This is a genomic window from Bradyrhizobium sp. 63_E2_N1_3, assembly GCF_052076005.1.
Lineage (GTDB): Bacteria > Pseudomonadota > Alphaproteobacteria > Rhizobiales > Xanthobacteraceae > Bradyrhizobium > Bradyrhizobium barranii.
Genome location: NZ_CP197235.1, coordinates 2,388,095 through 2,618,780, shown reverse-complemented (window position 1 = coordinate 2,618,780; position 230,686 = coordinate 2,388,095). Strand labels below are relative to the sequence as shown.

Below are 230,686 nucleotides of genomic sequence, written 5' to 3'. Positions count from 1 at the left end.
GATCGGTACGAAAACTTGAAGAACACGGGCCAGACTGTGATCATCGATGGCCTCTGCGCCTCGGCCTGTACGATCGTCCTAGCTAAGATCCCTTCGGAAAGAATCTGCGTAACTGAAAGGGCAAATCTTGCCTTCCACGCAGCCTGGGACCTGGGGGCTGGCGGACGCCAAATTACAAATCCAGAAGCCACACGAATAATGTATTCAATGTACCCGGCTCCGGTTCGGAATTGGATCGCAACGCGTGGTGGTTTGTCTCGTCACACAATCTTCCTGCGCGGCGCGAGGCTTAAGGCGATATTTCCTCCTTGCTATCTAGACGCTGCGGTTTTCCTGCGCTCGTAGTTGATCAGATGCTGGTCTAACCCAGCCGTTCCGCGCGAGGCGTTAACATATTGGCGACGAACCACTGTGCACCCTGAATGGGTATTGTGCCGCCGGCAGCGAACTTCATTCGATCATGCAATGAGGAGGACAAGGATTCAGGCGAGGGTCTGCGGGGCAGAGACTTCCTCAATTCGAGCGACCTCGTAACTTCCCAACGTCGGCATATTGCTGCGCGAACCGCCGGGCCTCCTCTGCGCATGGCTTAGGCTCAGGTACGTTTTTGCCTGGGTCGTCGTGAGAGTTGTCCGTAAATCTCACGGTATAAGGTGGTAATGGTTCAAGCCTATCCGGCCCACTGCGGATTCAACTAGGCCCTTGAGGTCAAAAACCGCCCAGTAGCCCTGAAAGGCGTGAATGAAACGCCAGCGATGAGTCCGTCGACCAGGCTACCGCAAACGCCCACACGAGCACTCCGAGCAAGTACGATACTCTGATCGCAGCGCCCGCTCGATCGATCCCGTTCAGACCGTCGTGGTGCACCCCTGCGACGAGACCTCCCTGCGCTGCGGCGTCCTCGACAGCGCCAGCGCGGGCATCATCCGACCGATCCTGGTGGGTCCGGAGGGAAAGATCAGAGACACGGCCGACACTCACGGGCTCGACATCGCGAGAATCGAAATCGTCGATGCGCCGCACAGCGAGGCGGCCGCCGCTAAGGCCGTCGAACTGATCCACGCTGCCCACGGCGAGATGCTGATGAAAGGCAGTCTGCACACCGACGAGCTGATGTGTAGCATCACGGCCAAGGCCGGCGGTCTACGCATGGACCGGGCCACAACCAGACATCGGCATCTGATCGATCACCTCGTTAGCGCGCAGTAGGAATGGTCCGAGCGAGTCGTTGAAAACGTAAAGCGCGTCCTGCGCGACCACTGAGCGACACCACGTCTCGCGGCGGCGGTGAGGCCCCCGCTCGGCCCGCGCGTGCGGCAACTCCTACCAACCACTCAACGGAAATCTACTGGTTCGCCCGTTCGGCGTCGGCGGTAGCCATGTATTTCGATTGGAAATGCGCAACCCGCTCGCGCCACATTCCGACGAACGCCCCCGATGTCAGCTTATCCACCGATTTCCACTCGGCTTTGACGGCCGGAAGGGTATTCCGCCAGATCGCGCGTTTGCACCATTTTTCGCGTTTCTCCCTCCCTTCGCTGGTGGCACACATGGATTTCCAAGCGATGCGATCGGGTTGGCTGATGTGCTCGGCGGCGCCTTCCCAGCCTTGTTGATGGATCAAGTAAAGATCACTCAAGGTCGGCTTCTTCTGCGTCACCCACTCGAACAGAATGCCTTCGGTAATGACCTTGTAAGCTGCCGCAATGGCATTGTCGCGGGGATCAAGAATCTGCCCGGAGCCGAATTTGTTGAACTCGTACTTGCTCAGTTGAAACAGGCCGATATACGACCCCGTGCGCTGCTTGGGGTCGAAACCGGACTCGATCTTGGCAACCGCTTTCATGAAATGGAAGTCCAGACCGAAAGCGTCGGAAGCGCGCTTGATCTCCTCGACCGGCGTTCCGACCGGGATGTCCTTGAGTGACTTTAAGACGATCTCCGCCGGTTTCTCGGCAGGAGGCAGTTCGGACCAGACGTAATAGATGAGATAGCGAAAATCCTGCGTCACCGGCGCCGAGTTGGAGGCATTGCGCGTTGTCGGCCCCGGTTGGGCGACATCATGGTGGCCCAAGTCCACCGATTCCTGCACGGGCGGTAAATCGGCCGACAGCATCTGCGACGGATCGGGCAACGCAGCCACGACGATCGATTCCGGCTTATCCGAAGCCGCCGTCGTGTCGGTGGCCGTCCCCGCCGCGGGTTCGGCGGCCGTCGCCACTTCGGCGCCAGCCACAGCAGCGTTCGCGACAACGGTGTTAGCGACAACGGCGTTGTCCATTGCGATTGCCTGCGGTTCATCCGCGAGCCTGGCGTTGGCGGCGAGCGATGCTGCGCGATCCTCGATTGGCACTGCGCCGATGTTCTCGGTGCCGGCCGAACCGAAGCCAGCCAGCCAGCCAACGATCCCCCCCGCGAGAACGACCGTTCCGCAAAACGTCGGCACCACTGCCGTAAATCGCCGCGGGTTCATCATCCCGTCGCTTCCAAAGGCCCCACCCGAGCAATGCTGCACAGCCAAGCACGCGACGGGTGAATTTTCGGGTCGAGACATGGCCGCGCAATGGCGCAAACCGCGGTTCATCATCTTTTCCACGAAGTGTTGCCCGCATGCAACGCGCCGGCGGCAAGCAATTGTTCTGCGACGTAAGCGTGTTGGGAAGTTTCGGACCCATGCGACGCATGCGGCTAGTTCGCGGCGAGCCGGTCATGGTGAATGTCGGACCAACAGGTGCGCTTGAGTGGCCGTAGTCGGGGATGCCGTCCCTTCGAGCGGTCTGTCGTTGACGATTTATGGGATCATCTGAGCGAACCGAACCCATTGCCCAAGATCAAAGCGTCCGTCGCAACGGCCCTCACACCGTACATTGATCGGCCCGGCGATCAGCGCGACGGCTATTGCCGATTGTCTTCTTCCGGCAGATTGGCCCCGTCATTGGAATTGGTCCAATTTTCGACCCACTGCGACCAGATTTGAAGACGAGGCTATGGTCGGTAACGCCACGCTTCTTGCGTTGGACCTCGCATGCAACTTCACTGCATGAGGCACTGAATGAGGAGGCAGACTCCAATAATAGCTTTCGCCGCTTTCATGCTCTCTACAGGGATCGCACACGCTCAGTTTCCGTTTTGGCCGCAGGACAGGTTCTGGCCAGGCCACTACGCTCCGTTCAAACACAAGCACTATCACCGGCAGACAAACTCTGGATCTGCGAAGAACGCTCGGCCTGAGGCCCCTCCGAAGGGCCCGCTCCAGATCATCATCTCGATCGCTGACCAACGGGTCTCGCTTTTTGACAACGGGGCATTGATCGCACGCTCGATGGTGTCCACGGGAACTCAGGGGCATCCTACACCCCTGGGCGTATTCAGCGTGATCAGCAAACAACGATGGCACCGCTCAAATATTTATAGCTCTGCCCCCATGCCCTACATGCAGCGCATCACCTGGTCAGGGATTGCGTTGCATGCCGGTGTCGTGCCTGGGCATCCGGCGTCACACGGCTGCATCCGTTTGAAAAATGACTTTGCCATTCGACTCTGGCATCTCACGAAGCGCGGCACGCGCGTGATCATTGCGCACCACGATGTCCAGCCGGTCGAGATAACCAGTCCGCACCTCTTTAAGCCGAAAGCAGTGTCCGGTTCGCCGGAATTTCAGGCTGCCACAGTCGTGGGTAAGAGCGTTAGCACAGCCGCGGCAACGCATGGATCACCGGTGTCCAAGACCGAGACTCCAGAAGCCACTAGTCACGTGAATCTAAAGTTCGCCACATAAAGTCCGCTGAGCTTTATAGCAGAAGCGTTTGACGGAAGCCAAAATCTGGTCTGCGGACTTGGTCCATTTGAATGGCTTCGGTTTTCTGTTGTGCAGGTCGATGAAGGTACGGATGTCGGCCTCGAGCTGCCTGACGGAGGTGTGAACACCTCGCTGGATCTGTTTTCTGGTGAGTTCAGCGAACCAGCGCTCGACCTGATTGATCCATGACGCGGAAGTCGGCGTGAAGTGGACATGATAGTGCGGCCGACGGGCGAGCCACGCTTTGATCTTAGGTGTTTTGTGGGTGGCGTAGTTGTCCATGACGAGATGGACATCGAGGCCTTCAGGAACTTGAGCATCGATCCCTTTTAAAAACTTCAAGAACTCGACTGCCCGGTGCCGCTTATAGCATTTGCCGATGACGAACCCCGAGGCGACATCGAGCGCGGCAAACAGCGAGGTCGTACCATGCCGCACATAACTGTGCGTGCGCCGTTCCGGTACGCCCGGCATCATCGGCAGGACCGGCTGCTCGCGATCCAGGGCCTGGATCTGGCTTTTCTCATCGATACTGAGGACAAGGGCTCGGTTCGGTGGGGACAGGTAAAGGCCGACGATATCGCGGACCTTGTCGACGAACAGCGGGTCGCTCGACAGCTTGAATGTCTGGCTGCGGTGCGGCTGCAGGCCGAACGCCATCCACATTCGGCGGATCGTGGTGTGGGAAAAGCCAGTTTCCTCAGCCATTGAGCGGATCGACCAGTGCGTCGCGTCGGGTGGCGTTGTACGCAATGTCCGCTCAATTACCTCAGCAACCTGATCGTCGTTGATGGTTCGAGGGCGGCCAGGGCGGGCCTCGTCAAGCAGGCCATCACAGCGATCCTTCAAAAATCGGCGACGCCACTTGCCAACGGTGTGTTCGTGGAGGCCGAGTTCGGCAGCCACGGACTTGCTTGGCAAGCCATCCGCACACCGCAGGATCGCGCGGCAGCGCTCAGATAGCGATCGGGCAACGCGATGACGACGAACTTGCCTCTCCAAGTACGCCCGCTCCTGCGGACTAAGCACCAACGGCGCGATCGGCCGGCCTCGTTCACCTGCATTCGCCACGAGCTCTCTCCTCTGTAGAGATTCGAGCTATCAACTAATGTGGCGAACTTGCGTTCCAGATGACTAGTCTCCAGGTTCCAAACTCGGCTGCCGCTGAAGGCACACCCAGAAAGATGGCCCCGATCTCCGTCTTCGTGAGTCGTAAGTTGAGCAAGCTCTTCGTGCGTCAGGGCTTCTCGCCGTTGTTTGATGTTGCGGTCAAGATCGAAAATCCGGAGGAGCCCCTTGGAACGCACGTGTTTACTGCAATGGAATTCCAGAGCGAGGGAGCGGCTATTCGCTGGACCGTCGTGTCGATTCCGGACGAATTTCCTCGCATCGAGGATGCCACAAAAGAACGCGAAGCGCCCGTGAAGCAAACCGCCCTATCGGTACCGTCTCCCGATAAAGCCAACGCTGTCCTCAACCGCATCGAAATACCGCGGGATACCGTTGAGAGGATCTCTAAACTTCTGACGCCGGCCTCTTCATTGATTATTTCCGACGACGGATTTAGCCACGAGACGGGAAAAGACACGGATTTCATCGTTGTAACGCATTGATGCGGCGGCGCAACCCACCGACATACGATGCCGCTGCGCAACCCGCTGGAATTGTTCGACCGCAAATCTGGTGCAAGATTCTTGACCTCCGCTGTCATTCGGCCTGCAATATTTAGGCTCTGACGCAATTTTGGTGCAGCTCCGATTATTCTGCACCGATTAGCCTGGCCTGAAGGAGATCGATTTTCCCGCGACCGTACATCTGCCTTCTCACGAGCTTGAGGCGGGTGATCTGACCTTCAGTCTGTCCGTTGGACCAGGGCGAAGTGATTGCCGCCCGAACCGCCGCTTCATCCTTCGTGACGCCGCTGGCGAAGGAAGTCACGAGACTGGCGCGGGCGCGGTCGATCCACGGCGTGAGCCCTGCTTCGGCTCTGCGTCGGATCATCAAGTGGAATTCGGCGATGATCTCGCGAGCCTCGACCAAGGATGGTACGCCAGCTTCGATTGCCGCGACCGTGACGGTCTCTGCTTTCGTGAGCAGATCTCCGCCGATTGTCATGAGGCGCGCGATCGTTCTGGCCGATGGAATCCGCTGAAGGTTTCGTGCGTCGGGCTTTTCAGCCCTTCGTCTGCGGGTCGCCCACTCGCTGATGACGCGGAGCGAGCCTCTGAAGCCACGCGCCGTTAAACGACGCCAAAGTTCAGCCCCGTTTCGGCAGCCGGACGCCCACTGATCGTCGAGCCACGGCAAGTGTAAGTCCAACGAACTTTGCCGGGTCCGGAAGACATCGTGTCGTTCGCCGCGAATCGCCTGCCGTACCAGCTGCCTGCTGTGACCAGTCTGACGCACGATCTGCTTGATGGGTATGCCATTCTTCGACAGAGCCAGGATAGCCGCATTGGTCTCCTCGCGGCGCAGATAACCCTCATACTGGATCCGCTCTGCGGCTGTTAGCAGCTTGGGATCAATCGTGGTCGCGCCGATCACTGTGCGTATCTGGCGCATCGATTTGCGAACGGCATCGAGGAAGGCCCGACTGGCGTTCTCCATCAGATGCCAACGATCTGCAACCTGTACCGCATGCGGTAAGGCTCTTACTGTCGCTTCGCCATATCCCCCACCACGGTCACGGGCAACGATCGCGATCGTGGGATGAGCAGCGAGCCAGGCTTGGGCAGTTGCGGGCTCCCGATCCGGGAGCAGGGTGACTACTCGGCGCCGCTCCAGGTTGCAGATGATGCTGGCGTATCTGTGGTTGCGCCGCCAGGCCCAATCATCAATGCCGATGACCCTGAGCGGATCAGCTGGCGGACGGCTACGGCGTCGGACCACGCGAAGGAACGTATCCTTGCTCACCGGCAGCATTAGCCGTTTTGCGAAGCCTGCTGCCGGTCGACCGCCAAGTGCCAGACCGAGGTGATGGACGATAGAGTCCAGCCTTGCCGTGCGTCGCGCCGACGGTGCCAGCACCCCTTCGGCGAAGCGCTCGGTGAAGATTTGGCGCCCGCATAGGACGGCGCCGCAACGGAAGCGACGAGCAATCACCAGAAGCTGTACGATCCGCCCCGAAAGGGGAAGATCAGTCACACGACGCCGGTATCGGCTATGGACGCGTCGGGAAACCGTTCCGCAAGATGGGCACAGACCAATGCTTCCCGACGCCCGGACCGCAATAACAGCCTTATCACCTTCGTAGTACGCACTCTCTACAACAAATCCACTCGGCACCAGACTGGAGCGCTGGAGTGCCTGCTGCATGGCGCTGATTCTCCCCCAAATCAAAGCGCCAGACATCCCTCGAACTGCATCAAAAGTGAGTCAGAGCCATATTTACAGGCCGATTGACAACCATTGCCCGCGCCGCACGTCGCCCCCTTCGTCGCGACGGCATTGGCGCAAGTCGAGGGAGCGCTATCGATCGGCGAAGCCCGCCTGATGGTGGGGCATCGCGATCCGCATGATGGCGTGCGCGCCGAAGTCCCGCGCGGGCTACCACTTCACTGCCGCCATCGGCTTCGATCCTTGCTTGAGGACTACGCGCCGACGATCCCGACCGGGCCAACGATCAACACACACTCGCCGGGAGAAGCTGGGCCGCGGTCTCGAACACTTCCGCAAGGAAGGCGCGAGGTTGATCCCGCCACCGACCGCGACGATCCTTACGAGGACGAAGTCTACCGGCTGTGGGCGATCAAGCAGCAGAGCAAGTGTCCGAGAGGCCCGCGTCATTTTCGTCTGCGCCGTATCCGTTTGCTGCTGAGCCGTTTGGCGTTTGCCGCCACCTTTCTTCGATACTGCTCAACAATCTTGTTTCCAGATGCGCCAGCCATCAGGCTTGTACCGGCCTTCGCCGCCGCCAAGACCTTTTCACTCACCATGCGCTGGGCTTCTCGTTGAGCCGCTTTGCCGCCGCGCATCAGCTTCGCGATCCGAAGTCCGATCACGCGATTGCTTTCTAGCCCTAGCATCATCCAGTTCCACATGGTGCGATATTCCCAGTCGTTCGAACGGCGTACCATCAGGGATGCCATCAACGGCCACGGTGTGCGCGATGTTCAATCAAACCTGCGTGGCTGGTCAACGGGCGCAATCTGCTCGCTCATTCCCTCCTGAGCCCGCCTCGGCAACACACGTCACCAACGGACTAGCAAGAGTTCCTTCACCTTCACTCACGGATACATCCGAATGGGCGATAGCCGAAGATCACTTGATGCTGAAGAGTGAGACCGCTGCTGCTGGGGGCCAAACGGGGATGTCCGATGGGTGCGGCAGGCTCGCGCTTTGCGCACATGAAGAGAAGTCTCCGCGTTCGGGCGGTCGTTGTCGGCGTTCTGGAGGAGTTGCCGTTTATCTGCCCGGTGGCGGTCGCGATCGGCTCGCTGATCATGATCGGCATCACGCTCTATATGGATTGGTCCCAGTGAGCGGGAAGTGACGAGCGATCTTACCATGGCGGCTTCTGCAACTGACCGATCTCGAATTGCGTCGGTATTCAAATGCAGGTCAGCATTGGTGGCTTGAGCCTCAGTCCGGAAGCTGGGGATATGTCCCCTTGGGTTCTACCAGAACGAGCGAGTAGCTCATTCGAGAGACGACCAGAACACTCACGCCACCACCGCGCCCCTCAAGGAGGCCCCTCGACACAAGGCAGCTCAAACTCTTCAAGTAGCAGACGATCAGAGCCAGACTGTGCCACGGGCGGAGCGGCCATCCCGCTTTCGCTTTTGTGACGCTTTAGCCACGCTTACCGGTGAGGACCTGATCTTGAAACGTAGGAGAGTACGTCATGCCGCCGACCGATCAGTCGCGAAATCATGTTGGCGAACTGAACGAGAGAAAGAATTGCGAGAAATTCCAAAATCATTTCGAAAAGCCTCCGGGTTCGAAAATTCGCTGTTGTAAAACACGCCCCAGCCCGGAGACCGCAAATCTAGAACTGTTTGTTGCGGCGTAAACGCAAAATGGAACAGTTCAACGAAGAACAATAAATCAGTTGCCTTTCGGCAACAGCATGAGGAGATTGCAGCGTTCTCGAAAACACGCTTTCATTGCCGCGACGTGCTCGGCTTCACTGCGCGACGATTGCCGCCGCTCCCGCCGCAGGTATCGCAAGTAAGCCACGCGGCTCTGATCTAGCGGGAAGCCGTCACCTTGCCGCCTTGCCGATGTAGGCCCGGCTGCAATCGAGGTGCAGCGTCATTGGCCCGACGCGCTGACGGTCGTAGCCCTTTGGCGATGAGGGCAATCAACGGTGACGGTCTCGGACATCAGCCATTCCTGTTGCGCCGCGCCGCTTTTGAAGGATCGTCGATCTTAGCGTCGCCCTCATTGTGCCGTCTATCGCTTGAGGAAATGACGGCGTCTCAAGACCAGAATTGGTCCTCCCGCTGCTCATCGCCTTGATACTCGCGGAAGTCGGTCGCCTTTCCGTTCTTCATCTGCCAGACGTGGATCTCCGGAAACGACGCGGACAGCCCGTTTCGTTCTGCGTTCACGGTAACCAAGGCGACAACGAGATCGTCTTCAGCCAGCACATTGTGCACATCCATGCTGAACGCGCCTCCCGAAAGCTCCATCGTGCGTTGAAAGAAGCCTCCGACCTGATCGTGACCGGTATAGTCGCCTGATAGGGGACTATGACCGGGAACGTGCCATGTGATGCCGGCGTCGAAAACCGCGAAAACCGAGGGGATGCTTCCTATCGCAAAGTCTTCGTAGGCCTTGCGGATAATCACCGAATTCAAATCGCCCATTGTTGTCTCCCCTAAAAGGGTTAGCACTCCTACGGGACTAATCGTAGTCACGGTGAAGTACAAAGCCCGAATATAGCAACCAATCGGTCGCCTCGAAATGTCTCCTCTTGGGCCCAGCGTCATTTTCATACGGAGCGAAAGTTCGTCGCTGTCAGGCCAAGGCGGACGTTCGCCTTCGCCTGCAACTGCAACAACGGTTTTTCTCGCAGCAAATATCCAGACCTCCCGGCGTCGCGCGGTCCCCGCGTTTTCTACACGCCTCACAGGACCCGGACGACCTCGCGCAACTCCGTTCAATCCGAACGTGGCAGGCGCAAAGAGCGGCGACGGCGGAGCGGCGATGAGGCACACGATGGGCTGTAAGCTTGGCGCGCGCGCCGAGATCTTCGCAAGGCGCTCGGGCGCGGCCTCGATCACTTCCGCAGCGAAGGCGCGAAGCTGATCCCGCCGCCGACAGAGCGGGACGCCTACGAGGCCGAAGCCTATCGGCTGTGGGCGATCAAGCAGCAGGGCAAGTGACCGCGACCTAGTGCAACGATATGTCCGGTGTTGGATGGCGATCTCAACTGATCGACGCAACACTTTATCTTAGAGGAAAAGATGGAGTGTTGGATGGAACGGAGATTTCATAGAGGTTTCACTGCGGCAGAAAAGACGGAGTTATGGGACCGGTGGAAGCGCGGGGAGTCACTGAAGGCGATCGGGCGAGCTTTTGGTAAGCAGTCATCGTCGATCTATTTTCTAGTTGCTCCGCATGGAGGGTTTCGTCCTGCGGAGCGGCGTCGCTCCAGGCTGGCATTGACGCTTGCGGAACGCGAGGTGATTTCCAGAGGCGTTACGGCACATCAATCGGCCCGGTCGATCGCCAAATTACTTGGCCGCTCCCCATCGACGGTGAGCCGGGAAATGAGCCGCAATGGCGGCTATGACCGCTACCGGGCGACACTTGCGGACGAGAATGCCTGGGCACGATCCCGTCGTCCAAAATGTTGTAAGCTGGCGACCAATCCGCGGCTTCGGCAGGCAGCGGCAAGGAAGCTCAGATTAGATTGGTCACCCGAGCAGATAGCCGGTTGGCTGAAGAGAACGTATCCTGAAGACGAGTGTAATCAGGTGTCACACGAGACCATCTACCGCAGCCTGTTTGTCCAAGCGCGTGGCGTGCTCAAGAAAGAGCTGCTTAGTCATCTTCGATCGAGGCGTTCGATGCGCCGCTCTAGGCCGGTTGATCCGAATGGCGATAGACGGGGACACATGAAGGATGCCGTCTCAATCCGTCAGCGACCGGCTGCGGTTGAAGATAGGGCTGTGCCTGGCCATTGGGAGGGCGATCTGTTGTCCGGGCCGAACAACACCTACATCGCGACCTTGGTCGAGCGTCAAACGCGTTACGTGATGTTGGCCAGGGTGGCAGGCAAGGACACCCGGACTGTAGTCAACGCGCTCATCAAGCAGGCGAAGAAGCTACCTAAAGAGCTGTATAAGTCCCTGACCTGGGACCGGGGCAAGGAACTGACGGATCATCGGCGCTTTACGATGGCGACCAACATCGATGTCTATTTTTGCGACCCGCAAAGCCCGTGGCAGCGCGGGTCGAACGAGAATACCAATGGCCTGCTCAGACAGTACTTTCCAAAGGGCACCGACTTGTCGGTGCATTCGCAAGCCCATCTGAACAAAGTGGCTCGTCAGCTAAACGAACGACCACGTGAGACCTTGCAATTTGAAACGCCAGCAGAGAGATTTAATGCCTGTGTTGCGTCGACCGGTTGAGCCGGCCGATGGAAACCGGAAGTAGTCAGCGCAGGGTCAAAACGACGCGAATGACCCCAAGCGGACTTCTGTTGATTTAGATCAACATGAGCGGCGCGAGACTTCGTTTTCTTGCGTCCTTGTAGTAGCAGCCCTCTCCAGATCCCTGTAGATCAGCATCAAGGACAACCTCGATGAGATGTAGATTGATCAGTCTGACGTTTGCTGTCTCTTTAATTCCAATCGTTGCGAATGCGCAGGTAACCATTGATATGGGCAAGATCATATGTAGCCAATATCTTGCTATGCCGCAGTCACAGTCAGATAAGTTTTCTGCCTGGATGAGCGGTTGGTTCAGTTATCAGAACAACAGGACCTTTGTGGACCTTGCTTTGCATCAACAAAATATCGCCAACGTAAAGGCATGGTGCCAATACCATCCGGCGGAAAGCGTTATGTATGGTTTGCAACAATCGGTAGGCAAAAATTGACGGCTCGGGACTTTGGAGGATCGCTATGAAATGCAGGGCTCTTGTCGTTTCTGTGATTTTGATAGGCGCGGCATCAGCGCCAGCCGCGGCTCAGATCAAGCTGGACATGAACAAGATCACTTGCGGAAATTGGCTAGGATACGGTTCAGCAGACCGAGATTTCGTAAGGTATTTCATGAGCGGCTACTATAACGCGGCTGCAAATAATAATGTTTTGGACTACGACCGCCTGCAAAAGAATTCCGAAAAAGTTGTCGCCTATTGCAAAAAGCACAAATCCGAAACGCTGCCAACCGCCATTCAAAAAAGCGCCAGCTAGGTTGTGGGCCCCGACGGCGGCGTCGCGGCCGGAGTCTTGGCCGGCCACATTGCCACTCCTCGACCGAGAGTTGAACGGGCCACTGGAACTGCGCAACCGCCTCATTGTTGCGCGCATAACCGCGCGTGCTTCAATACGTCTCCTTTTGTTGGCCCCTTTCGGACTCGACAGATTTGGCTGATAATGTCCGCTCACGCGGCTGAAGCGGGCATTAAACATTCGCAGTTTGCGGCCTGCTTATGGCCAATCGGCGCACACGGAATTTGTGTACCAATTCGCATAAATAAAGCCGGGATTGCGCGATTGCAAACACGCTTGCGCGGGGCCGTCGCGCGGTCCCCGCAGGAACTCGCGCCCTCCACAGGACCCTGACGACCGATTGGTCATGGCCCCGGTCCTCTTTGACTGAGCGGGCCCGGAACAGACTTGCTCGAAGAGTGTTGGTCCTGCATCACCGCCCGGTCATAGGCTCTTATCGGTGATGTGAACGCCGGTTGCGCTTCCCGCCTTCCTCTTGAAGAAAGGAGCGCGCCATGAAACGGCGTCGTTTCAAGCAACAAGTGCCGCTGCAAGATCGTCTTGCGTCATTCGCCAAGACGGCGCGCGAAGTTGCGGCGCTTCTTCCCCCCGGGGCAGAAAAAGACAAACTGCTCCGCAAGGCGTCCGGGGCCGATACGGCGGACTGGCTGAACGAAAGCTTAGGGTCAACCGCCCAGCGGCCGCCCAAAGCAACTCCATGAGGGATTATCAAGCGGCTCTTGAAAAGCTTCGGAAGGATGCTGCTGAGGCCGCGCTAATCCGCGATCTTGCCACTGTCCCGACCAAGCGGGAAATGTTCGATATGTTGGCCCTGCATCTGACCAGCCTTGCCGATCATGTTGAGCTTGCGATGATCGAAGCTTCCAAGACGGCGAAGCGGGCGTAACGCCCTCAGTGCCCACGGGCAGCGGCTCGCACCGGCAGCGCCACCGCGTCACCATCGCCAGCCGCCGCGCAACGCAAGCGCAGTTCTGTTCTTGGGACAAAAGCGCAAAATCTGCAACTTGATCGAAGCCGCGCGCTCGACCGCGCCAGCATCACGGCGCGGACAGGCGACCGACAGCGGACGGCAACCAACGGAGCATGGATGATGATGGATAAAATCCAACGCGCCATTTTAGAAAATCAAGTCATCCTTGCCGAAGCCCTGTGGATGCTCCTGCATTCGCAAGGTATCAGTTCGGACGCAACGCTTCAGAACGTCTCCGCCCGCATCAAGGCTACCCGGAAGCTGCTCGAAGAACACAGCGAGGAGAACCCTTAGCGCGGCGTCGCCTCATCACCCGTCGAGCGCGGCAGCACGTCACCGCAACGGCGACAGGCGGCCTACGGCACCGCCAAGGCCCGGCAGAAGGCCGTACAGCGCGCCGCCAGCGCCGGGCCATAGGGCGGACACCGGGAGGGGCAACAGCGCACAGACCCTCCGTTGATCTAGGTCAACGTCAGCGATCCTTTAGCGCTCATGCCATGTTCAGCCGCACCTGAGGCGGCTCCCGTCACCTTTCAGTGACGCAAGCGCGAAGAGGGAGGTCCAACATGCATCCGGAGAAGCGTCTTTCGATCAAGTCAGCGACTGTTGCCGGGATTGCTGCTAGCGCCCTGTTGGGGCTTGCAGGTGTCACGCTCAATCCAGCGCCAGCCCAGGCGGTCGTGTACTGCCAGTACGTTGAATATCCAGTGGGTTGCGTTGCCCGGGCAGGCGTCGTGCTGAGGCCTCGTCCGGTGGCGCGCGCTGCGGTCCGTCATAACGCCGGTGGCAATGCAAATGGCGGCGTCAATCGCGTTGGGGCGGGGCGGTAAAGACTTGTTTCGCGGTCACGAGCGAGAAAGAAGCCGTCACCGCTTCGTCCCGGTGGCGGCTTTTTTATCGCCCCCGGCGCGGGCGCAGGCGACCGATACCGGGGGCGGCATCACGGCATGAAACACACTTGGTACGTCACTTTTGAAGTGCCGCCGGATGGCACGCTGTTAAGACGGCGACATCCGCGCTTAACCAAGACGTTTGAAACCGAAGCAGAAGCGAAGGATTTTGCGCGAACCAAATTCAACGAGGGATTGGTCGTCACCGCGGGGACCATGATCCCCCACCTGCCGAGAACGTCAATCCCGTCGCCGGAAATTCCAGCGTGGCTTGAAGCTGACGAAGTAAATGAGAGCAGCGGGCCGACCAAAAAGTAATCTTTGACGACGTTGGCACGCTGCCGGGTGCAACTGCGCCTATTTGATCTAGATCAAGCGCCGGCTCTCGACCTCAGGTGCCATGCTCTGGGGCAACAGCAACCGGGAGCCTGACGATGAGTGAACGTTCGGAGCCGAAACAGGTCTGTCGTCGCAACGCACTCACTTTCCTTGGATACGCGGCCGTGTTTGGGCTTATGGCCTCGCCCGCAATTTTGGCGGTGTCAGAGGCGGAAGCTCAGACCACCACGGCGCCCGCCACGCCCACGACGCCGCCCGCAGACGCGCCGATGTCTGGGACAGAGCGCCGTCAGGAGCGGCGAAGCGGGCGAACAGAAAGGCGCCAGGAACGCCGGACCGGACGCACAGAACGGCGTCAAGACCGGCGCACAGGACGCGACGAGCGACGGGACGCGCGCGACGGCACCCCGACCACTACAACCACCACCGAGCAGAAAAAGTAGTCCGTTCATTCGGGCCAACCACGGCAACCGGGCCGCAGCGCAGGCCCGGGAAGGCCGTACAGCGCGCGCGGATCGCAGGGCCACCGCATGGGGCGCGCCGCGATCCTCAGGCCGTTCGAGCGGCTTAAGCTTCCCGAACTCCAACTCGCGCCCAACGGCAGGATGTGAAACTAGGGCCTGATAGGGCCCGGCAGGTTCGGGCGGGCCTTTCGTTAGTGCGACTAAAACCGAAATATACCTTTAGTTTCAGGTACTTTCACCGCTTTTAACCGGCCGAAAACAGCGCTTGCGGAAAGGACCACACGGTTTTGCCGTACGCACGGCCCGCCATTTCGCCGCAGTTTTTCCAGCCCTGTCGACGGAGCCGGAAACTTACAGACGAGACGAACCTGACAGCGCCGCTCATCCGGCACGAAGTTCTGGGCTCACGGAGAGCAATCCGCCCTGCCCTTAACCTCTCGCGCCCGACGCTGTCGCGTCCACCGCAAGCCCGGCTCGCGACACATGACACGTGACGACACAAGATCGCCCCTCTTGGTGAGCCGGGATGGGCGACACATACGCCATTTCCGAATTTCGGTAAAGTGGAATATTCTTGCAAGCGCGGCTTGACACCGGCGCAGCTCGGAATGACCCGGTGTTTTGCCCGACGGCCGGGCCCGGCGGCGCGCTCGCGAATCCGGCGGCGCGCTTACGAATATCGTCCCGAACGCAACACGCTTCGGAACCTAGGTTGACGTCGCGCCGTTGTTGAGCACAGTCTGCGACAATTCGAGCATGCCTCGGACATAAAGGCGCGGCAATCTCAGGGCTTGTCGATCGCCCCGCCACTGCTTCCCCGGAGTTCCCATGCATTCTGCCGACCGGCCGGCAACGCGCCTCGCGACGCGGCTCGCCTTTCTCGTCGCGGGCTTCGGCATCGCGTGCTGGGCGCCGCTGGTGCCGTTCGCAAAGACGCGGCTCGGCGTCGATGACGGCGTTCTTGGATTGCTCCTGCTCAGCCTCGGCATCGGCTCGGTCGTCGCGATGCTTCTGACCGGAGTCATGAGCGCGCGCTACGGCAGCAAGCCGATCATCATTGCGGGCGGGCTCGGTCTGGCGCTGGTGCTGCCCCTGCTGGCGATCGCGAGCTCGCCGGCAACGCTGGCGCTGGCCCTGTTCGCCTTCGGCGCCGCGCTCGGCTCCATCGACGTCGCCATGAACATCCACGCGGTCGAGGTGGAGCGCGACGCGGGCCGCCCGCTGATGTCCGGCTTCCACGCGCTGTTCAGCATCGGCGGCTTCGCGGGATCAGCCTTGATGACTGCGCTGCTTTCGCTGCAACTCGGCGCGCTCGCCTGCACGCTGATCTGCTCCGTGCTGATGCTGGTCGCGATGCTGGCGGCCTGGCCGCGCCTGCTTCGTTCGGTGCAGGTGCTGGACGGACCGCTCTTCGTGCTGCCGCATGGCTCCGTGCTCCTGCTAGCGCTGCTCGGCGCCATCACTTTCCTCGTCGAGGGCGCGATGCTCGATTGGGGGGCGCTGCTCGTCATCGGCGCGGGCCTCGTCTCGGAGACGCAAGGCGGGATCGGCTACATCGTGTTCTCGATCGCGATGACCGCGGGGCGGCTCGGCGGCGACGCTGTCGTTGCACGCATCGGGGATCGCACGACATTGTTCTGGGGCAGCATCATTGCAATCGCGGGCTTCGTAGTCCTACTCATGGCGCCCGTAGCGGCGGTCGCCATCGGCGGCTTCCTGCTGATCGGCCTCGGTGCATCGAATCTCGTGCCGGTGCTGTTCCGCCGGGCGGCGCGGCAAACGGTGATGCCGACGGGGCTCGCCGTCGCCGCAATCACGACAGCCGGCTATGCCGGCATCCTGATCGGCCCCGCCGGCGTCGGCTTCGTCGCACGCCTTGGCGGATTGCCGACTGCATTCTGGCTTCTGGCCGCGCTGATGGGTCTCGTCACGCTGTCGGCCCGCATCGTCACGGCGGAGGGCCGGCAGACGTCGCGCGTGGAGGCCTGAGCGGCCTCACAAATTGCTCAGCCCGATCGACTTGATCACGGGCGCCAGGCTTGCCGTCGTCGCATCGACAATACGCTGGAATTTGTCCGGGCTCGAATCGCCGTCCGGCTCCATGCCCTGCGCGCGGTAGCTTGCCTGAAGCGCCGGATCGGCCATGGCGAGACGTGTCGCTTGCGCGATCTTGTCGATGACCGCATCGTCCGTGTCCTTGGGCGCGAACAGGCCGAACCATCCCCCGTAGCGGATGTCGGGCATGCCGGATTCAACGGCGGTCGGAATCTCCGGCGCCCCGCTCAGCCGCGTTTCGGTGGTGACCGCCAGCAGCCTCACTTTCCCGGTTTGAGCCAGTTGCTGCAATTGAACGGACATGACGGCAATGATCAGCGAGATCTGACCGCTGACGAGGTCGTTGGTTGCCTGCGAGATGCCCCGATACGGAACGTGGACGATATCCAGCCCGCCGGCCTGCTGCTTGAAGGATTCGCCAACCAGATGATTGCCGGTGCCGATGCCGGGTGTCCCGTAGGACAGCTTTCCCGGATTGGCCTTCGCGTAGGCGATCAGCTCACGCAGATCCGTGGCAGGCACCGACGGATGGACCGCGAAAACCAGTGCACTGCTGATCAAGCGATAGATGGCGCGAAAATCGTCGACGGAATAGCCGGGATTTTTCGAGGTCAGGGGAATGATGACCTGGGTGCTACCATTGCCGAGCAGCAGCGAATAGCCGTCGGGCTCCTCGCGCGCGACCGTCGCAGCCCCGATCGCGCCGCCCGCACCGCCGATATACTCCACGAAGGTCGGCCCAAGCAGCGACGACATCTTGTCCACCCAGGGACGCCCGATCTGGTCCCCCGCTCCGCCGGCTCCGTACGGAAGCACCAGGCGAATGGGACGAGACGGATAATCAGCGGCTTGTCCGCTGCGCGGGATCGCCGCCAGCGCCGCTGCGCCCGATAGCGCATGGACGAATCGTCGCCGCGAGAAGGAAGCCATGTTCGAATTCCGGAAGTCGATGTCGAGGCGGGACCGGCTCCCGAACCATCCAGTCTCAGCAATCTGCTACCGCCGTCAATGCGCCATCCGGGTGAGGGCACCGGTGTCATCGCCCTGTCATGTCACCATAACCCTTTACTTCTTAAGGGTTATTTCGGCGGACCGACCGATCGAAGCCATGCGCGCAGGGCTACCAGCTCTGCCCACTGCTTTCGGCCAGTTTACTGTACGCCTCGTTCTGATAGACCAAAAAGTAATACATTTTGACTCCCGTTGCGGGGGCAATGGCGCGTGCCAGATCGTACCGAAGACTCGGCCATTTCCTTTGGGCCATTTCGACTATTTCCGAAGTCGCGGCTCTTGGAGAAGGAGGGCTCGCCGCTTCACGTCGGCGGCCGCGCGCTCGATATTCTGATCTTCCTCGCCGAGCGCCCCGGCGAAGTCATCGACAAGAGAGAGCTGGTCAAGCGCATCTGGGCCGACGTCAATGTCGACGAGGGCAGCCTGCGCTTCCACGTCGCGGCACTGCGCAAGGCGCTGGGCGATACCGGCAAGTCGGCCCGTTATGTCGTCAATGTGCCCGGCCGCGGCTACTGCTTTGTCGCCTCGCTCGCTCACGCGGCCCCGCCGGCCGCTCAGCCCGCCGTGAACATCGCACCTCCCCGTTCCCTTCCCTCGCCGCTCTCGAAAATGGTCGGACGGGAGGAGATCGTCGAGAAGATATCGAACGGGCTTTCGCTGCATCGCTTCATGACGGTGGTCGGCCCCGGCGGCATCGGCAAGACCGCCGTCGCCGTCACCGTCGGGCATCGCAGATCGGCGGATTTCGGCGGGCGCGTATTCTTCGTCGACTTCGGTCCGCTGAGGGACGCCAGCCATATCGCGACCACCATCGCCTCCGCACTGGGACTGACCATCAGCGCGGAGGATCCGACGCCGGCCCTGCTGACATTTCTGAAGACCGGCCCAGCCTTGCTGATCTTCGACAGCTGCGAGCATGTGCTGGATGCGTTGGCGCCGCTCGTCGAGCGCATCGTTCGCGACACACCGCAGCTTCGCGTTCTCGCAACCAGCCGCGAGTCGTTCCGGAGCGACGGCGAACGGATTTTCCGCCTGTTCCCGCTGGATTGCCCGCCGGAGCGCGAGGACCTGGGTGTCGCCGAGGTCCTCGCTTACCCCGCGGCCCAGCTCTTCGTCGAGCGCATTGCGCAGAGCTCGGGTCCGTTCCAGCTCAGTGCGGAAGAAGCGCCGCTCGTCGCGAGCATTTGCCGGCGCCTCGACGGCATTGCGCTCGCGATCGAGCTCGCGGCCGGCCGTGTCAATGCGTACGGTATTGCCGGCACGGCGTCGCTGCTCGACAGCCGCTTCTCGTTGCAGTGGCGGGGTCGGCGCACCGCCGTACCACGACATCAGACGCTCGCCGCGGCGCTCGACTGGAGCTACGATCTGCTACCTCCCGCCGAGAGTGCCACGCTGCGACGCCTGTCGGTCTTTGCCGGGCCCTTCGCGCCGGAGGCGGCTGCCGCGGTAGCCGCCGGCGACGGCCTCGGCGCGTCCGAAACGCTGGAGGCGATCGACAGCCTCGTCACCAAATCGCTGATCTCGCCATCCGGCTCGCGAACGTTGCGCTATCGCCTGCTCGACACCACACGCACCTATGCGCATGGAAAGCTGAACGAGCTCGGCGAGACCGGTCAGTTCGCGCGCCGTCATGCAGAGCATTTTCGCGACTTCTTCGAGCGCGCGGAGGCCGATACATCGACGCCGCTGCCGGAATGGCTGAGCATCTATGGCGCGGAGCTAGACAATGTGCGCGCCGCATTGAACTGGGCCTTCGGGCCCGACGGTGACGCCGCACTCGGGATCGCGCTGACGGCGGCTGCCGTCACGCTGTGGGTCCGCCTGTCCCTGTTCGCCGAATGCCGCGAGCGCGCCAAGACGGCGCTCACCGCGCTCGGCGACAGCGGCGGCGACGATCGCATTCGCATGCAACTCCTGTCGGCGCTCGGCTGGTCGCTGATGTATGGCGAGGGCCGCGCCCGCGAGGCGCGTCCGATCCTCGAGACGACCCTGGAGCTGGCTGACAGGCTCGACGACAAGGACTTCCGGCTGCGCGCGCTCTGGGGCTTGTGCATCGACCAGTTCAACAACGGACAGTTCGGCAAGGCCCGTGCGCTCGCCGACCGGTTTGCGAATGCAGCGGCGAACTCGCCGGACAGGACCGATCTCATGCTGGGCGACCGGCTGATGGCGGTGGCGCTGCATTATCTCGGCGATCAGAACGACGCACGGCTGCGCATCGACCGCGTGAACGCGTCGCTGCATGTGCTGGCGGAGAAGCCGAAGATCTTCCCGCTCGACCTCAGGATATCGACGCAATATTTCCGGGCCCGCATCCTGTGGCTTCAGGGCCTCGCCGATCAGGCTCAGGCGCTCGCCACCCGAAACATCGAGGAAGGTCGTGCCAACGGCCACGCGCTGACTTTCTGTAGCGTGCTGGGGCAAGCCGCCTGCCCGATCGCCTTCTGGTCCGGCGATTTCGAGGCCGCGGAGCGCCACGGCAGCGAGCTGCTCGAACACACCGAGCGCCACGCCATCCGGCTGTGGGGCCTGTGGGCACGGGCCTTCAACGCGGCGGTCATCGTAAGGCGTGGCGACGTCGCAACCGGCCTGCCGCTGCTGCGCGAAGAGCTCAATCGCGCCGGCGATGCGCGTTTCCTGCCGCGCTTTCTTCCGCTGCTCGGCGAACTCGCCGCGTGCTCCGGCGAGGCCCACCAGGTCGACCGTGGCCTCGACGTGATCGAGGACGTCCTGACCCGCTGCAACGACCGGCAGGAGCTGTGGTATCTGCCGGAACTGATCCGCATCAAGGGCGAATTGTTGCTCAACAGCCCGCGGCATGCGGGGGGCGCCGAGGCGCGCTTTCGCGAGGCCATGGACATTGCCAACCAGCAGGGCGCGCGATTCTGGGAGCTGCGCGGGGCGATCAGCCTCGCGCGGTTCATGATCGGAGCCGGCCAGAATGCAGAAGCCCTGGTAATTCTCGAACGTGCATGCGGGCCGTTCAGCGAGGGCGCCGGCATCGCCGATATCCGCAGCGCGCGCGATTTGATCGCGCAACTCCGGACTTGACGAGGCCGGCCGAAGGCCTTCGGCCTTCGTACCACACCGCTCGCTCATCCTGCCCGCGGAATGAATCCGGGCACGCCGGTCTCGACCACTGTGTTGAAGCGGACATTCGTCGTGATGTGGTCCCGCATCTCCCGCATGGCGTCTTCAGGCAGCGTCGAAATATCGAAGTTTTCCTCGATCCGCCGAGGATTGGTTGAGGTCGTCAGGAAAGCCGTGCCGCGCTGGACGGCCCAGGCCAGGGCGACTTGAGCCGACGTCTTGTGCAGGCGTTCCGCGATGGCGGTGATCACGGGGTCAGCGAGGAGGTTCGGCTTCATGGCGTGTCCCAGCGCGGCAAACGCCTGCAGCACAATTCCATGCTCCCGACAGAAGTCGAGCAGGTCCCATTCGGGCAGGTACGGATGCGATTCGACCTGCACCATGGCAGGCCTGATCCGCGCGACCTCGACGATCTCGCGCAGCTTCGCCAAGGTGATGTCCGACAGCCCGATCGACTTGCAGTGCCCCTCGTCGACGAGGCGCTCTAGCGCCCCCCATGTCTCCGCCAACGTCACGCCTGAATCATAGATCACATGGCCACTCGCGTCCCTCGGGTCCTGCTCGTCACCGGGTTGAAAGGCGAAGGGGGTATGGATGATGTAGCAATCGATCTCGTCGAGTTGCAGCCGTCTGCGACTGGCGTCGAAGGCAGGCCTGACCCGCTCCGGCCGATGATTGGTGTTCCATAGCTTCGTCGTAACGAACAGGTCCTGGCGCCGAAGCGTGCCCGCCTTGAACGCATCCTGCATCGCCTCGCCGACGGCCGCTTCGTTGCGATAGCGCTCGGCACAATCGAGATGTCGAAATCCGGCCTCCAATGCAGCCCTGGTGGCCTGCCGGGTCACGTGCGGATCGGGAATGAGCGTGCCAAATCCGACTGCGGGAATCGTCACGGCCTCATGCGTGGGAATTCTCGTGTAACGAAGTGAATCGGAGGTCGTCATGGTGATACTCCTTGTTGACTGCTGGCCGCGCGATGCGGACCAAGCGATCGAGGTTGCGGACACTTTTTCACGACTCTCCGGCGTTAGCCGACGGGACGCGGCCTACGAAGAAAGAACACCAGCGGGATCACGACGAGCATGGCGAACATCAGGATCTCGAACTGATCGATGACCGCGACCGTGGCCGCCTGGCGCGTGACCATGCCGTTGAGGGCGGCAAGGCCTGGCTTCCCGATCGGGCCCGTGACATTCGCCGCGACACGATAAGGCGTGAGATGCTTGGCGAGCGCGATATGCACGGCCTGAGTGTTGGCATAGAAGAACAGCTGGACCACCGCGATGCCGATGGTGCTGCCGTAAAGGCGCGACAGGTTGATCAGCGCACTGCCTTCAGGGCGAAGCTTCGGATCGAGCGTTCCGAACGCGGCCCTCACCAGCGCCGGCAACAACATGCCGAGACCTGCGCCCTGGAGGAAACCTGCTTCGACGACCGGCCGCCAATCCATCGCCGGCGAATAGCCGAGCATCAGCCAGTTGGCATAGACCACCAGCGCCATTCCACCCATGAGGAACGGCCGGTAGTCGACCTGTCCCGGAACCAGGCTCGTCAGCACGAGCGCTCCCACCAGCGCCACGCCGCGTGGCATACTCATGTAGCCGGTGGTATCGACAGGGTAGTTGAGCAACTCCTCCAGCATCGGGGACGTCAATGCCAATGTCGGCAGCAGGACGAAGCCGAGCGCAAAGGAGATCACCGTCGAGAGGACGAGATTGCGATCCCTGAACAGCGCCGTGCGGAGAAAATGTTCCTTCTTCGTCAGAACGTGCACGATGAAGAGATAGAATCCCAGGACCGAGGCGATCGCTTCAACCCAGATCTCCGTCGAGGCGAACCATTCGAGGCGCTCGCCGCGATCCAGCAGCATCTGCAGCCCGATCATGCCGGCGGAGAAGGTCGTCAGGCCGAAGACGTCGAAGGGCTGGCTCCGCTCTGCCCGCTTCGCGCCCAGCAACAGCGCCATCGTCAAGGCGATGAAGGCCGTCATGGGCAGGCTGACATAGAAGATCGACGGCCAGCCGTAATATTCGCTGAGCCAGCCACCAAGAGCGGGGCCGGTGCTGATGCCGAGCAGCGAGCAGACCGTCAATGCCAGGCCCATGCGCGCTTGTCGCGCCGCCGGCGTCGCCTCTAGCAGAATCGCCAATGAGAGCGGCGCAAGTGGTCCGCTGGCCGCGCCCTGAAGAATCCGCGCCAGCACGAACTGGATCGACGTCGTCGCCAGCGTGTCGAGGACAAGACCAAGCGTGAAGACGGCAAGGGCTGCTTGATAGACCGCCTTGCGGCCATAGCGTCCCGCGAGCCATTGGGTGATCGACATGGTCACGGCGCTTGCAGCGATATACGAGGAGAACACCCAGCCGACCTCGTCATTGGCCATCGAGAGCGTGGCCTGGATGTGCGGCAGCGCGGCGTTCGGGATCGAAATGTTGACGGCCTGCATGTAGGTCGCCATCAGGGCGGCCGCCGAGATTGCATGATGACCGCCGGTCGCGGTCGATGGGAGGGTCGTACTCATTTGACCTCCGTCGCAAGCGCAGGCTGGAGCAGATGCAGCCAGTTGCGACGATGGCCGGTGTCGACCCGCGCCGTCACGCTGATGCCGGAGAACAGCGGCCGGGTCGGATCGGAATCGTCGAGCTCGAGGCGCACCGGCAGCCGCTGCACGACCTTGACCCAATTCCCGGTCGCATTCTCCGGCGGCAGGATCGAGAAGTCCGACCCGGTGCCGGGACTCATGCTGACGATATGCGCCTTGAATTTTCCATCCGGATAGGCGTCGACGTCGATCCTCGCCTCCTGGCCCGGCCGCATGTGGGTCAGGCCCGTCTCACGAAAATTCGCCTCGATCCAGACGTCCCGGCTCGACATCAGTGAGAACGTGGGCGCGCCCGCGTTGACGAAACCGCCGATCTGCAGATCGTCGACCTTGGTCACGATACCGTCGTCGGGCGCCTTCACCGTGGCGTAGGAGAGGTCGAGCCGCGCGCGATCGAGCTGCGCCCTGGCCGCGCGGACCGTCGGGTGGCGGTCGACATCGATGTCGGGGTCACCGTTGAGCGCGACGACCGTATTGGCGATCTGCTGTTCGATCGATGCCACCCGATGGCGCGCGACCTTGAGATCGGTCTCGGCCCGCTCGTAGACCGCGCGCGGCGTGAAGTCGGAGGCGACCAGCATCCTCTTGCGGTCGAACTCGCGCTCGTCGAAAGAGGCCGAGTCCTTCGCCGATTGCAGCTCCGCCTGCTGTTGGCGGTAGGTCGCCTTGAGGGAGTCGATCTGGAGCCGCGCGCTGCCGAGCCGGGCTTCGGCTTGATCGACGGCGATCTGGTAGGGCTCCGGGTCAATTCGAAACAGCACCTGGCCCTGCCGGACGCGCTCGTTGTCGCGCACGGCGATCTCGACCGCCTGGCCGGACACCCGCGCGTTGATGGTGACTTTCGCGGCGCGCACGAACGCATCGTCGGTCGAGACAAATTGTTCCTGCGCCAGATACATGAAGGCGCCGAACACGGCAGCCGCGGCGGGCACCACGAGCATCAGGGGCCGGCGCAGCCGCCTGGCAAGATCCGCTCCGAACCACAGCGCGGCGGCCTCGCTCCCGCGGAAGCTGCGATCGCCCAGCCAGCCGGCGATTGGCGCAAAGTTCAAACCCATCGTCCTCGTCCCTATCTCATTTACTAACGTTCGTTACAAATATTGTACCCCGATGCAGCGATCAAGCCGCGCGGCCATTGATTTTTATAACGATCCATACAAATATACGTGTGGAACATGGCAACCAGGTTCGAACGACATGGCACGGAAAAAGAGCGAGACGGGCCCGGCGCGCCGGGGACGGCCACCCGCCTACGACACTGAGACGGCCCTCAAGCGGGCGACAGAAACGTTCTGGAGGACGGGCTATTCCGGCACGTCCCTGGACAAGGTCGCGGCCGCGACCGGCATGAGCCCACCGAGCCTCTACGCGGTGTTCGGCAACAAGCACGCGCTCTATCTCGAGGCGTTGGCGCGCTATTGGGAGATCAGCCTCGCCGCAACGCGCGAGGCTCTCGCAGGGGACCATCCCTTGGACGAAGCGCTGATGCTGGCCTATGACGCGGCGCTGTCGATCTACTTTTCCGGCAAGGGATCAGCGCGTGGCTGCTTCGTGGTCGGTACCGCGGTGACCGAAGTCGCCGAGGATGCGGCGATCCGGAGCAGCGTTGCGACGGGACTACGCGCGATCGATGCCGATTTCGAGGCCCGCTTCCGCCTGGCGCAGGACAAGGGCGAGCTGGATCGCGAGGCCGATCCGGCTGCACTCGCGATCCTTGCCGCCGCCACGATGCAGACGATCGCCATCCGCGCCCGCGCCGGCGCACGCCGCGCCGATCTGAGGGAGGTCGCCCGCAAGGCGGTGACAGTGATCTGCCGACGCCGGTCGGAGGCGCATTGAGCCCCGAGGAATTCTCGTGATCGTACGATGAGGGGAGTTCGCACATTTGCACTCCTCGTCAAAGGCCCTCGGCGCCCTTACGCGACAATCCGCTTAGCCTCCCACGGCGGCCGCGCGCCTTGGCAGCTTCCAGTCGGGCCGGATGAAGTGGCAGGTGTAGCCATCGGGATAGCGCTCGAGATAATCCTGATGCTCGGGCTCGGCTTCCCAGAACTCCGCTGCGGGCGCGACCTCGGTCACCACTTTGCCGGGCCAGAGGCCTGACGCCTCGACATCGGCGATGGTGTCTTCGGCGACTCTCTTCTGCTCGTCACTCGTATAGAGGATTGCCGAGCGGTAGCTCGTGCCCAGATCATTGCCCTGGCGGTTGAGCGTGGTGGGATCGTGGATCTGGAAGAAAAACTCCAGCATGGTCCGGAAGCTCGTCTTCGCGGGATTGAAGATGATCTCGATCCCCTCGGCGTGGCCCTCGTGATTGCGATAGGTGGCGTTCTTCACATGCCCGCCAGTGTAACCGACACGGGTGGAGATCACCCCCGGTTGCCTGCGGATCAGATCCTGCATGCCCCAGAAGCAGCCTCCGGCCAAAACTGCACGCTCTGTCGTCATCTGATGCTCCATTGGTTTCGTCGAGATAGTCAGCGCTTGTCCGCTGCCGGATGCAAGCGCGGGTCATCATGGTCATCGTGATATTCGAGGCCCAGCGGCCCGATGGCGGAGACCTGTGTGACGTATTCGCCGGACTTCGCCCAGTGAAAATGCCAGGTCTCGCCGGGCAGCACGATGACGCTGCCCGGCGGATAGGCTTTCACCTGGTCGCCATCAAAACGCTCGCCGAGGCCGATGTAGAACACACCCGACATGACCGTGTAGATGCGATCTTCCGGATGCTTGTGCGGCATCAGCTTCGTGCCCCCGGGCACCTTCACCCGGACCACGTAAGGTCCGGGTTCATTGGGATGGCCGACCATCACCGCCAGCCGCGCGCCCGGCGGGAACGCAGGGAACGGTTGCCAAGCGATGTCCTCGGGCAAAATCGCCCGGAACCTGTCTTCATCCGGCTGATGCTGGCGAGGCAGATCTTGACGAGGCGGATCTTGGCGAGAGAGATCTTGGCGAGGCATGGCACCGCTCCCTGTGTTGGATCAGGTCAATTTGGCGTCGAGCGTGATCGCGGCGTTGAGCACCTTCGACACCGGACAGTTCTTCTCGGCCTCGCCGGCGATCTTGGCGAAACCTGCGTCGTCAAGGTTCGGCACCTTGGCGCGAAGCGTCAGTGCCGACTTGCTGATCTTGAAGCCTTTGCCTTCCGGCTCGAGCGTGATGGCGGCTTCCGTCGACAGCTCGTCCGGCGTGAAGCCGGCGAGCTGAAGGCCGAAGGCCAGTGCCATGGTAAAGCAACCGGCATGGGCCGCGGCGATCAACTCCTCGGGATTGGTGCCCTTCTCGTTCTCGAAGCGGGTCTTGAACGAATAGGGTGTCCCGGCGAGCACGCCGGATTCGCTCGACAGATGGCCGGTGCCGTCGCGACCGGTGCCCTTCCAGACTGCTGTTGCCTTGCGGATCATCTCAATTCTCCTTGTTGGTTTTTAAGTTGGTCTTTGGCACCGGCGCTCGGTAGCGGAGGAAAGCGACATTGGCACGACCGCCTGTCACTCCTCCAACCGGCCGAACGCCACAGCGGTTCCGTTAGCCGCTGATTTGACCCACATGGAAGCCCAGCCGGTTCTCGACGTCGCCGGCGCGGTGGAAGCCGCGCGCCATCAGCGCCTTCATGCGGGTCTGGCTGGCAGGACGGCCGAGCGCGGCCAGGAACGCGTCCCACTCCGGCTTGATCTCGTCATCCGGCGGCAGGCTCGCAACATCGACGAGACGCTTGGTCTCGGCGATAGCCTCCTTGTCGAACGACGCAATGCGCATGGCGAGCGCCTCGACGAAGCCGTCGAGCTCCGCATCCGGCAGCGAACGGTTCACGTAGCCGTAACGCTCGGCGAGATCGCCGTGGATGTCATCGGCACCGAGCAACACTTCGAGCGCGCGGCCTCGGCCCATCAGCCGCGGCAACCGGGCCATCGGTCCGCCGCCGGGCACGAGTCCCGCGCCGACCTCCCATTGCGACAGGATCGCCTTCTCGCGGCTGGCAAAGCGCATGTCGCTCGCCAGCGCGAGCTCGCTGCCGACCCCGGTCGCACGGCCCCGGATCGAGGCAATGGAGACGACCGGCGCGCGGCTGAGGCGCACCAGCATGTCGGGCAGCGCCTGCAGGCCGGTCGGCCCGGGTGGAACGCGAAGCGAGTCCTCAAGCGGCGCCAGGAAGTCGTAATGCGTGATGAAGAAGCCTTCGACGGCGCTGTCGAATACGACCACCTTCACGTCCGGATCGGTCTCAATCGCGGTGATGATGTCGTTGAGCAGCGGAAGGTGCTTTGGACCGAAGATGTTCACCGGCGGCATGTCGAAGGTGACACGCCAGTATGTCGGCAGGCGGCGCTCCAGGCGAATGTCCTCGGTGGTGAAGATCTGTACGGGGCGGTTCATTGTTGGCACTCCTGACATGTATGTTCGAAAATGGAACGCACGGCAGCGCGCGTCCCCTGCTCGGTTCAGATCGACTGGCGCAGCGGGCGGAACGCGGTGCGCATTTCCACAGAGAACAGCGCGGGCTGCTCCCAGGCCGCGAAGTGGCCGCCCTTGTCGAGGCGGTTGTAGTGCATCAGCTTCGGATAGGCCTTCTCGGCCCAGCTGCGCGGCGCGGCATAGATCTCGTCAGGGAACACGCTGACGGCGACCGGGATATTGATGTGCTTGGGCGCGAAGAACACCAGCTTGTTCTCCCAGTAGAGCCGCGCCGACGACACCGCGGTGTTGGTGAGCCAGTAGAGCGTGATGTTGTCGATCACGTCGTCCCGCGACAGGCCTTCGGTCTTGCCGTCGAACACCCGCGCGATCATCGCAGCACTGCGTGCGTCGTGATCGAGCATCCAGGATGCAAGACCGGCCGGCGAGTCGACGAGGCCATAGAGCGTCTGCGGCCGGTTCGACATCTCGAAGGCGTAGCCGAGGCCGTGCTTGTAGAAATCGTCGAGCTGGTCGTAGGCAATGCGCTCGTCGGCCGAGAGGTTTGACGGCCGCGTCCCGCCGGGCTGAAGCGCCTTGGCGATGTCGTCGGGAACGGTGGCGGGCATGTTGGTGTGAATGCCGAGCAGCTCCGGCGGTGCGATCACCGCCATCTGCTCCGTGACGGCATTGCCCCAATCGCCGCCCTGCGCCACGTAGCGGTTGTAGCCGAGGCGCTTCATCAGCACGATCCAGGCGCGCGCGATGCGCTGGGGATCCCAGCCGAGCTCCGTCGGCTTGCCGGAGAAGCCGTGGCCGGGAAGCGAGGGGATCACCAGGTCGAATGCATCCGCAGCCTTCGCGCCATGCGCGGTGGGATCGGTGAGCGGGCCGACAATCTTCATCTGTTCGATGATCGAGCCCGGCCACCCATGCGTGACGACCATCGGCAGCGCGTTCTCGTGGCGGGAGCGGATGTGAATGAAGTGGATGTCGACGCCGTCGATCTCGGTGACGAATTGCGGCAAGGCGTTCAGCCGCGCCTCCATCTTGCGCCAGTCGTATTCGTTCTGCCAGTACCGCACGAGCTGCTGAAGCGTCGTGAGCTGCACGCCCTGCGATTCGTCGGCGACGATCTCGCGATCCGGCCAGCGTGTCGCTGTGAGGCGGCGGCGGAGGTCAAGCAGATCTTCCTCGGGTACGCTGACGCGGAACGGCCGGATGGCGCCGCTTGGAGCGGCCTTTGCCGGACGCAGCGGCAGCAGGCTCGCCACGCTGGCGGCAACCGCGGTCATTGCGGCCTGGCTCAGCAATTGACGGCGGTCGGGATTGAGTATGTCGGCTCGTGCTTGCGTTGTCATGTCGGATCTCCCTGGCTTTGGTCGGTGACGCCAACCGAATTCGAAATCGACGCGTCGGTTCGTCGTGAGGAGAGATTGGCGCAGGTCCTGGCAATTAGCTCGTTATCGGTTGTTAGGCCGCGTTAGCCGTTGCGAGTCCGGGGGATGCAGGAAAGCGAGCGACGATGACGATACGCGCGATGCAGAAGCAACTCGGCGCGCGACGAGTTCAATCGGCGCGCGCCCTGTCTGTGAATTCAGGCGATGTGTTCATTACAACTCAGGAGGGCAGCGGTTGACCGGCCTGCTCGCGGACGATGTAGTCGGCGTACCAATCCGCCCAGTTCTCGTCGTGTCCGCCGATGCGCTTCTCGTGCTCACCATGCGCGACAGCGGCACGTCGCAGGGTTGCGGCCAGATCGGCCGTTGAGGCAAACGTCGTGCCGTCACCAGCGATGCGTCCAGGCAGTCGCGTCGTGACCTCCTGGAACAGCCAGCCATTACCGTCGGGATCGCTGAACGAGGCAAACGAGCTGTAGCTGCCGCGCTTCGGGTCAGCACCGCTGACCCGGACGCTGCCGAACAGATACGGCTCGTCCGGACCGGCGTGAACGTCGCCCGCACCATGGAATGGTGCGCTCACCGCGATGCCACGGTCGAGCAGATCCTGTCGCGCCGCCGCCAGATCGGAGACGATCAGGTACAGCCCGCGCGCCGAACCGGGCGCTGCCGGTGTGACGTTCTTGCCGAAGATCACCGAACAGGCCGAACCCGGCGGCGTGAACTGGATCACGCGCCATTCGTCACCTGAGGCAAAATCGGCGTCCAATCGCCAGCCGAGGCGCGTGTAGAACGCCTTGGCGCGGTCGACATCCGACACGGGGATGACGACGATCTCGAGCTTCAGATCAACGCCACGCGATGTCGAAGACGTGTTCGGAGACCTCGCCGCGGCGTCGCGGTCGATTTCGGTGCCGGCCATGTCGAACTCCCTGAGTTGAAATTGAAGCGAGCTTCAAGCGGCAGTGGGCATCACGATCGTCACGCGTGTGCCGCCCTGGTTCGCCTCGCCCTGCAACCGCGCGTCGATACTGCGTGCGAGCCCTTCAAGGATGCGGCTGCCGGTGCCCTGAAGCGGACCGGTCGCGCCGATGCCGTTGTCAGCCACCGTGCAGAGCCAGGCGCCGTCGCGGTTGGCCATTTCGATCCGGATCAGCGCATCGTTCCTGTTCGGGAAGGCATGTTTGGCGGCATTCGTGACCAGCTCCGTCAGCATCAACGCCAGCCGATGACACTGCGATGCCGGCAGCGCCCCGCTCTCGATCGCTGCCTCGCAGCGGATGCCGGCCGGTTCCAGCACTGCCTCGGAGAGCGCCTCGCACAGGTTTTCGAAGAAGGCCTCGACGGAGACGGCGGTCAGACTGTCGCTGTCGGACAAAAGCTGATAGAGCCTGCCGAACGCGACGATGCGCTGCTCGAACCGGTCCACCGCGCCCGACATATCCCTGGTACCCGGCCGCGAGAAGTCGCGGCGGACTGACGCACCCAGCAGCGTCAGCGTGTTCTTCATCCGATGGTGGGATTCCCGCAGCACCAGTTCCCAGTCACGCGACTGATCATCAAGGCTGGCAATGTGCTGAGAACGAACGAAATGGTCGCTCGTCTCCAAGCCGATAGCGGACATGATAGCCTCCCCGTTGGATCTAGGACCTAATTCGAAGCGTATACTGGATGCACCGCGCGCGTTTTGCTCGTTAGACGTTGCAAGATTTTGTTATGATCGGCGGCACAAGTTGGCGGCCAGACCGTCCTCTCGACGGTCAAGCACGCTGACGGGTCGTCCCGATCGCTTCCCAAGCCGCTCGCGTTTAAGCGAAATTTGTCACGCATCATCCCGGTGCGGCCGAATGACTTGCCGCGCGATTTCGCCACTTTCGACCAGTTTACTCATAACCTCGTTCTGCTAGATCAGGATGCGGACAACAGCCCCTTCACTGGATTCATTGGCGCGTGGTGGACACTAACGACCAGGATGCGGCGATTTCCTTCGGGCCATTCCGGCTGTACGCAAGGTCGCGCCTGCTCGAGAAGGACGGCGCTCCGCTTCACCTCGGCGGCCGCGCACTCGACATCCTCATTTTTCTCGTCGAGCGCGCCGGCGAGGTCATCGACAAGCGTGAGTTGATCAAGCGCGTCTGGGCCGACGTGACGGTCGATGAAGGCAGCCTGCGCTTCCACATCACGACGCTACGCAAGGCCTTGGGGGATGCCGGTGAAGGCTCCCGCTATGTCGTCAATGTGCCCGGCCGTGGCTATTGCTTCGCGGGCCCGCTGGTCCGGTCCGAATCGCCGGAGACGCGGACAAGCCCGGCCGTCCCGTCGCCTCACATACTCCCGCCGCCGCTTGCCAGGATGATCGGACGAGACGACGCGGTCGAGCGGATTTCCACCGAGCTTGCGCAGCATCGCTTCGTGACAATTGTCGGCCCCGGCGGGATTGGCAAGACTTCCGTCGCGCTCGCCGTCGCGCATCGCGAACTCCAGGCCTTCGACGGTCAGGTCAACTTCGTTGATTTCGGCGCGCTGACGGATGCCAGGCTCGTTCCAAGCACCATCGCCGCCACGCTCGGCCTGACCGTCAATTCCGAGGACCCGATGCCGGGCCTGCTGACGGTGCTGCGCAACCGTCGGATGCTGCTGATCTTCGACAGCTGTGAGCACATCATCGACGAGCTCGCGCCCTTGGCCGAGCACATCGTCCAGGAGGCGCCCGAGCTGCACATTCTCGCCACCAGCCGCGAATCCTTTCGCACCGAAGGCGAACGCGTCCACCGGTTGTTTCCGCTGGACTGCCCGCCCCAGCGCGACGGGCTCGGCATCGCCGAGATCCTTGCCTATCCCGCAAGCCAGCTCTTCGTGGAACGCATTGCCGAGAGCCTGGGCGAATTCGAACTGAGCGAGGAGGATGCACCGCTTGTCGCCGAGATCTGCCGGCGACTGGACGGCATCGCGCTCGCGATCGAGCTCGCCGCCGGACGCGTGAACGCCTATGGCATTGCCGGAACCGCCTCGCTGCTCGACAGCCGCTTCGCGCTGCTGTGGCGGGGACGCCGTACCGCGATCCCGCGGCACCAGACCCTGAGCGCGGCGCTCGCCTGGAGCTATGATCTGTTGCCGGCGGCCGAAAGCGCGACGCTGCGCGGTTTGTCGGTGTTCGTCGGGCCATTCACGATGGAGGCCGCGCTCGCCGTTGCGTCCAGCCAGGGCATCAGCGAGCCCGAGGCGGTCGAGGCGATCTCGAACCTGCTCTCCAAATCGCTGATCGCAACCTCACCTGCGGAGCGGCGGCTGCGCTATCGTCTGCTCGACACCACCCGCGCCTTCGCCGGCGCGAAGCTCGTCGAGAACGGCGAAGCGCCCCGTGTCGCGCGCGCTCACGCCGAATATTTCCGCGACTTCCTGCGCGACATCGCGCTCAAATCCACGGGCATGCAGACCGCGGGCGGCTTCCTTCCCTATGCCGACCATTTGCCCAATGTCAGGGCCGCGCTGGCCTGGAGCTTTTCGGATAACGCCGACCGGACGATCGGCGTGGATCTGGCGGCTTCGGCGGCCCAGTTTTTCCTCGAACTGACATTGCTGACGGAGTGCTATCGCTGGACGAAGCAGGCGCTTGTCTCTCTCGATACGAATTCGATCGACCGCCGCCAGGAGATGACGTTGCAGGCCGCGCTCGGCGTCTCCGTGATGTTCACGCAGGGCAATACCGAAGCGGTCCGGTCGGCGTTCACACGAAGTCTTCAGCTTGCGCGGGATCTCGAGGATCTGCACTGGCAGCTCTGGCTGCTGCGCGGATTGCACATCTACCTGACCAGGGTCGGGGATTTTCACGGCGCGCTCGGCACCGGCGAGCAGGGCGAGAGCGTTGCGCGCAAGCTGAATGATCCGGCCGCCGCGCTGAACGTGGAATGGATGCTGGGCGTCGCGCACCATCTGATCGGCAATCAGGACAAGGCCGTGCAGTTCTGCGAGAGCGCGATGGTGCACAATCCCGGCTCGCAGCGGCTGAACATCGGGCACCTCGGTTATGACGACCGCATCGTCGCGCTGGTCGCGCTGGCGCGCGGGCTCTGGCTCACCGGCCGGCCCGATCGCGCGATCGAGGCGGCGAGATACACCGTTCGCGAGGCGGAACTGCTCGAACAACCCCTCACCCTCGGCATCTCCCTGATCTGGACGATCTACGTGTTCCTCTGGGTCGGCGACTGGGCCAATGCCGAAATCCTGATCGAGCGGCTGATCGACCATTCGGCGCGGCACTTCCTTGGTCCCTATCACGCCGTCGGCATCGGCCAGAAGGGCGAGCTCATGCTTCGCCGCGGCGACATCGCCGGCGGGATCGAGCATCTTCGCCGCAGCCAGGCCACGCTGTACGCGACGCGGCACCGGATCATGACGACGGTGTTTGCGACGGCGCTGGCGGAGGGCCTCGTCGCGGAGAACCAGCCGGACGAGGCCTTGCGCACGATCAATGAGGCCATTGCGCAGATTCCAGATCATGGCGAATCCTTCGACATGCCGGAGATGCTCCGGGTCAAGGGCGACATCCTCGTCCGGTCGGGAAACACCGCCGAGGCCGAGAGTTGCCTCCGGAAATCGCTCGATCTGTCGCGCCGGCAGTGCGCGCTCGGCTGGGAGCTGCGGGGGGCGATCAGCCTCGGCCGGGTCTGGCGCCAGGCCGGACAGGCGGGCGAAGCACGCGCTCTGCTCGCCCCGCTCGTCGCGCGATACCAGGAAGGCCTCCAGACCCGCGATCTCGTGGCCGCCAGGGAGCTCCTGAGCGCGCTGAATTGACAGTATCTTCAACAGGATACCGTCCAAGCACCTGCTCGCAAGTCCTAACAACTTCTAACACGCCAAGCCGCATCCGCCCCGCCATGGTGGTGGCACTTCACGGTGGATATGGCGGGATATGGCGCTTCTTGACGATGTAATTGATGCCAGCGGCGGTATGGCCCGCTGGAATAGCTTGACCCGATTCACGCTCCACCTTTCCGTCGGCGGCTCGTTGTTCTCCAGCGCCGGACATGCCAGCGAATTCAAGGACGTGACGGCGGAGGGCTCGACCCGCGCCCAGTCGGTCCGCTTCACCGGCATCACCGGGGGTGAACACTCCGGCTGCTTTCAGCCCGACGCAATCACGATCGAGAGCCTCGAGGGTGAGGTCCTGCGCACGTGGGATAACCCGAGCCCTGCATTTCCCGAGACCGGCTCTCCTGGGCTCGCGGACGAACTGCACCTCGTCTTCTTCTGCGGCGTAGCGATCTGGAATTATCTGACCAACCCATTTCTGCTCGCCCATCCCGACGTCGTCACGGAGGAGCTTCCGCCGTGGCGCGAAAACGCTGACACGTGGCGGCGGCTGCGCGCGCAGTTCCCGCCGAACCTGATCACGCTTGCGCCCGAGCAGATCTTCTACTTCGACGAGAACGCCCTGCAACGGCGGACGGATCACGATCTGTTCGGAAACAAGGTCGCACATTATTCCTGGGCCCATGACAGCTTCGGCGGCATCGTCGTGCCGACATTGCGGCGTGTGCAGACGCTGCGGCCTGATGGAAGCGTGATCGCCAGGCCCGTGCTGATGGACGTCGAGATCTTCGACGCCGTGTTCGAATAGCGGTGGCGACGCGCGAGAGCGGGAACCGTTCACTGCTCTCAACGCCTAACAATACATAACGAGCTAACACGCGGCCTTGGGTGCAACATTGGGCTCACGAGCAACGAACAAGTGTTGTGCTCGAACGAGACCGAGGCCGGCGCACCTCCACCACGAGGGAATGCGTCATTGCAGCGAACGCACTCAAGGAGATCGTCATGAAGATTCTTATGGTTATCACCTCCCACGACCAGCTCGGCAACACCGGACGCAAGACCGGGTTCTGGCTCGAGGAGCTCGCCGCCCCCTACTACGTTTTCAAGGATTCCGGCGCGGAGATCACGCTGGCTTCGCCCAAGGGCGGTCGGCCGCCACTCGATCCCAAGAGCAACGAGCCCGAGTTCCGCACTGACCTGACGCTGCGCTTCGAGGCGGACGCTGCCGCTGAAGCCCAGCTCGACAAGACGGTGCGCCTCGACAGCGTCAAGCAGGAAGACTTCGACACGCTGTTCTATCCCGGCGGTCACGGCCCGATGTGGGACCTCGCCGAAGACAAGGACTCGGTCAAGCTGATCGAATCCTTCCTCGCCGCCGGCAAGACCATCGCGGTGGTGTGTCACTCGACCGGTGCGCTGCGCCACGTCAAGACCCCCGATGGCAAGCCTTTGGTCGAGGGCAAGGAAGTGACCGGCTTCACCAACGGCGAGGAAGATGACGTGGGCCTGACCAATGTCGTGCCGTTCCTCGTGGAGGACGAGATGTTGAAGCTCGGCGCGGTCTTCTCGAAAACGGCGAACTGGGGCGTACACGTCGTCAGCGCGGGCCAGCTCATCACGGGACAGAATCCGCACTCCTCCGGCCCGGCCGCGCAGACGCTGCTCGCCGCCCTGGCCAAGAAGGCGAAGTCGGCCGCGTAAGTCAGGCTCGCATCGGAGCGGTGCTCATCAATGAGCACCGCCCCGGCACTGACCGGACACATCGAGGACGATGACGAAAGCTTTACGCCGGAGCTTACGAATGTGATCCGGCGATCGGAAGCTGCTGCGCACAACAGCGATCAAGGTGGGAGCGTGCCGCTCAATCCCGTCAGAGCGGTTGCCGGCGCATGACGCGCCGGCACGTCTCGACGTGACACGCCCACATCGGAGCGATGACATGAATATTCCAGCCACCCTCGCCCTCGCAGCCGCCCTCGCCTGCACCACCGTGCAGGCCTCGGCACAGGATCTGCGGTCGAGCCGACGCTCGATCAGCTATCACACGATCGATATCGGGGGTCTCAATATCTTCTACCGCGAGGCCGGGTCCGCCGACGCGCCGACCGTGCTGCTGCTCCATGGTTTCCCATCCTCGTCGCGGATGTGGGAGCCTCTGCTGCCGCTGCTCGCCGACAAATATCACCTGATCGCGCCTGATTATCCCGGCTTCGGCAACAGCAGCGCGCCGCCACCGTCCGACTTCACCTACACTTTTGACAACATCGCCGGCGTGATGGGCGAGCTGACGAACAAGCTCGGCCTGACCAACTACGTGCTGTTCATGCAGGACTATGGCGGTCCGGTCGGCTTCCGCATGGCGCTGGCGCATCCCGAGCGCGTTCGCGCCATCATGATCCAGAATGCCGTTTCGCATGAACAAGGACTGAGCCCGCTCTGGGAAGCGCGTCGCAAATACTGGGCTGATCCGGCGCATGAGCTCGAGGCGCTCAAGGCCAACTTCACATCCTTGGCCGCGACGCGCCAGCGGCACCTCGGCTCCAGCCCGCACCCCGAGCGCTACGACCCCGATAGCTGGACCGACGAATACGCGTTCCTGACGCGTCCCGGCGCGGCCGAGATCCAGACTACGCTGTTCCTGGATTACCGGACCAACGTCGCCTCCTATCCGAAATGGCAGGCGTGGCTGCGCAAGACGCGGCCGCCGACGCTGGTGGTCTGGGGCAAATACGATCCCTCCTTCACCGTCGCCGGCGCGTCGGCCTATCGCGACGATGTGCCGGATGCGGCGGTCCACATTCTCGAAGCCGGCCATTTCGCGCTCGACGAGGCGACCGACGAGATCGCCACGCTGATCCGCGACTTCCTTGCGCGTCTGGACGGGCACAAGGGCTGACGGCGACTTGCACAATGCACCGACCACAGGAGGCACACATGCCCGACAACATCAACCACGAACGACGTCGTTTCGTCGGCAGGGCTGCGATGGCGCTCGCCGCGACCCAGCTTGCGCTGAGCACGACGGCTACGGCGAAGCCGGCGAAGTCCGCCACCATCGTCAAGCCCGGCGCCAACACCGCGTTCGCGTCCCTGAAACAGATCGACGCCGGCCTCCTCAATGTCGGCTATGCCGAGGCGGGTCTCGCGGATGGCCCGCCCGTGATCCTGCTGCATGGCTGGCCCTATGACATCTACGCCTTCGTCGATGTCGCACCGCTGCTCGCCGCGGCCGGCCGCCGCGTGATCGTGCCTTACCTGCGCGGCTACGGCAGCACGCGTTTCCTCTCCGACTCGACGATGCGGAACGGGCAGCCGGCGGCGATCGCGGCCGACATCGTCGCCCTGATGGACGCGCTCGGAATCGACAAGGCGACGATTGCCGGCTTCGACTGGGGTGCGCGCACCGCCAACATCATCGCTGCGCTCTGGCCAGAGCGGGTCAAGGCGATGGTCTCGGTGAGCGGCTACCTGATCGGGAGCCAGCAGGCCGGCAAGATGCCGCTGCCGCCGAAGGCCGAGCTGCAATGGTGGTACCAGTTCTATTTCGCGACCGAGCGCGGCCGCGAGGGCTACGACAAGTACCGCCACGACTTCTCGAAGCTGATCTGGCAGCTCGCTTCGCCCCAATGGCATTTCGACGATTCCACTTTCGACCGTAGCGCGAAGGCGTTCGACAATCCGGACCATGTGGCGATCGTAATCCACAATTATCGCTGGCGACTGGGCCTCGCCGAAGGCGAAGCGAAATACGCCGACGACGAGGCGAAATTGGCGCAGGCGCCCGTGATCGCAGTGCCTACGATCACCTTGGAGGGTGACGCCAACGGCGCGCCGCATCCGGAGCCGTCCGCATACGCGAAGAAATTCTCCGGGCGCTATTCGCACCGGACCATCAAGGGCGGTATCGGCCATAATCTGCCGCAAGAAGCGCCGAAGGCCTTTGCCGACGCGGTGCTGGACGTCATGGCCGAAGCCTAGGCGCCGGACCTGCCAACGGCACTTAACAACGCTTAACGGGCGATCGTCTGCGCACGGAGGTATCTCTATTGGGGCGACACCACCGATGCGAGAGGAAACGGCCGGATGATTCCGCTGCTGGCGAATGCGATCGAGGCCCATGGCGGGCTCGATCGATGGAATGCCCACGAGCGACTCACCGCCACGATCGTGACGGGCGGCGACCTCTGGATATTGAAGGGCGTCGATCAGGACCAGGCGCCGCGCACGATGCGGATCGAGCTGCGTCGTGAGCGGGCTTCCATGGAGCCGTTCGGCAAGCCCGGCCAGCGCACCGACTTCAGCCCGGAGCGGATCGCCATCGTGGCTGCGGACGGCCGCATCGTCGCGGAGCGCAACAATCCGCGCGCCGCCTTCGCGCGGCACGATATGCGCACGCATTGGGATCCGCTGCATCGCGCCTATTTCAACGGCTATGCGCTCTGGACTTACATGACTGCGCCGTTCCTGCTGGCGGCGGACGGGTTCGAGGTCCGGGAGATCGCGCCGTGGCGCGAGGGCGCGGAGGTCTGGCGCGGATTGCGGGCGACCTTCCCGGCCGTGATCGCAAGCCACAGCGCCGAGCAGGATTTCTATTTTGGCCCCGACATGCTCATCCGCCGGCATGATTACCGGGTCGAGATCGCCGGCAATTTTCCGGCAGCTCAGTACGTGTCCGATCCCGTCACCGTCGACGGATTCAAGCTCCCGACCCGCCGGCGCATCTATCTGCGCGGCGACGATCTGATGCCGCTGCGTGATGAGCTGATGGTGTCGATCGATCTCGCGAATTTCCGGTTCGACTGAGCCTTGTCAGGCAGATGCCTCGTCCAGCACGAGCCGCGCTGCCTTCAAATCCGCCGTCTCGAATCCTTCCGAGAACCGCGCATAGGTCGCGGCGAGATCGTCGAGCGGATTCTTGACGCCCTGCCGAAGCCGAAGCGCCGCAAGCGACATCTCCGTCCGCAATCGCCAGGACAGCGCGCCCTGCTGCTCCGCCAGCGCGAGCGATGCGGCGAAGCCCGCTTCGGCGGCACCGAGATCACCGGTCCGCGCCTCGAGGTCGCCGCGCCGGCGCAGGAGCTCGGGCATGTCAAAACCTCCGCCGCCCTGCTCGACGCGAGCGATCGTCTCCTGCAGGACCTGCAGCCCTTCCGTCAACCGTCCCAGCGCCGCCAGTCCTTGCGACAGATCCGCGGCGAACGCGGATGCGTAGAGCTCGTAGCGATCCGCATGCAGGCGCAGCAGCGCGCTCCGCAGCAGATCGACACCGCCGGCCAGCTCGCCGCGGGCGATCATGGTCTGCGCGCGAAAGCCGGTCGCGACGGCTTCGTACGGCGCGAGCCCGTGCAAATTCGCATGGGTCGCGAGGCGTCCCGTCATCGTCTCGACGGCGGCCCAGTCACCGACCCAGCCGAACACCGAGGATGACCAGCACAGCGCGATGCAATGCATCAGCACATCGCGCGGCGCGGCGGCGCCGACGAGCGGGCGGACGCAATCGAGTGCGCGGTCGGGAAAGCCGCGCAGCCACAGCACCCGCGCGAGCGGAATCTGCGGCGTGCGCGAATAGGCGAAATGCCCGGGCTCCGTCCCGCGCAGCGCGGCGTCGTCGCGCACGCCTTCGTCGAGATGGGCCTGCGCCTCGGCCTGGTCGCCGGCGAGATGATACGACACGCCGAGAAGCGCCTTGCTGCCTGCGATCCCCGCGGTATCGCCGATCTGGCGGGCGATGCGCTCGGCCTGGAGTGCGGTCGGCACGAGGTGCCTGTAGTCGCCCGTGCGGCGATAGAACATGTTCAGCCGCGACAGCAGCCTGAACGCATTGGCGTGATCGTCGAGCGCTTCCGCGATCTCCAGCCCGCGCACGAGTGCGGCCTCGGCCTGCTCGCTGTTGCGCTCCGTGAACATGAAGGCGTGGCCAAGCGTCGACTGCAGCTCGAGCTCCCATTTGCCGCCCTGGTTGGCATCGTCGAGCATCGCGAGCGCGCCGCCCGACCAGATGCGCGCCTCGTTCAGCAGGTTGAGCTCGACGAACAGCCTTGCGGCGCTGCCGGCGAGCGGCACGCGCAAGGCGGCACCGTCGTGGTTGGCAAAACTCCATTCCAACGCCGCACGGGCATCTGCGAGCAGGCTCGCGCGCGCCTGCAGGCGCGAAGCCGGGTCGCCGCCCTGCTCCGCCATGCCGGCTTCGAGCGTGCGCTGAACATAGGCCGTGTGACGGCGCGCGATCGCCGCCGCTTCGCCCGCGTCGACCAGCTTCTGCATGGCATAGGCGCGCGTGGCATCCAGCAGGCGATAGCGCCGCGATGCGCCATCGGGCTGCGCCGACACCAGCGACTTGGCCACGAGCTGCTCCAGCGCATCGACGACGCGATCGGCCGCGGCACCCTCATCCGCGGCGACTGCGATCGCCCCCTTGAGCGTGAAGGGGCCGGCGAAGATGGCGAGTCGCTGAAGCACTGTGCGTTCGCTCTCGCCGATCAGGCCAAAGCTCCAGTCGAGCGTCGCGCCGAGCGTCTGCTGCCGTGGCGGCGCCGTTCGCCGTCCGCGCCATTCGAGCTTGAGCCTGGAGTCGAGCAGCGCGGCCATCTCCCGCAATCCGTAGACGCCGACGCGCACGGCGGCGAGTTCGATCGCGAGCGCGATGCCGTCGAGCTTGCCGCAGATCTCGGCCAGGACCTCGGCATCCTCGTCCGTGATATCGCCGCGATGGCCTGCGGCCGCGGCACGATCGATGAACAGCTGCGCGGCCGGATAATCCAGCACTTCGCCGGCGCTGAGGCGCGCCCCTTGCGGCGGGCCGGCCAGCGGAACGAGCTCGAAGATCTGCTCGCCTTCCACCAGCAGCGACTCGCGGCTGGTGGCGAGAATGGCGATGCCCGGCGCCTCGCGATAGATGTTTTCGGCCAGACACGCGACCTCGTCGATGACGTGCTCGCAACTGTCGAGGATGAGAAGCTGCCGCCGTCCGCGCAGAAAATTGACGATGCTGCCTGAGGGATCATCATGATGAACGACGAGACCCAGAGCGGCGGCAACCGTGCTCGCGACCAGCGTGGCGTCCTTCAGTGGGCCGAATTCGAGGAAATGAACGTGCCCCTCGAACGCCTGCCACATGTCATGCGCGAGCGCGGTCGCAACCGTGGTCTTGCCGATGCCGCCCGGTCCTCGCAGCGTGACGAAGCGGTCGCTCAGCAGACGCGCCGACAACTCGGGCAGCACGTCGTCCCGACCGATCATCCGGTCCAGCCGGTGTGGCAAGGCTGCAGGCGGCGCCGTTCTTTCAGGTGCACGCGGCGCGAGTGCCGGAGCGGCGTTGCGCTCGCCACGTTGCACGGGCGCGACGAAGCAATAGCCGCGGCTCGGGACGTTGGTGATGTAGCGGGCCCCGTCCTTGCCGTCGCCAAGCACCTTGCGCAGCTCCGCGACATGGACGCGCAGGCTGATTTCCTCGACCGCGAGGCCGGACCACGCGTAGCTCAGAATCTCGTTCTTCGGCACCACTTCGCCGGCACGGCTGAGGAGCAGACGCAGAATGTCCATCGCGCGGCTGCCGAGCTTGACCGGCGCTCCGTCCCTCTCGAGCAACCGCGACCGCAGCGAAAACGGTCCGAACGAGACTGCGTCGAAATCAAGGCTCGCCCCGGCGCCATTGCCGGGCGAGCCATGTCCTGCCGGGGGTTCGGTCACTTCTGACTCATCTTGACGGCCATTTCATTCAAATGCGCGGCGACTATACCCGCCGTCGATGCGCGGTCCAGCAAGGCGCCGAGCCGGCCTCATACCGGCACATCGATCGCAGCGCGATGTTCTGCAATGTCCTCACACCGCACCGATCTGCGCAAATAATTGAAAAGCTGGACAAAATCAAACGTCCTGCGGCGGGCTGTCACACTTCATGTGCTCGCACAAAATCTAACACCTCCTAATCATCACTAACGGGCTTCTTGCCTGGCTCACGCCTATCCTCTGATCGTGGAAAGCACTGAGAGTTGGCTGATCGCTGCAAGCGGCGACGAGGCCAGGAGAGGACGAGCGATGTTCAATGACTTGCAAGCAGCGCATGCCTGGATCGAATTTCCCGCCAGCCGGTGTGATCGCGAGGCTTCGCACGGGATGCGTGCAATCGCGCAGGAAAGCGGATGGCGCAAGATCGATCGCGGCCTGGACGCGGACATCACGATTTCGCGATGGGAAGACTCGCGGGCCATCTCGTCGCACGAAGCGACGACGCCGGCGGACCGCTATTTCGTCGCCATCGCGCTGAAGACCGCTCGGGTAAAGCTGACGCGGGACCGTCAGATCATCTTCGACGGCACCATGCCCGCGGGCACGCTGTACGTCAGTGCGCCATCGAAGCTTCTCGGCGTGCAATTCCATTCGCCCTGCGCTTTCCTGCACTTCCACATCTCCACCGATCATTTTTCGGCGGCGCGGCCGGCGACCGAGGGCCTCAACGACCTCGTCCTGCTGCGCGACCCGCTCGCAGCCGAGCTCGCCAAGGCACTGACCGAGCATGGCGATACCGCGGACCAGCAATTCGCGCGCTGCATCGGCGAGACCCTTGCGATGCATCTGACCCGGCTCGAGCTGCCACGCTCAAAAGTCAATGCCTTGCCGAAATGGCGGCTACGGCGCGTCGAGCAATATATCGCCGATCACTTTGATCGCTGCATCAGTCTGTCTGAGCTCGCCAATGTCGCGGGCCTCTCGAGGATGCATTTCGCGGCACAGTTCCGCGCCGCGACCGGCTACCGTCCGCGCGAATATCTGCTCAATCATCGCGTCGAGCATGCGAAGACCTTGCTCACGACGACCGAGCGGCCGCTGGCGGAGATCGCGCTTGCCGTCGGCTTCAGCACCCAGGCGCATTTTTCGACCGTGTTCAAGCGCATCAGCGGCGAGTCACCGGCACGCTGGCGTCTGGCCAGCAGGGCTGTGCTGCCTGCTACGGAGGCGCTTCCGCGGCGGCGCCCTGCCGCGGACATGGACTGGATGGTCGGCGCAGCCGCGTAGTTCGTGCGGCGGCAGGCGAATTGGAATCGAGGTATCTGAAATCAAGGGACTTGGAATCAAGCGACTTGAGATCAAGGCACTTGGCATCACGCCATCTGCAGTTCGACCGGTTTGCGATTTCTTTGGCGTGAGTGCCCTGCCACTCACGCCGGCTCGAGCCCTTTTCCTCCCGGGCCTGCGAGCCACTCGGGGCCGTCCCTCCGCCCACACAGGACGGCCCCTTTTCTTTCTGCCTCTCGTGTCCTGGACGCGCTACGGCACGGGCACGAGAGCGCAGTATGACTCACACTCCCTCCACGTCGTCGTTGCGAGCGCATTTCGCGTAGACCGGATAGAGCGCAGCGTAGTCCGGCGCCTTCGCACTACGGCCGCAGCAATCCCGGCGACGCGCCTATACCGGATCGAACGCGCGGATCGGCGGCAGATTGCCGGTGAACTTCTCCACCTCGACCGTCGTGAGCTGGCCGGTGCAGCCCTGCGCGAAGGACGAGGTGCCGATGTCGCGGGTGAGCACGTTGGGATTGCCGTGAACGCAGAGCGGCGCTTCGTCCTCGGGGTCCATCGGGTCGTACCACGCGCCGGTCGGAAGCTGCACGACGCCGGCCGCGATGCCGTCGGTGACGTGGACGGCGGCGAGACAGGCGCCGCGCTCGTTGAACAGCCGGATGATGTCGCCGTCCTTGATTCCGCGTGCATCGGCATCGCGTGGATTCATGCGCGCCACCTCGCGGCCGCGATGCTTCGCGCCCAGCGAATGGCCGCCGAAGTCGAGCTGGCTGTGCAGGCGCGTCACCGGCTGGTTGGCGACGAGGAAGCACGGCGCGCCGGGTTTCGGCATGTCGGTCTTGTCGAGCCAGACCGGATGGCCGGGACAATCGGCATCGCCGTGCGCGGCGATCTTGGCTGAATAGATCTCGATGCGCCCGCTCGGCGTCGGCAGAGGATGTTTGGCCGGATCCTCGCGAAAGCTGCGCAGCCGGCCGCCGTCGTCGGGCTGTTGCGGCACGACCAGGCTGCCGCGCCGCCAGAATTCGTCGAAATCAGGCGCCTCGAGGCCACGAGCTTGAAGCGAGGCGCGAGTCGGCTCGTACAGATGTTCGAGCCACTGCCGCGACGTGCGCCCTTCGGTGAAAGGTTCGCGCGCACCCAGGCGCTCGGCGAGATCGGCAAAGATGTCGTAATCGTCACGCGCAAGGCCGAAGGGCTCGGCGATCTGGTGCATCGCGACCATCAGGGGATCGTTGGTCGAATAACCGATGTCCTCGCGCTCCAGCGTCATGGTCGAGGGCAGCACGATGTCCGCGTGCCGCGCCGTCGCGGTCCAGGCGAGCTCGTGCACGACGAACGTATCGAGCTGCGCAAAAGCCTTGCGCAAGCGGTTGATGTCCTGATGGTGATGGAAGGGATTGCCGCCGGCCCAGTAGACGAGGCGGATGTCCGGATAGGTACGCGTCTCGCCATTGTAGCGATAGGTCGTGCCGGGACTGAGCAGCATGTCGGCGATGCGCGCGACCGGAATGAAATCGCGCACGCCGTTGCGGCCCTGCCCCAGCGTCGGTCCCGGCACGTCGTTGACGCGGCGGCCATAATAGCCGATCGCGCCGAGCGAATAAGCATAACCGCCACCGGGCAGGCCGATCTGGCCGAGCGCTGCAGCGAGCACCATGCCCATCCACACCGGCTGCTCGCCATGCTCGGCGCGCTGGAGCGAATGCGAAACGGTGATCAGTGCACGCTTTCCGGCGGCGCGGCGCGCGAGCTCGCGTATCGCGTCCGCATCGACGCCGCAAATCGCGGCGGCCCATTCGGCATGCTTGGCCTGCCCGTCGCTCTCGCCATTGAGATAGCGCAGGAACACGGGCCAGCCTTCGGTGTAGCGATCGAGGAAGGCCTGGTCGTGCAGACCTTCGCTCACAAGTGTGTGGACGATGCCGAGCATCAGGGCGGTGTCGGTGCCGGGCAGGCACGTCATCCATTCGGCGCCGGCCTCGACGGGAAGATCGTCGCGCAGCGGGCTGACCAGGATGAACGCGCAGCCGCGCCGGCGCGCGGCTTCCATGGCGCCGCGCTCGACATGCTTGCTGATCGAGCCGCCGGCCACCATGGAGTTCTTCAGCGCCATGCCGCCGAACGCCAGCACGATGTCGGTGTTCTCGGCAATCTGCTCCCAGGTGACGTTGCGCTTGGTGATGTCCTCGTAGCCGGCAAGGATCTGCGGCAGCAGCACCGAGGATGCGCCCGAAGAGTAAGTGTTCACCGAGCGCACATAGCCGCCCATTGCGATGTTGAGGAAGCGATGCACCTGGCTCTGGGCGTGATGGAAGCGGCCCGCGCTCGACCAGCCGTAGGAGCCGCCGAACACGGCGCCCGGGCCGCGCGTATCGCGGATGCGGCCGAGTTCGTCGCCGAGCAGATCGAGCGCCTTCTCCCAACTGACGGAGACGAACTCATCGCGGCCGCGGCGATCGTCCGGGCCAGGTCCGCGCTCGAGCCAGCCGCGGCGGATCGCCGGCTGGGCGATGCGCGCCTGATGCCGCAGCGCGCCGGGGAAATTGCCGATGATGCCGTTCGGATCGGGGTCGCCCGCATAGGCCCTGACCTCGAGCCCGGCTTCGCTCTGACGCGCGGAAAACACGCCCCAATGCGAGGTGTGGGGCTTGAAGCCGTCAGACAGGTCGAGGCCGGGGTCGGGAAAGCCAATCGTATCGTCCATCGTCTGATCCTTGTTCCGGTACGGCACGGACCCAGCCGCTGCCGCGTCGATTCCGGTGGCAGTATACCGATCCGCATCATGATGTCGTCGGGATCAGGGCCGTCGGAAACGCCGGGCTCCCGCGCGCAAGTGCAGCTGGGTGACCGTCCGACCGCACGACAAGCGGCGATTCTTAAGCCAATTTATTCTTTATTTTCAATATCTTGTTGGACGACCTTCGAGACGCCCCGGTCGCGAAATCTCTTCAAACGACATCGACATGGAAATGTGCGATATGCCGCCCATCCCCACAGCAGCATCGGTTCATCATGATCCAGCGCGTCTTGCCCTACGAAGGACTCCTCCACGAAGTGGTCGAGCATAATGGCGTGCTCTACATCGGCGGGATCGTCCCCGAGGACACCAGCCTCGATATGTCGGGCCAGGCCAACGACGTCCTCGGGCAGCTGGCGCGCCTGTTGACGACGCTCGGCTCCGATCTCGCCAACGTCTTGCAGGTGACCATCTTCATGACCAACCTGAAGGAGAAGGCGGAGTTCAATGCGGCCTGGAAGGCGCACTTTGCGGAAGCTCACCTGCCGGCGCGCGCTGCGATCGGCGTGGCCGATCTCGGTCCAGGCGTCAAACTCGAGATGACGGCCATCGCGGCCCGGTAACCCCAGGCTCGAGGCGCTCACTTCCAGGCGATCGTGATCGCGCTGATGTTGGAGGCGAGCTCAAGTCCGGCCTTCGGGCCTTGCAGCACGATCGTCACGCCCTTTTCGTTGCGCAGATGGGCGCCGTTGACGCCGCCGACGAGTGCGAAGCCGCCGCCGACGGAGCTATAGGTGCCGACGAAGTCGCCGACATCGCGGATGCCTGATGCCCGGCCATCAAATCTGCCGACGGTCGCACCGGCCGTGATGCCGACGCTCAAGCCGGAGACCTTGAAGGGATAATTCCGACCGCGGTAGTTCAGCACGCCACTGCCGGTGCCGCCTCCGACCAGCAGGCCAGCCTTGACGAACCTCACCTGGACATGGCCGCTCGCTTGCGCGAACGACGGCGTGGCCGGCATCGCGAGCAGGAGGAGCGCGAGCGCGGCAAGGCCGATTGCGGTCGCGCGCCGCATGCGTTCCGGTTTATGGCTTCGCGGCATCGACCTTCTTCCAGGTCTGGTCGGGATCGAACAGCGTGGTGCGCTCGGCGATGACAGCCGTGCGGTTGCCGAGATCCTTCTGGTAGACGGTGCCGGCATGATTGACGAGAAACGTCATCACGCCGGAATTGCCGTATTCGGCGGGCCAAGCGATCAGTCCGAAGCCCCCGATCATCTTGCCCTTGACGACGTAGTTGAGCGCGCCACCGGCCGCGTCGGAACCCTGGCCTTTCAGTATTCGGAAGTAGTAGCCGTGATAAGGCGCGGGTGCCTCGCCTGTGCCTTGCTTGTAGCCTTCGGCCGAGGCCTCCGCGACCAGCGCGCCGAGCGGGCTCGGATCACTGTCGTCACGCCAGAACAGGCCGTCCTTCTTGCCGGGCGTGGAAAGGAAGCGTTGCGCGTAGACACCAGCGCCCTCGCCGCGATCCGTGTCGGCGTATTCATTCTGGGCATCGACATAGGCAAGCGCGGTCTGGATCGCGTCGAGCTCGTTGCGGCCGATGCGGCGGCGAAGCACCTCGATCCGCCCCTCGTCGGTGTCGAACGCCCAGCCTGTCTTGGTGTTGAGCAGCGGAATCGGAAACGGGAAATCGTCCGGCCCCAGTATCAAGGTCGCGGTCTTGTTGCCCTCCGCCTTGATGCCGTGCTTGGCGTCGTACATCGACGTGAAGCGCTGACGGATGTCGTTGTCGGCGACCTCGTCACCGGACGAGACGATATCCTCGGCGGCCCTGCCGAGCACCTTCAAAATGTCGCCCGGCCCGCTTTTGACTGCGGCCGCGAGCGCGGCGGCCGCATCCTCCGGTGTCTTGTAGGATTGCTGCGCCTGTGCCGCCGAGCCAAGCATGGCGAGCGCCACCACGCCCGGCAGGATCGCGCGATGGAGCGATTTCAGGCCGATCATGGCGTCACCTCCGCAGGGATCTTCGCGCCGTCGGCGAGCCAATCGCGGTAGGTGCGGAATGTCAGGCCAAGCTTGTCATAATAGACGCGCAGATAACCATCGCTGCCGCGCGTCACGGCGTCAGGCATCACCTTCTCCACCTCCTGCGCCATCACGCCGACATAGGCCTTGTCGCTGCCGATGTAGCTGAAGCGATAATAGCCGAGGCCGTTAGAGAGATGGCCGAGCAGGACGATGTCATGCTTCAGCGCGATGTCGGAGCGCCGCCCACCGCCGCCACCGCCGCGGCCTCCTCCTCCGCCTCCACCACCACGGAAGCCACCACCACCACCACCACCATGCATGGCCATTCCGCCACCGCCGCCGCGCCCGGCAAAGCTTCCGCCGCCACCGCCGCGCGGCATGCTCGCCATGCTGGAGCGTCCGCGCGCCGATGCTGCGGCCGCCGCCCGGCCCGACGAGACGTTCATCGCACCGCCGCGATTGCCGCCACCGCCTCGATTGGCGGCAGCGCCGCCGCCGGCTCGATTCGCAGCCTTTGCACGATCGCCGCCGCCCTTACCCACATTCTTGCCTGCATTCTTGGCGCGATCTCCACCACCCTTGGCACGATCTCCCGCGCCAGCACGATCGCCGCCGCCGGGCCGGTCGCCGCGATTGCCGGCACGATCACCGCGATCACCAGCACGATCTCCTGCACGGTCACCCGGACCGCCACGATCACCGGCACGGTCGCCGGCGCGATCTCCAGCCCGGTCTCCCGCACCTTGGCTCGGGCGCAGCACCTGGTTGCCGTCCCGGCCGCGGAAATCCATCCGGTCCGACGCGCCCGCCCTCACATTGTTGTTGCCGAAACGCTGCTGGACGTTGGTGTTGTTATAGCGCACGCCGCCGCGATGCGCCGGATTGTGCTGCCAGCCGTTGGCGATGTTGGTGGTGCGATGATTGACGTAGACGTTGCGGTTGCCCCAGTTGCAGCCGCCGCCCCAGTAACTGCCCCAGCGCCCGATCGCCCAGGCCGTGCCAAAGGCAATGCCGGCCGCAACCACGCCGGCGCCGATATAGGACGGATATCCCCAGTAATACGGCGGATACTCCGCATAGGGCCAGGTGCCGTAGACCGTCGCCGGATCGTAATAGGGCACGTACATCTCGGCGGGATCGGCCTGCTGGATGACGACAACCTGCTTGCCTTCCTGGCTCTGAACGCTGACCTTCTGCTGTTTGGTCGTGACCAGCTTCTTGTTGTCATAGGCCTTGTTGCGCAGGCGCTGGATCGCGTCCATCACGTCGGGCTGCTGGGCGAGAAAGGCATCGCCGAGTTTCTGGGTCCATTCGAGCTTGTCGCTCATCATCGACAACACATCGGGGGTGCTGGCGAGCGCCTTGACGCTGTCGTCCCAGGCCTGCTTGTCGACCTCGGCCTTCAGCGCCTCGCCCTTCAGCGTCTTGCGCTCCTTCAGCCAGCGATCGGCCTGCACCACTTCCAGCGGATAGGTCGATGCCGCCAGGACATTGGCCAGCAGCTCGTCGGGATAGAGCGCGATCGGCGCCACCAGCGCCTCGAGCTGCTCGGGTTTCAGGAGTTCGGCGCTCGGCGGAGGCGGACTTGCGGGCTGTGCCTGCGTGCTCGGCGCCGCCGGCTTGTCAGCCGTCTGCGCGGTTGCGGTGATCGGCATCGTCAGCATCAACGCAAGCGCCATCAGGATCTTGCCGCAGCGAAACATGCCATCCTCCATCGAACTTTCCGGCCACCAAGATCGGGCCGCGGCATGGGCGTTTATTGATCAAGATCAACGAAGGCCTGCTTGGCCGCCTTGTTGAGGCGCGAGAGCAATGCCGCGCCGCCGGATCGCTAAACGTCTGCGCTAGTGGATGATCGGGAGCCTGATCGTGAACAGCGCGCCGCCCGACGGCTGGTTCTCGGCGGCTATGGTGCCGTGATGGGCCTCGACGATGGTCTTGACGATTGCGAGCCCCATACCCATGCCCTGAGGCTTGGTCGTGAAGAATGGATTGAAGATGTTCGCGAGGTCGCCGACCGCAATGCCCGAACCGGTGTCGGCGATCCGGATCTCGGCGTGGCCCCCGGCGCGCCCGGTCGATACGCCGACCTCGCGCTTCTTCATGTCCGCGTCGGAGACCGCATCCAACGCATTGATGATCAGGTTGAGAACGACCTGCTGCAGCTGCACGGGGTCGCCCTTGACGTGCAGCTCCGCAGCGGCTGGCGCGTAAGCCAGCGTGATCCGGCGCCCGTCGGCGAGCGCCGTCACCAGGCCGATTGCTTCCCGTACCGTGTCGTTCAGTTCGGTGTCCTTGATTTCAAACGGCCGCTTCCTCAGGACGCTTCGAAGCCTGCGGATGACCTCGGACGCCCGCTGATCGTCGCGCCTGATGTCGGCCAGAATCTGGCGGATCTCGTTGATGTCGGGTGAAGTGGCTTTGAGCATAAGCTCCGCCGTCTCGGCATTGGTCAGAATGGAGCCGAGCGGCTGGTTCAGCTCGTGGGCAATCGACGTCGTCAACTCGCCGACGGCCGAGTACCGATTGGCGTGGGCGAGTTCGGTCAGGCGTTGTCGCGACTCGATCTCGGCCAACTGGCGGCGATGGCGCTCGCTCAGAAGTCCGCCGATGAAGCCGGCCTGTATCAAAATCACGGCCGCGATCAGCAGCATCTGCCAATGATAGCGATCCCAGAGGGCCGGCTCACGAAACAGGATTTCGCTGCCCGGCGGCAGACTGCTCTCGCCGATCCCCCAGCGCTGCAACTCCCGCCAATCATATTTCGGCGGCCCGAATCCGATCGGCTCGTATTTGATGCGGGCCGGCTTCTCGCCGCCGAGGATCCGGATCGCGGCACTGACGGTCTTCGAACTGGTTTCGGCGATGGAGTGCATGGGCCCGCCGACGCTGGCGTCGCCGAAGAAAGGTTCCTGATACGAGAAGATCGGCGCGTTCGCGACAGCATGCAGCCTGTGCAGGGCGATATCGCCCTCGTGGACAATGCCGCCGGCATCGACCAACATCAGCCCCCAGAACAGCGCGGAATGAGGCGGAAGCACCGATGCGCGCTTCAGGATCTCCTCAAACGGCAGGTCGGAGTACCAGACGAGGTCGAGCCGGCCTTCCAGCGGTTTCAACTCCCGCTTCACCTCGTCGATCCAGAATTTCTCGAGGGGCGAGGCACCGACCACAACGGCGACCGTTTTGATATCGGGCAAGAGCTTGAGAATGTTCTCGAAGGCCGCCACGAAATCATTGCGGACGGACACGACCACGTCATTGTCGGTGAGGTCCAGGCGGTTCACCAGCCGTTGTTCGACCACGGTCAGCACCGTCGGCGTTTCCGGGAAGAGCTTCGCACGGTATCTCTGCACGAACCGCGCCGCAGGTGCGCCGATGCTCAGCACGATATCGGGCGGCCTGCCCTGGTAGAGCGAACCGAGATAATCGACGAAAGGCGCTTCGGGGCCTGGACTGTTGAAACGGGCGGTGAGCAGCGTGTGCTCCTGGACGTCGAGCGGCCAGGGCGATTGCCGCTCGAGCTCGGCCTTGATGCTCCGCGCATATTCACTCCAGGGGCGAAACTCGCGGCCGAAGGAATGCAGGATCAGCACGCGCTTTGGCTCGCTGCGCGCAGCCGAGCCGGGCTCAGCGGCTCGCGCGGGCCCAGACAGCATGCACGCGGCGAGCAACAGGCCTAGACCCAACAGCGTGGTCGCAACCAGCCACTGCTTGACCGACGCCCTGATCATGCGCCCGCTCCCCTCCGCCTCGGCCGCGCTCCGGCGCCTCCGGACCACAATTCTAGCGAGAACTGGGCCGCTTCGACAGTGCCGAGGACGCAGTCAAGCTGCACGCAGGACGGTCCATTCGCGAAACAATCCGACCTGGGACCTCAGTGCCCGCTCAGCACCAGCGTCTTGATCGGCAGCAGCAGCGCCTGGATGCGCAGCAGCAGCGCATGCACCAGCCCGACGCCGTCGACGACATGCAAGACAATGGCCCGGCCGGTGCTGGTCTCCTTCGCCGAGATCTCCTCGTGATTGCTGGTGTAGGCGTTGACGATGCAGCTGCTGCCCGGCGTCACGCCGTCAAGGCCGCCTTTGTAGAGCGGCTCCATGAATGCCAGGATCGTACCGGGCCGCACGACATTCTGCGCCTCAACGAGTAGCTCTCCGCTGCGGAACTGTCCGGCCGCGATGTAGTCTTGCACATTGGTGATGACCATCGGAATGATAACCCACGGCCTCGATATGCAGGTTGCTTCCGCCACCATGCCGACCTGCAAGACCTGAGCCTCGATCTGGCCAAAGCCCGCCTGCAGACTCTGCCGGCCGGCGCCCGCCGGAACCAGCACACCCGCCGGCCGCAACAGCTGATTGACCACGTCGCCGGCGCGGACCAGGAATTGCTCCACACGCCCGTCAACGCCGGCGCGGACAAAAGTCTTGTCCAGATCCACCTGCGCCTCGGCTAGCGTCGCTTCGGCGCTGGCCTTTTCGGCCGGCAAGAGCGTTGAAACGCGCAAGGCTGCCGACTGCCTCGAAGCCGTGGCGGAGTCGACCCCAGCCTGCCGCTGATCGACGAGCACCTGCAGCTTTTCGATGTCGCGCTGCGGCACGATGCCGGGATTGCGACGCTGCAACTCGGATTTGACGTCCAGTTCATCCTTGGCCTGCTGAAGGTTGGCCTTGGCTTCCTGGATCTGCGCTTCGGCCTTGACCACGTCGGATTCCGCGCTCGTCAGCGACGCATCGACTTCAGCGATCTTGCGTTTGGCGGTTTCCAGAGCCGCGCGTTGCTTCGAACTATCCAGCGTGAACAGTACGTCGCCCTTCTTCACCGCCTGGCTGTAGCCGACATTGACTTCCGCGACCCGGCCGGAGCCCTCGGGCAGGATCGGCACCGTACGGTAATACAGCGTCGCCGAGGTCGTTGACGGGTGAAAGTAGAAGATCATGGTGATGAGCGACACCGTGAGCATCAGGCAGCCGGTGATGCCCCATCGCAGCTCGTACCAGATGGAAAAGAACGTGATCTCCTTGCCGAAGCGCTTGCCCTGCGCATAGCGGCGGTAGAGATAGTCGGGCAGGATGGTCAGAAGGGAGCAGAACATGAGCTCAAACATGGCTGCGCTCCTTCTCCTTGGGGACTGACTTCTCTGCCGGTGGGGGGCTCGGTTGCTCGGGTTCGCGCCCGTCGCCCGGAGCGGCGTCAGCGATCCTCTCGACGGAGCCGGCAATGCTGCGCAGCGGCGTGCCGAAATCGGGCAGGTCGATCATCGCGAGCAGCAGGCCGGCCACCCAGAAAATGTGCAAGTGCGTAAAGAGCGAGATGATGCCCAGCACCGCCACGATCTCGAATTGCAGCTTCTGCGACTTGTGCGCCATGCGCTCAGGCAGGCTGTGCAGCTTCCAATAGAGCGTGCCCACCCAGAGCACGGTGCCGATCAGGAAGATCCCCATCACCACCATCAGCGGGTCCACCCCGCTTCCCGGCGCGAGATAGAACGGCAGATGATGCGGGGCCATCGGATGAAGTTGCTCGCTCAACGTTCTCTCCTCGACAGGCGCGTTTCCACTTGAATGCGTCGAATGCAGTGTCGGTATCGGGTGGCGCAATTGCTTGATTTGGATCAACGGGCCTGGAACGGCCCCACCTAGCCTCGCCTGAAAGTTGACGTGCAACAACAGGAGCCGCCTGCCATGCCCGGCATCGATGATCTCATCCCCAGTGCCACGCAGATCCGCAAGGAAGCAGCCCTCAAGGAGGCAGCGAAGGCCGACGAATATGCGCGCCTTGCCGCCGCCGCCGAAGCCGAGAAACACGCCCTCATTGAACGCCTCAGCAAGCCTTCTGGCAAGACCGAGGACGAGAAGATCAAGCTCGCCTCGACGATCATCCAGCGTGCGGTGCGGAACGGCTTGACCGAGGTTCAGGTCTATCGCTTCCCCAACACGCTGTGCACCGACAAGGGCCGCGCTATCAATCAGATGGAAGCGGGCTGGGAGAACACCCTGACCGGAATTCCGAAGGAAATCTTCCAGCTCTGGAGCGATTACCTGAAACCGCGCGGCTATCGCATCGCGTATCAGATCATCGATTTTCCAGGCGGTGTTCCCGGCGACATCGGCGTGACCATTTCCTGGGGTGATTGAGCATGGCCAATGACGCGCCCGTGGAGCGGATGAAGCGGAAGGACTATGAGAAGGAGCTCGAAAAACTCCAGGTCGAGTTGTGTCACCTTCAGGAATGGGTCAGAGCCCAGAAACTGAAGGTGATCATCATCTTCGAGGGGCGCGACGCGGCCGGCAAGGGCGGGACCATCAAGGCGCTGACCGAAAAGGTGAGCCCGCGCGTGTTCCGTGTCTGCGCCCTGCCCGCGCCCTCCGACCGGCAGAAATCCCAGCTGTTCCTGCAGCGCTATATCGAGCAATTCCCGGCCGGCGGTGAGATCGTGATTTTCGACCGCAGCTGGTACAACCGCGCCGGCGTTGAATACGTCATGGGCTTCTGCTCGCCGACCGAACACAAGCGCTTCCTGGAATTGTGTCCGCTGGTCGAGAAATTCGCCGTGGACGCCGGCATCGTCCTGATCAAGCTCTGGCTCGAGGTCGGGATGGAGGAGCAGGAGCTCCGCTTCAAGGCGCGTATCGAGGATCCGCTGCGGCAGTGGAAGCTGAGCCCGATGGACACCGAGTCGTTCGGGCGCTGGTACGATTACTCGCGCGCGCGTGACATGATGTTCGAGGCGACCGACACGAAGCATGCACCGTGGCGACTGATCCGCTCCGACGACAAGCGGCGAGCGCGGCTCAACGTTATCTCGCACATCCTGAGAACTATCCCTTACAAGGAAGTCAAGCGGGAGAAGGTCAAGCTTCCGCCACGGTCCCACAAGGGACGTTACAACGACCAGGCAAGCCTGCGCGGCCTGAAGTTCGTCGAGGAACGCTACTGAAACGCGAAACGGGCTGCGATGACGCAGCCCGTTTAGCTTGAGCGCCCTCCCGGGCCTATTTCAGCCGGATCGTGACGCCGCCAACCGCAGCCGATACTTCCGCGCCGACCTTCGGCCCGCTGAGCTGGAGGATGACGCCATTGCCGTTCTGCAACTGAACGGCTCCGGCGCCCGCGGCAACCGCGCCGCCCGCGCCGCCCGCCGCGTAGGAGCCTTCGATCGACTCCGGCCCCCTCAGATTGAGTGCGCGCCCGACGAGCTTGGTGGTCGAGGCGCCGATCGTGAAACCGACGCTCATGCCTGAGACGGTGAAGGGATATTTCTTGCCCCGGTACAGCAGAACGCCCTCGCCGCCACCGACGCCGACGATGAACCCGCCCTTGGTGAAGACCACGGCAACCTGGCCGGTGTCGGCACGCGATGACGTACTGAAACCGGCGACGCCCGCGAGCGAGACGGCCAAGGCGGCATAGATGGCGACTTTTCTCATGTCTCACGTTCTCCTCTTGTTATGACGTCGAGCTATTAGGCCAGGATCATCGCAAAGTAACCGAACACGGTGAGCAGGATGCCCGACACCGCGTAGCCGACCGGAAATCCGATCCAGGGCACGGAGCTCTGGATCTCCACCGCGGCCTCGCGGCACGGGCCGGAGTGCGACCGCGCACCGGCAACGCCGCCCATCAGCACGGCCGGGTTGATCTTGAAGACGTGATAGCCGATCGCCCAGACGATGAACGGCGGGATCGTGCAGGCGATGAAGCCGGCGACGAAGATCTTCAAGGCAACGGCACCGGTAAGCTGCGCCAGCAATCCGGCACCGGCATTGACACCGACGATGGCGACGAAGACCACGAGACCGAGGTCCTCCAGCACGTTGCGCGCCGCGTTCGGCGTATTGCCGAAGAAGCGCAGCCGCGAGACCAGCGACGACACGATCACGCCCGACAGCAACAGACCGCCGGCATTGCCGAGACCGATCTTGGCACCGAAGGCCGGAAATTCGATCATGCCAATCAAGAAACCGAGGATCATGCCCGCGGCCAGCGTCAGCAGGTCGGTCGACGTATTGGTCCGCGCGATGCGTCCCCACATCTCGCCGAGTTCGTTGACGGCCGACTTGAGGCCGACTACCGAGACGATGTCCATCCGCTGCAGCTCGGTCTTGAGACCGGCGGCAAGTGGTACACCACCACGCTCGACCTTGGTGACCTGCAACTGGCCGGCGATCGCCGTGTCGCGGAAGGATTCAAAGGTGCGTCCGACCATCTCCTTGTTGGTGACGAGGATGTCGGCCTGATCCATGGGAATGCCCAGCGCCGTGGTGTCGGCAACCTCGGGGCCGATCAGGCCCATCTTGTCGGTGAGATGCTCCGTCGAGCCGCCGAGCGCGACGACGTCGCCCTTCTGCAGCACGAACGCAGGATCGGCTCCCTGCGGCTCGCCGCCGCGCGCCACGTTGACGATCCGGTACTCCGGATGGATCGAGCGGAATTTGGCGATGCTCATGCCGACCTGCGTCGGATTTTCCAGCCGATAGGCACGCAGACCGAACTGCCGATAACCGGTCAGGCCGCCGCCCTCGAGATCCTTGACGCCAAACTCCTTCTCGTACTGCCTGGCCGCCGCCTTGGCATCGACGCCCCACCACCGCGGCAGGTACTTGCAGATCAGGATGATGCCGACGGTACCCCAGATGTAGGTGATGCCGTAGGACAGCGCGATCATGCCCGACGCATCCTCGGGCTTCATGCCTTCAGGAAGCTTGACGACGCCCGAGGTGATCGCCTGCTCGGCCGAGCCGATTGCGGCCGACATGGTCTGCGACCCCGCCAGCATGCCGCCAGCCGCGCCGATCGGAAGCGCGAAGAGTCTTGAACAGATGACGACGAGCGCCAGACCAAGGACGCTGGACACCAGCGCCAAGATGCAGAACTTGAGGCCATCGCCCTTCAGGCTGTTGATGAAGGACGGCCCCACGCGCAGGCCGACGCCGTACATGAAGAGGTAATAGAACAAGCTCTTTGCAAAGTTGTTGAGCTCGAGCTTCACGCCGTAGGTCGAGGCCCACACCGCCAGCCCGGCGCCGACCACGATGGCGCCGGCGACCATGCCGAGGCCGTAGCCCTTGATGCTGGCCCGGCCGATCCAGACGGCGAGGCCAACGACGAAGAACAGCAGCAGAAACGGGTTCTGCTGCAAGAACGTGAAAAAGCCTTGCATGACCGTCCCCTGTTATGATGCGGCCTTCAGCTTCGGCGTGGCGCCCGGCTTGGGCCGGCCGATCTTCGCCAAGGCTTCGGTGCGTACGAGCTTCAAGCCTTCCTTGGCGTCGTAGCCGTGGATTTCCTTCACATCGAGCTTGCGCATGAAGTCGATGGTTTCCTGGGTGATGACCTGGCCCGGCACCATGATCGGGAAGCCCGGCGGATACGGGATCACGAAACTGGCCGAGACGAGATCGGGGCCGGCCTTCAGGCGGCGGTCGATCTCGGGATCGCCGAGCCGGATATATTCGCATCCGGCTGCGTCATAGGCCGAGTAGAAGCCGCTGCGGATATCGCCCTCGTTGGTCTTGGTGCCGGCATCGCCGCGGAAACTATCGTGGAAATGCGAGAAGTTCGGCAGGTCGGGCACGTCGGTCATCAGGCTCTTGACCCGCGCCTCGAATGTCTTCTTCGCATTGGCGCCACCCTGGACAAGTCCGCGGTCGACCTCGCCCGCGATCTCGGCCAGCACCCTCACCAGATGCGCGACGTCGCTGCGGGTGTTGTTGATGTTGGACTGGAACAACACCGAGTTGCGCGAGGTCTTGTTGATCTGGATGTTGTACTCGTTCGCCAGGATGCCCTTGAACTGCGTGCCGTCGTAACCGGCGGTGCCGCACACCAGCGTCATCCGGGTCGGATCGAGGCAGAACTCGTCGTCGTCCAGACTCTTCAGGATGTTCGCCCAGTTCGTGCCGGCCGCGAGATAGTCGGTGAAGCCGCTCTGGCGGTATTGCGCGGGTACCATCGCGTCCGCACCAAGGATGCGGAAATATTTCGAGATCAGGGGATTGTTGTTGACCGCATTACGGATAGCGAACGCGATCTCCATCGCATTGGCCACGAGACCATAGCCCTCGAGCTCCATCTGGCGCCGCGACACGTCGAGGCTCGCGATGAGCTGCTGGTTCGGGCTGGTCGATGCGTGCGTGAACACCGCCTCCTTGAACTGCTGCTCGACCGTATGGAATTCGACGTCCTTGACCGACAGCATCGAGCCCTGCCGGATCGCCGACATCGACTTGTGGGTCGAGTTGGTCTGGTAGACGCGCAGGCGGATCTGACGCGGATCGGGAATCAGCCGGGCGTTGAGCAGCACCTCGTTCGACGGGTTCTTGCCGAGCTCGGCCTGCTGCTTCTCGTAGGCCGTGACCGATTTCGGGTCGTGCATCCAGGCCTCGATCTCATTGGCGGCGCCCATCGCGGTGCGCCGCCGCAGGTAAGGCGAGAAGCGCGCAAAGCCGAACCAGGCTTCGTCCCAGAGGAAGATCAGGTCGGGCTTGATCGCGAGGCATTCCTCCATCACCCGGCGGGTGTTGTAGATGTGACCGTCGAAAGTGCAGTTGGTCAGGTCGAGCATCTTGACGCGGTCGAGCCGGCCATCCGCCTTCGCATTCAGCAGGGCCTGCTTGACGGTCTTCAGCGGCACCGCGCCATACATCGAATATGCCGTCATCGGGAACGCTTCGACATAGATCGGCTGGGCGCCGGCCAGCACCATGCCGTAATGGTGCGACTTGTGGCAGTTGCGATCGACGATCGCGATGTCGCCGGGCGCGAGCAGCGCCTGCACCGCCATCTTGTTCGAGGTCGAGGTACCGTTGGTCACGAAGAACACGCGATCCGCGCCAAGCGCGCGCGCCGCCTTGTCCTGCGCTCTCTTGATGGTTCCGGTCGGCTCCAGCAGGCTGTCGAGGCCGCCGGTGGTCGCGCTGCTCTCGGCCAGGAACAGGTTCAAGCCGTAGAATTCGCCCATGTCGCGAATCCAGTCCGACTTGAAAACCGATTTGCCGCGCGCGATCGGCAGCGCATGGAACGTCCCGATCGGACGCTGCGCATATTTCTTGAGATTGTCGAAGAACGGCGTGTCGAAGCGGTCCTGGATGCCTTCGAGGATCGAGAGATGCAGCTCGAGCAGATCTTCGATGGAATAGAAGATGCGGCGAACGACGTTTGCTTCCGGATTTCCGGCCATCTCCTCCACGTCGCGGTTGGACATGAGATAAAGGTCGAGCTCGGGACGGACCCGCTTGACGATTTGGGCCAGCCGGAGCGCTGACGCGTCGGACTCGTCATTCAGTCCCGCCGATGCCGTCAACGTGCGGAGCACCGGGGCATCGTGCCGCGAGCGCAGGGTGAAGCCTTCGTTGATGACGACGGCTGCGATGTTGGGGTTCAGCATCGTGGCGCAGAAGGCGTCTTCGAGGCTGCCGACGATGACCGGCTCATAGACGAACTGATCGACCGGACGCCGCAGCTTGCGCCATTCGTTGGCGAGCGCGAGCCATTTGGCGGACGAGAGGCCGGTGACGATCAGGGTTTCGAAGTAGGGGCGACGCGCGGTGTGCTGCCCGAACATCTGCGGCACCAGATCGGAGGCGTCGCCATTGTCCTCATCATTCACATTCCAGTCGCCGGTATGCTGGCGGAAGGACCTCGTCGTCAGGGCCTGTGTCAGCCGCGTCGCGAGGGCGAGCGACGTTGCCGCATCGCCAGTGGCGGCTGCTTCCCGCAGGGCCCCCATCAGTTGCAGACCGGGATAGCCGTGAAACTCTTCCGTCACAGACAGATCGGCCAGCGCGGCATCGTATTTTGCACGATCGCCGCCGCGGGCCCACACCTTTGCCGCTTCCACCAGATCGCGCCAGTCGTCCGCCCGTCCACCGGGGCCAGACAGGAACTGATCGATGCGCTTCTGCGCGGGCTTGGCGTCTTTGGACATGTTTCACTCCCGATCCATATCAAGCCGTAGGGCATGAGTGATGCCGGATCGTGAGTGCAGCGCCGCTTGCTCTATTGATCCAAGTCAACGGTCGCGCGATATGCCGGGGCGGGGAGCACGGCCGTGACGCCTCTTCGCAACGCAATAGGCCGTCGCCGACCGATTGGAGGGCAGCGGAGAGATCAGACCGTTCCTCGGGCATCGTTGGGCTGGGCATCGCCAAGAACGCTGTCCAGCGACCGCAGCCAGTCGCCGCTGTCAGTCTTCTCCGCCAGTCCCTCCGCCCGCAACAGATCGCGCAGCTGCGCATGCGCACCGACGATGCAGAAGGCGACATGCCGGGAGGCGAGCTCATCGTAAAGGTCGCGCAACATGCCCGCGCCGGCCAGATCGATGTAAGGCGATGCGGAGAGGTCGCAAATCACCAGCCTGATATCGACCGATCTCAGCAAGGCATCCAGCACCGACTCCAGGATCGTTTCGGCGTTGATGTAAAGCAACGAAGCTTCGGGTCGAAAGGCGATGACGCCGACGAGCGGCTCGACACCCTCGTGCCTCGCGTTGTCGGAGTAGCGGCCGGTCCCGGGCAGCCGTCCGAGGAACGCGACATTCGGACGTGAGGCGCGTGCCAGCAGCAGGACGATCGACGCGATGGCCGCGAGCAGGACGCCTTGCAGGATCCCAAGGAGCAGCACGGACACGAGCGCAATCGCCGCCGCATAGAAATCGAACCGGCTGACGCGCCACATCCGCAACAGCGCGCGGATGTCCACCAGCCTGTAGACGGCCGCAAAAACGATAGCCGCCAGCACGGCCTTGGGCAGATTCGTCAACAACCCCGTGAAGAACAGCAGGCACAGTGCGAGCGTCGCCGAGCAGATCACCAGCGCCAGGGGGGTGCGCGCGCCCGCATTGTCGTTGACGGCGGATTGCGACAGGCCGCCGGCGACGGGATAGCCGTGGCCGAATGCGGCGACGAGATTCGCTGCCCCCAGGCCCAAAAACTCCTGCCGGACATCAAGGGCATAGCCATGCTTGGCGGCAAAGCTGCGGGCCGCAGACACACCTTCAATATAGGCCAGCAGCACGCATCCCGCGGCCAGCGGAAAGAGTTCGTCGGGCTCAAGCAGACCAAACCTGGGTATTCCGATCGCCGGCAACCCTTCGGGGATCGTCCCGGTGACCGGCACCCCGAGGGACGCAAGGCCAAGCAGCGTCGCAAACACGATCGACAGCGCCATGATCGTGAGTCCGACCGGCTTTCCCGGCAGACGCCGTTCTCCGAGCAGCAGGAGCACCAGCGCGATCGCCCCGATCGCCAGAACGAGCGGCTTCGTGTCGCCGAGCTGACCACTGAGCTTGATGGCGCGATCGAAGAAATTGTGACCGCCTCCGGCGACGCCGAACAGGCTCGGCAATTGGCTCATGATGATGGTGAGCCCGGCGCCGGCCTTGAAACCGACCAATATGCTGTCGCTGACCAGGCGAACGAGAATGCTGAGCTTGAACAGCCAGGAGATCAGGCACAACAGCGCCACCGCGCAGGCGGCAAGGCTCGCGATCTCGGCATATTTCGCCGCGTCTCCGCCGGCCAGCGCCCCGACTGTGGCCGCAATCATCAGCGAGATCGCGGAGGTCGGACCGACCGCAAGCTGGCGCGACGACCCGAGCAGCGCGTAGCCGATCCCACCAAGCATATAGCCATAGATGCCGATCTGCGGCGGCAATCCGGCCAGCGTCGCGTAGGCGAGCGACACCGGAATGGCGTAGGCCGCGAGCGTGATGCCGGCGATGGCATCCGGACGCAGCCAGGCGCTGCGATAGTCCGCAAGCCAGGTCGCGGGCGGAAAGAATCGCGATATCGGCCCGAACGTGTTCATGTGCGGGCCTCGGCGCGGTTTGCTTCGCAGCCCAGCAGCACGATCAGGAGAGCGATCACGGGGACACCAAGCGCCAGATTTGGAATCTGCTTGGTCGCGAAGGCGCCGACGGCGGCTCCAAAGCCGAAAGTGCCGCATAGTGCGGCAAAAATGCCGGGGCGCCGAAACGAACCGCCTCCTGAGACTGCGGCGAACACGCTCTCAATCGCGTGCCGCATGTTGCCGGTAATCATCACCGAGCTGTAGGCCACACCTTCGACCTTGGTGAAGACCGCGGTCTGCATGGCGGCGACGAACGAGATGCCCAGCGTGCCGGCGAGGTCCGGCAGGCGATTGTGCAAGATGCCGATGGCAATCAGCAGCAGTATTTCGATCAACGTGCTGATGGCGCTGGCACGGTCTCCGGTCGCCCGGCGAAGCCACGCTGCGACCACGATACCGACCGCGAATGCGAGGATCGGCGGGACAAAATGCAGCGCTTCCGGCCAGTTGCCGATCGAACCATAGACCCAAAGCAGAACCAGATTGGCCGTCTGCGCGTTGGCCATCACGCCGTGGATGATCCAGGTGTAGGCATCGAGATAGCCGCCGGCGAAGGCGAGCAACAACGCAATTTGCACCGTCTCGTCGCGGCGTATCGACGAAGCAGCGGCGATATCCATCGTGCTCATGTCCGAAACATCGGCTCTCCTAACTCCTGCATGGGTCCATAGGCGACAGCTTGCCTTGGGGAGGATTGATCTGGATCAAGCGTCGCCTGGTTCCACGAACCAGATTCGGCGGAAATTGCTGGAGGGCATGCGCCATGGGCACCGTTAGGTGGATCATCTCCACGGCTCCGGAGATCTTCCTGCTGCTCGCCATTGCGATTGGTACGGTGCTTGGTCGCGTCAAGATTCGCGGCTTCTCGATCGGAACGACGGCCTGTATCCTGGTCGTCGCCGTGCTCATCGGCCAGCTCGGGACCTTTACGTTCCCCTCGCTGCTGCGCGTGATTCTGTTCAGTCTGTTCGTGTTCACGATCGGCTACCGGTCCGGCCCAGAGTTCTTCGCGTCCCTCAGCATCCGCACTCTGGCGCAGGTCGTCATGGCGCTCGTGCTCGGCGGCACGGGTCTGATCCTCGTCCTGATATTCGCCTTCACGTTCAAGCTCGATCCGGGCACGGCCTCGGGACTTGCCGCCGGTGGGCTGACACAATCCTCCATCATCGGCACCGCCTCTGGCGCGCTGGCGCAACTCGGCCTGCCCAACGACGCCTTTAAGCAGCAGGAGGCGAACATCGCCGCCGGCTACGCCGTCACTTACGTCCTCGGCTACATCCTCACACTCCTGTACGTGCCGTTTGTCGCGCCGAAGCTGATGGGGGTCGATTTGAAGGAGGAGGCGGCGAAACTGGAGGCGGAGCTTTCCGGCGGCAATCCGCCACAGAACGAAAATCTCCATTATCGGAAATTCCAAGCGCGCGCCTATCGGGTCTCGACCGCCGCGGGACGCACGGTCAAATATATCGAAGAGGAAATCGGCAGCCGCACTGTCGTCGAGCGAATAGTGCGGGATGGAGCCGACGTTGAGCCGCGCCTCGACACCATTCTCGAATCGGGCGACGACATCGTCATTGCCGGGCGAACGGCGTCCCTCGTCGCTGCAAAGCCGGTCATCGGCAAGGAGATCGATGCCGACGAGATTCTGAAGGCTATTCCGGGCAACGTGATCAACGTCCTCGTCGACAGCCGCGATCTCCATGGCCGGTCGATCAAGGAGATCGCCGAACGCGTCGGCAACGACGCACGCGGCGTCTATCTCCGCACGCTGACCCGGATGAGCCGCGAGGTCCCCCTGGGCCCGGATACCCGCGTCTATGTGGGCGACGTCATGACGCTCGTCGGCAGCACCCGCAACATCGAGCGCGCCGCCACGAAAGTCGGACAGATCTTGCGCTCCGGCGACCGCGCCGACATCGCTTTTCTCGCAACCGGTATCGCGGCGGGCCTGCTCGCAGGCCTCATCAGCTTCAAGGTCGGCGGTATTCCGCTGACCCTGGGCGGCGGCGGCGGCGCGCTGATCACGGGCCTCGTCTGCGGCTGGCTACGGTCGCGCCGGCCGACTATCGGCGCTTTGCCGCCCGCCGCGCAGCAGACGCTGAGCGATCTCGGGCTCGGCGGCTTCATCGCCGCCATCGGTCTCGGCAACGGAGCCGCGGCCTGGACTGCGATCCAGGCCCACGGGGTGTTGCTGGTCGGAATGGGCCTGGTCGTCACGCTGGTGCCGCTGATCGTCGCGACGCTGTTTGCGCGCTATGTGGTGCACATGAATCCGGTCATCACCTGCGGTGCGCTGGCGGGCGCCATGACCGTCGATGCTGCGGTGACCGGAGCCTGCGACGTCGCCGAGAGCCAGACGCCGGTGCTCGGCGTCGCCGTGCCCTACGCCGTCGGCAATGTCGTCCTGACCGTACTCGGCCCGATTATCGTGGCCCTCACCTACACCGGCTGACGGAGGCGACGATGCGCAGGCAATTGGCCGCAATCATCCGACCGTTCGTGATGGCTCTACTTACCCTCGCCGCCTTCGTCCTGCCGGTGCGCGCCGAGGACAATGTCCGCATCCAGGAGGAGATCTGGGCGCTGCCGCTGCCGCTTCCGATGTTCGCCTATGTGGTGCGGCCCGTCGGCGACGGCCCCTTCCCGCTCGCGATCATGAACCACGGCGTGTCGCTCAAGCCGGTCGATCGCGGCTTCTTTCCGCTGGTGGAATTCCGCGATGCAGCGAAGTGGTTCGCCAAACGCGGCTATTTCGTCGTGGCGCCGGTCGGCACCGGATATGGCGCAGCCGCCATCGACATTCCCGAGCGCGCGCTCTATGGGCCATTCTTTTCCAAGGTCGGAAAGTGCACGAACCCCAACTTCCATGATGCGGGCCTCGCAGTCGCCAAGGTCGATCTCTGGATCATCGACTACATGGCCGCCGAGAGACGCATCATTCCAAAGGACGTGATCGTGGTCGGCCAGTCCGCCGGAGGCTGGGCTTCCATCGCCTTGTCCAGTGTGAACCCACCACAGGTGAAGGCCATCATCACCTTCGCCGCCGGCCGCGGCGGGCGGGTCGGCGGCAAGCCGAACAACAATTGTGCACCCGACAAGCTGGTCGAGGCGACCGCGGATTTCGGCAGCACGTCGCGGGTGCCGATGCTGTGGATCTACATCGAGAACGACACGTTTTTCGGCCCCGACCTGTCGAAGCGCATGCATGAGGCCTTCACCGCGGCCGGCGGCAGGGCCGAGTATCATCTGATGCCGCCCTTCGGCGGCGAGGGCCATTTCTTCATCGGCTCGCCGGACGCGATCCCGCTGTGGTCGCCGCTAGTGGCGAACTTCCTCGACCCGCAGAAATAAAATTCAGGTTCGGAGGCACATCATGCCAAGTCCCCGCAATTGTCTCTCCGGCCTGCTGGTCGTCGCGGTCGCCGGAAGCGCGACATGTGCCGGCATCGCCGCGCCTAAATCCGCGCAGGCCGATAAACCCGCCGAGGTCGCGACGCGCGGCCAACGCGAGGCAAAGGACATCGTCTACGGAGACTGGCAGAAGCTCTGCTTCAAGGCAGGCGGTGCGCCGACGTTGTGCCGGACCTCAATCACCGGCAAGTTTCCAACCGGCCAGACGGCCGTGCGCGTGGACCTGATCGAGCGCGAAGGCACTCCCTCGGCACGGCTGCAACTCTTCGTGCCCGTCGGCATGTACCTGCAACAGCCGGCGAAGCTGACCGTCGACCAGGGCAGCCCCCTCCGCATCCCTTACAGCTGGTGCCTGACCAACGCCTGCATTGCGGCCGACGTCGCGCCTCCCGCGATCATCAAGGAGATGGAGTCAGGGAAGACACTTGCCCTCGAGGTCGTCGATTCAAACCTTCTGGCATTGACGACCTCGGTGCCGCTGGCGCAGTTCGCGTCCGTCCACAAGGGCGCACCGGCCAGGACGCTGGAGCAATATGTCGACGAATGAGCGGCCATGCTGCGTTACGCAGCCGACGCACGCGCCACCGACTCGATCAGGGACTGCGCCATAAATGGCTTGACCAGATAGGCAATGCATCCGGACGCGACCGCCGCCGCGCGGTTCGCCGAGCTGTCATTTCCGGTGATGTAGATCACCGGTGCGGTGACACCCTCCTCGGCCAGTTGCCGGCGCAGGTCGATGCCGGACCTTCCGTTCAGGTCGATATCGAGAACGATGCAGATCGCCTTGTCGAAGCTGCCGTGATGGAGCAAGGCTCCAGCAGAGTCGAAGAGCGTCGCGGCAAAGCCATGCTCGCGGAGCAGTCTGTTCACGCTGGTCCGGATGGACGGATCGTCATCGACGACAAAAACAGAGTCACGCTCTGGCAAGGAAGTGCCCCTTCGAGACGAATGACTGATCACGGCGGCGCCGGCGCCATATTCGCCTGGTCTACTTGCGTGTCAGGCAAAGCGCCGCATTCGCCGCCGTGCATGGCAGCACCGCACCAACGAATTTCATATTGTCTCTTGGGGAAGTCACACCGCGGGAACTGTGCCGTGACGACAAATCAGCTAATCGTCGCTCGTATCGAGCATTCCAAGCCGTTCCGCGATCGAAACGAGCTCCGCCAGCGAACGAACCTGCATCTTCTCCATCACCTGGTGGCGGTGCGCCTTCACGGTGCGCTCGGTGGTTCCAAGCTCATGCGCGATCTGCTTGTTGATCCTGCCGCGGACGATGAGATCGAACACCTGACGCTCGCGATGCGTCAATGCGGCGAGGTGAATGCGGAAGGTCTCGAGCCTTCCGCGATGCGCCTGCGCGGTGTGCTGGCGCACCATCGCGCGCTCAATCGCAGCGATCAACTGCTCGGAGGATACCGGCTTGGTCAGGAAATCCTCCGCGCCGGCCTTGATGGCCTGCACCGTGGTTGGCGTGTCGGCGTGTCCGGTCAGGAATATGATTGGCAGCGTCGAGCCCGACGCGACCAAGCGGGTCTGCAAGTCGGGGCCGCTCAGCCCCGGTATCCACACGTCGAGCAGGATGCATCCCGGTTGTGCGTCATCAGGCGACGCATCCAGCAAATCCTGCGCCGATGCGTAGGTCGCAACGTCGTAGCCCGCGAGCTTCAACCGGCGCGCGATCGCCGTCCGGAAGGAATCGTCGTCGTCCACCACGTGAACAAGGCCGGGCACGCATCACCTCTTGCTGAATTCCGACAGCTTCTCAATCCGCGCAACAACCTCCCAACAGGCGTCCACGCTGTCCCTTGGTACAATGAACCTTGGGACAATGGATGAGAATGCCGCCTTAGTCGTAAATCAACTTCGACGGGAGTGGGACGGCGCGGCGCATTCCCAGCGGCGAGAGTTTTCGTCCGACAGACCAATTCGGCGATGAGCTGAGGAGTTGGCCTATGTTCGTTCGCATTGCAGCGGATTCGACGCCGCGTCCCAACTCCCTTCGTGACCTCGGCATGACCAGCGATTCAAATGCGCTCGTCAGTTTAAGCCAATTTACCTATAAAAAGGGCAGCGAAATCTACGGGGAGAGAGAGCCCGCCGAATATGTCTATCAGGTGACGTCCGGTGCGGTGCGAAGCTACAAGCTGCTGTCGGACGGCCGCAGGCAGATTGGCGCCTTTCACCTCGCCGGCGACATTTTTGGCCTGGAGAACGGCAACGAGCACCGCTTCACCACGGAAGCGATCGTCGACACCACGGTGCGCCTGGTCAGACGGCAAAGCCTCGAAATGGTGGCCGAAAGCGATGCGATGGTCGCCAGAAACCTGCTCAGCATGACCACGAACAACCTCCAGCATGCGGAGGACCACATGCTGTTGCTGGGACGCAAGACCTCGCTGGAGCGGGTCGCAGCGTTCCTGCTCGAGATGGACGGGCGGTTGACGGCGTCCGGCGTCATGGCGCTGCCGATGTCGCGGCGCGATATCGCCGATTACCTCGGCCTGACGCTGGAGACGGTATCCCGCGCGCTGTCACGGCTCCATGAGCTCGGCGCCCTCGGCTTCGTCGGCAACACCCAGCGTCAGATCGTGCTGCTGGATCGGCACCAGCTTGCAAGCCTCGACCTGCAGCCTTGAGCGGGCCGACACCGGCGAATGGCACAAACTGCACATCACACCGGTACCGTCCGATGCTAGCCTCTTCCGATGTGGAACGAGACCGCATTTCGGATCGCAGTCGTTTTGTTCGGGACGCTGCCGGTGGCGTTCACGGCCATGATCCTTTTCCTGGGGTGAGCTCGGCTCTGGCCGAGGCCTCCATCGGTATCAGGATCATTTAAGGCCAGGCGCCTGGGTTACGCCGAGGTGCTCGAGAGTCTTGCGCAAGACCTCGAACAGGATGGCGGCCGACCAGCCGAACAGCAGGACACCATTCATAGCCGTCAACGGGCCGATGAGGCGCCATTCGCGCACCGGCGTGATATCGCCGTAGCCGAGCGTGGTGTAGTTGACGAAGGCGAAATAGAGCGCATCACTGCCCGGTGCGGCGGCCTGAACGACTTCATACATCAGAGCCCACACCAGAACCTCCAGCGTATGCGCGACCTGCAACACCACGGCTGTCGCGACCATGACACCCATCAGATGCGCTCTTGGTCTCCTGGTTTGCCGCAAGCCCGCGCCGCGGGCGATCCCGACGGCGACGATGGTCACCAGCGCATGGATTCCGATATTGATCACGCTGACCAGCGTACCGACGAGGAATTGAAGAAGCATCGAGCGCCGCCAATCCTTTTCAGCTTTCCGGGAAGCTGCCTCAACGTGGCGACGGCCCGTTCAACAAGAGCGCCAACGTGTGCCGCGCGATGGTCAATTCATCGTCGGACGGGAGCACGTAGAGAGGGATACGACTATCGCGGCGCGAGATCAGCCGTGCGTTATGGGCGTTGGCCTTAACATCCAGTATAGCACCGAGCCAGCTCAGCCTTTCGGCGATGCGCGCGCGGATCGCGGTCGAGCCTTGGCCGATCGCGCCGGTGAAAACAAAGGCGTCAAGCCCCTCCAGCGCGGCCGCGAGCAGGCCGGCGTTGAGGCCGGCGCAGTAGGCGAGGTGCTCGACGGCCTGTTCTGCTCGCAGAAAACGAGCCGCCGCACCGTCGTCACCCGGATTGGTGAACAGAAATGCGTCGCCGGGATCGATTTCACCTGCGGAATGGTCCGACGGCGATGCGCCAAAGGCATAGAATCCATTCGTGCTTTCGACGCTGCGGCCTTCCTTCAGCGCGCACATCGAGCTGGTGTCATCGAGGCACGCAACGATCACGCGGCGCGCGGCAATCTCGGGGGCCTCAAGCGTCAGAGCTCGTGCGATCGACTCGTAGCAAAGACCGTGAGCCCCGTAACGCCTTACGTCACCTGCGCAGAGTTGATGCGCAATAGGATAGCTGCCGTTCTCCACGACCTTGCCAAGATGGAATGCAGTATCGAAGCAGGCGACTTGCGGTAGCGCCGGATGATTGGCCTGCATGATACGGATTGGCGCAAGATTATACGGTTGAAGCAGCGGCGCGAGTGCAATCAGCCGCTCCAGACGCGCCATCACGACATCATCGATCAGGGCCGGTCGGGCGTCATCCGGTCCTCCCTGAGCGACGCGATGTCCCACGGCCAGCGGCTGGATTCCCAATTCGTCCCGCAGCCAGCTATCGACAACCGCGCATGCCGCCGGGATGTCATCGACGTCGTCGTTCTGATAGGTGCGGTGCGCCAACGGATCGCCGTTCGCTCTGCTCGCCCTGAGGCGCGGATGGCGGCCGAGCCCGTCAAGCCGTCCCTTGATTTGCCGTTCCAGCCTCCCCTCGCCTCGTACGGAGAAGAGCTGGAAGTTCACGCTTCCTGCATTCGCATCGATGGCAAGGATCGCATCCATGGCGGTCAGTCGACAGCCGTCATCGCCGGGGACGTTTGCCCGAATGCGCAATCCCGCTGCGACGTTTGATGGGCCATCGACATGCCTGAGGTCAGATCTGCCTACGCCCAATCAGGGCGCATCGGGAGTCGAGAGGATTGACTTAGGTCAAAGGTGATGCGTGCGGAGATTCAGGTCTCTTCCGGCCTTTTCGGCGCAGCGGCGCGGTCGTTCCGGATCCAGGCCGCCGCGAGTTCCCAGGCGACCGACAGGATGATCGGCCCGATGAAGAGGCCGATGATTCCGTGCGCGAGCGTTCCGCCGATCACCCCGATCAGGATCACGATCGTCGGCGTGGTCAGGCCGCGCCCCATGACGATGGGTTTCAGGATGTTGTCGAGGATGCCGACGGCGCCGAGGAAGACGGTCAGGAGCACCGCGGTGGTCACGTCCTTGTCCATCCAGATCCAGACGACCACGGGGAAGAGAACGAGGAAGGGGCCGATCTGCACGATCGACAGCAACAGGACGAGGAATGCCAGCAGGCCGGCACTCGGGGCGCCTGCGAGCTTGAAGCCGATGCCGGCCAACAGCGACTGCACGATTGCGACACCGATGATGCCCTGCGACACCGCGCGGATGGTCGCGCCGGCGAGCTCCAGAAAATGCTCGCTCTGCTCCGGTACGACCCGGAACAGGAAGCCGCGCACCGCGTCGACGAGCTGCGGACCGTAGGGAAAGAGGAAGCCGGCGACGAATACCGACAGCAGGAACTGGAGCGTGCCGACACCGGCATCACCGGCGAGCGACAGCATGATCCCGGCAAGCGGTTTCAGATACGGCATCACCTCGCTCAGCGCCGCGCGAATATTGCTGTTGGCCTGGGTCCAGAGATCGTAGAGCTGGGTGCCGATCAGCGGCCAGCTCTTGATCTGTTCGGGCGCCTCCGTAAGCGTGAGATCGCCGCTGCTGATCTGGCCCGCGAGATCCTTGATCCCGTCGACTGCGCTCATGCCGAGCCAGGCCGCAGGACCAATGACGATGCCCAGCGTAACCAGCGTGAGAATGGACGCGGCGGTGCGCGGGCGGCCCCCGAGGCGCTTGGCAAGCCAGCCGAAGACTGGATAGAACGCCACCGCGAGCACCGCACTCCAGGCCAGGATTGGCACGAAGGGGCGGATGATGAGGAAAGTCCACAGGATCAGCAGCGCCAGCAATCCGAGCCGGATCACGAGCTGGATGACTCCGTCGATAGACCGATGCTGGCGAAGAGTGTTCAAGGCCTGTGTCCGGGCAGCGCTCCTGCTGGAAGCCTAGCGGCCCCTATCCCGCGGCGGGCTTGATACAGATCAATGGCGCGCCCAATGCTCGCGCCAATACACGCTAGTCTACGACGAGCACGTCATCGACCTGTGTCATCGGATCTGCGCGCTGCAGCGCTCGGACAAGACAGGCTTTGGTCTGCCGCCTGAAATCAAACAGCCCTAGGCCACGCCGCGGAGTCCCTCAGCGGAACAGGCTCGCCTTCCACCTAGTGCCTGGGATTGAGGGCATCATTCAGGCCGTCACCCATCAGGTTGAAGCCGATGACGAGCGCAATGATCGCGAGCCCCGGCCAGAAGGCCATCCATGGCGCCTCGCCGAGAAATTGCCTGGCAACGTCAAGCATGGCGCCCCATGACGGGGCCGGGGGAAGCTGGCCAAGCCCCAGAAAGGCCAGGCTCGCCTCGGCGAGAACTGCAATCGCCATGGTCAGCGTCGCCTGCACAATCGTGGGGGCAAGCACGTTCGGCAGCACCTGTCCGGTCAGGATGGCGAGATGGCCGAGGCCCTGGGACCGGGCCGCGGCGATGTAATCCTCGGTGCAGACAACCAGCGTCTCGGCACGCGCGACACGAACGAACACCGGCACGGCGGAAATGCCGATGGCAATCATCGCATTTTGCAGGCTGGGGCCCAGGAACGCGGCGAGCGCAATCGCCAGCACCAGAAAGGGGCAAGCGAGCAGCGCATCGGCGAAGCGCGAGATCACCATGTCGGTGAGGCCGCCGAAATAGCCGGCCATGAGACCAAACGGAAGGCCGATCAGCACCGCGACCGTCACGGAGACGATGCCGGCGGAAAGCGAGGCTTGCGTGCCGAAGATCACGCGCGACAGCACGTCCCGACCGAGATCGTCGGTGCCGAACCAATGTGCCGCACCGGGTGCCGCGCGAATCGCCATCCAGTCCGGCGAGTTTGGATCGTACGGCGCAATCCACGAGGCAAACACCGCCAGCACGACGAAGAACAGGATGATCGTGGCCCCGATGACGGCGGATGGTTCGCGCAACAGGCGACGAATTTCCGAAGGAGCGGCGGCGCGTGCCTGACTTGCGACCGGCACCGTCTCAATCGAGCTCATGACCTGAGCCTCGGATTGAGCAGCACATAGGCCACGTCGGCAATCAGGCTCATCAGAAGGAATACGGCTGCTGTGCAGAGCACGACCGCCTGAACCACGGCATAATCGCGGCTGAACACGCCGTCGACGACCATCTTGCCGAACCCCGGGATGGAAAAGACCTGCTCCGTCAACACCGCGCCGGCCAGCAGTTCGCCAAATTGCAGTGTGCCCAGCGTGACCACGGGAATCAGCGCGTTCGGCAGCGCATGACGCAGCACGATGGTGCTTTCGCGGACGCCCTTCGCGCGGGCGGTGCGCACGTAGTCCTGCTTCATCGCCTCGATCATCGCGCCGCGGACATGGCGCATCATGATCGCAGCGGTGCCCGTGCCGAGCACCAAAGCGGGCATCAGCATCGAAAGCAGGTTGCCTCCCACGCTCTCGGACGGCGGAACGAAACCTCCGGCCGGAAGCCAGCCGAGATTCACCGAGAACAGAAGGATCAGCATGATCCCCAGCCAGAAATGCGGGATCGACAGTCCGGCAAGCCCGAACAGACTGGCGCCGTAGTCGAAGGGCGTCCCGCGCCCCAGCGCCGCGAAGATCCCGATCGGCAACCCGACGAGCAGCGCGACCAGCATCGACAGCATCGCGAGCTCAGCGGTCACCGGCAATTTTTCCGCCAGCATGGTGCCGATCGGCAATCGGGTGCGTACCGACGTGCCGAAGTCACCGTGCACCAGGGCTTTCAGCCAGACGGCGTATTGCACCGGGATCGGATCATTGAAGCGATACTTCTGCCGAAGATATTCAACGACTTCGGGATTACGCTCTTCTCCGGCGAGCGCCAGCGCAGGATCGCCGGGCAGCAGTTTCTGCAAACCGAACACCATCATCGACACCAGCAACAGGGTCGGCAGCAGGACGGCAAGCCGGCGCAGAAGCAAGCTCTTCATCGGGGCAGACTGGTCCTCACCAGGGCGAGCGCATCGGCGGGCGCGAGGCGTTGCGCATCAATTCACAGGCCTGACACCGACCAGACGCAACAAACCGTCCGGCACCATGACGATGCCGCCGACCGATTTGCGGGCCGCAAAGAACCAGTTCGGGTGATGGAGGGGAATCGACGAGAGCGCCGTCAGGTAAATGTCCGTCGCTTTGGCGTAGAGTGCCTTGCGCTTGGCTTCGTCAGCCTCGCCCCGGGCCTGGTTCAGGATCGCATCGAGATCCTTGTTGCAGTACTTGTTGACGTTCTGGGAGCCCGCGCAACTGAAAAAGGCGACCAGCGTCGGGTCCGGGTCAGCGCGGCCGCTCCAGTTGCCGATATAGGCTTCGAAATTGCCGTTCATGTAGCGCTCGATGGCCGTGGTCGTTTCCATGGGCAGCAGCTTGACGTCGAAACCGGCCTCGCCCGCCATCGACTGTATGATCTGTGCGACCCGGGAATCGCCGGCCGTATTCTCGTACTGGATCTCGACCGGCACGCGAGTCATTCCGGCGGCGGCAATCATTGCCTTTGCCTTGGCAACATCGCGAGCCGGCGCCTTGCGCGCGCTATCGTAGAACGGAGATGACGGCGGGATCATCTGGTTATCCGCCAGGAACTCGCCGTTGAAGGCGACGCGGTTGATGACATTGCGATCGATCGCCAGCTCAAAGGCCTGACGCAGCGTCGCGTTCTTGCCGAGTGGCGTATCGGCCTTCGCGCCCGCGCCGACATTGAACATCAGATGCGAGACGGCAAGTCCCTGGCCGGAATGCAGGGCGAGGTTGGGATCGTCGCGTACGGTCTTGAGATCGGTCGGCGCGATACGCTCCGCGAGATCGAGATCGCCCGCCCGGACACGCGACAACCGCACGGTCGAGTCGGGAACGTAGTAGTAGACGACCTCGTCATAGCCGACTCGTGCAGCGTTCCAGTAGCCGGGATATTTCTTGACGCGAATGAGGTCGCGCGACTTGCGCTCGGCAAATTGATACGGACCGGCACAGACCGGCGCGGCTGCAAATTCCCCGGCTTTCTCCGTGGCGGCCTTGGGCGAGACCATCATGCCGGCACGATCGCTGAGATTGGCAAGCAGCGGCACGAACGGCTCCGACAGGTTGAACTTCACCTTGTCCGCGGCAAGCGCTTCGACGCTCGCGACCGGCGCCAGCTCGGCCTTGCGCTTGGAATCCGGCATGGACTTCATGCGCTCGATATTGAACTTGACTGCCGCTGCATCGAACGCGGTGCCATCGTGGAACGTGACGTTCTGGCGCAGCGTAAAGGTGATCGACTTGCCGTCCGCGGACCACTCCCATGCCTCCGCCAGCTGCGGCACGATCTTGAGGTCGGGGGAGATATCGACAAGCTTGTCGCACAGCGCCGCAAACACGAAGCGGCCGGAGTATGTGCCGCTGAGTGCCGGGTCGAGCGCATCGGGATCGTCCTGAATGCCGACCCGCAATGTCGCGGCACTCGCCGAGACCAGGCCCGATGCGATCATCAGAATTGCCGCCAACGCCGTGCCCGTCCGCTTCATACGGAATTCCTTTCGTCGCACGCCTATCCCAAGGCTTCCAAGGCTCTGCTGTTGAAGGTCAAGACAAGCACGACTGAACCTATTTGTAAACATCTCGAACAAATCACCCTAGGATATAGAACTAAATTACAATACATCGCTTTTGAAGGCGAAAAATCCTTGCACCACGCCCCTTGACGGCAGATCAGGCGACGTATTAGTTCGGCATATTGACTAATTGGATTGAGGCCCATGCCAGACGCCCCCTCATCGCCCGTTGCGCGACAGCAATCCGTGCGCCTTGTGGTTGAGCGCCTGCTGCGCGATCGCTCGGTATCGCGCGCCGAAATCGCCCGCAGCACGGGCCTGTCCAAGCAGACCATCTCCGAAGTGATGCGTGATCTCGAGCGCGACGGCTGGGTCCATGAGGACGGTCAGATTCAGGGCAGTGTGGGGAGAAGCGCCGTCACCTATGCGCTCCGGCCGGACGCCGCCTTCGTGTTGGGTATCGACCTTGGAGGCACGAAACTGCACGTCGCACTTGCCGATCTGCACGGTGAGATCGTCGCCGAGAGCATCGAACCGACATCCGGCGACGGCGGCGCTGCCGTGGTCGCACAGATCGATCGCATGAAGGATGCCCTGCTTCAGCGTGCGTCCGTATCGGCGCAACGCTTGCGCGGCGGCGTGATGGGAAGTCCGGGGATGGTCGACCCAGCGTCGGGCAGCATCGCCATCGCGCCCAATATCCCCGGACTGGATAGCCTGGACGTGAGGGCCGCGCTGCGCGAACGGCTCGGAATCGACGTCGCCATCGAAAATGACGTCAATCTCGCCGCAATCGGGGAGCATTGGCGCGGCAATAGCCGCAAGGCGCGCAGTTTCGCCTTCATCGCAGTCGGCACCGGCATTGGCATGGGCATCTTTTCGAACGGCTATCTCGTGCGCGGCGCACGCGGGGCGGCCGGCGAGATAGCCTACCTGCCGCTTGGGGGCGATCCCTACGATGCGCGCGGTCTTCGGTTCGGCACCCTGGAAACCGCGATCGGCAGCGCCGGCATTGTCGAACGCTATATCGCGCTCGGCGGCGCGCCCGGCAGTACCGTGCGCGATGTCTTCGATCGGCTCGCGGTCGAGGAGGCGGCGCGAGTGACGATCGACGAGATCGGCCGGATCCTCACGACCGCGATCCTGGCGGTGCACAGCATCCTCGATTCGGAAATCATCATCATGGGCGGCAGCATCGGCGCGCGGCCCGAGTTGAAGGTCCGGATCGATGAACATCTGGCACGCTGCATGCGCGAGCCTGTTCGTATCGAGCTCAGCGCGCTCGGCAATCGCGCCACGCTGATCGGCGCGATCGGCAGCGCGATCGACCTCGTGCATCGCTCGCTGTTTGGCATCGGCAAGGATGCGGGCCCACTGGCTCTTCCTTTCACGGCAGCAGATGTCGCGGCATGAGAGAGCAGGCGCCGAGAATCGAGATTGTCGGCAATGCCGCCGCCGTCGCGGAACGAGCAGCCGCGCTTGTCATCGCGCGGCTGCACGATCGACGGCCGGTTACCCTCGGTCTTGCGACCGGAGCGACAATGGCGCCGCTCTATGCCCGCCTTGTCGCCGCGACCCGCGCCGGCCTCATCTCATTCCGAACGGTGTCGAGTTTCAACCTCGATGAATATGTGGGCGTCGCCCCCCAATCGGCCGGAAGCTTCCATGCCTACATGCAGCAGCATTTGTTCGGGCATGTGGATATGGAAGCCGGTCGGGCAAAGATCCCCGATGGCACGGCCGACGACGTCGCCGCCGAGGCCGCGCGCTATGAGGCGCAGATTGCGGCTGCCGGGGGCATCGACCTCCTGCTCCTCGGCATCGGCGCCAACGGCCATATCGGCTTCAATGAGCCAGGTTCGGATTTCGCTTCACGTACCCGCGAGGTCAGACTCGATGAAGCAACCCGCATCGCGAATGCCATCAATTTTCCCGATCCGGCGTCGGTTCCCGAACGTGCGATCACAATGGGCATAGCAACAATCCTGGAGGCTCGGAGCATCCTCCTGATCGCCAAGGGGCCGGAGAAAGCAGCCGCACTCGCAGCCGCGATCGAGGGTCCGATCACAGCAGCTTGTCCTGCCTCGGCACTCCGCCTGCACGGCAACGTCGATATCCTTTGCGATGAACCGGCTGCCGCAGCCCTCGCCACGCGGCCCCACAACAACAATCGGAGAAGGGCATGAGCTGGGGACAGCGCGATTTCATGGTGCCGGGGCGCTCGCTGGCGGTGGGCGACCGGGGCATGGCCGCGACCTCTCATCCGGCCGTCACGCTCGCTGCGGTCGAGATCCTGCGCAGTGGCGGCAATGCGGTCGATGCCGCCATTGCCGCGATCGCCCTCCAGGGTGTCATTGATCCGCATATGACCGGCATCGGCGGCGACTGTTTTGCGATCTATGCTCCCGCCTCCGGCAAGCCCGTCGCTGTCAACGGCTCGGGCCGAGCGCCGGCGAAGGCCGAACTCGGCTGGTTTCGGCAACGCGGGCTGGCGTCGATCCCGGACGATTCACCCCATGCAGTCACAGTTCCGGGTGCGGTCGATGCCTGGTGCCGCCTCTCTGGCGACTATGGTTCAAAAGGCCTGGACGAGGTTCTGGCGCCGGCGATCCGCGCGGCCGAGACCGGCTTTGTGGTGACGCCCCGCGCCGCGCTGGATTGGGCACGCTACGCCGATCGCATCGAACGACATCGGACTGGCGTACCGGTCTATCTGCCCGGTGGCGCTGCGCCCGCCGTCGGTAGCAAGCTCAATCATCCCGCACTCGGCGCGACGCTGCGCCGGATCGCACGCGAGGGGCGCGCCGCGTTTTACGAAGGTGCCGTCGCCGAAGAAATCGTCGCGACATTGAAGGCGCTGGGCGGAATGATGCAGCTTGAAGATCTCGCAAGTGCCCGATCGGAGTACGTCGAGCCGATCAGCGCCGACTACCGCGATCATCAAATCCTGCAATGTCCGCCTAACGGACAGGGCGTCGCGGCGCTGCTGATCGCCCGCATCCTTGCCGGCTTCGACATGGCCAATCCGGCGCTCGGCGAGGCGGATCGCATTCACCTCCTTGCCGAGGCAACCAAGGCGGCCTACCGGCAGCGCGACGCGCTGGTCGCCGATCCGGAATTCCGTCCGCTCGATGTCGACTCGCTGCTCTCGGAGGCGTCAGTCGCGGCATTGCGCTCCTCCATCGACCGGAAGCGTGCCGGCGCATCAGCAGATTTTGACATGCCTGTTCATCGTGACACGGCTTACGTTGCGGTCGCCGACCGCGACGGCAACATGGTATCTTTCATCAATTCGCTTTTCTTCGCGTTCGGCAGCGGCATCTACGCTCCGCGCGCTGGCGTGCTATTACAGAACCGGGGTTCGGGATTCTCCCTTCTCGAAGGACATCCCAATGCGATTGCGCCGCGAAAACGTCCCTTTCACACCATCATTCCGGGTCTGCTGGCGAAGCATGGCAAGCCGATCATGGCCTTTGGCGTGATGGGTGGACAATACCAGGCGGCGGGACATATGCAGATCCTGAGCGGCGTGCTCGATCGTGGGCTCGACATTCAGCAGTCCTCGGATACGCCGCGCAGCTTTGCGTTTGATGGCACGCTGAGCCTCGAACCCACGATTCCCAGCTCCGTCGCCGACGAATTGATTGCGCGCGGTCATCGCGTGATCTGGGCGGACGAACCGCTCGGAGGTTGTCAGGCCGTGCACGTCGATCTTTCCAGGGGCGTCTTTCTCGGCGCGTCGGACCATCGCAAGGACGGCATTGCACTGGCGGCGTGACCAGGATGAGAATGACGTGATGTCGGATCGGGCAGCATGAGCGAGACAACAGAGGCGATCCTGTCGATCGAACGGCTGACGCTGGCGCTGCCCGCCGGCGGGGATCGCGCCTCTGCCGTCGAGGATGTTTCGCTTGCTCTGCATCCGCGACAAATTCTCTGCGTCGTCGGTGAATCCGGCTCCGGTAAATCGGTCTGCGCCTCAGCTGTCATGGGCCTGCTGCCCAGGGCCATTCGCCCGGTTGCAGGGGCCATACACTTTGAGGGGCGCGATCTGCTGAACCTCCCCGCAGCAGAATGGCGGACGCTGCGCGGGCGACGCATCGCGATGATCTTCCAGGAACCGATGACAGCGCTCAATCCTGTGATCAGGATCGGCGACCAGATCATGGAAGCGTTCGAGGCGCACGGACAATTCACGCCGACTGAGCGGCAAACCCACTTGCGCGCCCTCCTCGAAGAGGTCGGCATGCGCGACCTCGAGCGGATCATCCGCAGCTACCCGCATCAATTGTCGGGTGGCCAGCGTCAGCGTGCCATGATCGCAATGGCCCTTGCGCTCGAACCATCGATCCTGGTCGCGGACGAACCAACGACGGCACTCGACGTCACGACACAGGCGCAGATCCTTCGATTGATCCGGGACATTCAGCAGCGGCGCGGCATGGCGGTGCTGTTCATCACCCATGATTTCGGCGTCGTCGCCGACATCGCGGACCGCGTCGCGGTCATGGAGAAGGGTCGCGTCGTCGAACAGGGGTCCGTGGAGGACGTGCTCGAACGCCCGCAGCATCCCTATACGCGCCGGCTGCTCGCCGCGGTGCCCGGCGGGACCCCGCCGGTTCGGGTCCGGGTCGAGGACGAACCGATCGCCTGCGCCGCGACTGGACTTGCGAAGATCTATCGTGGCAGCGACTGGTTCAACTCGCAGACCGAGGTCGCAGCCGTAAAGAATGTGACCTTCGAAATCCGGCGCGGCGAGACGCTCGGCCTCGTCGGAGAGTCCGGCTCGGGCAAGAGCACGATCGGTCGGCTGGTGATGCGTCTCACCGACGCCGATGCGGGCGTGGTCCGTATCGGCGAGCTGGATTTCTCCGAGGCTCGCGGTGCCGGCCTGCGGGCCGCCCGCAAGCACGTCCAAATGGTGTTCCAGGATCCCTTCGCCTCGCTCAATCCGCGTCGCCGCGTCGGGCGAATTATCGCCGACGGACCGATCGCGCACGGCGTCCCGCCGGCGCAGGCCTTCGCGCGTGCCGGGGAACTGCTGGCGCTCGTGGGTCTCGACCCGAGCGCCGCGCGACGCTTTCCGCATGAATTCTCCGGAGGGCAACGCCAGCGGATCGGAATTGCGCGCGCGCTGGCGCTCGACCCGGAGGTGCTCGTGGCCGACGAACCGGTGTCAGCGCTCGACGTCTCTGTCCAGGCGCAGGTGCTCACCTTGCTCGAGACATTGAAGGTGCGGCTGCGGCTGGCGGTGCTGTTCATCACCCACGATCTCAACGTCGCGGCCCAGGTCTGCGATCGGATCGCAGTGATGCGCCTCGGAGAAATCGTCGAGATCAGGCCGACGGTAGATCTGCTGGAACGGCCGGAGCATCCCTACACGCAGGCACTGCTGGCCGCGATCCCGGGCAGGCAACGCAGAACGCCCACGTCGGTCTGAACCACCACATTTTCATTGAAGGAGGTCTCTGACATGCAGAAGCTCACGGAACTTCCAATGCTGCGCATCGGCCTTGTCGGCAGCGGCTTCATCGCCGCGTTCCATCTGCAGTCCATGCTCGGCGTGCGCAACGTCAGCGTCGGCGGCGTCTACAGCCGTTCCGCCGAGCGGCGGACACGCATTGCCGACAAGGCGCGCAATCTTGGCCTTGGGCCGGCGCATGTGTTTGACAGCATCGAGGCGATGGCAATGTCCGGCGAGGTCGATGCGCTTTGGCTGCTGACGCCGAACGACAGCCGCCTCGACATCATGCGCGAGATCCACCGCGTGACCAAGGCCGGGGCTCCCCTGCGCGCCATTGCTTGCGAAAAGCCACTCGCCCGCACGCTTGCCGAAGCACGGGAAATGCGCAGGCTCGTCCAAGATGCAGGCCTGCTTCACGGTTATCTGGAGAACCAGCTTTTCTCGACCGCGGTGATGCGCGGCAAGGACATCATCTGGCGGCGAGCCGTACCCGGAAGTGGACGCCCCTATCTCGCGCGTGCCGCCGAGGAGCATTCAGGACCGCACGAGCCGTGGTTCTGGCAAGGCGACAAACAGGGAGGGGGCGTGCTCTCCGACATGATGTGCCATTCGGTCGAGGTCGCACGCTTCATGCTGACCGCGCCCGGCGCAAAGCGCGACTCCCTACGGCTGGTCAGTGCCAGCGCCACGACGGCCAATCTCAAATGGACGCGCCCCCACTACGCTGCCGACCTCAAGAGGCGAATGGGTGTCGATTTCACCAAACGTCCGGTCGAAGATTTTGCGCGCGGGATGCTTACGATGGAAGATACCGACGGGCATCAATTGATGATCGAGGCGACAACCTCATGGGCGTATGTCGGCGCGGGCTTGCGCATCCAGCTTGAATTGCTTGGTCCCGAATATTCGATGGAGTTCTCCTCGCTCTCGACTGGCCTCAAGGTCTTCCTCTCCCGCGCGATCAGCGGATCAGAGGGCGAAGACCTCGTCGAGAAGCAGAATTCCGAGCAAGGTCTGATGCCGGTTGTCGAGGACGAAGCCGGCATCTACGGCTACACCGACGAGAACCGCCATATGGTGGAGGCATTCAGGCGAGGCATGAGTCCGGCAGAAACCTTCGATGACGGGGTCGGCGTCATGGAAATGCTTATGGGGCTCTATCGCTCCGCGGAACTTGGCCGGACCATCCACTTCCCCGATCCCGAACTCGAACACTATGTCCCTCTCGTGGCGCGCTGACGGCGTGACGCCCTGCCCTCCAGGCTGAGGAGTCGAGATCATCGATGAGAAGCTCGGCTTCAACATCGCGTCTTCCCGAGGATGGCGCGCTGCTATTTCGCCAAGCGGAACTTCCCACCCTCGACCTTGATCAAAAAGGCTGAGCGTTCATCATAGCCGTTGTGGTCGGTCTTGCTCATGTTCGACAGCCCGTTGTTGAGATAGATGTTCTCCCCGCGCTCGAGTTCGTCCCGCAGAGCTGCACGAAACTCGGGCGTGCCCGGCTTCGTCGTCTTCAGCGCGTTCGGAGCAGCTTTCCCGATCAGTGCGACGACATCCCAGAGGTGAGCCGCGAACATATTGGGTTTCTGACCGTTCACCGCCTCATAGGCGGTCACGAACTGCTCCGTCGCGTGACGGAACGGATCTCCCGCCGGAAGATCGGCCGCAATGGTAAAGGCCTCGCCGGCAAAAATAGCGCCTTCGACGGTCGCGCCTCCGAGCTTGATGAACTCCTCGCTGGCTACGCCATGCGTCTGAAAGATCTTTCCGGTGTATCCGCGCTCACGGAGCGCCTGTTGCGGCAGGACCGCCGGGGTGCCTGCGGAAGCAATGAAGACGGCGTCAGGATTCGTCGACATCACCTTCAACGCCTGGCCGGTGACGCTGGTGTCCGCACGCGCGTAGACTTCATGCGTCGTCACCGTCAGGCCCAAGGTTGGCGCAAGGCGGCTCACCTCTTTATAGTAACCTTCGCCATACCCATCCGAAACACCGATAAAGCCAAGCGTCTTCGCGCCGGATTTCGCGATGTATTTGAGAATAGCGCTCGCCATCAGGTCATCGTTGGGGACGACCTTGAAGGCCCAGGCCCGTTTGTCGTCCAGCGGCTGAACGATGGCGGTGGCGGCCGCAAGCGATAGCAACGGCGTCTTCGACTCCAGCGCGACGTCGAGCATCGGCATGGTCACCGGCGTCAGAGAAGACCCGACCAGCACGTCGACCTTGTCCTGGATCACGAGCCGGCGCGCGTTCTGGATCCCTTTGGTGGAGTCAGACTCGTCGTCCAAGATGATGTAGGTCACCTTCTCTCCGCCGATCTCTTTTGGCAGAGCTGCGACAGTCTTGAGCTGGGGTTGCCCCAACGCAGATCCCGGGCCGGTGGCCGAAATCACAATTCCGACTTTAATTTCCGCATGCGCCGCGTATCCATAAAGTACGCAGGCCACAACAAGACAAACGCGCGTGAAACCGATCGTCATGCAGCTCCTCCCTGTCCGCCCCAGTGCTTCGGCCGGTTGCATCGGACCCCGCGGGGCAGCATCAAGGACCCGGAGGAGATCGTCCGATGTTCAAGCCCTGTCCCGGGGTTACGAGCAACCAGGCGAGCGACCCTAGGCGGATCGCAGGGCCGTGTCTGTCCCTATGCCTAGGGACAAGGACCAGCGTCTCAAGCCAGGCGCCGGCCCAAGCCGCAGGAGTACGGTTCGTTGCGTATGTTTTGCTTCGGACTATTGGCCTAACAGCTTCCTGATACCTGTCAAACCGGCACGCAGGAACGGATCTGAGTGGATGTAGAAATATTTGACGCCGCGCTCAAGCCGCTCGGCGCGATGCGAGCGCGGCGCGCCTCGATCAGGCAGAATGGGCACGCGACCTTACCAATGGTCCATGCCTGCGGCCGCCGGATGCGGTCATGCTATCGGCCCGATCGTGCGATCGGGCTACTCAGCCGAGGCGATCATCGATGTAGCGCCTGAGTGCGGACGCGGCATTCAGCATGTGCGCACGCATTCGGCGCGCGGCAGTCTCTCCGTCACCTTCCGCGATCGCCTGCATGATGGCGTCATGCTCGTCGCGGGACTTGCGAATGCGATCGCCCTGCCGCAATTGGGTGCGGCGGAAGGCGCTGAGCCGCGAACGCACGTCCTGCGCCTGCTCGGCGAGAAACGAGTTGTGCGTTGCGCGATAGATGCATTCGTGGAATTCGCGGTTGAACGTGTCATAGGCATCGACATCGTTGGCCTCGACCATCTTCAACGAGGCGTCATGGAGTTCGATCAGATGGCTCCGCTCGAGCGGGGTCATGCGGTAGGTCGCGAGCCTGACGCACATGGCTTCCACCTCGGCGCTGGTCTCGAACATGTCCATGATGCGCTCCGGCGTCATCCGCGCAACGACGAGGCCGCGGCGGCCGCGCACCTCGACGAGGCCGCTGACCACGAGCTGGCGAAGCGCCTCCCGCACCGGCGTGCGGGAAGCTCCAAAACGATCGGCAAGCTGCTGCTCTTCCAGGGCCGAACCGGCGACGAGCGCACCTGAGGCAATCTCGTCCGTGAGCGCATTCCGGATGCGATCGGAGAGCAGCCCGCCATAGTCCTCCGCGTCGACTGCGACCTTCAATATTTCTGCCATTCAGCCTCCCGTGATCGCGCGCACCGCGAAGTAAAGGATCGAGGGCGCGACCAGGCATCCGAGCCCGGTGTGGAATGTCGCCGTCAGCGCACCATAGGGCACCAGACGCCGGTCCGTCGCCGCCAACCCTCCAGACACGCCGCTGACCGTTCCCATCAAGCCGCCAAACACCATCGCGCTACGCGGATTGTTCAGGCCGATCATCTTTGCCACAAAGGGCGTGCCGATCATGACGATCACTGCCTTGAATACACCGGTCGCGATCGAGAGCGCAATAACCGGTGAGGATGCGCCGATCGCCGCACCCGTGACCGGGCCCACGATGTAGGTGACCGCACCGGCGCCGATCGTCGTCAGCGATTCCGCGTCAGTGTAGCCAAACGCCGCGGCGACGAACACGCCGAGAATGAACGGCACCACCGTTCCCAGTCCGAGTGCGACCGCACCGATCACCCCGGCCTTGCGCGCATGGACGACATCGACCTCGAAGGCGGTGGCGACGATGGCGAAATCGCGCAGCATCGCTCCACCCATCAGGCCGATCCCGGCCAGGGCCGGCAGGTCGGCCACGCCCTTCTCGCCGCCGGTGGAGATGCCTCCCCAAAAGGCTAGCGCAAGGCCCAGCATGATCGCGATCGCCGAGGCGTGAATGCGCCCGAAGGTGAGATATTTCGAGATCGCTCCGGAGATCCACATCAGGATTCCGACGACCGCGAACGCAGTGATCAGCGCATTGGCGGCGAGAATGTGAGACATCATGATCATCCGATCCTCCCGGACTTGAAGTGGGGCACAGGTGCAGCGAGCGCCTCGGCCTCTCGCGCCTCGATCTCGTCCATGGTCTCGACACGACCGCTGAACCGGCCGATCAGGGCCACCATCGCGAAACACACCGCGACCGCGCCGATCCCCGCAATGACGACAATCGGACCGCCTTTTGCCGCGGCGACCACATTCTGCTGCGCGGCCATGGCGACCACGATCGGAATGTAGAAGCTGCCCCAGAACTCGACGCCGGTCTTGAGCCCGTGGCTGAGTATGCCGTGCCGCACCAGCCAGAGCCGGGCCGCGATCAAGAACATCATGGCGATGCCCACGCCGCCAACATTGGCCTTCACACCGAGGGCGACGCCGAGCAGGTCCCCCAACAGGCCCCCTAAGAGGGTGCAGATCGCGAGCAGCGCTACGCCGGAAATGGTCACGGGCGCCTCCCCTCGGCGAGCAAGGCACGATCCCCAGGACTTGGACTACCTGCATGCATTCTCATCGTAAATTCCCTCCTGTGTATGCGAGTATCCATCGCTTATGGATTTGTGCATACACTAATTGACAAAAGGAGGCAATACGCATACATTAGGCCAATCGAAAGCCAACCCCGCATGCCAAGGAGCCGAAATGAGCGATTGGGGTATGCAAAAGGCCGCCCTGGCGGAGCGCCTGGCGGCCGGCGGCCAGCACGCGAAGGGCAAGATGGTGCCCATCGCGAACCTGCCGGCATTTCTGAAGGCGGTGATCCGGTCAGGGGACCGGGTGTGCCTGGAGGGCGATAATCAGAAGCAGGCCGACATCCTCGCCTCGGCGCTCGCGAACCTCGACCCCCAGGATGTCCATGACCTGCACATGGTGCAGTCGGGGGTGGTCCTGCCCGCACACCTCGACATCTTCGACAAGGGAATCGCGCGACGCCTCGACTTCTCCTATTCGGGCCCGCAATCGGCCCGCATCGCGCGCATGCTGTTCGGCCGCAAGATCGAGCTCGGGGCCGTGCACACATACCTCGAGCTGTTCGCCCGGTATTTCATCGATCTCACGCCGAACGTCGCACTCATCGCGGCGGTGAGCGCCGACAAGGACGGCAATCTCTATACGGGGCCGAACACCGAAGACACGCCGACGGTGGTCGAGGCGACGAGCTACAAGAACGGTCTCGTCGTGGCGCAGGTCACCGAAATCGTCGACAAGGTGCCGCGCGTCGATATTCCCGGCGACCTCGTGCATTTCGTGGTCGAGGCCGGCAGACCGTTCTATGTCGAGCCGCTCTTCACCCGCGACCCGGCCGCGATCACCGAGACCCAGATCCTGACCGCAATGCTCGCGATCAAGGGCATCTACGCGCCCTACGGCGTGCGCCGGCTCAACCATGGCATCGGCTTCAACACCGCCGCGATCGAGCTGCTGTTGCCGACTTATGGCGAGAGGCTCGGCCTCAAGGGCAAGATCTGCACCCATTTCGCGCTCAACCCGCATCCCACGATCATTCCGGCGATCGAATCCGGCTGGGTCGACCAGATCCACTGTTTCGGCTCGGAAGTCGGCATGGAGGATTACGTCGCGGCGCGTTCCGACGTCTTCTTCACCGGGCCCGACGGCTCGCTGCGATCGAACCGCGCCTTCTGCCAGACAGCGGGCCTCTATGCCTGCGACATGTTCATCGGATCGACGCTCCAGATCGACCTCGAGGGCCACAGCTCGACGGTGACGACCAGCCGCATCGCCGGCTTCGGCGGCGCGCCCAATATGGGCTCCGATCCGCGCGGCCGGCGCCACCCGAGCGAACCCTGGCTCAAGGCCGGCGCCGAAGCCGATCCCGACTCCAACGCGGCGCTGCGCCGCGGCCGCAAGCTGGTGGTGCAGATCGGCGAGACCTTCGGTCAGCGCAATGCGCCGCTGTTCGTCGAGCGGCTCGATGCGCTCGACCTGGCACGCGAGCTCAAGCTCGATCTCGCGCCGGTCATGGTCTACTCGGACGACGTCACCCACATCGTCACCGAGGAAGGCATCGCCAACGTCTTGATGTGCCGTAGCAAGGACGAGCGCGAGCAGGCGATCCGCGGCGTTGCCGGCTACACCGACATCGGACGCGCGCGTGATGCGAAGCTGGTCGAACAGCTCAGGCAGCGCGGCGTGATCCGGCGCCCCGAGGATCTCGGCATCGATCCGCTCGACGCCGACCGGCGCCTGCTGGCGGCCCGCTCGATCAAGGACCTCATGCTGGCCTCCGGCGGTCTCTACCGCCCGCCCAGCCGCTTCCGCAATTGGTGAGGAGTTTTGCATGGAAAAGCTCAGCTTCAGACTGACTGCCCCGAGATGCGCCGGCGGCACCCGCCCCCAGGCGATCGTCGGCGTCGTCGCCTCCGGCAATCTCGAGGTCCTGCTGGAACGCGTCTCGCCGGCCGACATGTGCACGATCGACATCGCAACCGCAGCCCATGGCTTCGGCACGGTCTGGGACGCTGTGGTCCGCGACTTCGTCGCCCGCCGCTCTGCCGGAGGCTTACGCATTTCCATCAATGACGGCGGCGCGAGGCCCGACACAGTCGCGCTGCGCCTTGCGCAAGGCGTCCGCAAGATCGAGGAGCCCGAACAATGACAGCGGCCACAGCCGACAATGTTTCGCTGAGCTGGTACGAGGCCAGCGCCCGCCAGCGCATCGACGCGCTCGTCGACGCCGGCAGCTTCCAGGAATTCATCGGCCCCGAGCTGCGCGAGATGAGCCCGCATCTGGCAATCTTCGACCTGCCGGAACAGTTCGACGACGGCATCGTCGTCGGGCGCGGCCGCCTGGACGGCGCGCCCGTGCTCGTCGCGGCGCAGGAGGGACGCTTCATGGGCGGTGCCTTCGGCGAGGTCCATGGCGCCAAGCTCACGGGCCTCTTGCGCGCCGCGCGTGCGCTTCATCAAGACGTACTGATCCTGTTCGACACCGGCGGCGTGCGGCTTCAGGAAGCCAATGCGGGCGAGCTCGCCATCGCCGAGATCATGCGCGCGATCATCGAGGCACGGCGCGCCGGCATCCACGTCGTCGGCCTGATCGGCGGCCGTGCCGGCTGTTATGGCGGCGGCAGCCTGATCGCCGGCACCTGTTCGCACCTGATCGTATCCGAACAGGGGCGGATCAGCGTCAGCGGCCCCGAAGTGATCGAGACCAACAAGGGTATCGAGGAATTCGACTCGCGCGATCGCGCGCTGGTGTGGCGCACGATGGGTGGCAAGCATCGCTACCTCATCGGCGGCGCTGATGCGTTCGTCGACGACGAGGCGCAGGCGTTTCGTCAGGCGGCGGTCGACGCGCTCAAAGCCAACAGGCGATGCGACGTGGCGGTGCTCGAAGCCGAGCAGACGCGCCTCGAGCGGCGATTGCAGCGTTTCGGCGAGGCCGACGACGCCATCGAGATATGGCAGACGCTTAGCATCGACCAGCCGACGGAGATTCCCGCGCTTCCCACAGCCGCATTTCTTCGCGCGGCAGACAACAGGGAGAACGCCGATGACGCTCGATGACATCCTGGCCAGTCTCTTTCCGAACGGCAGCAAGATCGCAACCACGGGCGCGATGATCGCGGGACAGGCGATCCTGCCCGATGGAGGTCGCGTCCACGTGCTCGGCATCACGCAGGGTCAGCCGCTCGGCGTCGACGAGGCGATCGTGCTCGCAGGGCGCGTGATCGAGATCGTCAAATCCGGCGATCGCGCGCCGATCCTGGTCCTGGTGGATTCCGCCAGCCAGCGCATGAGCAAGCGCGACGAGTTGCTCGGCCTCAGCGAGTATCTGTCGCATCTCGCCAAGACCCTGCTGCTGGCCGAAGCCGAAGGACATCGCACCGTCGGACTGCTCTATGGCGGTAGCGCGGCGGGCGCGTTCATCGCCACCGCGCTCGCCACGGCTACGCTGGTGGCGCTGCCCGGTGCGCATCCCGCCGTGATGGATCTGCCGTCGATGGCGCGGGTCACCAAGCTGCCGATCGATGTGCTGAAGGCCAAGGCGGAAGCGACGCCGGTGTTCGCGCCCGGCCTCGACAACATGGTGCAGACCGGCGGCATTCACGCAGTCTGGGATGAAAATACACCTTTGGCGCCGCAGCTTGCCGCCGTGCTGCAACGGCCGCAGGGACAGGACGATCGCGCCCGGCTCGGCGCCGAGCGTGGCGGCCGGCGGAAGGCGGCCGAGATCGCCGATCGGGTTGTCACGCTCGCGGCAGCCGCGCATCAGGGGGCGCCACATGGCTGAAGCCCTCCAGCGCCATACGATGGTGACGGCCTCGGCCACCGGATGGGCGGCCGCGATGAGCCGAAATCCCGCGCTTGCCAGCGAGCCGATCATCGAGGGCTGGGCGCGCGCCGGCCGCCCGCTCGTGGTTCGCAGGCCGGCCTGCAACGATCTCGCAGGCATGATTCCGCTTGGCCTGCCGCTGCCGCCGAGCCACGGCAAGCGGCGTATCGCCGTCGCGCTCGCCCCCGGCGAACTCATCACGCATGCTCCGCCGCCATTGCTGGCGGATGCGGCAACATCGGCGCCGGCGTCGTGGCGCCAGACCATCGACCTGCTCGTCCGCCTTCTGCCGGAGACACGCACATTCGGCAGTCTGGCCTGGCAGCATCTCACCGGCCTGCCCTATCTGTCCGATGGATCGGACCTCGACCTGCTCTGGCCGCTGTCGTCGGCGAGGCACGCGAACACCCTGCCGTCCGACATCGCGCGGATCGCAGAGACGGCGCCGATGCGGCTCGACGGCGAGATCGTCTATCACGCCGGCGGCGTGCAATGGCGCGAGCTGACCGGCGCTGACGAGGACGAAGTCCTCGTCAAGGGCGCGGCCGGCGTTCATGTCACCATGCGTGCGGCGTTTCTCGCGGGTGGCGCGTCATGAATGTCGCGCTGAGATGGCAAGCGCCGCCGCAACGCGCGCTCCGCGCGGAGCAGCTCGGTCATCTCGCATCACTGTGCCTGAAGCTCGAAGTCGAGACCTATCCGAAGCCGGGGCTCGTCAGCCACGTCGACAACGGCGCGCATCGCGATATGGACGCCGGGCTCCTGTGCCGAAGTGCCGACACGCTGGCTCCGTTCTTCCACGACCTCGCAGCCGCGGGCGCCGAGGGCGCCGGCATGGACCGGTTGCGCGCGATCGGGGTTGCGGCGGAGCGCGCGATGTTGGCGGCGACCTCAGGTGTGAACACGCATCGCGGCGCGATCTTCGGACTGGGTCTGCTCTGCGCCGCGGCCGGGTATCGCGGCGCTCTCGGCATTCGCAAGCCGCTCGGCGAATTGGTGTCGCAACGTTGGGGCGACGCCATCTACGCAGGCCCGATATCCCTGCGTAGCCACGGCGCCGTGGCGTCACGTCGCTACGGCGCCGGCGGCGCCAGGGCGGAAGCGGCTTGTGGCTTCCCCTCCGTCTATGACATCGCCCTTCCCGCGCTGCATGCGGCGCGGACGCTCGCGCCTCGGGATGAGGAGGCGGTCCGGGTTCAGACCTGCATGGCGCTGATCGCAGATGTTGCCGACACCAATCTGTTGCACAGGGGCGGAGTTGACGGATTGCGCTTCGCGCAGGCTAGCGCATCCGCATTCCTTGCCGCAGGCGGAATCGGTTGCCCAGGCTGGCGCAAGCACGCCGACGGCATTCACCAGGCGTTCGTCGCGCGCAATCTCAGTCCGGGCGGATCGGCAGATCTGCTCGCCATGGCTCTGTTTGTGGACGCTCTCTTCGTCGATCGGCTGGCCCCCTGATGCTTGCACTGCTCTGCGGCGGACAAGGCACCCTGTCGGACAATATCTTCGATCTTGTCGCCGATCGGCCTGCTGCGGAATCGGTCTTCGCCGCTGCGACCGCTTGTCTCGGCGAAGATCCGCGGAAGTTCATCAGGACGCGCCGCGCGGACGAGCTGTCCGCCAACCATGCCAGCCAGATCCTAACCGTCACATCGGCGCTCGCGATCCACGCCTGTATCGCGGACTTGCTGACTGAGGGCACCGCTGTCACGGGCTACAGCGTCGGCGAGATGGCGGCCTGGAGCGTTGCGGGAATATGGACCGCCGCCGAAGCGTTGCGACTGACCGATATCCGCGCCCGATTGATGGACGGCGTGGCGGGGCCGGATGGGCGGCTCGGCTATGTCCGCGGGCTCGAACGAGCCACGCTCGAACACCTGCTCGAGACGCACCGCTGCGAGATCGCAATCAGGAATCCCGGCCTTCTTGTCGTGGTTGGAGGCGCGGAGTGCGATGTCATCGCCCTCTGTCAGGAGGCGACGACACAGGGCGCCGCCCGCGCCGGTCTTCTCGCCGTCAAAATCGCCTCGCATACGACGCGTCTCGAACCGGCCTGCACGCCCTTGCAGCAAGCGCTTGCGACCAGCAGACGCGCTCCTGTCGCAGACCAACGAACCCTCCTCGCAGGGGATGGCGGCGAGCGCATCTTCTCCGTGACCGATGCGACAGCAAAGCTCGCATGCCAGATCGCGCGCCCGATCGACTGGGCGGCGACGCTGGAGGCTCTCGTAGAGCTCGGGGTCGATCAAGTCCTGGACCTCGGTCCAGGACACGCGCTTGCCGAGATGACGCAAGGCTTCCATCCATCGATCCGCTGCTACGCCGCCGACGGATTTCGCACGATCGATGGTCTGCGAAATTGGGTTGTTTCCGAATAGGCAGGGCGCCCGGCGGCTCGCGATTGAGCGAACGCATGAAATTTCTCGAGAGAACTCGCCCTCGACAAGAGAAGCCTCCAGATACTCACCGCGATCGGTGCTGAAAGCTGTGGTGTTGAGCGACGCCAGGCATTGCCCCATAAGCCCTGTTGGACCCAAACCAGGGAGCCGCGCCGCCAGGGAGCTCGAGGCCCATTCTGCCTGCTGGCGTCAACTCGCCGCTGGCAAGCGAATAATAGCTGGGGCAGCAGCGCGGCCCACCGAATGGTTAGACTCGCGCTCAAGACGGAGACAAGCCCCAAAGCCATCAGCAGCATGCCAAGCCAGGTCCAAACCCGTCCGTCATCGCCCGCCTCTGCGGCGGAAAAGGCGAGCGGCGCCGCCGAGGCGGCAACCACGTCACTGGCGGCTGGCGCCGCAGCAAGGAGTGCCTCCACGTCGACCTGGCGCGGCGTGATCTCGTCGGCCGTGAGCCGGTCGCGTTTGGAAAGGGGGGCCGGCGACGCGCGGGTTGCGATCCCGGTGGCGAGGACGGGACTGGCATCAACCACCTGCGCGGGCACGGACGGGCTCGGCCGGGACGTATCCGCAGGTGCGGAGCGCGGCAGCTCCGCGCGCGCATCCACCACCGTCTTCCGCTTGCGCGCCGCGGTCTGGTTCTCTTCGGCCGCGGCGACACGATGTTTGGTGGCGCGTTGCTGAACCAGCTTCTTCGCCCTCTCAGTTCCTTCGGCGATCTGGAACCAGCATCTGCGCTGGCCTTCCACCCGATAGACCCAGTGCTGGCCATCGGCGGTCGACTTGCCGGGCCGCGTCAAGCACTCTGCTTCCGCGGAAGCGGGCGCAGGGGCTGTGGCGGGACCGGCATTGAAGAGTTCGGAAAGAGGCGTCGAAAACGCGGATGATGTCGAGAGACCTGCAATAAGCGTAAAAGCGGCGCAATAAACTCGCAAATGACCGGACATGGAAAACCCCGGTGTTGCGCCCCTGCCCGGACGGGAGCGTTGGCCGTGACCTAGGTCGCAATGCGACTTAAATCCGGCAACGCCGTGGATTCATTTTGGCCGCAGGCGATCTGGCCGTCAGCTCGATTGTCCATTTTCGCCATCCCCTCAAGGTCGCACTTTCAAGCATCGGCCCACGCAAAGTTGCAAAGGCTGTTTACCCGAACGGATGTAGCCGATGTTACGGGTGCCAGACGAAGCGCTATATCCGAACTGACGACTGGGCATTCGACCTTCCCGGGATGACAGTCTGTCCGGAGTGCAGAACCCGTCCGATCGCGCGGAGCGATTGCGATGAGGGAGGCTACGATGGATTTTTCGCGGATGTCGGATGGAATCCGGCTGCATCACGCCTCCCATCGCCACGATGGGTACGATGGTGACGACGAAGCGGGTCCGGCACCGAGCGCACCGTTCCTGACTGACGCGGTTGGCGGTGGCGCCCTGGTCCATGGTCCCCGCCCGTTTGCAGGTCAATTTGCAGATTCTGGAGCGCACCCCGCGAGCGCGAACACCCAGCATCATGACTCCGACCCGATTCAATCCAAACATCCCACGTCGGTGGGCGACACGGGCGGCCACGTCGGCAACCACGCTGCGGCGGGCCTGGATGCTTCGTCCACCACGCCCGCTTCCGGCGCATCACATCCCGGGATGGGCATTGCTGCGGTCGAGAGCGGAGCCAACACGGCCGGAAACGGCGGAGATGGCTACTTCTACGGAAGCATCATTCACGCGTCCCTGTTGATCTATCAACCGATCAACATCTCGGTGAGCTTGGGATACGGCTCGGTCGCCCTGGCCAACCAGTCCAACAATTTGAATGTCGATCAGTCCGCTTTTCAGATGGCCGGCGTCGGCGGCCATGGCGGCAATGACAACATTGCATCGGGAGGCAGCGTCAGTACGTCCTTAGGCGCCGGCGTGATCGCGAGCGGTGACAACGGCGCCGGAAACGGCGGCAGCGGCTATTTCTCGGGTGCGATCGTGGACGCTCCCGTGGTGATCTATCATCCGATCAATATTGCGGTGGCGGCCTCGGGCGGCACTGCGCATGCAAGTCAATCGAACACGGTGGATATCGATCAATCGGCCACTCAGATCGCGGGCGTCGGCGGAAGTGGCGGAAATGGCAATTTGGCCGCCGGCGGCAGCGTCATGACGCTCGACCCCAGCTGGGGATCAAGCAACGGAGGCGGCGTCTTTGGCGTTCAAACGGGCGGAAGCCAGGCCGGCAATGGCGGTGACGGCGTGTTCCACGGTGAACTCGTCCATACCTCGTTTGTAATGTACAACCCGATCAACATCGCAATCGCGGGCTATGGCTCCAGCACTTACGCGGTCCAGATAAGTGATGTCTCCGTGGATCAATCCGCGGTTCAGATCGCTGGCATTGGCGGGCACGGCGGCAACGACAACGCCGCAGCGGGTGGCCATGCAAGCCTTCTCTCCCATAATCTGTGGGGCGGCTCCGATACGATCGCGACCGGTTCGAACAGCGCAGGCAATGGCGGCAACGGCTATTTTGCCGGCAGTCTGATCGACGTCAGCGTGGCGATCTATGCACCCATCAACATCGCAATCGCAGGTCCCCATTCGACGGCCGTAGCCGATCAGGTCAACAACGTGCACATCGACCAGAGTGCGGTCCAGATCGCCGGCGTTGGCGGGGACGGCGGCCACGGCAATCTCGCACTGGGTGGCGATGCCGCGCATCTCTTGTCGGATATTCACCTGGTGGCATAACGAAACGTCGCATCGCTCGCATAGCCGATCGCATCGCGGCACGCGCCGTCGCCACTCTTCGCATGCAAAGCCCGCGCAGAGGCGCCTCTCCTGACGAAATGTCGTACTTTCGTACGTAGGCCCACCAAACCGGATGGTGTCCGATTTGACATCTATCGCCATCGCGCGTGGGCGGACCAGACTTGCCGCGCGCGTCCGCCTGATCGGGATGGATGTTGCACGACAGCCAACAAACCGACGGAGGCCTCAAATGATGCCAAAGGCAATCAACATCTCGGATACGATCAAAGTCAAATCGATCGACACCGGTGGTCAAAGTGCCGGAAATGGCGGCGACGGTACTTTCAAGGGAGCCATCATCAGCAAGCCGACTGTCAACTACGATCCGACCAACAAGGCGGAAGGTGCCGACGTGCACGTGAACACCGGCGATCACGTCAAACAGACGGCGGATTGGGATGCCGGCGGCGCAAACGCCAAGGCCTCGTATTTTTCGAAGGCCCATGGCGGAGACGCCGAGTCGAATGGAAGCCAAAAATCCTACAGCGGCTACGATACCTCCAAGGTCTACGCCAATACGGATGCCACCCAGATCAACAAGGTCATGGTGGACCAGCACCAGGAAGTTGTGGCCGGCATCGGCGGCGATGGCGGAGACGGCAACTTCGCATGGGGTGGCGGAGTGACCTTCCATCTCGATACGCTCTAACCAGCCGCTCGTCCGACTGGCAGGACCGGCGGCCGCGGCCGCCGGTCCTGGATTTCACGCCAATGATCTACCGATGCCGTTGCCGGATTGCGTTGGCCATCGGTCAAGCGCGCCGGACCTCGATTTCAGGCGGTGACGATCATGCTGATGCCGCCCATTCGGTTGCCTATCCTGCCGCAGATCGGGACGCCACTGCACGCGGCACTCCGGTCCTGCGCGGGACCGCTCGGTCTCGTATTCGCGTATAGCTGCAGCTACAACCTGCTCCTGTTTGCGCCCTCCATCTATCTTCTTCAGATCTACGACCGGGTGTTGTCGAGCCGGAGTGGCGACACCTTGCTCCTGCTCACGCTCATTGTCGCGATCACTGTGGTCGTCGGCGGCGTGTTCGATGCATTGCGGCGCGCCGTCCTGGGACGCCTTGGCGCCTGGCTCGACGATCGCCTTCGTCCTTGCGTACTTTCGGCCGGCCTCGAATCGGCGCTTCGCAGCGATTGGACGCAAGCGTCGGGCGCGTATCGGGATCTCACCGTGCTGCGCCAGTTCGTCGAGTCCGGCGCATGTCCGATGCTGTTCGACGCGCTCTGGGCGCCCCTGTTCCTCCTTGTCCTCTTTCTGATCCATCCCCTGCTCGGCGTGGTGGGCGCCTGTTGCGTCGCCTTCCTGTTCGCGCTCACGGTTGCCGGAGAGCTGGTCACCGAAGACGTTCTGCTCAGATCCGGCGCCGCGCTGTCCAGAAGCTGCGGCCGCCTCCAGACTGCAGCGAGCAACATCCACATGATCCGCGCCATGGGAATGTTCGATAGCGCTGCGCGCATGATCCACCGTGACGCGCAGCACGCCCGCAGAGAGCACGATGTGGCACTCCGGCGAGGCGAGATCGTCTCGCTGGCCACCAAGCCGGTTCGCGCGCTGTCGCAGGTCTTGATCATGGGGGCTGCCGCATGGCTTGTCCTCGATCACGGGAAGAGTCCGGCCATCATCTTTGCTGCCACGCTGATGTTCAGCCGGGCGCTCGCGCCGGTCGAAAGTGCGGTCGCAGGCTGGAAATCACTCGTGACGGCCGTGAGCGCCTGTCAGCGGCTCGGCGCACTTCTCGCCGCATTCCCCGCCGCCCGGCAGCAGAGCGCGGAGGTTTCTCCGCTGCAGGCGCCAAGCGGCCTCGTCGTCGACAATGTCGGCGTGAGGCTTGCGGGGACCAGCCATCTTCTGCTGAACGGTGTCTCGTTCACCCTCATGCCCGGAGAATGCCTTGGCATCATCGGTCCGTCCGGATCAGGCAAGTCCTTGCTCGGCCAGGTGATCGCCGGGCTGTCGATGCCAACGCATGGCCGTATCCTCCTCGACAATACCGACGTCTCGCTGCTTCGCGAGGGCCGAAGCGGCGACCGCCTCGGATATCTCCCCCAGGACATCAACCTGCTCGGCGACACGATCAACGACATCATCGCACGCCTTGAAGATGCCGACCGGCGGAAGGTCATCGAAGCGGCCAAGCTCGTCGGTATCCATGGGGCGATCATGGGCCTGCCGCTGGGGTACGACACGGTGGTTCAGAGCGAAGCAACCTTCTCGCGCGGGTATCGGCAGCGCCTCGGTCTCGCCCGCGCCTTTTTCGGCAGTCCACGCCTCGTCGTTCTCGACGAACCCAACGCCAGCCTCGACTATGGGGGCGAGCGAATGCTCCTGGATGCCATCGAGCGCATGAAGCTCGCAGGCGTCATCCTTGTCGTCGTCACCCACAGGATGGGTCTCCTCGCCGCCACGGACAAGATTGCCATCATGGAGGGCGGTGCGGTCGCCGCGTTCGGCGACAGCGAGGACATCTTTGAACGGCACCTGAGCCGACCCCAGGTTACTTCGCAGATAGCGCCATGATCTGGAACTCTCTCACCGTCTGGAAGCTTCCCGCCGTCTCGAGACTTCCCATGGTCTGGGACCAGCTCATGCGAGCGCCGGCGAGCCCGCTGCCCGCCCGGCGATCTGGCGTCGTGGTGACCGCAATCGACGATTTCGAGCCTCTGGAATTTCCATGGTGCTCGACGCCCACGCCGACCTCTCCGCGTGGAAGGCTTCGCGGTATCACCGTCGCGGGCAATCTGCTGGTGCTCTGCTTCATGCTGGGGCTTGGGACATGGGCGAGCCTCGCGCCGCTCGAGAGCGCCGCGATCGCGTCCGGCGTCGTGGAATCGGAATCGAGCCGCAAGACGATCCAGCATCTGGAAGGCGGTATCATCAGGAAGATCCTGGTTTCGGATGGCGATATCGTGCGCAGCGGCCAAACGCTGATCGAGCTGGACGACACCCGGGCCGGCTCGGAGATGCAAAGCCTCCAAGGCCAATTCTGGGATGCCGCTGCTCGTGCCGCACGGCTTCAAGCCGAGCAGCAGAGATTCGAGAGGATCGCAATCCCGGACGCGCTGGAACAGGACAGCAGGCAGAGCGAGGTGGCGGCCGCCGCGGTGTCGGCGCAGCAATTCATTTTTCAGGCACGCCTCCAGGTTCACGAGTCGCAGCTTGCGGTCATTCGCGAACGAAGGCGTCAAGTCGAGAAGGAGATCGAAGGTCTCAAGGCTCAGGAAACCGCCACCGGGCAACGGGTCGACATCGTTCGGGAGGAACTGGATATGGTCGCGACCCTCGTCAACAAGGGACTCGAACGGCGGCCACGGCTGCTGAACCTGCAGCGGGAGCTGGCCGACGTTGAGGGCCGCCGCGGCGAGATCGCCGCGCAGATTGCCCGCGCCGGGCAGGTCATCAGCGAACAGCAGGCCACCTTGTTCAAGCTCGAGAGCGAGAGGCAGAACGAGATCGCACAGTCGCTTCGTGAAGCACAGAACCAGATATTCCAACTCCGCGAGCGGTTGCTTGCGGCCAGAGATCAGCTATCGCGAACGGAGATCAAGGCGCCCGAGGACGGCGTGATAACCGATCTGCGGGTTCATACGGCCGGCGGCGTCATCGGAGCGGGCGCTCCGCTCATGGACCTGGTGCCCCGGCAAGACCGTCTCATCGTGACCGCGCGCCTGAGGCCCGAGGACATCGATGTGGTTCATCCCGGCCTCAATGCCGAGGTTCAACTCGTACCGTACAATCAGCGTCGCGTGCCTCGCCTGAAGGGAACCGTCGTGCACGTATCCGCAGACCGGCTGCTCGACAAGCGTACCGACCAGCCATACTACGCGACCAGGATCCGGATCGACGACGGACAGATCGTCGCGAACGACATCCAGATCGTCCCCGGCATGCCGGTTCAGGTGTTCATCACGACGGGGCGCGGCACCGTGGCTCTCTACGCGCTCAGGCCCCTGCTCGACAGCTTCCGTGGTGCATTCAGAGAGGACTGAAGCGCGATGAGATTGGGGTGAATCGTCATCGCGCCTTCCGGGTCCGGATCATGCATTAGGTCTCCGGCATGAGAGCCACGCCGGGGACGTGATCGCGACTCGGCGCGGGCAACCGGCCGCGCCAGCGGAGCACGGCCTCCGTGCGATTGTGCGCGGCACATTTCCTCATGATATGCTGAATGTGCATTTTGACCGTGCTTTCCGACAGGCCCAATTTGGCGGCGATCAGCTTGTTGGGCAGGCCGAGCTCCAGTTCCGCCAGAACCTGTTGCTCACGAGGCGTGAGATCGGTCACGCTCCTGTCGATAGCCACTCTGGCTCCCTCGTTCATCAGATATGCGGGCGCGAGCCCGCGCGCATCCGGCGGCTCGAAATCCGGTATCCTGTTCATCCCGGCCACAGGCAACGGCCTGTAGGCGCCGCCGACGAGAACAAGGCGCAGGCCGGCTATGGCGATCTCGATCGGTAGCGAGGTGGAAATAAAGCCGCGCACGCCCCGCTGCATCGCGGCCTGCACGGTCGGCTCGTCCTCGTGGTTTGACAGGACCACAGTGGCGGCGTTGGGACAACACTCCGCAACGAAGGCGAGATCATCCTCAACCGAGGGATCGCCGATGGGCTTGTCCGCGATACTCAGCATCACCAGACGAACATCGCGGGCTGACGTGCAGTCCAGGCCTTGGACCGATGCCATGTCAAGGATCTCAAGTTCGTCCAGCTCCCGCCTGAGGACGTGCAGAATGCATGTACGAGGCAACAGGAGCGGCTCGATGATCACCAGAACCGGCAAGTGAAGCGATTCATTGAGCCGTTTTGAAGCGTTGGTTATGTCGTGCATGATGTCCTCGAGATGAAAAGAACCTCCGCGATATTCCCATTCCGTATTGCGTCTCCCCTGCTCCTGCATTCAACCTGAATGCAGCATCACGAGAGCGGCGCAGTGCCGCCGCTAGTGCCAAATCCACTGCGGGGTCACCTGGCGCCTGGGTGGAAATTCTTTCCGCTCAAATCATTTCGACGCGCACCACGCCGTGGCGCAGTCGACGCATTCCCTCAATTGCAGATGTTTCGATACGCGGTTGACGCCGCCGACCCTGATTTGCCGTCGACGACATATGCTTCATCCTCCTTCACGAGATACAGGAACGGCCTCTCGCCAGTCTCGCCGCCTGACGCGCTTCTTCCTTTCACGCGGCCGCAAATCGTATCCACGGGGCGTCCAAACATGTTCTTTCGCATTGCGCGCTTCACGTCGCTGAGTTCGACCGTTTCCGGCCCCCTCATCTGCGTCGCGATCGCAACCTTCGCCTTGTCCAGAGCAGGGTCCGGCATTTCCGCGGGCCGTTCGGATGCCGGGACGCTGATGCTCGTCCGCGGGGACGCCGCTTTGGCAAGGTCGGTCGATCCGCGTTTCTTCGGAGATTTCGGAGATGATGTCTTGCCGGGCCTTGCCGGCGTTGCGGAACTCGATCTGACAGCCGCAGGCTCTTGCGCCAACGCCGTCGGCATTGGCTGCGCGGGTTGGGCGACAGCGAAACAGGGTCGTGACGCGCATCCGAGGAAGTACCCTCGGGAAGGCGCAAACCAGCCAAAGCCGATCAGGACTCCCGCCAGCACTCCGACAAAAAGCAGTCCCATCCGATTCCCCTCCTCCGGGAGCTCGGCTCGCACTCGTAACTAGGACTAATTCCGCGCTGGTGATCTATCTGTTGCGCAAAAGCATTAAGCGCCCATTAAGCGCGCGCCGTTGTCCGGCCCATGCCTGGATGGGCGGATTAGATCGGGCTCCAGACCCGTGCCGAAATGACCGCGCCGATTGCCACAATGTAGTCGTTTTTCTGAATTCGGCGGAGATCGCCACGCGAGGAGGACGTTCCCCCGCTTCGGACACGCGATCTGCAGGACGACGGCGACTTCGGCGGTCGGCCGACGACTTATCCGCCAAATCGCTTGATCAGCTTTGAGCCCTTGGCTGCATCGATCTGCTGGCCAGTCAAGTCGGAGCCGGCGCTCAATCCTTTCGTCATGAGGTTCTTGACGCGTTGCGCCGCCTGCTTCTCATTGGAATAGTCGATCTCGACATGATCGAGGCTCATCAGATGGCCAAGCTCGTGAGCCCAGGCGCGTCCATTGGCGTGGTCATTGCCATACCACTGGACGAAGCTTGCCGGCTCGGGTTCGCTATTGGGGTATGAACTTCCGCCGGCGGATAGATTTTCAATCGAATTGACGATGTAGATGTGGATGGCATTGTCCGGATCGTGCCGAGAGGCAAGAACACCCAGCAATCGCTGATCATTGCTGCGCGCGCTCTTTGCCATGTCGAGCGGCTTCTCCATCAAGCAATCGCTGATCACGAACGCGATCTTGGCCTTTGACCAGATCGTATTGACCACGTCGAGCGCCTTCTTGGCCGTGTCGCTGCTCCATTGCCCGGGCTCAACGACCCCCCTGTCGGCAAATGGCGTGATGTAAATCCTCAACGGAATGGGCATCAGCTTCTCCGAAGTCCGAAATTCCAATCGTGAGCGGTTTGTTTGACCCTTGTTAGCCACAACGGCGACTAACGAGCCACGTTTCGCCCGCCTCGTCGACTGAACGTGAATCGGGTCAGACGAGCATGTGCCCCTGGTGCGTGGGTCGGCCAATCCAGCTGGAAAATGTGTCGCGAAGACCCGGAAGTCTCCGCAAGGAAAGACTGGGGCCGGGCTTACGTTCAGAATGGCCGATGCAGACTCGAACGGCATGCTTGAACACGGCGCTACACGATATCGGCTGAAATCTTCAAGGCAGGAAGAACATGAATGGCATTCCGCCGCCTTCCGGCTTGTTGCTTGCGCTGGCCTCGGGTCTTGCGGGTCTTGCAGGAGCAGCCTCCCTCTCCCTTCGTTCAAGTCTTGCGGACGGGGCCTGACGGACCTTGCGCTTCTCGCATTCATCGTCGCCATTCAGAAAGTAACCCGCAGCGCAGGCAATCTTGACACAACGATCGCCGTCGCGCTTTAGGCCGGATCCGCAAATCAAAGGACAAACCCGCGCCGCCTTGAGCTTGATCGCATCGAGCGCATCGGCGCTCGCGGTCTTGGTATCGAACTTGGTGCCGGCGCTTTGATTGAACAGCTCAAGCGAGCGCCGCGACGCCGCATCCCACTCCCCACTGGCCGATCCCGTGAGGCAGCCGACCCGGCGCAATTCGCTTTGCACCGATTTTGCCAGCTCAGCTGGCGAAGGTGGCGGCACGGGAGCCTGTGGATTGGGGAGCGCTGCCACTTTTGTGTCCGTGTTTGCCTTCGCCTCTTGCGGCTGCCCTGTTGCTGATGGTGCGGCGTTCTTCGCGGCAGGTGCCGTTTCAGCCGCGACACGCCTTTGTTCGGCTTGAGCAGCCTGATGCTGCGCGGTTTCCTTGGCGGCCTCGGCGGCGGCCCGAGCTTCCTGCGCTGCCTTCAGATCCGACGCCGCCTTGGCAAGTTGCATCTGTTGTGCGCCCTCGTTGACGAGCCGCGCCTGCTCCTGCTCGGCCTGACGCGCCTTTTCGGCCGCAGCAACACGCTTCTCCTCCGCATCGATTTTGGCGAGCTGAAGCTTTGCGAGACTTGCGTAGTAACCATCCGGATACTGGACGATGAAGAAGTTCAGTGCATCCTTGTTGCCAACCTGCAGCGCGAGCTCGTAGTCGCGCCGTATTTCGGATCGCAGCGTTGGCGATGGAGCAGCTTCCTTCGCGGCCTCCTTGGCTGGTTCTCCGGCTGGTTCCCTGGTTGGCCCCTTGGCTGTTTCCTTGGCGGGCACCAGCGGCACGTCGTCGCCGCCAAGCGTGCCGTAAACATAGGGCTCCTGCCGATTGCCCGTTGCTTTCATGACGTCATCGCGAACGAAGCCGAACACCCTGCGCAAATCCAGACCCGGAGTCCCGATATATTTGACCAATGCGGCAGCGTAGGGACTGTTCTTGCTGTTGCCGTCCGACGCTGTCGAGCCAGCCTTGGCGGCGAAGGCAACCAGAGTATTCGCCGTCGCCGGCTCAATTCGGGCAAGGCCCCGGCTGATGGACCGCGAGCCGACCGTCCGTTTCATCTTTTCGGAGAAAGGATTGTTGCGGCAAGCGTCGAGGATCACAAGTCGCAGCTGCCTTGCAGGTTCAATGGCCAGCATGACACGATCGAGCGAAAACGCCTCATCGTACACATCCGTATCGCGCTCAAGGGTGGCGTCGACCGGGATCAGGTAGTTCGTACCTTCGATCTCCATACCATGACCGGCGTAGTAGATAACGGCCACATCTGCGTCGCGAGCCTGATCGGCAAAATCGCGCAGCGTGCGCCGCATCTCGATCGCCTGAAGATCCCGGCGGGTTTGCACAACGTCAAAACCTGCGTTCTTTAGTGTCGCCTCGACAATCGCAGCGTCATTGACGGGATTCGAAAGTGGCGCCGCGTTTTTGTAGGCAGAATTGCCAATGACAAGTGCGACGCGATTCCCCGCCCATGCCGGCTGACAGAAGAAGAGCAGCAGCACAGGAAGAAGGAACAAGATTCGGCGCAAATTCACGAATCCGTGCAAACCCATGGCAGTACTACTGTTTAATCATGCGCTTTATCATTCGTGTCGCCACGACAGGTTCGGTTCAATGACAACTCGACGATCCGGAAGGTCCGCGGAATGTGGAACCGCATGGGACCGGTTGGTGTGGCCGCGCCCGGAGATGTGGCCAGCCAATTGACCTCTCCGGAGGCCTGGCGTCTAGTGAGGCAGATTTTGAGCGAGCGAGATCACTGCTGTGACTGACGCGAAGGTCGGCCAGGAGGGGACAGCCAGGAACCGGATCGCCGGCGGCGTCAATCCATGGCTGGACTGGACCTCCAGGGTGGCCATCGTGATCGTCTATGGCGGGTCTGCTCTCATTGGCGCCGCCAGCATCCATCGCCTTCCGTTGGGCAGCGTGGACAACTTGCTGATGATCGCAGCCAGCGTTGCCAACGTCCTGTTCCTCGGACTCGTTGCACTGACAACCATGACTCGGCTGGTCCCGACAATGAAGTCGAAGGGCGTTGAGATGCGGGTCTCGGCCTTGCTGGGCGCATTTCCGACCGTCGCACTCGCTTTTCTTCCGAAGGCAGAGCTCGGCCCGATCTGGTCGGCTCTGTCCACGACGTTGATCCTGGTGGGGATCTCGCTTTCTATCGTGGTACTCCGCTGGTTGGGCAAATCCTTCAGCATTCTACCGGAGGCGAGGCGCCTTGTGACGGAAGGGCCTTATCGAGTCGTCCGGCATCCCCTCTACCTATGTGAGGGGATTGCGTTGGTCGGTGTCACACTTCAGGTCCTTTCACCACTTGCCGTGCTCATCGCCATCGTGGTTGCGATGATTCAGTGCCGACGAATGATCAACGAAGAGCGGATTCTAAGACTGGCCTTCCCTGAATATGACGTCTATGCCGCGGCAACGCCTTTTCTGATCCCTGCAGGTCTGATCCCCGCGAGACTCGGGCGGCGAGCTCATCAGGCCGGACCGGAGCTCTCGACCAAGGCGATCGATCCGCACGCCTGACACCGCTCTTCACGTCTCCTCGATGTGCGGCTCAGCGGAACTCGAGTTCGAACCAAGCCGGAGGCCTTGTGCCGCGCTGCCACGAGCAGCCCCCAGAAAAATAACCGTTTTATATCAATATCTTATTTTGTGATCGCGCCCTCAGCAGAGCACTGGCGGGCGCCTATCATCCACATGAATCGGCGGACAGCGCCCGGCGCAATATCTTCCATGCCTTTTGAACGCGTCCGCATTTCGCAACAACACATAGGAATGGATCGGGCTCGAGTTTGGTACTGTATGCAGATAGGCAGCCGCCGGTAGCGTACGAATTCCAAAAGTCATTTCTTATGCGGCCATCTTCGCGACGTCACCATTCTACGGGCATAGGTTGGGTGTTCGCCATGAGAGTGTACAGGCACCTTCGAGTTTTGCTTCTTCTCGCCGCTTCGCTGTTCCTGGCCTGTCAGCCAGCCTGGGCGACAAAGCGCGTGGCTTTGGTGGTCGGCAATGCCAACTATCAAAACGCCCCTCTGCTCCCAAACCCGGCCAACGACGCTGCGGCCATCACCGCAACCTTGAAGGGGGCAGGTTTCGATGTGGTTGACTCAAGACTTAACCTCGCCGCGACCGATATGCGGCGGGCCTTGAGAGAATTCGCCGATCAGGCCCGCAATGCCGACATAGCCCTGGTGTACTACGCTGGCCACGGTATCGAGATCGACGGGACAAACTATCTGATCCCGACCGACGCCAGACTCGAACGTGACACGGACATCTATGACGAAGCATTCTCGCTCGACCGCGTCCTGCTGGCGATTGAGCCTGCGAGGCAACTACGCGTGGTGATCGTCGACGCGTGCCGCAACAATCCGTTTGCCGACTCGATGAAACGTACAGTTGCCTCGCGATCGATCAGCCGCGGACTGGCCAGGGTCGAGCCCACCGTCTCCAACACGCTGATCGCGTTTGCCGCGAAAGCGGGACTGACCGCACTCGATGGCAACAGCCAGAATAGTCCGTACGCGACGGCTCTCGTGAAGTACATCGCAAAGCCGGGGCTCGACTTGCGAAGGGCTTTCGGCTTCGTCCGCGACGATGTCTTGCAAGCCACGGGCAACCGACAGGAGCCCTATGTCTACGGCTCGCTCGGCGGCGAAGACGTTGCGCTTGTTCCGGCTACCAAGGCCGAGGAGCCGGTACAGGCGGCCAACCCCCAGTCGGAAATTCGACGTGATTACGAATTGGCCTTGCAGCTCCGCAACAAGCCTGCTCTGAACGCGTTCCTGACCCAACATCCGGACGGATACTACTCAAATCTGGCCAAGCTGCAGCTCAATCAGCTCGACGCCGAGGACGCACGTGTCGCGGCCACGGCGAAAGCGCAGGAGGCCGAGCAGCAGCGAGCTCGCCTGATGTCCCAGGGCGCCCAGCGTGCCGACCAGGAGAAGGCGGCCGCGGAGCTGAAGGCTGCGGAAGAGGCCCGGATTGCGGCCGAGAAGACGAAGCAAGCGGCGCAGGAGCAAGCCGCCGAGGCGGAACGGAAACGTATTGCGTCCGAATCTACAATCGTCGCTGCACTCTCCGGGAATAAGCCGGCTGTTGAGAGTACCGTCGCGGATAACCCAGCGGCCGCTACGCCCGCTGAGGACAGCAAGACGCCCAAGCTTGCCGCGCTGAGCGACGAGCCGCGCCAGACCGATATCGCAAAGGCCGATCTCTCCAAGTCCGTAGATATCGCCAAGTCTGTACAAGGCGAATTGAGCCGCGTCGGCTGCTTCACCGGCGCCGTCAATGGCCAATGGAATGCGGCCTCACAGCGCTCGTTGGCTCTCTTCAACCAGCACGCGGGAACCAAATTCGACGCCAAGCTCGCAAGTCTCGACGCGCTTGACGCAATCAAGCTCAAGCCGTCCCGGGTCTGTCCCCTGATCTGTGATCATGGCTACAAGGCCGACGGTGACCAGTGCAGCAGGATCACCTGTGCCGAGGGTTCGTTCCTCAACGACGACAATGAATGCGAGAAGCGACGCGGGAAGAAACCGGTCGCAAAGCGCAACACGGACGAGCGTCCGTCACGTGCGGATCGTTCGGCCCGCGAGAGGCCGGCGCCGGCAGCCGACGTTCCGCGGCGACAAGCAACTGCGAGGTCCGGCGGCGGCGGTGGTCAGGTCGTTTGCGATCAATCTCTGTGCCGTCAGGTCCGTAGTGGCTGCCACCTCGAATACCGTGGCGGCGGCGGCCCCGGGGGCAACGTGGGTAATGTCGAGTCCTGCAACTAGCAACGCGCAAGGCTGCCACGGCGTCATGGAAGGCCAGGAGGCCGCGCGGATCTTGGTGTCGAGAAGGTGTGACGGGCGGCAGAGCTTAACACTGGGTCATCCAGGTCCGTGCCTGGATTGGCCGAAGCGGAGCGACCTGCGTGGTTGCGTGTGAGCTTGAGCAAAAGGACGCCAACGCCTTTCCCGGGGTGACGCTCTTCACGAAGCGGCAGGCCCCCGGCATGAAGCCGACGGCGGTTTATCTTCCGCCAAAGCACCCAACAGCTGCCACCAAGTTCGATGTCGTGATCTGGCTTCACGGCTTCTATGTCAAAAACCATGAATTCCTCTTCCACAGCGATCCAGCGCGGCTGCGCGAACAGGTCCGGGATTCCGGCAAGGACGTAGTGCTTATCGCGCCGTTCCTGGGCTACGAATATGCCGTTGGCGACACCTTTGCCGGAAACTACAGCGTGTCTGACCTGGCAACCGCGAACTGGGGCGAACGCTATCTCGAGGAGATCCTTGGAGCTCTTGCCAGGTTCCTGGGTCTCTCCTCGACGTCCATTCCTCAGCTCCAGATCGGCAAGCTCATCATCGCATGCCACTCCGGCGGTGGTAACGGCATGCGCAACCTCGTCGGGAGCCTTGGAAAGTATCAGGGCAAGCTGACGGCCTGTTGGGGATTTGACTGCCTCTACGGTGCCAATGCGCGGCCCGATGATGCGACCTTCTGGTACCAATGGTTGTCCGGACAGAGCGGCCGGGCGCTCGAGATCGTGTATGGTCCATCAACTCTGCCGCAATCGGTGAAGCTGGACCTGATCGGGCGTGGGCTGGCGACGACCGATGGCAATCAAACTCAGCCTCAGCGCCCTGCCCTCAAGAACCTCAGCGTAAGCTTGGGTCATTACGATCTATTCCCGGCATTTGGCCAGATGGTCAGGGTCAACGATCTTGACCCGGCTTTCGTGGATCGCTTCATGATACCGCAGGTCGCGGACCAGCCGCGGCATAAGCCAGCGCCGCAGCGCGGGGAATTCCTCCAGCACGCAATTTCCAACGTTCGCAGCGCTTTTCCCTTTCCAAAGGACATTCATTACATGATCGCCCGGGGTGGCTTCTTCAGCCGACTGAGCAAGCTATAACCCAAGCTTCACAGGGCTCACTTGATGGAATAGGATTTGACGTCGAACGACCAATTGTTCGTCACCAGCTTTCCGCTGCTGTTGTCCGGCACGCGCAGCTCGCTGGTCCAGGCCGATAGATAGCTCAATGCGTCGGCCTGACCTTCCAGCTTGCGGGGCATGTCCGGCAAATCGAGCAACTGCACGCGTCGCTCGCTCAGGATGGCGATCATCACTGCGGACCCTGTTGGCGGTGCGACGACGTATTCAAAACCACGCTGTCGCGCCGCCGGGGCAGGAACAACAAATTCGACACCCGGCTTGACGAGATTGATGTCGCGTTCGTTCGACTGCGCCAATAGCTCGGGGGTCGGAAAGATCTGGGACATCCGCCCTTCCGCGTCGACGTCGACCAAAATGAGATATCCAGTCTTCCTGGCTGTAACGCCGAACGAGACCTTGCCGCCGACGTTGACGGTCTGGCTCGGCAGGATCTGAAGGGACACACTCGCGGTATTGGTCTGCCCGCGCACCGCTTGTACCGGCCAAAGCCAACGTGCGTACGTCGTGCCGACATGCAACGACGCCGTCGGCAATGGTGCTGCGGGCGCAGCTCCGCTACCCGCCAGTAGCAGCAGGAATGCGAGCCATGGTCGCGCCTGGCGGATCGGCCGAGATGACGGCATGGCCTGCTCCCCTAAGAGTCAGGGGGCACTGAAGAAGCCGATCGAGGCGATTCGCGCGTCTGCGGGCAAGTAACGCTCGAGACTCTTGATCACTTGCCCCGAGGCGCGACGCCGGTTGAACTGCATTAGGGCTGTCTCAAGATCTACCATGCGTTGCTGCGAGGTCACCGCAACGATCTGTTCCGCACCGAACGGCTCGCCGACCCTGAGCGGTAAGCGCAAACTCGCCGATCGGGCCAGCGCCGCATCAGAACCCACCGGATACAACAATTGGATGGTGCCATCGCCAGACACATTGAACAGCAGCACCGCCCTTGACGCCACATCAGACAGGTCAACTTCGACAGTCTGGCCAGCACGCTGTTGGCGATCGTCTGGCCAGATGCGCATGATCTGCGGCGACCGGGTCGCAATGCGTTTCAGTTCACGAATTGCCGCTGTCCGATCGACTACCGTCGGCAAGTTCGCAACGTCGATCCCGTAGGCGACCACGTCGCCCCACGCGATCACGTCGTGCGACACGGGATCCCAGATCAGGTCGGGATTGTCCGTCGGTTGAACCGCCTGCACGGGAACATCCTTTGGCTTCACGCTTGCAAAATAGCTTGTCTTGCCGTCGAGCGCCGCCAGCCGGATTGGTGCAGCGAGGCGGAGAGGCCCCGGCGCGTCGCCGGTCGGAAGTTCCTTGGTCGCCGCCGCGGCAAGGGTCGGAGTGGTTGGTGCCTTGGCCGTGACAGCCGGTGGCGCGGGCGCCTGTCCCTCGACGGCCCCCCCGGATCCGGCCGGACCAGAGGCAGCTCTCGCGGCCGGCCCCTGAATCAGCACGACACCGCGCGTCAATTCGAAGGCGACGTCGGTATCCGGCGTCTGAGGCGGCGATGATATGGTCACGATGTTCTGGCGCTGGTCCGAGAGCTGATAGACCACCTGTCGAACATTGCTGAAGAGCTCCTTGAGCGTCACCTTCCCATCGTGATTGATGTCTGCGCTCCCCTCCACCGCCCGCGCGACCGCATAGCTGAGAGCCCCGCGCAAGCCATCGATGCCAGGGATGCGGACTTCCGGCGCCTTGGTGTAGCGGTCCACCGCAGCCAGGAACGCCGTGTGGTCAAGATCGAGTTCTGACTTCGGATCGTTGCTGTCCGACACCGGCTTCAGTTCGTCGACCAGCAACGTGTAACGCGGGACCTGCCGGAAGCTCATCTCAGCGGCACGCGGATCGATATCGCGCACCATACCGCCACCGTGGCAGGTATCAGCCACGAAGATCACCCTCGCCCCGCGCAGCTCGAACTGCCGGATGAAATGGTTGAACTCACTGCCCAGAACACGTTCAACCGACCCGGTTGGCGTGGTTTCAAAGCCTGGCAGCAAGAACACGTTTTCCATTCCGTCCGGCTCCGAGCCCTTGACGCGCTCCGGCTCCTGGGTGCCATGACCGGCGATCGACAGAAAGATGAGGTCGTTGTTCTTGGTCCGCTCCACCAGTGCACTGATCTCGCGCAGGACGCTTGCCCTGTCGGCCTGGGCGTTCGTCAGTACGACGACGTCGCCAACCCCCATGTTTTTCAAGCTGGTCACGATGTCAGTGGCGTCAGCGACCGCGCCCTTCAATTTCCGCACGTGCTGATAGTCATCGATCCCGATCACGAGCGCGCGCACCGCCGCCCCGTCCGGATTGCTGATCGACAGTCCTCCTGCCGCATATGCGTGAGGGGTTATCAGCCCGATCAACGCAGCGAGCCCGATGGTGGCGCATAGCTGCCTGATCCCGCAATAAAATCCTCTGGGCATCCGCATCGTGATCCACCTCGACATCATGCCTACCCATTTTGTAGCTCTGGCGACACACCGGGTTCAGCGCCTTTTGCTTGCCGTTTTGCGGCCCGCCGGCGATTGTTCGGTCTCCTGATAGGCGCTCGCTGAAACTGCCGTCTGATCGTCCGCGAAGGCTCGAAAGCGGACCGGAACGTAGCCGCGCGAAAGCAGGCTCGCCAACGGGTAGACGTTGCGGCAGACGCGGCCGTTGCAGCCGCCGGTCGAGGATTCCATCACCTCGGCCTTGCGATCAGGCGTGAACCGCAGGAACAACATCACGTGCGAGCCCGGCTTGTTCAGCGCATCGCCCGGCCTCAGGTCCCAGGGATTTGCCACGGGGGCTGCGATCGCGGGGATAGCGGCAGTCGTGTAGTGGACGGACAGCCCCCACGCGGCGCTGACGAAGGCCGAACAGTCGACGCCAGCCACATCCGGCCGTGGCGCATTGCGAGTGCACACATTGCCAGCCAGCGTTCCGCTCTCGATCCGCTGCCGGAAGTTCGCGAGCGAACCGTGGCAGCCCCAGCAATAGGGTACGCCGCGGACCTCCTGATTCACCTTTCCCTGCAGATACCACGGCCGACGAACACGGCTGAAGCCGCTGCATTGGCTGTCGGGATCGTTGCCGTAATTCGCCTGCGTCAGCTTCCACTGGATGCCCTCGAACGCAAACGCTGTCTCGATCGCCTGCTGGCGATTGGACGGTCTCACGGCGGCCGACGCGTCAAATTTGACGCCGGATTGCGGTGCCGGCGCGGCTGCCGTTCGCGACGGCCGCACGTCGATAATCGAAGCGTTGGTCAGAGGCCTGAAGCCCACGCCGACCACTTCAATACCGTCCGGTTTGGTCCGCAGGAAATAGACATCGCCATCGCCCGAAACCGTTACGAATCGCCGGGTCAGCGGCGTGTTTTCCAAAGGAAGCTCATAGATTCCTTCGAGACGGCCGTTCGCGGCATAGCGTGCGACGAACGTAGAGGCATTCTTTCCCGATGGCGGGACGTCCTCCGCCAACACATAGAAGCGGTCACTGTTGTCAATCTCGAGAAACTCTACCGTGCCGAGCTGGTTGCGCACCCGCAGGCCGAGCTGGCCGATCGTCTCGTTGGTGACCATGGTCTGGATTTCGACCCGTACGCTGGCATTGCCCTTGTCCGGAATGATGTCGGCGATCACCGAGCCCTTGCTTCGAGTAGCAACATATTGCCGGTCGGGCTGCCGCGTCGTCTTGATGATGGCCGCGCGGGTGTTCTGGTCGAGCAGGTCGGTCGCGCTGCCTGGCGCCTGTGATCCCATCTGGGCAAAAGCGGAGACGGCGACCTGGTCGTCCGTGCCGCGGCTCGAGACCTCTTCAAGCTGGATCACATCACCACCGAGGCCGCGCGTGGATTGCCCCGGCGCCGCCTTCAGCGTCCGTACGCCGCCGTCCCAAACCATGATGTCGTCGTTGTGGACGACGAGATCCGTCGGCTGGACGTCTTTCGGCATATTGAGGACGTCAGGATCCGAGCTCGGCTGTTTCGGATCAAATTGGAGGATGCGACCGTTGATCTGATCGAGCACAAACAGGTTGCCCTGCCCATCGGCGCTGAGTGCTTGCGGTCCCGCGAGTTCCACGTCCTCGCTGGCCGGGACGATGCCGACCATGGAAGCAGCCGAACCGCCGGCAAAGCTGCGTACAACGGTATCGTCGGCGTACGCCTTGGTTCCAAGAATGCCAGCGCCAACAATGAAGACCCAGATCCAATGATTTGGACGAAGCATGTTCGCCTCAATGTACCCCGAACCGATCGCCGCGTCGGATCGACTAATCCGAGATGCCGTTGATGCGGCGCGTCAATTAGTGGTGAGCAATCTCAATCACGTTCAATCTATCACTGGACGGTGATAGTCCGAATGTCTTCAGCTTGCGGTGCAAAACATGGCCCGGAATAGATTTGAGCAGGTGAGCGAAGTCCAGCCCGACGCGATCACGCTTGTCCTGAAACGCGACAATGACGGCATCTCCGGATCGATCGTGCTGCCGGCCGCCGCGAGCGGGGGACGGCTGACCACCGACCAGGTCAGCGCGCAGTTGCCGGCTCAGGATGCTTTTCGCGGCGCGATCCGGCTGGCAAACGACGTAAAGCTCGCGCTCGTAGTGTGCGATCCAGACGGGGTCTGGAAGTCCGAGTGGGGCGATCTTTATCAGCCGATCGATTGACCCGCATCGGATGGAACCAGCATATGCTGCGACGCCGCATCGAGACTAGCTTGTCGAACGGACCCTCCCCCCGACCATCGTTCCGGATACGGGCCTTGATGGTCGCGCTGCTGGTTGCGACGGGCTGGCCGGCACGCGCCAACGACTCGGCTGCGGAATTGTCGATCGGCGGGCTCCAGTTCGTGCGCACCAATGACGTGGCCATGGAGAGCGAGAACCTTCGTATCGCGCTCGACAGGATTAGCGTTCGCTACCAATTCGCCAACGTCACCGCCAGGCCGGTCACGCTTACCGTTGCCTTTCCGCTGCCCGACATCGACCTGTCGGAGGCTGAGAACATCGCACTGCCGTCAAATGATCCGATCAACTTCGTCGACTTCGAGACCAAGGTCGATGGCAGCCCGGCGCCGCTGACCGTCGATCAGCGCGCCATGGTCGGCAACAGGGATGTCGGTGCCCTGCTCCGCGAACTCAAGTTGCCGCTGCTGCCGATTGGTAGCCGCGAGATCCGGGTGAACGACCTGCCCGAGGCGACCCGGGCCCGGCTCGTGGACGACGGACTTCTGATACCTGCGGGAAAGAGCGACAACGGCCGGCAGCAATATGCGCCGGGTTGGGTTATCAAGACCTCGGCCGTGCGCCAGCAGGTGTTTCCGCCCATGCGCACCGTCTTGGTCGAACACCAGTACCGGCCGAGCGTCGGCTCCAGTCCCGACACCATCCTGCGCTCGAGCCTCCGCCGCAGCGGCGCACTCGCTCAGGAAGTCGCCCGTTACCGGAAAGAGTACTGCGTCCAGGATACGTTCCTCGCCGAACTCGACAAGCGCGCGGGCAGTAACCAAACCAACAGCGCGAAGCTGCAGGAGCGGCGCATTTCGTATGTGCTCAAGACCGGCGCGAATTGGGCCGGGCCGATCCGCTCGTTCAAACTGACTATCGACCCAGGCGGCAGCGACCGCTTGGTGAGCTTCTGTCCCGGGCGGCTAAAGGCATCGTCTGCTACTGGAAACATGCTTGAATATACAGCAAGCGACTTCAAGCCGGATGCCGACCTGAAAATCCTGGTGATCGGAACATTCTGAGCGTGCCGGTCAATTGGTGAGCAGCACGTAGCGCGCGGCCGCGATGACGGTCACCTTGTTGCGCTGAGCCTCGCTTAGCGCCTGCAGAAAGAACGTGTCGGCAGCCATCGGTCGCGGCTGGCGCAATGAGTCCAGAACCTGCGGAACCGCCACGACCAACAGCAATTGCGGACCGCTCGCGCGCGCTGTCGGGAGCGTAAACGAAAGTGAGTCGATGCCCGGCTTCAGAAGGTAGGAGAGGCTCTGGACTTCGCCGCGATCTGACACCATGAGCAGCTCGACCACGCGGTTGGCAAAGTTCTCAATGGTCCCATTGAGGGTTTCGCCGCCCTTCAGCTCTGTCGCTGACAGGGTGATGCGTGGCATTCGCGCCTGATCGCTCCCGACCTGACTCAAGAACTTGACGGCAGGGCATTGCGCCTGGGTCACTTGCCTGACGCCGACCGAAGCTTCGAAACCCTGCTCACGCCGAAACGCTTTGTCGAAGGTGTCGAATGGGGCGGTCGAGGCACCGAACCCTTCGATGACAGCCGCATTTGGGCTCACAGCAATCGGCAAGACAAAGAAGCAGTCACCGCCAGAATATTGGGCCACGTATTTGCGGATGCGCTCAGCTCGCCCCGGCCCATCGAGCGCCGGAGACGGCGTTGCCGTCGGCTGCGCGGACAACTTCTCTGTCTCTTGGCGTCCGGGCTGTGGTCCAGCGGGCTCGACCTTCGGCGGCACCATTGTTCCAGCGAGTTTCGGAGGTGGCGGCAAAACCGCTGTGCCGGGCGCTGACCAGACCAGCTTGTAGAAGGCATATCCGCCACCGCCGACCAGCAGCAACAATGCCGCCACGCCCGCCCCCAGCCAGAGGCCGCGCGCGCTCCGCGCGGTCGACGGCATCCTGTCCTGCGACGCCGGCGCCGCGCTTTCCGGCCGCCGTAGCGGATCGAAGCCATATAACGGCGCGGCCGGTGTCTGGGCCGAACCGGTTGGCGTCCAGTTGGCGACCTCCCCCATGGTCGGGCGCAATGCCGGATCAGGCTGCAGCATCCGCTCCAGCAAAGGCCGGATTCGCATATCCACCGCACCGAGATCGGGCATACGCCGTCGCTTCTCCACCAGTTGAAACTGGCTGCCGCCCATGTCGAGTTTCTGCCCGGTCAGCGCATGGAACAGCACAAGACCGAAGCTGTAGACATCGGATTTCGCAGTCACGTCATTGCCGTACAACCCAACCTGTTCCGGCGATGCGTAATTGTCCTTGCCGGCGAAGCCCGAGCCGATGATGGTCTTGTCACCCATCTGGGTCGACCGCGCGATGCCGAAGTCGATGATCTTGGCCCGCCTGACGTCGTCGAGCGGAACGATGATGTTGTCCGGAGAAACGTCACGATGGATGATGCCGTGCTCATGGGCGGCCTCCAGTCCCGATGCGACGCGCTGCATCAGCCTGATCAGCGCCTCGAAGGCCAACGGCCCATCATCGAGCATGTTAGAGAGCGAGCGGCCATTCACGAATTCCATCGCGAGATAAGGTCGCTGCAGCACCGGCTCCACGGTAAACAGGAAGTAGCGAACGATCGCGTCATGCGGAAGATTGTGGAGTGCCGCGGCCTCTCGACGGAACAGCGCGAGCGCCGCCTCGTTGTCAACCATGTCGGGCAGCAGCATTTTCACCGCAACAGGCGATCCAGTCTGGATCTCACGGCATTTGTACACCTCACCCATGCCGCCCGCGCCGATCACCGCTTCGATCTCGTAAATGCCGTTGAGACGCGTGCCGGGCGGCACGCCGTGATAGGACGATCGGAACGGATCGTTCGGGGTCATGGTTGCGGCTCCCGATTGAGCGGAGATCTTGTCGCCTCCTGAGATCGTGGCGTCAGCAGTCGCACGATCACAATCGTCACGTTGTCGAGCCCGCCACGATCAAGAGCCAGCGCGAGCATGTCATCGCAAGCCGCCTGGGCGCGTCGCGTAGCCGCGTGCTGCAGGATCTCGTCGTCCTGCACGTGCCTGGTGAGGCCATCGCTGCAGATCACGAAGATATCCTCCGGCTCGGCCGGGCCTGTCACCACCTCAAATTCCGGATCATCGGCGACACCGACGGCACGAGTAATGGCATTGCTCGGCCAATCATTCACGTCTTCGCGCGAAAGCGCACCTTCGGCGATCAGTTCCTCCAGTTCGCTGTGATCATGCGACACTTGGCTAATTGCGCCACGACTGATCAGGTAGACCCGGCTGTCACCCGCCCATATGCAGGCATAGTAGCTATCGCGAACGAGCAGAACCGCCGCTGTGGTCCCGACGGTGGCCCCCTGTCGTTCATGACTTAGCGCCAGTATCTGCTGGTTTGCGCTGAACAGCCGTTCCTCGCATTCCGCCAGCAGGTCTGCGGCTGATTCTGGCGTGCCGATCGCGTCAAGCGACTGCACGACAATGCGACTGGCGAGATCGCCGGCCTCGTGACCACCCATACCGTCGGCGACCGCCCAAAGGCCGACGTCGGTTCGTACCAAACATGAATCCTCGTTCCGCTCCCGCACCCGTCCGGCATGGGTGACGCTACCAACATCGAACAAGGATGGAATATGCACCATCGCGTGTCATCCATTCCCGGATGCCGCGTGGCCGAGATCACCGGTCAGCAGCGTGATGTAGTGAAACGGATCTGGTAATCCGCGGCAACTCAGCGCCATTGGCGGAAAGCCTTCCCCTCCGGCGGTCCACCAGAAGCTGGCCGCGGCGTAGACCTGTGGGTTGGCGGCGCAAAGTGCTGCAAACGACCCCGCGAAGGCGTCGACCGCCGAAGCCCTTCCCATTGTCGCACTACCAAGCGACGTGATCGCCGGACCGCCGGCGATGGTCTCCTGCAGTCGTGGCACCGCAAGCTGATCCAATGCATCGGAGATCTGCTCGAAGGTTGCCGCCCGATCCAGGGTCGAAAGCATGAACGCCTCCACTTGCCCGAACCATTCGTCCTGCGGATCAATGCTCGGCGGCGGCAGCGAGACGGCCTCGCCGGTCACCGCATGCAGGGTCAAGGGATAGTATCGCCCCACCCCGTCGAGCGAGGGCATGATCGCACCCGCCACTGTCGTGCCGCAGATCGCGGCGCCGAGCCAAAACCGCCAGACCGGAGCGGTCAGAAAGGCCTGCTGCCATCCTGGGCCAAGCTGGTGGCGACTTGCTGACAGCGCGGCCTGTACCCACGGCTCCCAGGCTTCCAGGAAGCTGCGCGGGGTCGCGATCGCGATGAAATCGCGCTTGGCGCCGATCTTGCCGAATAGCCCGCAACGCATGGTCATATCCCGGTCGGGCAACGAAACTCGCGCAGCACTGACAGATTCAGCGGGTTGCGCAACGACCCAGTCGAAATTTGATAGTTGAGCTCGCGCCCCGCGACGATGAAAGTCGCGCTGGCCGTTTCCGCTTTCACAACCAATGAGCCCGCCTCTAGCATCCGAAATAACGACCAGGGACCAATGCGCTCGAGCACGGATGGCGCGCCGGTGTCGTTACTAACTGAAATTGCCGTTCGCGGCGCTGGGCCCGGCCATAGGACGGTCGTTGGCGAGTTGCTCTGAGGCGGTGGTGGTGGCGGTGGCGTCGGTTGCGGACCGCCGAACAAGGACGACGTGGCCGGTCCGGGAATGGTTGGGCTCGCAATCGTGGTGCCGCCGATCTCGGTCTTAACGGTCACGCCTGGCCCCGGTGCCCCAGGAGGCCGGATCGCGAAAGAAACGGCGGGCACACCGCCGCCCGTCTGGAAGAACGCATCCCGGATATAAGCCGCATTCTGGAATTGTTTGAGCGTGTCGGGCGAGAACGACCGACCAACGGGGCTCTCCTTGCGCCAAGCCCAGTCCGACCGCGACGTGTCGGCATAAGGTGCCAGGTACTGGGTGAAGAACTTGTCCATAACGCCGTTCGGACTGAACAATTTGGCAAAATCCGCCAGCGGGACTTCCTGGCCGCTGCTGCGGACAAACGGGTAGCGGTTGGTCACGGTCTGTTGGCAGACCGGCGTGACCTGATCGCGCAACGTTTGCAGGATTTGCCCAGCGGTTGAAGCCGCGATGCTGCCTTCGAACTCCGCGGCTGCAGCGCGCAGCATGTCGGAGAATGGCGGCGGCATGCGCGAGGCATTGTTGCGGAGCGCTGCGACCTGGGTCTGAAGCGCAGCCGTGGCCTGTGCTGTCAGTTGGGGATTCTCGATGATCAACGTCAGGTTCTGCGCGATGTCGTTCAGGTTCGCGACGGTCGAGTCGATCGGCCGGCGGGTGCTCTCGCCTTCGAGCGCCGCGTGGTAAGGTTTGAACTGTGCCTCGATCGTCGCGCCAGGCGGTCCATCCTGGGCATTCGTGAAGAGTGCCGGCGCCGGTGCGGCAGCTGGCGCCGAAGCGTTCGCCGGCTTCGCCCGTTCCTTGGTCAGCACCGTCTCATCGCGCACCGATTCCAGAATTTGCCGCATCGGCGAGGTCGGCGCCGAAAGCGCCCGCAGCACCTCGTATTTCGGCTTGTCGGCGAGCAGCTTCTTCAGGCGCAGGCTCCCGAGCGCCGTTCGCCAGGTCGTCACGAAATCGTTGGAATAGATGTTGAGCAGATCGCCGGCCAGATTGTCGTACTGCTGGTCGATGGCCGACTGCTGGCCTGCATCACCCAAAACCCATCGCTCCCGCTTCATCCGCTCAGACAATCCGGACAGCCGGGCGACGAACTTCTGATGGAAGCCGTTATACGTGAAGAACTCAGGTACCCGCACCGCGTCCAAAGGCTGCCCCGTCGTGGTTTCGAACACGACACCCATGTCGGGTCCGCCATGGCGGCTAGCGATCCAGTCGCCAGCGGTCGATGCGCGAGCCTCCGATTTCAGAAACTCGTAGGCACGTTGCGACACGCTCAGGCGCGCCAAGGAGCTCTGGGCCTGCTTGATCAACCGGCCGTCGAGTTCGACCAGCGGCTGCTGCTCGGTCTCGAGGTCGAACATTGCCACGAGGTTCTCGTCGAGCAGACGCCGCCCTTCCGCGTTGGTGGCGCCAGGATAGAGGTTGTCCGCCCAGTCACGTTGCATCCAGGAGCGGATCAGCTCGCGGTCCGGCGACTGCAGGCCGCCGACCATCAGATAGACCTTGAGCGCCTCGTAGACGAAGGCAGGTTCGTTGATGCGCGCATTGAGCTGCTCCTCGAGGCGATACAGCAGGCGCGGCCGGAACATGCGCTCAAGCGCCGTATGATAGGCCGCCTTCGAGGGCGACAGCAGCCGGGCGTGCTGACTGAGCCCGTAGCGAGCCGACAGAGGCACCGACTCGCCGCGCGATCCGTAGCCTGCCGGGGCGTTGCGCAGCCGGTAGAGCAGCGGCAGCACCTTGTCGAGATCATGATCGGCAATCAGCGTCTGCTTGATAAGTGGTGCGCCGGCGGCCGCATACTCGCTATCCGCCTGCAGGCTTTGCTCGATCAAATCGGAGTTCCGCTTGTAGCTCATCAGCCAGGCTGCGATCAGTCCGATCGAGACCAGGCCGATCAATGACAGGGCCGCGGTTTTCAGGATCAGCGCGCGGCGCACCGCGGCACGGTCGGTCGAGACCCAGTCGGCCTCGCCGATGATGACCTTGGAAATCAGATCGGCGAGGAAGAAGCTCTTGCCCGTGCCCGAATAGGATCCGGAACCGACCTCCTCAGCGCCGAACGTACGTGCCAGCGACCCGATCAATTGGTCGATCGGCGTGCCCTGCTGCGTACCCGAGGTGAAGTAGAAACCGCGCAGGTTCGCGTTCACGTGATAGCGCGTCGGCTCGAAGATCTGGTTGAGGAAGTCGTGGATCTGGGGCTTGAGCCGCGCCATCTGTGCCGGAAAGCCGAACAATTGCACGCGGTGCTGGGGCGTCGGCTCGTCCTGCAGACGGTCGAGCGTCTCCTCGCTCAGGCGCTCCAGCAGACGGTCGAACTCGACCGGGATCTGCCCCACCAGATTCTGGGTCTTGTCTGCGGTCTGGAACGTGGCACCCCAGACCTGGCGGCGGCCGGCCTCGCCGAGATAGGCGAAATACTCGGTGAAGCCGGCAACGAGATCGGCTTTGGTAAATAGCGCGTAGACCGGGAAGCTGACCTTGAGCCTCTGATGCAACTCGAGCAGGCGCATCCTAATGGCATCGGCGTGAAGTGCGAGTTCCTGCTTCGGCAGCGTCAGGATGTCTTCGATACTGATGGCGACAAGGACGCCGTTGATCGGCTGGCGCGACCGGCTTTTCTTCAGGATGTCCAGGAACGCCAGCCAGCTATCCTTGTCGGCCTTGCTGTTGGAGTCCTGGGTCGTGTAGCGGCCGGCGGTATCGATCAGCACCGCCTCCTCGGTGAACCACCAATCGCAGTAGCGCGTACCGCCGACCCCCGCGATCGCTGCGGGCGTCGCCCCGCGCGCGAGCGGAAATTTGAGCCCGGAATTGACCAGCGCCGTGGTCTTGCCGGCTCCGGGCGGACCGATGATGACGTACCACGGCAGATCGTAGAGATAGCCCGACTTGTTGCCGCTGGCGGTCTTCAGCGTCGCGAGCGCATCCTTCATGCGCTCCTTGAGCACCGGTTCATCGCTGACGGGCTGGTCCGCACCAGCGATGCCATCGGCAATCTCCTTGGCACTCTTGCGCCGCTTGAACAGATTGAGGCCAACAATGCCTGCCACGACCGTGGTGAGCAGCAGAATAGCGATCTGCCGGACGATATGGTTCTCCAGCGGCCGCCAGTCGCCGAACGCGATGAAGGGACCGGCGAGATAGATCACCGCTCCGAGCGAGCTGAGCCCTACTCCGTAGAGAACGATGCGAAGAATGTCCTTGGCAAGCATCTAACCGTACCTGTCGCAAACCACCTGACCCGGCGGTATCTGCCTATTCGCTGCGTTCGATAAAGATCTCGACGCGCCGGTTCTTGGCGCGTCCCTCGGGTGTCGTGTTGCTACCGATTGGCGCATCTGCTCCTTTGCCCTCGACGTCGACGCGCGAACCATCGGTCAAGCCAGGCTTCAGTGCCGCGGCAACCGCCTTGGCGCGCTCGACCGACAACTCGAAATTTGTCGGGAAGCGGACTGTGCGGATCGGCGAACTGTCGGTATGGCCAACGACCCGGATCCGTCCCGGCTCCTTGTCGAGGGTTGCCGCGACGCGGAGTGCGATCGGCTTGAAGCCGTCGAGGATGGTCGCCTGGCCCGACGCGAACAACGCCAGGTCGCAGACCCTGATCACGATGAAGCTCGGGGTCTGGTCCGCCGTCATGGCACAGGCGGTGTTCTCCTTCGCGAGCGCGTTGCGGATGCGTTGCAACTGGGTGATGCGATCCGGTGGCGGCGGAGGTGGCGGCGGCGGCGGCGGTGCAACGATCTGGCGCTTGAGCTCGATCGGGCCGGCCGGATGGAGCGCGAGCGCCACCTCGGCAGCATTCTCTGCCCGGCCAGCGAGGAGCGTCCGCAGGACGAAGTAGGACCCGGTCAGCAGCGCGGCCACGACAGCCGCGACGAGCCAGACCGGAACGCGCAGACGCTGCCGGCGCCCCGCCAGCGCTTGCCCGCGCCAGTTGGGCGACAGGTCGCTCATCGTCTTCGGCCGGACCCGGCGCAGCAATTCATAGAGGTTACGCTGGATCAGCTGCAGGTTCGCAAGTCCGCCCCCTGACGTCCGGTGAATGCCCTGAAAACCAAGCGCAAGGCAGGCGTGCTGAAGTTCGAGGACCGGATAGTTGACCAGTGGATCAACCTTCAAATGGTCGAGAATCTCAAAGAAACGGACGCCGCCGACACGCTCGCCGAAGAACCGGCTCAGCATCGAATATTGCGTCCAGACGTGGCGCTCCTCGGTCGGGATGTGCTGCACGATATCGTCGGCAGTGGCACACAGGATGTATTTCGCTGTGTTGGCCTGGTGCTCGGATATGCCCGCGGAACGGATGTCCTTCTCGAAGAACTTGATCGCGTCTGCAACCTGCTCCATCAAACTCGCGAATGACGCGCGCATGAGCGCCACCCGCAACCGACCAAGCAGCTGCAGCAACGGGCCCGCAGCGCGCATCACTGGATTGGCATTTGGCGCGACGAGATCGTCGACGCGCAACGGCGGTCCCGGCGGTAGCATGGGCTGCTGCGCCTGGGCTGGCGCGGGTGTCGATATCCATTCCTCAGCGGGATGGCTGGCCGGCGCGGAGGCGTAGTTCGAGCCCTGCGGGACAGGAGAAAATGATGACGGTGGCGCCGGCGCGCCGGGAGAGGGTACCGGTGATGGCGAATAGCCTGGACGTGCCGCAGGGCCCTCGCCCGGCGGAGGCTGAGAGGTCGGCGCCGGCGGCAACTTCCCGCCGGGGTTGGGACGGATGATCGTCCGTTCGCCCCGACCGAAAGGATTGACCGGCTTGTCCCTGTCGCTCATGGCCTGTCTTCCAGGATGGCCCAAAGATACAGCTCAAGCTCCGGCCAGTCGCCGGAGAAATGCATTCCGATCGAGGCCGCCGTGCTGAACTCGGGCCACAGCGGCGACTTGCGGTCGAGATAGAAATAGACGTGATCCGTGATGGCCCGGATGTGCGGCGGCGGCGTCGGCAAATGCGCCAAGGTCAGGCCCGGCAGGTTTGCGTGCACGATCTCGTTCATCTTGGTGTTCGGCCCGACCTTGAACAGGTGCGGGAAATCGTTCTGGATCTCCACGAGCGGCCGCCGTGCGGCAACCTCCAGCACCAGGGTCGCGTTTCGGAATAGCGCGCGATCGCGGATCGGCGACACGAACGCATTCTGTGCGCGCTCGATGATCTCCAGGCGGATTGCCCGCCGGCCCAATCGCGCGCTCAAGAAGTCCTGGATGTCGCTCACCAAGGGTGTGAAGACGTTCTCGAGATCGTCGTGATCGTAAGCCGGATAGTTGCGCGCCCGCCGTTCCGCCGTAGAAAATGTCGCAAGTTCGCCCGCGAATCTCAGCAATTCCTCGTACAGGCGCTCGGGGTGCACGCTGCCGGAGCGCTGGAAATGAGTCAGGACGGGAATGGTACGGTTCAGCACTTGCAGGACCAGATAGTCGACACTCTGCAACCCACCGCCGGATGACGGATCGACCGCGTAACGCGCCAGCTCGTCGAGTTTCGTCTCAACCCAGCCGATGATGCGGTTGAGCCAGCCATCGATGATCGGATGCGCGGCGCAGATCAGCATCGGCGGCACGAATTTATCGTCGAACAGGATGTTCTTGTCGCGCACCTCGAGAATGCGCGCGATGCCGAGGCCCATGTATCCGGGCTTGCTGCTCTTGCGCAGTTCGAACGACAAGCGCGGATAAGCGATGTCGATCTCTTCCTCGATGCGTAGCGCAGAGGTCGAGTCAATGAAGGTTTCCGAACTACGAACATAACGACTGGCGCTGTCGGTGCGATCCTCGTCGACCTCGCGGGTGTTTGGCGCCGCGACCGGCATCATCAGCCAGACGACCTGGCCTGCCGCCGTCTCCGGCACATCGATCGCTTCGGGAATTTGGCTGTCCGCAGGGATATCGAACGGCGTACCGTCCGGCATGACGCCGGACGCATTGCGCACCGCGAACTTGCTCTGTTCGGTAAGATCCTTGTCGATCTCCAGCTGGGCAAAGCCCCACGGGTATGGTGTCGTGTAGCGAACGCGCTTTTCCAGCAAGTGTTCGATGTAGCGGTCGTTCTGCTGCAGATGATGCGGCCGCAGAAACAGACCTTCCGACCAGAAAACTTTGCTGTACCAAGACATTCCTACATCCACTTAGAAATTGTCGGCAGCCGCGTGGTCGCCGATAGTTTACTTTGAACCGGGCTTGTCACCGCGGTCGTAATAGTTCGAGAAATGCAACATAAAGGTTTCGATCGGCGCGCTGTTGTCGCGGCCGAGATGCGCCTTCCACCGCGTCAAGAACTCGTCCCAGAGTTTGCCCTTGTTCGTGCCGAGCCAGGAGCTTGCGCCACGCTGAAGCTCGAGCTCGCGGGCCATCAGCGTCGGATCTATGCCCGCAATCAGTTCATGGACAGCGTGCTGCATCGCCATATAGGTCTTCAACTGATGTGACTTGAGATCACTGAAGCCCTGCGCAAAGGCGCGCTGTGTGTCGAGGTAGCTGCGCGTCGGCGGCCCAAAGAGAATGCGCATCGCTTCTTCCGAGGTCGGCGAGAACTTCAGCGGATTATTTTCGAGGGCTTGGACGGTGGTTTGGCTAGTGCTACGGGTCAGCTGCTTGGCTTGGGTCCGCGCCTGCAGCAGCGCCATCAGATTATCCACGGTCATACGCAAGATGACGCCAAGCTGTTCGGCGAGTTCGGCATCGGACTTGCTGGCAAAGAAATTGTCCGGCAATCCTGCAGCGCGCGCCACCAGTCGCGCGAACTCGGGACCGCCGACTGGCTTGGCCGTGACAGGTCCCTCGTCTGCCGCTTGCGCCGGGCGCGATGGCGATGCTGGCGGCTGGGCAGCGGCTGGTTCATCATCAATCCATACCGACGGCCGGCGTGGGGTCGGCATGATGGGCGGGCGCTCGACTTGCGGTTTCGGCGCGTTGGCTGGACCGGCTGCCCAGTTCATGTCGTCGTCCTGCTCGGACGGTTGGTACGGAGACGCCGGCTGTGACCGTCGGAATGGGTCTACACCAGGTGCCGGGACGCTCGCCGCCCAATCCAGGAACCCCGGATTGACGGGCCGCGCAGCCTCGCGTGGCTTCTTCAGCAGTTGCGGATCGATCGGCGGCGGAATGTCACGATCGGCTGTCCAAAGCTCTCCGTAGTCGGCATGCTGCTGGACCGAGGGTTCGCGCAGTTGCGCCTCGTGGTTTGGGCTGCCCCCGCCAGCCTCATTCTCCAGCGAAACTCCGATGATGTAGTGGCCGATCGTGAGTCGGTCACCGTCGCGCAAGCGGTGCGGCCCCCGCATGCGCTGGTCGGCACCATTGAGAAAGGTGCCGTTGGTCGAAACGTCGTGCAGCCAATAGCCACCGTCGCGAAAGTGCACCTCGCAATGCTTTCCGGAAATCGTCCGCGCCGGATCCGGCAGCGTCCAGTCGAGGTGACGGTCCCGGCCAATATCGACTGAACGCCTGCCGGTGACCGTAAACGACACAGGTCCGCCATCCGGAAGGTTCGGTTCGTTCTCGATATTAAAGCGAAGCACCATCACATCGTCTCGTTAGCGCGGAGGGCGCGGTTCGCCGCGTGCCAATTGAATACCATCCTCTAGGCATGACGTCATTATCCGGTCCCGGGCGTCACGGGGGAGCCGGCAGAGGCCGATCAGCAGTGCTGCACGCACCGCCCGCGCGGCCTGATCTGGCTTAGCTTCCACGGGCGCAAATTCCGGGGGAACCACGCTTCCGCCGGACCAGCCGGCCGCCAGCGCCAGCCATGTCGCCGGCTGCTCGGGATCATTGGCATTGCCGACAGCCAGCGCCTTGTTCCGGGACTGCTCGTCCGGTTGCCGGACCCAGGTCTCCACAATATTGAGCGACCTGGTATCGCTGGCGTCGAAATGGTCGAACATCAGTCGCAGAGAGCGACATCCCCAGGCAACTGCTACGCGCCTGGGAAGCAGATAGGCACAGTAAGACACGGCCGGGTGCCAATTCCGCGCATCGGCGGCCTCCTGAAGGAAGTCCAGCGAAGGCTTGTCAGCGTCGGCTTTGCCGACATCATAACGCGCCAAGGGATAGGCCTGAAACAGATCCTGAACCGTACCGAACCGAACTTGTCCCATGACCGTCAACCAACAAGGGTTGGAGTACCGTGGGCGACCAGCGGACCACCGGCAGCAAGCGCCATGCCGGCCTGCGCCGTCATGGCGATCGTCGGCGCGTTGATGACGATGCCCGCCGGGGTCAGGATGATCTGACTAGGACCCACCTGTAGGGTGATGTTCGCATTGGCCATGAGCGTGATGCTGAGGCCTGCATTGACAGACTGGTCCATGGCCAAAGTGATGTGCTGACCACCCAACTGGATATCGAGCTTATCATTGCCGTTCTTGAGCGTGGTGTTGCGCGTGTCGCCGCCAAATGCAGCTTCGCCGATGGTACGTGTCTCGGTGTCGCGGACCGTTACGTCGTGGTCCTTCTCGGCATGCACCGTGATCTTCTCGGATCCCTTCTTGTCCTCGAAGCTCCACTCGTTGAAGCCGCCGCCACCTTTGGTGGAGTCCGACTTCAATCCCCCGATCGTCTTCTTCGACGGCAGATCGTAGGGCAGCTTGTATTCGTCGTTGTACACGGTGCCGATCACCAGGGGCCGGTCCGGATCCCCCTCCAGGAATTCGATAACGACTTCCTGTCCGACGCGCGGGATGATCTGACCGCCCCAGCGCTTGCCAGACCAAACCTGAGCCACGCGCAACCGGCACGACCGCTTCTTCTTCCGATCCCAGAAAAAGCGGACATAGATTTCGCCCAGGGACTCGACGTCGATTTCCTCGCTCGAATTATCGTCTTTGGTCACCACCTTGGCCGTCTGGATGCCGTTGATTCTTGGCTTCGGCGTCATCATCAGCGCTCGAAACGGCCGATCGCTAGGCAAGAACTCGTAGCTGCCGAAATAGACGTGTTGCCCTGCGTCGCTCGGACCGCCGGTGCGATAGGATTCGATCGAGAACGAGTGCACAGCTCGCACCACGAGGTATTCGACGTTCTGCGAGTCCTTGGAGTGCTTTTCGAGCTTCGTCAGCCCGCCAGGGAACAGGTTGACGGCGTCGCCATTGCCGCGGCGACGCCGATCCATCGCTTGCTCTGCCTGGAGCTGGATCTTCGCGTAGCGCTCCCCGTCGGATTTCTCCTTGAACTTCCCGGGATAGTCGTAAAACTCCATCTCCGACCGAGTGTAATGCTCGGAGCCCTTGGCGTCGCTGATCATCTGAGCGTTGGGCTTCTGATAGTTGTAATCGTTGAGTTCGATCTTGCCGGTACGAAATCGCCGCTCCGATACCCATTCATAGATGTGCTGCTCGCCTCGCCGGTCGGCACCCGCCAGCGGGATGTAGGGAATCGTAGCAAGACCATTGATCGGACTGTGCGACGATTTGGAGTCCGCCAACACCAGCGTGTGCTTGCCGCCCTCATGCTTGAAGAAGTAGTAGATGCCGTGCTGCTCCATCAGCCGGCACACGAAGTTCATGTCGGTCTCGCGGTACTGAACGCAATATTCGAGCTTCGGACAAGAACCCTCTTCGGTGAGTTTGGATTCATAGTCGGTGAAGCCGCGTTCGTTGAAGACCTCTTTGATGATGTCGGGCGCCTTCTTGTCCTGAAAGATCCGGCAATCGGTGGTTCGCGACAACAGCCATAACCAGGGCCTCAGCACGATCCGGTAGCTGAAATAGTCGTTCTTCACCCCGAGCCACTGGGCCTCCGTCAGAATGCCGCTGAACTCGCGCTCCTTTTCATGCAGCTTTATGGTCAGCGTGCACTGCTGGCCGATAGCGCGGTCGAAGTCGAGGTCGGCATCCTCACTGAGACACTCGATGCGATACTCGAACAGTTCGCTGAGACCTTCCGAGCCTTCGAATCCGGCAAAAACCAAAACGTCCTTGCCAAGAGGCGTCTTGAGTTCGCAGAGGCGGGTATCCTGAGTAAGCTGGCCCATGTGGGCTTAAACTCCCTCCTTCGATCGAATGACCCGCTGCAAAAAAGCTGATCAGACGTTATGCAAGAACGACGGAAATCATGCGTGCCGCCGGCTGTGCCGGCAAGCCCGCCCCAGGGCTGGGCTTCCTGACGTTCCACAACGGCCGCCAAAGATCTACCCCGGGCCATCAAGTAGTCGGCTCCAAGAGCTTGCCGGTTCACGCGAAAATGGCATGATCTTCGGGAATGAACCAAGGTCGGCAGGCATCTGACCCATAGGTATAGATTCCGGATCATGCGCCCCCGCGCGATCCCCTAGTCGCCACGGGCTCGGCAGCGGGGCCGTGATCGAGCAGATGGACGGTCCGCATATGCTTGACGTCGCCTCCCTGACGCAGCCCATTGCCGCTGACGATCCCTGCGGACCGGATCTCGACGCCATCGGAGACGTCCAATATCTGAACTTCTTCGCAGGTGCGGAATCGCTGCTACCGATGTCGTTCTTCGAGGTCGTCAATGCCAACGGAGAGCGTGGACGCTTCGACCCAAAAGCGGTCGATTTTGCCGGCCAGTTTGCCGCCGCGCAGCCCATTCTGGCGCGTACCCGCGATCTGCGTCTGAACCTGCTGCTGGCCAAATTTTCAATCCTCAACCGCGATCTCGACGGCTTTCTCTGCTGCCTGAAGGCGACCAACCTGCTGCTGCGCGAGCAGTGGGAAGCGGTGCATCCGAAGGGCGAGGACGGCGACTACGCACTTCGCGCCGTCACAGTCGAGGCAATCGACGTGTTCCCGACCGTGATCAACCCGCTCCAGTTCCTTCCCCTGATCGAGAACCGCAGACACGGCAACCTCAACTACCGTGCCTATCAGATCGCTCACGGCGAAATTCCCGCCGGCGACGCCGACGCCGACGGGCCTGATCTGGCGGCCATCGAGCGCATCGTCAGCGAGACAGATCTCGACACTCTCAAGGCAGCCAGCGGGCGGTGCTCTGCGGTCGCTGCTGAAATCGCGGCCATCAAGCAGACCTGGCACGAGAAGTTGAACGCGGGGCAACCGATCAGCCTCGACAGGCTCTCTGGCTTGGTTAACGGCATGGCTGCCTGGCTTGCGGGTCTTGTCGCGTCGCGCGATCCGGCCGCGATCGCCGCAACCGCGGAAGATGTCGGTCCTGTCGATGCACAGGCGCCGTCAGACACGACCGGTGTGGTGACTTCATCCGCACAGGCATCTGCAGCGCTTGCAGCAGTGGCAGACTATTTTGCCCGAATGGAACCGTCCAACCCGGCACTGTTGCTGGTGCGTCAAGCGCAGGAGATGGTCGGCAAGTCATTTATTGAAGTCATGCGGATGCTGGTGCCTGCGCACGTGGGGGGCGCTGCGATCAACATCGGACGCGACAAGGTCTTCGACCTGCCGATCGAACGGATGGCGGAACTCGCCACGTCATTCTCATCGACGGCCGAGAACAACACCCAAGACATTGTATTTTCAGTGGAAAGCAGAACGCAAGCCTTGGGCCTGCTGGCGAAGGTGGCGTCGTTTTTCCGAACCGCAGAGCCGTCCAGCCCCATCCCCTTTTTGGCAGATCGCGCGCGCGACCTCGCGCAACGAGACTTTCTCAGCCTTTTGAATGATGTTCTTCCTGAGGGAGCGCTTAAAACAATCGACAGATCGCATTGAACCCAGCTTTCGCTCGAGGGCACTAAATGGACACAAGGATGTTTGCCGACCGCAGCAACTTGAAGTCCCCTAGCCGATCTGCGTCGCGCAAATTCGACGTCTAAAGCGATTTCGTAGTGAGGGAACCATGGCTACAGATAGCGGTCAAAAATTCATTCGTCGAAATCGCGCACCACGCGTGCACATCACATACGAAGATCCTTACGACGCCGAGCGGCTGATCGAACTGCCGTTCGTCATGGGCGTCCTCTCCGACCTTTCCGGCAATAACCCCGGCGTCGAGAAGACGAAGGTCGAGGAGCGCAAATTCCTCGAGTTCGATATGGACAATTTCGACAGCCGCATGGCGGCAATCCAGCCCGGCGTGACGGCGCGCGTCGCCAATCGTCTCAGCGACGGATCAGACGAAAAACTTTCGGTCAATCTGCGCTTCAACAAGATGGCCGACTTCACTCCCGTGGCCGTCGCCCGCCAGGTGCCGGCTACAGCCAAGCTGCTCGAGGCGCGCGAACAACTTGCCAACCTGCTGCGCTACATGGATGGCAAGGTAGCCGCCGAGGATCAGCTGAAAAAACTTCTGGCCGATCCTCAACTGATGGCAGCGCTTCGGGAACGCGCGATCAGCCAGTCGACCGAACCTGGCACCGAGAGCTAAGGAAGGAACGGGGACCATGGCAAAAGAAGCTGTTCACAAAGAGAGCACCACCCAGGTCAAGACCGTCGAAGCTGACGAGTTTGCCACTCTGCTGAAGCAAAGCTTCAAACCGCGCACCGAACGCGCAGCGACCGAGGTCGACAACGCGGTATCCACGCTCGTTCAAGAGGCATTGAAAGACTCGAGCGTCATCAAGTCGGACGTGCTCGACACGATCGAGGAGATGATCGCGCGGATCGACCAGAAGCTGACCGCGCAGATGAACGAGATCATTCACGCACCCGAATTCCAGGCGATCGAAAGTACTTGGCGGGGCCTCCACTACCTCGTCTTCAACTCGGAGACCGACGCCAACCTCAAGATCCGGGTCATGAACGTCTCGAAGATCGAGCTGTATCGTAATCTGCGGCTTTACCCCGATGCGCGCTGGGACCAGAGCCCATTGTTCAAGCAGATCTACGAATACGAGTTCGGCCAGTTGGGCGGCGAGCCGTTCGGCTGCCTTATCGGCGACTACTATTTCAGCCACCTCCCCACCGACGTGCAGTTGCTGCGCGATCTCAGCAAGATCGCCGGCGCCGCACACGCCCCCTTCTTCAGCGGCGCCGAGCCGACGCTGATGGGAATGGACTCGTGGACCGAATTGTCCAACCCTCGCGATATCGGCAAGGTGTTCGACACGCCGGAATATGCCGCATGGAAGGGACTGCGCGACCAGGACGACTCGCGTTATCTCGGCCTGTGCATGCCGCGCGCGCTGGGTCGCCTCCCCTACGGCGCGAAATCGGAGCCTGTGGAAGAGTTCGCCTTCGAGGAGGAGACAGACGGGCACACCGGCGACAAATACGGCTGGATCAACGCGGCCTATGCGATGGCGGTCAACATCAACCGCGCCTTCAAGGAGTTCGGCTGGTGCACGCGCATCCGCGGTGTGCAATCCGGCGGAGAGGTCATCAATCTGCCGACGCACACATTCCCGACCGACGACGGTGGCGTCGATCTGAAATGCCCGACCGAGATCGCCATCAGCGATCGCCGCGAGCACGAACTTGCAAAGGCGGGTCTCATCCCGCTGATCCATCGCAAGAACACCGACAAGGCCGCCTTCATCGGCGCCCAGTCGCTTTACAAGCCGAAGAAGTATTTCGGCGAGAAGGGCGTGGATGCAACCGCGTCCGACAACCTGTCGTCACGTCTGCCCTACATGTTCGCAGTGTCTCGCTTTGCGCACTATCTGAAGTGCATGGTTCGCGACAAGATCGGATCCATGAAGGAGAAGGATGAGCTGACGGTCTGGCTGCAAACCTGGATCAACGAGTACGTTGATGCCAACCCAGCCCTATCGTCAGAAGCTCAGAAAGCGCGCAAGCCGCTGGCCGCTGCGAAGGTAGAGGTCATAGCAAACGAGGAGAACCCGGGATATTACAACGCGCGCTTCTTTCTTCGTCCGCACTTTCAATTGGAAGCGATGGATGTCGGCCTCAGTCTGGTTTCACGCCTGCCAGGTCCCAGCTCCTGACGCTGCAGCATCGCAACCGTACACACAGAAATTTGAGAGGACCATGCTATGGCTGTCGACATCTTCCTGAAACTCGATCCGATCAAGGGCGAGTCGCTGGACGACAAGCACAAAGACGAAATCGATATTTTGAGTTGGTCGTTTGGCGAGAGCCAGACCGGTACCTTCCACAGCGGATCGGGCGGCGGCGCCGGCAAGGTCAGCGTGCAGGATCTTCACTTCACGCACTTCGTTGACAAGGCCACGCCGGAACTTTTCAAGGTCTGCGCAAACGGCAAGCATATCGACAGCGCGATCCTGACGGTCCGCAAGGCCGGCGAAAACCCGCTGGAATATCTCAAGATCGAGATGAAGCAGGTTCTCGTGACGAGCGTATCGACAGGCGGATCGCACGGCGAAGATCGCCTTACCGAAAACGTGAGTCTGAACTTCGCGAAGGTCAAGATGATCTACAAGACCCAGACGGAGAAGGGTGGCGCCGGAGCTTCGCCGACGTTTGGCTGGGATGTTCCTGCCAACAAGGAATGGGCCTGATTGTCGGCCCCTCGCCTGGCGCCGGTTGCGATTGGCGAACCGGCGCCAAGCGGTGCGATTTTGATCGCACCTCTCGTCCGGCCCGGTTGCGGGCCCGAAAGCCTGCTGGGCGACGCCAAGTCGGACACCAACGCGCGCCCCCCGGGATTGCATGCGAGTTGGGCGTCATGGGGACCGTGAATGACCATTGCACGAAAGAAGGATCGGCTCTCTCCCCCACTGATGCTGGCATTTCGCTCAGCCCATGAAGCGCGCGACGCACGCAAGAAGCTCAATCTACGCGATGAGTCTGGCGAGCGGGTCATTGCAGGGCGGCGGAGCGCGGGCCGATTTCCAATCTCGGAAACGTTGCTCCGGCGCGAGGTCTCCCATGACCTCGAAACGCTCCTCAATACCATTGCCCTGGAATCGACCCTGGATCTGAACGGCCACGATTGCGTCCGAACCTCAATCCTGAACTTTGGCTTCCCTGATATTGCCCACCGTTCGATCGACGAGGTCGCCGACGACGAGCTCACCGACGCGTTGCGCGAGACGCTCACGACTTATGAACCGAGGCTCGATCGCAACACCATCCGGGTCCGACGCGACGGCTCGGTCGGCCCCGAGCAACTCAAGCTGCGCTTCATCGTTCACGCCGACCTGAAGGCCGAGCCGCTCAACGTCCCCGTGGAGTTCGTCGCCGACGTCGACCTCGACAGCGGCGATATCCAGATCAACCGACTTTAGCATGAACCGCGAATTCCTGGATTTTTACAATCGTGAACTGTCACTGCTCTACGAGCAGGCCGGGGATTTCGCCGAAGAGTATCCCGGCATCGCAGAACGCCTCGGTGGGCTGATCCGGGATCGCTCTGATCCCATGATCACGGGATTGCTGGAAGGTGCCGCATTTCTCGCCGCTCGCGTTCAGCTCAAGCTCAAGCACGAATTCCCGGAATTCACTGCAAACCTGCTCGAGCAACTGGTTCCGAATTACCTTGCCCCGACTCCGTCGGCCATGCTGGTCACGGCACGCCCCCCCTATGCCGACCCAGCGCTACGCGATGGCAAGAAGATCGCGCGCGGCGCCTATTTCGACGCCACCTATCGCGAGAGAGAACGAAGTCTCTCCTGCCGATTTCGACTTTGCCGCGATATCGCTCTTTGGCCATTCGACGTCACCGGCGCCGAATACTTCTCGACGGCAGGCGCGCTGCAGGCGCTCGGGATTCCCGTCGGCGGCGACGTCATCGCCGGGCTCAGGCTGTCGTTGACCCACCGTACCGCGGCCCGGCTCGATGAGGAGCTGCCGGACGCGGAGGCCAGGGCCAAGCCGGAAACCTGGTTTGCAGGCTGCCGCACGAGCGAACTTCCGATCTACCTTTCAGGCGCGGAATCCGACGCCATTGCGCTTTACGAGCAATTGATCTCGAACTGCAAGGGCGTCTACTTCCGGCATCTCGATGATTTCGGCGATCCGGTGGTGACTCGTGCGCCCCATGACTGCGTGCAGCAGATTGGTTTCGACGAGGACGAGTCGCTGTTTCCCAACGACAACCGGGTCTTTCGCGGCTCGGAGCTGCTGCGGGAATATTTCATGTTTCCACGCAAGTTCCTCGGCTTCAACCTGACGGGACTTCGCAGCGTGATGCCACGGCTGCGCAGCAAATCGATCGATATCGTCTTCGCTTTCGATGAACACAATTCACGGCTTGCCGCCGCGGTGCGGCCCGATACCTTCAGGCTCTATAGCGCGCCGGCAATCAACCTGTTCGAGAAGACGAGCGATCGCATCCCCGTCAAGTCGAATACGCACGAGTACCATGTGGTGCCCGATCGCAGCCGCTATCTGGAATACGAACCGCACCAGGTACTCGAAGTCTACGCGCACTTTCCGGCCGACAAGGACAAGCGGCCGGTGCGCCCGCTGTATTCGGCCGCCGTCGACCGGACCAGCGGATCGGTCGAGGGGCTTTATTTCACCGTTCGACGGTTGCCCCGGCGCCGCACAGTGGGAGAAAAGACGTACGGCGCATCATCGGACTACACCGGGACGGACATGTTCCTGTCTCTGCTGGAGCCCGGTGAACTTAGCGGCGAAGGTGCGGTCGCCGAACTCAGCGTCCGGGCGCTGTGCTCCAACCGGCATCTCACCGAACACTTGCCGGTCGGCCAGGGCGGCGCCGACTTCCGCCTGTTGGACGATACTTCCCTTGATCTGATGTGCGTCGCCGGTCCCACCCGACCACGCGAACCGATCGTGGCCCAATTGCGCAGCCGCAGCGAGATCGCGAACAGCGGAATCGTCAGCTGGCGGCTGATCAACATGCTGAGCCTGAACTATCTTGGCCTCGTCGAGCGCGGTGGCGGCAAGAACGCCGGAGCCCTGCGCGAAATGCTGTCCTTGTTCGCCGATCAGTTCGACGACGCCACGGAACGCAAGATCCGCGGCGTGCGCAGCATAGAAAGCCGGCCGGTCGTACGGCGGGTGCGCGAGCGCACCGGCAGCGGCGCAGCGCGCGGCCTGGAGATTACCATCACGCTCGACGAGAAGGCATTCGAGGGCAGCGGCGTGTTCTTGCTCGGAGCCGTGCTGGAGCGCTTCTTCGCCGACTATTCGGGCTTCAATACCTTCACACAGACGGTCGTCTCGACGCCGGAGCGCGGCGAGATCATGCGTTGGCCGCCGCGCATGGGCACGCGGAGACCTCTATGACGCTGATCGACCAGATGAAGGCGGAGCCCTGGCGGTTCGATTTCTTTAATGCGTTGCGCCAGCTCGAGCGCGCCAACTCGGATCGACCGCGGATCGGTGACAGCGCTGCACGCCGCGAGGAGTATATCGACCTCGGCCAAGTGCCTTATCTGGAGTTCCCCGCCTCCAACCTTGCGGCCGTCGACGACGTGGGTGGCCGGCTCAGGATACTCGTCAAATTTCTCGGTCTCCTGGGGCCGCAGGGCGCGCTGCCGCTTGCCACCACCGACGAGAGCCTCAGTTGGTGGCTGATGCGGGATGACGCCTTCCCGCGCTTTCTCGATCTGCTCAACGGACGCTTTCTGCAACTCTTCTTTCGCGCCTGGGCCGATGCGCGGCCGATCGCTCAGCACGACCGTCCGGCGGATGATCGCTTCATCGCCTATGTCGGCTCCTTCGCCGGCCTCGGCTCCGACGTTTTCGCTGATCGAGACACCGTACCGGACATGGCGAAGCTCAGCTTTGCCGGACTGATCTCCCCCAGAGCGAAGTGTGCGTCACGGTTGACGCGGTTCCTGCAGGGGCTGTTCGACGTCAAGGTCGAGATCGACGAATTTGTCGGCACCTGGCTGTCATTCGACCCAAGTCATTGCAGCCGGCTCGGCGGAACCCATGCCAGGCTCGGCCGGGACGCTCTTCTGGGCTCACGCGTGTTCAGCGTCGAGGACAAGATCAGGGTGCGGGTCTTTGTCAAGAATTTTACCCAGTACGAACAGTTCTTGCCGACCGAAGCGCGCAACTTGTCGGAGCCTCTGGCGGACGCCGTGTTCTTCTATATCGGCGACGAATTGGAATGGGAGGTGGAGCTCGCCATTCCAGCGGGAGAGGTCGTCCCGGTCAGGCTCGGACAGAGCGGACGACTTGGATGGACCACCTGGGTCTCGCCGAACTGGACTTCCACGGAAGAATATCGCCGCGATGCCCGCTTTCAGCTCAGCGAGCGCTTGAGCGCCCGTCGGGCCGCCGCAGCCGATGCCTCGGCGATTTGAACCTATCCGTAGCGCCGATTGCCTAAAGCTATGGGATTCGATGAAATTTCCGCTTGATGCCAGGCATCCGCGGATGGATTAAGCAGGAGGATCCGCCGTGACCGACATCAGCATTGAGGCTGTAACGGGCAAGCTGAACCGGGCCGGCTATGATGCCTTCATACAGGCCCTGCGCCACGCAAAGAGCGCCGGCAATCGCAACGTCGAGCTAGCGCACTGGCTGTTTCATATCCTGCAGCAGGAACGCAACGATCTCAGCCTCTCGGTCGATCATTACAAGCTCGACCGGGCACGCTTGTTGTCGGACCTTGCCGGCGTGATCAATGGCTTTCGTAAGAACGAAACCGACATGCCGGGCGTCGCCAATCCGGTCATCGATCTGCTCGATCGGGGCTGGCATTATGCCACGCTCTTCTTTGGCGAGACCCAGATCCGCACCGGTCATCTGCTCGTGGCGGGCCTGAAATCGAATGATATTCGTCGCACGCTGAACAACCTCTCGCAGGAATTCGCCAAGGTCAACGTCGACGCACTCGCCGCGGAGCGCCGCAATGTCTGGGCCGGCTCCGACGAGGAAACCATGCGGCCGATGGACGGTTCGGGCCTGGTCGGCGCAGGCACGGAAGGCGCGGCCCAAGCGGGTCCCAAGGGGACGACGCCGCTCGACCGGTTCTCCCAGGATCTCACCGCCAAGGCCAAATCAGGTGAGATGGATCCGATCCTTGGCCGGGACGAAGAAATCCGCCAACTGATCGACGTGCTGATGCGACGGCGGCAGAACAATCCAATTCTTACCGGCGAGGCTGGCGTCGGCAAGACCGCAGTTGTCGAGGGATTCGCCCAGCGAATCGCCGCCGGCGACGTGCCGCCACCGCTCCGCGGTGTAAGGCTTTGTGCGCTCGACATCGGCCTGATGCAGGCCGGTGCTTCCATGAAGGGTGAGTTTGAGCAGCGCTTGCGCTCGGTGATCGACGAGGTCCAGAGCTCACCCACCCCGATCATACTGTTCATCGATGAAGCCCATACATTGATCGGCGCCGGCGGCGCGGCCGGCACCGGTGATGCGGCCAATCTCCTGAAACCTCCTCTCGCCCGTGGCACGCTGCGCACGATCGCCGCCACCACATGGGCAGAATATCGCCAGTATATCGAGAAAGACCCCGCGCTCACGCGACGCTTCCAGCCGATCCAGATCGATGAACCGGAAGTGGAGACCTGCTGCATCATGCTGCGCGGACTTCTCGGTCCGATGGAAAAGCACCACGGCGTTCGCATCTCCGATGCTGCGATCGTCGCAGCGGTCAACCTGTCCCACCGCTACATTCCTTCACGGCAGTTGCCGGACAAGGCGGTCAGCCTGCTTGATACCGCCTCGGCGCGCGTGGCCATCAGCCAGAGCGCGACGCCAGCCCTGATCGAGGATGCACGCGTTGCGATTACCGCTCGTGAAGCCGAGAAATCGGCACTCGTCAGCGACAGCGATCTTGGGCTTAAGGACAGCGACCGCATCACGGCGATCGACAACGACATTGCGGCACTGAAGGACAAGCTGACGAACCTTGAAGCCGATTGGGCCGCAGAGCAGGAACTCGTCAAGGACATCCGGAGCATCCGGGAGATTCTGTCCCAGCCCAAAGAAGGCGAAGATCCGGCTGCCAGGCGCGCGGAGTTGCGCGGCAAGTTCGACACACTTGAGAGCATCCATCCGGAGAAGCGGATGGTCTATGCCCATGTAGACCAGCAATCGGTGGCGTCCGTTGTCTCTGACTGGACCGGCATCCCGGTCGGCCGGATGATGCGCGACGAGATCGAAACCGTGCTGAAGCTACCGGAGATCCTCAACCGCCGCGTCGTCGGCCAGTCTCATGGGCTGACGATGATCGCCAAGCGAATCGAGACCAGCCGCGCCAAGCTTGACAACCCTTCCAAGCCGATCGGCGTGTTCATGCTGGCTGGTCCATCCGGCGTGGGCAAGACTGAAACCGCCCTGGCGCTTGCCGAGACCCTTTACGGCGGTGAGCAGAACATGATCACGATCAACATGTCGGAGTTCCAGGAAGCGCACACCGTCTCGACCTTGAAGGGTGCACCTCCCGGCTATGTCGGCTATGGCGAAGGTGGACGCCTCACCGAGGCTGTCCGGCGCAAGCCCTACAGTGTCATCCTGCTCGACGAGGTGGAGAAAGCTCATCCCGACGTCCACGAGATCTTCTTCCAGGTGTTTGACAAGGGAACCATGGAGGACGGCAACGGGCGGCGGATCGACTTCAAGAACACCTTGATCATCCTTACCACCAACGTCGGCACCGATCTGATCATGGGCCTCTCGCGCGATCCAAAGTATCGCAACGAGCCGGAAGAGCTCGCCAAGATGCTGAGGCCGGAACTGCTGAAGGTGTTTCCCGCAGCGCTGCTCGGACGCATCGTCTCGATACCGTACTTCCCGCTATCCGACGAGATGCTCGCCGGGATCGTTCGGTTACAGCTCGACCGGATCGGACGACGCCTCCGCGACAATCATAACGCGTCCTTCGACTACGATGACGCGGTCGTGGAGCACATTGTGTCACGTTGCAACGACCCGGATTCCGGCGGGCGAATGATTGACAACATCATCACCAACACCCTGCTCCCGGAGCTGTCGCGCGAGTTCCTTAGCAAGTCGCTTGCCAAGGAAGAAATCAAGCAAGCGCGGGTCTCGATCGAGAACGACAAGTTCGCATATTCGTGGAACTGAGGACGATGAACATTCAAACCGAGCATCGCCACCCGAACGCCGGTCCCACGCCATACGACGAGGTCTACTACCCCGGCCACGTCTACGGGCTCACTCATCCGAACCATCTTGCTACCATTGCTGCCGTTTACGGCATACAGTCAGCGCCGGTCGAGCGTTGCCGGGTGCTGGAGCTTGGCTGCGGCGTTGGCGGCAACCTGTTGCCGATGGCCTTTCAATATCCAATCAGCGAATTCGTCGGTGTCGACCTGAGCGGCGTGACGATCGAGCGCGGCCAGCGAAACATCGCCACATTGGGCCTGAGCAACATCAAGCTTCTCCATTGCGACATCATGAATGTCGACGCAGGCTTCGGGGAGTTCGACTACATCATCGCACACGGCGTGTATTCCTGGGTGCCGCCGGCGGTGCGCGAGAAGATGATGATGATCTTCAAGCAGAACCTGGCTCCCCGCGGGGTCTGCTACGTCAGCTACAATGCGCACCCGTTCTCGCATCTTCGCGACATGGTCCGCGACATGATGCGGTATCACACCCGCCGTCTCACCGGCATGAAGGAGAAGGTCGGACAGGCCCGCGCGATCCTGAAGTTCCTGAGCGACGGCTCGAAGGCCAACTCGGTGCACGGCGCAGTTATGCGCGACCAGTACAACCGCGTCCTCAAGTCCCCCGACGAGCTTCTGTTTCACGACGATCTCGATGATGGTGCCGAGGCGTTCTTGCTGCATGAGGTCGCCGAGGACGCAAGCCGCCATGGCCTGCAATATCTGGGCGATGCTGATTTTTCACGACGCTATCTTGCCGGCTATTCCGAGGAGGTTCGCGCGACGCTGCAGCGCTTCCCGGAAAGCGAGTTCATGGCGCGCGATCAATATCAGGACTTCATCGACGGCAACGGCTTTCGGCGCACCTTGCTCTGCCACGACAGCATTTCGCTGTCCCGCCAGGTCGACCTCGATTTCGTCACCCGGTTCCATTTGCTGAGCACGACCAACCCGGTCGACCCCGACGCCTGCGTGACCGACGATTCCGCGATGGAATTCGAGAACCAGGACGGCAGCAGGGTCACGGTAACCAATCCGCTCTTGAAGGCCGCGCATCTATGTCTGGGCCGGGCCTGGCCGCGAGCATTATCATTCGACGAGCTGCTCGATGGGGCCCGCGCGCTGCTGGGCGACCGGCGGGCGGATGATGACCAAAAGGTGTTGACGGAGGCGATGTTCATCCTGGCTTGCAGCGGCGAGGTTTCGTTCCTGCTGTCGCGTCCCTTTTTGTTGAAGGAAGCTACCGAGCATCCGCAGGCGAGCCTGCTCGCGCGAAGACAAGCGCAAACAGGTCCGCTCGTCACCAACCTCCTCCACCAAACGGTGCAGTTGGAGGACGACCGGACCAGGGATTTCCTGCAATTGCTCGACGGAGCGCGGACCATCGACCAGATCACGGCCGAAATGACGGAAAAATTCGGCCCGACCATCCGGATAGACCAGAAGGATAATGCCGGGCAGCCTGCCGAGCCGTTATTGCTGTCAACGCGAGAAAGCGTTCAGCGCTCGCTTGCGATGGTCGGCAAGCTGGGCCTGCTGGTCGCGTGATGCGCTCAAGTGCGTCGGCTCCGTTGGCGATGAACGGCAGGAGTTGGAAGCTCGTGCCATTTCCTGCAGCGGATGCGGCCCGGCACTCTAGCCGTCGTGGGTATATTGCTGGCCGAGGAGCCATCCCGTGAGAATACCGCCGGGTCCGCTGGCATAGACCGGATCAAGGCCAACACCTGCGCGCAGCATCTTCCATTCATGCTCGCCGACCCAGGGAATCCCGGGATCGCCCTTCTGATACTGGGACAGCAGCGTTCGGGCGACCTCTGCGGCATTGGCGTAGATCGGCCCGTTGGCCCAGCGAGGGCGGGGCAGGCCTGTCATGCGGCAATAGAGCGCCGTGCAGACGTAGGCAGACGCCTCTTCGGCATTGGCATCAAGGCCTGTACGCAACAGATCGTATGCCGCATGCAGGCTCTCGTGGACGATATAGGCCTCGTCCATCCGCCCCGCTGCCGACACGACCTCCAGCGTGTTTGCCGCAACCGCCGTGCCGTCCGCCCTGGTTCTCGCGACATCGTTGTATTGTGCAGCAACGCCTGCCGCGAGATCCGTCGGAGGTCTGACGGTGACCTGCCCCAACCGGATCGCGCGGGCGACGTGATGGAACGTTTGCGGCGCAATCGTCACATGGCTGCCGCGGATCGGAAACCGGAAGCGCATGCGTGCGACCGCCGGGCCATGGAGTACGTCCAATACCCTGCTCCGCAGTGACATTTGATCGTCCTCGTTGTTCGCACTACCCCACGGTTGGTGGTCGCCGTTTCCGATCAGCAGGTTCAAACAGTCATTGCACCGGCGCGATAGGAATTCGAATAACCTGGGCCGGGCGGCAGCTTGGTCGAACGAGCCGGCATTGAACCCGAACCCGTCCGGGCGAGACCAATTTGGGGCGAGGATTGCCTCGGAGTGCGCCCCATGACGACGACCGATCCGACGACGACCGACACTTACCGGAAGATCGCGGCACGACTGACCATGCTGCGGCCGCAGATCGATTTGAAGAATTATTTTGCCGGCCCCAACCCGGATGTGCGCCTTTATGACGAGAAGCCCTACATCCGGCACCAGCTCGAGAAGTATGGTGTCGCTGCCGCGACGACCACGCTCGACGGCGTCACCTTCCTGCCCAAGGACTGGGAAGAGCTGATCAAGAAGCTGCGCATTGCCAAGACGACGGACGGATTCGACGCCTTCGCCGAAGGGCAAAGCCCGGAGAAAGCGTCGCATTGGGCCCTCGATCTGTCGATGGCGGCAACGATCGGCAAGGGGTTCCGGGAGATCTGGCGCCCAAAGCTGTCGGACAGGCCGCTCTCAACGCGGGATCTCCCGGGCCGCCATGGCTTCGGGCTCGGGCGCGACCGCGGACAATGGAGCGACGCCTACAGCTCGCAATTCGGCAAGGACCCGCAGCCCCAGGACATCACCTCGTTGCATTTCGCCGTAGCACCTGATCGGGTGAACGTGCACATCGACGAAACAGGCTTCGTATTCGAAGGCGTGGACGGCGCCCTTACGGTCGGACCGAACTTCGTGCATCACGCCGGCAATGAGCTGTTCTGGAAGAGCAACAAGCATATACCGCAATGGGCCGCGGAGCACATCGATCTGATCCTGCCGAACAGCGCGAACGACTTTTCGCGCGTGGGCATTTCGGTCGACATGTACCAGCGCAAAGACTTGCGCGTTACGGTCACGGGCTCCTGCGGACTTTTCGGCGGTTTCGAGTGCTCCGGAACCGTGAGCATCAGCGGCACGCATGATCTGCTCGGCTCGAAGCCAAAAGGCCGGCGCTAAAGCGGATATCGCTCGTTCGACATTGCTTCGTGTCTACGCCTCCAATCTACGAATGAGGCTCTTCGATTTGCCACTGCCAGTTGGTGGCCCGAATGAATGGAACCATCGAACCGCCTCGAGGTAGCGGCGACCAATAAGTATTGGTGGCGAGAACGCGTAGTTCCGCAGGAATCGGCGGGGGAGGTCTTACATTGCCGAACCAGGAAAGGCCGTTGAAGCCCGTCGTCGAAAGCTATGTACCGCCCGCGGGAATCCGGCATGCGGTGACGGCAGGCGAGACCTGGATATCCCTTGCCAAGCGGATCGGCATCGCCCCCTGGGACCTCATCGAGTTCAATTTTCCGGGCGTCAAGCTCGTCAAGCAGCGCGATTTCCAACAAGCCACACGCCAGGTGAACTGGTACCTGGCCGAGTATGTCGGCTGCCGCGCGATGTCGCCCGATCGCCAAAATTTTGCGTTTTCCTCCGGTACGACGGGCGGGAGAGGTGGATGGCGAGGGGGATTCATCTATCTGCCGCCAGGTACGCCGCCTCCCCCGCCGATTGCGCCCACTCCACCGGTTGCGCCCACCCCAGCGGCTCCGACCCCGCCGGAATGTGAAGGAAGCCGACCCAACTTCGCGCGCGTGCTGGACGTGAGCGAACGGGATTTCGCGCGCAACGTTTTTGGCCCGACGCTGCCGCCGTGGGAGACAATTGCGATTACCAATGGCCTGGGAGCAGGCGGAAGACCGTGGACGAACGATGGACCGTTCTTCAGGGGAGGCAATCCCATGGTGCCGAGCATGCGGTATGCCATCAATCTTGGCAGTGTCGCGTTCAGTAACCTGGCATCGCCTAGCCCCACCTTCGGTCTCTTGTGCGACGACTTCGGTCGCATTTGCGACCTCTTCGTGCACGAAATGACCCATGTGTGGCAGGCGTTCAACGATTCAAACTGGACGATGGCGCGCTCGTTCTGGGCGCAGACAATCGGTTCCGGCTACGAGTACACGCCGGGCGATTCCTGGGACTCATACAACGTCGAGCAACAGGCACACATCGTTGAAGATTGGCACAAATACAAAATCAGTTCTCCGATGCTTGCCGAGGAGCGCTATCCGTACGTCCGGCTCGTGATCCGCTCTGGACGCCTCACTTTTCCTCGCGGGCTGGATCTTGTGGCATTGAAAAAGGACCTTCAAGATCTGCGCGCAAGGCACCTGGACTAGAACCCGCTGCAGGGGAGTGGTCGGGAGTCTACTTAACTGAAGCACCGACACGCCGAGCATTCGACGCGGTGCGGTCGCGCATTCTTCCTCTCAAAAGTATTTCCGACTTGCGTGCTGGTCAGCTTCGCAGCGCAAGCACACGGAGAAGAATTGCGCGGCCGCCATGCGACAGGCGATCGTGAAACAGTTCGGAGAGCCGGTCTCCACGCTTCCGCACCGAAAACCTCTTCCGGAGCTCATGGGCGCGAGACAGCGAGCAATAGAGAAAATCACGACGTAGCCGGCGCAGGCGGCTGCCATAGCCTCTAACATCGGCGCTCGCGTAGGCCTCCATCAGGGTGCGCATCAAATAGTCATCGCTCGGATCAACATAAGTTTCGTGGGAAACGCTCGATGAACGCATCGACACGGGTTCATCGCTCGACAGAAATAGGTTCCTGCGGGTCAGCCCATCCGATACGCCCGTCGCTTCTTTTGTGAAATCTCCATAGTTCACAAAAGGCAGCGCTGCGAGTTGCCGGCGCAGATTTTCGAGCGTCGCCGACGGGATCCGGACGCCGTTGCCCGCGCTGGTGTCGAGCTTATTGGCGCGCACCGTGGCGTAGAGGTCGCCCCAGAATTTGTCCCAGGGGGCGGTGCCGTTGCGGTTAGACGACGGATTCTTGCGAACGCTATATGTGGTTTGAGTGAGGTAGGCCGCCAGTTCGCCCATGTGGCGCGTAACAGCGCCGTCAGGATCATAGACGTCGATCATGGCGTGGACGCACTCATGCAGGAGCAGCGCCCGATCGCTATCATTTGCGGGCGGCGACTTCTTCTGCGTCAACAGAACATCCGTAACCTGATCGTAGAAGGCGAGATCCTGAGTGCCGCCCTTCACCAATATATTGCCGGCGCGAATGTGATCGCGAACTGTCGTCAAGTATTCGCCCTTGATATGGATCTTGTCGACGTAGAACTCGATACCAAGCGCGACCGAGTCACTGAGTGTGTCCAGGACGTCGCCTTCGGTCAGTGGCATGACCTACCTCCCTTGCGTGGTCGAGCAATAGTGGTCCGGCCAGGCTCCGCAAGCGCTGAAACGCTGTACTGCACCAATAGGAGCCGCCCGCCCCTCCGTTCGCGTTGTGGAAGGTGGCTAGATCGTCCCGCCGCCGCCGCCGAAGATTTCGACGACCACAGCGCGATTGGCGGCCCTGTTCATCACGGTCGTGTTGTCCTTCAGATACTCGTAGTGTGAGGCGGGCTTGACGGAGAAGACGCGCGAGCGGGCGCTTGGGCCGAACAGGTGAAAGACGTTCTTGGCCCGGCCCGTGCGCAGGAAGCTGTTGTTCCGTTCGCCGCCGGTGCTGTCGCTGTATCCGACGATCTGGAACTGCAACGACTTGTCGGTCTCAAATCGGATGAGCTGCGCTGCCAACAGCGGATCGCGCTTGGCGATGTTCTTGAGATGCCGCCAGTCGACGCCGAAATCCCAGATGATGAGATATTGGCAGATGCCGGCCGGCGGGACCAGACTGACGTCCACACCGAGATGGCCGACCTCGGTGCGGGACGTCGCGACTTCATTGGCCACGTAGGGAAAGACGGCGGCGCTGTGAACCTTGGCAAGCGGCGAGCACTGCGGTTGCGTCGCCATATTCGGCATCTGTTCCACCGGGCCCGGCGGCGTGTATTGCGGCAGTGGCTGCGGCGCGCGTCCCATGGCAATTTCTCCCATTGCTGCCTGCCCAAAGCTGAGCACTGGAGGGAGCGTCGGCTCCCACCACGGCTATGACTAGTAGTGACGTGAGCGGTCGGGGAAGTTCAAAGGCGAGGTGCGGGCGCCCTCAACAGGGCCATTAGCGGACATTGATTGGCCTTCCGCGCTCTCCGGAAAGCGGGGTAGGCTACGCCTATTGCCGTCCGTGCCAAATTGTTGCGGAGGAACTGGCCATGAAACTTCGCCGCCGAAATTTTCTGCATCTCGCCGCGGGGACCGGCCAGATTGTTTTCCCGCCGCCGAAGGAGGCTCTCATTTCCGCGCGCAAGATTTCGCGTTGACGGACCGAACTAAGACAGGAGAACCAGACATGGCCGCCTTTCAAGAGGTTTTCCGCCGCTCCGGCATCGATGAGCGCCGCAGCCCGCCGGGCATGGTGGTGCCGTTCGGCGGCTCCAACATCGTGGCGCTGATCGATCCCGGAAGAAAGCTCAAAGTCGATCCTAACGCCCATGCCCTCGGGATCAAGGAGATCGATGGCGCCGATACCCTTAGACGCGTCATGCAGGCCAGAGAAACCTTCTCCAAACCCGATATCGATCCGCAGCTCAGGGCGGCGTCACTTCCCGCCACCTTCAATGGCGATGCACGGTTTTTCGAGATCAATGGCCGGATTAAGCCGATTGGTTTTCCCGGCCTGGAGGTGGTGGCCCGTTCGGCCGGCCGGAAGATCGAAGCCAAGCTCTATGTCGTGGTGCTACCGGAAATCAAGATCAAGGTGGCGTTCCGCAATGTCATGGTTCCGGGGAGTGGCGGCGCTCCGGCGTTTCACGCCAAGAAGCCCTGCAACGAGCAAGACGAATTGCTGACGATGAACAATATATGGAGGCCGCAGGCCAACATCCGCTTCGAGCGGGTGCCAAGCGACTGGCTGGTCATCGACGACTCGCAGGCTGCCATCAAACAGGAGATCGCCAATGCGACTGGCATGAAGGATGCGAGCCTGGCGACCTTTCCCGATGTGATCGACGTCGAGAAACTGAAGGGCATCTTCGTCAAACACAAAGTTCAGGGCGCCCATCTAACCATTTTCTGCGTCGATAAGGTTTGGTCCAATGGCGGCCTCGCCAATGGCTCGTTTGCTCGCGGGCTGGACCTTGCCTTCATCAGCTCGCAACGCGGGCCTAACACGTCTGCCCATGAATCCGGCCATTTTCTCGGCTACTACTCGAAGAGCGCGAGCAAACCTTGGGACAGCCAAGGCCACACGCTGGAGACCGATCCGAAAACCGGAAAAGAAAACAGGGCGGAAGACATCAAGATGCTGATGCGCGGGGGAGGCGCCGGGTGGAAAATCCCGTTCAATCTCGTCAAGGAGTTCCGCGACTTCCCCGGCTAGCATCCGAAGATCAGACAGAAGCTGGAAATCACTCCAGACGTTGAATGTCGCCTTGGGTCAGAAGCTGCCCCGACGGCCCCGAAACGCTTACTTTGCCACCTGGCAGGCAGAGCGTGTCATCGGCCATCATGACCGCAATACGCTGCGCTTACGCCTCGATCCCAAGGGAGATTCGACAGACCTTGAGCCGGGCATGAGTGTCTGGCTTGAGAACTAGTCACGTGAATCTAAAGTTCGCCACATAAAGTCCGCTGAGCTTTATAGCAGAAGCGTTTGACGGAAGCCAAAATCTGGTCTGCGGACTTGGTCCATTTGAATGGCTTCGGTTTTCTGTTGTGCAGGTCGATGAAGGTACGGATGTCGGCCTCGAGCTGCCTGACGGAGGTGTGAACACCTCGCTGGATCTGTTTTCTGGTGAGTTCAGCGAACCAGCGCTCGACCTGATTGATCCATGACGCGGAAGTCGGCGTGAAGTGGACATGATAGTGCGGCCGACGGGCGAGCCACGCTTTGATCTTAGGTGTTTTGTGGGTGGCGTAGTTGTCCATGACGAGATGGACATCGAGGCCTTCAGGAACTTGAGCATCGATCCCTTTTAAAAACTTCAAGAACTCGACTGCCCGGTGCCGCTTATAGCATTTGCCGATGACGAACCCCGAGGCGACATCGAGCGCGGCAAACAGCGAGGTCGTACCATGCCGCACATAACTGTGCGTGCGCCGTTCCGGTACGCCCGGCATCATCGGCAGGACCGGCTGCTCGCGATCCAGGGCCTGGATCTGGCTTTTCTCATCGATACTGAGGACAAGGGCTCGGTTCGGTGGGGACAGGTAAAGGCCGACGATATCGCGGACCTTGTCGACGAACAGCGGGTCGCTCGACAGCTTGAATGTCTGGCTGCGGTGCGGCTGCAGGCCGAACGCCATCCACATTCGGCGGATCGTGGTGTGGGAAAAGCCAGTTTCCTCAGCCATTGAGCGGATCGACCAGTGCGTCGCGTCGGGTGGCGTTGTACGCAATGTCCGCTCAATTACCTCAGCAACCTGATCGTCGTTGATGGTTCGAGGGCGGCCAGGGCGGGCCTCGTCAAGCAGGCCATCACAGCGATCCTTCAAAAATCGGCGACGCCACTTGCCAACGGTGTGTTCGTGGAGGCCGAGTTCGGCAGCCACGGACTTGCTTGGCAAGCCATCCGCACACCGCAGGATCGCGCGGCAGCGCTCAGATAGCGATCGGGCAACGCGATGACGACGAACTTGCCTCTCCAAGTACGCCCGCTCCTGCGGACTAAGCACCAACGGCGCGATCGGCCGGCCTCGTTCACCTGCATTCGCCACGAGCTCTCTCCTCTGTAGAGATTCGAGCTATCAACTAATGTGGCGAACTTGCGTTCCAGATGACTAGGCTGTGTACTCATTAAGCAGCTGGCCGCCTTATGTCCGCTCAACCCCTAACAGCGGCGGGAAAGCGGACGTCTGCCGAGGTCGCTGAAGGGCCGATATTGTTGCAAAAGTCGATTTTCGCCGATGACCAAAATTCTGCGGGCCGTGGGCGCGACTTTCGCGTACAAGATGCGAGGGACCTCACGGCCTCACGCAAAATTCACAGGCGACTTCGGTAACGCGATTGAGGTCATACGAATCAGCGATCGCTCGCTGCTTAGTGTTTTCGCGAAGAAGCTTGAGCCCTGCAACTTTCGACTTTTGCAACACAATCGGCCAAGAGGCGACATCGCTCACTTGGTTGTCGTTTCGAAATCTTTGCCGACTTCCGATAACATTGGCGCTGTTACCTTCTTTCAGGTGCCGCCCGAAGCGATCCGCCAGCCTCACTTCAGCCTCGACGTAACACCGAGCAAACACACCAAAGAGCGCGACGCAGCAACATCTCTCGACTGACTTTGTGCACGGTTGCGTGCATAAACTCCGTGATTCACGTTGAAATTTGGTCACGAGTTAGGTCAAGCCCCTTGATCTTTGTCAATGTCGGCATCAACCGACGGGCCTCCTTAAGCAAAGGGGGCGAGACAGGATAGGAGCAAAACGATGAAGCGGATGATTTTCAGAAATTTTGCAATTGTAACTTCGGTTATCGCCTTTGCGACACTGTTCACCGTTGACTGGTCTGAGCAGCGCGGGATTTCGCTGTCAGTTGAGAGTGCCCAAGCGAGGCGGCTCTATGTCAGCCCGTATCCCTATAGTCACTACATACCCGATCAGTCCGGTCTGCCTTGGTACGCAGTGCGGGCCTACTACGCTGGCGGCCCCTGGTGTGGTGCCGGCGGCACGACCGGGTACGGCACGGCTGTGGGGGTCTTTGGGCGTGCTTCCTACACCTGCTACGACGGTTGGGATAGCTACGCGAAGCTCAATGGCATTGGTTGCACGCCCGGCACCTTGATCAAGGGCGGTGACGGAATCATGTACGTCTGCCAGTAAGCACGCGGACCACAAGGAGAGGCGGCGCAATCGTCGCCTCTTTCAATTCGAAAACGATATCCGACAGCCAGGGTCACGGGCGGACGTTGAGATCGGGGGCCCAACTCGGTCGGCTCGTCACGCGAAACCGGACCACTGCGCCACGCTCGGCCGGGGCCGCCTATGGGCCAATAACCGACATGCAAAGGGAGGCACGCTGCATGGCCGAGAAGTAGTGTTGAATGCTACCGCGGGTCACGAGGTTGGTTACCAAGGCTGGTGGCCCGCAGGCAAATCCTCTATCGACGCACTCCGACGCGATTAACGCCACCATTGGCATTGCCGCCGACGTTATGACGGACTGCAGCGCGCGCAACGGGCCGTGGCCGGAGGGCAACGCCAGCCCGGGCAACGCAACCCACCGGATAGTCGACGTACTGGCAATACACGATCGCGCGGGCCGGTGATGGAGCCAAGTGTGGCCCCTGCAAGTCCCAGAAGTGCGCTGGCAGCGATTCCTGTAACCGTCACTGACTTGATCGAAAGTCGCATCTTAGCCTTCATGATGGTCCTCCAAGGGTAGCAAAAGCCGCATTCCTACGGCTTACGATAGCGTGTGCGCGGAGAGATGAGCGACATTGACGTACATCAAGGGTGAGCTGGGCTGTGCGTTAACTCCGTCGAACATTATCCGTGTTTCCTGCCGCCCGTCACCGCGACCTTGATTCAGATCAACCAGCTTCGTGATACCCGCACCAAAATAAGAGACCGACTGGGCTAGGGCGATTAGTTGGTGCGTGCGATGACGCCGACTTGGTATGTCACCTTCGAGGTTCGTAAACGCGGCACGCTGCCGAAGCAGCGGAGCCCTCGGGAAACAAGGACCTTCGCTACGGAAGCAGAGGCCAAGGCATTCGTTCGTGCAAAGCTCGACGAAGGTCTCGTAGTATTTGCGGGCACGATCAATCCGCACGTCCCCAAGCAACTCATTCCGTCGTCCCGCATCCAAGCTTGGCTTGTCGATGAACAATGGAACGCTGAGCGAGATACAGGTCCCGACCGGACGCCGATCACCAGGTTCTGAAGCCGAACCAGCCGAACTGCCCTTGTCGTGCCGCCAGAAGCATCTGCGGCTGGACGTTTCGCCTCGGTCGAGCCGCAACATGCAACATCTTGCGTTGTCGCTTGCGATCGACGGTTTCAGGCGGGCGTGTATCCTGTTTCGGCAGCATCGCGAAAGAATTCGCCACCGCCGGGCTCTGTCTGACGGTAACGGGCGGTTCGGCCACATCCGATGAAGTTGCGACCTCGGTCGCCTCGGCCACGGGCGCAGCGGCGACGATCACCGGCGACTGGGTATCGAAGACAATACGCTCGGGCCATTTGCGATCTGAGTGGATACGTATGGCCGGCCGGTCCGCAGCCGCCTGATCGACGGTCGGGGCCCTCGGCAGCCAATAATCTGCAACAAAGAGCAGTGCGAGCAACACTGCTCCGACCTTCCAGAAATATGCCGCCAGTGGCATGCCGGTCGCTCCGGTGCGCCCCCGAAACATTGACCTGGGCTCTACGTCGTCTGTTACCTGCAGCAAGATGGCCACGAGCTGCTTGATATAGATCAAGCGCGTTCGATCGCTCGCGAACGCGCTCTAACTGCAGCCGGTAATGCGCGCAACTGCCTTCATGTACTTGAGATGAAGTGCGGCGTCACCTCCGTCTGACGGAGAGTTGCGAGCGGTCAGGCGATCCGAATTCAAACAGGTCTCAAGATCGAACCTGATATGCGAGCACCATCCCAGGGCGCTCTTCTCTGCCTCTTCCTTGGAGGGGCCAAACCCCACAAAGGTCTGAACGTGCCCGGCCTCGCCGTCGGCCGTCGATACGAGATTGATTTCCGAGATGTAGAAGGACGAACACTGGGCGGCCTGGGGCTCGGCGCGTGTCCCCTGGATCACCCCGAGAGCGACAATGGTCGTCATGAGGACGGCTCGCTTCATTTTCACCTCCGACAAAGCGAATCCATTGCGGCTATCCATCTGATCGCGACAACTTCATTCGGCGTGCGTTGCCCGCTGTGTGCCCCCCGAACATCGGACCTGGCTGTCCGATCGGGCAAGCCAACCAACGCCAATCGCCGCTCAGGGACTTGAGATAGATCAAGCTCGGCCCGACGAGGGGACGCAGGTTTCGATAGGGTCTGGTTGCCAAGGTGACAGATAATGAGTGACCGGATCTCCGCAGTCCTCTTTGCGTTGGCCTTTGCTTTGGAAATGGGTGGAGCGACCGGCGGCTTAAATTGAAATATTTGTTCATGGTCGTTTACCGCTGCGCGAGGCCGGCGGAGGAATCGATCACAAATTCCGGCCCGCGCTCGTCACGCGCCGTTGCGCGTGTACGCGCCATCGGCGGCTAAAATTCTATTCACAGTCCGGAGAGAGGTTTTCAACGGCTTTGCGAAACGCGGCCGGTTGCCGACATCAGCATCACGCCGATCGACGAAGCGTGATTGCGCCACCCCTGCGCGAGGGGAATGCCAACGCCTAACTGTCATTCATGTCAATGGACAGCACGCGCATCGTGCACGCCAGTAAACAAGAGGATACCATGACCAGCTTCAAAGTTTTGGGCGCAGCGCTCGTTTTTTCCGCGCTCCTTGCGACGCCCGCCTCGGCATGGGAACCCGCCGCGGCATTAGCCGCGGACCCGACCTTCTCCATCTATTCGGGCATGCGTGGCGACATCAATTCGGGCATGCATGCAGTACGGCCACATCGCGGAAATCATACCACCGGCGTCAAGCGCTTTCGATCGCGCTGATCGCCCGGATACCAAACCTGCACCAATCTTGTCCGCTATGCCCGACTGAGCAGACTTTAACGGGAGCCGCCGCCACTTGCGCTCCTTTCAGATCATTCCAATTAGGATGAAAAGAGCGACCTCTGTCAGGAAAGTGGCACTCATAATGGCGACCGTAAGGAACGCGTCGCCCGCTGGTAGAGGGGTCATAGCATGCCTCGCGCGCTGCGACGACTGGAACCGGTTCTGGCTCTCTGCCCGCGCCAACACCCTTGCCTATCGCGCTCCGTTAATAAACACCACGCCGCACGGCGCGACGCGTATAGCGGTAATCGCGACGGTCGACACGACGCGCCGTCACGCGGGCGCGCCGGTACGTGACGGCCTGCGCTTGATCAACGCTTAACTCCACGCCGCGCGGTGTCACCTGCGGCGAGACCGGAATGATCGCCAACATCACTGCTGCAAACAGCAGTCCGACAATCGAGGAGACTCTCATTGCACCTACTCCCTATTGTCCACCATGGCCGTGTCACCAACAAAAGCTGTCTGGTCTGTGTGCCTATTTGTCTTGTCGGCCTGAGATCGCCCTATTCCGCCAGGATAGAGCGCGAGAGGCTCCAACTGAGGTCGCCTTAGGGCCTGTTCCGGCAGAGAGAACCAAGCCGCCTAAGAGTGCATCGTCTCTTTCTGCGGCTCCATATCGGAGCTTGCAGCATTGGGGCACGAAAAGGTCGCGCAGGATGTTCCTTTTTATACACCCCGGTTGATTTTCTTGCGGCCAGCCGCCGTTGCTGCGCGGCGAAATAACAGCCATCACGAGCAGGCGCGGCTTCCGGTTTGGGTCATGAGCGGCGGTTTGGAAGTCGGCCAGTCACTTCCGGTCTACCCCAATAAGCTGACGATTTCAGAGCCAAGCCGGACTTCGCGTGAGGACCAAAAGCCGAAGTGGATGTTTTGGGGCTGTTCGCTGCAAACGGACGTCGCTTGTCCGTGAATCCGTGAGGATACGATGGTTCGCGGCGACTCGAGAAATCAACTAACGCGAGTTGGCAACTACCGCACGGCCAACTTAGGTTTCTGCGCCTCTTCGATATGTCGCCGCTGATCGAGAAATGCCTGGCTGGACCGGGTCTTGTACAAGTCCAGATTCTCGGTCTCGTCGGGCAGCAGTGTGATCGCCTCATCGACATAGGTGAGCCGGTGCGGATCCGACTTGACCTTGCGCGCCAGCCGGTGGAGGCGCAGCGCTAGCGATGCCCATTGCGCGGCCTTCACGACGGTCTCGGCGGCATAGCGCGGATAGAACGACCAGGCCGGCTCGACCGGCAGATGCGGACGCCGCTCGTCGCGGCTCTTGAGCCGCAGCACCCCCCCTTCGAGCGGATGGACCCGCTCGATGGGATGGTAGCCTTTGAAATAAAGCGCGTAGGTCCCGATCTTGCCGACATTGTTGCCCATGGCCGCGGCACGCCGCATCAGGGTCTCGATGTGCTCCCAGCTGTAATAGGTGTTCCAGGCGAGCTCACAGGCCCGCTCCCAGTCCGCCTTGGACATGGCGGGGTGGTCGACCGTGACGTGGTCCAGGTCGTATTTGTTGAGGTCCGTATCCATCGCGACGCCCTTCATATAGAGCGTCTTGTGATCCTCCGAGCCCGGCAGTGGTGTCAGGAAGAAGAACTCCAGCATGTCGATCGGCAGCTCATGCTTGACGATCTCGATGTCGCGAACGATCGATTCCGGTGTGTCGTTGGGAAAGCCCAGAATGTAGCCGCCGACGGTCATGATCCTGGCCTTCTTCCAGGCCAGCATCATCTCGCGATAGTCGGTGATCTTGTTCTGCCGCTTCTTGGCGCCGAGCAGACTGTCCGGGTTGATGTTTTCGAGGCCGATAAAGCATCGCCGGACGCCGGCCTTGGCGCATTTCTCGATGAAGTTCGGTAGCTTGTGGCAAAGCGTGTCGACCTGGATCGTGAAGCGAAGGTCCCAGCCCTCCTTCTCGCGCAGCGCGATGATGCGGTCGAGCAGGCTTTCCCAATCCTTGTTGCGCGCAAAATTGTCGTCGGTGAGGAAGAAGGCGAAGACGCCCTGGGCGACGTTGGCGCGGATCACGGCCTCGATGTCGTCGGCGCTGCGGCGTCGCGACTTGCGGCCCTGCACGTTGATGATGGTGCAGAACGAGCACTGGAACGGGCAGCCACGCCCGGCGTCGAAGCTCGTGGTGTGGCCGATAACCCGCCGGATCTGCTGGCGGGGAATGATCGGCAATGGCTGGCTCTCCAGGTGCGGCAGATCGTCGATGTAGTTGTAGAGAGGCTGCAATCGCCCGGCGGCCGCGTCCTGCAACAGCTCCTCCAGCCGTCCCTCGGCCTCGCCTGCGAAGACCGACACACCGAGGTCCATCATCTCCTGAACGCCGGGATCGCGCTCCGGCAGCATCGAGAGGGTGCCGGACACATGGAAGCCGCCGATCGCAACGTGGATTCCGAGCTTGCGAAACCGTCTCGCCAGATCAAGCGATCGGGGAAACTGATTGGACTGGACTCCGACCAGCATCACCATACCGGAATCCGCGGCCTTGATTGCGCGCGCCAGATCCGCGACACGCACCTTCCAGTTGGTCTCATCGATGGCGTCGATCTCGATGTCGAAATCGGGCCCGAGAACCTGGCGTTCACGACAATCGAGCGCGATGCCGTAAAGGCAGGCCAATGAGTTCGAAGGCAGGCCGCCGCGCCACCATCGAATGACGTAGCCATCGTCGTCGTAATGTGACGGCTTGATCAGAACAAGCCGGAAACTCCTGCTCTTGCTCATAAGCAAGGGGTAGCTCGATGTCGGTCATAGGCCAACTGCTTTCCGCGAGGTCCTCGCAAAAAACGACGAACTGTGGCACGAACAACATCCTATCCGAGTACCTCGGCTAACCGCACACGGCGCAATCGCATGTTCGGCACAAATTGGGGTGCGCAGTCGCCAGCTAGTCATGCGCCAGACGTCCGTTCCGGGTCAAACTCGACAAAACTCAGAGTGAGCATAATGCGTCCGCTTTCGGGCACATCGCGGCCATCCCGTCGGCTGGCGCCCATTGAGCCTGACTGCCGAGCCATGATTCAAATCCCCTAACGAAGGGGGCCGAATCATGCGCTACGAACTCTCCGACGAGGAATGGACTGCCATCAGGCCGATGCTGCCCAACAAGCCGCGCGGCGTACCGCGGGTGAATGACCGTCGCGTCCTCAATGGCATCTTCTGGGTGCTACGATCCGGGGCGCCATGGCGCGATCTACCAGACGCCTTCGGCCCGTATACCACTTGCTACAATCGCTTCGTTCGTTGGCGACGAGCAGGTGTGTGGGCGGCGATTATGAAGGCCTTGGCAGCCGCTCACGATGCCGCTGTGCAAATGATCGACACGTCGATTGTCCGCGTGCATCAACATGGAGCCTGCATCGACCGGAATAAAAGACAATGCATGGGGCGATCACGGGGCGGGTTGACCAGTAAGATTCATGCGGTCGTGGATACAAACGGCCTACCGGTCCGAGTTGCGCTGACGCCTGGGGAAGCCCACGACAATCGGCTTGCTGGAAAACTCTTGTCTCGCATGAAGCCTGGATCGATGCTGCTGGCGGACCGTGGCTACGACGCCGATTGGATTAGAGAACTTGCGATCAAGAAAGGAGCATGGGCCAACATCCCGCCGAAAAGCAATCGCAGCGAACCGATCTGCTTCAGTCCCTACCTGTATCGCGCTCGCAATCGAGTTGAGCGGTTCTTCAACAGGATCAAGCAATGTCGTCGGGTAGCGACGCGCTACGACAAACTTGCCGCCAATTACCTTGCCTTCGTGCAACTCGCGTCAATCAGGCTATGGCTCGGCGCTAATGAGTCCACGTCCTAGCGAGGACCCGAGCTCCGAAGTATCGCTTCGGCTGCTCACGTCTCAATCGGCTTCGGAGCTGATGTCGCGATTGGACTGCACCCCACGCCTGGGTACGCTCATTGTTACGCGCGAAGCACTCGATCGAACCCGCACGATTCATCCTCCGTTGCAGGCGAACTCGAGAGGCGCGCCCTGCGCAACTCGTCGGTGTCTTTGATCGCATCGCGTATCGGTGGCATGATGATGCGCGCTGAAGCCCGTGGAAGCCGAAATTGTAAGCCAAGGTTGTCGTTGCAATGCGGACCAGGCTCCAACTTCGCGACGTGACCAAGCCCCTGGGCCAAGCGGCGGTGGGCGCGTTGACGATCGGAATACTGCGTGCCGCTCGCCATTTCGATCCAACCAAGACCGCCAACTTATTCGCTCGGATCACTCGCTCAATCGGGCCCATGATGCGGGAGCAAAAGATCGGTCGAGCCAATCTAACCGCCGCATTTCCGGAAAAATCGCCTGCAGAGATCGAGACCATTCTCGCAGGCGTCTGGGACAATCTCGGTCGAGTCGGCGCCGAATTCGCGCATCTTGATCACATCTGGAACTATGATCCCGCACGGCCCAAAGCTAGCTGCATCGAAATCGACAGGCGCTCATATGAATTGTTTACGCAGCTGCGGCTCGACGGCAAACCGGCGCTGATCTTTGCGAGTCATCTCGCTAACTGGGAACTTCCGGCCCTGGCAGCCGTCGCGCACGGGTCGGATACTGCGATCCTGTATCGCCGACCCAACATCGCGTCCGCCGACCGCATCATCCAGGATATGCGCGCCGTGAAAATGGGCACGCTCATTCCCGCGGGTCGTGATGCGCCCCTAAGACTTGCCGAGGCCCTTAAAAGTGGCCAGCACGTTGGAATGCTGGTCGACCAGTATCTGACCAACGGCGTCGAGGTTACTTTCTTCGGCCGCAAGACCAGGGCCAATCCGATGCTTGCGCGACTGCTGCGGCAGATTGAGTGCCCGATTCATGGTGTGCGCGTCATCCGTCTGCCCGGACAGCGCTTTCGTGGCGAACTGTCTGAAGAAGTGAAGCCGGTCCGCGATGCCGCCGGACAAATTGACATTCAGGGAACGATGCAGGCGGTCACATCGGTCATCGAGGGCTGGATCCGCGAATATCCCGATCAGTGGCTGTGGCTACACCGTCGCTGGAGGTAGCACTTGACTGACTGCGGTAGCCCTTAGTGGAGGTACATGGTCCAGCTCGGCAATGCGGCGGTCAATCTCGCCGATCACGCGTTCCGAGAACGGCCCGAGGTGCATGTACAACGCCATCAGCATCACGATGTACCGTAGCGCGCCCGGATTGGTCTCCGCGACTTCGACGAAGGTCTTCCAGAACGGCTCGCGAACCTTCGGCAGGGCCCGCATGATCTTGTGTACGCTGTCGATGCCGCCAAGCCTCTTGCGCACGTCGCCATCCGGCAGGTCGCGGCGTCGGTCGGACCGGTCGAGCATGGCGGCGAGACGCGACAGCCGTCCTGCATATGCTGCCGGACTGTAGACGTGCCCGAGCACAGCCTTGTAATCGGCAAGGATGTCACGAAGCGGACGCTTAGTATCGAAATTGCATCCGAGCGTGCACTGATCGCCCGTCTGCTCGACATTCATGAGGTCATGGCCCTGGTGCAAGCGGCCTTCCGCGGCCAACCGCCGTGTAAGCTGTGTCCCAGGCAGCGCATAAAGCAGTCCAACGATGGAGACTGGAATGCTCGCCTCCTCGATGAGGTCGGCCATCGCCTGTCCTATCGAGGCCTTTTCGCTATCGAACCCGACGATGAAGCCAGCGGTGACGAACATGCCGTAGCCGTAAATCTTGTGAATGCACTCGGCGATGTTGCGCCTGGTGTTCTGCTTCTTCTTCATCTGCACGAGCGTCTCGGGATCCGGGCTCTCGATGCCGACGAAGATCGCGAAGAAGTTCGCATCCTTCATTGCCTGCAACAACTCGCTGTCGTCCGCGATGTTGATCGAGGCTTCGGTTGAGAACTCGAATGGATAGTCGTGCTCCTCCAGCCAGGCTTTGAGCCGCGGCATCAGGGTGCGGAGGTTCTTCTTGTTGCCGATGAAATTGTCGTCGACGAAATCGACATGCCCGCGATAACCGTGATCGTAGAGCGCCTGCAACTCTGCGAGAATCTGATCGTTGGTCTTGGTACGCGGCACGCGACCATATAGCTCGATAATATCGCAGAACTCGCAAGTGAACGGGCAGCCACGCGAATACTGCAAGCCGATGTATAGATAGTGATCGAAGTTGAGCAGATCGTAGCGAGGCATGGGGCTCAGCGTGACATCTATCGTGAATTTCTCGGCGATGAACACGCCCTTGCGTTCGCCGCTTTCCCAGGCGGCGATGAACTGCTCGATGACCTGCTCGGCCTCGCCGATCACCTGGAAGTCCGCGTCCGCGTAAAGATGCGGGCTGGAGGAGACGTCCGGCCCACCAACACATACCGGCTTGCCGCGCAGGTGGGCGAGATCGATCAGATAGATGGCATCAGGCTGCTGGTTGAGCATACCGCCGATCATCACAAGATCGGCCCAGTCGAGGTCCGCATCTGTCAACGCCTCGGTATTGCGGTTGACGAGCCGGATGTCCCAATGCTTCGGCAACATAGCGGCGACGGTGATCAGGCCGAGTGGCGCCGTTGGATACTTCGCGCCGACGAGTTCGCAGGCCTCCGCATAGTTCCAAAACGAATTCGGAACGAACTTCGGATAGATCATCAGGACGCGGCAGGGGATTGTCATGCTGTTCCAGCCCGGGCGTTGATGGCACAATGCCCCGCTGTTGATCGGGGCTCAAGGGGTCGCTTCGCTCGTCGATAAGGCGTTTGAGTGCTGGTTATGGAGGTGAGCACTGCGGTTCAGCTCGCGCACCTCGGCAGTAGTGCATTGCGAATCAATCAGGTCGGACGCGAACATCGCGGACCGTAAGGCTAGTATTAGTATCAGCAGATACGCGTTCTAATTGGATTTTTTTGGGGCACGCTTTTTCGGTCCAGTTCCGGCACCGTCCCCACGGCAGGGCCAAGCATCCCTGAATGCTTCGATCGCGACGGTGATCCCCGGTTCATTCACTCGATCCGGATTGTTATCAAGATACTGCAGAAAAACCTTCGCACTTTGCAAAGGGCTGCCTTGCGCGGGGGGGCATGCACGCACGTCAGCGGGCAGATTTGGTGAAAAGAGCATCGCGGTCTCGATCATTCCCTCACATGCGCCTGCGGACCGAGCTTCGTCCTGATTGCGAAGCGAGTTCTTGACAAGCAGCTCGCAAGACTTTTGCGCGTCGGTTCCCTTATCGACAACCGTGGCACTGGCCTTCCCGATGATCGCTAGGATAAGGCCGGCAACAATCATATGGACCCGCATCCACGTCCCCCGAATACCGGCGCGATAGCTTGCAGGCATTGAGTATGCCGCAATAGAGCGGCCGCCCGCGCCGTTCCAGGCGGCTCAGACGGCTTAGCTCAAAAAAAGCGTCTGATCCACCGCGCTCGAATAGGAGCGAAGTGAACTCACCTCTTCCATTTCCACAAAGCTAAAAGAGCCCTTGTCGACTTGACAACACGCAGCTTTACGCGCCGTGACCGCCGCAAAGGTCGGCTACACCGCGATCATGATCGCGAATCAACATCGGCGGCGACAAGCGTGCTGATGGTACAGATCTCGATCCGGCGCGGAGAGCATCTATTATCCTGCCGTGTACGCGACGTGCACTGGTCGATTGATGTCGATGCTCGGCCTCGACGCAGAACCATTGCCTAAGCGGTGATCTTCGTCTGCGACGACAAGTTCTGCGAACCTTCCTCAACTACGCCAAGGAGGACTTCACCCTCAGAACGGTTTCCAACAAGAGCTTAGCCACGACCAAGCGGAGGTGGAGCTGCCTTGCAGCGCAGCGCCACGGACGTTCCATGATCTCCCGGCCTATTCATCAACTAGGCGAGGCAGCGCACGAAGGTTGGTCGTATCGAACCGCATCCTCAAAGAACAAGCTCGCTTGAATTTCTTGAAGACCTCACACCCATCCAGACGCAAGGAAGAGTGGATGAACTCAATCCGAGGATTTTAGCCTCGACCTGGTTCAAGCTGCACCGTTTTTCGTCCCCCGTTCAGCTCTCTGAGTTTGTTGACGTATTCCTCAGGCTTTAGCAGATGAAACGGAGCGTTGAGGCCCATGAACGTCGCTATGCGGCCGATAAAGGCAGTACAGTTTGTCGTTGCTGCATTCCAGAGCGGCGAAGACTCCTGCTGGCGCTTGATATAAGCAAAGACCTTCTTGGCGTCTGCCTCAGACAAATAGACACGATAGCTGGCCGTCAGATATTGCTCGTCAAGATCACCGTAGGTCGCACCCGTCTCAGAAGGGACAAACATAATGTGTCCCAGGATATAGGGCACCTCGTCGCCGGCCGGAGCCAGACCAGCGACCTCGACCTGCTTTTCGCCCGTCTTTCCGTACCAGACGAATGCATGACCGTACGTTGCCGCCGTGCGGGCACGAAAATCAACGTAGTAGGGACCCGTGGCGGCAGCTCTTCGAGCTGGCTTTACATCGGATATCGCCGGCGTAGCAGCAGCCATGGTCGCTGCATGCTTCATCGCCGAACTGGGGAGAGCGTCCCGTTGCTGCTGGTCGGTACGCGCCACGAGTGGTTGCGCGCTACTGATCCCGGCCCCCAAGCCTACAAAGGCCGCCAGCATGGCGGCCTTTGCAAGAAGCCCCAGACCCGGATATTTCCGAATCACTCCCGCCATCTTCGAATCCTCTTGGATCCAAGATCCGATGCCACAGGTAATCTACTACCCCAAACGAACGCCGCTGGCGTACGAATGAATAGTCAGATCAACCCTTGGTCACCAACGGAGCCGGGGCAGCGACCGGGTATTTGCCCACGGGGCTCTTACCCACGGGATATTTGCCGATCGGAGCTTTGCCAACCGGCGCCGCGACGGCAACCGGCTGAGGCCGTGGCAGGTCCGCAGCAGCTGCGGTTCCCACGAAAGCCAAAGAAGCGATTCCAAGGACAACGAATTTCAACATCGGTTCTCACCATTGTTCGGAACGATTGGATTCACCTGACACGCATAGGAATAACCCGACACTCGCCACGGCACCAACGAATAGACCGGGGAGTCCGCGGTTCCGACCGCTTTTTCTGCCGCATGTTGCGGAAATGGCACGCAAATTGAGGCATCTGGTTCCAAATCAGTCTCGTGGGTACCACAGGTCGAGACGTGCCGGGACCTACCTCAGAGTATCCACGGGAAGACCCGACCGGTCCGCGCCATATAATCGCGATAGCTGTCGCCAAACGTCTGCAACATCATTCGCTCTTCCCTTGCGACGCGGCCAAAGAACAAGATCCCGAAGCCGGCAAGGCCCGCGAAACCGGCGATCCAATTCGGCAGCAGCAATGCCTGGGCGATGGCCCACAGCCAAAATGCCGAATACATCGGGTGTCGAACTCTCCGGTAAATCCCTTCCGTCACAAGCTCATGGTTCTCCCGCACGTCGAGACTTATCGACCAATTCCGGCCGAGTGCACGGTGTGTCAGGTGAAACACGCCCAAAGCCGCAATCGCAAAGAAAGACCCCAGCCAAGCCAACCAGGGATAAAAACTGTGATCTGCGAAACGAGGCATTCCTGTCGCTACGTAGGCGAGCGGCACAAGTCCGAGTCCCGAAAGAGATATGAGCAGGAGCGCAGTTTCCAGGGGGCCGCGAGCGCTCCGCACAACCCTCGCACGGCGGGAACGCCGCGCGTACTTATAGCGTATGAGGTACCAGCCGATCACCAACGCAACGAAGATGACTTTTGAAATGGTGGGCGTCATTTGAATCAGGCTGCCGCGCCCGGATTTCCCAGCAGTTCGCTTTCCGACACCGGCGCGCCCGCAACAAGGCCTCCGTCGTCAGCGATCATCGACACAGCGCCATCCGGGGCGAGCGTCTGGGATTTGGCTGAAATAGGTCCGCATGTGAGCATGAAGTAGTCGTACGATGTTCGCCTGTCATTTCCACTGACGAACTGGCAGTGCACGCGGAAGAAATTGAAGCGGATGCGTTGATACATGTCGTCGTTAAGCATTCGACTAATCTTCACGACCCTGACGGCCGCCTCGTTTTCTGTCGACAAGCCCATTTCGGCCATCGGCCGGCATTTGTAAAAATTCAACGCGTCCGTGAGGGCCTGATAGTCGCCCCAGAAGATCGCGCGGGAATCGGCGACGCGTTCCACCGCCCTGCGAAAGCGCACTGCCTTTGGGTGCAGGCCGATCTTGAGTATGGATGATCCAACGCTCAAGAATGTGACGGGAATCTTTTTCCGACCGAGCGCAGGGTCCCGCTTCAAGGCGCGATCAAGTAGATCAACCGCTAGTACGGCGCCAAGGCTGTGCCCTACGACCACAATTTCGTCTGCGGCAGAGTTGCTCGCCGCAACCACGAGCTCGGCGGCCAACCTGTCCAGCCTCTGCTCTATCTCCGAATTACCGAATCGAATGTACTCGCAAGAGAAAATCCAATCGTCGAACAAGTCGCCCAGGTGCAGCCAGCGCCACGGACCCGCCAACACGGCTGCGAGCCCGAAGAGGCCGCCACCGGTAGCAATGGGAATTGATCCAGTGATCTTGAATGCAGCCACGCCAATCAAAAAGGCGGCAGCGATGAGCAATCCGAACGTAACGAATGGATAGAGAAAGAAAAGTGCGTAGCGCCAATTGGTCTGCAAGTAACGCCAAAGAGTGCCGGTCAGAACGAAATCCAGAAACGCAAGAATGCCGACGGAAATGCGTGAGCCGATGCTTCGCCCCCCGAACACTTCAATTACATCGTGCCATCGGACCAGACGGTAATCGGTTTCGACGAGCCAATCGGGGCCGATTGTCGTCACGTTCCATTGTATCTGGTCGGCGGAATCATGCGAACCGTCGACGGTCGCTTTCACTGACCAAGTACGTTGGAACCTCGCAATTTCGCGCACAAAGCGTCGTTGCGCGCTGGCATGCGACGTGATTGGATCATAGCCGCCGATATGGAATACCAACCGTTTCGCTACAGGCTTGCCGGACATTGCCTTATTCCCGGACTCATACGTGCTGCTCGCTCCCCACGCGTCAATCGACCTGCAATCAAAAACAGACGTTTGAAGCCAAGGGTTGTCAAGAGAGAATCGACCAGTTATTGGGGAACATGGGTCGATTTGTTCTACCATGCGTAAGCCGAACCGCTCGAACAATAGCGTCGATCGGTGCTGCTGTGATTGTCGGTTTGTCCAGCACAGCGCCCTCTCAAGCGCAGGACGGGGCATCATCTGGCGAGAGATGCCTTGCTGCAAATTTGGATGTTTCGCTGGGCGCACAATTGCCCCGCACGGCGGCGCGTTTGAGATCTGGTGAGCCGCTAAAGATTGTCGCGATCGGATCATCGTCGACGGTGGGGCTCTGGGTACTTCGGTCCGCGGCCACATATCCGCAGGTGATGCGCCGAGAACTCTCGAGGCTTAGATCCAATGCAACGATCGAGGTCATCAACAGCGGTCGAGTCGGCGATACGATTCCGAACAACATCGCGCGGTTCGAGCGTGACGTTTTCGCGCACACGCCTGATCTCGTTATCTGGCAATTAGGTACTAATGACGTCGCCTGGGGTGGCCGGCCGGACCAAGGGCTCAAAAGAAGCGTTGTTGAAGGGGTAAGGGCACTTAAGGCGGGGTCTGCCGATGTCGTGCTGATGGATCTGCAATATGCGCCACAGGTGCTCGCTTCCGCTAGCTACTCAACGATGGAGGGCATCATCGCCGATGCCGCGAAGCAGGAACGGGTCGGCCTATTCTCTCGTTTTGCGCTGATGCGTAACTCGATCAATGCCGGAGTTGCGCAAAGCGAGCTTGTAACGTGGGACGGATTGCACAACACCGCCGATGGTTATGATTGCATTGGACGAGCCCTTGCCCGAGCCATCTCAACGAGCGCGCGTTGAGAGGCCCTAGCTCAGGCGAATCGAAGGCTGCGGGCTCGCAAGAGTTTGGGCACCGGCCGTGACAGCGATGCCGAGCGTGCAGATGCCCACCAACGCGAACAAAGACCAATTATCGTCGACAATCACCGCATCTCTCGCAGCGGTGACAGCAATTCGCGCCGACGCTGTCAGGAGGTGCGCTCATGCACCATTATGCCAGCCAACTTGTTGACCTGTTACTGGTGCTTGTCGCCGCGTGGATGGTGCCGGCCACCATCTTTATTATCTACGCCTATTTCGCTCGTCTTAAGAATCCGGTCAGCGAATCGATCTTTGGACGTGTGGTGATCATATCCTTGTTCATCATAACCACGTCGATCTGGCTCCCGATAATTCTGACCGCCATAGTCCTATCACTGATCGGTCATTTGTGGTTCCGCTTCAGGGGACAACTACGCAAATAGCTACATATTGCTAGAGCCGAAAAAGATGGAGTCGAATTAGAGCGGCCCCTCAGAAAACTAAAAAAGGGAAGCGAAGCAATGCCCGCATTTCTCCCTGCTCTGACGATAGCTGCTGTCAATTTTATAACAATCGCCACGGCTGCAGAATGGCGACCGCAGTTTCTCTCAGCGTGCCGAAACGGTTGCGCGCAGCAAGGCGGTTTTTCGACGGACGCTTGCTTGCAGATTTGCATCTGCATGGCGTCAGAGTTGGAAGCGAAGTTTAGTATCGAGACTCTCGGCTCCATTGATCCCCCGAGTGCTGAGCAACTACACCAAACTAACGAAATCAGAATGCTTTGCGTCCGGCGAGTACTAGGACGTTAGAGCTGTTGCCATTGGCACGGTGGTCATCAGCTTGACCCTGACGTAGCTCTCCGTCTTTCCATAGCCGCAAACTTGGCTGCCCCGGCCGTTCGAGGACAATATCGCGCCGACGGCGCATCCGAGTTCTCCCTTGCGAGACCATCTCAGCCCTGAGCTCGAAAATGGCCTTTGCGCCTGGTGGATGCGATCGCAAACGGACATGGCGATCCTTCCATTCTCGACCCCGATCGACTGCCTTGGATGCCGAACGAAAGAGGATATCCCAAGAGCTGCAGAACGAACCGCGGTGGAAATAGCCGGCCGCCCAAATGCCTTACTCGGCGAAGCCGCCTACCTACGTTCCCCCAGACGGCATTTCGAGTTTACGGTTTCCCTGGCCTAGCTCCTGCGGGGGGCACTCTCTCCCTTCGTGAGAAAGGCTGATCGGGAACAGTTCAATAAGATCAATGCATCGCGGCGGTGCATGGCAAAACAGATTTTTTCCGGCCGCCGCGAGATAGGAAACAGGTGGTGATGCGCGGGATGACGAAGGGAGGATCGAGCAGCGGATTATTTAGTCGCCGGGATCCCTAACGCTCGCGACACGCCTTAGTGGGATTATTTCGCACATTGACCGAGGCGACACCGCGAGAGTTGAAATAAAAAGTGAATAGAAGAGCGGGGATATTCCTCAAAGCTGACTTGATCTCTCCCTTCGCTGGCTTTGCGCAACTAATTGATGAGTAAGTAGTGATGACTGATCAGCAATTAGCCTTGGAAGCGATTAGCGACGCGCAACTTATATTGGAAGAATTCCTTCGGCCCCATCCCAAGGATCATGCGCGTATCCTTGAAGAGTTGGTGGAAGTTCTCGAGCGGCCTGCTTTGATCGTTGCTGTAAGTCGATTGCAGCAACACGGCAATTGAGCGCGCCCATGAGCAAACCGCTTCAAGCGTTTTCTTTAACCGTCGGCATTGTTGCGCTCTCATCGCTCGAAATGACCAGCCTGCATGCCAAGCAACAATGCAGCGCCGCAATGCCGCCAAATCCGCAAGGGCAATGGTGGTCCTACCGTATCATCGACGGACGAAAATGCTGGTACGCGGGCAAACCCATGCTGTCGAAAGCATTGCTGGAATGGCCTACAGAGCAGCGTCCCCAACCCGGTTCTCGCGGAGAAGCTACAGGTATCCTCATTGCTAACAAGCCCGGCAATCCTTTGGATGCACAAGCGTTGGCACTGAAAGAGGGCGCTGACACGTTTGAAGAACGATGGCGTGCTAGGATCTCCATCTCCAACACTGGACACGACTGAACAATACTAATGACTTAGCGATCCTGCATCTCGCCTATCGTTGGCGAGGACTTTCGCGCCTGTTCCAGGCCGTGTGCTTCGTTACTCCAGCAATTCCGCGCACTGCGTTCCTCTAGAACAACGCGCCTCCGCAACTCGTGCGCAGCAGCCGTCAAACGAGTCCCTGCAATCAACCGATTGCCGAAGGGCTATTCAACACGCTGGCCCACACGCCAGCCCATTTCCCAGAAGTCCGCCTCAAGCCGAGTGGCTTCCTTGAAGATGGCAATCAGTTCTGCCTCGCGAGCCGGCGTGGCGTAGAGATCGGCGAGATGCTCCAAATGCGCACGCGCATTCGCCGCGACCTCCTGGTATGGCACGCCAGCGTACTCGTCGATCCAAATCCGATAGGAGTTCGTCCTAGCGTCCGCATCGGGTCGCGAGGCGAGCCGCGTTGCGATCTCCGCGTACCCGATCACGCAGGGGGCAAGTGCCACCTTGAGTGCCAGCAGATCGCCGCGCATTCCGGCATCGAGCACGTAGCGTGTGTAGGCCAGCATCTCGACCGCCGGAGGAGTTTGTTCAAGGTCACTCGGGGATAGCCCCCAACCGGCACACAGCTTCACATGAAGGCTCATTTCGACATCAAGGATGGCCGACAGGCCGGCCGCAGCTTCACGCATGTCGGCAAGCTTGGGCGACTTGTAGACCGAGAGTGCATAGGCGCGCGCAAACTCGATGAGGAACAGATAGTCCTGAGCAAGGTAGTGACGAAATGCGGCTTCAGGGAGCGAGCCATCTGCCAATCCGTTTGTGAAGGGATGCTCGGTGTAGGCCCGCCACTCAGCAGATGCTTCTGTCTTTAGACGCTCGAAGAAACTCACGATCCATTCCCGCCTGGCTTGCTTTCCTATGAACTTTTTACTCACGACCTATCAACGCGAACCAAGACGCTGACTTGGCAGACCGCAGCGACTAGCGGGTAGGATGCGAATGGAATTCGCTTGCCGTCGGTCGCCGGGAATGACTGGCGTTATCACACTATCACCAACAGAACGAAATGCGCGGGAAAATCAACGGAGGCGGCCATTGTCCCGCCGCTCATGGCGATCTAGTTGCAGATTCGAGTCTTGCCGGGCCCACCAATCACGTCAGTATCTTACTTGATCTTCGTTTCCCTCAGCGCGACTACCGTACCAGATACGTGCACTTTTCGTTCAAGTTCGCACATCGCAAATCAGCTTGATGGCGCTAGACCGACTTGGATGATGGCGAATGTAGTCGTCGCCCACTCATCGGTTAGAGATGCTCCGACAGAGCCGCCGATTAAGAGACGGATGATTTGCTAGGAAAATCTACGCCTATTCCGATGCTGCCATGGCGTCACTCCTTCAAGCCGCTGGAGGCCACGCCACGTACGAAATTTCGACGCATCAGCGAGAAGAACAGTGCGCTCGGAACCAGCGCCAGCGCCGCGGCCGCGCTGAGGCGACCGATGTCCACGGTGAAGCCGGTCTGAAACAAGGCGAGCCCAACCTCGAGCGTATAGGTTTCCTTGTTGGTCATGACGACGAGCGGCCACGCGAAGGCAGTCCAGGCCTGAAAGAACGCCAGCACGGCAAGAGCGCCCAACGGGCCGCGCATCAGCGGCAGCACGATCCGCAGGAAGATCCAGAGCTCCCCCGCGCCATCCACCCGGGCAGCCTCCAGCAGCTCGTCAGGGATCGACGTCATCACATATTGCCGCACCAGGAAGATGCCGAAACTCATGATGAGATAGCCGACTAGGAGCCCGGGCCAGGTGTTCAACAGGCCGGCGGACTGGACGTTGAGATAGAGCGGGATCATGTAGACTTCGAAGGGAACGACCGCCGTCGCGATGATCACGCCGAAGATGACCGGGATCCCCGGTAGATCGAACTTGCCGAGCACATAACCTGCGATCGCCGATGTGGAGACGATGCTCGCGGTCGAGAGTGTCGCGAAGATCAGCGAGTTGCCGATCCAGCGAAACAGCGGCGTTTCGCGCAGGACGCTGACGATGTTCTCCAGCGTCGGCTGGTGCGGGATGACGGTCGGCGGCCACGCCAGCAGCTCCGGCGGCGTCTTGAACGCGTTGCTGATCAGGAAGACCAGCGGCAGGAGCATCATCAGGCTGACGACGCCAAGAACGGCGTCGATCACGAGGCCGACGGCACCGTTCTGACCAACGACGGACGGATGCTCGCTCATGCGCGACTCCTGTCGCGGAACAGCCTGAACTGCGCGCTGGTCAAAATGAGGACGATGACGAGCAGTACGACGGCTTCGGCAGCAGCGTAGCCGACCCGGTAGTTACGAAAGCTGTTTTCAAGCATGTCGAGGACGAGGACTCGGACGAGACGCCCCGGCGCACCCTGGACATCCGATGCCAGCACGAAGGCCTGCGCATAGATGTTGTAGGACGAGATCAGCGTGATGACCGACACGTACAGCATGACAGGCTTTAGCAGCGGCACGGCGATGTGACGGAAGGCCTGAAACGACGAGGCGCCGTCGAGGCGCGCGGCCTCGTAGAGCGCCTCCGGGACGTTCTTCAGTCCGACCAGGAAGATCAAGACGGCATAGCCGATCGCCTGCCAGGAGCAGAGAACGATCAGGCACACCAGCGACAGGACAGGGTCGAACAGCCACGACTGGGCCGGAATCCCGACAAGGCCGATCAGGGCGTTGAGCGGTCCGAGCCGGGCGTCGAAAATCCATTTCCAGGCCATCGCGGCCGGAACCAGCGAGACGACGTGCGGCAGGAAGACCGAGGCCTCATAGACGCCGCTGCGCCGCAGCCCCTGCCGGGTGTTGATCAAGGCGGCGAGCGCAAGCGCGACGGGGATGGTGATCGCTACGACGCTAAAGGCGATGATGGTGGTGTTGAAGATCGCTTCGAGAAACAGCGGGTCGCTCGCCAGCTCGACGAAGTTGGCGAAACCGACGAACGGCTTGCGCCGCGAGATGATATTCCACTGGAAGAGGCTGAGCCGCAGCGTCTCGATGATCGGATAGACGCGGATACAGCCATAGAGGCCTAGGACCGGAAGCAACGCCAGAACTGGAAACAGCCATTTCGGCGTGGTGCGCATATATCCTCCGGCAAGCGCCGGTCAGCCGCCGGCGCCTGGATTGAGTGGGTCCTTGTCGATGGAGTCTAGGGTTTGGCCAGCAGGTCTTCCCGGGCCAGGATCTTGTCGCTCTCCTCAGCCGCGGCCTTCAGGAAAGCATCGATCGCGGCGTCGTTGCCGGCCAGCGATTTGTCGGTGAACGCCTTCTCCAGCCGCGCCGCGAGCCGGGTGAGGATTTCGCTGGCAGGGCTGATCGCCGGGACCGTGAAGAAGACGTGGCCGGGCGGCGTGTTGACGAAGGCGTCGAGCTGCGGGATTTTCTTGAGCACGGCGGAGTAGTCGAGGCCTTTGCGGTTCGGGACCCAGGCCGTGTTCTCGAGCAGCCAGAGCAGATTTTCCGGCTCGTTGGCCTTTTGCACGAAATCCCAGGCGATCTGGCTCTTGGGTCCCTTGTTCGGCACGTAGAGATCGACCGGGACCATCAGCGTGCCCTTGGGCAGTGGAGCCGTGGCGTATTTGAGATTGGGCGCCTTCTTGGCGACGTCGCCGATCACCCAGGATTCCCGGATGAACATCGCGGTCTGGCCGAGCTCGAAGGCCTCCGCATCCGCCTTCATCTCGGGCGTCACGGTACGGTAGACCACGACGTTGTCGAGATACTGCTTGAGTGCGGCGCGGCCGGCTGCGTTCGCATAGGCGGCGCGCCATTTTCCGCCCTTCTCCTCGAGCAGCGTCCCGCCGTGATTATAGAGAATGGTCCAGTACTTCTCCGCGATGCCCGAGCCGCCGCCGCTGAGACGCAAGCTCCATCCGCTCACCGTCGGCACGCCGGAGGCATCGCGCTGCGCGAGCTTCTGCGCATAAGCGGTGTAGTCGGCCATGGTCTTGGGCGGACCGTCGAGGCCGGCCCTGGCGAACATCTCGGTGTTGTAGAACAGCGCGCCCTGCCCCTGGAATAACGGCACACCGAAGATCTTGCCCTCGTACATGGCGGTCTTCACGCGCGTCATGTCGTAATTGGCTTTGACGAAATCGACGATCGACGCCGGCGGCTCCGGGATGAGGCCGGCCTCGAGATACCGTGCCGCCTCGACCTCCATCTCGATGACGTCCCCGGCCGCGCCCGATGGAAGCGACAGTGCCAGCCGCTTCTCGTGCTCGCGTAGCGCAATGGACTCAACGCTGATTTCGAGATCCGGGTATTTGCTCTTCAGCTGGTCGCCGACGCGCTTGTAGAACGGAGCCAGATCAGGCCACCCGCTCCAGATGGTCAGCTTCTCCGCCGAAGCAGGAGACGCAAACGCCGGCACGGCGACAGCGAGCGCCAGCGACAGCGCGGCCGACATCCATGACCGACGCCCCGAATTCGCCGGGCGAATGTTGTCCTCGGGACGCGTGATGTAGCCGAACCTGCCGACGGGTCTCATCATGAGGGTCATTCTCGCAATACGGAATGGGACAAATCCTGCGAAAAAGCTCGCATGCAACCGGTTGCGTGTCAATTGCGATCCGTTGCCGCTTTCGAAGGCCCTTGATGAAATCGTCAGCGGCCTCGCCGCTTCAAAGGGGCCGGACCGGTCGAGGCGCGAATGACGAGATGGGAATTCAGCTTGTGGCGAATCTCGCCCGACACGCCGCCATTCATCTGGCTGAGCAACAGGCCGACCGCGACATCGCCGGCGTCGGCGCAGCGCGCCGACACGGTGGTGAGCGGCGGATAGGTTGTTTCGCCGAGGACGTCGTCACAGCCGACGACACTGAACGATTTGGGCACCTCGACACCGAGCGCAGCTAACCCTGCCATCAGGCCTTGAGCGACAAGGTCGTCGAACGCGATCGCCGCGGTGACGCCGCTGGCGACGATCTGGGTGGCCGCCAGCCGGCCGGTGTCGTAGGAGGGTGGACGCGCGGGCACGGCGATCACCTTGAGCCCGCGCTTCTCCGCCTCGCGCCGGACGGCATTGCGCCGTTGCTGGTTCGACCACGACGTCGTGGGGCCGCTGACATAGGCGATGTGCCGGTGCCCCAGCTCGGCCAGATGTGCGATCGCAGCCGCCACACCCGGCGCGGTGTCGATCAGGACCCGCGTAATGCCTTCGATATCGCGATTGATGAGCACCAGCGGCCGGCGCGTCGCATGACGGCGGATATGCTCCTCGTCCAGGCGCGACGAGGCGAGGACCAGCCCCTCCACCTGGCCGATGAAGCGGCCGACCAGCAACTCCTCACGCACGGGATCCTCGTCCGAATTGCCGAGGAAGACGCACAGCCCGGCCTGGTCGGCGCGCAGTTGCGCCGCCCTGATCAGCGGTGGAAAGAACGGGTTCGCGACATCCGAGACGATGAGCGCGACGTTGCCGTGGCGTCCGGTCGAAAGCGCACGCGCGACCTGGTTCGGCACATAACCGAGCTTGCCCGCGACTTCCTTGACGCGCCGGACGGTCTCCTCGGTCAGCATCTCCGGCCGCGAGAAGGCGCGCGATACGGTGGCACGCGAAACCCCGGAGGCCTTCGCGACCTGACTGATCGTCGGCACGACCGATGGACGTCCCTCCCCGCCGCTATCGGAATCGCGTTTCACCGCAGGCCGCCTCCTCTGCATCGCCTTCACCTAGACATGCCCCGGCCGGGCCCGGGGCGCAAGCTTGACATGCAACCGGTTGCATCACATTCTCTCCGCTCGAGGGTAAAGTGCAGGCCCGGCAGACCATGGATGAGCATGACGGCTTCGGTGACTCCCTCAATCGCGACGTTTAAGACGCGGGATGCGATGGGCCGGGCGGCCGCCGCGGACGTCGCTGCGGCGCTCCGCGACCACCTCGGACGGCAGAGCAACGTGCGGATGATCTTCGCGGCGGCACCGAGCCAGGCGGAGATGCTGGATGCCCTTGCTCGCGAGCGCGATATCGACTGGCGGCGCGTCACAGCCTTCCACATGGACGAATATCTCGGACTTCCCGCGGATGCGCCGGAGCGCTTCGGGGCTTGGCTGACGCGTCACTTGTTCTCGCGCATCGCTTTCGGCGCGGTTCACCTGATCGGGCAGGAGCCGGATCCGGAGCGGGAAGCAGCACGCTATGCGGCCCTTCTCGGCGAAGCCCCGATCGACATCATCTGCCTGGGAATCGGCGTGAACGGTCACCTCGCCTTCAATGACCCGCCGGTCGCCGATCTGCACGACACCAAGTCGGTCAAGATCGTCGAGCTCGACGCAGTGTGCCGGCAGCAGCAGGTTGACGATGAGTGCTTCCCGACGCTCGGAGATGTTCCGGCACATGCAATCACGCTGACGATTCCCCGGCTCCTGGATGCCGACCGGCTGTTTTGCGTCGTGCCCGGCGCGTCCAAACGCGCCGCCGTCGAACGATCGCTATATGGTCCGATCGGGACCGAGTGCCCGGCGAGCGCGCTCCGCACGCACCCACGTTGCGCGCTGTATCTCGACCAGGATTCCACGCCGCCGCAGCTCTCACTGACACCGGTACGCGCATGACAGATCCGGCAACGCGCGTTTCGGGCCGCGATCCGGAGACCGGACAGAATCGCACCATCGTCATTCAGGACGGCCGGATCACGGACATCGTTCCCGGCGGTGACGATGACGGGCTGTGGCTGTCGCTCGGCCTGTTCGATCTGCAATTGAACGGCTTTGCAGGCTACGATCTCAATGGCCGCCCTGATCTCCGGACGGTCCGCGATCTCGTCACGGCCGTCCACAACAGCGGGGTGTCGCGTTTTGCCCCTACGCTCATCACGGCATCGCATAATGCGATCATCGATGCATTGCGCGCCATAGCGCAGGCGCGTGATAGCGATCCGTTTCTCAAGCACGCAATGCCCTTCGTGCATGTTGAAGGCCCGCACATCGCGCCAGAAGATGGTCCGCGCGGTGCGCATCCGGCCGAACATGTCAGGCCGCCGAGCCTCGGCGAGTTCGATGCGTGGCAGGCGGCCTGCGGAAACCTCGTCGGCCTCGTGACGTTGTCGCCGCATTGGCCGGAAACGGACGCCTATGTGCGCGGCCTTCATGCGCGCGGCGTCCGTGTTGCCCTCGGCCATACAAACGCCGCACCGGATCAGATCTCCGCCGCCGTCGCGGCGGGCGCAATGTTGTCGACGCATCTTGGCAATGGCATCGCCGCCACGCTGCCACGACATCCCAACCCGATCTGGTCGCAACTGGCGGAGGACAGGCTATGGGCGAGCTTCATCGCCGATGGCCATCACCTTCCCCCCGAGACCTTCAAGTCCATGCTGCGCGCAAAGGGGCTGGAGCGAGCGATCCTGGTGTCCGATGCCGCCGCGCTCGCGGGTTGCACACCCGGAGTCTACGACGCGCCGATCGGCGGCAAGGTCGAGTTGAAGGCGAACGGCCGGCTGGAAGTCGTCGGCACATCATTTCTGGCGGGCGCAGCCGTCAGCCTCGTGTTCGGAATAGCCACGGCAAGACGCATGGCCGGATTGACCCTGGCAGAGGCGCTGAGGCTCGCAACTGTCAATCCGCGTATCCCGTTCAACCTTCCTGCGCTGACGGTGGGAGCGCCGGCCGATCTGCTGCGCTTCCGTCTCGGCGAGGATGAATCTCTCGTGCCCGAGACGGTCTATGTCGCGGGCCGACCCTATCGTTGCAACTCTTGAGGACTGAGACATGAACCGGCTTCGCATCGGGTTGATCGGTCCGGGAGCGATCGGCGAAACACACGCGCGGGCAATACGGGCGCTCGACGAGACCGTCTTGTCCGCGATCGCCGGCGGCACGCCTGAGCAGATTGCTGCGTGCATGAATGGCGAGGACGTTCCGGCATTCGCGACCACCGAGGCGATGCTGGCGAATGCCGGGATCGACGCGGTCGTGGTCTGCACCCCGAGCGGCGCGCATCATGACGTCGCGCTTGCTGCGATCGAGGCGGGGCGGCACGTGCTGGTCGAGAAGCCGCTCTGCGTCGATCCGGCCGAGGCTGCGTCCCTGGTCCGCGCCGCCGAGCGCTCGCAACTGACGTGCGGTGTGGTTTCGCAGCGCCGTCTCGAACCGCAGCACCAGGCGATCAAGGCTCTGCTCGACGCGGGTCATCTTGGACAGCCGCGCCTGATCGAGGCGGCGATCCATTGGTACCGCTCCGACGCCTACTATGCGGAGAAGCCGTGGCGCAGCGAAGCGGAGCATGGCGGCGGCTCGGTGTTCAATCAGGGTGTTCACAATCTCGACCTGATGCTCTGGCTGTTCGGAGCCGTCGATAGCGTTCAAGGCAAGACGACGACGCTCGGACACGCACACGCCGTCGAGGACACGACGGCGGCGCTGCTGTCTTTCGCATCCGGCGCGCTCGGCGTGATCGTGACGAGTACGGCGCTGCCTCCGGGACGGCCGGCCATGCTTCGATTGTTCACGGACCGCGGCAGTTGCGAGCTCGCAAACGACAGCATCGTGCGCTGGGATTTTCCCGGCATTGCGGAGCCGCCAAGTGCGGCCGGGGTTGGCAGTGCCGCCAGCGATCCCAAGGCCATCGGGATCGGCGGACATATCGCCCAATGGCGCGACTTCGTTCGCGCCGTCCGGGAGCAACGGCCGCCTGCGAGCACGTTCAGGGATGGATTCGAAGCTGCGAGACTGGTTGACGCCATCTATCGCTCAGCTGCCGAAGGTCGCGCCGTCAGCCCCAATGAGATCGCAGCGGAGGCCATTCATGCCAGCTAGCTCCGAGATGCTCGACATCGCCATCATCGGCGCAGCCCACCCGCATGTCGAATACGTGCTGTCAGAGATCGCTGTCAGAACCGACGTCAGGGTCGTGGCCGTCGCCGATCATGACCCAGCGCGGCGCACCGAGCTCGAACGACGTACGAAGACGCCCGGCTACGCCGACCCGAATGCGCTTCTGGATGCGCATCGGGTTCGGGCCGCAGCAGTCTTCACCGAATTCGGTCTTCGCGCTCCAATCGTCGTCGAACTTTTACGCCGCGGCATCTTCGCGATCGCCGACAAGCCCATGGCTGTGACCCTGGCCCAGCTTGCGCTTATCGAGGAGACGCTCGCCGGGCGCAATTTGCTCACTCTTCTGCTCGAGAAGCGGTTTTATCCGGTCACGCTCGCACTCCGATCCGTGATCGACAGCGGCCAACTTGGGGACATTGTATCCATCACTGCAACCGGGCCGCACAAGCTGGTCCCAAGCCGACGTCCAGCGTGGATGTTCGAACCATCAACTTATGGCGGCATCCTCGCTGACCTCACGGTCTACGATATTGATCTGGCCCTTTGGTTGACGGGATACACCAGCGGCACGATCAGCGGCTGGATTTCGTCGACCCCGGCTGCCGGCACGACGAACTTTCCCGCGCTGGGGCGTGCTATTCTCGCCTGCGATGGCGGACCGGAATTCGCGATCGAAGTTGACTGGATCCAGCCCGAAGCATCGCCACGGCACGGCGACTACGCCATGCGGATCTCCGGGACAAAGGGTCGTGCTGACGTTCTGTTCGCGGAAAATCGACTGCTCGTCGAGACGGCGACGAGACCCCGGCGCGAAATCGACCTGCCCGTGGGCGCCTCGCCCGCCAGCTTCGTCTTTGATCATCTCGCCCGCGGCGAGACCTTGCAGATTGCGGCAAACGAGGCCCTGCGCGCCACGCGTATCGCAATACTTGCTCAGGAGAGCGCGGCCAACGGCGGAAAACCCATGCGATGGGGTTAACCAATGGCGAGCTGCTGCTCGCAGTGTTCGATGAGACTGGCGAGACCTTATTCCCGGAGCTGATGGCCGAGCTCGACGAAATCAAGCAGACGACCGTGTGCGGCTTGGTCTTTCGACGCGACCATTCGCACCGGAGGTCACCTACCCTGCTGCCCTGGATCACAGCCAAGCAGGATCTTCGCTACCTGCGCGGGGTCGTGAAAAAGATCGTCCGTGCAGTCGATCTCCGTGAAGAGCTGTCCTTTACATCATTCCGCCACGGCGGCTTTTACCGAGGGAGCCGACAGCGATCTGACGGACGCTGAACTCAAGCCGCCGGCCGCCATCGCCCGTCGCGGCAGTTGCCGACCTAGGCAAAGCGCACACGGAAACAGCTAATTTCCGGCACGAAGAAACGGCGAGAAGAAAGAACAAAGACAGCCGGTTTGTCGGAATAGCCACGGCGCGTCTGTCGGAATGACGATCGTAACAAACCCCTAAGCTATTGAAAAGCTTGGTGGGCGCACCAGGGCTCGAACCTGGGACCCGCTGATTAAGAGTCGGCCGCGGTTTCAATGACTTGCCGGTCGCATCCCAAGCTTATGCGGCTGAAAATGGGCGTCCGTCGGACGATCATAATCCGTCATTGCGCTGCCGGTCAGCCAGGTGTGCCGAGCTCGACGTTGTATCGTCGAATTCGGGAGATCAACGTCGTGCTTTCGAGTCTCGGGCCGCTGGAAGGAAATGCCCGGATGCTCCTGGAGCGGGTCTGCCCAAGTCCGGACCTTGACAGCACCGCTGTCGCTCCAGCGAAAATCGCGGCGTTTCCAACGGGAGAACGCGTTGTCGCTGATCGCTAGCGAGGCGGCGACTCGCATTGAAAGCTCCATCAAGGATTGACGAGCTTCCTGCGAACGGCGTAGCGGACGAGCTCGGCCGTCGATGACATTCTGAGCTTGCGCATCGCTGACGCGCGGTGGGTCTCGACGGTCTTTACGCTCAGCTTCAGGATGACGCCGATCGACTTGTTGGTGTGTCCCTCTGCAATAAGCTGGACAACGCCCTGCTCGCGCGCGGTGAGCAGCATGTCGGACGTATTTTGCTTGCCGGCCTGGTATTCGTGGAGCAACTTCTCCAACAGAACGCCCGTGAAGTAAGGTCTGCCATCGAGCAAGGCCTCGATCGCGAAGATCAGGTGCCTACTGGCGTCCGATTTGAACAGGAAGCCGCGAACGCCAGCCAGGATGGCTTCAGTCAGCAATTCCTCATTCTCGTGCATCGTCAGGATCAATACTTCGGTGCGCAGGTGCATCGACTTGAGGCGGCGGCTGACCTCAAGTCCGTTCATCAGCGGCATCGAATAGTCGGCTATCACGACGTCCGGACGCGTCTCCACCGCCACGGCCACAGCCTGCTCGCCGTTGGTCGCCTCTCCGCTGACGATCCAGTCTGAGCGGGTCTCAACGATCGCTCGGAGCCCGGAACGTACGACTTCATGATCATCCGCAATCACGATGCGTTTCACGGCGTCGTTCCCGTATGCGGGCCCAGAACCTGTCGGGCAATGGATGGAGATTTCCAGCAGTCAAGTGTGCCAATCTACCGATTATCCTTCAATGGGTTATCCTGCAAAACCCTGATATCTCCGGGCGGATGTACCAAACATCGGCGTTTCCAATCAGACATCGACGGGTCTTGCCCGCGCGCAGCCCAAATCGGACCGCTACACGATCATCGTCGATCAGCCTTCATTTCGTGGAGGGAACTCCGGGAACCGACGGACAGAGACTGCCTGCCCTCGGGGTCCCTGATCTCCGTCATTCCGTGCACACGCTGGCTTATGATTTCAGTGACGCGCGCCGGCTGCGCCTTTTGGTCATGAGACCATGCGGGAACACCGCGCACAGCGTCGTGCCGGTGTGTCGCGGTGCAGGATTGGACCGGATCTCGAACGTGCCCCCAAGCTGCTTAAGTCTCGCTCTCATGGCGGGAATGCCGACACCGGACGATATCGCACCGTTGCCACGTTTTGTGTGATCGACCGGAAAACCGCGCCCGTTGTCGCTGATCGTCAGATGGAAGTGACCCTCGATTGCCTCGACGCCGATTCTGACCTCCGTCGCCTTCGCGTGGCGGAATATGTTCGTGAGCGCCTCCTGAACGACCCGCAGCACCGAGAGCTGGCTCGCGTAAGGTAGCTGATCGACGGCGGTGGGAATCCTCGTGCTCACCCGCAACGACGTACGTGCACCAAACCCCAAGGCATGCTGCTCGATCGTCGCCTTGAGTCCCCGGTCCGTCAGATCTTGGGGATGGAGCAGATAGGTCAGAGAGCGGATTTCCTTGAGTGCCGCGTCGATCGACGCGTCGATATCATCGCAAAGCCGCTCGACGCCGCGCGGGTTATCGAGGCAAGTGCGGACACGCATCACACCAAGACTGGCGGCAACCAGCTCCTGGCATGTCGAATCATGAAGCTCCGATGCGATCCGCTGGTGGATGTCCTCGCGGATGGACATCAGGCTGACGTCCCCGTGAAGGAAAGCAGCCTCTTCAGTCACACAGTCGAGCCCCTCCTTGTGGAGTAACCGATGACCGCCAATCAACCGGGCCGCATTGCCGGCCATGGGATGGAGGATCGGAACAACGGTTGTCTCGACATCCCGCAGCAAGCCGCCGAGCATCAGACTGTGCTGGATTTTGGCCTCGGTTCCTTCCGCAAGACATGCCTGGAGGATTTCACAGAGACGCTCGGCGTCTTCCTTGGCAAGACATTCGAAGACGTCCAGCTCTCGGACCTCCTGCTGCGACATTCCAAGGAGAGCCTCGAAGGCCTGATTGATTGCCTCGTACACGAAGCGCCCGCCACGTGAGGGGCGGACCGCGAAAAGGAGCTCTTCGGAGTGTGTCCAATATGAGCGATCGCCAATTGCGTCCTGGCCAATCAGGTGATCGTCGATAAAGGGACGCGCCGGCTCGCAAGCAGGAGAACTGTGTGGCTTCACGGTACGCACCCAACTTTCCGGGTCGTTTTCGAGGTCGAACTCAACGCTCAATCTCGAAAGCTCCCCTCTCCAGTCGTCCCAGCATCGATCACCGGACTACAGGAAACGCCCTAGGGGATAGATCGGATTATACGCTCGATCTTACCCTCAGCCAGCAGGTTGTATTCTCCGAAGACCAAAACCTCGCATGACTGGCATGAATTCCGGCATATGACTATGCAGTTCGTGCCACGCAAATATGGCGGACGCAACGATACGGGATGCAGCGCACAGTGGTGGGATTGTGAGCCATTTCGATTTCACGCCCCCGTCCCTATCCTGAGATCGCTTTCTGCACTGCAGGATGATGTTGAGCCGACCGAGCGCGATGCAACCGCGCTGCGGTACAACCGAAATGGCACAATCTCGCCGAAAATTTCGACCTTCGATGGAGCCGGCTTGCGATCGCTGAAATCAAGCGCAAAACTCGATGTGCCCCGAACGTGCCAACAGGAGGCTTGCGTGCGAACATTCCGAGCGCTTTGCGGCGTTGCATCAATCGCAATATTTACCGGTCCGTCTTTGGCGCAGACACCCGCCAGTCAGGAGCAGAAACCTTCAATGGAAGAGTTGATGCGCCGTCTCGATGCGCTGCAAGCCCGCGCAACAGAAGGTGACAAGCTGATCAGCGCGCTGCGCCATCGCGTCGACGAACTCGAAACGCGCGATAAGCATTCGAAGTCCCAAGCCGCCACCGCACGTCGTGACGTCGTCGCACCGACCACCGGGCAAAAGCCGCCTGCGATTCCGGTTGCGTCGACTGAGCCGCGCATGACTGCGAGTGCTGCGGTCCCTCCACAAGCCGCGGCGGCGCCCATTCCGGGCCTGCGTCCGCCCGAACCGATGGGCAGTCAGTTCGACGGCGAAGGCGAGGACGCGCTGCGTTCCGATCTCCCGGGTTTGTCCTTGCGCATCCCGGGTTCGCAGTCCGAGGTGCGATTCTACGGTTTCGCGAACGTCAATGGCTACCACGACTTCAATGGCCGCAATCAGTCCGATGCGCCGACAGTGCAAACCATTCCGCTTTCCGGAAGCCCCGCCGACATCCAGGGAGGCGATACCGGATTGTCCGCCCGGTTCAGCCGCATCGGTATGGATACGCGCACGGCGACCGCCTGGGGCACTCTGGAAACCCGCTTTGAAGGCGACTTCGGCGGGGGCACGGCAGCCTCACCCAATGCGGTCTTTCGGCTCCGTCAGGCCTGGGGCGAGGTCGGCAGCGAACAGTTTCGTGTCCTGGTCGGCTGGGCGAACAGCCTGTGGAACGAGGGCGTCTATGAAACCGTGAACTTCTCGACCAATCTCAACCAGTCATTCGTGCGCCAGGCGCAGGTTCGGGCGACCGCGACATTGGCTCCGGGATTGACCGGGCACGTTTCGATCGAGATGCCGGATACGCAGTACACGTCCGCGGCAGGCGTATTCACGCAGATCAGCACCCCGGCTGGCTTTGGTGGATTGAGTCCGTCATTTGCCTCCGTGCCCGATCTACTCGGCCGGCTCGAATACCGGAACGATGGCCTGGGCCTCGACCTGCGCGGCCTGCTGCGCGATCTCACCATCCGCACGGCTGGTACGGCGGCGGCGCCGCCAGCGGTCGAGCGCAATACCGCCGGTTGGGGTGTCGCAGGTAGCGGTCGCTTCCCAATGCGATGGCTGTCACCAGCTTTCGGTCCGGACGAGCTGGTTGGCATGGCCTATTACGGCCAAGGCATCGGGCGCTATTTCGGCGCCAATACCTTCGGCCAGGATGCGCTGTCCAACATCGGTCTGCCCGGCGTTGTCGATCCCAGCCTCGACGCCCTGCCGACCTATGGCGCGAGCGCAGGCTACCGCCGCTTCTGGACACCGCAATTGCGCAGCAATTTCGTCTACTCCTACGCATGGCAGCAATATCCGTCCTATGCGCAATTGTTCGTGCCGGGATCTGCCTCGGCGACGTCGTTGAACAGCACCATGCAGCAGGGGATCGTCAATTTGATCTGGAGCCCGTTCGCCGAGCTTCGCGGCAACAGCGTCGGGACCGGATGGCTCGACGTCGGTCTTGAATATGTCTACTCCCATCGGGACGTGTACGGCGGCACCGCAGCAACAGCCCCGGTCAGCACCGGCTCTGGTACCGCCAATCGCATCCTTGGCTCGGCCACTGTGCGGTTCTGAAGACAGCCTTGTTGCTTCGCAGGCAGACATGGAAGCCTTGCTGACACAGACGTTCGTTCGGGTCGGTAATTGCCCCGGAACAATCTAGGCGCATTCGGTATTCAGCCGGATTTTGATGCGTCTTATTGATTGTTCGTAAGGCAGCGTATGAACGGACAGATCGCGAAAGGATGAGCAATCCTCTCCCGAGAGGCCTCCGTGTCTCCCATGGTCCTTTCAGATCGTCGCCGCACTCGCGGCGATGACGCTGGCATCTTCGTCAGAGGAGTAGCGGGGTCGTCGCGTTGATTACGAGATCAGCGGTTTCGAGCGCGCATTGGCGTCCGATCCTTCCTCGCTGTTCTCATAGCATCGATCATCATGGTACCAGCGCTGCTCCAGCCGTCGCTAATGGAGCGGGGGAGGATTTCCGACATGAGCGCGCGCAGTGACGCCACGAACACGCCGCCATCGAAGACGATGACGCAAAGAGCCCTCGACACTGTCGAACGTGTCGGAAACAGCGTCCCGCACCCGGTCGTGATATTTCTGATCCTCATCGCCATCGTGTTGGTGCTGTCTCACTTACTCTACATGTTGGGGGCAAGCGTCACCTATCAGGTCATCAACCCGGATACTCACAAGATCGAGACCGCGACCTCTGCCGCCAATAGCCTGCTGACGGCGGATGGAATTCGTCATATTTACACCCGGCTCGTGCCAAACCTCATGGGTTTCACCGCGGTTGGGCTGTTGATCGTCGCCATGATGGGCGTCGGCGTCGCCGAGGAAGCCGGCCTGATCAACGCGTTGATCAGAAAACTCGTGGCCGTCTCTCCGAGTTGGGCACTCGTTTACATCGTCGCGTTCGTCGGCATCTTGTCCAGCATTGCCGCAGACGCCGGCTATGTGGTGTTGATCCCGTTGGCCGGCGCCGCCTTCTTGAGCGTTGGCCGGCATCCTCTCGCCGGGCTCGCTGTGGGATTTGCCGCAGTCGCCGGTGCATTCACCGTGAACATGATCATCAAGCCGCTTGATGCCGTTCTGACGGAAATCACCAACGACGCAATCCACATGGTCAACCCCACCACGTCGCTGGATCTGACCGCCAACGTCTCGTTCTCGATCGCCTCCGTTGTTGTCCTGACCATCGTCATCGCGCTCATCAACAACCGGATCATCGAGCCACGGCTGGGCGCTTACCAGGCCGAGAAGACCGCCAACACTCAGCCGGAGGCGAACGGAGGGCAGCTTTCCGCCGACGAGTCGCGTGGGCTGAGGTACAGCGGCTTTGCGCTGCTCGGGGTCGTGATCCTGTTCCTTCTGTTAACGGTTCCGTCGGGCGCGCCCCTGCGCAATCCGACCACGGGCGTCCTGATCGGCAATTCACCATTCATGAACGGCCTGATCGGGGTTATCATGGTGCTGTTCCTTGCAACCGGGATCGCATACGGCATCGGCGCGAGAACGGTGAATAGCTCCACGGCCGTCATCGCGGCCATGACCAAGGCGGTGGCTTCGCTGAGCGGCACCATCCTCCTCTTCGTCGTCATCAGCCAGTTCGTCGACTACTTCAACTATAGCAACATTCCGACGTTGATGGCCCTGACGATGGCCGATGTCTTGAAGAGCGCGAATATCGGCACGCTGTGGCTGCTGGTTGGCTTCATCATTGTCGTCATGATCCTGGACTTCGTGTTCACGCCGGCGATTGCCAAATGGGCCATCTTCGCGCCGGTCTTCGTGCCGGTGTTCGTGCAGCTTAACGTTGATCCCGCGGCCGTCCTGGCTGCCTACCGCGTCGGTGACTCGCCGATCAACGCGATTACCCCGCTCAATGCCTACTTTGCCATGGTGGTCGGATTTGCCCAGATTTACGACAAGAAAGCGGGCGTCGGGACGGTTGTCGCGCTGATGTTGCCGTACACTCTCTGGATGGCCATCATTTGGACCGTGCTGTTCGTTGTCTGGTACCTGCTGGGCTTGCCTTGGGGATTGTGAGGCGCAAGGCAGCCCTAACCCGGAAAAACCCCGAGATGTCCGGGTAAATGGCCTGATTGTTCACCAAGGAAAATCAACGTTAGATGACGGTCCGTTGGGCCTCGCTAAAGGCAGTGAACGAAAACGGCGAGTGAGGAGCGTTTGACCCGACACATGTCGGGGCTCCCTCGGTGCTTCTCATTATGGAGGCTTGGAACGCGCTATGAATGCGAACGCCGATGCCGACAACAACTATTCCTACGTATCAACCGGACACTTGCCAGCCGAAGCTGAAGTCATCTCGCTGATCGACGAGGTGTACGCGCGCTACAAATCAAATACAGACGGCAAGAACTCTCAAGTATATCCCGCGCTCGCCGAGGTGCCGAGCGACCTGTTCGGCGTTTGCGTGGTCGGCACCAACGGCGCGGTCTATGCCGTAGGGGCGGCCGAATACGAATTCTCGATCATGAGCGTTTCCAAGCCGTTCATCTTTGCATTGGTCTGTCAGGTCCTCGGCGCGGCGCAGGCACGCCAGAAGCTTGGAGCGAACGCGACCGGACTTCCGTTCAACTCGCTCGCTGCCGTCGAACGCAACCCCGATGGCCGCACAAATCCGATGGTGAATGCGGGCGCGATTGCGACGACAAGCCTCGTCCCGGGGGCGACGGCTGATGCGAAATGGAAGTTTATCTACGACGGATTGTCACAGTTCGCCGGACGTCCGCTTGCGCTTAACGACGAGGTTTATGCCTCGGCGACGGAGACCAACTTCCGAAACCAGAGCATCGCCCGCCTGCTCCAGAGTTTCGAACGGATTTACTGTGATCCGGCAGAGGCGACAGATCTCTACACCAGACAATGCGCGCTGAATGTGAGTGCCAAGGATCTGGCGGTGATGGGTGCGACTTTGGCGGACGGTGGCGTGAACCCCATCACGAAAGTTCGCGTGGTCGATCCGTCGGTCTGCCACTACGCACTGGCCGTCATGACCACTGCCGGAATGTACGAGACATCAGGCGATTGGCTTTACGATGTCGGGCTCCCCGGCAAGAGCGGCATCGGCGGCGGGATCGTCACGGTCTCCCCGGGAAAGGGCGGTCTGGGGACTTTTGCGCCGCCGCTCGACAGCGCCGGAAACAGCGTCAAGGGACAGCTTGTAGCGAAGTATCTGTCGCAGCGGTTGGGCATGGATTTATTCATGTCCAACCCGGAAGCGTAGGTTTGCAATTGTCGGAGATTCAGCCCGCACTGACTGTGGCTGGACTTCAGAAAAAATGACAGGGGACACGCCATGACGATGGCATCTGCGACGACGGTTCACTCCGTTGAGGAAGAGAATGCATCCTGGGTGCCGATGATCACCATCGCCCTCGGCCAGATGATCATGTCTTTCAACGTCGCCTCCTTGCCAGTAGCGCTGGGAGGGATGGTCAACAGTTTTGGCGTTCCGCCCACGACTGTCGCCAGCGGTATCGTGGCTTATTCGATGCTTGTTGCCGGCTTCGTCATGCTCGGTGCGAAGCTGACACAGCGCTACGGAGCGACGCACGTATTCCGCGTTGCCGTTGCCGTGTTCGGCGCCGCGCAGGTGTTGATGACGTTCAGTCCAAACGCGGATCTCATGATTACTGCGCAATCCTTGTCCGGCGCGGCTGGTGCGGTGATCGTACCGTCGTTGGTCGCGCTTATCGCGGAAAACTACAAGGGGCGGCAGCAGGCAACAGCCGTTGGCGCATTGGGTTCCGCGCGCGCCGCTGCGGGCGTTCTGGCGTTTGTCATCGGCGGTACTCTAGGCACATTCATCGGATGGCGCCCTGCGTTCGGGATTCTGATCGCCGTGTCGGCTGTGGTTTTCCTTTTGAGCTTTCGTCTCAAGCCCGATGAGGCGCGTCCGGAGGTCCGGATCGATTTCGTAGGCGTCATTCTCGCTGCCGCAGCCATCATTCTGATCAGCTTCGGTTTCAACAACCTCAATCGGTGGGGGCTGGGATTGGCGGGGCCCAATGCGCCATTCGACTTCTTTGGCGTATCTCCCGCCCCGATCATGATCGTGATGGGTATCGTGCTCGGTCAGGGCTTTCTGAGTTGGACCCACAGACAGCAGGCTGCGGGGAAGACGCCGCTTCTTGCGCTCGAGGTGATCGACTCCCCGCAGGAGCGGGCGGCGGTGTATGCGATGTTTGCTGTCGTAGCGCTGGAAGCAATGCTCAATTTCTCGGTTCCATTATACATCCAGATCGTGCAGGGGCGCACGCCGCTGGCGACAACAATCGCCATGATGCCCTTCAACCTCACCGTCTTCTTCGCTGCGATGCTGATCGTGCGATTCTATGGTCGGTTCACGCCGAGGCAGATCGGACGCTATGGCTTCATACTCTGCACTGTGGCGCTCCTTTGGCTCGCCTTTGTCGTGAGGAATGATTGGAGCGCCGTCCCGGTTCTCCTTGGGCTGGTGATTTTCGGCATTGGACAGGGATCGCTGGTCACACTGCTGTTCAACGTGCTGGTCACGGCTTCGCCGAAAGAGCTCGCGGGCGACGTCGGCTCGCTGCGCGGCACGACCAACAATCTCGCCGCGGCCGTCGGCACAGCGGTGGCCGGGGCACTCCTCGTCGGCCTGTTAAGCGCGGCTGTTTTACGGACCATCGCCGAAAATCCAAAATTGCCGCCTGAGATACAGGGGCAGCTGGACCTGGATAACATCACCTTCATCAGCAATGACCGGCTGCAGAGCGTGATGGAGCAAACCACGGCCTCTCCGGCTCAAGTGGCGGAAGCGGTGCGCGTCAACACTGTCGTGCGATTGCGCGCTTTGAAAATTGGCCTCATCATCATGGCTGGCGTTGCCTTGCTTGCGATTTTCCCGGCAGGGAAGCTGCCCAATTTCCTGCCAGGCGAAATTCCCGACCCGGCGCCGCGTAAGCGCGGAAGGAACGAACAGCAATCGTAACCTCGTGGCAAAGAACAGCGTTCGCGACGACGGACAATGTGGCGATCGCGCCCACGCGTACTGACCAACGGCTCAGAAGACCCTCCGGAGGGCTCCATGACCAAGCTCGATGATGTCCTGTCCAACGTCGACGCAAATCTCGATGCGGCTCTCGAGCGTCTGTTCGCGATCCTGCGCATCAAGTCGATTTCGACCGATCCGGTTTACAAGGCCGAATGTATGGCCAATGCCGAATGGCACGTGGCCGACCTCAAGAGCATTGGCTTCGACGCCTCGGTGCGCCCGACACCGGGGCACCCGATGGTCGTGGCGCATGACCGCAACGTGCCCGGCCCCTCGGCGCTGTTCTACGGTCATTACGATGTGCAGCCGGTCGATCCTCTCGAGCTCTGGGATCGCGATCCCTTTGACCCGTCTATCCAGACGATGCCCGATGGCGCGAAGATCATCACTGGCCGCGGCTCCGCCGACGACAAAGGCCAACTCATGGCCTTTGTCGAGGCCTGCCGCGCCTGGAAGGCGGTCACCGGCAAACTGCCGATTCCGGTTTCGATCCTGCTGGAGGGCGAAGAGGAATCCGGTGGCGTGAACCTGCCCGGCTTTCTCGATGCCCATGCCGCGGAGCTGCGCGCAGATATCGGCCTGATCTGCGACACCAACATGTGGGACCACGAGACGCCGGCGATCCAGACTATGCTGCGCGGACTCTGCGGTGAAGAGGTCATCATACACGCCGCCGACCGCGACCTGCACTCGGGCTTCTATGGTTCGGCCGCGGCCAATCCGAACCGCATCCTCGCCCGCATCCTCTCTGACCTGCACGACGACAACGGACGCGTCACGCTGCGCGGCTTCTATGACGGCGTACCGGAACTTCCCAAGGCGCTGCGCGAGCAATGGGACAGCCTGAACTTCAGCGCAAAGTCCTTCCTCGGCGGCATCGGGCTTTCGATTCCCGCCGGCGAGAAGGGCCGCGACGCGCTGGAGATGGTCTGGTCGCGCCCGACCTGCGAAATCAACGGCATGGGCGGCGGCTACCAGGGGGCCGGATTCAAGACCGTGATTCCCGCCATGGCATCGGCAAAGGTGTCTTTCCGCCTGGTTTTCGATCAGGACCCCCATGCCATCCGCAAAGCCTTCCGGGAGCATGTGCATGCACGCGTCCCGGCCGATTGCCGTGTGGAATTCCTGGAGCATGGCGCGGGTCAGGCGATCCGCTTCCCGATCGAGGCCCCGGCCTTCGGCAAGGCGCGCGACGCACTGACGGCCGAATGGGGCAAGCCCGCAGTCTTCATCGGCGGTGGCGGCTCCATTCCCGTGACCCATCAGCTCAAACAATCGCTGGGCATGGACGTGGTGCTTGCGGGCTTCGGCCTCGAGGATGACCGCATCCACAGCCCGAACGAGAAGTACAATCTCAAGAGCTTCCATAAGGGCATCCGCTCCTGGGCACGTATTCTGGAAGCGCTGTCGCGGTAGAGCGGCACGGGCACGCAGCGCTGGCTCCGGGCCAGACCGCCCTCGCGAGGTGCGATGACGCCGCATATAATCATTACCTTCGCCATCATCGCCACGATGGTGCTGCTGTTCGTCTCGAACTGGGTGCCAGTCGCGGTCGTGGCGCTAAGTGCGACACTCGTGCTTTACGCGACCGGCATTCTGGAGCTCTCCGAGGCGCTGGCAGGCTTCGGCGACGCCACGATACTCTTCATTGCTTCGCTCTTCGTGGTGAGTGCCGGCCTGGATTCGTCCGGCGTCACCACGTGGGCAGGCCAGGTGCTGATCCGTTACGCCGGCGAAAGCCGGACACGCCTGTTGGTGCTGTCGATGTTGCTCGTGGCCTTTCTCACGGCGCTGATCGGCTCGGGTGGCGCAGTGGCTGCCCTGCTGCCCATGCTGGTGATCGTCTCCGTCCGGCTCAAGCGGCCGCCTGCGCAACTCATGATGCCTCTCGCCTTCGCCTCCTATTCGGGTTCGATGCTGGTACTGACCGGAAGCCTTGTGAACGTGCTGCTTTCCGACGCGGCGAGCGATGTCGGTCTCGCGCCCTTCGGCTTTTTCGAGATGACGGTGATCGGCGTACCGCTCCTGGCAGGTACCGTGGCCATCGTGATTCTTTTCGGCGATACGCTGCTGCCGGTGCGCACTAGCCGGGAAATGCCGGAGGATCTGAGCCACCATTCGCGCATGCTGACCGAGCAATACAAGCTGTTTGACCAGGTGTACCAGCTCGAGATCACCGCCGCCTCGCCCTATCGCGGCACGTTGCAGGCAGTGCTGGAATCGCGGCTGGAGCGCGAGAACCACCCGGAACTCAGCTTCATCGCTATTCGCCCTCGCCGCCAGAACAGCATCTCGTGGCAACATTCTCTCGTGGAAGGCGATCGGCTCATCATGCGCGGTGAGCAGGCGGCGATGGACGCGTTCGCGGAGCAGCATGGACTGACGCCCTGCCAGGAGACGATCGGCAAAATGCGGGAGGCACTGTTCAACGATAGCCATGGCTTTTCCGAGGTGGTGCTGCCGCCCCGCTCTCGTCTGATCGGTGAGACCGTCTTCCCCGGCATGGTCACCGAAAGTGGCGATCTGATTATCCTGGGCGTTCAACGCGGCGGCGAGAATCTCGGACCGGGCGAAACCGTTCTTGCGGCGGGTGACACGCTGTTGCTGCAAGGCCGTTGGGAAGCGCTTGAGGAGTACGGGCGAGATCCCAACGTGCTCGTCGTTGCTGCCCCTGACATGATCCGCAGCCAGGCCAGGCCCCTGGGCACCGGCTCCATACGCGCCATTGTCATTCTCGCGGTCATGGTTACGCTGCTAGCGACGGGCGTCGTGCCAAGAGTCGTCGCTGGATTGGCGGCGGCCTGCGCGGTGATCCTGTTGCGCGTACTCAAGATCGAACGAGCCTATCGGGCGATCAACTGGAACGTGCTAATCATGGTCGCTTCGCTGATCCCGCTCTCGACCGCCATGTACAAGACGGGTGCAGCCTATCTCATCGCCGATACACTCGTTGCCATTGTCGGCAATGCGAGCCCGTACGCGCTGCTGGCGGGGCTGTTTTTGCTCACGGCGCTAATCGGCCAGTTGATCAGCAGCACAGCGACGACACTCATCGTCATTCCGATAGCGATTGCCTCCGCGGAAGCCGTCGGTGTCTCGCCGCGCACCGCGCTGGTGACTGTGGCGGTGGCTGCCGCCGCTTCCTTTCTTACGCCAATCGCCGCCTCAGCGAGCCTCATGGTGCAGGGCCCCGGCGGCTATCGATTTGGTGATTTCTGGAGGATGGGTCTACCGTTGCTGCTCTGGTTCTTCCTGGTAGGCACGTTTCTCGTGCCCATGCTCTGGCCATTCGCAGGATGAGCAGTTTGCGCAGGATGATTGGTTTGCGTCTTAACCGACCGGGTATTTCCGCATGAACACCAATCTTGCTTTGGTTCTTCTGCTGCTTGCGGCCGCGATCGTGATGTTTATGGCCAATCGCCCGCGCATGGATGCGGTCGCGCTGCTGATGATCGTGATCATGCCATTTACTGGGGTGATTACCATCAACGAGGCGCTGGCGGGGTTCAGTGATCCCAGCATCGTGCTGATCGCGGGCCTCTTCGTGATCGGAGAAGGGCTGGTGCGCACCGGCGTGGCGCGTCGCCTCGGCGACTGGCTGAATGCGACCGCCGGCAGCAGCGAGACGCGCATGCTGGTGCTGCTGATGCTCGCGGTCAGCGGGCTCGGTGCATTCATGAGTTCGACCGCCGTGGTGGCCATCTTCATCCCGGTCGTGCTGCGCATCTGTCAGAACACGGGCGCCGCGCCGAGCCAGCTGATGATGCCCTTGAGCTTTGCGGCCCTGATCAGTGGCATGCTCACCCTCGTTGCGACGGCGCCGAATCTCGTGGTCAACGCTGAGCTGATCCGCCAGGGTGCGGCAGGCTTCGGCTTTTTCAGCTTCACGCCCTTTGGGCTCACATTCCTGGCGCTCGGCATTGCTTATATGCTGTTCGCGCGGCGGTTTCTGCCCGTCTCGGCCAAGCGTGTGGACGGCGAGCTCCGTCAGCCGAACTTGCTTGATTGGGTGACGCAGTATGGCCTCGTCGATCGCGCCTTGCGCGTACGCGTGCTGACTGACTCGCCACTGGTCGGCAAGCGCCTGGAAGAACTCCCGCTCCGGAACAGTGGCGTGAATTTGCTCGCCATCGAGCTTCCCGGCCGCTTCGGGTCCGAGGCGATCCGCCCGAACGCAAGGACCGAGCTCGCCGCGGGGCAGATCTTGCTGCTCGACGTCATCGCGTCCCCTGCCGAAACCAACCGGATGCTGAATGACTATATGGTCGAAAAGCTCCCTTTGGGCGATTGCGGCTACTTCACCGATCGTTCGCAGGAGATCGGCATGGTCGAAGTCATCGTCCCGGCGGAGTCCAAGCTGATTGGCCAGAGCATTTTGCAAGCGCGGGTGCGCAGCGAAATGGGATTGACGGTGTTGGGGTTGCGGCACGGTCGCGAGGTTGTGAGCCAGGGGCTGCTCGATGAGACCTTGAAGGTCGGTGACACCCTTCTGCTGACCGGCTTCTGGTCTGACATCCGCAAGCTGCGATCCGAATTCTCGGATCTTGTCGTCCTGAACCTACCGACCGAGCACAAAGACGTTCTGCCGGCCGCGAACCTCGCACCTCAGGCTCTGGCGGTGCTGGCTTTGACGGTCGGTATGATGGTCAGCGGTGTGGTGCCGAACGTGCACGCGGTTCTGATCGGCTGCTTGCTGATGGGGTTGCTGGGCTGCGTGGATTTCAACAGCGCCTATGCCTCGATCAACTGGAAGAGCCTGGTTCTTATTGTCGGCATGCTGCCCTTTTCGCTGGCGCTGCAACGTACCGGTGGCGTCGATCTCGCCGCCGACGCGGTGACGCATCTTGCGGGCGAGGCATCACCGCGAGTCCTGTTGGCGCTGCTCTTCGTGATCACGGCTGCGCTTGGCCTGTTCATCTCGAATACGGCGACCGCGGTGCTCATGGCGCCAGTAGCGCTCGCTGTCGCGAAGGACATCGGCGCCTCGCCGTATCCCTTCGCGATGACTATCGCCATCGCGGCCTCGGCCGCCTTCATGACGCCTGTGTCTTCGCCGGTGAACACCTTGGTGGTCGGACCGGGCAATTACGGTTTCGGCGATTTCTTGAAGATTGGTGTCCCTTTTACCGTCGTCGTGATGGTAACGACCCTGGCGCTGGTGCCTTGGCTGCTCCGATTTTAGCGGCCGTCAGGCCGGGCGCGATCCCGCGGACGGTTGCTCTTTCTCGTCCCGCGCAAACCAGGCTACATACAGCGTCGGCAGGAAGACCAGCGTCAGAACGGTGGCGACCAGGAGTCCGCCCATGATCGCGAATGCCATCGGTCCCCAGAATACTGTTGGCGCGATTGGAATCATCCCGAGAACAGTCGATATGGCCGTCAACATGATCGGCCGAAAACGGGAGCTGCTGGCATCCACCGCAGCGTCCCAGGCCGTCTTGCCCAAAGCGCGTTCGGCGTCGATCTGACCGATCAGAATGACCGCGTTCTTGCTGATCATGCCGAGCAGCGCGAGTACGCCGAGAATGGCGACAAAACCCAGGGGCCTGCCGGACAGCATCAACGCAGCAACCACGCCGATAAGGCCGAGCGGCGCCACGCTGAGCACCATGAACAGTCTCGGAAAGCTCTGGAGCTGCACCATGAGGACGGTAAACATGACGAACAGCATCACCGGCACCACCGCCAGCACAGACGCCTGCGACTTCTGACTTTCCTCCACGGTGCCACCCACGACGACGCTGTACCCCGAAGGAAGGCTTTTTCTGAAGTTCTCGATCGCCATCGAGAGCGACGTAACCACGCTCTCCGGCAGCTTGTCACCGGCAATGGCAGCCTGAACCGTCAGGGTCGGAATGCGGTCGCGCCGCCAGACGAGCGGAAACTCCTGGTCATATTCGAAGGAGGCGAACTGGCTGAGAGGAACAGTCTGCCCACCCGGCAGCGCCACCTGCAAGTTGCGCAGACCGTCCAGCGAGCCCCTCTGCTCGTTGGTCGCGCGCGCCACCACATTGACCAGATAGATATCGTCGCGAACCTGGGTAATGGGTGTGCCGGATATGACCGTATTCAGGACTGTCGCGATCGCTTGCGAACTGAGGCCGAGAAGGCGAGCCTCGTTCTGGTCCACGCGAATACGCACTTGGCGATTGGGTTCCATCCAATCGAAATTCACCTGTTTGGTGTCCGGACTGGAGGCTACGATCTGTCCGACTTTGAGCGCGATTTCGCGCACCCGCTCCACGTCGGGCCCACTGACCCGATACTGCACCGGCCATCCAACCGGCGGTCCGAGCTCAAGCGGAGAAACGAACGCAATCGCGTTAGGAAACTCCTGCGCGAGCAGCTTTTCGAGCTTGGAATGCAGGCGCTCGCGTGCAGCGACATCCTTGGCGATCACCACGGCCTGCGTGAAGAAATCGTTCGGGAGCTGAACATTAAGGGGCAAATAGAAGCGGATGGCGCCGCGCCCGACATAGGTGCTCCACCGCGCCACATCGGCATCGGTCGAAAGGGCAGCATCCAGGCGCTTTGCCGCAGCCTCGCTCGCGTGGATTGACGAGTTCTGCGGCAAGCTCAGGTCCACGAGCAATTCGGGACGGTCCGACGATGGAAAGAATTGTCGCGGGATGAGCGGCAGCGCAAGCACCGAACAGACGAAGAGCGCCAAGGAGATCGCGATCGTCAGCCATTTCGCGCGCATCGCGAAAGTCAGGAAACTCCGATACATGCGGAAGATCCTGCCCGGATCCGCCGTACTTGTCTGCTTCGGTGGAACAAGGATCGCTGCTCCGAGCAGTGGCGTGAAAATGACCGCAACGAACCAGGAAACCAGCAGTGCGATCGTGACCACGGCGAAGAGCGAGAACGTGTATTCACCGGCGGAACTCGCGGCAAAGCCGACCGGTATAAAGCCCGCTATCGTCACCAGCGTGCCCGCGAGCATCGCCATTGCATGGGTCCGATATGCGAAAGTTGCCGCCTCGATCTTACTGGCGCCCTCTGCGAGCCGACTGAGCGTCGCATCGGTCGTGGTCATCGCATCGTCGACCAGCAATGCGAGCGCAATGATCAGCGCGCCAAGCGATATTCGCTGCATATCGATGCTGAGAAGTCCCATGATCGGAAACACGATCGCCAGCGTGAACGGTATGGCCAGCGCGATGATCAGGCCGGGTCGTACGCCCAGGCTGATGAAACTCACCACCATGATGATGCCGATCGCCTGCATCAGCGAGACCGTAAACTCGCGGATCGCCTGGTCGACGACAACGGGCTGGTCCGCGACCAGGCTGGGCTCAATTCCAATGGGGAGATCCGCGGTGATTTGCGCCATTGCCTTTCTAATATTGGCGCCGAGCGCGAGAATGTCGCCGCCATCCCGCATGGCGATTGCAAGGCCTATTGCCGGTTTGCCATTGATCCGAAACATCGGCTGGGGCGGATCCGTGTAGCCGCGTCGCACCTGCGCAATATCGCTTAGGCGAAGCATGCGGCCGCCGGCGGAAAAATTGATGTTGGCGATGTCCTGCTCCGACTGGAAGCTGCCTGATACCCGAATCGAGATGCTTTCCAAGCCGGTCTGAATCGTTCCTGCCGGACGCACGATGTTTTGCGACTGGAGCGCCGCAATAAGAGCGGACCGATCAATTCCGAGGGCCGCGAGCTCCTTCGTGGAGAACTCGACGAAGATCACTTCATCCTGTTCGCCCAGAAGCTCAATCTTTGACACGTCAGGTACGAGAAGCAGCCTTGAGCGGATGTCTTCGACCCGATCGCGCAACTCACGCTGAGTGAAGCCGTCACTGGTAAAGCCATAGATGATGCCGAATGTATCACCGAATTCGTCATTAAACCCCGGCCCGATCACGCCTGCGGGTAGTGTATGGCGCATGTCTCCGATCGTCTTTCGTACGTGGTACCAGGTGTCGGCCACCTGTTTCGCATTCGCGCTCCCCTTCAGATTTACAAAGACGGTCGCGACACCGGCCCTTGTGAAGCTCCGCAGGAAGTCCAGATGCGGCGTTTCCTGCAAGTGACGTTCGAGGCGCTCAGTCACCTGCTTCATCGTCTCTTCCACAGTTGCGCCGGGCCACGCGGCCTGGACGACCATGGTCTTGATGATGAAGGCGGGATCTTCGTTGCGCCCCAACCGGAAATAGGACAGCGCTCCCCCGACCACCGCAATCATCATCATATAGACGACCAGCGAACGGTGTTTCAGAGCCCAGTCGGAAAGATTAATTCCGCTCATGGCTCGGATCGAAGAATCCGGACCTTCTGACCCGGATGCAACGCCTGAACGCCGGCGGTGACAACTATTTCGCCGATGTCGAGCCCCTGGGAAATGATGGCCTGCGCTTCATCGAATCGCAGCACGTCCACATTGCGCACCGCGACCGTGGCGGTGGCCGGGTCGACGACCCATACGGCGGGCTGCTCGTTCATCCTGGTCAGCGCGGAAGATGGAATATCGATCATCGGCCCTGCAGTGGTACTCACTCGCCCTATTACTGACGCACCCAACCGCATCGCGGCTGGCGGATCCGTCAGGCCGACCTTGACCTCGAAGGTTCGGGTCACAGCACTGGCCTGTGCAGCGACTTCGCGAATGCGCCCTTGCGCCGTTATCGACGGATCGTCAGCCAAGCTGACAGTAATCTCTGGATCGGTGGAGGCCGACCTGATCAATTGAGCGGGGACATCGAAGATCGCATCGCGACCGTCCTGCCGTGCGATCCTGGCGATCATCTGCCCGACCTGGACGACCTCGCCGGCGACCGGACCTGTGGCTGTTATCACGCCGGGTGCATCAGCCTTGAGTTCGGTGAAACCAACGAGGTCATGCGCAGAACTCAGTTGCGCTTCGGCCGCATCGACTTGCGATTGCGCGGTTTGCCGTGCCTGGGTTGCGGCATCATAGTTGACGCGCGTGGTCCACCCCTGCGCCAACAGCGTCTCCTGACGATCGAAGTGATTGCGCGCCTGGGTCAACTGCCCCTGAGCGGCGGCAAGGGAGGCCTGCGCCTGCCGCAGCGTGCTCAGTTCATTCTGCGACTCCAATCGTGCCAGCACCTGGCCGGCCTTGACCCGGTCGCCTATCTTGGTGTCATTACTCAACAATCGTCCCGAGATCCGGAATGCGACATTCACCTCGTCTTCTGCCTCGACCCGTCCGGAGAATGTCAGCGGCGTTGTGACCTTGCGTTTTTCTACGGTCGCTGTACGTACGATCCGCGGCGGAGATGCGTCCTTGGTTTCGGTTTCCCGTCCACATCCTGCCAGCATCAGCGAGAACGCCGTCACCAGCGTCGATGTGAGGATGTTTCGGGGCGCGGATCGGCTGCCGTGCATGAACATGACCTGTTCCGTTCCGGGAGTGAGATCTTGCCGGGAGGATTGCTCAGTCCGCAGTCGCATTTTCCCCGGTACCGCCATCCGCATTTTTGCCGAAGGAGTCCGCCGTCAACATCGGTAAATCTACTCGGTGGCGCCGGATGGAATCCGTGCTCGGCCATCAGCAGATTCCTGAGACATGATCAGGCAATCACCCGATGTCGCCGGTTCCGTCCACGACGCATGATGCAATCGTCAGGTGAAGCAGTCGCGACCCCTGCCGCGGCTCCGCCGTTTGAATTCTCGTCTGGGGCGCGCAAACGCGCTTCCTCAAAACACGGCAGACCCGGACGACACAATCCGGGAGCAACCGAGGAAACCGGGATGACAGGGTCCTCAGGTGATCGATATGGGCGTGCCGTCGTCGCGGTTAGAGGATCGTGGCGAACTGCGACTTTCAGAGCCACATTTTTCCTTTGCCTCTGGCTCGTGCTTGCCGGCGCCAATCCGACAGATATTCCTGCCGCGGCGGCAGCAATCGCGGCAGCAACCTGGACAAGCCTGCACCTGCTGGAGCCGAGCAGATCCCGGCGGTCAATTCCTGCCATGGTCCGCCTGGCGCTGCTTTTCCTATACCAATCGGTGGTCGCCGGCGTAGACGTCGCACGCCGCGCGCTCGATCCCCGGCTGCCGCTGCGGCCGGGATTTGTGCTCTATCCGACCGGCCTCTCACGCGGGATGCAACGGAACGTGTTCACGACACTCACCAGCCTTTTGCCTGGCACAGTGCCAACCGGGGAGGAGAACGGGCAGCTCGTCTATCACTGTCTCGACGTCGAGCAACCGGTCGTTGCCGAACTTGCCGCGGAGGAAGCGGCGTTGGTTCGGGCCCTCTACAATGACTGAATTCCTCACTGCCGCAGTCGGCTTGATCCTGGCGATGCTGGGGCTCGGGCTGGTCTCCATCTTGCGTGGCCCGACAGATGCCGACCGGATGATGGCGGCGCAACTGATCGGGACTGCCGGCATTGCCGTCTTGCTGCTGCTCGGCACCGTGACAGGCGTGCCGGCGGCCGTCGACGTGGCATTGATACTGGCACTGCTCGCCACTTTCGCATCCATCGCATTCGTCAAGAAGGGGCTCTCCCGCCTCGAAACCGATGGGGCCGATCCGGGGGAGGAAAGATGAGCGTCGCACGCGACATCATCACGGTTGCGGGAGTGTCGGCAGGCGTATTCTTCTTTTTCGCCGGCACCGTCGGCCTTCTTCGCTTTCCCGACACCCTGACTCGTCTGCACGCGCTCAGCAAGGCCGATAACCTCGGCCTGGGTTTCGTCGTGCTCGGGCTGCTCCCCCAAACAGGAGGCCTGCGCGACGGACTGAAGCTGATCAGCATCTGGATGTTCGTGCTGCTCGCGGGCGCCACCGTCTCCCAATTGATCGCGCGCACGGCACGTCAGAGCGGGTCAGGCAAATGAACATCGCAACAGTGTTCGAGATCGCGCTCGCCGCCGTGGTGCTGGGCCTCGCCATCTGGACGATCTCCGTCCCCGATACTTATTCGGCCACAGTCGGCTTCATCGCCTACGGACTGCTGGTTGCGCTGATCTGGGTCCGTCTTGACGCCGTCGATGTCGCGCTGACCGAGGCTGCAATTGGCGGAGGCCTGGGCGGCGTCGTGCTGTTGGGTGCGGCGGCCCGGCTGCGCGATACCGAGGCGATGACAACGGAAGGGCCCAGCCTGATCGTGCGCTTGAGCGCGGCCATACTGTCCGCGTCGATCGCGGCAGCGCTGGCCGTCACGATCCTGCTGCTGCCCGATCCGGCGCCAACGCTCGCGCCCGCCGTCGTCGCGAATGCCGGGGCGACCGGAATGACCAACCCCGTCACCAACGTGCTCATGGCATTCCGCGGAATGGACACCATGCTCGAGAAGGTCGTGCTCCTGCTCGCCATTGTCGGCGTCTGGTCGCTTGCGTCGGATCAGGCCTGGGGCGGTCGTCCCGGACCACGCCACCAGGCTGATCCAAATGGTGTTCTCGCCTTTCTTGCGCGCCTGTTGCCACCCGCCGGCATCGTCGTCGGCATTTACATCCTGTGGACGGGCGCTGATCACCCCGGCGGAGCATTTCAGGGCGGCGCGGTTCTCGCATCGATGTGGCTGCTGGTGATCATGGCCGGGTTGGTGGATACCCCGCCCGTGCGCAGTCGATGGCTACGTCTCATCCTGGTGGGCGGCCCCGGCCTATTCCTTGCCGTCGGCCTTGGCGGGCTCTGTTTTGGGTCGGCGTTCCTTGCCTATCCCGTTGCGTTCGCCAAGCCGCTAATTCTGAGCATTGAGGTCGCGATGCTCCTGACGATCGCGACGACGCTCGGCCTGCTGCTCGCCGGTGCACCTGAAAGGAGCGCTGAGCGATGAGCGCCGTGACGGTGTTCGGACTATGCGCCGCCGCGGCGGTCGGGCTCGGGCTCCACGGCCTGATCGCCAATCCGCAACCGCTTCGCAAGATCATCGCATTCAACCTGCTCGGCAGCGGCGTGTTTCTTCTGTTCGGCATCGTCGGGCGACGAGGCGCCGCAGCGGGCTTTGGCAACGACCCGGTGCCGCAGGCCCTGGTGATCACAGGAGTCGTGGTCGCGTTTTCCGCAACGGCTCTGGCGATAGCCTTGTTGCTGCGGCTTTTTCAGATCGCCGGCTCCACGACGCTCAACAGTCGGGCGGCGGCGAGCCCGCGCTCCGATCCGTCCGGTCACTGATGCTACCCCCCGCCCCCGCGCTGGTGACCACCGCCGGCGGCTTCCTGCTGGTGCTGTCGATCGTCGTGCCGGTCGCGGGCGTCTTGCTGGCGTTCGCTCTCGGTGAGCGCTACGTCCGGCAGGTTGCCTCCACGGTCGTACCGGTCGGGTTGGCGATTGCTCTCGCCGTTCTCGTGCTCTTGCCGCGGAGCGACGGCCACCTCGTCTACCTACTCGGCGCCTGGCCACCGCCGCTCGGCGTAGCCCTCCGCGCGGACGGATTGTCAGCGGTCATGCTCGCGACGACGGCGGTCGTGATCTGCGCGGTCGCCATTTTTGCCGCAACCGATTTTCGTCCCCAATCTGTCGAAGCGCGCGCACCTTTCGCATTCTGGATCCTGCTTCTGGCAATCTGGGGCGCGCTGAACACGATCTTCATCGCGGGAGATCTCTTCACGCTGTATGTTGCGCTGGAATTGCTGACGTTCGCCGCGGTGCCTCTGGTCTCTCTCGACGGTCGCGCGGAGACGCTTCGGGCTGCGTTGCGGTACCTGCTCTTCGCACTGCTCGGCTCGGTCCTCTACCTGATGGGCACCGCGCTGCTCTATGGTCTCTACGGCACGATTGATATCGAGTTGTTGTCGCATCGCGTGAGCGCGGACTCCGGCGTGCTCATCGCGGCAGCCTTGATGACGACCGGTCTCCTCGCAAAAACTGCACTCTTTCCGTTGCACCTCTGGCTGCCACCCGCTCACGCGGGCGCACCGGCCGCAGCTAGCGCGATCCTGTCCGCCTTGGTCGTGAAGGGATCGTTCTTCATCCTTGTGCGGCTCTGGTTCGACGTCATGCCGGGTTTGCCCGGCTTGGCTGCCGCACAATTGCTCGCGGCGCTTGGAACCGGAGCGATCGTGTTCGGAAGCGTTGTCGCTCTCCGGCAAGAGCGCCTCAAGCTCCTGATTGCATATTCGACGCTGGCTCAGATTGGATATCTCTTCCTGATGTTTCCTCTTGCGTTCGGCGCGTCCGGGAAGCTCGAAAGTGACCAGGCCCTGGCGGGCGGCCTATTGCAGGCGGTTTCCCATGCGACTGCCAAGGCGGCGATGTTCATGGCCGTCGGATCAATCTACACCGGGCTCGGCCACGATCGCATCACCGGACTGCGAGGTGTCGCACGGGCCCTGCCCTTGAGCGTCCTGGCGTTCGCGATTGGCGGCATCGCCTTGATGGGTGTTCAACCGAGCGGAGCGTCACTCGCGAAGGAGTTATTGCTCCAGGACACGGCGAGGACGGGGCAGTGGTGGTGGGCCGTCGTGCTCCAGGCCGGCGGAATGTTCACGACCGCCTATGTCGTACTAGTCCTGTCCCATGCGTTCGCGCCATCAGACCAGCCGATTGCCCTCATCGGCCCAGCACCGCTCAGCCGGGACCTTGCTGCACTTGCCTTGGCCCTCTGTTCTCTGTTCCTTGGCTTGCTGCCCTGGGATTCGTATTTGCCGGTCCCGTATGATGCCACATCGAAGCTGTTCGGCATCGACGCGCTATCCAAATTGCTCCTGCCTGTGCTGGGAGGGGCGGCGCTCGCGATCCTGCTCAGCCCGTGGCCACACCCGCTGGGCTCATCCGCGGCCTGGAAAGCGCTCATGAGAGTGGTCGGTCCGCTCCGGCGCGGCTGTCTTAGATTCGGCAGCCTTATCGAAAGAGGCGACGAAGTTCTCCGTCAATGGTCCGCCGCGGGCATCTCCCTGCTCCTGGTGTCGCTGCTGCTCGCCGCGTCGATGTTCGCAGCAAATTGAAGGCTCAGAACAGCCGGATCGCGCAGATCGGGCCGAGGGATTCCCCTGCTCTAATGATCCGGAACATTCTCTCCCGCGCCCAAGGGTTTTCTCGGATGCCGAGCTTGCAATTCGCCGTTTAGTCTCCGCGCCATGCAGTTGGCATCAGTCTTCCCGCGGTCCCTGCGGGAATGCCCAGGAGGTCTCCATGTCTGATCTGGTTGCAATCGTTTACCCGACCGAAGCAAAGGCCGAAGAAGTCCGAACTCGGCTGCTCAAACTGCAAAAGGAATATTTGATCACCATTAGTGACGCCGTGATCGCCGTCAAGGCCGAGAACGGCAACATCAAGCTCAACCAGCTCGTCAACACCACGGCGACGGGCGCGATTACCGGCAGCTTCTGGGGACTCCTGGTCGGCGTGCTCTTCCTCAATCCGATCATCGGTGTCGCGGTCGGCGCTGCGTCCGGCGCGCTTGGAGGCGCCTTGTCCGATTTCGGCATCAACGATTCCTTCATGAAGGAGCTGTCCGCTTCGCTCCACACCGGCAACGCCGCGCTCTTCGTCCTGATCAAGAACATGACCGCAGACAAGGTGTTGAAGGAAATCAAGGATGCCGGCGGAGTCGTGTTGAAAACGTCCCTGGACGAGACCAAGGAAAAGATCCTGCGCGATGCGCTCGCCAGCGCGGCGGAGCGGCCGGCGGCCTGAAGCCGCCTACCGCCTGCCGCCGAGCAGGCGCAGCAGCATCATGAACAGATTGAGGAAGTTGAGGTAGAGCGACAGTGCCGCGATCACCGACTTGCGGCCTGCCGTCGTCGCGTCGTCCCTGCTCTCGTACATCGCCTTGATCCGCTGCGTATCATAGGCCGTAAGTCCCGCAAAGACGCCAACGCCGACGATCGAGATCAACCAATCGAGCCCCGTCGACCTCAGGAAAATATTGACCAGGCTCGCGACGATGATGCCGATCAGGCCCATGAACAGGAAGCTGCCGACCGCGGACAGGTCGCGCCTCGTGGTGTAGCCGAAGACGCTGAGTGCCCCGAACATCGCGGCCGCGATGAAGAACACGCGCGTGATCGAGGCGCTGGTGTAGATGTGCAGCAACGTCGAGAGCGAGACGCCGACCAGCGCGGCATAGACGAAGAACAGAATGCGCGCCGTTTCCACCGACAGCGTATTGATGCGCGCCCCGATGAAGAACACCAGTCCGAGTGGCGCCAGGATGAAAACCCACATCAACGGGCTCTCGAGCAATGCGGGACCCATGAGCTGATACGTCAGCCACGCCACAATTGCAGTCAGGCCCACGCCCGCGGCCATATAATTGTAGATGCGCAGCATGTAGGCGCGCAATCCGGGATCGATCGCAAGCGCGCCGCCACCAGTGCCTGAGGCAGTCAGATTCGGATCATAATTCGACATCGCTTGCCTCCTTGGATTGGTTCACATGAACAAACCAAGCTAGCGGTCAGGCCCCTGCGGGGACATCGGATGATCACCCGAGCGCCGGAAGATATATCACCCTATCTCGGGATACCCGTATCCGCCAGAGCGACTTACCGAAACGTAACCTTGGGTTGCCCCCTGGCTTCTCATCCTTTTTGCCTGGACTCTTACACCTTTGTCACTGGAAGCTGGTCACGCACCGGCCTAATCCGTTCGCATGCGCTACTTCTTTCACATCGTCGACAAAAACGGCCTTTGTCCGGACGGAATTGGATGCGAGTGCGCCGACCATGACGCCGCCGTTCTGCACGCCAGGCATATCGCGACTGAACTCGCTAAGGCAGGCGAGTTGTTCCGCGCGAGCTTCGTGCTGGTCGCCCCGGCCGCTGCGCCCGGATCGGCAAGTCCTCATTAGAGGCGGTCGACCGATTTCCTGCCTCGCCCTCTACATAGAATCCCTGATGCGCCGACCGAGAAGCTGCCTCTAGTCTCGTAACCGAGGGTGGCCGGCCTACCCCGTTCAAATTCGACCCTTCCGCCCACCTCATCTCCGGGGTTGAGGGCTCGCCGCACGCGTCCGCGTCTATGCGTTGGCCGTCGGCGCTATCTCGATCTGAAGTGTTGTTGTGGGTCAGTTGGAGACAAACATGAATGTCCGGACCATTTGCGGTGCCTTGATCCTTGCCGGATCGATTGCGACCGCGCAGTCGACCAGTTCCCAGGCGCAGACGACCGATCCGGCCGCATCCGTGCCAAAGCAGGTCACGACACCTGCCCCAAGCACCGCCGCGCCAAATACGAATACGAACCCCACCAAGCATCGCTACTGGCGTCATCGCGGCGGCTCGCATCCCCATTATGGCAGCCGCCGTGTTCGCACCTGAGCCCCGGCGCGACAGTTCGTCATCGCAATCCGCCGCCGAGACACCCGATCGATGAGCGACGTGAGGACAGGACAAGAGCAACCGCGCGAGGTCGTGGTCCGTGAGCCTCCAGACCAGGGCATGACCGACAGGCGGCGCGGCTTTCTCGCAACGGGTCTCGCCCTGCTCGCCACTTGCGTTGCTCTCTTCCTCGTATGGCAAACCGCCTCGAGTCTTCTCATCATCTTCGCAGGCGTACTGTTTGCTGCCTTTCTGGATGCCGCCGCACGCGCACTGGCGCTACTAATTCCCCTCAATCGTGTCTGGCGGCTGACATTCGTGCTGCTGCTGCTCACCACCTTGGTCGGACTAGGCCTCGTCTGGGGAGGCGGCAAGCTGCCGGAGCAAACACGCATCCTGCTGAAGGTCATGGACACCCAGTTCGACGTCTTGCAGCAACGCCTTCTGACCTACGGCGTCGATCTGCTTGGTCCGGAATCGGGGCGCGATTTCGCGCAATGGCTGCTGTCCGATCAAGGCCGGTTCTTCAGCCACGCCCAGCTGGTCGTTGGCAGAGCGTCGAGCTTTCTGACCGGTGTGCTGGTGATCGCGTTCCTCGGTATCCTCTTCGCCTTTGATCCCACCAGCCATCGCGAGAGTCTGGTCATGCTGGCGAAGCCTTCCTATCGCGCCCGAACACGCGCCGTAATGAACGAGATGGGAAACGTCCTGCGGCTGTGGTTCGTCGGACAGCTGATCCGCATCATCCTAATGACACTGTGCGTGTGGGTCGCGCTCTATCTGATCGGGCTTCCCGGCCCCTTCGTGCTTGGGCTCCAGGCGGGCCTTTCCAACTTCGTTCCGTATCTGGGACCCATCCTTGCCGCGATCCCGATCGCGCTTGTCGCGATGCCGCTCGGCGCATCGCTGCTGATCTGGGCCGTCGTCATCTACACAATCATTCAATCGATCGAGGGCTATGTGATAGGCCCGTTGATCCAGCGCCAGGCGGTCGAAATTCCTCCCGCACGGACATTGGTCGCGATCGTACTGTTGGGCGCAATGCTAGGCGTGATGGGTATCGCACTCGCCATGCCGCTGGTCGCCGTCGGCCGGGTCGCGATCATTAGATTCTACGTCGAGGATTACCTCGGCGATAGCAGCGGTCGCATGTCCAACAAGGGACCATCGCAAATGGGCGCGCCATGAGCGAGATTCGAGCCGAACGGAACAATGGAATGGAGCCATCCCCGGCGCACGCGCGGATGACACATTTTCTGTGGCAGCAACTTCCCTACATCATCGCACTGGTGCTCGCCGTCGCGGGCGTCGCCTATACCAACGCCTCTCACCAGCCTCTCGTTGGCTATTGGGAATTTCTCGCGCTTGCCATCGGCGTTGTGTGCGTCATCAACAAATGGCCGGAGGTCGATGGCAAGGAGGCCCGGTGGCGACTGATCTGGACCCAGGCGCTGCACTGGGTTGCCGTCCTGGTCACGATGAACATCATGCTGGTGTCAGGCGTTCAGCAATTGTTGCCGACGCCGGCAACCAGCCTCGTCCTTCTCACGTTACTTGCGCTCGGCACCTTCCTCGCCGGCGTCAGTCTTCTGTCGCCGCAAATTGCCTTCCTCGGCCTTGCGATGGGCGTCACGGTTCCGGCGATATCCTGGTTACAGCAATCCATCATCTTCTTCCTGTTGGGCGCCGTCCTGCTGATCGGCCTCGGCATCACGTTCTGGCTTCGCCAGGATCGCAGCCCAGGGAGTTCGCCCACCGACACCGGAAGTCAAATGGAGGCCTGAATGCGCATTAACCTGCTTCTTGCGATCATCTCTGGATCCGCCTTGATGTGCGCCGACGCCCTGCCCGCACGCGCCGAGGCGTTCAGGGTCGGCCGTCTCATATGCACCAGCACTCCGCGCGTTGGGCTGGTGCTTGGCTCCGCGCAGGAGCTTCGTTGTATATTCATCACGAGACGCCCGGCCCGGCAGTACGTCTACGACGGACGGATCAGGCGCGTTGGTCTCGACATCGGCGTGACCAGCGCAGGAACCCTCTCATGGGCCGTCTTCGCCAGGAACTCGCGCGTCGGCCCCGGCACGCTGCGCGGGAACTACGTGGGGGCGAGCGGCAATGTCGCGTTCGGCCCCGGTCTCGGAGCGAACGTTCTGATCGGAGGCTCTCGCCGGACGATTACGCTCCAGCCTCTGTCGATCGAGCGATCGATCGGATTGAACCTTGCGGCGGGCGTTACGAACCTGACACTCGGCCCGCGCGGACCGGGATAGCGGCTTGTCCCGCCCCCCGGAGCAAGGAGCGGAAAATGGACCTTGCGGACGTCTCGGTCAGGATGCTGGCGGCGGGTTTCCTGACATTCATCGCTGGCGGCACGGGCTGGACACAGCCAGCGGCAGGCCCTCCGCCCGCTGTCGGCATCGTGGAAGCGATCAGACGACCGATCACCGAGACCAACGAATTTCTCGGGCGGATCGAGGCGGTCAATCGCGTCAATGTCGTGGCTCGCGTCACCGCATTCCTGGAGCAGCGGTTGTTCGTCGAGGGTGCCGAGCTCAAGAAGGGCGACCCGCTTTACCGGCTTGAGCGCGGTCCGTTCGAGGCCGATCTCGCGTCAAAGCAGGCGCAGGTGGCCCAGCTCCGAGCGATGCTCGAGAACGCCAAGCTGACGACCGACCGGGCGCGTACGCTGCTCAGCGGGCCGGCCGGTCAGCAATCGACCTACGACGCGGCGATCGCCAACCAACGCAGCCTGGAAGCCCAGGTCCAGGCCGCGCAGGCACAAGTCGATGCGTCACAGATCAACCTCGACTACACCATGATCAGCGCGCCGATCGACGGTAAGATCGGACGTACGGCCGTGACCGAAGGCAATGTCGTCGGTCCCAGCTCGGGCGTCCTGACCACGATCGTCAGCCAGGATCCGATGTACGTCACCTTCCCGGTGCCGTTGCGCCAGGGGCTCGAACTACGCGAACGCTATGGTCCGCAGGGAGGCTTGGAAGCCGTGGTGATCCGGCTGCGGCTGCCCAATGGCCGCATGTATGGCAAGTCCGGCAAGCTGGATTTTGTCGACAACACCATCGCCCAGAACACGGACACGATCACCGTGCGCGGCGAGATCGCCAACCCGATCCTGCGCGCGCCGTCCGCCGCGGGCGTAACCGTTCACGAACTGACTGACGGCGAGTTCGTCACGGTCTTGCTGGAAGGTGTCCAGCCCATCGAAGTGCTGGCGGTCCCGCGTTCGGCGGTGCTGTCCGACCAGCAGGGTGACTATGTCCTCGCCGTTGGCGCCGGCGATAAGGCCGAACAACGCCGCATCAAGCTGGGGCAATCGACGCCCACTATCGCCTCCGTCATCAGCGGCCTCGCGGCGGGCGACAAGGTCATCGTCGAAGGCCTGCAAAGAGTTCGTCCAGGTCAGGCGGTTTCTCCGGGCCCGGCGAGCGCGCTGATCCAGTCGAGCATGAAGGCCGGCACAGGCGACGCGCCTTCGCAGCCAGACCATGGCGGTTCAACTGATCCGCGCCCGGGGGACAAAAAGCCATGATGTCCGCCGTGTTCATCGATCGCCCGCGACTTGCGATGGTCGTGGCCTTCATCATCACCATTGCAGGTGCGCTCGCGCTGACACGGATCCCGGTGGCGCAATTTCCGGACATTGTGCCACCGCAGGTCACGGTTGCCGGGACCTTTCCCGGCGCATCTGCCGAGGTCGTGGAGGCCAGCGTCGCTCAACCGCTCGAAGCGCAAGTGATCGGCGTCGACCGAGCTCTCTATATGAAATCGACGAGCGGCAACGACGGCAGCTACACCCTGACGGTGTCATTTGCACTTGGCACCGATCCCGATATCAACACCGTCAATGTAAACAACCGGGTGCAGAGCGCGCTGTCGCAATTGCCCACCGAGGTGCAGCAGCAGGGCGTGACCGTGCAAAAGAAATCGTCGGCGATCCTGCAATTTCTGGTGCTTTACAGTGCCGACGGCCAGCAAGATCCGCTGTTCATCACCAACTACGCGATCATCAACATACTCGATGCGATCTCCAGCACGCCCGGTGTCGGCCAAGCTCACCTGTTCGCCAAGATGAACTACTCGATGCGGATTTGGTTCGATACGCAGCGGCTGACCAGCCTCAATCTCACGCCCTCGGACGTGATCGCGGCAATTCGAACGCAAAGCGTCCAGGCGCCGGTCGGCCGCATCGGCGCGCGTCCAATCAGCGACGACCAGCAATTCCAGTTCAACGTCCAGACCCTGGGACGGCTCGCGACGGTCGACCAGTTCGCCAATATCGTGCTGCGCGCCAACCCGGATGGTTCGACGCTGCTCGTCAAGGACGTCGCCCGGGTCGAGATTGGCGCGCAGAACCTCGACAGCGAAGCGCGGATCGACGGGCGCGCCGCGGTGCCTCTCGCGATCTATCTGGCGCCGGGCGCCAATGCGGTGACGACGGCGCAGGCGGTCGCGGCGACGATGCAGCGGCTATCGAAGCGATTCCCGACGGGGTTGAGCTATCTCGTGCAGTACGATTCCACGAGCTTCGTACGGGACACCATCTCGGAGGTTCTGCGGACACTGGGAGAGGCCTTCGTCCTGGTCGTGATCGTGGTTTATTTGTTCCTCGGTAATCTTCGGGCCACGGTGATACCAGCCATTGCCGTACCGGTCAGCCTGGTCGGCACCTTCGCGGTGCTGCTGATGCTTGGCTATTCCGCGAATACCGTGTCACTGCTCGCGATGGTGCTCGCCATCGGCATCGTCGTGGATGACGCCATCGTCGTCGTGGAGAACGTCGAGCGAGTGATGGAGGAGGAACCGGATCTTTCGCCAGTCGAGGCAAGCAAGAAGGCGATGACGCAGATCACGGCACCGATCATCGCGATCACGTTGGTGCTGCTCTCCGTCTTTGTTCCGATCGCCTTCATTCCCGGCATTTCCGGCACGCTGTTTCGGCAATTTGCGGTGACGATCAGCGCCGCCATGATGATTTCGTCACTGAATGCGCTGACCTTGTCGCCCGCCTTGTGCGCGCTGTTCCTGCGGCATACTGGACCCCGGCGCGGCATGATCGGCCACGTTCTTGGCGGCATTGACTGGATCCGCGATCGCTATAGCAGCGGCGTACGACGGCTGCTGCGCGTGGCCAGTCTCTCCCTCATCCTGGTGGCCGTGTTCGCAGCCGGCATTTTCGGGATGTCGCACCTGACGCCGACAGGGTTCCTCCCCGAGGAAGACCAGGGCGCTTTCTTCACTTCGGTGCAGTTGCCGGACGGTGCATCCGTTGCGCGGACCAGTGAAGTCACCAAACAGATCGAGGACGTCCTGAAGGAGATGCCGGCCGTCGACCATGTTCTGGCCATCATCGGTTTCTCCCTGCTTGACGGGGCGTCCGAGCCCAACAGCGCGCTGGTGGTGACGCGCCTCAAGCCGTTTGCCGATCGCAAGGCGGCCGCGGATTCGGTGCAGGCGCTGATCCGGCAGACTTACGCAGCCGGCGCGCAAATCCGGCAGGCCAATGTACTGCCGTTCAATATGCCGCCGATCATCGGACTCTCCACCTCAGGCGGGTTCGAGTACCAGCTCCAGGCGCTGGAAGGACAGAACCCCGCCGCGATCTCCAGTGTCACGGGTGCGTTGATCGGAGCGGCCAATGCCGATCCGCGGCTGACGCGAGTGTTCTCGACCTTCACCGCGACCAATCCATCGATCTATCTCGACATCGATCGACGTAAGGCGCAGGCGCTTGGCGTGACCATCAGCGATATCTTCACGGCCCTTCAGGCGACGCTTGGCGGCATCTACGTCAACAATTTCAACCTCTATGGACGTACCTGGCAGGTCAATGTGCAGGGGGAGGCGCTCGATCGCGCCGACCTTTCCGATATCTGGCGCATCTATGTCCGCAATAGCACGGGTCAGATGGTTCCGATGCGGTCGCTCGCCGGCATCAAGATCGTAACCGGGCCTCAGGTCATTACCCGCTACAACAATTATCGTTCAGTGACGGTGAACGGCAGCCCGGCGCCAGGCGTCTCGTCCGGCACCGCGATGGCAGCGATGGCAGAGATCTCCAACAACGTGCTGCCTGCAGGTTACAGTTTCGAGTGGACCGGCACCGCCTATCAGGAGCAACAGGCAGCAGGACAAACCGGGGTGGTGCTCGCGCTCGCCGTGCTGTTCGCCTATCTGTTCCTGGTGGCGCTGTATGAGAGCACGGTGATCCCGATCCCGGTGCTGCTCTCCGTCGTTGTCGGCGTTCTAGGCTCATATATCGGCATTAAAATCGCCGGCCTCAATCTCGATCTGTACGGCCAGATTGGCCTCGTGGTGCTGATCGCGCTTGCCGCCAAGAACGGCATCCTGATCGTGGAATTCGCGAAGGAACGACGGGAAGCCGGCACAGAGCTTGCGGAGGCCGCGATCCAGGGGGCGCATATGCGGTTCCGCGCGGTGATGATGACCTCGGTTGCCTTCATTCTCGGACTCCTCCCGCTCGTACTCGCAACCGGCGCCGCCGAGCTGAGCCGCAGGGCGGTCGGGACCGCTGTCTTTGCCGGCATGCTCGCCGCAAGCTCAATCGGGATTTTTATGGTGCCGATGCTCTACGTCACGTTTCAGCGCCTGCGCGAGCGTGCGAAGGCACGACCGGTCCCGGCGCGAACCACATGACCCGAGTATCCAGGACGGCGGGAATACGCCGAGCCTGTTGCTCAGGGTTTCGTTGGATGCCGGCGTTGCCGTTCCCCGCTACCGTAGTCCGTACTTGAAACTGCGTGACAAGAAGAGAGGAGAAGAACAATGAACGCTCCCACACGTCGTGCCTTCCTTGGTTTTGCGCAGGGCGCCGTCGCCGCCGCAGCTGTCGGCGCAATCGGCGTTCGTTTCATTGCGTCAGCGGAGGCAATACCGGTCGCCGCAAATCTGGGACGGGCCGCGATAACCACGGATATCGCAACGCAGGCGCAGTGGGGTCCTCCGCATGGCCCCGGTTGGGGGCGGTCGCGACCGCGCAGGCGCCGTTGGGTTTGCTGGTGGCATCGCGGTCGCCGCCATTGCGGGTGGCGGTGGAGGTGACCGTCCGCGATCCCTTTGCGGACGGGAAAGGACAGAGCTGCGCTCCGCAGCGATCAGCTCTGCTTCACCGCCGCGATCGGTTGCGAAGCGCGGCGGGCCGGCAGCCGCTGATTTCGTTCACTCTTCAATCAATTTAGCTCTGATCGCGTAGCGGACCAGTCCAGCTATCGAATTGACCCCCAGTTTTCCCATGGCCGACGCCCGATGCGTTTCCGTGGTCTTCACGCTTGAGCTCAGCATCGCGCTGATACCCTTGTTGCTGTACCCCTCGGCCACAAGCTTGACAACGAGCCGCTCTCGCGGAGACAGCTTCACATGCCCCTCGCCAGCTTCGTCTTCTCGACCCGACTGACCACAAAATCGTCCGCCAACGAATGGCTTACGTGCCATTAGCGCTTCAACGGCAGCCAACAGCAGCTTGTTTGCGTCCGACTTGACCAGGAACGCGCGCGCACCCGCCTGAAGCGCCTCTTGAGCCAGCACTCCGGACTCGTGCGCGGTAAAGATCAGCACCTCAGTTTCGCGGAGATGTTTTTTTATTCCTCGAGTTATTTCCAGTCCCGTCATGCGCGGCATGAAGAAGTCGACGATCGCAACATCGGGCCGCTCTTTGAGAGCGGCCTCAAATGCCGATCTTCCGTCGGACGCCTCGGCGACAATCATCCAACCCGGCCGCTGCTCGAGGACCGCCCGTAGCCCGGATCGAACAGCATCATGATCATCAGCAATGAGAATTCGTTTCATGAGAGGGCCGCCTCGATGATCTTGTCGCAAGAGAACCTGGACGAGCTATGGGCGCTGCGTTTCAGCAGCATCTCCAACCGGGCCATCTCACTCGCGCGCAAGAGCGCATGGAAAGGTCGCACGCAGGATGGTTCCGCGCCGCAGCGTTGTGGGTGCCGATAATATCTCAAGCTGCCCTCCCATCTCTTGCAATCGAGCTCGCATGATACGGATTCCCGCTCCGGGTGCCCACGGACGAAAGCGGCATGCACCATCTGCAGCGACCATGCCTTGTCCGTCGTCTCGAACCTCGAGCTTGAACTTCCTGTCCCTCACCCCGATAGTTATGGCGACCTGTGTCGCCTTGGCGTGGCGGTAAACGTTCGTCAGGGCCTCCTGAACAATTCTCAGCAACGCTCGCTGCGCCCCGTATGGCAGGCCGTCGACCGCGGACGATATCGACACCTCAATATTCAGCGGCGTTCGGGCTGCGAGGCCTTCTGCGAATTGCTCGATTGTCGTCCTGAGCCCTCGTTCAAACAGGTCCTGAGGGTGAAGCAGATATGTGAGAGACCGCAATTCCTTCATAGCGCGATCGATCGAGATGTCGAGCTGATCGCAATGTCTCGTCGCCTTCAGAGGATCGCCTAGCGCACTCCTTACTTGCATCAGAATGAGGCTCGCCGCCACCAGATGCTGGCACGTTGAATCGTGAAGCTCCGAAGCAATTTGACGATGAACTTCTTCCTGCAGAGCGAGCCGTTCGGAATTCGCCTTGCGCGCACGCCTCGATCCTCCGGAGGCATTTCGAACATGTCGGCTGACCGGTGTCTCCTGAAGGGACATGATACACTCGCCTTCCTGCAGTGCTAACTTTCGCACCGCTAGTTTCCTGGCATATGCAGACAACTCTCCGATAAATTTAGCCTACCGCCGCGACACACCGACCACGCAATCAGTATAAGCCACTACGTAGAAATCCTCTAGGCAGCCAATCCCCGTCGTGTGCCGAGCATCCCAAATTTGGCGCGATGCTCCCTGATTCAAATCAAGGAGCTACAGGTAAGGAGCAGCATGCGGGTCGGCGAAAACGCGATTATGAAGACGCGTCCGTCAATCTGCGCGCTGTGTCATCGCCCGCTTGACGGCGGCGGCAGCAATCGAGCGGCCCGGCGAGGGTGTTGCGCCGCAGAACAGTCCGCCGCTGTTTAGGTAAGACGTCTTTCCATATTCCGCCCGGGCCACCTCTTTGAAATTCCGTAATTCGGAAATCAACAGAGGCATCGTCGGCTTGTCTTTCGGCGTCGCATCGATCCCCGGATCCATCGCGGCGTTCTATTCGGAGCTGTTCGACACGCGGATCCGCTACACTGGTCTCGTCTTCGCAAAAGAAGTCAGCGGCGCTGTCGTCGGCGGCTTTACGCCACTGATTTCGACGCTGCTGGTGCAGTGGAGTGGCGACGCGAGCTGGCCAGTCTCGGTCTACATGTCAGTCACGGCGCTGGCAGCGTTTTTGTGCGCCTATCTCGCCAGGGACATCCTCGACGTTGGCCAGCGAAACGTCACAACTGCGACGAAACGCGACGCTCTTGTGGGCGTGCGACAAGTCATGGACGATACTGGCCACCATGCGAGATGGCGAGCGCGATGGTGATGCGAACCAGCAAGAACATCTCGCGAACATCGCCAAGTCGACGCACGGTGCGATGTCCGACCACCAAAAGCGTCGCACGATACGCGCTTTGCTCTGTCGCCTGAAATGGAAAAACCCCGCGCTAATAGGGCTTTCGATATGGTGGGCGCACCAGGGCTCGAACCTGGGACCCGCTGATTAAGAGTCTCATTCTCTAAAAGAGATTTCAGGCACTTAGCTGTAAAAGGCAACCAAAACAGCACTAGCAAAATCAATACGTTATGGCCGAAATGTAAATCGCTTGATCGCGCGCCCAGCACGCGCGCCCCTTGCGTCCCGAACGTAAGTAGCAACCGAAAAGTTCAACAAAAACAGTGAACTTCGCTCCTGGTTGACCACCTCTATCGCTGTTTGTTGAGGGCGGTTCGGTGGTCAATCGGTGGTCAGCTAACTGGGCAAGTCTCGGCGCTGTGGCTTCGCGGCACTATGAAGGCATGGAGTCATTAGCCGCCTTCGCGCCTCCACCTGCCCCTCATATTCGTCGCACTACTAACGACAACGGCCCCTGCGTAACCAGCCTTAACGCAGGTGCGTCAACGACTAGCGTCGGGGGTTCGAGTCAAGGGACCGCTACCGCCTTTCCACACACGACGCAAATCTGCGATATTCGCTCCGATCGTCCGCCTGAACCCGGCAGCTCGTCGAACGGTAGGCTCAAGTCGGGGACCCACAGCAGCCCCCCAGATGCAGTCGCCTATTGAGAGGATGGTGCGACTCGGCTGGAACGTATTCCCGCCGCCGTCGCCGGCGTGTCCCGCACCAGCAGCGCGCGGGTTGCCGCCGTCACATCGGGCTGGCGCATCAGGCTCTCGCCGACCAGAAAGGTCGACATTCCCACACGCTCGAGCCTGGTCAGATCGTCCGGCGTGAAGATGCCGCTTTCCCCGACCATCAGCCGCTCCTCCGGGATAAGCGGCGCTAGCGCCTCGCTGGTCGCGAGCGTGGTCTCGAAGGTACGGAGATTGCGATTGTTGACGCCGACCATCGGCGAGCGGAGTTTCAGCGCCCGCTCGAGTTCGGCTCGGTCGTGGATCTCGACCAGCACATCCATCTGAAGCGCGATGGCGGCGTCCTCAATATCTTTGGCGGCGGCGTCATCGAGCGCGGCCATGATGATCAGGATGCAGTCCGCACCGTGAGCGCGGGCTTCGACGACCTGATAGGTGTCGAACATGAAATCCTTGCGCAGCACCGGCAGATTGGTCGCCGCGCGCGCCGCGACCATGAAGTCGAGATGCCCCTGGAACGACGGAGTATCGGTCAGCACCGAGAGGCAGGCCGCGCCCCCGGCCTCGTACGCCTTTGCCAGGGCCGGCGGATCGAAATCGGCGCGGATGAGGCCCTTCGATGGCGAAGCCTTCTTGATCTCAGCAATCAGCGCATAGTCACCGCCGCCATGCTTTTCCTTGATCGCACGGACGAAGCCGCGCGGTGGCGCCGCCGCCTTGGCGCGTGCATCGATGCTCGCGAAAGAATGAGCACGCTTGGAGGCGGCGATCTCCTCGCGCTTATAGGCTTCGATTTTCTTCAAGATGTCTGACATCATCGACCTGTTCGTGGACTTACCTGTCATTCGACCATCTGCGCTGTTTCGACGGATCGGTACAAATCAATCATTATCGACGCTTACTCACTTCCTCTTTATTAGCCCTTCGCGTTGGTACGCATGCGCGAGCTCGTTCAAAACGCTCGCGCCGCCGATCAATGCGCCAAATGCGCGCGTCAGTTTCGCTCTTGGAAGCAATTGTCGAACCTGAATGAGCCCGCGCCCGCTCGCCGCGCAGTGCGATGCCTTTTGCGGACAGCACCATCGCAGCAGTATTCCCCGCTGCTATGGAAACCATACATGCCGGCTATTGGAAGATTTCGTCCCGCGCTGCGATCAATGGGCGTCGCTATCGGAGATTCATCGAGTAACGCCCCGCGCAACCTCAATCCGTCGCATCTGCCGGAATAGGCCGCATCGGGCGACTTGATCCTGTCGAGGACGACCAATGCGTGGGTGCTCGTCCACTCACTCCTCACTCCCAACGCGCTCAGGAGGCACGCATGGCATTCACGTTGAAAATCAACGGTACACCCCATGAAGTCGATGTCGACGGTGACGTTCCATTGCTGTGGGTGCTGCGCGATGTGCTCGGCATGACCGGAACCAAGTTCGGCTGCGGCCAGGCGCTGTGCGGCGCCTGCACTGTGCATGTCGACGGCCAGCCGGTCCGCTCCTGTCAGACAACGATCGACAGCATTGGGGACAGCGCGGTCACCACGATCGAGGCGATCGGCCAGACGCCGCAGGGCGCAGCCGTACAGAAGGCATGGTTGGAGCTCGAGGTGGTGCAGTGCGGTTACTGCCAATCCGGCCAGATCATGTCGGCGGCGGCGCTCCTGAAAGACATGCCGAAGCCGACGGATGGCGACATCAACGCCGCCATGTCGGGGAATGTCTGCCGATGCGGCACCTATCAGCGCATCCGCGCCGCGATCAGGCTGGCTGCTGGAATTTGAGATCATGAATGGACCAATTTTGAGGGAGCAGGTCGCCGAAGAAACAGGCGTGTCACGGCGCGCCTTCCTTCAGGGCACAGGTTTGCTGCTCGGCTTTTCGCTGACCGGCGCCAGCACGAGCTCCGTCTTCGCGGCGTCCACTTCGCAGGTGCAGGTGGTCGAAAACGAGGTCACGGGTACTTTCGCGCCGAATGGATTTATACGGATCAATCCAACGGGCGCCGTGACGCTGGTCATGCCGATGGTCGAGATGGGACAGGGGGTCTACACGTCGCTCTCGATGCTTCTCGCTGAAGAACTGGAGGTGACGCTTGACCAAATTCAGGTTCAGCATGCGCCGCCAAATCACGCGCTTTACGTCAACTCGATCATAGGCATTCAAAATACAGGTGGTTCCGCCTCTGTCCGAGCGTTCTGGACACCGCTGCGTCAGGCAGGCGCAGTAGGTCGCAGTCTGCTGATCGGGGCAGCCGCAAAGCGCTGGAATGTCGATCCGGCGACTTGCCGCGCCAAGGACGGCATCGTCTTCGATGCGTCAGGCGCAAAGCATCTAAGCTACGGCGAACTTGCGACGGCCGCGGCGAAATTGCCCGTGCCGCCGGCGGCAAACGTCAAATTGAAGGATCCGAAGGATTTCACCTTGATCGGTACGCGTGCCAGGCGCGTGGATTCATCGATAAAGGTCGATGGGCGCGCGCTCTACGGCATCGATACGCGACTGCCGGGTATGAAGGTTGCAGCGGTTGCTATTTCGCCCGTGCTCGGTGGCAAAGCGAAAAAGGTGGACGAGAAAGCCGCGCTGGCGGTGAAGGGCGTCCGGCAGGTGGTCAACATCGATGAAGCCGTTGCCGTGGTGGCGGATCACATGGGTGCGGCGAAGAAGGGGCTCGAGGCCGCCGCCATCACGTGGGACGATGGGCCCAACGGCAAGGTCAGCAACGCCGATATCGTCAAGCAGTTGGAGGAGGAGTCCAAGAAACCAGGGGCGGTTGCCCGTAACGATGGTGATGCAGAGGAGGCCCTTGCTGTCGCGGCGCAACGAGTTGACGCGATCTATCAGGTGCCTTTCCTAGCCCATGCGGCGATGGAGCCGATGAACTGCACAGTCCACCTGCGGAAGGATCGCTGCGATATCTGGGTCGGGACGCAGGCGCCTACGATCACGCAGTCTCTGGTGGCCGCACTCACCGGCCTGCCAAAGGACGCAATCAAAATTTACAATCATCTTATTGGCGGTGGCTTCGGCCGAAGGCTGGAGGCCGATGGCACGGTGCTGGCCGTCAAGATCGCCAAGCACGTCGATGGCCCGGTGAAGGTGATCTGGAGCCGCGAGGAAGATATCCAGCACGATATGTATCGGCCGTACTATCTCGATAGGCTGTCGGCCGGACTTGACGCGGCCGGCAAGCCGGTTGCATGGACGCATCGGATCGCCGGCTCCTCAGTCATGGCTCGCTATTATCCCCCTTACGTCAAGGACGGATTGGACCCCGATGCCGTCGAAGCGGCGGCCGAGCCGCCCTATGCGCTGCCCAATATCCACGTCGACTTTGTCCGGGTCGAGCCCCCTGGTGTCCGGACGTCTTGGTGGCGCGGCGTCGGACCGACACACAATGTTTTTGTGGTCGAAAGCTTCATAGATGAGCTCGCTCACGCCGCGAAGCAGGATCCCGTCACTTACCGCAAGGGATTGCTTGGCCACAATCCGCGAGCACTCGCTGTTTTATCGCTTGCGGCAGAAAAAGCGGGGTGGGCATCCCCCCTTCCCGCGCGGCATGGCCGCGGAATTTCAGTGCAATTCGCATACGGAAGTTACACGTCGCAGGTCGCCGAGGTCGAAGTAGCGGCCGATGGCTCCGTCAAAGTCAAGCGGATCGTCTGTGCGCTCGACTGCGGAATGTACGTTAATCCAGATACAATCGAAGCGCAGGTTCAGGGTGGCACGCTTTTCGGCCTCACCGCCGCGCTCCATGGGTCAATCACCTTCAAGGATGGTCGGGTCGAGCAGAGCAATTTTGACAGCTATCTGCCGATGCGTATCGACGAGGTACCGGTGGTGGAGACACACTTGATCAAGAACGCGGAGGCTCCGGGTGGCGTTGGTGAAGCCCCGACGGCCATTGTCAGTGCTGCCGTGACCAATGCGATCTTCGCCGCAACAGGCAAGCGTGTGCGCAGCCTGCCGATCGATACGAATTCGTTGAAGTCGTCGTCTTAATCCTTCCCGATATCCCGCGCGCGTCGTAGCGCGCACGGGATGACGGTCGGGAACTAAAGTCCCGGAGCATAATGGCTATTGGAACATTCGCGTTCTCCGCAAATCCAAATTTCGCCTAATGGCGAGAGGCGAGGTTCAGTGGTACGAACGGCATGGCGACGCCCCCGCCGATCCTCGGAGAACAGATTTCGGAGCAATATCGGTGCTGGTAGCCGTTAGCAGGAGCCACCACAGTCATGCATAATTCGAAATCGATTCCAAAACAGGCTCTCGTCGGGCAGAACGTTTCACCGCCCGCGGGCGCCACTGTCAAATTGTCTACAACAGACCTCAACAATTTAATGCAGGCGCTCGACATAGATGTCATCGCCATGACCGAGATTTTGGTGCCGCGAGGCCATCGAGTCGAATTTGGGACGATTGACGTACCCGGGATCCACTACAACTTGAGTGGCATGGGACGTCTATCAATTGATGGCGGGCCGACGATACCGTTGAGCCCTCATTTACTCATCATCGTGCCGCCAAACACTCCGCTCATGATCGAGGTTGACGGTGGAAGTAGCCCTCCGAAGCTCATTTCGAGAGACTGCTGGACTCGTCAAGAAGGCATCCTCCGCGTCGCAGTGCCGAAAGAGCAACCAGAAATCGTCCAGATATGCGGCTTTTTTAACGCATCCTTTGGTCAGTCTGTGAGGCTGTTCGGAGAACTCCGCGAACCGGTCATCGAGCAATTCGAGCCGGCGGACAGGATTGATCTCAAGCTTCGCGAAGCAATGAACGAGTTGTTACAGCAAGAGGTCGGCGTTGGAGCCATGACAGCTTCTCTGCTCAGGCAGATCGTTGTCTCGTTGGTACGACGGTCGCTCAAGTCATCCCGACGGTGGACTGAACGGTTCTCGATACTTGCCGACAGGCAGGTCACTCGTGCGTTTGCAGATATGGTGGCGCGGCCAGGAGCCGCCCATTCAGTTCAAAGCTTGGCACACAGTGCCGGATTGAGTCGTTCGGCGTTCATGGCGCGCTTCTCGGACATTTTTGGACAATCCCCGATGGCTGTCTTACGACACTTAAGAATGCGCCAGGCCGCGATCGATTTGACGACAACGACGATGTCGATCGACGCAGTGGCTCTTAATGCGGGGTACGAGAGCCGTTCGAGTTTTGTGCGGGCTTTTCGAAAGGCGTACAATCGAGATCCGAGCGACCATCGGCGGATCGCCAAGGAGGGCGAAGTACGGAAGGATATTTGAGAACGGGGGGCGATCCGCTCGTAGGCGTTATGCGCTCTACGATGGACACCCTAAGCATCGCGCTTTCTGTACGATAAGCAAGGTCCACCGGTCCCCCCACGACATCTAAAGGCTCTGCGGCCGGACAGGTCGGCCTGGTTTTGCCGATTCCGACCGTGATTCAATGAGTTTCGCTGGCGAGGCGACCGCCAAGCGCAGTTGGCCTGCTCGCACGACAGCCTGCGAATACTGAAAAGACGGACCGGATCTCTTCGGCCACGCAACATGTGTGCGCCTTCGTCGCGAAACGCAGTGGCGAGTTCCGCGCTCCCTTCCGCAGACAATGCATCCATGAATTCGCCGGTGACGAGCACCGAAGCCTCCAATACCCGGCAATGGGCTTCAACCCGACTAGCGACATTCACGGTGTCACCGATCAGGGTGAATTCCAATTTCTTTTCATTGCCAACGTCTCCATAGATGACTTCGCCGTAATGGATACCGACGGCAATACGGAGCGACTGGTCTCTTGCCTCAATGCGTCGGTTCCAAGAATCGACGGATTTGATGAGCTCGATCGCACACTCCGCAGCGTTGGTGGCGTCGCGCAGGCTGGTCAACGGCGGGCCGAAAAAGGCCATCAACCCATCACCCATGAACTTGTCGATCGAACCCTGATGGGAGAACACCACGTCACTGAACATACGCAAGTGGTGTCGCAGCGTCTGGACGACTACATCCGGAGGCCTGTTGGATGAGAAGTCAGTGAACCCGACGATGTCGACAAACAGGACTGCTGCACGTTGACAACGCGTAAACGAAAGAGGGGTCCGCGCCTTGATGAGCTGTTCAGCGATGCTTGGCGGGAAGAAGCGCGCCAGGTTCATACGTTCGCGCTCTGCTTTCTTGACGCGCTGGTTGGCGGAAAGTCTATGGAGCACAAGCATTGTCGTGACCAAGAGCGCGATCAGGCTAACACTGGATCGCAACGCTGCGATCCCGTTGGGGACGAAGCCGTGCGTAAGAATATAGCTGAGGATGGTAAGCAGTGCGCAGACTAAGCCGACGACGACAGCGCCTCCGCGATCGAGATCCTGGGCAGCTACCAACAACATACAGCGAGGCGACCGCGAACTGCAGTGATGACAAGGTATCGACCAGAAAGATGCCGATCGCGAGTACGGCTGCAGGAGCCAGGTACCTGAACCTTTCTATACGCATTGGACGCTCATGGCCGGTGTCAGCTCCCGCGCGGCTTCCCGGCCGGCGTGGGCCGGAGGCCGGCCTCGCCTGCTCGCGCCAGAACACCTCAGGTGCGTTTCAGATCCTCGACCAGCATCGTCGCAGCGTGGCGCGCAAGCGCCTGGGTCGGAGCGTTGGTATTGCCGCTGGTTATGTTCGGCATGATCGAGGCATCGATTACCCGCAGGCCGTCGACGCCGCGGACCCTGAGCCTCGCGTCAACCACCGCTCGTGCATCCTGGCCCATCCGGCAGGTGCCGACCGGGTGCCACATTGTCGTCACGACGCGCTTCACCCATTCGCGGATCTCCGCATCCGACTGGATGTGCAGGCCGGGATCCATCTCTTCCTCGATCACCGGCGCCAACGACTCCTGGGCGATGACCTTGCGGATCGCGCGTACTGATTCCACCGCGGCCCTCAGGTCTTCCTCTTCGCCAACGAAATTCGGGTTGATGAGGGGCATTGACGTCGGGTCACTGTCGGCCAACCGCACCCAGCCGCGGCTCTTAGGCTGAAGCACCACGAGTTCGAAAGTGATGCCCGAGCGGTCGCCCGCCGGGCCGAGTTGCTCGTTCAAGACGATCGGAGCGTGATAGCATTGGATCGTAGGCTCGCCGGCGAAATCAGATGGATTCCAGTGTGTCACCGTCTCGATGCCATTACCCGACGCCGGGCCGTCCTTCGTGACGAGATAGCGCAGGCCCGCCTTCACGCTGCCGAGGCCCTGCGCGGCAGCCTGATAGCCGAGATCACCCTTTACATAGACACGGACCGGTACCATCGGGTGATCCTGGAGATTTTCGCCCACCTCCGGAGAGTTGACGATCACCGCGATACCGTGCTGGCGCAGCTGCTCGGCTGGACCGATACCAGAGTGCATGAGGATCGTCGGGCTGTGGACGGCGCCAGCCGACAGCACAACTTCGTTCGCCATGATCCTCTTCAAGCTCGTGTCCATGAACTCAACGCCCACAGCCCGCTTGTTTTCGACGAGGACGCGAACGACGGTCTTGCCGGTGAGCAGGACCACGCGGCCCGAAGTGAGGTGCGGACGCAGATAAGCGTCGACCGCGCTGCATCGGCGCTGGTCTCCGACCGTCGACTGCACCGGCGAGACGCCGATCTGACTCTTGCCGTTATAGTCGGGATTATAGGGAATCCCATATTCCTGGAATGCCTTGAGGCAATATTGGTTCAGCTTATTGATGCCCTTGGGCAACTGGACCGCCAGGCCACCATCTATGCCGTGATACTCGTCGTGGAAGGTGTCGTTGTCCTCCTGCGCCATGAAGACGGGAAGCAGGTCTTCATACGACCATTTTCCGGTGTCGCCGACCGCGTCCTGCCACGCGGTGAAATCGCGAATCTGACCACGCACGTAGCACATCGCATTGATCGAGGAGCCGCCGCCGAGTACCTTGCCTGAACGATATGCTCGCTTCGTCCCGTGCTGGGGAACCGTCTCGTATTTCCAGACATGCCGGTCGTGGGCCAGAAGTTTGGCGAAGCCCGCTGGGATGTGGATGAACGGATCGCGATCCATGTCGCCCGCCTCGATTAACGCGATCGACGCATCGGTGTGTTCGGCAAGATAACTCGCAACGACGCAACCGGCTGCGCCTGCACCAACAATGACAATATCGTAGGCTTCGTGGGACATCAGTGTCGTTTTTCTTTCACAGAATTTGGATCGTTCAATCAGCGTCCATCGCTGATGTGGCGCTATCGCAGCTCCTGATCCCGAGATTGATCGGACCATGCCTTTGGAGAGTGATCCTGCAACGCCGGCGGGGGAAATCACCTATCGCCATAGAGTCGATAGGCGATCGTTATTGTCGCTCCCCCGAGGTCCTATGGACGGCTGCAGACGAACATTGGCGACGTCTCGACGACGCCATCGCAGCTTTCAGCCGGCTGCGCGCCTGCCCAATTCCGGACGAATCGCAACTGGCTTCTCAGGCGCGTTCAGGACTGACGTCGTGAACAGGACAGCCGCAGCGAGGACCCAGTAGTACCAGGCGTCGAGCCCTGTGAATTTGAAGGCAAACGGTGCGATGACAAAGACCACCCCGACGGCCCGATCGACCCAAAGGTGCAGCCAGTAGGGAATGATGTGGACGATCCCGGTGGGATGGTCGGTCAGGGAGGCCAAGAGCAGCGCGGCCACACCGGCGACGACCGAAAGCTCGACTGCAACCGGTCCGCTTTGACCGAGCCCCAGCACGAACGGTGCGGCGATCAAGACGAACGCGACAGGATAGTCAATCAGGTAGGCGTGGATAGACTTGGTGATGAAGCGAAACGACATCGGAGACTCCTCTGGTCGATTATTTGAGCGGGTCCTTGCGACGCGGAAAGTGCATCCACCCAAGAGAGAGATTACGCAATCCTGTGCCAGCAAGCACTCCGGCACGGGCCAATCCGGTTAGACAAGCAATAGGCGTAGGCCGGCACGTCAACCATTGGAAATGCCCGGTCGTTATCGTTTCCATTCCAGTCGTCGGGCGCCACGGAAGCGGGTAACCGTGGCGCGTCGACCGCGAGTCCGACGGTGGTGGCTCAGTGTCCGGCTGTCGAGGTCAGGGACAGCTTGGGAAGGCAGCATTGTTCGCGTAGCGCATTTGGATGGCTTTTGAACCAACCGCAGTGAACGCATGCGCCGCATGTTCTTCCGGGCGCTGGACGCATTCGACGATTTCACGCCGTCCGAGTGACGACCGACCAATCGCGAAGGCGAGCGAACTTGACGAACGCATCCAGCGCCGGCGAGTAGCAGCGCCCCTGCACTGCCAGTAGCCGCACCTCCCGCGAAACCAGGTCGCCTTCGAGCGGGATGGTCTTGAGCGTCGGAAGGTGCGGCATGTGCTCGGGCGCGAGTATCACGCCGAAGCCAGCGGCGGCCATGTGCTGCAAGTGCAAGTCATGACCGCTGCAGTGGCCGAGGTGGAGCGGTTCCTCGGGGAAATACGACCGTTGGATCTTCGGAGTGATGTCGCATCCGGCGCGTTCCAGCAAGATGGTCTCACGGAGGTCGTCGATGCCGATCGAGGGACGGTTTGCGAGCCGGTGTGTCGGCGCGAGAACCGCGACGTAGCGCTCCTCGAACAGCGACCAGTCGTCGATGCGGGCGGGCACGTCCTGCACGTCGCCGACCATTGCGGCATTGATCTCCCCCTCGAGCAAGAGGTCGACGAGCTTCTCCGTCACATCCTCACGCAACTCTACGTGAAGTCCGGGAACGAACTTTGCGATCTCGGCGATCGGATCGAGGACGAGCGAGGCCGAGATGGATGGGGCGAGGCCGATCTTCAGTGGCGCGACTTCCTTGCGTTGGAACTCCTGGGCTCGGCGACGCACCGCCTCTGCCGAGGCCAGTGTGCGCTCCAGCATCGGAAGGACCTCTTTTCCAAGGTCGGTGAGCTGCGTCAACTGGCGTTCGCGGTAGATCAATTGGCCGCCGAGCTCCTGCTCGAGTTTCTGCACCGCCTTGGTCAGAGCGGGCTGCGTAACGTTGCACTGCTCGGCCGCGCGGGTGAAGTTGAGCGTGGACGCGACGGCGAGGAAGTAGCGAACCTGATGAAGCTCCATGGGCTGCTATGTTCTCCGTCAAGGTGCGGCTGTCTCTACCGACAGGCCTTGCGTCGCCCTGCCCGGATTCGGGCGCTCGTGGTCGTTCACCAAGAGGGGGAAGGCGAACTCGGTGACCGTCAACGGCCGCATTTTGACGGATAGGGGCGCCTCGGTCGACTACGCGGAGGTGTGATGAGGTTCGCTTGTCGCTGCTTGTGCTAAGCGATCGCTTAGAAGTGAGAACGTAAACCTCGCGCCCCGAATCCGTTGGCCGGATCGGCCCCTAAAGGAGAGGATCAGCGGCGCGGCGAAATGAGGTGGACGCGATTTGCGAGTAGACGGCACCCTCGCACGGAAGTGCTGATGGCACGCCTTTCAGGCTCAGAAGTTCTGCAGCTGCAGTAGTTTTATATTGAGGCAGTCCGCCATCCGGGTGAGTTCCGGGACCGAACGCGCTTTCATCTTCCGCATCAGGTTAGTGCGATGCACTTTCACCGTGGACTCGGCGATGCCGATATCGTTGGCAATCTGCTTGTTCAGGCGACCAGCCACGACATGGAGCATGACCTCAGTCTCGCGGGGGCTGAGCGTGTCGAGGCGCCGCCTTATTGCAGCCACCACCCTGTCACTCTCACGTCGGGCACGATCGCGAGTGAGTCCGGCATCGATGGCGTCAAGCAGATCCTGATCTCGGAATGGCTTTGTAAGGAACTCTATCGCACCGCTCTTCATTGCTTGCACAGTCATCGGCACGTCGGCGTAGGCTGTGATAAAGATGATAGGCACTTGCCTGTTTGCGGCGACAAGTTCGCTCTGAAGATCGAGACCGCTTCGCCCCGGCATTCTTACGTCGAGCACCAGGCAAGTAGGACCATCCGGCGGATCGGCCTCGAGAAAATCGGGAACAGACGAAAATTGTCGGGCATCCAAGCCGACTGTCCGCAACAGTCGCGCGACCGAATCGCGAAATTCGGGATCATCATCGATAACCAAGACACTGGGATTTGCCTCACCCATTCCCGGTATCCTGCGTTGGGGAAGCGCATTCTTGCCTAGTCCGGCACACCCTACGCACAATCTATCGAGATGAACAGAATATTTTGCCTGAGCGGATAGCCGGACGCCTAAACCATCGCTTAGGAACGCCGACATTGCGTTATTGAGGGATGTCCGAGACACTACGTTGCATGCAGCGCGAGGCGCTGCCTCGCCGGCCGGCGGAAGTGCCTGGAAGCCGCTATGTTGCATCGTACACTGATATCCGTCGTCGACGACGATCAGCCCCATCGTGAGTCAATGCGAAAGCTAATAATGCTGCTGGGCTATACTGTCGAAGCGTTTTCGTCGGCGGCCGATTTCCTGGCATCGCGGGCTCTGCCTGAAACCGCCTGCTTGGTCACTGACGTTAACATGCCCGGAATGACCGGAGTCGAGCTGCACAGGCGTTTGGTCGATACAGGGTATGCAATCCCAACGATCCTCGTTACCGCCTACCCCGATGAGGTTGTCAGGGATCAGGCTCTGAAGGACGGGGTTATTTGCTATCTCAGCAAGCCAGTGGACGATGACATTCTCGAGCGATGCGTGCGCTCGGCTCTGCGGTCGGGTACGCCGATTGAAGATAATTCATGAGTCGTTGTCCGCCGGCAGCGTAAACTGAAATACAGCGCCGCGAGGTTCGTTCGCTTCCGCCCACAACTTGCCTCCATGTGCTTGGATGATGGAACGGCATATCGACAACCCCATCCCTGTTCCACCGGACTTCGTGGTGTAAAAGGCGTCGAAGACTCGATCGAAATGCCCCGGATCAATGCCCCGCCCCGAATCCCGTACGGCTACGAGGGCGCCGGTCTGATCCTCCCTGGTGCTGATCAATAGCTCTCTCGCCCCTTCCTCAACCAAGCCCATCGCTTCGGCCGCGTTCAGGATCAAGTTCAGCAATACCTGTTGCAGCTGAACGCAATCCCCCATAACCAGAAGCAGTCCATCCGCGAGCCGGGTTTGGACCGAAACGCTGTTCCTGTGAATTGCGCTTTGCGCCAGTACAATCACTTCGTTGATAGCCGAATTGAGATCAAAACGCTCCTTTCGCAGAGGCGCTTTCTTGATGTGATCACGCATCCGTCCGACGATATCCTTGGCGCGGTCAGTGTCCCTCACGACGCAAGCAAGCGCTTCCCTGGTCTCATCCAGATTTGGCGGTTTCATCTCCAGAAAGCGCATCCCTGCGCGGGCGTTGTTACGAGCGGTAGCGATCGGATGCAGAATTTCGTGAGACAGCGAGGCCGCCAATTCTCCCATCATGTTCACGCGGTTCATGTGGGCGAAATCCAGTTCGAACTGACGCAGCTTTTCACGTTCGTCCTGCGCCCGCCTTCGCTCCGTCACATCGACGGTTGTGGTGATAACCTCAGCCAGCGCGCCCCTGGGCGAAAACACATGATAGCTGGTTCCTTCGACCCATTTGATTGTTCCATCGGGTAGGAGAAGTCTGAACTCGGCCACGAAGTCTCTCTTTTGTTGCACGGCCTCCTGAACCGCGCCCCACACTCTGTCGCGGTCCTCTGGGTGAATACGTTCCCAAATACCTTGCCGACTAGGAAGGCCCTGCGACGGATCAAACCCCCAGATCCTGTAACTCTCGTCCGACCAATAGAGGTAACGCATCGTTGTGGCGTTGTAGATCCAATAGCCGGTGCGGCTGAGTCTTTGTGCCTGGCTAAGCGCTTCCTCGACGCGCTTTCGCTCCGTCAAATCGAGCACGAATGCAAGGCCCTCGTCGCCTCCTTCCTTGAACAGAGCAGCGCCAATAAGCACGGGAACGCGGCTGCCGTCCTTCCGAACATACTCCTTCTCGAAGGGTCGAACTATTCCGGCTGAGTTCAGTTCTGCCTGAGTCAGTATGTCCCGCTCGCGCCATTCGGGCGGGGACAGCTCGGTCCAGCGCACGCGGCCCGAAACCAAGTCCGCACGGTCATATCCTACGATGCGTAGAAACGCGTCATTCGCTTCGAGGATCCGTCCTTCGCGATCGGCAATGAGGATCCCAATGATGTTGGCGTCGACCAAACGCCTGATCTTCCCTTCCCGATCCGCGAGGTCGTCATAAAGCCGCGAATTTTCGAGCGAGATGGCCGCCTGCGACGCAAGCACCTTCAAGACTGTGACGCGGTCGGGTGTGAAAACGTGGGCCGCCAAGTTGTTTTCTAGGTAGAGTACGCCGGCCAGTCTGCCTTGTTTGAGCAACGGCAGGCAGAGAATTGAATGGGCGTGATGCTTATGGATGTACTCATCGGCGGAAAACGGGTTCGCGGCGGCGGCATCGTGGATAAGAACGCTCTCTTTTGTCCGGATCACGTAGTGTAGAATGGACTCCGGTAGATTTGCAGCGGTTACACCTGCTTGTCGCTGACCGACGGTCACCATATCATTGCTGATCGTGACTTCCGCCTCAATCCGGTACCCATCGCCGACCGCAAGGATCAACAGACCTCGCCCGGCACCCGCGTACTCAATCGCCGTGCGCATCAGCGTATCGATCAGCTTTTCCAGGACGATCTCGCCCGACACGGTTTGCGAGACTTTGATAACCGTAGATAGATCCAGTTGTTCGACGGGTGCCCCGATCGTGCTTGTGGGGCCTGCAACTGGCTTTTCCTTCCTGAGGTGCGGATACAACTCGTCGAGTTGGCGCACCTTGCCGTCGGCTCCCCAGCGGATGTATCCGTACCGCGCGTCCTGCAGATAGGCATGTGCGATCTTCTCGAACCCGCGTGCGGCATAAAAGCGTGCGGCGACTTCGTTGGCGAGCGCCTCGTTGTGGACCAAGCCATGCGTGTGTGCCGAGCGGATAGCGTGCTCGTAAAGATGTTCGGCATCGAGCGCGCGGCCTTCGATCCGGGCGATCTCCGCCCCGACGAGTGCGGCGCGGTTCTCGAAGTTGTCCGGGCAAGCCATCGCCCAGACCTCGAGCTGTCGGTGGTGCGCAGCCAGTGCCTCGACATGCTCCTGCCGTTGGCCGGCCGCCGCGGACTCGCAGGATGTCGCTCTGGAGAGCGCACTGTAGAAGTGATATTCCGCACATTCGAAAAAAGACGCCGATGTCGGCTGCAGCTGTTGCGCCCTCAATGAGGCCTCGAGGGCACCCACATAGTCGCCGGCAAAGAAACGTGCCTGCAGCTTGCGGGTCCAATACGAGCCCTCGGCCAACGCCAGATCCGGGTTCTTGCGGAAACGAGACTCCAGTAGGAGTTCGTTGAACTGCCCATCGTCAAAGCAACCGAAAATCGGCGTCAAGCCGCGGAGTGTCCGGATCAGCCCTAGCTGGCCGGCAATGGAGTCAATCGCAAAGCCGAACCGCATGTTCCGCGCGAACGCAAGACCATGCTCGACCTCGACCTGCACGATATCGAGCGGATCGCCCGCCGCGAGAAGATACGTGTTCAGGTGGGTGTAGTAGTACGCCGCAAAAGTGAGGTCACCTATCTGGTTTGCTGTCTCAAACGCACGTCGCAGCAGATCACGACCTTCCCGGACATGTCTCGTCCAGAACATAAGTAAGTATCCAAAGTTCAAATAGGTCCTGGCTTGGAAGCGCTTTAGCCCGCGCTGTTCGACCAGTTCATAGCCGAGACGGCCGAATCGAAGTCCCGCCTGGTAGTCGCCGAATTCCGGTCCAGCAAGCCTGGCAAGCACTGCATAGGCGTAGCACGACCCGTCACAATTGCCGCCCTCGAGGCTGAGATTGACTGCTCGACAAATGACCATCGAACGTAGTTTCGCATCTGTATAGTGGGCCGGCGGCCCGAGCTTCGTCAGCACATCAAGGGTCGCGAGCGATACGGGATCGCTCATCAAAGGCAGATCAATCAGGGTTTCTATCGCGCGGGAGCCGAGTTGGGACCAGATCCGGTCATACTCGCACCTTGCCTCGTCTTCCGACGGGTGCGCCGACCAGTCAACACCCAGGTGGCGGAGATAGTCGAGACCGACTGCGATCGCGCGACTGCCCTGATCCAGGGTCGTGTAAAGATCCACCTGCAGGCACGTCACGCGGGCTCGTTCGATCGTCGTTGCGGCACGGGCCGACAGCATCGCCAGGCGCTGCTCGGCTTCCGCCAGTGCACCAGTGAGGAATTCACATTCGGCCCGGTGCAACTCCAGCTCAAAGATCAGGTCGTGCTGGCGCTCCCAGGAGTCCCCTGGCAGCAGTGCTACGCCGGAGACTAGGTAGTTCAGCGCCGAGGCATATGCCGTCGAGGTCTTTGCGCGTTTACCTGCAATGAAATTCAACTCAGCGACCCGCTCAAGCTCCTCAGTTGACGTGATGAGATGCGAGCCGCGGTTGAGCTGATTGACGATTTCGAAGATCGTCTCCTCCAACCTCTCTGGGGGGGTCTGCGCTGCGAGCAGCATCCCTATTCGGAGATGGGCTTCGGCACGCGATTCCTCCGGAATCAAGGAGTAGGCCGCTTCCTGGACACGGTCGTGGAGAAACTTGTAGGAATCCTCTGAACGAAAGATCAGCCCTGCTCGCACCGCTTCCCAAAGCTGCCCGTGCATCTCCTCCCCGGAGTCCTGGTAAGCGAGCCGCAACATGGCGGACCCTGCATCGTTGCCCAGGCAGGCGAGCTTTTGCAGTGCGTTCCGGGTTTCCGCGGACAGACGGTTCAGCTTCCCCACCATAAGGTCCACCACATTGTCGGTGTAACCTTTGGCGTGAATGCGATTCAGGTCCCAGCACCATCGCGCCTCGTCATAATCGAAAGTGAGCAATGCTTCGTCGGCGAGCGCAGAAATGAACTGAATAGCGAAAAGCGGATTGCCGGTTGTCTTTTCGTGAATCAGCTGTGCTAGCGGCGCGATTTTCCCCGGTTCGCTGTGAACGGAATCCGCGATTAATTGTCCCAGATCTTCACAGGATAAGGGCGCCAATACGATGTCGTGTAGTATCGCTCCGGCTTGGCGGATCGCTTCAAGCTTGCGTGTCAGCGGATGGACGGGATCGACTTCGTTGTTGCGGTAAGCGCCAATCAACAACAGGTTCTGTACATCCGGCCGGGTCAACAGATCCTGAAGCAAATCGAGCGTTGCTGCATCGAGCCATTGGAGATCATCAAGGAACAGGGCGAGCGGATGTTCCGGTCGCCCGAATACACTGATGAATCGCCGGAACACCAGCTGAAAGCGACCCTGCACGTCCTGTGGCGGCAGTTCGGGAACCGGTGGCTGTTCGCCGATGATGTGTTTCAATTCCGGAACGAGATCGACAATGAGCCGAGCGTTCGGCTCAAGCGCCTCGAGCAGCGCCTCCCGCCATTTCCGCAACTCCGCTTCGGTCTTGCTCAAGAGAGGGCGGATCAGGCTCTGAAAGGCCTGCGCAAGGGTGACGTAGGGGATGTCGCGTTTGTACTGATCAAGCTTGCCCGACGCAAAAAGACCGCGGGGCGGAACAAGCCGCTTATGAAGCTCGTTAACGACCGCGGATTTGCCGATGCCGGAGTATCCGGAAACGAGGACCAACTCCGGCCTGCCGCCGGCAACGATACGGTCGAAGGAGGCAAGCAGGGTATCGATCTCGGCTGTCCGACCATACAATTTCTCGGGGATCAGCAGCCGATCCGGAGTGTCATGTTCCCCGGGCGGAAATTCGTCGATATCGCCTCGGGTTTCCCATTCGGCGAGGCAGCGCCGTAAATCGCTCTCGGCGCCTGCAGCCGTCTGGTAACGCTCCTCGGCAGTCTTGGCGAGCAGCTTCATAATGATCGCAGAGACGGAGCCTGGGAGGCTCTTTAACCGCTCGCTGGGCGGCGCCGGTCGTCTTGCGATATGGCAGTGCACCCATTCCATCGGATCGGCCGCCGTGAAGGGCAGCACGCCCGTGAGCATCTGGTACAGCGTGACGCCGAGGGCGTAGAGGTCGCTGCGGGCGTCGATCGAGCGGTTCATCCGCCCGGTTTGTTCGGGTGCCATGTAAGCGAGCGTACCGGCGATGGTCTCGGGCGGCTCGGGCGCCTGCCGCTCGCGGGACAGGCGCGATGCGATGCCAAACCCGATGAGACGCACGTGTCCATCCGCGCAGTCCACCACGATATTAGCTGGCTTGATGTCTTTGTGGATGAGCCCGCGCTGATGAAGCTTGCCCAAGGCTGAGGTAACGGCGATAGCCAGGCACAGGAAGCGCGCTACCTCCATGGGCTCACCGAGCAAATGTTCGAGCGGCTGGCCGCCTGGATCATCGAGCACTAGCACGGTCCGACCGGCGTCGCGCATGAGGGCCAGCGGCCGCACCGCCCATGCCCCGTCGAGTTCATCCTTCAGCTCGTATTCGTGCGTGAGACGATCGAGTCTTGACCGGGACGGGTGATCGGCGGCAGGAGCAACGAGCAGGACGGCGAGCCGGTTGCCATTGTCGTCCACTCGCCAGCCGCGGCTAAACACGCGCTCGCCATCCTCCCACAACACCTGGGAACTACCATCCGAGTATGCGACGTTCAGCGACTGCCGCACCATCTGTCAGACTCCGGCGTCGGGCTTCGGCCCGAAGTCGGCCAATCAAGCGCTTCGCGCGCCACACGCGCGGTTTCTCCCCCGCCGGGAGAAATCGTACTCCGTCGCCCGAGAAATGCCAGCCGATCCCCGGTCCGACCGGATACGGCTATAGGGATCCCCCTCGCAGAAGCCGGCCTTATTGCCGCGAAATTCGCCGGTAAAGCAATGGATCGAGAGTTCCGCTCGATCGAAATCCCCGTGGAACGAGCGCCGCTCTCTCGCCGCAGAATCCCAGGCGCGCCCCAGCCGTTCCGATAACGATCGGCTATCAACTCCATGGCGAGAGGTGACTTTCCTTTCAACTGGCTTGAACACAATCTGCAACCAATCGCCCCCATCCTCGATACCGGCCGAAGTCGGCGTTCTGTTGAACGATCGCAGGCAAGGAGGTCCGAGATGCGTCGATCGCTTCAGGGCACGCCGCCAGGGTGAGCACAATTGGATGGGCTGGTTCCAACACGCTTCGACCAGTCGCCCGAAAACCACGCGAGGGCGTCATGACGCTTCATATCTCACAGCGAGGCAAAGAATATTTGAGGACAGCGAAGACCTTGCTTCGCTCTGCCAAAGCCATGACGGACCACGTGATTGCGGCTCAGCTGAAGGCTCTTGCCGACGACCACGAGCGGCGAGCCAAGAAGGCTTCGCTCGACGGTGCAAGGGATTGCTCGATCCGCCGCTAGACTACACGTGAAATGCGTGAGCCGTCGAATAGGCGTCGCGGCAGCGGCCCAGCGGCTGCTAAGCTGGGGCTGCCAACGTCATAGCGCACCGCGGCCAACGCAGCTCATTCCGCCGCGGCCGCGGCCGCGTTCGGCTGAATTGGCCTGCCCTCGTTCGTGCCTTCCGCGAGGTTGCGCACCACGACATAGAAAATCGGCGTGAAGATCAGGCCGAACAGCGTGACGCCGAGCATGCCGAAGAACACGGCGACGCCGACCGCCTGGCGCATCTCCGAGCCCGAACCGGTAGAAACCACCAGGGGCAGCACGCCGAGGATGAAAGCAAACGAGGTCATCAGAATCGGCCGCAGGCGGAGCCGGCAGGCCTCAATGACAGCCTCCAGCCGCGACCTGCCCTCAAGCTCGATATCGCGCGCGAACTCGACGATCAGGATCGCGTTTTTGGCCGCAAGTCCGACCAGCACCACGAAGCCGATCTGGGTTAGGATGTTGACGTCCTGACCCATGATGCGCACCCCGATGGTGGCCGCGAACAGGCACATCGGCACGATCAGGATCACCGCGAATGGCAACGTCCAGCTGCCATATTGCGCTGCCAGCACCAAATAGACGAACAGCACACAGATCGGGAACACATAGAGGCCGGCATTGCCACCCATCACCTGTTGATAGGACAGGTCGGTCCATTCGAGAGAAAAGCCGCTCGGCAACGTTTCGTCGGCCAATCGCTTGATGGTGCTGAGCGCTGTGGCCGAGCTTACGCCCGTGGCCGGCTCACCTTGCATCTCGGATGCCGAGTAGAGATTGTATCGCGCCACACGATCGGGTCCCGAGATGTCCTTGAAGTCAACGACGCTGCCGAGCATCACCATGTCGCCGGCCGCGTTCCGGGTACGCAGCCGCGCGAGATCGGAAGTCTCCTTGCGGAATGGGAGATCGGCCTGCGCGGTGACGTGATAGGTACGCCCGAACAAATTAAAGTCGTTGACATAGGTCGAACCGAAGTAGGTCTCGATCGTGTCGGTGATGTTGGCGATGGGGACCGCGAGCTTCTGCGCCTTGACACGATCGATATCGACAAACAGCTGCGGCGTATTCGCCGTGAAAGGCGAGAACACCGAGGTCAGATTTGGCGACTTACGCGCGGCGGCGACGAGCTCGTCCGTCGCCGCTGCGAGCAGCTCGGGACCGCGCCCTTGTCGATCCTGGATGCGGATGGCGAAGCCGCCACCGGTGCCGATGCCTGGCACCGCGGGCGGTGGAATGACGATGATGAAAGCGCCCTGGATCGCCGACAGCCGCTTGCGTAGATCGGCCGTGATCGCGTTGGCCGTCAATCCCTTCTTCTGCCGCGCCTCCGGCTCGTCGAACACCGGGAACAGCGCTGCGGCATTGCCGGCCTGCGTGCGCGTCGCGCCGGAGAACCCGCTGAACGCCCCGACACGGACGATACCTGGCGTATCCAGCGCGATCCGCTCGATTTCGCGCACCACCGCAGCGGTCCGCGCCAGCGATGCGGCGCCTGGCAATTGCGCCGAGATGATGAGGTAACCCCGATCCTGCGCGGGAATGAAGCCCTGCGAGGTGGTGGCGAGTAGCCAGCCGGCGCTGCCGATCAGCCCGAGATAGATCACAAGCATCACCACCGTATGCCGGATCACGAAGTCGGCAGTGGCCGCGTAGCCGCGCGCTAGTCGATCGAAGATGCGGTTGAACAGCGCGGTGAAGCCGTCCCAGCCGCGCGCAATGACGTTCCAGCGCGCCGGCGGACGTTTCTCCTCGTGTGGCGTAAGAATCTGGGAGGCCAGTGCCGGCGACAGTGTCAGCGAGCAGAAGCAGGAGATCGCGGTCGCGACTGCGATGGTGACGGCGAATTGCTGGAAGAACTGCCCGGAGATGCCGCCCAGGAAAGCTGTTGGCACGAACACCGCGCAGAGCACGAGTGCGATCGAGACCAGCGCGCCGCCGACTTCCTCCATGGTCTTGAGCGCCGCCTCGCGCCGGC

The 230,686-nt window shown here is 62.0% G+C and carries 195 protein-coding genes and 2 pseudogenes (2 of these 197 cut by a window edge); 105 read left to right on the top strand and 92 right to left on the bottom strand.

The genetic code is table 11. The annotated features are described in order from the left end of the window. Both AB7531_RS12060 and AB7531_RS12055 read left to right on the top strand, forming a co-directional pair. Positions 1–345 carry the 3' portion of a hypothetical protein gene (locus tag AB7531_RS12060; protein ID WP_084795345.1) on the top strand. 114 nt of this gene lie to the left of the window's left edge, so 345 of the gene's 459 nt are visible here — the last part of the coding sequence; the start codon falls outside the window, past its left edge; it ends in the stop codon at positions 343–345. 472 nt (positions 346–817) lie between these two features. Further along, positions 818–1,158: pseudogene (locus AB7531_RS12055) on the top strand (phosphate acetyltransferase); the annotation flags it as partial. Between the two features lie 187 nt (positions 1,159–1,345). Here AB7531_RS12055 and AB7531_RS12050 read toward each other — a convergent pair. Further along, positions 1,346–2,587 (bottom strand): transglycosylase, encoded by a 1,242-nt coding sequence (locus AB7531_RS12050; protein ID WP_245328642.1) that lies wholly within the window; start codon positions 2,585–2,587, stop codon positions 1,346–1,348. Positions 2,588–3,052: 465 nt separating this feature from the next. On the opposite strand from AB7531_RS12050, the gene AB7531_RS12045 reads away from it, so the two are divergent. Further along, positions 3,053–3,778: a L,D-transpeptidase family protein gene (locus AB7531_RS12045; protein ID WP_371497583.1), complete on the top strand. Its 726-nt coding sequence runs from the start codon at positions 3,053–3,055 to the stop codon at positions 3,776–3,778. Here AB7531_RS12045 and AB7531_RS12040 read toward each other — a convergent pair. Next, positions 3,761–4,870, bottom strand: a complete 1,110-nt coding sequence (locus AB7531_RS12040) for an IS630 family transposase (RefSeq protein WP_231142782.1) — start codon at positions 4,868–4,870, stop codon at positions 3,761–3,763. The two genes, AB7531_RS12045 and AB7531_RS12040, sit on opposite strands and share 18 nt — an antisense overlap. 146 nt (positions 4,871–5,016) lie before the next feature. Between AB7531_RS12040 and AB7531_RS12035 the strand changes: the two genes are divergently transcribed. Beyond that, on the top strand, positions 5,017–5,412 hold the full coding sequence (locus AB7531_RS12035) for a hypothetical protein (protein ID WP_224580655.1): 396 nt from the start codon (positions 5,017–5,019) through the stop codon (positions 5,410–5,412). 145 nt (positions 5,413–5,557) lie between these two features. Here the strand turns inward: AB7531_RS12035 and AB7531_RS12030 are convergent, their stop codons facing one another. Both AB7531_RS12030 and AB7531_RS12025 read right to left on the bottom strand, forming a co-directional pair. Beyond that, positions 5,558–7,114 (bottom strand): ISL3 family transposase, encoded by a 1,557-nt coding sequence (locus AB7531_RS12030; RefSeq protein WP_231142784.1) that lies wholly within the window; start codon positions 7,112–7,114, stop codon positions 5,558–5,560. Positions 7,115–7,581: 467 nt separating this feature from the next. Beyond that, positions 7,582–7,839, bottom strand: coding sequence for a hypothetical protein (locus tag AB7531_RS12025; protein WP_028154361.1), 258 nt, complete (start codon positions 7,837–7,839; stop codon positions 7,582–7,584). Between the two features lie 306 nt (positions 7,840–8,145). Here AB7531_RS12025 and AB7531_RS12020 point away from each other — a divergent pair, with 306 nt between their 5' ends. Further along, the gene (locus tag AB7531_RS12020) at positions 8,146–8,280 is read left to right on the top strand and encodes a hypothetical protein (RefSeq protein WP_256376473.1); all 135 of its coding nucleotides are present in this window, start codon (positions 8,146–8,148) and stop codon (positions 8,278–8,280) included. 939 nt (positions 8,281–9,219) lie between these two features. Here AB7531_RS12020 and AB7531_RS12015 read toward each other — a convergent pair. Next, on the bottom strand, positions 9,220–9,609 hold the full coding sequence (locus AB7531_RS12015) for a nuclear transport factor 2 family protein (RefSeq protein ID WP_157790253.1): 390 nt from the start codon (positions 9,607–9,609) through the stop codon (positions 9,220–9,222). Positions 9,610–10,221: 612 nt separating this feature from the next. Here AB7531_RS12015 and AB7531_RS12010 point away from each other — a divergent pair. The 9 genes from AB7531_RS12010 (at position 10,222) to AB7531_RS11970 (ending at position 16,862) form a co-directional block, all read left to right on the top strand. Continuing rightward, positions 10,222–11,382: an IS30 family transposase gene (locus AB7531_RS12010; RefSeq protein ID WP_063986193.1), complete on the top strand. Its 1,161-nt coding sequence runs from the start codon at positions 10,222–10,224 to the stop codon at positions 11,380–11,382. 185 nt (positions 11,383–11,567) lie between these two features. Continuing rightward, the gene (locus tag AB7531_RS12005; protein ID WP_223153946.1) at positions 11,568–11,852 is read left to right on the top strand and encodes an HdeA/HdeB family chaperone; all 285 of its coding nucleotides are present in this window, start codon (positions 11,568–11,570) and stop codon (positions 11,850–11,852) included. A gap of 25 nt (positions 11,853–11,877) precedes the next feature. Next, the gene (locus AB7531_RS12000) at positions 11,878–12,171 is read left to right on the top strand and encodes an HdeA/HdeB family chaperone (protein ID WP_084795025.1); all 294 of its coding nucleotides are present in this window, start codon (positions 11,878–11,880) and stop codon (positions 12,169–12,171) included. 533 nt (positions 12,172–12,704) lie between these two features. Continuing rightward, positions 12,705–12,911 (top strand): hypothetical protein, encoded by a 207-nt coding sequence (locus AB7531_RS11995; protein ID WP_084795024.1) that lies wholly within the window; start codon positions 12,705–12,707, stop codon positions 12,909–12,911. After that, positions 12,908–13,096: a hypothetical protein gene (locus tag AB7531_RS11990; RefSeq protein WP_084795023.1), complete on the top strand. Its 189-nt coding sequence runs from the start codon at positions 12,908–12,910 to the stop codon at positions 13,094–13,096. Before AB7531_RS11995 ends, AB7531_RS11990 begins: the two co-directional genes overlap by 4 nt. A gap of 201 nt (positions 13,097–13,297) precedes the next feature. Next, entirely contained in the window at positions 13,298–13,474 is a 177-nt protein-coding gene (locus AB7531_RS11985) for a hypothetical protein (protein ID WP_166086818.1), read from the top strand. Between the two features lie 272 nt (positions 13,475–13,746). Continuing rightward, entirely contained in the window at positions 13,747–14,010 is a 264-nt protein-coding gene (locus tag AB7531_RS11980; RefSeq protein WP_080586857.1) for a hypothetical protein, read from the top strand. A 117-nt stretch (positions 14,011–14,127) separates the two neighbouring features. Beyond that, on the top strand, positions 14,128–14,388 hold the full coding sequence (locus tag AB7531_RS11975; protein ID WP_084795022.1) for a hypothetical protein: 261 nt from the start codon (positions 14,128–14,130) through the stop codon (positions 14,386–14,388). A 1,313-nt stretch (positions 14,389–15,701) separates the two neighbouring features. After that, on the top strand, positions 15,702–16,862 hold the full coding sequence (locus AB7531_RS11970; protein WP_063981886.1) for an MFS transporter: 1,161 nt from the start codon (positions 15,702–15,704) through the stop codon (positions 16,860–16,862). A gap of 6 nt (positions 16,863–16,868) precedes the next feature. Here AB7531_RS11970 and AB7531_RS11965 read toward each other — a convergent pair whose 3' ends face one another. Next, positions 16,869–17,858: a Bug family tripartite tricarboxylate transporter substrate binding protein gene (locus AB7531_RS11965; RefSeq protein WP_063981885.1), complete on the bottom strand. Its 990-nt coding sequence runs from the start codon at positions 17,856–17,858 to the stop codon at positions 16,869–16,871. A gap of 291 nt (positions 17,859–18,149) precedes the next feature. Between AB7531_RS11965 and AB7531_RS11960 the strand changes: the two genes are divergently transcribed. Beyond that, positions 18,150–20,990 (top strand): ATP-binding protein, encoded by a 2,841-nt coding sequence (locus AB7531_RS11960; RefSeq protein WP_063981884.1) that lies wholly within the window; start codon positions 18,150–18,152, stop codon positions 20,988–20,990. A gap of 44 nt (positions 20,991–21,034) precedes the next feature. Here the strand turns inward: AB7531_RS11960 and AB7531_RS11955 are convergent, their stop codons facing one another. The 3 genes from AB7531_RS11955 to AB7531_RS11945 all read right to left on the bottom strand — a co-directional run bounded on the left by AB7531_RS11955 (position 21,035) and on the right by AB7531_RS11945 (position 24,689). Next, positions 21,035–21,973, bottom strand: a complete 939-nt coding sequence (locus tag AB7531_RS11955; RefSeq protein WP_231142786.1) for an aldo/keto reductase — start codon at positions 21,971–21,973, stop codon at positions 21,035–21,037. 83 nt (positions 21,974–22,056) lie between these two features. After that, positions 22,057–23,550, bottom strand: a complete 1,494-nt coding sequence (locus AB7531_RS11950) for an MDR family MFS transporter (RefSeq protein ID WP_441279959.1) — start codon at positions 23,548–23,550, stop codon at positions 22,057–22,059. Beyond that, entirely contained in the window at positions 23,547–24,689 is a 1,143-nt protein-coding gene (locus tag AB7531_RS11945) for an HlyD family secretion protein (RefSeq protein ID WP_135216462.1), read from the bottom strand. Before AB7531_RS11945 ends, AB7531_RS11950 begins: the two co-directional genes overlap by 4 nt. 139 nt (positions 24,690–24,828) lie before the next feature. Here AB7531_RS11945 and AB7531_RS11940 point away from each other — a divergent pair, with 139 nt between their 5' ends. After that, positions 24,829–25,470, top strand: a complete 642-nt coding sequence (locus AB7531_RS11940) for a TetR/AcrR family transcriptional regulator (RefSeq protein WP_063981882.1) — start codon at positions 24,829–24,831, stop codon at positions 25,468–25,470. Positions 25,471–25,563: 93 nt separating this feature from the next. Here the strand turns inward: AB7531_RS11940 and msrA are convergent, their stop codons facing one another. The 7 genes from msrA to AB7531_RS11905 form a co-directional block, all read right to left on the bottom strand. Continuing rightward, positions 25,564–26,079, bottom strand: a complete 516-nt coding sequence (gene msrA, locus AB7531_RS11935) for a peptide-methionine (S)-S-oxide reductase MsrA (RefSeq protein WP_063986191.1) — start codon at positions 26,077–26,079, stop codon at positions 25,564–25,566. Between the two features lie 29 nt (positions 26,080–26,108). Continuing rightward, the gene (locus AB7531_RS11930; RefSeq protein ID WP_224580839.1) at positions 26,109–26,594 is read right to left on the bottom strand and encodes a cupin domain-containing protein; all 486 of its coding nucleotides are present in this window, start codon (positions 26,592–26,594) and stop codon (positions 26,109–26,111) included. A gap of 21 nt (positions 26,595–26,615) precedes the next feature. Next, a complete protein-coding gene (locus AB7531_RS11925) occupies positions 26,616–27,038 on the bottom strand; it encodes an OsmC family protein (protein ID WP_014493564.1) in 423 nt (140 codons plus the stop codon). Positions 27,039–27,159: 121 nt separating this feature from the next. After that, entirely contained in the window at positions 27,160–28,008 is an 849-nt protein-coding gene (locus AB7531_RS11920; RefSeq protein ID WP_063981880.1) for an enoyl-CoA hydratase/isomerase family protein, read from the bottom strand. Positions 28,009–28,073: 65 nt separating this feature from the next. Continuing rightward, a complete protein-coding gene (locus AB7531_RS11915; protein ID WP_063981879.1) occupies positions 28,074–29,387 on the bottom strand; it encodes an epoxide hydrolase family protein in 1,314 nt (437 codons plus the stop codon). Between the two features lie 259 nt (positions 29,388–29,646). After that, positions 29,647–30,348: a VOC family protein gene (locus tag AB7531_RS11910; protein WP_063981878.1), complete on the bottom strand. Its 702-nt coding sequence runs from the start codon at positions 30,346–30,348 to the stop codon at positions 29,647–29,649. A gap of 33 nt (positions 30,349–30,381) precedes the next feature. After that, positions 30,382–31,050 carry a sensor histidine kinase gene (locus AB7531_RS11905; protein ID WP_063981877.1) on the bottom strand — a complete coding sequence of 223 codons (669 nt, stop codon included), beginning with the start codon at positions 31,048–31,050 and terminating at the stop codon, positions 30,382–30,384. Positions 31,051–31,376: 326 nt separating this feature from the next. Here AB7531_RS11905 and AB7531_RS11900 point away from each other — a divergent pair, with 326 nt between their 5' ends. From AB7531_RS11900 to AB7531_RS11875, 6 genes are all read left to right on the top strand, one after another. Continuing rightward, on the top strand, positions 31,377–34,220 hold the full coding sequence (locus AB7531_RS11900; RefSeq protein WP_063981876.1) for an ATP-binding protein: 2,844 nt from the start codon (positions 31,377–31,379) through the stop codon (positions 34,218–34,220). Positions 34,221–34,338: 118 nt separating this feature from the next. Further along, positions 34,339–35,046: a hypothetical protein gene (locus AB7531_RS11895; protein WP_063981875.1), complete on the top strand. Its 708-nt coding sequence runs from the start codon at positions 34,339–34,341 to the stop codon at positions 35,044–35,046. A gap of 197 nt (positions 35,047–35,243) precedes the next feature. After that, a complete protein-coding gene (locus AB7531_RS11890) occupies positions 35,244–35,942 on the top strand; it encodes a type 1 glutamine amidotransferase domain-containing protein (RefSeq protein WP_063981874.1) in 699 nt (232 codons plus the stop codon). Positions 35,943–36,180: 238 nt separating this feature from the next. Continuing rightward, the gene (locus AB7531_RS11885) at positions 36,181–37,137 is read left to right on the top strand and encodes an alpha/beta fold hydrolase (protein ID WP_063981873.1); all 957 of its coding nucleotides are present in this window, start codon (positions 36,181–36,183) and stop codon (positions 37,135–37,137) included. A 38-nt stretch (positions 37,138–37,175) separates the two neighbouring features. Continuing rightward, positions 37,176–38,219, top strand: coding sequence for an alpha/beta fold hydrolase (locus tag AB7531_RS11880; RefSeq protein WP_063981872.1), 1,044 nt, complete (start codon positions 37,176–37,178; stop codon positions 38,217–38,219). Between the two features lie 105 nt (positions 38,220–38,324). Further along, positions 38,325–39,044: a hypothetical protein gene (locus tag AB7531_RS11875; protein ID WP_063981871.1), complete on the top strand. Its 720-nt coding sequence runs from the start codon at positions 38,325–38,327 to the stop codon at positions 39,042–39,044. Between the two features lie 6 nt (positions 39,045–39,050). Here AB7531_RS11875 and AB7531_RS11870 read toward each other — a convergent pair whose 3' ends face one another. Then, entirely contained in the window at positions 39,051–41,930 is a 2,880-nt protein-coding gene (locus tag AB7531_RS11870; RefSeq protein WP_063981870.1) for an ATP-binding protein, read from the bottom strand. Positions 41,931–42,278: 348 nt separating this feature from the next. Here AB7531_RS11870 and AB7531_RS11865 point away from each other — a divergent pair, with 348 nt between their 5' ends. Further along, positions 42,279–43,256, top strand: coding sequence for an AraC family transcriptional regulator (locus AB7531_RS11865; RefSeq protein ID WP_063981869.1), 978 nt, complete (start codon positions 42,279–42,281; stop codon positions 43,254–43,256). 391 nt (positions 43,257–43,647) lie between these two features. Here AB7531_RS11865 and AB7531_RS11860 read toward each other — a convergent pair whose 3' ends face one another. Then, positions 43,648–45,969, bottom strand: coding sequence for a molybdopterin guanine dinucleotide-containing S/N-oxide reductase (locus AB7531_RS11860; RefSeq protein ID WP_063986190.1), 2,322 nt, complete (start codon positions 45,967–45,969; stop codon positions 43,648–43,650). Between the two features lie 308 nt (positions 45,970–46,277). On the opposite strand from AB7531_RS11860, the gene AB7531_RS11855 reads away from it, so the two are divergent. Then, on the top strand, positions 46,278–46,625 hold the full coding sequence (locus AB7531_RS11855) for a RidA family protein (protein ID WP_038958155.1): 348 nt from the start codon (positions 46,278–46,280) through the stop codon (positions 46,623–46,625). 17 nt (positions 46,626–46,642) lie between these two features. Here the strand turns inward: AB7531_RS11855 and AB7531_RS11850 are convergent, their stop codons facing one another. The 6 genes from AB7531_RS11850 to AB7531_RS11825 all read right to left on the bottom strand — a co-directional run bounded on the left by AB7531_RS11850 (position 46,643) and on the right by AB7531_RS11825 (position 53,548). After that, on the bottom strand, positions 46,643–47,107 hold the full coding sequence (locus AB7531_RS11850; RefSeq protein WP_063981868.1) for a hypothetical protein: 465 nt from the start codon (positions 47,105–47,107) through the stop codon (positions 46,643–46,645). Next, positions 47,091–48,011, bottom strand: a complete 921-nt coding sequence (locus tag AB7531_RS11845) for a DUF2950 domain-containing protein (protein WP_063981867.1) — start codon at positions 48,009–48,011, stop codon at positions 47,091–47,093. The genes AB7531_RS11850 and AB7531_RS11845 overlap by 17 nt, the downstream gene beginning before the upstream one ends. Continuing rightward, the gene (locus tag AB7531_RS11840) at positions 48,008–49,738 is read right to left on the bottom strand and encodes a DUF3300 domain-containing protein (RefSeq protein WP_063986189.1); all 1,731 of its coding nucleotides are present in this window, start codon (positions 49,736–49,738) and stop codon (positions 48,008–48,010) included. Before AB7531_RS11840 ends, AB7531_RS11845 begins: the two co-directional genes overlap by 4 nt. Before the next feature lie 141 nt (positions 49,739–49,879). Then, a complete protein-coding gene (locus AB7531_RS11835) occupies positions 49,880–51,769 on the bottom strand; it encodes a sensor histidine kinase (RefSeq protein ID WP_085402453.1) in 1,890 nt (629 codons plus the stop codon). Positions 51,770–51,912: 143 nt separating this feature from the next. Beyond that, the gene (locus AB7531_RS11830; protein ID WP_063981865.1) at positions 51,913–53,145 is read right to left on the bottom strand and encodes an HlyD family secretion protein; all 1,233 of its coding nucleotides are present in this window, start codon (positions 53,143–53,145) and stop codon (positions 51,913–51,915) included. Then, the gene (locus AB7531_RS11825) at positions 53,138–53,548 is read right to left on the bottom strand and encodes a hypothetical protein (protein WP_063981864.1); all 411 of its coding nucleotides are present in this window, start codon (positions 53,546–53,548) and stop codon (positions 53,138–53,140) included. Before AB7531_RS11825 ends, AB7531_RS11830 begins: the two co-directional genes overlap by 8 nt. Positions 53,549–53,722: 174 nt before the next feature. Between AB7531_RS11825 and AB7531_RS11820 the strand changes: the two genes are divergently transcribed. Continuing rightward, positions 53,723–54,175: a hypothetical protein gene (locus AB7531_RS11820; protein ID WP_028149181.1), complete on the top strand. Its 453-nt coding sequence runs from the start codon at positions 53,723–53,725 to the stop codon at positions 54,173–54,175. A 2-nt stretch (positions 54,176–54,177) separates the two neighbouring features. Next, complete coding sequence (ppk2, locus tag AB7531_RS11815; RefSeq protein ID WP_085402452.1) at positions 54,178–54,978, top strand: polyphosphate kinase 2; 801 nt, start codon at positions 54,178–54,180, stop codon at positions 54,976–54,978. A 55-nt stretch (positions 54,979–55,033) separates the two neighbouring features. Here ppk2 and AB7531_RS11810 read toward each other — a convergent pair whose 3' ends face one another. From AB7531_RS11810 to AB7531_RS11790, 5 genes are all read right to left on the bottom strand, one after another. Continuing rightward, a complete protein-coding gene (locus tag AB7531_RS11810) occupies positions 55,034–55,468 on the bottom strand; it encodes a hypothetical protein (RefSeq protein ID WP_063981862.1) in 435 nt (144 codons plus the stop codon). Positions 55,469–55,503: 35 nt separating this feature from the next. Beyond that, on the bottom strand, positions 55,504–57,201 hold the full coding sequence (locus tag AB7531_RS11805; RefSeq protein WP_063981861.1) for an aspartate:alanine exchanger family transporter: 1,698 nt from the start codon (positions 57,199–57,201) through the stop codon (positions 55,504–55,506). A gap of 12 nt (positions 57,202–57,213) precedes the next feature. Beyond that, the gene (locus tag AB7531_RS11800) at positions 57,214–59,967 is read right to left on the bottom strand and encodes a beta-eliminating lyase-related protein (protein WP_063981860.1); all 2,754 of its coding nucleotides are present in this window, start codon (positions 59,965–59,967) and stop codon (positions 57,214–57,216) included. A gap of 182 nt (positions 59,968–60,149) precedes the next feature. After that, the gene (locus AB7531_RS11795) at positions 60,150–61,847 is read right to left on the bottom strand and encodes a SulP family inorganic anion transporter (RefSeq protein ID WP_063981859.1); all 1,698 of its coding nucleotides are present in this window, start codon (positions 61,845–61,847) and stop codon (positions 60,150–60,152) included. Continuing rightward, on the bottom strand, positions 61,844–62,518 hold the full coding sequence (locus AB7531_RS11790) for a YoaK family protein (protein ID WP_063981858.1): 675 nt from the start codon (positions 62,516–62,518) through the stop codon (positions 61,844–61,846). Before AB7531_RS11790 ends, AB7531_RS11795 begins: the two co-directional genes overlap by 4 nt. 134 nt (positions 62,519–62,652) lie before the next feature. On the opposite strand from AB7531_RS11790, the gene AB7531_RS11785 reads away from it, so the two are divergent. Genes AB7531_RS11785 through AB7531_RS11775 form a run of 3 tightly spaced genes read left to right on the top strand, consistent with a single transcriptional unit; the run spans position 62,653 to position 65,847 of the window. Beyond that, positions 62,653–64,341 carry an aspartate:alanine exchanger family transporter gene (locus tag AB7531_RS11785; protein WP_063981857.1) on the top strand — a complete coding sequence of 563 codons (1,689 nt, stop codon included), beginning with the start codon at positions 62,653–62,655 and terminating at the stop codon, positions 64,339–64,341. Between the two features lie 11 nt (positions 64,342–64,352). After that, positions 64,353–65,240, top strand: a complete 888-nt coding sequence (locus AB7531_RS11780; protein WP_436855603.1) for an alpha/beta hydrolase family protein — start codon at positions 64,353–64,355, stop codon at positions 65,238–65,240. A gap of 22 nt (positions 65,241–65,262) precedes the next feature. Further along, positions 65,263–65,847 carry an invasion associated locus B family protein gene (locus tag AB7531_RS11775; protein WP_063981855.1) on the top strand — a complete coding sequence of 195 codons (585 nt, stop codon included), beginning with the start codon at positions 65,263–65,265 and terminating at the stop codon, positions 65,845–65,847. Positions 65,848–65,861: 14 nt separating this feature from the next. Here AB7531_RS11775 and AB7531_RS11770 read toward each other — a convergent pair whose 3' ends face one another. Together AB7531_RS11770 and AB7531_RS11765 are read right to left on the bottom strand one after the other, a co-directional pair. Beyond that, a complete protein-coding gene (locus tag AB7531_RS11770) occupies positions 65,862–66,230 on the bottom strand; it encodes a response regulator transcription factor (RefSeq protein ID WP_441279958.1) in 369 nt (122 codons plus the stop codon). Between the two features lie 183 nt (positions 66,231–66,413). Further along, positions 66,414–67,037 carry a response regulator transcription factor gene (locus tag AB7531_RS11765; protein ID WP_063981853.1) on the bottom strand — a complete coding sequence of 208 codons (624 nt, stop codon included), beginning with the start codon at positions 67,035–67,037 and terminating at the stop codon, positions 66,414–66,416. 221 nt (positions 67,038–67,258) lie between these two features. Between AB7531_RS11765 and AB7531_RS11760 the strand changes: the two genes are divergently transcribed. Next, entirely contained in the window at positions 67,259–67,942 is a 684-nt protein-coding gene (locus AB7531_RS11760) for a helix-turn-helix domain-containing protein (protein ID WP_063981852.1), read from the top strand. 195 nt (positions 67,943–68,137) lie between these two features. Here AB7531_RS11760 and AB7531_RS11755 read toward each other — a convergent pair whose 3' ends face one another. The 6 genes from AB7531_RS11755 to AB7531_RS11730 all read right to left on the bottom strand — a co-directional run bounded on the left by AB7531_RS11755 (position 68,138) and on the right by AB7531_RS11730 (position 74,624). Then, complete coding sequence (locus tag AB7531_RS11755; RefSeq protein ID WP_063981851.1) at positions 68,138–68,581, bottom strand: potassium channel family protein; 444 nt, start codon at positions 68,579–68,581, stop codon at positions 68,138–68,140. 40 nt (positions 68,582–68,621) lie between these two features. Continuing rightward, a complete protein-coding gene (locus AB7531_RS11750) occupies positions 68,622–69,734 on the bottom strand; it encodes an acetate kinase (protein ID WP_354102852.1) in 1,113 nt (370 codons plus the stop codon). A 170-nt stretch (positions 69,735–69,904) separates the two neighbouring features. Next, positions 69,905–70,993, bottom strand: a complete 1,089-nt coding sequence (locus AB7531_RS11745) for an AI-2E family transporter (RefSeq protein ID WP_063981849.1) — start codon at positions 70,991–70,993, stop codon at positions 69,905–69,907. A 251-nt stretch (positions 70,994–71,244) separates the two neighbouring features. Continuing rightward, positions 71,245–72,117, bottom strand: coding sequence for an ABC transporter permease (locus AB7531_RS11740; protein ID WP_063981848.1), 873 nt, complete (start codon positions 72,115–72,117; stop codon positions 71,245–71,247). After that, positions 72,114–73,055: an ABC transporter permease gene (locus AB7531_RS11735; protein ID WP_028149199.1), complete on the bottom strand. Its 942-nt coding sequence runs from the start codon at positions 73,053–73,055 to the stop codon at positions 72,114–72,116. The genes AB7531_RS11740 and AB7531_RS11735 overlap by 4 nt, the downstream gene beginning before the upstream one ends. A gap of 57 nt (positions 73,056–73,112) precedes the next feature. Beyond that, complete coding sequence (locus tag AB7531_RS11730) at positions 73,113–74,624, bottom strand: ABC transporter substrate-binding protein (RefSeq protein WP_063981847.1); 1,512 nt, start codon at positions 74,622–74,624, stop codon at positions 73,113–73,115. A 231-nt stretch (positions 74,625–74,855) separates the two neighbouring features. On the opposite strand from AB7531_RS11730, the gene AB7531_RS11725 reads away from it, so the two are divergent. Genes AB7531_RS11725 through AB7531_RS11705 form a run of 5 tightly spaced genes read left to right on the top strand, consistent with a single transcriptional unit; the run spans position 74,856 to position 81,354 of the window. After that, the gene (locus tag AB7531_RS11725; RefSeq protein ID WP_063981846.1) at positions 74,856–76,064 is read left to right on the top strand and encodes an ROK family transcriptional regulator; all 1,209 of its coding nucleotides are present in this window, start codon (positions 74,856–74,858) and stop codon (positions 76,062–76,064) included. Beyond that, positions 76,061–76,837 carry a glucosamine-6-phosphate deaminase gene (gene nagB / locus AB7531_RS11720; RefSeq protein ID WP_063981845.1) on the top strand — a complete coding sequence of 259 codons (777 nt, stop codon included), beginning with the start codon at positions 76,061–76,063 and terminating at the stop codon, positions 76,835–76,837. Before AB7531_RS11725 ends, nagB begins: the two co-directional genes overlap by 4 nt. Continuing rightward, positions 76,834–78,429: a gamma-glutamyltransferase gene (gene ggt / locus AB7531_RS11715; RefSeq protein WP_441279957.1), complete on the top strand. Its 1,596-nt coding sequence runs from the start codon at positions 76,834–76,836 to the stop codon at positions 78,427–78,429. The genes nagB and ggt overlap by 4 nt, the downstream gene beginning before the upstream one ends. 36 nt (positions 78,430–78,465) lie before the next feature. Next, positions 78,466–80,091: an ABC transporter ATP-binding protein gene (locus tag AB7531_RS11710; RefSeq protein WP_354102841.1), complete on the top strand. Its 1,626-nt coding sequence runs from the start codon at positions 78,466–78,468 to the stop codon at positions 80,089–80,091. Positions 80,092–80,124: 33 nt separating this feature from the next. After that, the gene (locus tag AB7531_RS11705) at positions 80,125–81,354 is read left to right on the top strand and encodes a Gfo/Idh/MocA family protein (protein ID WP_063981843.1); all 1,230 of its coding nucleotides are present in this window, start codon (positions 80,125–80,127) and stop codon (positions 81,352–81,354) included. A 92-nt stretch (positions 81,355–81,446) separates the two neighbouring features. On the opposite strand, the gene AB7531_RS11700 is transcribed toward AB7531_RS11705, so the two are convergent. The 4 genes from AB7531_RS11700 to madL form a co-directional block, all read right to left on the bottom strand. Further along, complete coding sequence (locus AB7531_RS11700; protein ID WP_063981842.1) at positions 81,447–82,595, bottom strand: ABC transporter substrate-binding protein; 1,149 nt, start codon at positions 82,593–82,595, stop codon at positions 81,447–81,449. A gap of 466 nt (positions 82,596–83,061) precedes the next feature. After that, positions 83,062–83,748 (bottom strand): GntR family transcriptional regulator, encoded by a 687-nt coding sequence (locus AB7531_RS11695; RefSeq protein WP_063981841.1) that lies wholly within the window; start codon positions 83,746–83,748, stop codon positions 83,062–83,064. Next, positions 83,749–84,513, bottom strand: coding sequence for a malonate transporter subunit MadM (madM, locus tag AB7531_RS11690; RefSeq protein ID WP_063981840.1), 765 nt, complete (start codon positions 84,511–84,513; stop codon positions 83,749–83,751). It lies immediately after the preceding gene. Beyond that, on the bottom strand, positions 84,510–84,950 hold the full coding sequence (gene madL, locus AB7531_RS11685) for a malonate transporter subunit MadL (protein ID WP_028149209.1): 441 nt from the start codon (positions 84,948–84,950) through the stop codon (positions 84,510–84,512). The genes madM and madL overlap by 4 nt, the downstream gene beginning before the upstream one ends. Positions 84,951–85,143: 193 nt before the next feature. On the opposite strand from madL, the gene mdcA reads away from it, so the two are divergent. The 7 genes from mdcA to AB7531_RS11650 are packed head-to-tail and all read left to right on the top strand — an operon-like array spanning position 85,144 to position 91,176. After that, positions 85,144–86,790: a malonate decarboxylase subunit alpha gene (gene mdcA, locus AB7531_RS11680; RefSeq protein WP_063981839.1), complete on the top strand. Its 1,647-nt coding sequence runs from the start codon at positions 85,144–85,146 to the stop codon at positions 86,788–86,790. Positions 86,791–86,800: 10 nt separating this feature from the next. Next, positions 86,801–87,118 (top strand): malonate decarboxylase acyl carrier protein, encoded by a 318-nt coding sequence (mdcC, locus tag AB7531_RS11675; protein ID WP_063981838.1) that lies wholly within the window; start codon positions 86,801–86,803, stop codon positions 87,116–87,118. Further along, positions 87,115–88,029, top strand: a complete 915-nt coding sequence (locus tag AB7531_RS11670) for a biotin-independent malonate decarboxylase subunit beta (RefSeq protein ID WP_063981837.1) — start codon at positions 87,115–87,117, stop codon at positions 88,027–88,029. The genes mdcC and AB7531_RS11670 overlap by 4 nt, the downstream gene beginning before the upstream one ends. Next, entirely contained in the window at positions 88,016–88,756 is a 741-nt protein-coding gene (gene mdcE / locus AB7531_RS11665; protein ID WP_063981836.1) for a biotin-independent malonate decarboxylase subunit gamma, read from the top strand. Before AB7531_RS11670 ends, mdcE begins: the two co-directional genes overlap by 14 nt. After that, a complete protein-coding gene (gene mdcG, locus AB7531_RS11660) occupies positions 88,749–89,396 on the top strand; it encodes a malonate decarboxylase holo-[acyl-carrier-protein] synthase (RefSeq protein ID WP_231142819.1) in 648 nt (215 codons plus the stop codon). Before mdcE ends, mdcG begins: the two co-directional genes overlap by 8 nt. Beyond that, on the top strand, positions 89,393–90,256 hold the full coding sequence (gene mdcB, locus AB7531_RS11655) for a triphosphoribosyl-dephospho-CoA synthase MdcB (protein ID WP_063981834.1): 864 nt from the start codon (positions 89,393–89,395) through the stop codon (positions 90,254–90,256). The genes mdcG and mdcB overlap by 4 nt, the downstream gene beginning before the upstream one ends. Further along, on the top strand, positions 90,256–91,176 hold the full coding sequence (locus AB7531_RS11650) for an acyltransferase domain-containing protein (RefSeq protein ID WP_084795019.1): 921 nt from the start codon (positions 90,256–90,258) through the stop codon (positions 91,174–91,176). The genes mdcB and AB7531_RS11650 overlap by 1 nt, the downstream gene beginning before the upstream one ends. On the opposite strand, the gene AB7531_RS11645 is transcribed toward AB7531_RS11650, so the two are convergent. Beyond that, the gene (locus AB7531_RS11645) at positions 91,116–92,141 is read right to left on the bottom strand and encodes a hypothetical protein (protein WP_231142821.1); all 1,026 of its coding nucleotides are present in this window, start codon (positions 92,139–92,141) and stop codon (positions 91,116–91,118) included. The genes AB7531_RS11650 and AB7531_RS11645 overlap by 61 nt on opposite strands. Before the next feature lie 348 nt (positions 92,142–92,489). On the opposite strand from AB7531_RS11645, the gene AB7531_RS11640 reads away from it, so the two are divergent. From AB7531_RS11640 to AB7531_RS11625, 4 genes are all read left to right on the top strand, one after another. Then, complete coding sequence (locus AB7531_RS11640; protein ID WP_231142823.1) at positions 92,490–93,926, top strand: hypothetical protein; 1,437 nt, start codon at positions 92,490–92,492, stop codon at positions 93,924–93,926. A 250-nt stretch (positions 93,927–94,176) separates the two neighbouring features. After that, positions 94,177–94,635, top strand: a complete 459-nt coding sequence (locus tag AB7531_RS11635) for a hypothetical protein (protein WP_028150787.1) — start codon at positions 94,177–94,179, stop codon at positions 94,633–94,635. Between the two features lie 141 nt (positions 94,636–94,776). Beyond that, positions 94,777–96,513 (top strand): type I secretion system permease/ATPase, encoded by a 1,737-nt coding sequence (locus tag AB7531_RS11630; RefSeq protein ID WP_063986187.1) that lies wholly within the window; start codon positions 94,777–94,779, stop codon positions 96,511–96,513. Further along, positions 96,510–97,982: an HlyD family type I secretion periplasmic adaptor subunit gene (locus AB7531_RS11625; protein WP_063981831.1), complete on the top strand. Its 1,473-nt coding sequence runs from the start codon at positions 96,510–96,512 to the stop codon at positions 97,980–97,982. The genes AB7531_RS11630 and AB7531_RS11625 overlap by 4 nt, the downstream gene beginning before the upstream one ends. Before the next feature lie 55 nt (positions 97,983–98,037). On the opposite strand, the gene AB7531_RS11620 is transcribed toward AB7531_RS11625, so the two are convergent. The 3 genes from AB7531_RS11620 to AB7531_RS11610 form a co-directional block, all read right to left on the bottom strand. Further along, positions 98,038–98,820, bottom strand: a complete 783-nt coding sequence (locus tag AB7531_RS11620; RefSeq protein ID WP_063986186.1) for a helix-turn-helix transcriptional regulator — start codon at positions 98,818–98,820, stop codon at positions 98,038–98,040. 1,096 nt (positions 98,821–99,916) lie between these two features. Then, a complete protein-coding gene (locus AB7531_RS11615) occupies positions 99,917–100,729 on the bottom strand; it encodes a hypothetical protein (protein ID WP_231142826.1) in 813 nt (270 codons plus the stop codon). A 37-nt stretch (positions 100,730–100,766) separates the two neighbouring features. Then, complete coding sequence (locus AB7531_RS11610; protein WP_231142828.1) at positions 100,767–102,548, bottom strand: caspase family protein; 1,782 nt, start codon at positions 102,546–102,548, stop codon at positions 100,767–100,769. A gap of 211 nt (positions 102,549–102,759) precedes the next feature. On the opposite strand from AB7531_RS11610, the gene AB7531_RS11605 reads away from it, so the two are divergent. The 3 genes from AB7531_RS11605 to AB7531_RS11595 all read left to right on the top strand — a co-directional run bounded on the left by AB7531_RS11605 (position 102,760) and on the right by AB7531_RS11595 (position 106,918). Continuing rightward, entirely contained in the window at positions 102,760–103,530 is a 771-nt protein-coding gene (locus AB7531_RS11605) for a methyltransferase family protein (RefSeq protein WP_441279956.1), read from the top strand. Between the two features lie 383 nt (positions 103,531–103,913). After that, positions 103,914–105,791: a caspase family protein gene (locus tag AB7531_RS11600; protein WP_231142830.1), complete on the top strand. Its 1,878-nt coding sequence runs from the start codon at positions 103,914–103,916 to the stop codon at positions 105,789–105,791. Positions 105,792–105,931: 140 nt separating this feature from the next. Continuing rightward, complete coding sequence (locus AB7531_RS11595) at positions 105,932–106,918, top strand: hypothetical protein (RefSeq protein WP_063981828.1); 987 nt, start codon at positions 105,932–105,934, stop codon at positions 106,916–106,918. Between the two features lie 17 nt (positions 106,919–106,935). Here the strand turns inward: AB7531_RS11595 and AB7531_RS11590 are convergent, their stop codons facing one another. The 3 genes from AB7531_RS11590 to AB7531_RS11580 all read right to left on the bottom strand — a co-directional run bounded on the left by AB7531_RS11590 (position 106,936) and on the right by AB7531_RS11580 (position 111,165). Continuing rightward, the gene (locus AB7531_RS11590) at positions 106,936–107,478 is read right to left on the bottom strand and encodes a DUF4384 domain-containing protein (RefSeq protein ID WP_231142832.1); all 543 of its coding nucleotides are present in this window, start codon (positions 107,476–107,478) and stop codon (positions 106,936–106,938) included. A 123-nt stretch (positions 107,479–107,601) separates the two neighbouring features. After that, a complete protein-coding gene (locus AB7531_RS11585) occupies positions 107,602–109,383 on the bottom strand; it encodes a caspase family protein (RefSeq protein ID WP_063981826.1) in 1,782 nt (593 codons plus the stop codon). Between the two features lie 57 nt (positions 109,384–109,440). Continuing rightward, a complete protein-coding gene (locus AB7531_RS11580) occupies positions 109,441–111,165 on the bottom strand; it encodes a hypothetical protein (protein ID WP_063981825.1) in 1,725 nt (574 codons plus the stop codon). 157 nt (positions 111,166–111,322) lie between these two features. On the opposite strand from AB7531_RS11580, the gene AB7531_RS11575 reads away from it, so the two are divergent. Beyond that, a complete protein-coding gene (locus AB7531_RS11575) occupies positions 111,323–111,604 on the top strand; it encodes a hypothetical protein (RefSeq protein WP_028156828.1) in 282 nt (93 codons plus the stop codon). A gap of 98 nt (positions 111,605–111,702) precedes the next feature. Then, a complete protein-coding gene (locus AB7531_RS11570; protein WP_063981824.1) occupies positions 111,703–112,686 on the top strand; it encodes a DUF4424 domain-containing protein in 984 nt (327 codons plus the stop codon). Positions 112,687–112,695: 9 nt separating this feature from the next. Here the strand turns inward: AB7531_RS11570 and AB7531_RS11565 are convergent, their stop codons facing one another. The 9 genes from AB7531_RS11565 to AB7531_RS11525 are packed head-to-tail and all read right to left on the bottom strand — an operon-like array spanning position 112,696 to position 126,285. After that, a complete protein-coding gene (locus AB7531_RS11565) occupies positions 112,696–114,504 on the bottom strand; it encodes a serine/threonine-protein kinase (RefSeq protein WP_063981823.1) in 1,809 nt (602 codons plus the stop codon). Then, positions 114,501–115,277: a PP2C family protein-serine/threonine phosphatase gene (locus AB7531_RS11560; RefSeq protein WP_014493500.1), complete on the bottom strand. Its 777-nt coding sequence runs from the start codon at positions 115,275–115,277 to the stop codon at positions 114,501–114,503. Before AB7531_RS11560 ends, AB7531_RS11565 begins: the two co-directional genes overlap by 4 nt. A gap of 6 nt (positions 115,278–115,283) precedes the next feature. Continuing rightward, positions 115,284–115,985 carry a type VI secretion system-associated protein TagF gene (gene tagF / locus AB7531_RS11555; RefSeq protein ID WP_063981822.1) on the bottom strand — a complete coding sequence of 234 codons (702 nt, stop codon included), beginning with the start codon at positions 115,983–115,985 and terminating at the stop codon, positions 115,284–115,286. After that, positions 115,982–119,524: a type VI secretion system membrane subunit TssM gene (gene tssM / locus AB7531_RS11550; protein WP_063981821.1), complete on the bottom strand. Its 3,543-nt coding sequence runs from the start codon at positions 119,522–119,524 to the stop codon at positions 115,982–115,984. Before tssM ends, tagF begins: the two co-directional genes overlap by 4 nt. A gap of 43 nt (positions 119,525–119,567) precedes the next feature. Further along, positions 119,568–121,094, bottom strand: coding sequence for a type VI secretion system protein TssL, long form (tssL, locus tag AB7531_RS11545; RefSeq protein ID WP_063981820.1), 1,527 nt, complete (start codon positions 121,092–121,094; stop codon positions 119,568–119,570). Then, positions 121,091–122,428: a type VI secretion system baseplate subunit TssK gene (gene tssK, locus AB7531_RS11540; RefSeq protein WP_014493496.1), complete on the bottom strand. Its 1,338-nt coding sequence runs from the start codon at positions 122,426–122,428 to the stop codon at positions 121,091–121,093. Before tssK ends, tssL begins: the two co-directional genes overlap by 4 nt. Positions 122,429–122,476: 48 nt before the next feature. Further along, positions 122,477–123,835: a type VI secretion system-associated FHA domain protein TagH gene (gene tagH / locus AB7531_RS11535; protein WP_063981819.1), complete on the bottom strand. Its 1,359-nt coding sequence runs from the start codon at positions 123,833–123,835 to the stop codon at positions 122,477–122,479. Between the two features lie 12 nt (positions 123,836–123,847). Further along, the gene (locus tag AB7531_RS11530) at positions 123,848–124,411 is read right to left on the bottom strand and encodes a DUF6931 family protein (RefSeq protein ID WP_063981818.1); all 564 of its coding nucleotides are present in this window, start codon (positions 124,409–124,411) and stop codon (positions 123,848–123,850) included. 5 nt (positions 124,412–124,416) lie between these two features. After that, positions 124,417–126,285: a type VI secretion system Vgr family protein gene (locus tag AB7531_RS11525; RefSeq protein WP_063981817.1), complete on the bottom strand. Its 1,869-nt coding sequence runs from the start codon at positions 126,283–126,285 to the stop codon at positions 124,417–124,419. A gap of 352 nt (positions 126,286–126,637) precedes the next feature. Here AB7531_RS11525 and AB7531_RS11520 point away from each other — a divergent pair, with 352 nt between their 5' ends. The 9 genes from AB7531_RS11520 to AB7531_RS11480 all read left to right on the top strand — a co-directional run bounded on the left by AB7531_RS11520 (position 126,638) and on the right by AB7531_RS11480 (position 138,714). Continuing rightward, entirely contained in the window at positions 126,638–127,951 is a 1,314-nt protein-coding gene (locus AB7531_RS11520) for an ImpA family type VI secretion system protein (protein ID WP_063986183.1), read from the top strand. A 127-nt stretch (positions 127,952–128,078) separates the two neighbouring features. Then, on the top strand, positions 128,079–128,606 hold the full coding sequence (gene tssB / locus AB7531_RS11515; RefSeq protein WP_028156839.1) for a type VI secretion system contractile sheath small subunit: 528 nt from the start codon (positions 128,079–128,081) through the stop codon (positions 128,604–128,606). A gap of 16 nt (positions 128,607–128,622) precedes the next feature. Next, positions 128,623–130,125: a type VI secretion system contractile sheath large subunit gene (gene tssC / locus AB7531_RS11510; protein ID WP_063981816.1), complete on the top strand. Its 1,503-nt coding sequence runs from the start codon at positions 128,623–128,625 to the stop codon at positions 130,123–130,125. A gap of 48 nt (positions 130,126–130,173) precedes the next feature. After that, positions 130,174–130,659: an Hcp family type VI secretion system effector gene (locus AB7531_RS11505; protein WP_014493489.1), complete on the top strand. Its 486-nt coding sequence runs from the start codon at positions 130,174–130,176 to the stop codon at positions 130,657–130,659. A 180-nt stretch (positions 130,660–130,839) separates the two neighbouring features. Further along, entirely contained in the window at positions 130,840–131,388 is a 549-nt protein-coding gene (tssE, locus tag AB7531_RS11500) for a type VI secretion system baseplate subunit TssE (protein ID WP_094184183.1), read from the top strand. A gap of 1 nt (position 131,389) precedes the next feature. Continuing rightward, entirely contained in the window at positions 131,390–133,357 is a 1,968-nt protein-coding gene (tssF, locus tag AB7531_RS11495) for a type VI secretion system baseplate subunit TssF (RefSeq protein WP_085402421.1), read from the top strand. Beyond that, complete coding sequence (gene tssG, locus AB7531_RS11490; protein WP_063981814.1) at positions 133,321–134,385, top strand: type VI secretion system baseplate subunit TssG; 1,065 nt, start codon at positions 133,321–133,323, stop codon at positions 134,383–134,385. Before tssF ends, tssG begins: the two co-directional genes overlap by 37 nt. Before the next feature lie 97 nt (positions 134,386–134,482). Further along, the gene (gene tssH / locus AB7531_RS11485) at positions 134,483–137,122 is read left to right on the top strand and encodes a type VI secretion system ATPase TssH (protein WP_063981813.1); all 2,640 of its coding nucleotides are present in this window, start codon (positions 134,483–134,485) and stop codon (positions 137,120–137,122) included. 5 nt (positions 137,123–137,127) lie between these two features. Further along, complete coding sequence (locus AB7531_RS11480; RefSeq protein ID WP_063981812.1) at positions 137,128–138,714, top strand: methyltransferase regulatory domain-containing protein; 1,587 nt, start codon at positions 137,128–137,130, stop codon at positions 138,712–138,714. Between the two features lie 87 nt (positions 138,715–138,801). On the opposite strand, the gene AB7531_RS11475 is transcribed toward AB7531_RS11480, so the two are convergent. Then, positions 138,802–139,410, bottom strand: a complete 609-nt coding sequence (locus tag AB7531_RS11475) for a hypothetical protein (protein ID WP_231142835.1) — start codon at positions 139,408–139,410, stop codon at positions 138,802–138,804. A gap of 222 nt (positions 139,411–139,632) precedes the next feature. Here AB7531_RS11475 and AB7531_RS11470 point away from each other — a divergent pair, with 222 nt between their 5' ends. Together AB7531_RS11470 and AB7531_RS11465 are read left to right on the top strand one after the other, a co-directional pair. Continuing rightward, a complete protein-coding gene (locus tag AB7531_RS11470; protein ID WP_063981811.1) occupies positions 139,633–140,511 on the top strand; it encodes a hypothetical protein in 879 nt (292 codons plus the stop codon). 212 nt (positions 140,512–140,723) lie between these two features. Further along, positions 140,724–141,722 carry a hypothetical protein gene (locus AB7531_RS11465; protein ID WP_245328577.1) on the top strand — a complete coding sequence of 333 codons (999 nt, stop codon included), beginning with the start codon at positions 140,724–140,726 and terminating at the stop codon, positions 141,720–141,722. A 118-nt stretch (positions 141,723–141,840) separates the two neighbouring features. Here AB7531_RS11465 and AB7531_RS11460 read toward each other — a convergent pair whose 3' ends face one another. Both AB7531_RS11460 and AB7531_RS11455 read right to left on the bottom strand, forming a co-directional pair. Continuing rightward, complete coding sequence (locus AB7531_RS11460) at positions 141,841–142,743, bottom strand: hypothetical protein (protein ID WP_085402418.1); 903 nt, start codon at positions 142,741–142,743, stop codon at positions 141,841–141,843. 117 nt (positions 142,744–142,860) lie between these two features. Then, the gene (locus AB7531_RS11455; RefSeq protein ID WP_063981809.1) at positions 142,861–143,427 is read right to left on the bottom strand and encodes a hypothetical protein; all 567 of its coding nucleotides are present in this window, start codon (positions 143,425–143,427) and stop codon (positions 142,861–142,863) included. 367 nt (positions 143,428–143,794) lie between these two features. Here AB7531_RS11455 and AB7531_RS11450 point away from each other — a divergent pair, with 367 nt between their 5' ends. Continuing rightward, complete coding sequence (locus AB7531_RS11450; protein ID WP_063981808.1) at positions 143,795–144,823, top strand: hypothetical protein; 1,029 nt, start codon at positions 143,795–143,797, stop codon at positions 144,821–144,823. A gap of 227 nt (positions 144,824–145,050) precedes the next feature. On the opposite strand, the gene AB7531_RS11445 is transcribed toward AB7531_RS11450, so the two are convergent. After that, entirely contained in the window at positions 145,051–146,160 is a 1,110-nt protein-coding gene (locus AB7531_RS11445) for an IS630 family transposase (protein ID WP_231142782.1), read from the bottom strand. A gap of 189 nt (positions 146,161–146,349) precedes the next feature. Between AB7531_RS11445 and AB7531_RS11440 the strand changes: the two genes are divergently transcribed. Then, positions 146,350–146,721 carry a hypothetical protein gene (locus AB7531_RS11440; protein ID WP_063981807.1) on the top strand — a complete coding sequence of 124 codons (372 nt, stop codon included), beginning with the start codon at positions 146,350–146,352 and terminating at the stop codon, positions 146,719–146,721. A gap of 147 nt (positions 146,722–146,868) precedes the next feature. Further along, positions 146,869–147,261: a hypothetical protein gene (locus tag AB7531_RS11435; protein WP_063981806.1), complete on the top strand. Its 393-nt coding sequence runs from the start codon at positions 146,869–146,871 to the stop codon at positions 147,259–147,261. Positions 147,262–147,539: 278 nt separating this feature from the next. On the opposite strand, the pseudogene AB7531_RS11430 reads toward AB7531_RS11435, so the two are convergent. Beyond that, positions 147,540–147,804: pseudogene (locus AB7531_RS11430) on the bottom strand (hypothetical protein). 238 nt (positions 147,805–148,042) lie between these two features. On the opposite strand from AB7531_RS11430, the gene AB7531_RS11425 reads away from it, so the two are divergent. Next, positions 148,043–148,324 carry a hypothetical protein gene (locus tag AB7531_RS11425; RefSeq protein WP_084795344.1) on the top strand — a complete coding sequence of 94 codons (282 nt, stop codon included), beginning with the start codon at positions 148,043–148,045 and terminating at the stop codon, positions 148,322–148,324. Here AB7531_RS11425 and AB7531_RS11420 read toward each other — a convergent pair. After that, positions 148,311–148,862 (bottom strand): hypothetical protein, encoded by a 552-nt coding sequence (locus AB7531_RS11420; protein ID WP_063981805.1) that lies wholly within the window; start codon positions 148,860–148,862, stop codon positions 148,311–148,313. The two genes, AB7531_RS11425 and AB7531_RS11420, sit on opposite strands and share 14 nt — an antisense overlap. Positions 148,863–148,889: 27 nt before the next feature. Next, positions 148,890–149,237 carry a hypothetical protein gene (locus AB7531_RS11415; protein ID WP_187387974.1) on the bottom strand — a complete coding sequence of 116 codons (348 nt, stop codon included), beginning with the start codon at positions 149,235–149,237 and terminating at the stop codon, positions 148,890–148,892. A gap of 607 nt (positions 149,238–149,844) precedes the next feature. Between AB7531_RS11415 and AB7531_RS11410 the strand changes: the two genes are divergently transcribed. Continuing rightward, positions 149,845–150,057 (top strand): hypothetical protein, encoded by a 213-nt coding sequence (locus AB7531_RS11410; RefSeq protein WP_144030618.1) that lies wholly within the window; start codon positions 149,845–149,847, stop codon positions 150,055–150,057. A 268-nt stretch (positions 150,058–150,325) separates the two neighbouring features. Here AB7531_RS11410 and AB7531_RS11405 read toward each other — a convergent pair whose 3' ends face one another. Together AB7531_RS11405 and AB7531_RS11400 are read right to left on the bottom strand one after the other, a co-directional pair. Beyond that, entirely contained in the window at positions 150,326–150,535 is a 210-nt protein-coding gene (locus tag AB7531_RS11405) for a hypothetical protein (protein ID WP_135216245.1), read from the bottom strand. Between the two features lie 557 nt (positions 150,536–151,092). Further along, positions 151,093–152,853: a B12-binding domain-containing radical SAM protein gene (locus AB7531_RS11400; protein ID WP_063981802.1), complete on the bottom strand. Its 1,761-nt coding sequence runs from the start codon at positions 152,851–152,853 to the stop codon at positions 151,093–151,095. Positions 152,854–153,178: 325 nt separating this feature from the next. Here AB7531_RS11400 and AB7531_RS11395 point away from each other — a divergent pair, with 325 nt between their 5' ends. Together AB7531_RS11395 and AB7531_RS11390 are read left to right on the top strand one after the other, a co-directional pair. Further along, entirely contained in the window at positions 153,179–153,940 is a 762-nt protein-coding gene (locus tag AB7531_RS11395) for an IS5 family transposase (protein WP_063981801.1), read from the top strand. Between the two features lie 278 nt (positions 153,941–154,218). Beyond that, positions 154,219–155,136, top strand: coding sequence for a lipid A biosynthesis lauroyl acyltransferase (locus AB7531_RS11390; protein ID WP_063981800.1), 918 nt, complete (start codon positions 154,219–154,221; stop codon positions 155,134–155,136). Here AB7531_RS11390 and AB7531_RS11385 read toward each other — a convergent pair. The 6 genes from AB7531_RS11385 to AB7531_RS11360 form a co-directional block, all read right to left on the bottom strand. After that, complete coding sequence (locus AB7531_RS11385) at positions 155,116–156,732, bottom strand: B12-binding domain-containing radical SAM protein (RefSeq protein WP_063981799.1); 1,617 nt, start codon at positions 156,730–156,732, stop codon at positions 155,116–155,118. The two genes, AB7531_RS11390 and AB7531_RS11385, sit on opposite strands and share 21 nt — an antisense overlap. 216 nt (positions 156,733–156,948) lie before the next feature. After that, complete coding sequence (locus tag AB7531_RS11380) at positions 156,949–157,344, bottom strand: Rap1a/Tai family immunity protein (protein ID WP_144030620.1); 396 nt, start codon at positions 157,342–157,344, stop codon at positions 156,949–156,951. Between the two features lie 711 nt (positions 157,345–158,055). Beyond that, the gene (locus tag AB7531_RS11375) at positions 158,056–158,745 is read right to left on the bottom strand and encodes a hypothetical protein (RefSeq protein ID WP_063981798.1); all 690 of its coding nucleotides are present in this window, start codon (positions 158,743–158,745) and stop codon (positions 158,056–158,058) included. Positions 158,746–158,833: 88 nt separating this feature from the next. Continuing rightward, positions 158,834–159,031, bottom strand: a complete 198-nt coding sequence (locus AB7531_RS11370; protein ID WP_071911340.1) for a hypothetical protein — start codon at positions 159,029–159,031, stop codon at positions 158,834–158,836. A gap of 209 nt (positions 159,032–159,240) precedes the next feature. Then, positions 159,241–159,825 carry a protein-S-isoprenylcysteine O-methyltransferase gene (locus tag AB7531_RS11365; protein ID WP_063981797.1) on the bottom strand — a complete coding sequence of 195 codons (585 nt, stop codon included), beginning with the start codon at positions 159,823–159,825 and terminating at the stop codon, positions 159,241–159,243. A 5-nt stretch (positions 159,826–159,830) separates the two neighbouring features. Further along, positions 159,831–161,063: a hypothetical protein gene (locus AB7531_RS11360; protein WP_187387973.1), complete on the bottom strand. Its 1,233-nt coding sequence runs from the start codon at positions 161,061–161,063 to the stop codon at positions 159,831–159,833. A 266-nt stretch (positions 161,064–161,329) separates the two neighbouring features. Here AB7531_RS11360 and AB7531_RS11355 point away from each other — a divergent pair, with 266 nt between their 5' ends. From AB7531_RS11355 to AB7531_RS11340, 4 genes are all read left to right on the top strand, one after another. Further along, positions 161,330–161,971, top strand: coding sequence for an SGNH/GDSL hydrolase family protein (locus AB7531_RS11355; protein ID WP_231142840.1), 642 nt, complete (start codon positions 161,330–161,332; stop codon positions 161,969–161,971). Between the two features lie 182 nt (positions 161,972–162,153). After that, a complete protein-coding gene (locus tag AB7531_RS11350) occupies positions 162,154–162,414 on the top strand; it encodes a hypothetical protein (protein WP_063981794.1) in 261 nt (86 codons plus the stop codon). A 1,098-nt stretch (positions 162,415–163,512) separates the two neighbouring features. Then, on the top strand, positions 163,513–163,686 hold the full coding sequence (locus AB7531_RS11345) for a hypothetical protein (protein ID WP_166343440.1): 174 nt from the start codon (positions 163,513–163,515) through the stop codon (positions 163,684–163,686). 8 nt (positions 163,687–163,694) lie between these two features. Next, the gene (locus AB7531_RS11340; protein WP_231142841.1) at positions 163,695–164,075 is read left to right on the top strand and encodes a hypothetical protein; all 381 of its coding nucleotides are present in this window, start codon (positions 163,695–163,697) and stop codon (positions 164,073–164,075) included. Between the two features lie 188 nt (positions 164,076–164,263). Here AB7531_RS11340 and tenA read toward each other — a convergent pair whose 3' ends face one another. The 5 genes from tenA to AB7531_RS11315 form a co-directional block, all read right to left on the bottom strand. Next, positions 164,264–164,938, bottom strand: a complete 675-nt coding sequence (gene tenA, locus AB7531_RS11335) for a thiaminase II (protein WP_063986180.1) — start codon at positions 164,936–164,938, stop codon at positions 164,264–164,266. A 499-nt stretch (positions 164,939–165,437) separates the two neighbouring features. Beyond that, complete coding sequence (locus AB7531_RS11330; RefSeq protein ID WP_441279955.1) at positions 165,438–166,286, bottom strand: carbohydrate ABC transporter permease; 849 nt, start codon at positions 166,284–166,286, stop codon at positions 165,438–165,440. After that, on the bottom strand, positions 166,283–167,170 hold the full coding sequence (locus tag AB7531_RS11325) for a carbohydrate ABC transporter permease (RefSeq protein WP_063981792.1): 888 nt from the start codon (positions 167,168–167,170) through the stop codon (positions 166,283–166,285). The genes AB7531_RS11330 and AB7531_RS11325 overlap by 4 nt, the downstream gene beginning before the upstream one ends. A 65-nt stretch (positions 167,171–167,235) precedes the next feature. Next, the gene (locus AB7531_RS11320) at positions 167,236–168,579 is read right to left on the bottom strand and encodes an ABC transporter substrate-binding protein (RefSeq protein ID WP_063986179.1); all 1,344 of its coding nucleotides are present in this window, start codon (positions 168,577–168,579) and stop codon (positions 167,236–167,238) included. Positions 168,580–168,692: 113 nt separating this feature from the next. Beyond that, a complete protein-coding gene (locus AB7531_RS11315) occupies positions 168,693–169,730 on the bottom strand; it encodes a LacI family DNA-binding transcriptional regulator (protein WP_063981791.1) in 1,038 nt (345 codons plus the stop codon). A 132-nt stretch (positions 169,731–169,862) separates the two neighbouring features. Here AB7531_RS11315 and AB7531_RS11310 point away from each other — a divergent pair, with 132 nt between their 5' ends. Genes AB7531_RS11310 through AB7531_RS11290 form a run of 5 tightly spaced genes read left to right on the top strand, consistent with a single transcriptional unit; the run spans position 169,863 to position 174,146 of the window. After that, positions 169,863–170,642, top strand: coding sequence for a glucosamine-6-phosphate deaminase (locus tag AB7531_RS11310; protein ID WP_231142847.1), 780 nt, complete (start codon positions 169,863–169,865; stop codon positions 170,640–170,642). Continuing rightward, complete coding sequence (locus AB7531_RS11305) at positions 170,639–171,787, top strand: N-acetylglucosamine-6-phosphate deacetylase (RefSeq protein WP_063981789.1); 1,149 nt, start codon at positions 170,639–170,641, stop codon at positions 171,785–171,787. The genes AB7531_RS11310 and AB7531_RS11305 overlap by 4 nt, the downstream gene beginning before the upstream one ends. Positions 171,788–171,797: 10 nt before the next feature. Next, positions 171,798–172,844, top strand: coding sequence for a Gfo/Idh/MocA family protein (locus tag AB7531_RS11300; protein WP_063981788.1), 1,047 nt, complete (start codon positions 171,798–171,800; stop codon positions 172,842–172,844). Continuing rightward, positions 172,834–173,841, top strand: coding sequence for a Gfo/Idh/MocA family protein (locus AB7531_RS11295; RefSeq protein ID WP_063981787.1), 1,008 nt, complete (start codon positions 172,834–172,836; stop codon positions 173,839–173,841). The genes AB7531_RS11300 and AB7531_RS11295 overlap by 11 nt, the downstream gene beginning before the upstream one ends. After that, complete coding sequence (locus tag AB7531_RS11290; protein ID WP_063981786.1) at positions 173,832–174,146, top strand: hypothetical protein; 315 nt, start codon at positions 173,832–173,834, stop codon at positions 174,144–174,146. The genes AB7531_RS11295 and AB7531_RS11290 overlap by 10 nt, the downstream gene beginning before the upstream one ends. A 563-nt stretch (positions 174,147–174,709) precedes the next feature. On the opposite strand, the gene AB7531_RS11285 is transcribed toward AB7531_RS11290, so the two are convergent. Next, on the bottom strand, positions 174,710–175,345 hold the full coding sequence (locus AB7531_RS11285) for a response regulator transcription factor (RefSeq protein ID WP_028152046.1): 636 nt from the start codon (positions 175,343–175,345) through the stop codon (positions 174,710–174,712). Positions 175,346–175,658: 313 nt separating this feature from the next. Continuing rightward, positions 175,659–176,876: a sensor histidine kinase gene (locus AB7531_RS11280; RefSeq protein WP_231142851.1), complete on the bottom strand. Its 1,218-nt coding sequence runs from the start codon at positions 176,874–176,876 to the stop codon at positions 175,659–175,661. Between the two features lie 549 nt (positions 176,877–177,425). Between AB7531_RS11280 and AB7531_RS11275 the strand changes: the two genes are divergently transcribed. The 7 genes from AB7531_RS11275 to AB7531_RS11245 all read left to right on the top strand — a co-directional run bounded on the left by AB7531_RS11275 (position 177,426) and on the right by AB7531_RS11245 (position 189,181). Then, complete coding sequence (locus AB7531_RS11275) at positions 177,426–179,024, top strand: DcaP family trimeric outer membrane transporter (protein ID WP_063981785.1); 1,599 nt, start codon at positions 177,426–177,428, stop codon at positions 179,022–179,024. A gap of 414 nt (positions 179,025–179,438) precedes the next feature. After that, on the top strand, positions 179,439–181,004 hold the full coding sequence (locus tag AB7531_RS11270; protein ID WP_063981784.1) for an AbgT family transporter: 1,566 nt from the start codon (positions 179,439–179,441) through the stop codon (positions 181,002–181,004). Positions 181,005–181,206: 202 nt separating this feature from the next. Continuing rightward, on the top strand, positions 181,207–182,205 hold the full coding sequence (glsA, locus tag AB7531_RS11265) for a glutaminase A (protein ID WP_028152042.1): 999 nt from the start codon (positions 181,207–181,209) through the stop codon (positions 182,203–182,205). Positions 182,206–182,277: 72 nt separating this feature from the next. Next, entirely contained in the window at positions 182,278–183,936 is a 1,659-nt protein-coding gene (locus AB7531_RS11260) for an MFS transporter (protein ID WP_245328576.1), read from the top strand. A 96-nt stretch (positions 183,937–184,032) separates the two neighbouring features. Then, entirely contained in the window at positions 184,033–185,415 is a 1,383-nt protein-coding gene (locus AB7531_RS11255; RefSeq protein WP_063981783.1) for a M20/M25/M40 family metallo-hydrolase, read from the top strand. Between the two features lie 54 nt (positions 185,416–185,469). Then, positions 185,470–187,299, top strand: coding sequence for an SLC13 family permease (locus tag AB7531_RS11250; protein ID WP_063981782.1), 1,830 nt, complete (start codon positions 185,470–185,472; stop codon positions 187,297–187,299). Positions 187,300–187,351: 52 nt separating this feature from the next. Further along, on the top strand, positions 187,352–189,181 hold the full coding sequence (locus tag AB7531_RS11245) for an SLC13 family permease (protein WP_063981781.1): 1,830 nt from the start codon (positions 187,352–187,354) through the stop codon (positions 189,179–189,181). A gap of 6 nt (positions 189,182–189,187) precedes the next feature. Here AB7531_RS11245 and AB7531_RS11240 read toward each other — a convergent pair whose 3' ends face one another. Both AB7531_RS11240 and AB7531_RS11235 read right to left on the bottom strand, forming a co-directional pair. Then, on the bottom strand, positions 189,188–192,253 hold the full coding sequence (locus tag AB7531_RS11240) for an efflux RND transporter permease subunit (protein WP_063981780.1): 3,066 nt from the start codon (positions 192,251–192,253) through the stop codon (positions 189,188–189,190). Further along, a complete protein-coding gene (locus tag AB7531_RS11235; protein ID WP_441280289.1) occupies positions 192,250–193,353 on the bottom strand; it encodes an efflux RND transporter periplasmic adaptor subunit in 1,104 nt (367 codons plus the stop codon). The genes AB7531_RS11240 and AB7531_RS11235 overlap by 4 nt, the downstream gene beginning before the upstream one ends. Before the next feature lie 366 nt (positions 193,354–193,719). On the opposite strand from AB7531_RS11235, the gene AB7531_RS11230 reads away from it, so the two are divergent. The 7 genes from AB7531_RS11230 (at position 193,720) to AB7531_RS11200 (ending at position 198,556) form a co-directional block, all read left to right on the top strand. Next, positions 193,720–194,241 carry a Na+/H+ antiporter subunit E gene (locus tag AB7531_RS11230; protein ID WP_063981779.1) on the top strand — a complete coding sequence of 174 codons (522 nt, stop codon included), beginning with the start codon at positions 193,720–193,722 and terminating at the stop codon, positions 194,239–194,241. Further along, complete coding sequence (locus AB7531_RS11225) at positions 194,234–194,524, top strand: monovalent cation/H+ antiporter complex subunit F (protein WP_063981778.1); 291 nt, start codon at positions 194,234–194,236, stop codon at positions 194,522–194,524. The genes AB7531_RS11230 and AB7531_RS11225 overlap by 8 nt, the downstream gene beginning before the upstream one ends. Next, entirely contained in the window at positions 194,521–194,814 is a 294-nt protein-coding gene (locus AB7531_RS11220; RefSeq protein WP_028152034.1) for a cation:proton antiporter, read from the top strand. Before AB7531_RS11225 ends, AB7531_RS11220 begins: the two co-directional genes overlap by 4 nt. An 11-nt stretch (positions 194,815–194,825) precedes the next feature. Continuing rightward, positions 194,826–195,755 carry an MnhB domain-containing protein gene (locus AB7531_RS11215; RefSeq protein WP_245328575.1) on the top strand — a complete coding sequence of 310 codons (930 nt, stop codon included), beginning with the start codon at positions 194,826–194,828 and terminating at the stop codon, positions 195,753–195,755. Continuing rightward, complete coding sequence (locus AB7531_RS11210; RefSeq protein WP_063981776.1) at positions 195,752–196,093, top strand: NADH-quinone oxidoreductase subunit K; 342 nt, start codon at positions 195,752–195,754, stop codon at positions 196,091–196,093. The genes AB7531_RS11215 and AB7531_RS11210 overlap by 4 nt, the downstream gene beginning before the upstream one ends. A gap of 23 nt (positions 196,094–196,116) precedes the next feature. Further along, entirely contained in the window at positions 196,117–197,865 is a 1,749-nt protein-coding gene (locus tag AB7531_RS11205; protein WP_084795342.1) for a complex I subunit 5 family protein, read from the top strand. A 187-nt stretch (positions 197,866–198,052) separates the two neighbouring features. After that, positions 198,053–198,556, top strand: coding sequence for a DUF1269 domain-containing protein (locus tag AB7531_RS11200; RefSeq protein ID WP_028152030.1), 504 nt, complete (start codon positions 198,053–198,055; stop codon positions 198,554–198,556). A 6-nt stretch (positions 198,557–198,562) separates the two neighbouring features. Here AB7531_RS11200 and AB7531_RS11195 read toward each other — a convergent pair whose 3' ends face one another. Further along, on the bottom strand, positions 198,563–199,273 hold the full coding sequence (locus AB7531_RS11195) for a Bax inhibitor-1/YccA family protein (protein ID WP_063981774.1): 711 nt from the start codon (positions 199,271–199,273) through the stop codon (positions 198,563–198,565). Between the two features lie 241 nt (positions 199,274–199,514). Between AB7531_RS11195 and AB7531_RS11190 the strand changes: the two genes are divergently transcribed. The 7 genes from AB7531_RS11190 to AB7531_RS11160 all read left to right on the top strand — a co-directional run bounded on the left by AB7531_RS11190 (position 199,515) and on the right by AB7531_RS11160 (position 206,856). Beyond that, the gene (locus tag AB7531_RS11190; RefSeq protein ID WP_063981773.1) at positions 199,515–199,712 is read left to right on the top strand and encodes a DUF6894 family protein; all 198 of its coding nucleotides are present in this window, start codon (positions 199,515–199,517) and stop codon (positions 199,710–199,712) included. A 232-nt stretch (positions 199,713–199,944) separates the two neighbouring features. Beyond that, positions 199,945–200,181, top strand: coding sequence for a hypothetical protein (locus tag AB7531_RS11185; protein WP_071911297.1), 237 nt, complete (start codon positions 199,945–199,947; stop codon positions 200,179–200,181). Between the two features lie 51 nt (positions 200,182–200,232). Further along, the gene (locus AB7531_RS11180; protein WP_441279954.1) at positions 200,233–201,369 is read left to right on the top strand and encodes an AI-2E family transporter; all 1,137 of its coding nucleotides are present in this window, start codon (positions 200,233–200,235) and stop codon (positions 201,367–201,369) included. Then, positions 201,366–201,965 (top strand): hypothetical protein, encoded by a 600-nt coding sequence (locus AB7531_RS11175; protein WP_063981771.1) that lies wholly within the window; start codon positions 201,366–201,368, stop codon positions 201,963–201,965. Before AB7531_RS11180 ends, AB7531_RS11175 begins: the two co-directional genes overlap by 4 nt. After that, entirely contained in the window at positions 201,966–202,451 is a 486-nt protein-coding gene (locus AB7531_RS11170; RefSeq protein ID WP_063981770.1) for a DUF992 domain-containing protein, read from the top strand. Between the two features lie 35 nt (positions 202,452–202,486). Beyond that, positions 202,487–203,731 carry an efflux RND transporter periplasmic adaptor subunit gene (locus AB7531_RS11165; RefSeq protein WP_063981769.1) on the top strand — a complete coding sequence of 415 codons (1,245 nt, stop codon included), beginning with the start codon at positions 202,487–202,489 and terminating at the stop codon, positions 203,729–203,731. Then, positions 203,728–206,856 carry an efflux RND transporter permease subunit gene (locus AB7531_RS11160; RefSeq protein ID WP_063981768.1) on the top strand — a complete coding sequence of 1,043 codons (3,129 nt, stop codon included), beginning with the start codon at positions 203,728–203,730 and terminating at the stop codon, positions 206,854–206,856. The genes AB7531_RS11165 and AB7531_RS11160 overlap by 4 nt, the downstream gene beginning before the upstream one ends. A 522-nt stretch (positions 206,857–207,378) precedes the next feature. Here AB7531_RS11160 and AB7531_RS11155 read toward each other — a convergent pair. Together AB7531_RS11155 and AB7531_RS11150 are read right to left on the bottom strand one after the other, a co-directional pair. Further along, positions 207,379–208,005, bottom strand: a complete 627-nt coding sequence (locus tag AB7531_RS11155) for a response regulator (protein ID WP_063981767.1) — start codon at positions 208,003–208,005, stop codon at positions 207,379–207,381. 87 nt (positions 208,006–208,092) lie between these two features. Next, positions 208,093–208,830 (bottom strand): sensor histidine kinase, encoded by a 738-nt coding sequence (locus AB7531_RS11150; protein WP_441279953.1) that lies wholly within the window; start codon positions 208,828–208,830, stop codon positions 208,093–208,095. Between the two features lie 403 nt (positions 208,831–209,233). On the opposite strand from AB7531_RS11150, the gene AB7531_RS11145 reads away from it, so the two are divergent. Further along, a complete protein-coding gene (locus tag AB7531_RS11145; protein ID WP_063981765.1) occupies positions 209,234–209,638 on the top strand; it encodes a hypothetical protein in 405 nt (134 codons plus the stop codon). 733 nt (positions 209,639–210,371) lie between these two features. Here AB7531_RS11145 and trpC read toward each other — a convergent pair. Next, on the bottom strand, positions 210,372–211,220 hold the full coding sequence (gene trpC / locus AB7531_RS11140; RefSeq protein WP_063986175.1) for an indole-3-glycerol phosphate synthase TrpC: 849 nt from the start codon (positions 211,218–211,220) through the stop codon (positions 210,372–210,374). Positions 211,221–211,726: 506 nt separating this feature from the next. On the opposite strand from trpC, the gene AB7531_RS11135 reads away from it, so the two are divergent. The 3 genes from AB7531_RS11135 (at position 211,727) to AB7531_RS11125 (ending at position 215,653) form a co-directional block, all read left to right on the top strand. Next, on the top strand, positions 211,727–212,182 hold the full coding sequence (locus AB7531_RS11135) for a (2Fe-2S)-binding protein (RefSeq protein WP_063981764.1): 456 nt from the start codon (positions 211,727–211,729) through the stop codon (positions 212,180–212,182). A 4-nt stretch (positions 212,183–212,186) separates the two neighbouring features. Further along, a complete protein-coding gene (locus tag AB7531_RS11130) occupies positions 212,187–214,400 on the top strand; it encodes a xanthine dehydrogenase family protein molybdopterin-binding subunit (RefSeq protein WP_063981763.1) in 2,214 nt (737 codons plus the stop codon). A 236-nt stretch (positions 214,401–214,636) separates the two neighbouring features. Continuing rightward, positions 214,637–215,653 carry a helix-turn-helix transcriptional regulator gene (locus AB7531_RS11125; protein WP_063981762.1) on the top strand — a complete coding sequence of 339 codons (1,017 nt, stop codon included), beginning with the start codon at positions 214,637–214,639 and terminating at the stop codon, positions 215,651–215,653. 50 nt (positions 215,654–215,703) lie between these two features. On the opposite strand, the gene AB7531_RS11120 is transcribed toward AB7531_RS11125, so the two are convergent. From AB7531_RS11120 to AB7531_RS11100, 5 genes are all read right to left on the bottom strand, one after another. Next, positions 215,704–216,747, bottom strand: a complete 1,044-nt coding sequence (locus tag AB7531_RS11120) for an adenylate/guanylate cyclase domain-containing protein (RefSeq protein ID WP_441279952.1) — start codon at positions 216,745–216,747, stop codon at positions 215,704–215,706. A 194-nt stretch (positions 216,748–216,941) separates the two neighbouring features. Further along, on the bottom strand, positions 216,942–218,537 hold the full coding sequence (locus AB7531_RS11115) for a GMC family oxidoreductase (protein ID WP_441256233.1): 1,596 nt from the start codon (positions 218,535–218,537) through the stop codon (positions 216,942–216,944). 246 nt (positions 218,538–218,783) lie between these two features. Next, positions 218,784–219,185 carry an SPW repeat domain-containing protein gene (locus AB7531_RS11110; RefSeq protein WP_063981759.1) on the bottom strand — a complete coding sequence of 134 codons (402 nt, stop codon included), beginning with the start codon at positions 219,183–219,185 and terminating at the stop codon, positions 218,784–218,786. A 389-nt stretch (positions 219,186–219,574) separates the two neighbouring features. Beyond that, on the bottom strand, positions 219,575–220,465 hold the full coding sequence (locus AB7531_RS11105; RefSeq protein WP_063981758.1) for a LysR family transcriptional regulator: 891 nt from the start codon (positions 220,463–220,465) through the stop codon (positions 219,575–219,577). A gap of 363 nt (positions 220,466–220,828) precedes the next feature. Beyond that, a complete protein-coding gene (locus AB7531_RS11100; protein ID WP_063981757.1) occupies positions 220,829–221,464 on the bottom strand; it encodes a response regulator transcription factor in 636 nt (211 codons plus the stop codon). A gap of 222 nt (positions 221,465–221,686) precedes the next feature. Between AB7531_RS11100 and AB7531_RS11095 the strand changes: the two genes are divergently transcribed. Further along, complete coding sequence (locus tag AB7531_RS11095) at positions 221,687–222,079, top strand: response regulator transcription factor (RefSeq protein WP_063981756.1); 393 nt, start codon at positions 221,687–221,689, stop codon at positions 222,077–222,079. Here AB7531_RS11095 and AB7531_RS11090 read toward each other — a convergent pair. Beyond that, on the bottom strand, positions 222,074–227,959 hold the full coding sequence (locus tag AB7531_RS11090; protein WP_441279951.1) for an AAA family ATPase: 5,886 nt from the start codon (positions 227,957–227,959) through the stop codon (positions 222,074–222,076). The genes AB7531_RS11095 and AB7531_RS11090 overlap by 6 nt on opposite strands. Positions 227,960–228,495: 536 nt before the next feature. On the opposite strand from AB7531_RS11090, the gene AB7531_RS11085 reads away from it, so the two are divergent. After that, positions 228,496–228,681 (top strand): hypothetical protein, encoded by a 186-nt coding sequence (locus tag AB7531_RS11085; protein ID WP_063981754.1) that lies wholly within the window; start codon positions 228,496–228,498, stop codon positions 228,679–228,681. 104 nt (positions 228,682–228,785) lie between these two features. Here the strand turns inward: AB7531_RS11085 and AB7531_RS11080 are convergent, their stop codons facing one another. Continuing rightward, positions 228,786–230,686 carry the 3' portion of an efflux RND transporter permease subunit gene (locus tag AB7531_RS11080; protein ID WP_063981753.1) on the bottom strand. The gene runs 1,279 nt beyond the window's last position, so only the last 1,901 of its 3,180 coding nucleotides appear in the window; its start codon lies off the right edge, out of view — the gene reads right to left on this strand; the stop codon is at positions 228,786–228,788.

Bases quoted from the DNA above. Each gene is read 5' to 3' on its own strand.
- AB7531_RS11825 (WP_063981864.1), bottom strand. From the start codon at position 53,548: ATGGCCCCGCATCATCTGCCGTTCTATCTCGCGCCGGGAAGCGGGGTG.
- AB7531_RS11980 (WP_080586857.1), top strand. From the start codon at position 13,747: ATGCATCCGGAGAAGCGTCTTTCGATCAAGTCAGCGACTGTTGCCGGG.
- mdcB (WP_063981834.1), top strand. From the start codon at position 89,393: ATGAATGTCGCGCTGAGATGGCAAGCGCCGCCGCAACGCGCGCTCCGC.
- AB7531_RS11435 (WP_063981806.1), top strand. From the start codon at position 146,869: ATGAAGCGGATGATTTTCAGAAATTTTGCAATTGTAACTTCGGTTATC.
- AB7531_RS11975 (WP_084795022.1), top strand. From the start codon at position 14,128: ATGAAACACACTTGGTACGTCACTTTTGAAGTGCCGCCGGATGGCACG.
- AB7531_RS11775 (WP_063981855.1), top strand. From the start codon at position 65,263: ATGCCAAGTCCCCGCAATTGTCTCTCCGGCCTGCTGGTCGTCGCGGTC.
- AB7531_RS11970 (WP_063981886.1), top strand. From the start codon at position 15,702: ATGCATTCTGCCGACCGGCCGGCAACGCGCCTCGCGACGCGGCTCGCC.
- AB7531_RS11990 (WP_084795023.1), top strand. From the start codon at position 12,908: ATGAGGGATTATCAAGCGGCTCTTGAAAAGCTTCGGAAGGATGCTGCT.
- tagH (WP_063981819.1), bottom strand. From the start codon at position 123,835: ATGGTGCTTCGCTTTAATATCGAGAACGAACCGAACCTTCCGGATGGC.
- AB7531_RS11930 (WP_224580839.1), bottom strand. From the start codon at position 26,594: ATGCCTCGCCAAGATCTCTCTCGCCAAGATCCGCCTCGTCAAGATCTG.
- AB7531_RS11190 (WP_063981773.1), top strand. From the start codon at position 199,515: ATGCGCTACTTCTTTCACATCGTCGACAAAAACGGCCTTTGTCCGGAC.
- AB7531_RS11925 (WP_014493564.1), bottom strand. From the start codon at position 27,038: ATGATCCGCAAGGCAACAGCAGTCTGGAAGGGCACCGGTCGCGACGGC.
- AB7531_RS11400 (WP_063981802.1), bottom strand. From the start codon at position 152,853: ATGAGCAAGAGCAGGAGTTTCCGGCTTGTTCTGATCAAGCCGTCACAT.
- AB7531_RS11945 (WP_135216462.1), bottom strand. From the start codon at position 24,689: ATGGGTTTGAACTTTGCGCCAATCGCCGGCTGGCTGGGCGATCGCAGC.
- AB7531_RS11620 (WP_063986186.1), bottom strand. From the start codon at position 98,820: ATGCACGACATAACCAACGCTTCAAAACGGCTCAATGAATCGCTTCAC.
- AB7531_RS11120 (WP_441279952.1), bottom strand. From the start codon at position 216,747: ATGTTGTTGGTAGCTGCCCAGGATCTCGATCGCGGAGGCGCTGTCGTC.
- AB7531_RS11085 (WP_063981754.1), top strand. From the start codon at position 228,496: ATGACGCTTCATATCTCACAGCGAGGCAAAGAATATTTGAGGACAGCG.
- AB7531_RS11395 (WP_063981801.1), top strand. From the start codon at position 153,179: ATGCGCTACGAACTCTCCGACGAGGAATGGACTGCCATCAGGCCGATG.
- AB7531_RS11575 (WP_028156828.1), top strand. From the start codon at position 111,323: ATGGCCCGGAATAGATTTGAGCAGGTGAGCGAAGTCCAGCCCGACGCG.
- AB7531_RS12050 (WP_245328642.1), bottom strand. From the start codon at position 2,587: ATGATGAACCGCGGTTTGCGCCATTGCGCGGCCATGTCTCGACCCGAA.
- AB7531_RS11520 (WP_063986183.1), top strand. From the start codon at position 126,638: ATGCTTGACGTCGCCTCCCTGACGCAGCCCATTGCCGCTGACGATCCC.
- AB7531_RS11560 (WP_014493500.1), bottom strand. From the start codon at position 115,277: ATGGTGCATATTCCATCCTTGTTCGATGTTGGTAGCGTCACCCATGCC.
- AB7531_RS11175 (WP_063981771.1), top strand. From the start codon at position 201,366: ATGAGCGAGATTCGAGCCGAACGGAACAATGGAATGGAGCCATCCCCG.
- glsA (WP_028152042.1), top strand. From the start codon at position 181,207: ATGAATGCGAACGCCGATGCCGACAACAACTATTCCTACGTATCAACC.
- AB7531_RS11790 (WP_063981858.1), bottom strand. From the start codon at position 62,518: ATGAGCACGATGGATATCGCCGCTGCTTCGTCGATACGCCGCGACGAG.
- AB7531_RS11260 (WP_245328576.1), top strand. From the start codon at position 182,278: ATGACGATGGCATCTGCGACGACGGTTCACTCCGTTGAGGAAGAGAAT.
- AB7531_RS11290 (WP_063981786.1), top strand. From the start codon at position 173,832: ATGGGGTTAACCAATGGCGAGCTGCTGCTCGCAGTGTTCGATGAGACT.
- AB7531_RS11165 (WP_063981769.1), top strand. From the start codon at position 202,487: ATGGACCTTGCGGACGTCTCGGTCAGGATGCTGGCGGCGGGTTTCCTG.
- AB7531_RS11920 (WP_063981880.1), bottom strand. From the start codon at position 28,008: ATGAACCGCCCCGTACAGATCTTCACCACCGAGGACATTCGCCTGGAG.
- AB7531_RS12010 (WP_063986193.1), top strand. From the start codon at position 10,222: ATGGAACGGAGATTTCATAGAGGTTTCACTGCGGCAGAAAAGACGGAG.
- AB7531_RS11375 (WP_063981798.1), bottom strand. From the start codon at position 158,745: ATGGCGGGAGTGATTCGGAAATATCCGGGTCTGGGGCTTCTTGCAAAG.
- AB7531_RS11640 (WP_231142823.1), top strand. From the start codon at position 92,490: ATGGATTTTTCGCGGATGTCGGATGGAATCCGGCTGCATCACGCCTCC.
- AB7531_RS12015 (WP_157790253.1), bottom strand. From the start codon at position 9,609: ATGGGCGATTTGAATTCGGTGATTATCCGCAAGGCCTACGAAGACTTT.
- AB7531_RS11610 (WP_231142828.1), bottom strand. From the start codon at position 102,548: ATGGGTTTGCACGGATTCGTGAATTTGCGCCGAATCTTGTTCCTTCTT.
- AB7531_RS11095 (WP_063981756.1), top strand. From the start codon at position 221,687: ATGTTGCATCGTACACTGATATCCGTCGTCGACGACGATCAGCCCCAT.
- AB7531_RS11320 (WP_063986179.1), bottom strand. From the start codon at position 168,579: ATGATGAGACCCGTCGGCAGGTTCGGCTACATCACGCGTCCCGAGGAC.
- AB7531_RS12045 (WP_371497583.1), top strand. From the start codon at position 3,053: ATGAGGAGGCAGACTCCAATAATAGCTTTCGCCGCTTTCATGCTCTCT.
- AB7531_RS11855 (WP_038958155.1), top strand. From the start codon at position 46,278: ATGATCCAGCGCGTCTTGCCCTACGAAGGACTCCTCCACGAAGTGGTC.
- AB7531_RS11235 (WP_441280289.1), bottom strand. From the start codon at position 193,353: ATGCACGGCAGCCGATCCGCGCCCCGAAACATCCTCACATCGACGCTG.
- AB7531_RS11135 (WP_063981764.1), top strand. From the start codon at position 211,727: ATGGCATTCACGTTGAAAATCAACGGTACACCCCATGAAGTCGATGTC.
- AB7531_RS12000 (WP_084795025.1), top strand. From the start codon at position 11,878: ATGAAATGCAGGGCTCTTGTCGTTTCTGTGATTTTGATAGGCGCGGCA.
- AB7531_RS11615 (WP_231142826.1), bottom strand. From the start codon at position 100,729: ATGCCGTTCGAGTCTGCATCGGCCATTCTGAACGTAAGCCCGGCCCCA.
- AB7531_RS11650 (WP_084795019.1), top strand. From the start codon at position 90,256: ATGCTTGCACTGCTCTGCGGCGGACAAGGCACCCTGTCGGACAATATC.
- AB7531_RS11630 (WP_063986187.1), top strand. From the start codon at position 94,777: ATGCTGATGCCGCCCATTCGGTTGCCTATCCTGCCGCAGATCGGGACG.
- AB7531_RS12020 (WP_256376473.1), top strand. From the start codon at position 8,146: ATGAAGAGAAGTCTCCGCGTTCGGGCGGTCGTTGTCGGCGTTCTGGAG.
- AB7531_RS11460 (WP_085402418.1), bottom strand. From the start codon at position 142,743: ATGCCACTGACCGAAGGCGACGTCCTGGACACACTCAGTGACTCGGTC.
- tagF (WP_063981822.1), bottom strand. From the start codon at position 115,985: ATGACCATGCGTTGCGGGCTATTCGGCAAGATCGGCGCCAAGCGCGAT.
- AB7531_RS11240 (WP_063981780.1), bottom strand. From the start codon at position 192,253: ATGAGCGGAATTAATCTTTCCGACTGGGCTCTGAAACACCGTTCGCTG.
- AB7531_RS11760 (WP_063981852.1), top strand. From the start codon at position 67,259: ATGTTCGTTCGCATTGCAGCGGATTCGACGCCGCGTCCCAACTCCCTT.
- AB7531_RS11210 (WP_063981776.1), top strand. From the start codon at position 195,752: ATGAGCGCCGTGACGGTGTTCGGACTATGCGCCGCCGCGGCGGTCGGG.
- AB7531_RS11635 (WP_028150787.1), top strand. From the start codon at position 94,177: ATGATGCCAAAGGCAATCAACATCTCGGATACGATCAAAGTCAAATCG.
- AB7531_RS11295 (WP_063981787.1), top strand. From the start codon at position 172,834: ATGCCAGCTAGCTCCGAGATGCTCGACATCGCCATCATCGGCGCAGCC.
- AB7531_RS11185 (WP_071911297.1), top strand. From the start codon at position 199,945: ATGAATGTCCGGACCATTTGCGGTGCCTTGATCCTTGCCGGATCGATT.
- AB7531_RS11125 (WP_063981762.1), top strand. From the start codon at position 214,637: ATGCATAATTCGAAATCGATTCCAAAACAGGCTCTCGTCGGGCAGAAC.
- AB7531_RS11820 (WP_028149181.1), top strand. From the start codon at position 53,723: ATGCCCGGCATCGATGATCTCATCCCCAGTGCCACGCAGATCCGCAAG.
- AB7531_RS11160 (WP_063981768.1), top strand. From the start codon at position 203,728: ATGATGTCCGCCGTGTTCATCGATCGCCCGCGACTTGCGATGGTCGTG.
- AB7531_RS11740 (WP_063981848.1), bottom strand. From the start codon at position 72,117: ATGAGCTCGATTGAGACGGTGCCGGTCGCAAGTCAGGCACGCGCCGCC.
- AB7531_RS11995 (WP_084795024.1), top strand. From the start codon at position 12,705: ATGAAACGGCGTCGTTTCAAGCAACAAGTGCCGCTGCAAGATCGTCTT.
- AB7531_RS11810 (WP_063981862.1), bottom strand. From the start codon at position 55,468: ATGAGAAAAGTCGCCATCTATGCCGCCTTGGCCGTCTCGCTCGCGGGC.
- AB7531_RS11360 (WP_187387973.1), bottom strand. From the start codon at position 161,063: ATGTCCGGCAAGCCTGTAGCGAAACGGTTGGTATTCCATATCGGCGGC.
- AB7531_RS11100 (WP_063981757.1), bottom strand. From the start codon at position 221,464: ATGGGTGAGGCAAATCCCAGTGTCTTGGTTATCGATGATGATCCCGAA.
- AB7531_RS11890 (WP_063981874.1), top strand. From the start codon at position 35,244: ATGAAGATTCTTATGGTTATCACCTCCCACGACCAGCTCGGCAACACC.
- AB7531_RS12025 (WP_028154361.1), bottom strand. From the start codon at position 7,839: ATGTGGAACTGGATGATGCTAGGGCTAGAAAGCAATCGCGTGATCGGA.
- AB7531_RS11845 (WP_063981867.1), bottom strand. From the start codon at position 48,011: ATGATCGGCCTGAAATCGCTCCATCGCGCGATCCTGCCGGGCGTGGTG.
- AB7531_RS11275 (WP_063981785.1), top strand. From the start codon at position 177,426: ATGGAAGAGTTGATGCGCCGTCTCGATGCGCTGCAAGCCCGCGCAACA.
- AB7531_RS11155 (WP_063981767.1), bottom strand. From the start codon at position 208,005: ATGAAACGAATTCTCATTGCTGATGATCATGATGCTGTTCGATCCGGG.
- AB7531_RS11405 (WP_135216245.1), bottom strand. From the start codon at position 150,535: ATGAGAGTCTCCTCGATTGTCGGACTGCTGTTTGCAGCAGTGATGTTG.
- tssB (WP_028156839.1), top strand. From the start codon at position 128,079: ATGGCTACAGATAGCGGTCAAAAATTCATTCGTCGAAATCGCGCACCA.
- AB7531_RS11985 (WP_166086818.1), top strand. From the start codon at position 13,298: ATGATGATGGATAAAATCCAACGCGCCATTTTAGAAAATCAAGTCATC.
- AB7531_RS11645 (WP_231142821.1), bottom strand. From the start codon at position 92,141: ATGTCCGGTCATTTGCGAGTTTATTGCGCCGCTTTTACGCTTATTGCA.
- AB7531_RS11470 (WP_063981811.1), top strand. From the start codon at position 139,633: ATGACGACGACCGATCCGACGACGACCGACACTTACCGGAAGATCGCG.
- tssM (WP_063981821.1), bottom strand. From the start codon at position 119,524: ATGCTTGCCAAGGACATTCTTCGCATCGTTCTCTACGGAGTAGGGCTC.
- AB7531_RS11955 (WP_231142786.1), bottom strand. From the start codon at position 21,973: ATGACGACCTCCGATTCACTTCGTTACACGAGAATTCCCACGCATGAG.
- AB7531_RS11505 (WP_014493489.1), top strand. From the start codon at position 130,174: ATGGCTGTCGACATCTTCCTGAAACTCGATCCGATCAAGGGCGAGTCG.
- AB7531_RS11805 (WP_063981861.1), bottom strand. From the start codon at position 57,201: ATGCAAGGCTTTTTCACGTTCTTGCAGCAGAACCCGTTTCTGCTGCTG.
- AB7531_RS11325 (WP_063981792.1), bottom strand. From the start codon at position 167,170: ATGCGCACCACGCCGAAATGGCTGTTTCCAGTTCTGGCGTTGCTTCCG.
- tssK (WP_014493496.1), bottom strand. From the start codon at position 122,428: ATGTCTTGGTACAGCAAAGTTTTCTGGTCGGAAGGTCTGTTTCTGCGG.
- AB7531_RS11625 (WP_063981831.1), top strand. From the start codon at position 96,510: ATGATCTGGAACTCTCTCACCGTCTGGAAGCTTCCCGCCGTCTCGAGA.
- AB7531_RS11250 (WP_063981782.1), top strand. From the start codon at position 185,470: ATGACGCCGCATATAATCATTACCTTCGCCATCATCGCCACGATGGTG.
- AB7531_RS11670 (WP_063981837.1), top strand. From the start codon at position 87,115: ATGACAGCGGCCACAGCCGACAATGTTTCGCTGAGCTGGTACGAGGCC.
- AB7531_RS11150 (WP_441279953.1), bottom strand. From the start codon at position 208,830: ATGTCCCTTCAGGAGACACCGGTCAGCCGACATGTTCGAAATGCCTCC.
- mdcA (WP_063981839.1), top strand. From the start codon at position 85,144: ATGAGCGATTGGGGTATGCAAAAGGCCGCCCTGGCGGAGCGCCTGGCG.
- AB7531_RS11750 (WP_354102852.1), bottom strand. From the start codon at position 69,734: ATGGATGCGATCCTTGCCATCGATGCGAATGCAGGAAGCGTGAACTTC.
- msrA (WP_063986191.1), bottom strand. From the start codon at position 26,079: ATGACGACAGAGCGTGCAGTTTTGGCCGGAGGCTGCTTCTGGGGCATG.
- AB7531_RS11440 (WP_063981807.1), top strand. From the start codon at position 146,350: ATGACCAAAATTCTGCGGGCCGTGGGCGCGACTTTCGCGTACAAGATG.
- AB7531_RS11905 (WP_063981877.1), bottom strand. From the start codon at position 31,050: ATGTCCGCTATCGGCTTGGAGACGAGCGACCATTTCGTTCGTTCTCAG.
- AB7531_RS11270 (WP_063981784.1), top strand. From the start codon at position 179,439: ATGAGCGCGCGCAGTGACGCCACGAACACGCCGCCATCGAAGACGATG.
- AB7531_RS11370 (WP_071911340.1), bottom strand. From the start codon at position 159,031: ATGTTGAAATTCGTTGTCCTTGGAATCGCTTCTTTGGCTTTCGTGGGA.
- AB7531_RS11525 (WP_063981817.1), bottom strand. From the start codon at position 126,285: ATGGGCCAGCTTACTCAGGATACCCGCCTCTGCGAACTCAAGACGCCT.
- AB7531_RS11385 (WP_063981799.1), bottom strand. From the start codon at position 156,732: ATGACAATCCCCTGCCGCGTCCTGATGATCTATCCGAAGTTCGTTCCG.
- AB7531_RS11835 (WP_085402453.1), bottom strand. From the start codon at position 51,769: ATGATCAGGGCGTCGGTCAAGCAGTGGCTGGTTGCGACCACGCTGTTG.
- AB7531_RS11565 (WP_063981823.1), bottom strand. From the start codon at position 114,504: ATGACCCCGAACGATCCGTTCCGATCGTCCTATCACGGCGTGCCGCCC.
- AB7531_RS11840 (WP_063986189.1), bottom strand. From the start codon at position 49,738: ATGTTTCGCTGCGGCAAGATCCTGATGGCGCTTGCGTTGATGCTGACG.
- trpC (WP_063986175.1), bottom strand. From the start codon at position 211,220: ATGTCAGACATCTTGAAGAAAATCGAAGCCTATAAGCGCGAGGAGATC.
- AB7531_RS11170 (WP_063981770.1), top strand. From the start codon at position 201,966: ATGCGCATTAACCTGCTTCTTGCGATCATCTCTGGATCCGCCTTGATG.
- AB7531_RS11130 (WP_063981763.1), top strand. From the start codon at position 212,187: ATGAATGGACCAATTTTGAGGGAGCAGGTCGCCGAAGAAACAGGCGTG.
- ppk2 (WP_085402452.1), top strand. From the start codon at position 54,178: ATGGCCAATGACGCGCCCGTGGAGCGGATGAAGCGGAAGGACTATGAG.
- AB7531_RS11305 (WP_063981789.1), top strand. From the start codon at position 170,639: ATGACAGATCCGGCAACGCGCGTTTCGGGCCGCGATCCGGAGACCGGA.
- AB7531_RS11090 (WP_441279951.1), bottom strand. From the start codon at position 227,959: ATGGTGCGGCAGTCGCTGAACGTCGCATACTCGGATGGTAGTTCCCAG.
- nagB (WP_063981845.1), top strand. From the start codon at position 76,061: ATGAGAGAGCAGGCGCCGAGAATCGAGATTGTCGGCAATGCCGCCGCC.
- ggt (WP_441279957.1), top strand. From the start codon at position 76,834: ATGAGCTGGGGACAGCGCGATTTCATGGTGCCGGGGCGCTCGCTGGCG.
- AB7531_RS12030 (WP_231142784.1), bottom strand. From the start codon at position 7,114: ATGCAGCAGGCACTCCAGCGCTCCAGTCTGGTGCCGAGTGGATTTGTT.
- mdcG (WP_231142819.1), top strand. From the start codon at position 88,749: ATGGCTGAAGCCCTCCAGCGCCATACGATGGTGACGGCCTCGGCCACC.
- AB7531_RS11415 (WP_187387974.1), bottom strand. From the start codon at position 149,237: ATGAAGCGAGCCGTCCTCATGACGACCATTGTCGCTCTCGGGGTGATC.
- AB7531_RS11310 (WP_231142847.1), top strand. From the start codon at position 169,863: ATGAGCATGACGGCTTCGGTGACTCCCTCAATCGCGACGTTTAAGACG.
- AB7531_RS11110 (WP_063981759.1), bottom strand. From the start codon at position 219,185: ATGTCGTTTCGCTTCATCACCAAGTCTATCCACGCCTACCTGATTGAC.
- AB7531_RS11225 (WP_063981778.1), top strand. From the start codon at position 194,234: ATGACTGAATTCCTCACTGCCGCAGTCGGCTTGATCCTGGCGATGCTG.
- AB7531_RS11965 (WP_063981885.1), bottom strand. From the start codon at position 17,858: ATGGCTTCCTTCTCGCGGCGACGATTCGTCCATGCGCTATCGGGCGCA.
- AB7531_RS11455 (WP_063981809.1), bottom strand. From the start codon at position 143,427: ATGGGACGCGCGCCGCAGCCACTGCCGCAATACACGCCGCCGGGCCCG.
- AB7531_RS11710 (WP_354102841.1), top strand. From the start codon at position 78,466: ATGAGCGAGACAACAGAGGCGATCCTGTCGATCGAACGGCTGACGCTG.
- AB7531_RS11940 (WP_063981882.1), top strand. From the start codon at position 24,829: ATGGCACGGAAAAAGAGCGAGACGGGCCCGGCGCGCCGGGGACGGCCA.
- AB7531_RS11380 (WP_144030620.1), bottom strand. From the start codon at position 157,344: ATGATTGTTGCCGGCCTTATCCTAGCGATCATCGGGAAGGCCAGTGCC.
- AB7531_RS11255 (WP_063981783.1), top strand. From the start codon at position 184,033: ATGACCAAGCTCGATGATGTCCTGTCCAACGTCGACGCAAATCTCGAT.
- AB7531_RS11875 (WP_063981871.1), top strand. From the start codon at position 38,325: ATGATTCCGCTGCTGGCGAATGCGATCGAGGCCCATGGCGGGCTCGAT.
- AB7531_RS11780 (WP_436855603.1), top strand. From the start codon at position 64,353: ATGCGCAGGCAATTGGCCGCAATCATCCGACCGTTCGTGATGGCTCTA.
- AB7531_RS11530 (WP_063981818.1), bottom strand. From the start codon at position 124,411: ATGGGACAAGTTCGGTTCGGTACGGTTCAGGATCTGTTTCAGGCCTAT.
- AB7531_RS11705 (WP_063981843.1), top strand. From the start codon at position 80,125: ATGCAGAAGCTCACGGAACTTCCAATGCTGCGCATCGGCCTTGTCGGC.
- AB7531_RS11330 (WP_441279955.1), bottom strand. From the start codon at position 166,286: ATGAGCGAGCATCCGTCCGTCGTTGGTCAGAACGGTGCCGTCGGCCTC.
- tssF (WP_085402421.1), top strand. From the start codon at position 131,390: ATGAACCGCGAATTCCTGGATTTTTACAATCGTGAACTGTCACTGCTC.
- AB7531_RS11350 (WP_063981794.1), top strand. From the start codon at position 162,154: ATGCACCATTATGCCAGCCAACTTGTTGACCTGTTACTGGTGCTTGTC.
- AB7531_RS11390 (WP_063981800.1), top strand. From the start codon at position 154,219: ATGCGGACCAGGCTCCAACTTCGCGACGTGACCAAGCCCCTGGGCCAA.
- AB7531_RS11850 (WP_063981868.1), bottom strand. From the start codon at position 47,107: ATGCCGCGAAGCCATAAACCGGAACGCATGCGGCGCGCGACCGCAATC.
- AB7531_RS11245 (WP_063981781.1), top strand. From the start codon at position 187,352: ATGAACACCAATCTTGCTTTGGTTCTTCTGCTGCTTGCGGCCGCGATC.
- AB7531_RS11910 (WP_063981878.1), bottom strand. From the start codon at position 30,348: ATGGCCGGCACCGAAATCGACCGCGACGCCGCGGCGAGGTCTCCGAAC.
- AB7531_RS11480 (WP_063981812.1), top strand. From the start codon at position 137,128: ATGAACATTCAAACCGAGCATCGCCACCCGAACGCCGGTCCCACGCCA.
- AB7531_RS11580 (WP_063981825.1), bottom strand. From the start codon at position 111,165: ATGCTTCGTCCAAATCATTGGATCTGGGTCTTCATTGTTGGCGCTGGC.
- AB7531_RS11695 (WP_063981841.1), bottom strand. From the start codon at position 83,748: ATGGCAGAAATATTGAAGGTCGCAGTCGACGCGGAGGACTATGGCGGG.
- AB7531_RS11180 (WP_441279954.1), top strand. From the start codon at position 200,233: ATGAGCGACGTGAGGACAGGACAAGAGCAACCGCGCGAGGTCGTGGTC.
- AB7531_RS11865 (WP_063981869.1), top strand. From the start codon at position 42,279: ATGTTCAATGACTTGCAAGCAGCGCATGCCTGGATCGAATTTCCCGCC.
- AB7531_RS11880 (WP_063981872.1), top strand. From the start codon at position 37,176: ATGCCCGACAACATCAACCACGAACGACGTCGTTTCGTCGGCAGGGCT.
- AB7531_RS11230 (WP_063981779.1), top strand. From the start codon at position 193,720: ATGACAGGGTCCTCAGGTGATCGATATGGGCGTGCCGTCGTCGCGGTT.
- AB7531_RS11755 (WP_063981851.1), bottom strand. From the start codon at position 68,581: ATGCTTCTTCAATTCCTCGTCGGTACGCTGGTCAGCGTGATCAATATC.
- AB7531_RS11410 (WP_144030618.1), top strand. From the start codon at position 149,845: ATGACCAGCTTCAAAGTTTTGGGCGCAGCGCTCGTTTTTTCCGCGCTC.
- AB7531_RS11570 (WP_063981824.1), top strand. From the start codon at position 111,703: ATGGTCGCGCTGCTGGTTGCGACGGGCTGGCCGGCACGCGCCAACGAC.
- AB7531_RS11915 (WP_063981879.1), bottom strand. From the start codon at position 29,387: ATGACAACGCAAGCACGAGCCGACATACTCAATCCCGACCGCCGTCAA.
- AB7531_RS11200 (WP_028152030.1), top strand. From the start codon at position 198,053: ATGTCTGATCTGGTTGCAATCGTTTACCCGACCGAAGCAAAGGCCGAA.
- tssE (WP_094184183.1), top strand. From the start codon at position 130,840: ATGACCATTGCACGAAAGAAGGATCGGCTCTCTCCCCCACTGATGCTG.
- AB7531_RS11300 (WP_063981788.1), top strand. From the start codon at position 171,798: ATGAACCGGCTTCGCATCGGGTTGATCGGTCCGGGAGCGATCGGCGAA.
- AB7531_RS11425 (WP_084795344.1), top strand. From the start codon at position 148,043: ATGACGCCGACTTGGTATGTCACCTTCGAGGTTCGTAAACGCGGCACG.
- mdcC (WP_063981838.1), top strand. From the start codon at position 86,801: ATGGAAAAGCTCAGCTTCAGACTGACTGCCCCGAGATGCGCCGGCGGC.
- AB7531_RS11195 (WP_063981774.1), bottom strand. From the start codon at position 199,273: ATGTCGAATTATGATCCGAATCTGACTGCCTCAGGCACTGGTGGCGGC.
- AB7531_RS11895 (WP_063981875.1), top strand. From the start codon at position 34,339: ATGGCGCTTCTTGACGATGTAATTGATGCCAGCGGCGGTATGGCCCGC.
- AB7531_RS11365 (WP_063981797.1), bottom strand. From the start codon at position 159,825: ATGACGCCCACCATTTCAAAAGTCATCTTCGTTGCGTTGGTGATCGGC.
- madM (WP_063981840.1), bottom strand. From the start codon at position 84,513: ATGATCATGATGTCTCACATTCTCGCCGCCAATGCGCTGATCACTGCG.
- AB7531_RS11730 (WP_063981847.1), bottom strand. From the start codon at position 74,624: ATGAAGCGGACGGGCACGGCGTTGGCGGCAATTCTGATGATCGCATCG.
- AB7531_RS11345 (WP_166343440.1), top strand. From the start codon at position 163,513: ATGACTGATCAGCAATTAGCCTTGGAAGCGATTAGCGACGCGCAACTT.
- tssL (WP_063981820.1), bottom strand. From the start codon at position 121,094: ATGAGCGACAGGGACAAGCCGGTCAATCCTTTCGGTCGGGGCGAACGG.
- AB7531_RS11950 (WP_441279959.1), bottom strand. From the start codon at position 23,550: ATGAGTACGACCCTCCCATCGACCGCGACCGGCGGTCATCATGCAATC.
- AB7531_RS11860 (WP_063986190.1), bottom strand. From the start codon at position 45,969: ATGGACGATACGATTGGCTTTCCCGACCCCGGCCTCGACCTGTCTGAC.
- AB7531_RS11115 (WP_441256233.1), bottom strand. From the start codon at position 218,537: ATGTCCCACGAAGCCTACGATATTGTCATTGTTGGTGCAGGCGCAGCC.
- AB7531_RS11885 (WP_063981873.1), top strand. From the start codon at position 36,181: ATGAATATTCCAGCCACCCTCGCCCTCGCAGCCGCCCTCGCCTGCACC.
- AB7531_RS11800 (WP_063981860.1), bottom strand. From the start codon at position 59,967: ATGTCCAAAGACGCCAAGCCCGCGCAGAAGCGCATCGATCAGTTCCTG.
- AB7531_RS11830 (WP_063981865.1), bottom strand. From the start codon at position 53,145: ATGTTTGAGCTCATGTTCTGCTCCCTTCTGACCATCCTGCCCGACTAT.
- AB7531_RS11795 (WP_063981859.1), bottom strand. From the start codon at position 61,847: ATGAACACGTTCGGGCCGATATCGCGATTCTTTCCGCCCGCGACCTGG.
- AB7531_RS11785 (WP_063981857.1), top strand. From the start codon at position 62,653: ATGGGCACCGTTAGGTGGATCATCTCCACGGCTCCGGAGATCTTCCTG.
- AB7531_RS11220 (WP_028152034.1), top strand. From the start codon at position 194,521: ATGAGCGTCGCACGCGACATCATCACGGTTGCGGGAGTGTCGGCAGGC.
- mdcE (WP_063981836.1), top strand. From the start codon at position 88,016: ATGACGCTCGATGACATCCTGGCCAGTCTCTTTCCGAACGGCAGCAAG.
- AB7531_RS11735 (WP_028149199.1), bottom strand. From the start codon at position 73,055: ATGAAGAGCTTGCTTCTGCGCCGGCTTGCCGTCCTGCTGCCGACCCTG.
- tssC (WP_063981816.1), top strand. From the start codon at position 128,623: ATGGCAAAAGAAGCTGTTCACAAAGAGAGCACCACCCAGGTCAAGACC.
- AB7531_RS11340 (WP_231142841.1), top strand. From the start codon at position 163,695: ATGAGCAAACCGCTTCAAGCGTTTTCTTTAACCGTCGGCATTGTTGCG.
- AB7531_RS11600 (WP_231142830.1), top strand. From the start codon at position 103,914: ATGAGAGTGTACAGGCACCTTCGAGTTTTGCTTCTTCTCGCCGCTTCG.
- AB7531_RS11105 (WP_063981758.1), bottom strand. From the start codon at position 220,465: ATGGAGCTTCATCAGGTTCGCTACTTCCTCGCCGTCGCGTCCACGCTC.
- AB7531_RS11725 (WP_063981846.1), top strand. From the start codon at position 74,856: ATGCCAGACGCCCCCTCATCGCCCGTTGCGCGACAGCAATCCGTGCGC.
- AB7531_RS11450 (WP_063981808.1), top strand. From the start codon at position 143,795: ATGGCCGCCTTTCAAGAGGTTTTCCGCCGCTCCGGCATCGATGAGCGC.
- AB7531_RS11700 (WP_063981842.1), bottom strand. From the start codon at position 82,595: ATGACGATCGGTTTCACGCGCGTTTGTCTTGTTGTGGCCTGCGTACTT.
- AB7531_RS11585 (WP_063981826.1), bottom strand. From the start codon at position 109,383: ATGCGGATGCCCAGAGGATTTTATTGCGGGATCAGGCAGCTATGCGCC.